Here is a 230,686-nt window from a genome sequence, read left to right on the forward strand (position 1 = left end):
TGTGCGTATGTGGCCAACCCCTTCGGCGGCTACCAGGTGAATGCCCAAGGGGAGCGTTTCGTCGACTCCGACTACTGGTCCGGCCAAATGATGTCGGAGGTCAAGAACGAAATCGAGTCAGCGCGCGGTCCCATCTATCTCAAGGTGACTCACCTGCCGGATGAGACGTTGACGGCGCTGGAGAGCATCCTGCACACCACCGAGCGACCCACCCGCGGCACGTTCCACGCCAATCGCGGGCATGACTACCGCACCCACGACATCGAGATGCATATTTCCGAGATCGGTCTGTGCAGCGGTCATTCCGCATCAGGGGTGTGGGTGGACGAGCATGCCCGCACCACGGTGCCCGGCCTGTACGCGGCCGGGGACCTGGCGTGCGTGCCGCACAACTACATGATCGGTGCCTTTGTGTACGGCGATCTGGCCGGTGAGCACGCCGCGTCGACACTCTCGAAAACACCCGCACCGCTGGATTTCCCGGTTGACCAGGTCAAAGAGGCGCACGAGCTGATCTACCGCCCGCTGCGCCATCCGGACGGCCCACCGCAGCCTCAGGTCGAGTACAAGCTTCGCCGGTTCGTCAACGACTATGTGGCCCCGCCGAAGACGGCGGCCAAGCTGTCGCTGGCCGTGCAGACATTCGAGCGGATGGCCGAAGAGGTGGGTCAGATCGGCGCGCGCACCCCCCATGAGCTGATGCGGGCGGCCGAGGTGTCGTTCATCAGAGACTGTGCCGAGATGGCGGCACGTTCGTCATTGACCCGCACCGAATCGAGGTGGGGCCTCTACCACGACAGGGCAGACCTGCCAGACCGTGACGACGTGAATTGGCGTTATCACCTGAACCTGCGCAAGACCGTCGACGGTGACATGGACTTCGTGAAACGCCCCGTCGCACCGTACTTCGTCCCGGTACCGGGTCTTGACGACCTGCCGTCGGGGGAGACCGATCCGATCCCGGTGCATCAGCCCGAACTCATGGGTGGGAAAGCACCGGCCGCCCGTATCTCGAACGTGATCGCCGCGGAAGCCGAACAGCCGCCGTCCCCGCGGATCGCCGCGGTGCTGTCGCTGGAGTCTCCCACCGTCGAGGAGCTGCGGCAGTTCCTCACCGACGGCGATCCGGGTGTGCGTCGCACCGCTATTGCATCGCTCACCGAGCACATACCCGCGGGTTACGAGGATGCCTTGTTGAATGCGTTGGGGGACAGTGATCCGTCTGTGCGCCGCACCGCGGCCGATGGAGTACGCGAGCTCGTGGAGGTCCTCGAGGACCCCGTCGAGATCCGCGATCACGTGAGCGCGTCCGACCCCTTGGTGCGCAGCACCGCGCTGTACGTGGCGAGCGCGCGGAAGGTCGGTGATCCGAGCGCTTATGTGGCGGCCGTGCGCGACCCCGATCATCGAGTCCGCATCGAGGCCGTGCGCGCCCTGGTGTCCGTGGACGATGCGGTGTCCATTGCCACTGCCGCGGAGGATGAGAACCGCGAGGTACGCATTGCCGTAGCCAATGGACTGGCGACGTTGGCTGCCGGTGGTGCGACGGTGCGGGTGCTGGTGCGTGATCGTGATCCGCTGGTGCGTGCCGCGGCGTTGACGGCCGTGGGTGCGTTGGGGGTCGACGATCAGATCCTTGATGCCGTGGAGGAGGCGCTGAAGGCTCCGGCCTGGCAGATCCGTCAGGGTGCGGTGCGGGCCTTGGCCGGAGCACACCCGGGGCAGGCCGTACCGCCGCTGGCGCGCGCGCTGGACGATCCACATCTGGACGTACGCAAATCGGCAGTGTTAAGCCTGAGCCAATGGGCCTCGACAGAGCCCTCCGTTCGTGAGGCACTGACCGGCGCGTTGCAAGATAGCGACGCAGATGTGAGAGCCTATGCGCGACAAGCACTTGCGGCCGGCTGACGGGAACGCCGAAGCCCAATAGATGGGGCCCCGCAACGTGGCGGAGGTCATGTTACGGGCGGGTACCAGAGCCACTTAGCATAGGCTAGGCTTACTCGGGTGTCGAAGATGAGTACGGTCGCAGATTCCGATACCGGCGCCCAGACCTGGGTTTCTGTACAGGAGGGCCTGCCCGACGGTTTTGCGCCTGCCGATCTCGCCAGTGTTCTGGCGCAGGATATCCCCGAGCGTAACGGCGACGAGTATCTGGTTTACGAGCGTGACGGCGAATGGGTGCTCGCCATTGGCGCCCGGGCCTCCGTCGAACTCGACAGCGACGGACTGCGCATCATCCGCGATGGATCTGTGGAGCAGCGCGGATGGTCGGGGCATCCCGGCTCCGCCCTTGAACAAGCCGTGAACGAGATCTCCGACGGCGTGCATCGCGTCTTCGGATGGGTTGCGTTCGAGTTCGGCACCTACCGCTTTGGCCTGCAGCACCGGTTGACCCCCGGCACTCCGATGGCGCGGGTCTTCGCCCCGCGGGCGGAGGTCGTGATTACGGCCGACGGAGTATCGGTCTGCGAAGAGAGTTACGTCGACGAGATCAGGCGGGTGCTCGATCAGGGTGCTCCGCCGGTGCCGGCACCGGCGTGGATCGACCTGGTTCCGGACCCATCTGACTACCGCGGTCGGGTGGGCATCGCCACCGCCGAGATTCGATCGGGCTTGTACCACAAGGTGATTCTGTCGCGGCGCGTGGAAGTGCCGTTCACCATGGACTTTCCGTCCACCTACCGCCTTGGTCGGCACAACAACACGCCGGTCCGCTCATTCCTGCTGCGACTCGGGGGTATTCGTGCCCTCGGCTACAGCCCTGAACTCGTCGTGGCCGTCGAGGCCGACCGAACCGTCATCACGCAGCCGTTGGCCGGAACCCGTGCCTTCGGCCGGGGCGAGGATGCGGACCGGGTGGCGCGCGACGATCTAGAGTCGAACGCCAAAGAGATTGTTGAGCATGCGATTTCCGTGCGCAGCTCACTTGCCGAACTCGGCGAGGTGGCCGAATCCGGCAGCACGAAGGTGACCGACTTCATGACCGTGCGTGAGCGCGGCAGCGTGCAACATCTGGGATCGACCGTCAGTGGAGAGCTGAGTGCCGGGATGACGCGGATGGATGCGCTGGAGGCGCTCTTCCCCGCGGTGACCGCCTCGGGTATCCCGAAGGCGGAGGGGGTTGACGCCATTCTTCGCCTCGACGATCATCCGCGCGGCCTCTACTCGGGCGCAGTGGTGATGATGTCCCCGGACGGCGGACTGGACGCCGCGCTGACACTGCGTTCGGCCTACGAGCAGGACGGGCACACCTGGCTGCGAGCAGGCGCGGGCATCATCGAGGCCTCGACACCCGATCGGGAGTTCGAGGAGACCTGCGAGAAGCTCGGCAGCATCGCCCCGTACGTGATCAAACGCGAGGCTTAAGCGGCGCCCTTGCTACCGCCGCACGTAGCGTAAACCGGGGTCCTTAGGGGCCCCGGTTGTGCGATCCGGGCCAGGTTGAGCGTTGAGGCTTAGCTCGTCAGGGACGCCGCCAGGGCACGTTTGTCGATTTTGCCCACCGCGGTGAGGGGAAGTGACGGAACCGCCACCAATCTGTCGACGCGCGAGTGCGTCGCGGCGCCGCGGTCCTGCAGGTGCTGGTTGAGCTCGGCGGCCGTGACCGGCTTGCCATTGAAAACAACTGCTGCACAGACTATCTCACCCAAGTACTGGTCGGGCAGACCGATTGCTGCCGCCGCGTAGACCGCGGGGTGTGTGTGCAGGTGTGATTCGAGATCCAGTGCGGCGATGGACTCTCCACCGCGCAGGATGACGTCCTTGATGCGGCCGGTGACTTCCAGATAGCCATCGGGCAGCGCTCGTACTCGATCACCGCTGCGGTAGAACCCGTCGGCGGTGAAGGAACGCATGTTGTCCGCTTCGGCGCGGTAGTACCCGTTGAGTGTGTACGGTCCACGCACCAGTAGTTCGCCCGCTTCGCCGGCGGCGACTTCGGCGCCGTCCTCATTCACAATGCGAACCTCATCGGCGTCGCACATGGGCCGGCCCTGGGTGTTGTCGAGGATGTCTGCGGGATCGCCTGGGCGAGTGAGGCATAGCAGTCCCTCGGCCATGCCGAAAACCTGTTGCAGTCCCGGGGTGAGTGACTCCCGAACCGTGCGCGCATCCTCGGCGCCGAGCTTTGCGCCGCCTACCTGGAGCAGTCGTAGTGATTCCGGCAGTACGGGTTCCCATGCGGTGGCCTGTGCCCACAGCTGGGCAAGTGACGGCACCAGTGCCGTCACGGACACGCGATGCCGGGCAATGATCTCAAATGCCGACTCCGGGCTCGGATCTGAAAGGAAAACAGTGGTGGCACCCGCGCTGATGGCTCCGAGGAGACCCGGGCAGGCCAGTGGGAAGTTGTGGCCGGCGGGCAGTGCGACGAGGTAGACGTCGTCCTCGGTGATGCCGCACACCTGGGCCGCCCGGGTGGCGTTGTAGACGTAGTCCTCGTGGGTGCGGGGGATGAGTTTGGGTGCTGCGGTGGTGCCGCCCGAGACTAGTAATAACGCAGGGGTGTCGGTCTGTGCTGCCGGTAAGGAGCCTTGAACCTCAATGGTTTCCAACAGGGAGGACCATGCGGTAAAGCGTTCCGCGTCAGCGGAAGGCGCCTCCCCGTCGATCACGATGTGGCGCAGGCATACGTGCTGTGTGGACAGTTCTACGGCCAGTGCACGGTAGTCGAATCCGCCGGCGGAATCGGCGATCACCAAGCCGACGGCACCGGACACGTCGATGAAATGAGACAGCTCGGCGGCCCGGTGCCCCGGCAGGCACATGATCGGTATCGCCCCCGCACGCATCAAGCCGAAGAAGGCGACGGCGAAGGATGCCCGGTTGGGAAGCTGGAGTAGCACTCGGTCGCCTGGGGCTATGCCGAGCCGGGCGAGGGCATGTGCGGCGCGGTCGGCGGCCGCATCGAGCTCGCAGTAGGTCATCGCACCGCGTTCATCGATCACGGCGGGATGATCGGCCCGTCTGGTGGCGGCCGTCCGGAGCAGGGACTCCACGGTCTTTCCGGTCCAGTATCCGGCTGTGCGGTAGGCGTCGGCGCGCGGCGGGGGGAAGGGTACAAAACCGTCCGCCGGGCTCTTCGTGGCCGAGGCGGTAGGGGTCGATGTGGCCTGAGTCATCGCAGCTCCTCATGGGTGACTCCCCGCAGTCTAGATAGGGTAGCCTCCTCATAGTTAGGGCAGCCTGTACTAAAAGTGAAAACGCGAGGTGAGAACGAGGTGCGCACCGTGAGCGAGGGTGATGTCGAGGTGGACGTCACCAGCGAAAGGGCGTCGATAAGCCTCGACCCTGATGCCGCGCCACCACTGTCCGCGGGGCAGCACCGCATATGGTTCGCCCACGGGGTGACGCCCGCGCTGATGAATCTGTGTCGGTCGTACCGGCTCAGCGGTGAGGTGGACATCGAAAGGCTGCGCGCCGCGGTTACCGCGGTTGAGACCCGCCACGAGATCTTGCGCACGACGTTTCACGCCGGTACCGATGGCGATCCGGTCGCCGTGCTGCACGAGGACCTCCCTGCCCGATGGGTCGAGCATGACGTGTCCGAGCTCGCGGGCGCCGCACAACAGCTCCGGCTGGGCGTGCTGGCACAGCGCGAGTTCGGGACCCCGTTCGATCTCACGGTGGAATCACCGTTGCGTCTCACGGTCATCCGCACCGGCGCTGCCGAACACATCATGCTCGTCGTCGCTCACCGCATCGCGTGGGACGACAACTCGTGGTCGGTGTTCCTCGCCGACCTGACGACCGCCTATGTGCACGGCGCCATTACGGCGCCGACGCCGGGCCGGCCCCCACAGGATCGGGCCGACGGTGCCGATCTCGACTACTGGCGTGGGGAGCTGGCCAATCCTCCTGAACCGCTGGAGCTTCCGGGAGCCAACGGTTCGGTGGCGACGACCGATTGGAAGGCCGAACGCGTCACCTCGCGCCTCTCCGCGACCGTCATGGGTCGCGTCGATCAACTGGCCAACGAGACCGGTACCACACCGTATGTGGTGTTGTTGGCCGCGTATTCAGCTCTGCTGCATCGGTATACGCATGCAGAGGACTTCTTGGTGGCCGCGCCGGTGCCCACGCGCGACGCTCATACGCAGGGCGGCATCGGGCACTTCGGGCACACCGTCGCCCTGCGGATGCGACCGCGTAGTGACGAAAGCTTCCGGGAGTTGTTGGAGCACGCCAGCCTGACCGCGCTGAACGGGTTTGCGCATCAGCGGGTCAGCCTGGATCGCGTCATCCCGCGCGTAGGTTTCGCCTTGGGGGCCGACTCCGCTTCCCGGTTCTGCCCGCCCGGAATCCACTGTCAACGTGCCGGGTGGGAAGGTCAGGTGGCGTACGTGCCACTCAGCCTGAGGATCGAGACCGCGCCCGAAGGTGCCGACGTCGTGGCCGAGTATTTGGTCGATGTGCTGGACGAGCGGTTGACCGTGCAGCTGCTCCGCCATTTCGCCAACCTGATCGACTCCGCGCTCGCCGACCCAGACCGCCCGCTGGGCCGCCTGGATCTCATGGATGGCCGGGAAGCCCAGTGGCTGCGGGAGGTGTCGTCCGGGGAACGGTTCGAGGCGGAGCCGACCACGCTCGGTGAGCTGGTGGCCGCCCGCGCGGCCGCACAGCCGGACGCCACCGCGCTCGTCTACGAGGGTCGGCACTACTCGTACCGGGAAACCAACGAGCTGGCGAACCGGCTGGCGCACTGGATCATTGGGCAGGGTATCGGTACCGAAGATCATGTCGCGGTACTCCTGGACAAGTCTCCGGATTTGATCATCACCGCGCTCGCCATCGCCAAGGCGGGTGCGGTCTATGTTCCCGTCGATCCGAACTACCCCGCTGATCGCATCGCGCACATCCTCGGCGACGCGCAGCCGAGGCTGGTCATCAGAGAGCCGGTGGCGGGTATTGGGCAGTTTGACGCCCGTGAGCCTGTCGATGCCGATCGGGTGCGGCCGTTGACCGCCGACAATGCTGCCTATCTGATCTACACGTCGGGTTCGACGGGTCTGCCCAAGGGTGTGACGGTCACGCATCGTCCACTGACCGAGTACTTCAACTGGTTCCGTGCTGAATACCGGGTCAGCGGATCCGATCGGGTACTGCAGGTGGCCTCGCCGAGCTTCGACGTATCGGTGGGCGAGATTTTCGGCATCCTCAGTTGTGGTGGCAGGCTGGTGATCCCGCGTACTGGTCGGCTCGGTGATGTCGCCTATCTGACGGAGCTGTTGAACAGCGAGGGTGTTACCTCGATGCACATGGTGCCCTCGTTGCTCGGGCTGGTGCTATCGCTACCCGGAGTCACGCAATGGAAGTCGCTACGTCGGGTGCCGGTGGGCGGCGAGGCGCTGCCCGGTCCGGTCGCTGACAAATTTCACGCCACTTTCGATGCGTCGCTTCATAATTTCTATGGCCCCACCGAGACCGTGATCAACGCTTCGCGGTACAAGGTGCGCGGAGTCCAAGGGACGCGGACCGTTCCGATCGGCACCCCCAAGATCAACACACAGATTCACATTCTGGACGAGACCCTAAGACCGGTGCCGGTAGGGGTTATCGGTGAGATCTACATTGGTGGAACGCATGTGGCGCGCGGATATCATCGGGCGGCCGGTCTGACCGCGCAGCGCTTCATCGCCGACCCCTTCGTTCCCGGTCAGCGGATGTACCGGTCCGGTGACCTTGCGCGGCGCAGTGCGAACGGCGACATCGAATTCGTCGGTCGCGCCGACGAGCAGGTGAAGATTCGGGGGTTCCGTATCGAACTCGGTGAGATCGCCTCGGCCATCGAGGTGGATCCGAGCGTCAGTCAGGCGCTCGTGGTGGTCGATGAGCTGCCGTACGTCGGCAAGCGTCTCGTTGCCTACCTGACACCGGTCGGCGGACACGTGGTCGACCTCGACCGAATCCGCGCCAGGATTTCAGCTGCCCTGCCCGACTTCATGATTCCCGCGGCGTATGTCGTGCTCGACGAGATGCCCATCACCCGGCACGGCAAGATCAACAGGGAAGCCCTGCCGGCACCGGAGATCGGGTCCGTGGCCAGACGTCGGGAGCCGGAAACCGCGACTCAGCGTCAGCTGGCAGCCCTTTTTGCGCGGCTACTCGGGGCTGCGACCGTGGGTGCGGATGACTCGTTCGTTGACCTCGGCGGCCATTCGCTGCTCGCGAGCAAGCTCTCGGCGGCGATCCTGAACGAATGCGGAGTCGGGGTCGACATCCGCGAGATCTTGGAGCTGCGCACTGTCGCAGGTTTGGCCAAATTGGTCGATCAGCGTCGTAGCGGCCTCATCGCGGAGGACGAAGACCGCGAAGGGGAACCCATCCCGCTGCCTCCCGGCGGGCGACGCCTCTATGAGCATGGAAACCCGCGTCGTCTCGCCGAAACCGGCGTCTTCTGGTTGCCCGAGGGCATCACCCGATCGGTGCTGGAGGAACTTCTCGACGCGGTGGTCGGAGAGCACGAGGTGCTGCGCAGTCGTCTGGACCGCGACAACCTGACCCTGGTTCCACGGCAGCGGCAGGCTCTCCGATTCGTCGAGATCACCGCAGCGGATCCGTCTGACGTCGCCGGTGCCGAGATTGGTCGCGCGGTGGATCGGCTTGACCCTGAGCAAGGTTGGATGCTCTCGGCGGTGTGGCTTCACCCAGAAGATGCGCCCGGAGCCCTCATCCTCGCGGTGCATCACCTTGCCATAGATCCGATGTCCTGGCGGGACATCGTCGAAGAGCTGGAGTCTCGTTGGCAATGGTTGATGGCAGGGGCAGTCCGGTCGCCCACCCTGCCCGCCAATGGATACCGACGGTGGGCCAACTCGCTGGCCGTGGCGGCCCACGACGTGGGTAGCCTGCCCTTCTGGATCGCACAGCTCGACGGCGATGATCCCACGATTGGTTCGCGCCGAGTGATTCCGGAACTTGACCGGGAACGTGACGTGGCGGTCACCGTCGATTCCGCGCCGGCTGATGTCAGCGCGTTGCTGCTGAACTCGGGAATGCGGATGGATCACCTTCTCGCGGCAGCGGCAGCACGCACCGTGGCACGATGGCGCCGTTTGCGTGGAGATCCCCAGGTGGAATCGCTACTGGCGGTGCAGGTCTGCGAACGAGAAGGTGCCACCACGGCCACGATGGGCCCACTCAACACGGTCTATCCCCTGCGCCTCGGCGGCACTGATCCTCTGGCCATTGGTCCACGCGGGGTGGTGGAGCGCGTCGCACGTCAGTACAACGCGATGCCGGGGCGGACGATTGACTTTGGACTGTTGCGTTATCTGCGCGCTGATACCCGGGCGGTGCTGCGGCAGTATCGCGATCCACAGATCCTGCTGACCTATCTCGGGCATGATCGTGGCTTCGAGGGGACTCTTCTTCGACGTGACGGTCTGCTTTCCGTACTGGGATCGCCCGTGCCCGAGCCTGATTCGGCGGTCCGTCATGAGCTGATGATCGCGGTGCTGATTATGGAGAGCATCGAAGGGCCTGTTATCGCCACGCAGTGGCGGGCGATCCCCGAGGTGCTTGACCGCTCGGAGGTCACCGAGCTACAAGCGATATGGCACGAGCAGCTGGGGATTCTGGCGAAGGAGCTATGGTGACATCCACATTGGCAGTGATAGGCGCGGGCGCCAAGGCGGTGGCGGTTGCCGCGAAGGCAGCTGTGTTGCGTGAATGCGGTGTCGACGTACCCGATGTGGTGGCGATCGAGCGTCAGCAGGTCGGCGCGAACTGGCAGGCGTGTGGTGGCTGGACGGATGGACAACACCGGCTGGGTACGAGCCCCGAAAAAGATGTGGGATTCCCGTATCGGTCTGCCGTCGTGCCGGGGCGTAACGCCGAGATCGATGCCGGGATGATGCGTCTGAGCTGGCAGTCCTATCTCATCGGCACTGGCCAGTTCGCCGAGTGGGTTGACCGCGATAAGCCCGCGCCAACGCACAAGCGCTGGGCTGACTACCTGACGTGGGTGGCCAACACGGTCGATATGAAGGTGGTTCAGGGCGAGGTGACCGGTTTGTCCATCGATGACGACAGATGGGTGGTGGGTACCAACGACTGTTCCATCGCTGCGGACGCGGTCATGGTGACGGGGCCCGGGCAGCCGGAACGTTCTGTGCTACCCGAACATCCGAACGTCCTGTCGATCGCCGAATTCTGGCGTCGCTGTGCCGGATCAACGCGTCTCACCGCAGAACGCGTCGCCGTGATCGGCGGGGGTGAGACAGCCGCCTCAGTGCTCAATGAACTTTTTGGACATCGGGTTTCGACGATCACCGTCATCTCTCCCGGCGTCACACTGTTTACCCGCGGTGAAGGGTACTTCGAGAACGCTCTGTTCAGCGATCCGACCGGGTGGTTACACCACACCATGGAGGAACGGCGCGACGCATTGAACCGTACCGATCGCGGGGTGTTCTCGGCCCGTGTTCAGGAATCGCTGCTGGCCGACGATCGTATCCGCCATCTGCGCGGTCGCGTCGCCCACGCCGTCGCCCTGAAAGACCGGATCAGATTGACGCTGCGCAGCGACCGTGCGGGCGAGCCTTCCGAGACCGTTCACGGCTTCGATCTGGTGATCGACGGCGCGGGTGCCGACGCGCTGTGGTTCTTACCGCTGTTCGACCAGAGCGCCCTCGATCTCATGGAGCTCAAACTGGGCGCTCCCGTGGACGGCAACGTCTTGCAGGAATCCCTTGGCCACGACCTGTCCGTCAACGGCCTGACTCCCAAGCTCATTCTTCCGACGCTCTCGGGTCTGACCCAGGGCCCGGGGTTCCCCAATCTCAGCTGTCTCGGATTGCTGTCCGATCGAGTGCTCGGTGGGCACAGCAGTACCCAGTCGGCTCGTCGTGAAAGGAAAACAATTGAGTACCAACCCATTTGATGACGAGAATGGTGCCTTCTACGTACTGGTCAACGACGAGGAGCAGCACAGTCTGTGGCCGACGGCCATTGAGGTTCCGGCGCAATGGCGCGTGGCCTTTGGGGAGGCCTCGCGTGCCGACTGTGTGGAGTACGTCGAAGCCAATTGGACCGATATGCGGCCCAAGAGCCTGCGTGACGCGATGGCAGGCAAGTAGCAGCAGCTGGTAGGAAGATCTGGTGGGCCCAGACAGCTTCGGCACCGGCCAACCCGATCACACCGCCGTGCGCACCGCGCTCTGGCGGGCTTTGCATGTGGAACTGGATCCACCGCCGCATGTGTTGACCGATCGCATCGGTCTGCAACTGGTGGCACCGTTGGACGACTGGCATGGGCGCCCTGACATGGATCCGCGAGGTTCCAGGGTCTCCCGCTTGGGCATGGTGGCGCGGGCCCGTTTCGTCGAGGATCTCGTTGAGCAGCGGGCGGCAGACGGCGTAGGACAGTACGTCATCCTGGGCGCCGGTTTGGACACCTTCGTGCAGCGCAATCCCGATGCGGGGGAGCGGCTCACCGTTTTCGAGGTGGACCAGCCCGGCACTCAAGCGTGGAAACGAAATCGGCTGACCGAGCTGGGATTCGAGATTCCTGAGTGGCATCGACTGGTTCCGGTCGACTTCGAGGCGGGCGGTTCCTGGCGAGATCAATTGCTCATCGCGGGATTCGACCCCGACAAACCTGCGGTGGTGGCATCCACCGGTGTCAGTATGTATCTGAGCCGTGACGCCGTCGTCGAGACACTGCGACAATGTGCCTCGCTGGCAACGGGTTCGGCATTGGCCATGACGTTCCTGCTGCCGCTGGAACTGCTCGAAGCGGGGGAGCGCCCGATCCGGCAGATGATCATGACCAAGGCGGCCGAATCCGGCACCCCATGGGTGAGCTTCTTCTTTCCGGACCTGCTGCTCTCCCTGGCGCGCGAGTGCGGTTTCTCCGATGCGTCATACGTATCGGGGCGCGAACTGATCGACCGCTATGTGCCCGGCACCGGGTTATCTGCCGAGGAGTTTCTGGTGGCCACTGTCTAGTTGGTGGCTGCGGTGATGCGCCATCCGGTGGTGGATTCTTGTTGGTGCCAGAATTCTGTGAAGCGTCCTTCGAGGGCGGTGAGTTCGGTGATTGAGCCTTGTTCGATGATGCGGCCGTCGTCGATGAATAGGACGTGGTCGGCGTTGCGGATGGCGTTGAGTCGGTGGGCGATCATGATTTTGGTGCGGGTGCGTGGGTCGTTGTTGATGGCCTCGGTGATGGCGGTTTCGTTTTCGGTGTCTAGGGCGCTGGTGGCTTCGTCGATGAGCAGCACGGGGGCGGGTTTGATGAGGGCGCGGGCGATGCTGACGCGTTGGCGTTCGCCGCCCGATAGTGCGGTGCCGGCTTCGCCGACACGGGATTGTTCGGCATCCGGTAGGCGTTCGATGATTTCGTCGACACGAGCCAGTGCCATGGCTTGGCGGGTTTGGTGGTCTGTGGCGGTGGGGTGTCCGACGAGAACGTTGTCGCGAATGGGTCCGTCGAACAGATAGGGATGCTGGAACACCATGCTCACCAGCGCGCGTCGGCTGGCGGTGTCCAATGTCGCGACATCGGTTCCGTCGATGAGGATGTGGCCGTTTTCTGGGTGTTGTAGCCCGGCGATAAGCGCGAGGATGGTGCTTTTCCCGGAGCCGGATGGCCCCACGATTGCGGTGGTGGTTCCCGGTTCCAGAGTGAAGTCAACACTGGTGAGGACGTGTTCGTTGGCGCCGTCGTAGCGGAAGGTGACGTTGCGGAATTCGATACGTGGGGCCGGGGTTTGGGCGGATGCGATGGCGTCCCCGGGCTGGTCGGGGGCCTGGGTGGTGATGATCGAATTGAGGCGCTCGAACACGCCGCGTGAGTTCTCGACGGCACCGGCCAGGGCGGCCAGCACGGTGAAGGGTTCCAGGAACCGCACCACGATGACCATGAGCGCGACGGCTTGCGGGGCTCCGATTTCTCCGCGTACTGCTAGTGCTGTGGCGGTGCCGGCCAGCAGGATGAGGGCGATTTGGCTGACGATGCTGAACAGCAGCTGGCCGGGGATCTGGAACAGCAGCAGCCGCATGGTCGCACCGCGTGCTGTGGCGACGGCGTGGCCGGCTTGGCTGCGGGCAGGGCTGACACGTCGGCTGGCCCGTAGGGCGGCTTGGGTGCGTGCGAATTCCAGGATGCGTTCGGTGAGTGCGCTGTGCGCCTTGGTGTCTGCTTCGTCGGCGGTGCGCACGATGCGGATACTGGCCAGCAGCGTGCCCAGTAGCAGCGGCAACGTGATGAGCGCCGCGACGCCCAGTTTCCACGAGATGAAGAAGAGCCCGATGGTGATGGCTGCCGGTAGTAGTGCTGCGCCGATCAGTGGGGTCAGTAGGTTGGAGATGAATCCCACGAGGTCGGGGCCGCCGGAGGAAATGGCCTGGCGGGCCATCGCGGTGCGTTCGGCGGTGAACCAGCCCAGCGGGATGTGGGTGAGCCGGTCGGCTACTTGGTGCTGTGAGTCGTTGAGTAGGGCGAATCCGATGCGGTAGCCGATGCGGGCCAGCGCGGTGTCGGTGATCCAGCCGCCCACGGTGACCGCGGTCAGCACGCCGAGCCACGGCAGCGCATCGGCGGGGGTGGCGCCGAACAGGGCGCCCAGCAGCGGCACCAGCAGCAGGCAGCCCGCGGCGCGTAGCAGCACCGAGAGCACCGAGAGCACCCCGTAGGTGTAGAGCGAGCTGCGGTGTGCGGGGGGGATGAGGCGAATCAGGTTGGTAAGCATCAGATGTTCTCTCCGGCCAGGACGGTCGCGGGTTCTTGCAGGCGGCCCTCCCAGAGCCTTCGGTACCGGCCGTTGTTGGTCAGGAGCTCGGTGTGGGTGCCGGTTTCGGCGACGTGGCCCCCGTTCAAGACCACGATCTGGTCGGCATCGGTGATGGTGTGTAGTCGGTGCGCGATGACCAGCACGGTGCGGTTGTGGATGAGCCGGCCCAGGGCCTGCTGCACCAGGTATTCGGATTCGGGGTCGGCGAAGGCGGTGGCCTCGTCCAGGATCAGGATCGGGGTATCGGCCAGCAGCGCGCGGGCGATGGTCAGGCGCTGTTTCTCGCCGCCGGAGAGCTGGGTGTTGGTATCCAGGACAGTGTCATAACCGTTGGGCAGCCGCAGGATTCGCTCATGGATCTGCGCGTCGCGGGCCGCTGTTTGGACCTCGGTGTCGGTGGCTTCGGGCCGGGCCAGTGCGATGTTTTCCCGAACCGTCCCGGCGACCAGCTGCACATCCTGGAAAACGAATCCGACCTTGGTGTACAGCTCATCGGGAGTCAGGGCACGGATGTCGGTGCCGTCGATACGGATGGCGCCGCCATCGATGTCATGGAATCTTGCCAACAGGGAAGCCAGCGTTGACTTTCCGGAGCCGGACGGCCCGACGAGCGCCGTGACGGTTCCGGGCCGCAGCGTCAGGGTGACACCGTGAATCACAGGGACCCCCGGCCGATACCCGAACGTCACCGCGTCGAAGGAGACAGAAGTCTCCCCGGCATGGCCCTGCGAGGCCTGCTCGGTCAATTCGGTCTCGCCGAGGGCAACCGCGATATGCCGCGCGGCCTCCACTCCGCCGCGAATACCGCCGAGGCCGTATGCGATTCCCAGCAGGCGGGTGCCGAAGGTGGTGCCGAGCACCAGGAATGGCAGCAAGGTGGTGGGTTCCATGGTCCCGGCGACGACGAACAGCGTGCCGGCTCCGGCGATGAGCCACAGGAAGGTCGTAGGCCGGGTGACCAGATCCATGAAGGTCTTCTTCCCGATGAAGGGTCGCTGCCATTCGTTGAGGAAGGTGAGATACAGGTCTAGTTTGCGTTTGAATGAGGACGCTGCCGCGCCACCGAAAATCCGGATCACCGGCTGGCCTTCAAGATAGGCGGCCGATTCTCCGCTCATCCGTTCGCTCCAGCGTGAGGCTTCGATGATCTTCGGGCCGCTCTGGAACATCATGGTCGCCGTCGTGACGATGTAGACCAGGATGGGGATGAGGAGTACGAGTGCCAAGCGCCAGTCGACGACGAAGAGGTAGATGAGCACCGCCACTGGTCCGACGACGGCGGCCACCGCATCGGGGATCGCATGGGTGATCAAATAGTGCAGCGACAGGGTGTCGTCCTGGATCAGCTTCTTGACCGATCCCGAACCGCGTTGAGTGAACCACCCCAACGGAACTCGGGACAGTTTCGACAGGAGCCGTTGCCGAACATCGGCGCTGAACCGTATCTCGACGACATGCAGCCAGACGGTGAGTGCCGCGCCAAGGGTGGCGCCGAGCACCAGCAGCGTCAGGAAGATCATTCCGGTGTGCCACAAGCGGGATTCGTCGGCCCCAGCGAGCAGCTGACGGGTGAGTTCCACGAGAACCACGAAGGGTGCCAGCTCGACCATGGTGATGATCGCCTGCAGCACACCGCCGGCGATCATCTGCTTCTTGACCGGCGCCAGCAACTCCCCGGCAGCCTGCGAACGCCAGCGGCCTCGGGGCGCTGCAGGTTTGGAGGGGGCGGCCGGATTCTCGGCGACAGGTTTCGGTGTAGCGGGTTTCGCTACCGGTGGCCGATGCGTGTCGGTGTCTCCGCGGCGGCTTCCCATGGCGCGCCCGAAGGTCCAGTAGGCCGTGGCGTGCACGTCGGCCTTCGGGAATCCGAACTGTTCCTTGAGGCGTTTGCGTAGATGTTTGAGTGAGCCGGCCTCCGGGCCGGCCCAGGTATACCAGTTGGACCAGTCGCGGGCCTCGATGGCGCCGGCCAGTGAGGTTTCGTCGGCGCGGTCCACCCAGTGCAGCCGCCGGCGGGGATGCTCGGTCAGGGGGATGAGGTCGTCGTTGGGGTCGTGGCGTTCCAGGTAGATCTCGACGTCCACGTCGGCGGGCAGGGCGGCCAGGATGGAGTTGATCGCCGGGATGGATGCCGAGTCGCCGATGAGCAGGAATCCGGCCGGAAGATCCTCGGGGACCTCAAAACGTGCCGAGCCGAAAGCTACTACCGGAATGGTCATTCCGGGTTGAGCCGACATCGCCCATCGGCACGCGGGACCGGCGGGCTCGTGGATCACCACATCGATCGCGATCTCGCCGGCCTCGGCATCGGTCGAGACGATCGTGTAGGCCCGCTGATGCTCGGTGGCACCACCTTCGGGGTCCGGGAACCAGAACCGCAGCCACTCGGTCGGCGTGTGCAGCAGATCCTCAAAAAGTGTCGGCGCCGACATCGTCAGCCGCACACAATTCGGCGTGACCTGCGCGGTACCGACCACGGTGGCCACGTGATCACGTGCCCCGAGCCCGCGCAGCACCGCGCCCTGGAAGCCTCTACCCATGGTGATGTGACCTTTGTTCGTACTCGACGTGGCTCCGGCTGACACACATCCGGGCCGTTACTTAGCCCATCCTAACCTAAGAGTACTGACGGGGGTCAGGCGCGAACGGCGGCGTCGTCCGGCGGGGCCGTTGCGGCCTCGTCGGGATCCGCACAGGGGACATCTGTTCCGGCGATCGAGGCTCCGGCTGTCTCGATGAGGAACGGTAGGGCGCACAACCCGACCACGCAGGCCGCCATGAGATAGGCGGCGGGGAACAGATCCCATCCGGTCTTGTCCACCATGAGGTCGTTCACCAGAGGTGCGGTGCCGCCGAACGCGGCAGTGGACAGGTTGTAGGAGATCGCGAATCCCGCATAGCGCACCTGGGTGGGAAACATGCACGGGAAGGTCGCGGTGATGGTGGACAGCTGCGGTATGTACAGCAATCCGAGAGTCGCGAAACCCACTATTGCCCAAACGAATCCCTGCCCCATGAGCCAGAACATGGGCAGCGAGAACAGCAGCAGTCCGGTCAGGGAGAACGCCCACATGGGTTTGCGCCCCACGCGATCCGACAGTGCGCCGCAGAAGGGCAGGAACGCCATCATGGCGACCTCGCCGACGAGGATGACGATCTGACCCTGCGTCTCGGTCATTCCGAGCCGGGTCTTCAGGTAGGTCGGCTGATAGCTGAGCAGGGTGTAGTTGGTGATGTTCAGCGCGATGACCAGCAGCATCATCACGATCATGGGCCGCCTGTAGTCACGCACCAGATCTTTGAGCCGTTCGAACGCAGTCTCCTGGCCTTGCGGCTCCTGTTCCTGCATCTCTTTGAACAAGGGCGGATCGTCGAGGCGGCTTCGTAGATACCAGCCGATCAGACCCATCGGAAGTGCGACCAGGAACGGAACACGCCAACCCCAGGACTGCATGGCTTCGGGGCTCAGGGTGGCATCAAGGATCAGGACGAAGGCGGCGCCGGTGGCAAAGCCGCCCAAGGTGCCGAACTCGAGGAAGGAACCGTACTTGCCGCGCTTCTTATCGGGCGCGAACTCTGCCATGAACGTTGCCGCACCACCGTATTCGCCGCCGGTGGAAAAACCTTGCACCACGCGCAGCAGAATCAACAACGCGGGCGCGGCCGCTCCGACGGTCGCCCAGCTGGGCAACACACCAATGAGCGTGGTGGACAGCGCCATCAGCACAATGGTGATGGCCATGACGCTCTTGCGGCCCAGCCTGTCACCCAGCGGTCCCCAGATCATTCCGCCAAGGGGGCGAAGCAGGAACGAGATCGCATATCCCAGCATCGTGAACGCGGTACCCAGGGTGGGGAAGAAGGCCTGCGTCAGGAAGACGGTCGTGGCGGCGTAGACGCCGTAGTCGTACCACTCCGTGGCGTTACCCATCGCCGATGCCGCGATGGCCCGGTGCAGAGTCCGCCGGCCCTCGGGTGATTGGAAGTCCGGGCCGGCGGTCGCCATCAGGGCGTGCCCGGCGATTGGCTGGTCAGCGGGGTACAGGTCCGCGCCGCGATGTACTCCGGACGTGGCTCGGACCCGGCGAAGGGCCGCTCCGGTGCGTTGTGGACCGAGTTGAACACGAGGAACACATTCGATCGTGGGTAGGGACTGATGTTCGACCCAGACCCGTGCATGAGGTTGCAGTCGAACCACAGCGCGTCCCCCGGCTGCCCGAGGAACAGTTCGATACCGCTTGTGAGTGCGGCCTCGGCGAGGGTCAGCGTGGAGGGAACGCCAATCTCCTGCTCCACCAGAGATTTCCGATGGTTATCGTGCGGGGTCGCGCCGACGCACGGGTAGAAGGTGCGGTGCGTGCCCGGCATGACCTGCAGCGTCCCGTTGTAGGCGACGTTGACGGTCAACGCGATCGAGCAGGACACGGTGCGCATCTGGGGGAGCCCGTCCTCGGTGTGCCAGGTCTCGAAGTCCGAGTGCCAGTAAAAGCCGCGCCCCCGGAACGCGGGCATCGCATTGATACGGGACTGATGCAGGTACACGGGCCCGCCCAGTAGCTGCTCGGCAACGTCGAGTACTCCCGGCGAGCGTGCGACGTCCATGACCACGGAGCTCAGGATGTGTGCCTCGAAGATCGACCGCACCTCATGCGATCGGGCCTCCCTGATGACCCTGGGATCATCGCCCAGTTGTGATGGCACTCTGTCGATTTCGTTGCGCAAGGTCGAGACCGTCATATCGTCGACGGTGCTCGGCCGGATCAGGAATCCCTGATCCGACATCTGAGTGAGCGCCGGTGGCGCGAGTGGCCCCTGGTCCGTGGAGCCCCAGACCACAGGCTCCGTCCTGACGATGGGAGGCCGCTCGGTCTCGAGCCGGCTGGGGTAGCGATCTGTGATCGCGGGAGCGCTCATGAGAATGCGGGCGCGGCCGGGTATGCGCCGGACTCGTCGTGGACCTCCTGCCCGGTGACGGGAGGATTGAACACGCACATCATGCGCATCTCGGTATCGGCGGAAAGTTGGTGTCGTTCATTGCCGTTGAGTAGATACATGCTGCCGGGCCCGAGTGTGAACACGTCGCCGTTTTCCAGGTTTGTCAGCGTGCCGGTACCGGCAGTGAGCCATACCGCCTCGATGTGGTGCTGGTAGTGGAAGACGTGGACGGTTCCCGCATCGATGGTGGTCTCATGGAACGAGAACCCCACTCCGTCATCCGCCAGCACGATCCGCTTGCTATGCCAGCCTTCGCCGCTGACGTCGCGTTCGGTGCCCGTGATCTGTTGGGTAGTACGGACGATCACAGTAACTCCTCTCTCGTTGGGTTCGGCTTCTAGGCGGACTCGGCGATGGCTTCACGCAAGGTGGCAATGCCGATGTCGAGCTGCTCGTCGGTGGTGGTCAGTGCGGGCAGCAGCTTGACGACCTCGTCCTTGGGGCCGGAGGTCTCGACGAGCAGACCTCGCTGGAACGCGGCCTTGCTGACGCGCGAGCCCCGCTCGGCATCGGCGAACACGATGCCCTGGACCATGCCGCGGCCACGCACCGTCACCGAATCGTCGTCGGCCACCAATGCGGACAGCTCGGTATGGAGGCGGTCTCCCTTCCGGCGTACGTCCTCGCTGAACGCGCCATCGCGCCAATACTTTTGCAGCGTCGCGGTGGCGGTCACAAATGCCGGGTTGTGTCCGCGGAAGGTGCCGTTGTGCTCACCCGGGGCCCACTGATCGAGATCGGGCCGGATGAGCGTCAGTGCCATCGGCAGGCCGTATCCGCTGATCGACTTGGACAACGTCACGATGTCCGGACGGATACCCGAGTCCTCGAAGGAGAAGAAGGCGCCGGTTCGGCCGCAACCCATCTGGACGTCGTCGACGATCAGGAAGATCTCACGCTTGCGGCAGAGATCTGACAGTGCCTGCAGCCATTCGGCGCGGGCGACGTTGACCCCGCCCTCACCCTGCACGGTCTCGACGATCACCGCGGCGGGTTTGTTGAGACCGCCGCCCTCGTCGTCGAGGACCTTCTCAAACCACTGGAAATCCTCGGTGACTCCACCGAAGTAGTTGTCGTACGGCATCGGGGTGGAGTGCACCAGGGGCACACCCGCTCCGGCACGCTTCATCGAATTGCCCGTCACGGCCAGCGATCCCAGTGTCATTCCATGAAATGCGTTGGTGAAGCTGATGATCGACTCACGCCCGGTGATGTTCCGTGCCAGCTTGAGCGCGGCCTCCACGGCATTGGTTCCGGTGGGCCCGGGGAACTGCACCTTGTAGTCCATGCCGCGTGGTTGCAGGATGGTCCGCTCGAATTCCTCGAGGAAGTGCTGTTTGGCCACCGTGGCCATGTCCAGGCCGTGGACCACGCCGTCGGTCGTCAGGTAATCGATGAGGGCCGTCTTGAGATCCGGGTTGTTATGCCCGTAGTTGAGTGCGCCCGCACCGGCGAAGAAGTCCAGGTAACGCTCACCGGTGGTGTCGGTCAGCCAGGATCCGGAGGCGGAGGCGAAGGTGGTGGGCCAACTCCGGCAATAGCTTCGCACCTCGGATTCACGTTCGTTGATGACCCTCGGTAGCCCGGCTTCCTGAGCGGGCAAGGTGGCGGTCATTTCTGTATCCCCTTTCGGCCCAGTGCCTTTAGGCACTTTTATCTGGGCGCTTTATGTAGGTCGTGCGGAGTGAGTCGCAGCATCGGCTCTGCCTCATGTGCATCGGGAAACAGATCCACGCCGAATCCGGCGGATTCGGTGAGTTCCATATCCCGCCGGCGGGCAAATCCGGCGAATAATGCACGAGAAGCGGTATTTGACTGTGTAACAGTGGTTTCCATGATCAGGGGCTCGCCCTGCAACGTCGCGAGGGAGTCTGCGAGCCAGGCCAGCATGCTGGCGGCCAGACCCCTTCCGCGGTACGCCTCGTCGACTCCCACCTGCCAGATCATCAGTGATCCGGAGGGTCTGAGGTATCCGGTCACGAATCCGACGGGCTTCCCGCCGACGCGTGCGACGGCCGCTGTGGAGGGAAAGTCAGTGCACCACAACAGGTATGCGTAAGAAGAGTTGACATCCAACACGCCGGAGTCGCGTGCGATGCGCCACATGTGCCGAGCGTCCGACTGTGTCGGGTGGCTCATAGACCACGTAGGGGTAGAACGTTTTTCAGTCTGCAATTCAGTATCGACCACTAAAAATCACCATCACCACAACATGTTTCGTATCAACTGGAGTTTCGTATCAGGCTTCGTACCGTCCGACCGTAACCACATCGACACCCGGATGGCTAGGACCGGCAGTGGCGATCCGGGTCAACTCACGGCGTTTGCCGAGGGTATCCACCTGATGTGACGCTCATCACATTATTGTGTGACCATGGGAACTTGACGGGTTCTTGACGACTGTGCATCGAGATTGCCGGGCAACGTTCAGTCATCGCCGCTGAAGCAGCGCTCCCAGCGGTCGGGATCGGCGAGCATCACGTTGGGAGGAGTGGCCCAGCAGGCCGCCACCAGGTCATAGCCGTGGTGAATGAGTGCGGCATGCGCGGGCCAGTGCGACTGGAGCCATTCGGGCTCGTTGTGTGCGCTGTCCACGCCGGCCCGAATGGCGCCCTCGAGTTCAAAGGAGAGGTCTCGGGCCTCTGCGTAGGCAGCGTCGTGAGCAGGCTGGACGCGGGCGCTGGCGACCAGCGCCAGCGCCGCCCGCCGGATCCGGGCCTCGGTGAACGCGAAGGTCCGGCGATGAGCGCGCGGCGCGATCAGGTACATCGACGCCATGGCGACGGCGACGCCGACCAACGTCTCGGCAAGGCGGTCGCGCACGATGGAGGTGACGGATCCCTGCAGAGTGACCACGCCCGCCGACAGCAGTGCGATGGGCGTCACGAACATGACGGCGATGGCGTAGTTGCGTGGCAGAAACAGCTCGGTGCAGAACTGCAAGGTCGCGATCGCGGCGATGAGTGCGTATCCGGTGAGGGACAGCTGGTATAGCACCGCGAAGAGAACAAGCCCGACCACTGTTCCCGCGAAGCGCTGTAGTCCGCGCACCGTTCCGTGCAGCCGGTCGGGACCCAGATGGACGATGACGAGGGCACTCAGGATCGCCCATTGCGGCCGTGTCAGCCCGACCGCGGCACTGATGGCGCCGGCGCCGAGGCAGGCGATGCCGACGCGCCCTGCGGTGATGGTGGCGTGCGAACGGAACCGCACCGAGCGGCGTAACCGGTACCAGATGCTGGGGCGGACCACCAGGACGTGGTCGCCGGGGATGACGTGGTCGAGCACCATCTTGGCGCCGACCGCGGTTTCGGTGAACCGGCGATGGGTATCGAGCATCGTTGTCACCAAGGGCGAATCCGACTGCGTGGAGTATCCCGCGTCGTGCAATGCGGTCCATGCTGAGGAGATAGCCAGTCCTGCGGCGTGGCGCGCGTCGACCGTCGCGTTGCCCGGCTGCGCATAGCCGTCGACGGCATCGACCGCCTGTTGTACCGCGGCGCGTTCGGGTTTGTGGCGATCGATCGCGGCGCCCGCCATCGAAACGACTACCGCCGCAACCGCTCCCAAGCTTGCGCAGGCGAGAATCCGAAACGGATCCACACCCCATTCCGTTGCGCCGAGCGCGCCACCACACACCAGGACGAAGAACAATGCGCCCGGTGGTCCGAGCCGAAGTGCGTCCACTGTGTAGACCACCGGGATCGCAACGGCCGTTAGGGTGAGGATGATCGCCACCTTGTTCGCGACACCGCCGAGGGGGTGGGCCCCGACGGTGGCGCCGAGCGCCGCGACGAGCAACAGTGCGATACCGGCGGTGCCCACGACGGCGGCACGCACCCGGTAGGGGCGCCCTTCGCCGTAGAGAACGGCGAAGGCCCCGTAGGTCACGTAGAGCGCCGCATTCGGATATCCAGCGGCGACAACGAGCGCCCCGGGAATGGCGACGGCGGCACCGGCGCGCAGTCCGATGCTCCACCGCCGACCGGCCGGTGGGGCGGAGAAGAGGATGGAGCGGGCCCGGGCGATCTGTGGAAGCGGATCCGGTGATTCAGACGCGGGCGGGGTCACACGTCATTTCATACCGTGCCGCTGCCGGTAGGCGCGCTGTTTACAGGCGGGGGAGCAGTAGCGCTGCGGCCGTCCCTTCCCGTGGGTAGTCAGTTCGGAGCCGCAGAAACCGCAACGTCCGCGCAGCTCGGCTGCCATTTCGTCACGCACCGGAGGGGATTCGTCACAGGCGCCGCGTGCCGCTGACACCAGATTCGTGCCGGCGGCCAGGCCGCGGGGGGTACGGATGCGGAGCTCGCCGTCGAGGTACGGGCAATCGACGATGTCCTCGTTCTGGCAGGACAGTAAGTGGTTGAGGTATTCGCGTGCGCGATCGAGTTGCTCGATGCGGGTGGAGATGTCCGCGACTTGCTCGGTGACCGCGCTGCGCCAGGTATCGGGTTGCGCGGAATGTGATGTCACGACGGCGGCCTGGCGCAGCGGCATCATCCCGGTGATGCAGCACAGGTACGCAATGCCGATGCGACGCAGGTCTCGCTCGGTGTAGGTGCGACGGCCGCTGTGCTGTGTCGGCGCATTCAGGACGCCCTGCTTCTCCCACCATCGCAGGGTCGAGGGGGCCAGGCCGTAGAGGGCGGCCGCCTCACCGATGTTCACCGTGGGTTCCGTGGAGACGGGTCTTGACATCACGCTCACTTCACCATTGAAACTTAGGCAACCCTAACTTGCAAGGAGTGTCTATGGCCGAGGTGGTCCGCCTGCTAGCCCACCAGTGACCGTCCGAGATAGCCGCCCTCGGCCGCACCCGGTGGCATCACGAAGACGGCGGATCCGACCGCGGTGTTCCACTGATTGAACTCGTCGCGTTCGGCCAGCCTTCGTTGTACCGGGACGAACTGTGTGGCGATATCCCGTTGGTACGCCGCGAAAATCAGACCGGAGTTCGACGATGTGCCCGGCAAGGGTGCATCGTCGAAGTTGTACGGGCGGCGCAGGAATTTCTCATGCGGATTGCGGTGGCGGGCCAGCGCGATATGTGAGGTCGCGGGAATGACCGGGATGCCGCCGCGGGTCATCTCGAGGTCGGGTTCGTCGGACTCCTTCTCGCCCGTCAGTGGCGCGCCGGTGTCGGCTCGCCGGCCCATCACCAGGTCGCGGAGTTTAGTGTCCAGCTGGTCCCATCCGTCCAGGTCCATCCGGATTCGGCGAAGGACCAGAAGTGTTCCGCCCCTGAGCCATTGATGATCCTCACCCTGGTGCCACAGCAGGCTGTCGAGCTCGGGGACGCTGGGATTCACGGTCCCGTCGACCTGTCCCATGAGATTGCGCATGGTGCCCCCCGAGGGGTCCTCCGCACGCGATGTGCGGAATCCGGTCTGCCGCCAGCGTTCGGTGGCCAGCGAGCGCACATTCTTCAAGAGGACCCGGGCCGCATGTGCCACCACGAGCATGTCGTCGGCGCATATCTGCAGCAGGAGATCTCCTCCACACCAGCGCTTATCGAGTTTATCGGTGGAGAACGCCGGGAAATCGCGTGCCGAGGCCGGGCATTTGTCGGCCAGACCCGTCTTGGTGAACGCTGACGGGCCCAGGCCCGTCGTGATCGTCAATCGTGCTGTGGTCGTGGCTAATTCCGGCTCGGTGTCGGCGAGTGCGGGCAGGCCCTGGGTCAATCTGGCGGCGTCGGTGGTCCATAGACGCAAGATGGACCGCAGGTTGTCACGGGCGGCGCGTTCGTCTGTGCTGCTGCCGGGCAGCAGATCCAGCGCGAGGAACAGAGCGTGCGACTGCGGTGCGGTGATGATCCCGGCCTGGTGCTCACCGTAGAACGGTTCGAGAGTGGGGGCGCCTTGCGGTCGCGCGGCTTGGGATTGGGCCGACCATGCCGACAGCCCGGCTCCCGCCGTGAGGGCGGCAGCGGCGCCGCCGCCGACAATGAGTCCCCGTCGGGACAAAGAACGACGCGTCATGCTCAGGGCTGGTAGTTCTCGTTACCGCCTGCGAAGTCGCGGATCTGGGCGGTGAGGGGCTTGGTCGAGCCGTCCTGGAAGGCCAGCGTGATGACGACGTCCTGACCCGGACGCAGGGGAGCGGTCAATCCCATGAGCATGACGTGATCGCCGCCCGGAGACAGCTTGTGATCGCCGTTGGCGGGAATGACGACCCCGCCTTCCTTGGGGCGCATCAGTCCGCCCGCGGTGACCTCGTGGAGTTCAACGGATCGGGCGGATGGAGAGGTGGCAGACACGATGCGCGCCTCGCTGGAGCCGTTGTTGTGCACGGTGCCGAATACCGAGGTCATGGAGCCGTCGGGCGCGGACTTGGCCCATTGGTCCGTGATGGTGACTTCGGAAGCCTGCTCGGCAGGCGTGGACTCATGCGCCGAACAACCGGCGAGCAAGGACAGCGCGACTGCTGCCGGGATGACGATCTTCACGTTCAGCTAGTCGTGCGGATGGTGACGAAAGTTCCGGCCGGGCGGCATTCGGCGCAGGCTCAGCTCCGTAAAGAGCTTCTCGGTGGCGGACGTGGCGGCATCGATATCACCGGCGATGACGCCCTCGACGAGCGTGGTGTGTTCGTGCTCGAACGAGCACTCCGCACCGATCGGGTTACCGCGCATGTAGTGGTCCATTTGGCCCAGAAGTGAATCGTAAAGTTCCAGGTAAAGGGCGTTGTGGCTGGCCGCGACAACGGCGCGGTGTACAGCGATGTCGGTGGAGATGGCCTCCTCGACATTCCTGGGTGCGACATGCAGCGGCGCCCACAGCTCGTTGCGCCGCTGCAGCAGAGCGCGCAGCTGTTCGATGTCATCCTCATCACGTCGCTGCGCGGCGAGCCCGGCGGCGGTCACTTCGAGGGTCTGCCGCAGTTCGATCAGATCGCGGTCGTTGGCGGCGGCGAAGTAGTCGGCGATGGCCGAGCCGCTGCCGCCGACGGAGAGCACGTAGGTGCCGGAGCCCTGCCGTCGTTCCAGCATTCCGGCGTGCACCAGGGCCTGGACGGCCTCTCTAATTGTGTTGCGGGAGGTTCCGGTGAGCTCGCACAATTCAGGTTCAGTGGGAATGCGCGCACCGATGGCCCAGCGTCCCGACTGAATCTCCTCACGGAGTTGCTCGGTGACCTGGCCAATCAGTGTTTGGCGACGGACCGGCTGCATGACGGCTCATCGTAGCGTGCGGCGGAAATCACCTTGAACATATTCATCCATTCATCCTATGATTTGCCGGGGCGTAGAGGAGGATGGATGTTGACCGCGACCACGCAGGACACCGGAACCGCCGCGCATGATGCGATGCGGGCCGTATCGGCTGCCGCGTTGCGCCGTGGGCGCCTGATGGTGCTGGTTGCGATCCTGCTGTTCGCGCTGTGCCTTCGTTCCGCGGTCACCTCGCTGACCCCGCTGCTGACCCAGATCTCTCACGAGGTCGGGTTCGGTTCCGCGGTGATCGGCGTGTTCGGGATGCTGCCGACAGCCATGTTCGCCGTCGCGGGGCTGGTGACGCCCGCACTCACCGAGCGATTCGGTCTGGAGCGCACGACGCTGGCCGCGGTGGTGGCCACGGTTATCGGTATGGCGGCCCGGCCCGCGATGAACTCAACCGGCGGGCTGTTAGTGCTGTCCTGCGTGGCGCTGCTCGGTATGGGCATTGGCAACGTGGTGATCCCACCGTTGGTCAAGCGGTACTTCTCGCATCGCGTCGCGCTGATGAGCGCTTCCTATCTCACGGTGTTGCAGATCGGCACCACGGTTCCGGCGTTGACGGCGGTGCCCCTCGCCGATGTGTACGGATGGCGATTCTCGCTGGCGGCCTGGGTGCTGGTTCCGATCGCCGCTCTGCTGCCGTGGATCGGCGTCGTCATCGCGCGTCGCGGCTACGATGTCGTCGATCACTCCGCTGATCCGCATGCGGATTCGTCTGTGGTAGGTCAGGTTTGGCGCTCACCCTTGGCGTGGGGCATGGCCGGCATGTTCGGCATGACGTCCTTGGTCACGTATTCGATGTTCACCTGGATCCCGGCCATCTTGACTTCGGTCGGCGGCAGCGCCGCGCTCGGCGGTGTGATGGTGGCGCTCTTCTCGGGTGTGGGATTCATCGGCACGCTGACCATCCCGCCGTTGGCGGCGCGTATGCGCAATCCGTTCCCGTTGGTGGTGGCATGCCTGGTGTGCTTCGTCGTCGGGTTCGCCGGGCTGTTGTGGCTGCCGATGACCGCGACCGCGGTGTGGGTGATCATGCTCGGGTTCGGGCCGTCCACGTTCCCGCTGGGGTTGACGCTGGTGAACCTGCGTACCCGCACGGCCGCCGGTTCCGCGGCGCTGTCCGGGTTTACTCAAGGGGTTGGCTACGCCGTCGCCTGCCTGGGCCCGGTGTTGTTCGGCGTGCTGCACGATGTGACCGGTGGCTGGTACGCGCCGTTCGGCCTCCTGCTCGTCGCGATCACGGTGCTGGGTATCGGAGCCTTCCAGGCGTGCAAGCCACGCATGCTGGAAGACACCTGGAACCGCTGAGTCGGTCTGCCGGGCCGCGTTGCTGCTACCTTTCTGGTCCGGCCGGAGGGGCGTCGAGCAGGGGAGTGTGCGCTATCACCGGGTAGGCGCCGGTGTATCCGATGCGCTCGCGCGCGAGCTGCAGGACACGACCGCGGCAGAGGTACCACCCGGCGGTCAACACGGGGACGAGCACCGCGATCGCGATCAGGTTCCACGCGTTCTCGTAACACATGAGCACCACCACGGCCGCCAGGAATGCCAGCGTCAGGTAGCCGGTGTATGGCGCTCCGGGCATTCGGAAACTGCCCCTCTGCAGGATGCCCCGCTGCGACCACCGGTAGAGCTGAATCTGACAGATCACGATGGTGGCCCACGACGAGATGATTCCCAAGGCCGCCAGATCCAGGGCGGTCTCGAAGGCCTCGGCAGGGATGACCAAATTCATGAATATCCCAACGAGCGTGAGAGCGCCGGTGACCGCGATGCCCATGAATGGCACTCCGCCGGAAGTCATGCGTGACAACACCTTTGGTGCGCTACCGTTCATCGCGAGGGAGCGCAGGATTCGCCCCGTGCTGTATAGGCCGGCGTTCAGGCTCGACAAAGCCGCCGTCAAGACCACGAAGTTCATGATGTCGCCGGCGTACGGCACGCCTATCCGGGAGAAGAAGGTGACGAACGGGCTCTCACCGGCTTTGTAGGTCCCGTAGGGAAGCAGCAGCGCCAGCAGGATGAGCGAGCCCACGTAGAAGACCGCGACCCGGAACACGACCGAGTTGATGGCCCGGGGCATCACCTCTTCCGGGTTCTCGGTCTCGCCGGCGGCTATGCCGACCAGTTCGACAGCCGAGTACGCGAAGACCACTCCCGAGGTGACGATGACCAAAGCCATCAGGCCGGCGGGCAGCAGGCCGCCGTTGTCCGCAATTACCGACGGTCCCGTGCCGGCACCCTCGACCGTGAAACGGCCCGCCAAGAAGACGGTTCCGATGACCAAAAACCCCATGATGGCAACAACTTTGATCAGGGCGGCCCAGAACTCCATCTCACCGAACAGTTTGACGCTGATGGTGTTCATGGTGAGCACGATGACCAAGGCGATGAGCGCGATGGCCCACTGCGGGATGGCTTTGAAGGCGCTCCAGTAGTGCATGTACAGCGCGATGGCGGTGACATCGACGATGGCGGTGGCGGCCCAGTTGAAGAAGTACATCCAGCCCGCGACGTATGCCGCCTTCTCGCCCAGGAATTCGCGTGCATACGACACGAAGGACCCCGAGGACGGCCGGTGCAAGATCAGCTCGCCCAGCGCGCGCAGGATGAAGAACACGAACACACCGCAGACCGCATAGACCAAGAACAAGCCCGGTCCCGCGCTGTGCAACCGGCCACCGGCGCCCATGAACAGCCCCGTGCCGATGGCACCGCCGATACCGATCATTTGGACTTGCCGGTTCTTCAGCCCCTTGTGGTAACCCTGTTCCTCAGGGGCGGGGGCCGGTGTGTCGTATGTTGCTGGGGACGCCATCGTGCGACGGTATCGACCGAAAAGTTGCTGACTGGAACAACGAGGTTACGAACATGCTGCGCAACTCCGGCTGATGACCGGGCGGAGTCATCCGGGGAGCGGTCCGGCGCGCTCATCTGATCACGTCAGGTCGGCGGGGGCTGCCGCCGGGCTGCACAACGTTAAGGGGAGCCAACGAACTATGGGTCGGCAAAGGATAACCCTTGCCGACCCATAGATTCCGTAAAGATAAAGATCAGATCGCGGTCACTCCGGTGGCCTGGGGGCCCTTGGCGCCCTGTCCTACCTCGAACTGAACCCGCTGGTTCTCCTCCAGTGAGCGGAAACCGCCACCTTGGATCTCGGAGTAGTGGACGAAGACGTCCGCACTGCCGTCATCGGGGGAGATGAAGCCGAAGCCCTTTTCTCCGTTGAACCATTTCACGGTTCCTTGCGTCATATTCTTGTACTTCTTTCATTTACTTTCGTGAATGCAGAACACATTCGCCCGACAGCATACCCGGCCAATCCAGTCGGTAGTGCAAATCCGGTAGTGCAAATTAGGCGTAGCCGAGGCATCGGTGTCCCGGGCCAGCTCCCGTCGAACCTGGTGGCCTGGAATGTCCGTGTGGTCTATGTGGCCTATGTGGTGAGGACGGCGCGGATGTCGGCGGCCTGAATGTCGACTGTTTGTGGTCCGTTGCCGGTTACTAGCCCAACTTCTGTATCTGACAGCAGGATGAGGTCGGTCGGGACTGGGGCTGTCCGCACCGTAAACCCGGCTTCGCGTAGACCTTCGTCGACGAAGTACTCCAGCCGGGTGGGGCCCGGTGGGATGTGGACGTATCCCTGGTCCAGCATGCCGGTTTCACCTTCCCTGCCGACGGTGGTGACTTCGGCGGCCAGGAAAGGGTTGTCTTGCACCTGAATTGGCCTGCCAGTTTCGTCGACGCGCCAATTCGTCGAGGTTAGGGCGATCGGCGCGTGGCAGATCAGGGAGATGTACACGCCGTTCTCCCGCGCCAGATGCAGCACTTCACCAAGCCAGCGGTTTTTGTGAAAGTCGACCATCGGGGCGTGGCCCCCCGGAGCGTGGATGAAGTCGAAATCAGCGAGGCTGAAATCGTCGGAGGGGTCGCGGTGTTTGCGGATCAGCTCCGGCAGCGAGGCATATTGCTTGGGCTGCAAGGCTTGCACTCGACGTACCAGCTCGGGGCGGAACGCCAGGACTTCGGCGTCGGTGGAGGGCAGTGGATCGGTGATGGGCAGCTGTCCGAGGTGGCGCTCGAGGAGCCGCAGTTCGTGCTCCCGCCGTTCGACCAGGTCGGCGTATTTGTGCCGGTAGGCGTCGATGTTGAAATGCGGATCGGAGAACTGCTGCACCGAATCCGCATAGACATCTGTCATGTTGTCGGTTGCGTGCCACGGGATAGAGAAGCCGTTGGTATCGATCTGCGGCACTTCTCCATCCGGGGTGGCGAAGGTGAACGTGTAGTCATTCTCAAACTCGGCGAGCACTTGTGCCAGCTCGACATGAAAGAACCCGATCGGGATGGATGGCACAGCGGCAGGCTCGGTCAGCGGCAGCTGGCGTGCCGACGACAAGATGATCAGTGCACGGCGCTTGGTTGTCTCATTGGGCATGAATAAGCTCGGCTCGTTCCTGGCTGGTGTGGCGGACGAAGGGGGCGTCTGTGCGCGGTCTAGTTGATGGTCGAGAGAATCCCGCCGTTGACATAGAGCGTCTGCGCGGTTGTCCAGCGGCTTTCGGGGAGCACCAATAGTCTTGCTACGGGCAGTATGTCGTCACCTCTCCCGATTTGTCCGTTGATGCTCATCGACTGCAGCCAGTCGATGTTCGCATCGGATTCCGCCGGGTAGAAGAAGCTCGTCTGCAAGGGGCCGGGTGCAATGCAGTTGACGGTGATTCCGCGGCCACCCACCTCTTTGGCGAGTGCCTTGGTGAAATGTTCGACGGGGGCCTTGGATCCGGCATAGGCGCTGTATGTCGGCGCCAGTGCGCCGACCATGGCGGTGATAAAGCTCAGGATCCGGCCGTCATCGGCCATTCGGCGTGCGGCCTCTCGCATCATGAAAAACACCGTCTTGGCGTTGGTGTCGAAGACGGCGTCATACTCGTCTTCGGTGATGTCCGCCAGAGGTTTCCGCACGATCATCCCGGCGGTATTGATGAGGATGTCCCATTGTCCGAACGCCTCGAAAGTGAAGTCGATCAGTTTGGTGCAGTTGGCAGGCACCGCCAGGTCGGCCTGATAGCTCACCGCCTCGCCGCCGGCCTCCTGGATCTGGCTGACCACCTCGGCCGCCTTGTCCTTCTTATTGTCGCTGCGATAGTGCACCACAACCAGGGCTCCATCGTGGGCGAGCGTTCGGGCAAGCGCGGCACCCATATTGGCAGAGGCACCGGTTACCACGGCCACTTTCCCGGCCAAGGGCCGCTCCGTGGGGCGGTACGGCTGCACTGTCTGGATCGAATCGGGAATCTCTACCATGGTGAGTCCTTTCGTATGTAGTGCTTGGTGACGGGTTAGGCGATGCCTGATAGTGCCTCAGCCAGAGGGGTGAGCACCGACGGGTCCAGCGGGAGTGGCAAGTAGATGACGGCGGCATCCAGTCCGGCGGCACCGAATGCGGCGATTTCATCTGTGAGCCGCGAAATATCGTCAGGAGAACCCGACGTAAGCCACACGTGGGCTGAGGTCAGGATCTCCGAGGGGTCGCGCCCCAGCTCCATGCAATGTGCATGCAGCACATCGCGTTTGCGGGCGAACTCGAGGGGCGTGCCGTTGGGAAAGTTCCAATGCTGCGCGTACCGCGCGACAAGAGGTAACGTCCGCTTCTCCCCGTTGCCGCCGATGAGAATCGGCGGATGGGGACGCTGTGGCCCCTTGGGTTCGCAGTACGCGTCGGTGACGGTGAAGTACTGGCCGCGGAAGCTGGTGGTCTGCTGGGAGAGCAGGTCAATGATGACGTGGCAGGCCTCATCGAAACGGTCGAACCGTTCCGTCAGCGAGCCGAGTTCTATGCCGTAGGCATTTGATTCGTCCTCGTTCCAGCCCGCGCCGAGGCCCAGCTCAAGCCGGCCACCAGAGACGATATCGGCGGTCGCGGCCATGTTCGCGAGCACAGCGGGATGGCGGTAGTGAACGCCCGTCACCAGGGTTCCCAGGCGCAGCCGGGTGGTCTCCCGCGCAAGTGCGGCCAGCATCATCCAGCCTTCTAGGCAGGGCCCACTGAGATTGGGCGCCGATTGTGTGGGGGATGTGATCGGGTAGAAGTGGTCGAACAGCCAACCGGTGTGGAACTTCTCGATACCGTCGGCTTCCCGCCACACCGCCAGGATTTCAGGCCAGGTGGTGTTGTGATTGGCGGTCTTGATATCGAAACGCATTGCGGTGCACTGCCTCTCTGCCGCCTGGATAACGTCCGCCGTCGAGCGTGAAAGTTTGGAAGGTGTGGGGACCACCCGGCCGTGAGGCGGCAGGCAGTCCCCACACCGAGCTCACGAGGTGTGAGTGTCGAACCAGTCGATGAGTTGTTCGGGGTTGTTGGGGAAGTAGTTGTAGCCGTCCCATCGTCTCGTCGAGTCCTCGATCCAGAACATCTTCTTATCGCTGATCGGGATATTGTCGAAGATCGCCTGGACGTCGCTTTCCCGGGTCAGCGCATCGTTGCGAACCTGGACCAGGAAGGTCGGGATGGTCATGCTCTTGGCGTAGGGAATCGGCGACATGTCATCGAGTTTGAAGCTGGTGATCAGCTGGATCTCACGTTCGATATCGTCCAAACGGTCTGTGATCCCGAGGATTTCGGTGATGCGCTCGTAGAACGGGCGCAGCGAAACAGGCTGCGGGGAGACGATGGCCGGGATTCCTTCGAAGACCTCGGGCCTGCGGTCATGAGCGATGAACGTGGCGTTCATGCCGCAGCAGCGGCTGAACAACACGACGGTCATGTCCTTGGTGTCCGGGCGTGAGCGCACGTACTGGATCGAGCCGATCACGTCACGGGACTCGAAGATCCCGTTGCTGCCCACGCCGCCATTGCCGATCCCGCTGTGCCCGAAGTTACGCATGTCGTAGGTGAGCACGTTGTATCCGGCGTCATGCAGGTTCTTGTAGTCGGCCATGAAGTTGACTTCGAAGTCATTGCCCCCGGCGGCACCAATCTGCTTCCACGGTTCCAGGTGCGCGGGCAGCCCGTAGCGGTTGTGCCAGATCGGGTGGTTGGCGATCGCGATCTTCTTGGAGCCTTTACACGGGATGAACCAGGCATCCAGCGGAACCCCATCCTCAGACGGGAAGGACACCGACTCGTACTCCAGACCGTACTCGTCCGGCCAATGCAGGATCGGCGACCGGATCGGGCGCCCAAACGTCTCGGCGAGCTGCTTGACGAGCTGATCGACGTCATCGATCTTCTCAGGCATGCATGCCCCTTTCACTTTTCTCGACTGGAATGTCAGTAAAGCACTGACCACTCCACGCTAGATCCGCTTCTTACAACTGAGAAACAAAATATTCTTCAAGATCCACAACTTTTACTTGGGCATATAGTGCTATTTATGGCCGCGCAGTCAACTGAGATCAGGGATGACCCGATCGATCTTCGGCGCCTCCAGCAATTCGTATGCGTGGCGGAGCATTCTGGTTTTACGCGGGCGGCGCAGCAGCTCCGTCTGACGCAGCAGGCCGTCAGTCAGTCGATGACGAATCTCGAAAGGCAAGTCGGTGCCAGGCTGTTCGACCGCAGCGGACGTCATATTGAGTTGACTCCGGCAGGGGAGGCCCTGCGGGACGGCTCCGTTGTACTGCTCGCGGCGGCGCAGACCTTGGTACGCCAGGTCCAGAACACCGCCGCCGACGAGCCGCAGCCGTTTGTCGTTGCGCATACCCCGGCGATCACGGCCGAAGAAGTCCACCAGCTTCTCGTGCCTGTTCGGTCGGTACTACCCAACGTTTCGATTACCGCATTGCAGGTGTTCCCGAGCGCTCTAGAGTCCGCGGTGATCAGTGGTTCAGCCGATATTGCGCTGCGGCGCGGGATCGAGACACCCAAGAATCTCGCCTCGCGGGTGATTGGGTACCACCCCTTACGTGTTGCGGTACTCCGGGATCATCATATGGCAGAACGTGATTCAGTCTCAATGGGAGATCTGCGAAATGAGCGCATCATCGTTTGGTCGCCGCCAGGGGTCTCCCACTACACCGATTTCATCCTCGGCACGTGCCGTTCGGCGGGGTTTGAGCCCTCGTTCACGATCAACCCTGTCCAGGGCACGCCGCCGGTGACTGCTGTCCTGGACAACGATGGCGTCGCCTTCGTCACGGCCCCCGCGGGCCCTTGTCTTGCGGGTCAGGTGATTGTCATCGAGATCATCGACCCGCCGCAGGCGCCCATCCAGGCGATTTGGCTGCCACACACTCAGTCGGCCATCCGTGACGCGTTGACCAGTGGCTGAATTTTCTTCACCGGGTATCGATTTCAATACAGGAGGTTGTTGTATGCCATCACCCACCGACGATTTGGGGCAGGTGGCCGACCCCGCGGTGCGAGCCGCGCTCACGGCCTGGCAGCACGCAGATGGCCCCGGGTGGCTGGCGGCGTTCGCGGACCGGCCCGGACTGACCGACGACGGTGCCCCGCGAGATTTCGCCGCGTTCAGCGCCGAGATCGGCAATGAGTACTTCACGCAGATCGAGAAGGTAAGCCCGGACGGGCGCACCATTACCGGACAGTTCCACAGTGAGACATGGGGTGACTTCCGGACGTTCTTCCGATTCGTGCCCGGCGAGAGCGGTAAGTTCGAACAACTGGACATCGGTCAAGCGTGAACTTCGGTACCCCTGCGGTAGTTCGCGGGGGTGATTCCGACGCGCTGTTCGAATGCGGCGGTGAAGTGTTCTGGGCCGGGAAACCCGAGTGCCGCACTGATTTCAGTGATGGAGCGTGCCGTGTGTGCGAGGAGCTCCTTGGCGCGTGTGATGCGTCTGTGTAGAAGAAGCTGGTGCGGAGTGGTGTGAAACGCGGCCACGAACGCCTTGGTGAACTCACGTACCGTCATGCCAGCCTGGTTTGCGAGCTGGGGCAATCCGATCATCGAATCGGGGCTGTCGTTCAGGTATTCGATCAGCCCGGCGCGGGAGGTTTCGTCGAGGGCGCGGTGCAGGCTGGGACGGTACTCCGGGCCCCCCGGTAGTTTGTCGGATAGATGCAGCAACAGGGTCTCCGTGAGCCATTCGGTAGCCAGCCGGGCGTAGACATCTTGGCGATCGGCCACCGCGCCAATCTGCTCGACTATCTGATAGGTGAGTGGATCACGCTGTCGGATAGCGGGTTTGAGGTCAATAGCGCTCAGTGCATCGGGATGAAGCGTGAGTTGGCAGTACTTCACCGTGTTGCCGTGGGCGAGTGCGGAATAGCGGTGGTTGGCTGGGATGATCCAGATGTCACCCACACGTGGGCTGGTTCGCCCGGACGGCCCGTTCTCGAATTCGAGTTCCATCGAGCGTAACCGGCCATGGCGGTGCACCACCATGACATGGTGCGATTCGTTAAAGAACCAGTCGGTGGGCACCGGGATGTGCTCCGTGGCAAAGACGAATTCTGTACCTGCGCAGGTAACGCTGGTTCGGGCCTGCATCGCGCGGGGGGTGCGTGGCCTGGTTCCGTCCCAGACCGTCAACCGCTGCCGCGGACGTGCTTCCGTAAATGCTGCTGTTGTGCTGGGCCACTGAGAGGAAGCGCGCGGGTACTCGCCATGGATCTTCATTTGCTCTCCTCTCTGTGGGCACACTTGTCGCGACTGCTTCACGAGCATATGCGTGCAACGGCGTCCGGGCTGGCTACGCTGAGTCACCGGCTCGAACGGTGGTGGATTCGCCTCGGCGTGTGCGGATTGTGCGTGCTGGCGTTTGAGTCGTCGCTGTTGGTTGAGGTTTCGTTCGGCGGTGCGGCGCCGTTGGCGGTCTTGGGCGCGAGTGCGGGCTCGGGTCAGGTTGTTGAACAGGAGTCCGCCGGCGGGGGTGGTGGGGTAGGTGTGGCCGGTAGGTGCTTTCCAGATGATGGTGCCGTCGGGCTCCTGGATTTCGCGCCATCCGCAGAAGGTCTTGAGTAGGTGGTGCTTGCGGCATAACGCTTTCAGATTGTCTGCCGCGGTACGACCGCCGTCGGCGTAGGCGATGCTGTGGTCCAGGTCGGCGGTGTCGGCCGGGTGTGAGCAGCCGGGGAAGCGGCACAGCTGATCGCGGCAGCGCACGTACGTGTCCAGGGTGCGGGTGGGACGGTATCGGTCGGTGTCCTTGGCGGTCAGAGTGCGGATCAAGGTGCCGGGCTGGGCCGTGATCTGGCGTGCCTGCGTCGCAGTGATGGCGCCGAATCCGGATATGTGGGCAGGCTCAGGGCATTCGGAGTCGTCGAGAGTGTCTTGGTTGGCGACGAGATGCACGATGACTTGGGTGTCGGCGATGACGCGTCCGGCGCAGTCGGCATCATCGCAGGTGCATCGCATCCGATCCAGACCTAGGGTCAGCGCGCCGATGGCGTCGGCACGCAACTGCGTTTTGGTGCGCGGGTCGGCGGGGCAGACGGTGGTCACCAGCTGCTCGAGACGCTTATCGAGTGCGACCGCGTGTGGGGTCTGCAGCACACCCCAGATCTCGGCCAGTGGATCGCCGGTATCGAGGGGGCGGATCTCAAGATGGCGGTCATCGGTGGCGGTTTTGGTGCGGCGCACCGCGTCGTGATCATGGCGGTAGATCAATGCGTCCAGGGCTGCCGTGATCCGTTTGATCGACCAGCGTTCCCACCGGGGCAGCGCGGCCACGATCGCAGCATCCACGGCGGTGACCACGGCGTCGTCTTCGAGGAGTTCGGTGCGCCCGATGATCAACGCGACGGTGCGAAAGTCGATGTCTCCGGCAGCGAATCGCCCGGCCACGGCGCGCAGGCGGTGCCGCAGTACGTAGGCGTAACGCATCTGACTGCACGCCAGCGCATGCGTGATGCCCTGCGCGGCGGCCACCTGCGCCGCCACCGCATCCCAGCGGTCCACCGCGAACCGATCACGAGGATCCTCCCGGCGTGGATCGGCATGCCGATCCACCAGTACACCGATCGCCGAAAGCCGACGCGAGGCCGCCTGCGCCTCGGCGCGCTGGGATGAGGTGATCACATCGATCAAGTCCCCATCGACCACAGTGTCGAACATATGTTCGATACTAATGTGAGAGGAGCTCCACCGCAATGAATTTCACGAACAACTCTAGTCACTCTGGAAACAGCGACTACCGGGCGCTCTCCAGGACTCATATTCGGTACCGCGATCGCTGCGATGCCACAGCGCGTCGTCTCCGACATCGACTCCATCCGAAATCAGCGCGCGCTTGAGCACCTTGTTGGTTGCGGTGCAGGGCAGGCTGCGTGCCAGGCGCACATATCGCGGCCAGCCAATCGGTGGCAGATCTTCCTGTGCGGCAAGAAACGTGGTGAGGCCCGACTGTGTGAGCGAATCCCGTACTACCAGCGCGGCCATCACCTCGTCGCTGTCACGATCATTGCGAATCGCGTATACCGCCGCTTGGCTCACCGCCGGGTGTCGCTGCAGAATCCGTTCGATGGGCGCGGCCGCCAGATTCTCGCCATTGATCCGCATCCAGTCGGCGGTCCGCCCCGCCAGGTAGATCCAGCCCTCGGCATCTCGGTAGGCGAGGTCGCCCGACCAGTACATGCCGTGACGCATCCGTTCACCGGTAGCGTCGTCATCGTTGTAATACCCGGAGAAAAAGCCCGCCCCTTGGGTATTCACCAGTTCACCGACCGCCTTATCCGGGTTGGCCAGGATGCCGTGCGCGTCGAACCGGGCCGTGGCGCATTCGGTCAAGGTGTCGGAGTCGTAAATCCCGACACCGGGAAACCCCTTGCCGATGGATCCCGCGGGCGTTCCTTCCTCCCGGGTGATGATGACGGCATTCTCCGTCGAACCGAATCCGTCGTACACCGTGACATCGAATCGCCTTGCAAATTCAGCAATGTCGTGGTCGGAGGCTTCATTTCCGAAGGCCACGCGCAACGGGTTGGATGCCTCGCCGGGATGTTCAGCCGTGGCCAGCACGTAGGCCAACGGCTTGCCCACATAGTTCATGTACGTGGCGCCGACTTCCCGAATGTCGGCGAGGAAGCCCGACGCAGAGAACTTCGCCGGGGCAAGCGTGGCTCCCGCCGCGACCGCAACGGCCCATCCCGCCAACACAGAATTCGAATGGAACAGCGGCATCGAGACATAGCAGACGTCGGCGGCGGACAGCGAGAATCGACCCACCAGTGACTGGGCCGCGACAAGAACCATCATGTGCGTCACCAGAACTGCCTTCGGGTCTCCACTGGTCCCGGAGGTGAAGATCATCATGAAGGGATCGAGGGCCTCGGCAGTTCGATAGGGCTCTAACTCCCCGGCCGTCTCAACCTCGCGTTGCCAATTCGGCCCGTCGACATCGATCACCACGACGCCGGGCAGATCCAGCGATTCGAGCAGTGGCCGATGCTCAGCATCCACGAGCAGAATCTGTATATCCGCCTTGCGGATATCGCGCGCCAACCCATCGCCACGACGAGTGTTGTTGATGGCACACAGGATGTACCCACCCTGGGCGGCGGCGGCCATCGCCGTGGCCATCGCTGGTGTATTGCCCAGCAGGGTGCCGATATGCAGCGGTCGATCCGGATCGGCCATCCGAATCAACACCGCAGCGTGACGGGCCGCAACGGCTACGTGCTCGCGCCACGTCCACGTCACCCCTTGATAGACGAGCCCCGCGTTGTCATCGGTAGCCCGGGCGCGAACCAATTGCTGGATGGTCTCAGCCATGGATTGCTTCGGTAAGCGACGCCGCCCTCACACCCAGATGTCTTGTCAAGAAGCTGATTTGGTGTGAGGCCACGGATTCGAAGTACTCCTGACCCTGGTAGACACCGAAGTGATCGCACGGGTAGTGCCGCACCTCGGCGCGGGCCTTGAAGGCGGCCCTGGCCGCGGCATGCGGCGGCGCGGCCCGATCGAAGTCGGCGATCTGTACCAGAGTGGGACAGTCGATGCGCGCGGCATACCGGGTGGGGCGATAGGAGGCGAGTTGAGTGCCCACCGTCGCGTCGATCTCATTGCGCCAGGAGGGGCCCGCGATGCCCAGATGCGCCTCGTAATACCCGTTCGATGTCAACGCTGCCAGCTCGCCCGGGCGTCCGACGATCGGGATCGTGCGCTGCTCGCGTCCCACCCGGCTGCGGACGCCGGTCAGGGCGGAGCGCAAGAGAGCGCCGGCGCTGTGCTCACCCATCGCGGACCGCGCAGCCGCGATGCCGTCCACCAAGGGTGTTACCGAAACGACGGCCGCCACATCATTGCGTGACCCGGCGACTGCCAGCACGTGCCCACCGGCCAGGGATACACCCCACAGGACTACTCGCGTGGGATCGACGCCGGGGAGGCACGCCGCGGTGCTCACCGCGGCGTGGTAGTCACCGATCTGATGGCTGAAGGAAACTTGTTGCCGGGGAAAGCCGTCAGATGATCCGAAGCCGCGGTAGTCGAATGCCAGGGCGTGTATGCCCGCGTCGGCCAGCCGCTCGGCGAACGGTTCCAGTCCCGAGTCCTTGGTGCCGCCCAGGCCGTGCGCCATCACCACGACGGGGGCTGGCTCCGCTGACGTTGTTGCTCGGTAAAACCATGCATGACAGTCGATTCCGTGGCTATTGAATCGGATGTTCTGTCGGTTCATGCCGCTCCTCTTGCCCGCGCAAATCCGCGCGGGATCTCCTTGGTTCTCATATCGTGTTCATAGAGGAAGTAGTCCAGCTGCTGGGTGTGTCGCGGGCGATCAAGCATGTGCCCGGTGTACTTGCGATGCTCTGCCTCGATCACCTCGTGCATTTCCTCGACGGAGGGCAGTCGGTACTTGCCCGCCGCGTAGGCGCCCACCAAGCGCGCCTGACATTCGACGAAGGGGAACAACGACGGAACCGCCTGCGCCAGCCCGACGAAGATCAGGTCGTCCAGGCCGGGCTTGAACATCCGCTTGTACAAGTCGATGCGATTGCCCGGGGCACTGAGGAATTCCGGATCGAAGAACGGGAAGGTGATGTTGTAGCCGGTCGCGAAGATGATCACGTCGAAGTCTGCGAATGTGCCATCCGCGAAATGCACGGTGTCACCGTCCAGGCGACTGATGTTGGGTTTGGGGGTGATGTCACCGGATCCGAGCCGCAACGGGAGCTCGACCGACTGGGTAAAGTGTGCCTCGCCGAATTTGTGGTTCGGCATCGGGAGCCCGAGTTGGTCTGGACGGCCCGATATGAGGGGCTGCATCATCTGAAAGAGTTTGCGCTGCCATGACATCGGGATGTATGGGCTGGTGCGGAAATACTTGTCGGCGGGTTGTCCGGCGACGTACTTGGGAACGATCCAGGCGCCGGATCGGGTGGAGAGGGCGACGGTATTTCCCGTCGCTCGTGACGATAGCTCCACTGCGATGTCGGCCGCACTGTTACCCAGACCTACCACCAGAATTCGCTTGTCCATGAGGTCCAGGGGAGTGCGTGGATCGATGTAATGGTGCGAGTGCAGTGTGGTGCCGGTAAACGTGCCCGGAAACTCGGGATACCTAGGGTCCCAATGATGGCCGTTGGCGACGACGAGCAGGTCGAACAATTGGCGTTCACCCTTCTGTGTCAGCAATTCCCAGCCGCCAGTCGGTAACCGCTCGGCGTGGACGACGCCATTGCGGAATTCGATGTTGGGCTTGAGATCGAAGGCTGTCGCGTAGTCCTCGAGGTACTGCTTGATCAGGGTGTGATGGGGAAAATGCGGATAGCTGTCGGGCATGGGGAAGTCGCGGAAGGACAGCTGATGCCGCGAGGTATCGATGTGCAGGGAGCGGTAGGCACTGCTGTGACCGTTGGGATTGCCGAATGCCCAGTTTCCGCCGATCCGATCCGATGTCTCGAAGCAGGTGAAGGGAACTCCATAGTCGGACAGCATCTTCGCGGATGTGAGCCCGCTGATGCCGGCACCGATGATCGCGGTATTGGGTCGGGTCATGGCACTCCTAGGAATACGACCGCGGCGGCGAGGTCGCCTGTGAACATTTTTGGAAATCTGTGCACTCGAAGTGTACACAGATCTTGAAATGTGTCCACGCCTTGTTTACATTGAGGGCATGACTGCGGTGTTGGATGAAGGCGCGATACCCGATCCTGATGGCGCATCGGTGGCCGCCCGGCTGCTGGATGCGGCCGAAAGGATCTTGGCCGACAAAGGGATTCGTGCGACCACGATGACGGATGTAGCCGAGGAAGCGGGTGTTTCGCGGTCGTGGCTCTATCGCCACTTCCCGGATAAGCAGACCCTGGTGGGTGCGGCAATCATCCGATTGATCGAGATCAGCTGGGCGCAGTCTGCCGCCGAGCTTGCGACCGTTGAGGGCTTCGAGGCGCGGTTGGTGGCAGGGGTGAAGATTGGCCGACGCGCATACGACGATCCCGGCACCCTCCTCATGCGGATCCGGGTGCGCGAGCCCGAGGAGTTCATGGCCTGCGCCGGCGCGGGCGTGCAGGGTCTGGTGCCGGACCTTGCCGGCTTCTGGCGTCCGTATGTGGAGGCGGCCCGCGATGCCGGGGAGATCCACGCGCGCACCGATGTCGAAGAAGCCAGCGAATGGATCGCCCGCGTGATGATCAGCCTGGGAAGTGTCCCCGGAAACTGCATGGACCCTGACGATCCTGCCTCACTGCGTCGCCATTTCCGGCGGTACGTCCTACCGGCGCTTCGTGTAGCGCCCGTGAAATAGCTTTATTACAAGGAGATTCACCATGGCTTCCGACGACGACGTCCAGTTCGACACGGTGATCAAGAACGGGCGGTGGTTCGATGGAACCGGCGCGGCGTCCGCTATCAGGAACATCGGCATCAAGGATGGTCACATTGCCGCGATCTCTGTCGGCGACCTTGATGAGACGAACTGCCCGCACATCATCGACGCCACCGGAAAATGGGTGCTTCCGGGATTGGTGGATGTCCACACGCATTATGACGTCGAGGTACTTGCCGCACCGGCGTTGTCGGAGTCGGTTCGTCACGGTGTGACGACAGTGCTGCTGGGCTCCTGCTCGCTGTCGGTGGTGCATGTCAATGGCACCGACGCCGGGGACATCTTCGGCAGAGTGGAGGCGATACCGCGCGACCACGTCATCGGGGCGATGGATCAACACAAGACATGGACCAACGCGCGTGAGTACATCAAGGCGCTGGAGTCGCTACCCATCGGGCCGAACATCGCTACGTTCCTGGGGCATTCGGATATGCGCGCGGCGGTGATGGGGCTGGACCGTGCCACCCGCAAGAACGAACGGCCTACGCCCAGTGAGCAGGCGCAGATGGACCGCTGGTTGACCGAGGCGCTTGATGCCGGTTTCGTGGGTATGTCGTCCCAGCAGCTCCTGTTCGACAAGCTCGACGGCGACGTGTGTCGTTCCCGGACGCTGCCGTCGACCTACGCCAAGCCGCGTGAGCTGCGGAAGCTGAAATCACAGCTTCGCCAAAGGAATCGGGCGCTGCAATCCGGGCCGGACATCGAGAATCCGCTGAATGTGTTGTCTCAAGCCGTCCAGTCCCTGGGTATCCTGCGTGAGCGGCTATCGACATCGCTGCTCTCGGCCGCCGATATCAAGGCCAACCCGTACGCGATCCGGGCGATGGGGCCGCTGGCCCGCATTATCAACAAATTGGGCGGCAACTTCCGCTGGCAACATCTACCCGTGCCGTTCGAGGTCTACGCCGACGGTATCGATCTGGTGATCTTCGAGGAATTCGGTGCGGGGGCCGCGGCGCTGCATTTGCGCCACGAGGTCGAGCGCAATGAGCTGCTGCGCGACGAGAAATACCGGCGCCGTTTCCGTAAGGAGTATGACAGCAAGTTCGGTGTAAGGGTCTGGCACAGAGACTTTTTCGACGCCGAGATTGTTGCCTGCCCCGATGCGTCGGTGGTCGGTAAGTCCTTCGGGCAGGTCGGCGTGGATCGCGGGGGGCTGCATCCTGTCGATGCGTTTCTTGATCTGGTGCTCGAACATGGCACGGCCATCCGCTGGCGGACCACGATTTCCAACCATCGCCCCGAGGTGCTCAAGCAGCTCGCGCAAGATCCCGGCATCCAGCTCGGCTTCTCCGATGCCGGTGCCCATCTGCGGAACATGGCCTTCTACAACTTCGGGCTCCGGCTGCTGCGGCACGTGCACGAGGCGCAACTGTCCGGGCACCCGTTCATGACCATCGAACAGGCTGTACATCGACTCACCGGTGAGCTTGCCGATTGGTACCAGATCGATGCCGGGCATCTCCGAATCGGCGACCGCGCAGATCTTTTCGTGGTCGACCCGGAGAAGCTCGATGGATCTCTGACCGAGTACGCAGAGCAAGCCGTGGCCGCCTACGGGGGATTGTCGCGGATGGTCAATCGCAACGACGCGACAGTCAGCACGGTACTGATTGGCGGTCGGACCGTTGTGGTTGACGGCCGGCCGGCCGACATTTTGGGCAAACAGCGGACGGGCAGCTTCCTGCGGGCGGGGGAGAAGACGCGTTCGGCCGCCGCGGGGCAGGTGCCCGCCGCTAAATAGTACATCTAGATCTGAATACAGATCTAGATGTACTATTGGGAACCATGCAGACCCTGGTTCATCGTGACGCCCTGACGAGGTTCGGATCCGCGCTGTCGGACCCGACGCGCACGGCCATTCTGTTGAGCCTGCGATCGCGACCCGGATATCCCTCAGAGCTCGCCGATGAGGCTGGGGTATCGCGACAGATCATGTCGAATCACCTTGCGTGTCTTCGTGGTTGCGGGCTGGTCGCGGCTATTCCGGAGGGTCGGCGCACCCGTTATGAGCTCGCCGATGAGCGAATCGCTCATGCCCTGGACGACCTGGTGGACCTGGTGTTGACGGTGGATCCGTCGTGCTGCCCGGCTGACGAGGGCTGCTGCTGATGGTGCTCGCGCCGCAGCGGCGAGAGGTGCTCCATCGTCGGGTTCGTTTCTTCGTCGCCGCCACCATTACCTACAACGTCATTGAGGCCATCGTGGCGATCTCCGAGGGTGCACGGGTGTCCTCGACCGCGCTGATCGGGTTCGGCCTGGATTCGGTGATCGAGGTGTCATCGGCTGCGGCGGTGGCGTGGCAGTTCAGTGCCAAGGACCCGGAGGCCAGGGAGAAGGCCGCTCTCCGGGTGATCGCGTTCTCATTCTTTGCGCTGGCCGCCTATGTGACGGTGGAGTCGATTCGGTCGTTGGCCGGGTTCGGCGAGGCGAGGCATTCGACAATGGGGATCGCCCTGGCCGCGGTGAGTCTGGTGGTCATGCCGGTGCTGTCCTGGGCGCAACGTCAAGCGGGCCGCGAGCTCGGCTCCGCATCTGCGGTGGCCGATTCCAAGCAGACGCTGCTGTGTACATATCTGTCGGCGGTCCTGCTTGTTGGGCTGCTCGTCAACACCCTGTTCGGGTGGTCGTGGGCTGATCCGATCGCGGCGTTGGCCATCGCAGCCATCGCGGTGCGTGAGGGGCTGAACGCCTGGAAGGGCGAAACCTGCTGTGCACCAATCACCATCGCGGCGCCGGGGAGTGTCACCAACGACGAATGCGGCTGCTGCGAGCACTAACCTCGCGCATGGTCTATTATCTGCGTATCAATGCAGATATGCAGTAGAGGAGCGTTCGCCATGGCGCAGGTAGACCGGTCGCCATTGGGTGACGAGCAGGTCGGGCTGGTCGTCGAAGTGTTTCGCATGCTCGCCGATGCCACCAGAGTTCGGGTGTTGTGGGCACTGACTGGCGGTGAATTGTCGGTCAACGAGCTGGCCGACCACGTCGGTAAGCCGGCGCCCTCGGTATCGCAGCATTTGGCCAAGCTGCGGATGGCCCGACTGGTGCGGACCCGGCGTGATGGCACCACCGTCTACTACAGCCTGGAGAACGAACATGTCGAGCAGCTGGTGACTGACGCCGTCTACAACGCCGAGCACGCGGGCCCGGGAATCCCGCCGCATCACCGCTCTGAGGCAACGCTACGGACCGTGGAAACGATGAAATAGGTTGGTAGGAAATGAGTCACACCCGCACTGAAGCCACTCATCACGATCACGATCACGACCACGAGCATCACCACGGTGTCGGCCTGAGAGGAATTCTCGCGGAGATCGTGTCCCCGCACAGCCATGATGCCTCCGATAGCATCGATGACGCACTCAGTTCCAGTGCGGCGGGTACCCGGGCTGTCAAGATCAGCCTGGTCGCACTGCTGCTGACGGCTGCGTTTCAGGTGGTGATCGTGGTGGTGTCCGGCTCCGTGGCGCTCGCGGCCGATACCATCCACAACTTCTCCGATGCGCTCACCGCGATCCCGCTGTGGATAGCGTTTGGGCTGGGAACCCGCGCTGCGACAAGGCGATACACCTACGGGTTCGGGCGGGCCGAAGATCTGGCAGGCCTGTTCGTCGTATCGATGATCGCGTTATCGGCCGTGGTGGCGGGCTATGAGGCGGTGATGCGTCTGATGCATCCAGTGCAGATCGGACAACTGGGGTGGGTGGCGGCCGCGGGTGTCATCGGCTTTATCGGCAACGAACTCGTCGCCCTCTACCGGATTCGGGTGGGTCGCCGGATCGGCTCGGCAGCACTTGTCGCCGATGGACTGCATGCACGCACGGACGGGTTCACCTCGCTGGCCGTGGTGCTAGGCGCTGCAGGAGTCGCCTTGGGATATCCCTTGGCAGACCCGATCATCGGGTTGGTGATTACCATCGCGATTCTCGCGGTGCTGCGTACCGCGGTCCGGGACGTGTTCCGGCGGTTGATGGACGGGGTGGACCCCGCGTTGGTGGATGCCGCGGAAACAGCCCTGGTGGCTCAGCCTGGTGTGCGGACGGTGCGCAGCGTGCGGTTGCGGTGGATCGGACATCGCCTCCATGCGGACGCCGAGCTCGACGTCGATCCGGATATCAGTCTGGCCGAAGCGCACCGCATCGCACATGTCGCCGAACACGAACTGACCCACGCGGTGTCAAAGCTCGATAGCGCTCTTATTCACGCGTACCCGGGGCACTGAGCCGACGAGCGACGTAGATGAGGATGCCGACCGCCAGTACTGCCGTTCCGGTAAGGACCGATGACAGTGGCAGCGCGAGGGCAATCACCACGCACCCGATTAAGCCGAGTGCTGGAACGATCCTCGGTGGGCGGCCCTCAGCGGGGGAGAGCGTCCACGCCGACGCATTGGCCACCGCGTAGTACACCAGCACCGCGAAGGATGAGAATCCGATCGCGCCGCGCAGGTCTGCGGTCGCCGCCAGGACCGAAACCACAAGACCAACAAGGATTTCGGCGCGATACGGCACGCCGTACCTGGGATGCACAGCCGCCAGGGCATGAGGCAGATGGCGATCACGTGCCATCGCGAAGGTTGTACGTGACACCCCGAGGATGAGTGCCAGCAACGAGCCAGTCGCCGCGACGATGGCGCCAACCCTCACCACCGGCTCCATCCACCGCACGCCCGCGACGGTGACGGTATCCAGTAGCGGAGCGGCGGATGCCGCCAACCGCAATGGCCCCAGCGTCGTCAATGTCGCAACGGCGACCACGCTATACACGACCAGTGTGATTGCCAACGCGATCGGGATGGCACGGGGAATGGTGCGTGCGGGGTCGCGTACCTCTTCGCCCAAGGTGGCGATGCGGGCATACCCGGCGAATGCGAAGAACAGCAGACCCGCGGCCTGTAGTACGCCAGTAATCGAGACGTCGGTGATGTCGAGAGTTGCGACGTCGATGCCGTCGGACCCGACCGCGGTGACCACAACCGCGGCCAGTACCGACAGCACGATCGCCACGATGACACGTGTCAACCATGCCGACTTTTGAACTCCCGCATAGTTAATCGCCGTCAGGGTGACCACTGCGCCCACCGCGACCGCGTGCGCGTGGGCGGGCCACGCATAGAAGCCCACCGTCAACGCCATGGCCGCGCACGACGCGGTTTTCCCGACCACGAAGCCCCAACCCGCAAGATAGCCCCAGAACTCGCCGAGACGCATCCGGCCGTAGACATACGTGCCACCGGAGGCGGGATACACCGCGGCCAGCCGGGCCGAGGATGTCGCATTGCAGAAGGCGATCACCGCGGCGAGTGCCAAACCCAGCAGCAAGGCGGATCCGGCCGATTGCGCTGCGGGCGCCAAAGCCGCGAAGATTCCGGCGCCGAGCATCGAGCCCAACCCGATCATGACGGCATCAAATGTGCCCAGTTCCCGTCGAAGGGGGCCGGACGGGACCTCGCTCATGCGTTCCGCGGCATGTACATGATGACCCCGACGCCGACCAGGCAGATGAGCGCGCCGGCTACGTCCCAGCGATCGGGGCCGAACCCGTCCATCGCCATCCCCCACAGCAGTGACCCGGCGACGAATACCCCACCGTAGGCCGCCAATATTCGACCGAAGTGGGCGTCTGGCTGCAGGGTCGCCACAAATCCGTAGGCGCCCAACGCGATGACACCGAACCCCACCCACGCCCAGCCGCGGTGCTCGCGCACGCCCTGCCATACGAGCCAGGCGCCACCGATTTCCAAGACAGCGGCCGCAGCGAACAGGAGGATCGACTTTGCGACAAGCATGTGAGGAGCCTAATCGCCCCGATCGGACCCGGCGGGAGTGCGCGGATCGTAGGATCTCGACTCGTTGTACTTCGGGGGAAGGAAAGTTGTCGGGATGTCATCAGCGTCGGTGGTTGTCGGTCTATGGGTAGCGCTTTCGGAGAGAAACTGGGCGGCCGTCACCGCGTTTCTTGATGACGACTGCATCTATTTGGATATGCCGGTGGGACCCACCGCCGCGGCATGCGGACCGGAGAACATCGTCAAACGTCTGAAGATCGGGCTCGAACCACTGAAGGATTACGTGCACCATGACGGACTGATCGTCGCCAACGGCGAAGACGTGATGTACGAGCATTCCGAGACCTGGATCTGGAACACCGGGGAATCCGCGCTACTGCGTTTCGCTTCCGTGCTGAAGGTGGTCGAGGGAAAGATCACGCTGTGGAAGGACTATTGGGACATGGGGGCATTGACGAACTTCGCTCCTGCGTCGTGGTTGGAAGACTTGGCGAACGCGGATATGAGCTGGGTTTACGACGCGACGGGACAGGTTTGAGGCTCAGCGCAGCTTCTCGCCGTATATGCGCCCGACCTTGAGGGCCATCAGCACGCGGCGGTCCGCCACCATGACCGCGCGGTACTCCTCCCAGTCGGGATGTTCACCGGCCGCACCGCGGTAGTAGTCGACGAGCGCTTCGACCTCGGGTCCGCGTGGGTCGGTACCCGGTCCGGTCAGGGATACGTCTCCCTCGGCCGTTGCCCAGGCCCATCCGTCCGAGCTGGTGACCTCCAGTGCTGCGCGGGGGTCGCGGCGAAGATTCACGGTCTTGGCACGGCCATCGGTCATCGAGACGTAGATGACGCCCTTGCCCCGGTCGTAGAACGGGGTGACGGGGGAGAGCTGCGGTAGTCCGTTGGACTTGATGGTCGCCAGTATGCCGATGCGGCTGTCGGCGATGAGCGCATGCGGATCGAACTGCTGGACAGCATTCATATCTGCACGAACCAGGCACATCGGACGGGTATTCCATGCGGTCGATGCGGACGTTACTGTGAGTGAAGGTTGGCTTCGGCAACGCGATACGAGGTGAGATGTGAAGGTCCACCATCTTAATTGCGGCACAATGGCATTCGGGTTCGTGGACCACTGCCTGCTGGTGGAGACGCCGGGTTCGGGGCTGGTGCTCATCGATACCGGTTTCGGTCTTGACTGCGTCCGGAATCCACGATTACTCGGGTGGACGCGGCACGCCATCGGACCCGTTCTGCGGGAGGCTGAGACGGCGGTGCGACAGATCGAGGCACTCGGATATGACCCGGGCGATGTGCGGCATATCCTGCTCACCCATCTGGACTACGACCATACGGGTGGCCTCGCGGATTTTCCGTCGGCAACCGTGCACGTGCACGGACCCGAACTTCGGGCCAGTCGGCAGCCAACCGTCGTCGATCGAATCCGTTATCGCACTGCACAATTGTGCGGCCACGGAGTCAATTGGCAGATCAACGAGCTCGATGGTGGCGAGCCATGGTTCGGCTTTGGGGCCGTCCGCGACCTCGATGGGCTACCGCCGGAGATCTTGGTGGTGCCGCTCTACGGCCATACCCGGGGCCACGTCGGCGTCGCCATCGACACTGGAACTGGCTGGCTGCTGCATGCCGGCGACGCCTACACGGAGCCGCACGCGCTCGGTACCGGCCCATTGACCACCGCGAGCAGGGCAATGCACATGATCACCGCCCATCCGAGTCACCCACGTGCTCAACTGCAGAACATGCGGCGTCTCACGGAGCTCGTCACCGATCATGCCGAGGAAGTCACGGTGTTCAGCAGCCACGACAGCGCCGCGTTCACGCGGCTTGCGTCAGCGGTTGTGTGAGGTGTCGATCCTGGTCTAGGCGACGGTGACCGTCCCGGTGCAGTGAGCAATGTTCTCGTCGTTCCAGAAGAAGCCCGAACGACCGCCGTAATCGGTGGTGATCTCTACCTGGCCGGGGCCGGTGACGACATTGAAGATCGATGCTCCTGCTGTGCCCGAACCGTCGCCGTGCGCTTCGCCGACAGCGCCGGTGGTCAGGTTGCGCCATTGGAAGTACGCCTGCTTGGGTCCGGCGAGACCGTCCGTGGCGTTCATGTTGAGCGTGCCGGGAATCAGGTCGCGACGTGCATCGGCTTGGCTCGCCTGCCAGGCACTGACGCGCACGTCACCGTCGAAACAGAGGGCTACCTCGCCCGACGGTGCCGCCATTGCCGCCGGGCATGAGGAAAGTCCCGCGCCGAGAACGGCGAGGGTGAGGGCGGCCGCACGGCCAACAGGTATCGAACGCATGCAGGGAGTATCGCCCATGTGTCGTAGATCTGGCCAAAGTTTCCCTAGGCGAAGGTTCAGTCGGCTCCCAGGGCGGCGGAGATCAGGCGCCACAGCCGCTCGGTGATCTCCCCGGGTGCGGGGAGTGGGGTCAGGCGGAGCTGCTGCGCAATCCCGTATCGAATTCCGCCGATGATGAAGGCGCCTGCGCTGTCGGGGTCGATGTCTGCGGGCAACTGGCCCAACTTCTGGCCGCGCCGGATGTTCTTGGCCGCGTTATGGCTGATGCGTTGCAGATAGGTCGCCTCCAGTTCGGCCAGTTGGGGGTCTAATGCGGCGCGGTTGAGCAGGATCGGGGCCAGTGGGTCGGCCACGTGATAGTCGACAAATCGGCGGGTGCGGTCCAGCTCGTGAACACGCCAGTCGGTGTCCAGGGCCAGATGTGTGTCGGCAATGGCGTGGACGAGACCCTCGTAGAACTCGTCGTAAATGACCGCGAGCAAGCCGCTTTTGGATCCGAAGTGATGGTAGAGGGCGCCGGTGCTGAGTCCGGCACGGCGGGTTAATCCGCTGAGATCCATGACTCCGTTGCCGCGGACGAGTTCGTCACGGGCGGCGTCGATGAGCTGTTGACGTCCGATTGAGGGGCGTGCCACTATCTGATAGTACAAAACATAATTATCTTATGTTTAGGAGTAGTGATGAGCACGGAAGTGTCATCGTTGGTGGATTTGGGCGGCGACCTGGCCGGAACTCATCGACGGACCGTGAGTAGCGGGGAGTGTGTCGATCCTGCTGTGGCCGAGGCGGATTTGGCGGCGATGCGCCGCGACGGTTACGTGATCTTGCCGGATTTGCTGACCACTGACGAGCTGGTAGATATTCGGGAGGCCGTTGCGCCGCTGCTGAATCTGCACGGCCGAAACGGGTTTGAAGGGCATACCACTCAGCGGGTGTACAGCGTGCTGAACAAGACGCGTGCTTGTGACCGGATCGCGGATCACCCGCGGGTGCTGGCCCTGCTGGATCGGCTTTTCCTGCCGAACTATCTGTTGTCGATGTTGCAGGTAATCAACATCCTGCCGGGTGAGCAGGCACAGATGCTGCACACCGACGACGGCTTCTATCCGATTCCGCGTCCCCGCGCGGGTCTCGGTGCGGCGACGATCTGGGCGATCGACGACTTTACCGGCGACAATGGTGCCACCGATGTCATTGCAGGCAGTCATCTTTGGGGCGACAGGCGGCCAAAGGACGTCGAGCGTGAACCCGTGGTGATGAAGGCGGGTTCCTGTGTATTCTTCCCCGGCACGCTATGGCACGGCGGAGGCGCGAACCGGTCCGATGCCGCACGGCTGGCGCTGACAGCTCAGTACTGCGAGCCATGGCTGCGTCCGCAGGAGGCGTTCACCTTGTCGATGACTCGCGACACCGTGCGAGCGGTGTCCGAAGACATTCGCCGGATGCTTGGGTACAGCATTCACCCGCCGTTTATCGGCCAGGTCGACGGCATGCATCCCAAAAGGCTGCTCGAATCAGGTGACCAATCGCTGTAATTGTCATGAGGAGAAGCGCTTTCGGCTGCTGGCGGCTTGGGTCATGCGGTCCTTGCAGCACTAAAGTGACAGGTCACAAGGTCAAACGAGGCTCCTGGGGTGCGAACCTGATTAATGGAACTGCTGTGCCGGTTGTCTAGGCATGGATGGGTGCCCGGCGTACGTTGTGGCCATGACGACGGTTCAACGGCGAGCGTTTAACAACACGGTCACGCGTTTCTGGAGTGTGGTGGCCAAGGCCTATGACTGGGGTCCTCTGCAGCGGTGGGTATACCAGCCGGCGCAGGACGAGATGCTCGCCCAGGTGAGAGAACGCAATTCCCGACGTGTCGTTGACATTGCTTGCGGCACTGGAATCCTCGCGTCGCGGTTACGTGCTGAACTCGCATCGACGCAGGTATCCGGCGTTGATATGTCCGAGGGCATGCTCGCTCAGGCTCAGGCTCGTTCCCCATTGGTCAACTGGCAGGTCGCTCCCGCTGAGCATCTTCCGTTCGACGATGGCGTTCTGGACGCAGTGTTGTCCACGTCCGCCTTCCACTTCTTCGATCAGCCCGCGGCCGTCGCTGAGTTTCACCGAGTATTGACGCCGGGCGGTTTCGCGGCGGTGGCGACCATCAGCCCCCGCCGCCACCGGCTGGCACGCTTACATAGACTGGTGAGCAATCGCGTTCCCGCGAATATGCCTACTCCTGCGGAAATGCGGACACTCTTCGAGAACGCCGGGTTCCACGTCGCTGTGCAGCGCCCGGTCCGCCGCCCGATAACGCCGCCCCTGGTGTCCGTCGACTGGATCACGGTGGGAGTCAAGTGATGTTGCACATCCCGGTTGCTGACGGCACCGTGCCCGTATTGCTCTCCCTGCCAACCGGATACACCGGCGGCCCATTGCCTGGCGTAATTGCCATTCACGACATCCTGGGTCTGCACCAAGACATCACCCGAATCTCTCAACGCATAGCGGACCAGGGCTACATCGTGGCGACCCCTGACCTCTACCACGGCGGCAAGGTGCGCTGCATTACCCGGGTGATGCGCGAGGTCATGATCGGCGAGGGCCGCAGTTTCGATGATCTGGCCGCGACTCGTGAGGCTTTGGTCGCGCGACCGGAGTGCACGGGAGCCGTTGGCGTTGTCGGCTTCTGTCAGGGCGGCCGGTTTGCCCTGCTCGTCGCCTCGCGGGGATACGAGGCAGTGGCGCCGTTCTACAGCACACCGCTACCACCCCGTATAGAGAAACACCTACAAGGCAGCTGTCCGGTGGTCGCCAGCTTCGGACGTCGCGACCCGTTCGGCACCGGTTCGGGCGCAAAGTTGCAGCGGATCCTGGACCGCGCCGACGTGGAAAACGATATCAAGACCTATCCGGGAGCAGGCCATTCCTTCGCCAATGAGCTTCCCGCACAACCATTTCTTCGACTCGCCGGCTTTGCGTTCCACGAGGAGGCCGCCACGGACTCCTGGGAACGGGTCTTCGCGTTCTTCGGTAAGCACCTCGCTAGTGCTGATAGACGTCGTTGAGTGTCACTGTGCGCAACTGCCGTTCCCCGATGACGTCGAGCATCTGGTGATAGACGGTGGTTACCGGCGGGTGGTTGAGGTGGCCGATGACGATCGCCTGGGGATTGAAGTACTTACGGGCCATGTCCACGATGTATTGCGGAGTGACAACTCCGGAGTCCGACAATGACCCGTACCAAAGCACCGGGGGTCCGTAGCCGAGCCCCTGAGTAACCGAATCGGTTGCGGCGTTGTGCTTTCCGTAGGGTGGGCGGAAGAATGGCGCTGGGTTGACTCCGTAGGTGTTGGTCAAGAACTTGGTATTGCGGGTCAGCTCGTCCGCGATCTGCTCGGCGGTCAGTGTTGTGAGATTCGGATGAGACCACGTGTGATTGCCGAGCTGGATCTGCCCGCTGTCGACGAGCGGGCGAAGAAGTGGGGCGTTCTGCGTCCATCCCGCGTTCACGCCGTTGACGAAGTAGGTCAGGCGGATTCCGGTATCACGTGCCAGCTGGGTGTACGCGGCGATGACGTTCGTATCGGTGCCATCGTCAAGGGTCAGGGCGAGTAACCGCTGGCCGTCGGTGCGGGCCGGCAGAGCGGTCAACGCACCGCCGCCGGGCAATGGCACCCGCGTCAGCCCGCTGCTGGAGGCTCCGGCTGAGGTGCCGGGGTCTGCCACCACGACGGCTGATTCGATGACAGAAGCGCCCGCTGCGGCAGCGGCTGCCAACAAAGTCAAAAACCGACGACGATCGAACACGACGACAGGGTAGCGCCGGAACCTGGATATCCTGCGGCGCCGCGGGTGGTGTCCGGCTACCGTTTCTGGCGTGATCGATTTTGCGCTGAGATCGTGTGGCCTACGGGGGCATGCGACATTCGCTCCCGATGAACAGCCCCTTCGGGACCGCCTGAGAGTCGCGACGCCCGCGGGGGAAGCCTGGCGTTGCTTGCGGTGCGAGACGTTTGTCGTCGGTGCCGCACGGTATCGAGGACCGGCCGACACCGCACCAGAAATTCCGCGCGGACGGCTCCTACGCGATCGGACCTTGATGCGCCTATTGGCCGTCGAGCGGGTGTTCCGGGGTCTGGTCATCATGCTGCTGGCCGCCGGGGTCATGAAGGTCCGTGGTTCACGCGAACATCTCCAGCAGGTCTTCGAGCGGGACCTGCCGCTGATTCGCCCGCTGGCCAACCAGATCGGATGGAATCCGGACGATTCCAAGATCGTGCGCCACATCGGTGACGCGTTCTCGCTGTCGTCCTCCACACTGATGTGGGTGGCAGTGGGATTGGCGGCGTATGCCGCGATCGAGTTCATCGAGGCCTTCGGTCTGTGGCTGATGAAGCGCTGGGGTGAGTACTTCGCCGTCATCGCGACGAGCATCTTTCTGCCGCTGGAGATTTACGAGGTTATTGAGAAGCAGACGGTGCTTCGGGTCCTTGCCATCGTGGTGAATGTCGCAGCGGTGGTCTGGCTGCTGTGGAGCAAGAGATTGTTCGGGCTCAACGGCGGCGGAGAGGCGTACGAGAAGGAGCATCGCGCCGAAAGTCTGCTGAGTGTCGAGCGGGCGGCGTTGGCAGAGAATCTGCACTAGCGTTCGGCGAGCAGCCGGTCAGCCCGTCAGGCCGTGACTCGCCAACCAGTCCTCGACGGTGATCGTGGTCGTGACCTCGTCGAGGTCCAGGACCAGGCGGGTCTGGCGGTTGATCATCTGCACCGCGCGGTCGCAGACGGCGATCGACTCACGATGCACCGCGGCATCGATCGCGTCGTTGATGTCCGAGGGGAGATCCGCCGAGTCCTGGGTGAGGCGTTCGGCCGTCCGTGCGGCGGTGACGGCGATTTCGCGCAACGTGTGGTGAGCATGGCGACGAATCGTCTCCACGTGGGTGATCCCGTGGGCCAACGCAAGGTACTTCTGGCGAGAGTCCGATTCGGGCGCGTGCGCCCGGCCGAGCCGATTGGCCGCCTCGCGAATTCTGTCGGAATCATCGACCGCCTCGAAGGCAAGGTAGAAGCCCGCGACGGCGCGACCGATGGGCGTCGAGGTGTCGACGGCGGGAGAGGCAGGTCGTGGCGGACGCTGGGAAGTGGCAGATTCGGGCAGAGGAGAGTCGACGAGCGACGGTAAGGCGCACCGCGGGACATCCATCCGTCCATACTGCCCGAAAAATAGACGGAGTGTACAGAAGTTCGCTGGGAAAGATACCGGTGGCGGGACTGTCAGTGTCGTCCGAATCGCTCGCGCAGCTGTGGGTCGTTCTCCCACCATAGTGTCGGCGTCGCCGGCTTCTCGGCTGTCGCGTTGCCCGGGTCGAGTGAATTCTGGTCGGCGCGGTCGAGTTCGGCGTCGACCCGCGCGGCCTGCGCCTTGTCGTCGGCGGACAAGGCGCGCATGAGTAGCAGCAGGAAGGGTAGGCCAAGGACATCGCCGAGGATCCAGAGAATGCCCGCGCCCAAGGTCTGATCCGTTCGCAGATCCGGCCCCCAGGCGTGGCGCAGCGCCAGGTAGTACGTTGACGCCACAAGCGGGCCCTGCCACAGCACCAGGCCCAAGACCCCGTCGCCGATGGTCTCGGCCACGCTGATCACCAGCGATATCAGCTGCGGATATTTATGAGGTACGGGGTCTACCTGCAGGCGTGCGTAAAAGTACGCAAACCCAATCAATACCAACACTGTTCGTGTCATCGCACCGAGCAAGCCATGAGTGAGCGATGCCGTGTACCACGGCGTCAGATACAGCAACCAGGGTGTAGCCAGCATGGCCAGGGATGTCGTGAGCGGGTGAGTCAAGACTCGTGCGGGTGCCGACGATAGTGCTCGATCAAATCTGGCCAGCCCGGCCGGTGGTAGCGCGCTACGCATAACGGTGATCGGCCGACCGAGGGCCAAGAAGAACGGTACGACCAGTAGTAGCAAGACAACCTGCAATGCCCGCATCCAGAACAGCACGTGTGCGTAGACGCCGACCGCGCTCATGCATGCGAGCACCCAGCATCCGACTCCTGCGAAGAAGCAACTCGCCCACACGCCACTGATATCCGATTGGCGACGCCGCGCGCGGGTCAGGGCCCAGCCGTATCCCGTGCCGAGGGCGATAGCGCAGAGGGCTGCCGCCGCATCGAAATACCATGCACGCCACACCATTACCCAGGTCAGTGGTTCCGTGGGTGAGAACATCTCAGGCCGCGGGGCCCGGGGATCGGGTGGTCATCGGCTTCTTGTGAAGGGCCGCCGCCGCGATCGTCACCACTAATGTCGACAGCACCACTGCCGCCACGACATCGACCACCCAGTGGTCTCCGAGGTAGAGGCGACTGCCGGCCACCAACATCACCGCCGTTATTGCCGCCAACAGGGCCGCCAAGCGTCGCCAGCCGCTATGACGGTAGGCGACCACTACGGTCAGCATTCCGGCAAGAGCGGTAGTGCCCGTGACGTGTCCGGAAGGAAAGGACCAGCCGGTTTCCGCAACTAGCTGCGTGTTGATAGGTGGACGGTGTTCTCCCACTGTCCATTTCGCCGCCGCGGCAAGTGAGAACGCCGACACGACAGCGGCGGCTACGGTGGCCGCGGTTCTCAAAGAGCGTGTGAAGCGCCAAATCGCAAGTGTTGCAATAACCGTCGCTACGGACACCGTCGCCGGGCTACCGATGTCGGTGACATCAACCGCGGTCGAGGTGAGCCAACTGTGCCGGTGAATCACCAACCAGTCCAGCGTGCGGTGGTCGACTTTGGTGCCTGAGCCGTAATGGTGCGCTATCGCTGCCAGAGTCGCGAAAACCACGAACAACGCTGCCGCGAGAACCGCAGCGGTTCGCGCGCTCGTAGTTTCGGGTCGAAGATTCCGCAGGCTGAAAGTCATCGTGTCCTTCTCGTCGATTCCGGGACCGACGAACGAGGCTAGATCCCTTCCCTGCGAATCTGCTGTCAGCGCTTAGCAGTCTCCGGTCAAGAGTCGCTGGTTCAGAGTGGCCGCTCGAAGCGTCAGGTGGTTGCGTTCGGCGAGGTTGTGGGCCTGGGCGGCGGCGTCGGTGTAGAGACGTGCGGCCGTGGCGAGGTCTCCGGCGCGCTCGTGAAGGTACGCCGAGGACGCGGTGTACCGGGGGAGGGTCGCATCGAGTTGGTCGAGTGCGGCGAGCCCGGCCCGTGGACCGTCCGCCTCGCCGAGAGCGACCGCGCGATTGAGCCGCACAACTGGGCTGTCGGTGAGCCCGACCAGTTCGTCGTACCACTCGACGATCTGCACCCAGTCTGTCTCGGCGGCCGACCGCGCATCGGCGTGCAGTGCCGCGATCGCGGCTTGTGCCTGATACTCGCCAAGTCGATCGCGGGCCAACGCGGCCTGGAGCACGGCCACGCCCTCGGTGATCAGATCGTCCTGCCACAGACCGCGGTCCTGGTCGGTCAGCGTTACGAGACTTCCGTCGGCGCGGATGCGGGCCGGGCGTCTGGCGTGGTGGAGCAGGAACAGCGCGAGCAGGCCGGCGACCTCCTCGTCGTCGGTGGTCGCGGCAAGCTGTCGGGTAAGCCGGATGGCTTCGGCCGCGAGGTCGACGTCGCCGCTGTACCCCTCGTTGAACACCAGGTACAGCACGCGTAGCACGGTGCCCAGATCACCGGGACGATCCAGTCGAACGTCGCTCACCGTTCGTTTGGCTCGCGAAATTCTTTGGGCCATTGTCGTTTCGGGTACGAGATAGGCCTGTGCGATCTGACGGGTGGTGAGTCCGCCGACGGCGCGCAGGGTCAGCGCGACTGCCGACGCCGGGGTGAGGCGCGAATGCGCGCACAGAAAGTAGAGCTGCAGCGTGTCGTCCACGGACGCCACTGGTCCAGGCAGCGACTCATCAGTGACTCCAGCCTCGCGGTTTCGTCGGGCGGTATCGGATCGCGCGATATCGACGAAACACCGCCAGGCGGTGGTGATCAGCCAGCCCTTGGGGTCGTCGGGTCGCTGCGATGGCCACGCTTGGAGGGCGCGGATCAATGCCTCCTGCACGGCGTCCTCTGCGGTGGCGAAGTCCGCACCACGGCGCACAAGCACCGCCAGCACGCGGGGGATCAGGTCCCGCAGCTGGACTTCGTCCACCGCAGGGTCGCTCATTAATCGAGTTCGCAGTGCGCGGCCGTCATGAACGGCCGAACTTCAAGCCATTCGTGGATTGGCTCGCCTTCGGCTCCCGGGGCTGCCGACAACTCCCCGGCGACCTCAATGGCGCGCTCGTACGAGTCCACGTCGATAATCATCCAGCCGGCGATCAAATCCTTGGTCTCCGCGAACGGGCCGTCGGTGACCGGGGACTTACCCTCCCCGTCGGAGCGGACCCATGCGCCTTCAGGTGTCAGGGCCTGGGCGTCGACGAATTCCCCGGTGCCTTCCAGCCGGGCCGCGAGGTCGTTCATGTATTGAATGTGCGCCTGAACTTCGGCGGGCGTCCACTGATCCATCGGTACACAATTGACGGCCGCGGGTGCACCGCGATAGTGCTTGAGCAGCAAGTACTTGGCCATGACGATCTCCCTTCGTTCGCGACCCTAGTTGGTCGCTCACCCCTGGGACGGAACCATGGGACCGTTTTCGACATCCGTCCTTGAGCTTTCTCGGATATGTGTCAGAAAGTTGACCCGTCGCGGTCGCGGAATGAGATAGTAAACGTGTGTCTAATAGTGGTGTCTCGGGCCGGGCTGTGGCCGTGATGGCACGGGTCGCGTCGCTTCTTGGTCCTGATGCGATGAGGATCGTTGCGCGGGTCATGAAGTTGGTCAATGCCGTGCCGCGACTGTTCGCGCCGCGGTTGAAACACATGGCCATCATCGAGCACGTCGGCCGCAAGTCGGGGAAGCGGTATCGCACCCCGGTCATGTGCTTCGTCGAAGACGACTACCTGTCCGTCGTCCTGAACTACGGCGCGAAGGCGGATTGGGTTCGTAATGTTCAAGCGGCCGGATCAGCGGGCGTGAAGCATCGGGGGAGGCGCTATCGGCTGGCGAATCACCGTGTGCTGCCAATAGATTCGTTGGATCTTCCTGCTCCTGTGCGGGCGATCCAAGCGTCAACCGAGAGTGCGTCGCGGGGTAGGCTATCCGAGCTGTGACAGAGGTTCAGCCCGCTGTATGTGCTTGCGCGGCAGACGGTACGAGGATCAGTTCCTCGAGTTGGCGAACGATCATTGCCGGTGATATCGGCAGCGGTGCGGAGAACACCGCCAGTAGTGCGTCGACGGACTGACCGACCGTGAACCTGTTGCGCGCGTCGTGACGAGTCGACGGTGGAAGCGACCCGCTGGTGATGGCCTCGCGGATGCCCCTGGCCAGCGCTTCGGCATTGTCCGGGGCGACAAGAATTACTCCGCCGCAGTCTGTTTCGGGTAGTCCTCCGTCGTCGGATGCGATCACGCGGCAGCCGGAGTGTTGGGCCTCGATCGAGACGATGCCGAAGGTCTCGTGCCAGTACTGACTGTTGGACGGCATAACCACAATGTCATGCTCTGTCATCAAAGCTGCCATCGTGGTCGGCGTCTTGCAGGTTGGGACTACGGAGATTCCGGGGTGCTCTCGCAGGAGTCGCTCGATGATTCGCCCCTGCGGCTTGTCGGCACCAGCAGTCGTCGCGGTGAAGCTGAGTTCGGTGTCTTGTTCGATGATGTCGATGTGCAGCGTCTCGAGGAGGGTGTAGATGCCCTTCTCCGGACTGAGTCTGCCGGCGAAGAGGATTCGGGTTCTGCCCGTCTCGTTTCTGGGCCGGGGCCGCGTGCCGAAGCAAGGTTCGGCGAATGGGTAGACGACGCTGATCGTGGCGATGTCGACGTCCAGATAGTTCGACCACAGCCGTGCCGCGTAGCGACTGGTGGCGATAAGCACCCGATCGCGGGTTCCATTGATAGCGAATGCTTTATAGCGTTCTCGGATGGGTGGCGGGTTGTGCAGGATCAGGAACGCCGGATGCCTGGTCTCCACAATATGGGGTTCGTTGACGAAGACAACGGTGCCGTCGAGCTCACCCACCTCGGCCAGCGTCGACAGCGACAGGAACGGGATGCCACTGAAGTCGCTACGGCCGTCCTCGACCCCCAGGCCGATGGTGACCACTTGAGCTGGTACGTGGCGCCGATTAAGTTCTCGGACTTGTCCGACGGTGTAGTTTTCTGAGCCGCCGGTACCGGCCGGGAGAGCGTTTCCTGGAGACCAAATGAACGAGATCATTTGCACTGCCCTGCTTTTCAGTTTTCAACGGTCGTCTTGGGATGCGGCGACGACTACAGTGAACCGCTCCCGGGAGGCCGGGGTTGGTGAATCTCCGTAAGGACCGCTGGCTGAACAACGACGCGGTTCCCATGCGAATGCAATCTCATTCGAGGTCGACCGCCACGAACCGGCTGAACGCACGACTCGAAATAAAGTAGTGATACGGACAATCTCGCGGCCCGCGACGGGGCGTGCGGAACAATCCTTCGGTGAAATGCTCGAAACCAGGATGTCGGCTCGAAGGCTACGACGATCACTATGGTGAACAAAGACAACTACCGGAACGCTAACACACAACGGCGATGTCGGCATGATTGGTCAGCCCACTGGTCAACGAACCTGCTGCGGGACGCTCGTGAAAGTAATATGCAGACACCTATGATTGATCGGGGAATACGATCTCATCGCGTCGCCTATTCTGATGCCCATGGCGCAACAGAATCCAGGCAGCCGACCCGACCTTGCGGCGCTGATGGTCCCGCTCGGCCGATCGCTGATGCGTGCGGAGCTGCCGCTGTTAGAGGCGCACGGGGTGACGATGTGGGCGTACGCCGTCTTGACGGCGCTGCGAGACAACGAGGCGAGCAGCCAGGCCAGCTTGGCCGATGCCATCGGCGCCGACCGCACGCGCATTATCGCCGTGCTCGACGACCTGCAGGATCGGAAGATGATCAACCGTCAGCCCGATCCCAGTGACCGGCGCAGCAATCTGTTGTCATTGACTGCGGGCGGCCGCAAAGCGGTTACCGCCGTGCAGAAAGCAATCCAAGACAATGAGAAGCGGATCCTTGCCGGCGTGTCCTCAGAGGATCGGGAAGCGTTTCTTCGAGTGCTTATGCACCTGGCAGCGCTCGATGATGCGCAGATCGAGCCCAGAAGCTAGGCGGCCGAGGACACGGCCTTTGACTTCGCAGTGCCGAATCGCATGTTCTCGTCCATTCGATCACGGTGGAACGCAAGCAGATCCAGCACATAGTTGTGCCGGATCGCCCACGGGCCCTTCACCCCGGAACGCGGCATATGGTCCTCGCCGCGACTTACGTAGCCCGATGACAGGTTGAAGAACGGCCGGGCTTCGAGGTCTTCGCCGTGCCGATCCGGATACGCGTGGGTGTAACCGAGGCGATCCATATAGTCGAGAAGCCGTACGACCGCCCGTGCGCTCAGGTCGGCACGAAGCGTCCACGACGCGTTGGTATAGCCGACGCTCCATGCGGCGTTCGGCACTCCTTCGATCAGATATCCCTTATAGATAAACCGATTCGGGGAATCAATGGGGGAGCCGTCCACGCTCAGCGCGATACCGCCGAATATCTGGAGGTTGAGGCCCGTCGCCGTGATAATGACATCGGCGCGTAGTTCCTCACCTGACCCCAGCCGGATACCCGAGGGGGTAAAGGAGTCGATGGTGTCGGTGACCATGCGGACGCCGCCGGCACTGATGGAATCGAAGAGATCCCCATCGGTGTCGGCGCATACCCGTTGATCCCACGGGTTGTACCGCGGCTTGAAGTGAACGTCCACCGGATAATCGGCAGGTAGCCGCTTGGAAATCCGCCGCCTGATGAACCATTTCGCGAATCCTGGCGCGCGACGGCACACGTGGTACATGATCCAGCTGAACCCGCCCAGCCAGATCCGAGCGAAATGCTGAACAAGGTTGGGCGGAAGTACTTTTCGGGCCACGCCGACGACGCGATCAGCTCGATCGATGGGGTAGACGTAGCTCGGAGAGCGCTGCAGCATGCTCACCTTCGCGCCGGCGCGCGCCAAGGACGGCACCAGCGTGACCGCCGTCGCGCCGCTGCCGATGACCGTCACCTCCTTACCGGAGCAGTCCAGATCCTCCGGCCAATGCTGGGGGTGGATCAGTTGACCGGTGAAATCGGCGATGCCCGGGAATTGTGGGGTGTAGCCGTCGTCGTAGTTGTAGTAGCCCGTGCACAGGTAGAGGAATCGGGCCCGGTAGGTCGTCGGGCCCGTCGGTGTGTCCACGCGTACCGACCAGGTATCGGTGTCGGTACCGAAGTCGGCGCCAGTCACCTTGGCGGAGAAGGTGATGTGTTGGTCGACGCCGTAATCCCGGGCAGCGTTCTCGAGGTAATCACGGATGTCGGCACCGTCGGCGATGGTGTTGCGTTCATGCCAGGGGTGGTATCCGAAGCTGAGTGTGTAGATATCACTATCGGAGCGAATTCCCGGGTACCGGAACAGGTCCCAGGTTCCACCGATACGTTCGCGGCGCTCGACGATATGAAAGCTGCGGCCCGCCGCGCTCAATCGGACGGCGGCGTTGACGCCGGATATTCCGGCGCCCACGATGAGAACGTCTATCAAGTCCTGCTCCGAGATATCGGCCATGATGCTCCTGATCGCCTTTGACTAGACAACACCCGTGATAACGCTACCCCGTGACGGGAGCGCGATACCCCGAGAGTGCTTGCAAGACCGGAGTGGCGGCCCGAGCGGCCATGACCGCGTACGCCTCCTCGGTCTGCAGAGCGACATCTCGCGGGTCGCGGGAGCCTCGTTCGATGCGATCGCGTACGAACGCCAGCTCCACGACCTGCGCCGCGAAATTCTTCACCGCGTTGCCGTTCGGCGCCCCGCCGATCCGTTTGGCCTCGGCGATGGCGCGCTTACGATCCTTGATCGAACCCAGCCACGTGGCTTCGTTGGGAGTGACCAATCCTGCTGCCACCATTCCGGGCAGCTTCTCGGCCACGACGTGCTGTTCCTTGCGTCGGCTGCGCACGCCCACCACGATCATCAGCACAAAGACCGGGACCATCCACAGCACGTACACGGCGAGGTAGCCCTCGAATCCCAGGAATGACGAGCCGTTCCAGAGGCCGTGCATGAGGACGGCCGCGAGGTAGCCGACCACGATGCAGAAAAATTTCGCGATGGCGCTACGTTGCCGCATCGAGTAGTAGACGCCGATTCCCGTCATGGTGGTGAACAACGAGTGAGCGAAGGGGCCCAGACCGAGTCGCAGGATCGCGGTGATCACCGATTCGCCCACGGTGTTGCCACTGCCGATGTAGGCGATGTCTTCGAGCCACGCGAACCCGGCGGCGGTGATGCCCGCGTACACGAGGCAGTCGGTGAGCGAGTTGAGCTCTTGACGACGGCGGCCAGTCAGCATCAGTAGTAGAAAGGCGCCCTTGGCGGCCTCTTCGATGAAGGGTGCGCGAATGGCGACGGCCCCGAATGTAGTGCCGCCGTCCGGGTCGAAAACCGACCCAAAGGCCAATTCGAGGATCATCGAGACGACGACGGCCAGTGATGCACCCCAGACGAAGGCCAGCACAAGGAGCCGTGAGGGCTCCGGCTCCCATCGGTCCAGCCACAGATAACAGAGGACAACGATCCCGATCGCGATGCTCGACAGGGCCAGCCCGATCATGGCGCCGGCCGGGTTGGAGACCAGCAGTCCGGTGAGAATCAGCCCCGTTACCAGCGCAAGCGCGATAATGACGCCGATAGGCGCCCCGACTTTCCTGATCCGCTGGGGAAACCCGGGCAGGGGCGGCATGGGTGCGGGCGCAGGCGCATAGGACACCACCGAAGAGTAGCTGCGAGCTCACGTGTGGGTGCGGTAACCGCGGCGCGCCCACGGTCGGCGAGCGGACCGGGTTTGTCCTGGTGGAGGGCAGTCGAGTAAGGTGATGTGCGTCTCTGCCGCACGTGCGGAGATCAAAGCACGCCTACAGCTGAAGCTAGCTGTGAGCAGAACTGTCCCTACTACACAACCTGTCCGGAGCAACCCAACACATGCCAAGTCCCACCGTCACCTCGCCGCAAGTAGCCGTCAACGACATCGGCTCGGCCGAGGATTTTCTCGCCGCTATCGACAAGACGATCAAGTACTTCAACGATGGCGACATCGTCGAAGGGACCATCGTCAAGGTTGACCGCGATGAAGTTCTTCTTGACATCGGTTACAAGACCGAAGGTGTCATCCCGTCCCGCGAACTGTCGATCAAGCACGATGTCGACCCCAACGAGGTCGTTTCCGTGGGCGACGAGGTCGAGGCCCTGGTCCTCACCAAGGAGGACAAGGAAGGTCGCCTGATCCTGTCCAAGAAGCGCGCTCAGTACGAGCGGGCTTGGGGCACGATCGAGGAGCTCAAGGAGAAGGACGAGGCCGTCAAGGGCACCGTCATCGAGGTCGTCAAGGGCGGCCTGATCCTCGACATCGGCCTGCGCGGGTTCCTGCCCGCATCGCTGGTCGAGATGCGTCGTGTCCGCGATCTGCAGCCGTACATCGGCAAGGAGATCGAGGCCAAGATCATCGAGCTCGATCGCAACCGCAACAACGTGGTGCTGAGCCGTCGCGCCTGGCTGGAGCAGACCCAGTCCGAGGTGCGCAGCGAATTCCTCAACCAGCTCACCAAGGGCGCCATCCGCAAGGGTGTCGTGTCCTCGATCGTCAACTTCGGCGCGTTCGTCGATCTCGGAGGGGTTGACGGCCTGGTTCACGTGTCCGAGCTGTCGTGGAAGCACATCGACCACCCGTCCGAGGTGGTTCAGGTGGGCGACGAGGTCACCGTCGAGGTTCTCGACGTCGATATGGACCGCGAGCGGGTTTCGTTGTCGCTCAAGGCAACCCAAGAAGACCCGTGGCGCCACTTCGCTCGCACCCACGCCATCGGCCAGATCGTGCCCGGCAAGGTCACCAAGCTGGTGCCGTTCGGTGCGTTCGTCCGCGTCGAAGAGGGCATCGAGGGTCTGGTGCACATCTCCGAGCTGTCCGAGCGCCACGTCGAGGTGCCGGATCAGGTCGTGGGTGTCGGTGACGACGCGATGGTCAAGGTCATCGACATCGACCTGGAGCGTCGCCGCATCTCGCTGAGCCTCAAGCAGGCCAACGAGGATTACACCGAGGAGTTCGACCCCTCGAAGTACGGCATGGCCGACAGCTACGACGAGGCCGGCAACTACATCTTCCCGGAGGGCTTCGACTCCGAGACGAACGAGTGGCTCGAGGGCTTCGACAAGCAGCGTGAAGAGTGGGAGGCCCGGTACGCCGAGGCCGAGCGTCGTCACAAGATGCACACCGTTCAGATGGAGAAGTCCGCAGCTGCCGCCGAGGCGGAGGCCGCTGCCGTGGCGAATGGTTCTTCCAGCTCGTCGCGGTCCGATGATTCGGCGTCGCAGGGTGGTTCGCTCGCCAACGACGAGCAGCTCGCCGCATTGCGCGAGAAGCTGGCAGGCAACGCCTAAGCACGTGTTCTCAAAGGAGGGGGCCCCGGTCATGTACCGGGGCCCCTTTCGTTTACGCGAAAACCATTTGCGCCGCCCGATGTGTTGGAGAACATGAGCATGTTCCTGATGGTGGCGCGCCGTCGCAGAAGCGGGTGTTCACCACACATCTGGTCGAGTGATTGCGGTCGAACCGCATCCCGGGCGCACTTCCGGCACTGGACATTCCAAGCGGGAATTACATTGCCGCGAAGCGCTTTCCGTCCGTCGCCCCGCGTCGACTCGGCGGTGCTGGTGATCAGGCGCCGCTGACACTGTGACAGACTGCGGGCATGTTGCGGATCGGCCTGACCGGAGGAATCGGCGCGGGGAAGTCCACGGTGTCACGGACGCTCGCGGAATGCGGTGCGTTCATCGTGGACAGCGACGTCATCGCGCGTGAAGTGGTCGAACCGGGAACTCCCGGCCTCGCAGCGCTCGTCGAGGCCTTCGGTGAATCGATTCTGCGGCCCGACGGCGCCCTGGATCGCCCGGCGTTGGCCGCCATCGCATTCCAGGACGACACGCACCGCGCCACTCTCAATGGGATTGTGCATCCGCTTGTCGGAGCCCGCCGAGCCGAACTGATGGCCTCCGCGGGTGAGGATGCCGTTGTGGTGGAGGACATTCCGTTGCTCACCGAGAACTCGTTGGCGCCCTTCTATCACCTGGTGCTGGTGGTGCACGCAGAAATCGAGACACGGGTGGCACGACTCATCGCGCATCGGGGCATGGACGAACAGGACGCCCGCGCACGTGTCGCCGCGCAGGCCAGCGATGAACAACGCCGGGCGATTGCCGATGTATGGCTGGATAACTCAGGCGACACCGAAGCACTCGCGCAGACAGTTCGGGATCTCTGGTCTACGCGGTTGTTGCCCTATGCGCACAACCTGCGCACAGGGCAACGCGCCCAGTGGGCACCCGTGCTGGTGCCCGCCGATCCCACCTGGCCGGCACAAGCACAGCGCGTAGTAAACCGGATCGCGGTGGCGTGCGGGTCGAAGGCGCTGCGGATCGACCACATCGGCTCCACCGCGGTACCCGGGCTCGATGCCAAGGACGTGATCGATATCCAGGTAACCGTCGAGTCACTGGAGGTGGCAGATGCCCTGGCCGAACCGCTGGCCAGGATCGGACTACCCCCGATCGCAGGCATCACGTCAGATGACCCGCATGACGCCGACAAAGCCAAATGGGGCAAGCGAATTCATGCCTCCGGCGATCCAGGGCGCGCGGTGCTGGCGCATGTGCGCGTCGACGGGTGGCCAGGTCAGCGGTTCGCTCTGGTCTTCAGGGATTGGCTGCGTTCCGATCAGCTGGCGCGAGCCGAGTACCTTGCCGTAAAACACACGGCCGAGCGCCAGGCCGCCGCGTCGGGCGGCGATCCTGCCACCTATGTGGATGCCAAAGAACCCTGGTTTGCGCAGGCGTATCCGCGCGCGCTGGCGTGGGCCGACGAGACCGGATGGACGCTCTCGACGCGCTGAACTCAGTGCGTCTTGGCGACGATGCCGACGCAGGTTGCCGTCAACAGCCTTGTCAGTGCCGGCTCGAAGTCGAGACTCCAGTCCGGCGGGACACCCGGTTCATTCTGATAGTCATGGTCAAGCCCTTCGGGTGGGTGTGCGACCTGCCACAGCATGGCGGCCAGCGAGAACGCTGCGACCAGGATGTCCAGTGAACCCTTGCGCCCGATCTCGGGGAGCGTGTGTTCGATCGATTCGGCAATCGCCATTACGGCGGCATTGCTGATCTGCTTGACCTCAGCGACGCGCTCGACATCGACCTCGTGTTCTAGGTGAAGATGCTGGTTCGCGAGGAGATCGCAAAACAGCGGATCTTCGACGAGCCCGTGCACGAGAGCCTCGGCCACGCGAGCGGGGGAGCCGGGGTCGGGCGTCGCCAGCGCGGCGCATACCGTGTCCGACCAGCGGGTCCAACCCTCCGCGGCCAGGTGCAGCAACACTTCCTTGTGCGAGCTGAAGTAGCGCCGAACCGCGGAGTAGTGCACCCCGGCGCGATTGGCGACGGCAGTCAGCGTCACCGAGGTGACACCCGATTCCACAGCGAGCGACCGTGCGGCTTCCACGATCGCTGCCGCCCGCTGACGCTTCTTTTCGTCGGTGCGGGCGCGTTGGAATGTCAGTTGCGCCACGTGCCGAGGATAACGCACGGTGTGTGATTTGCGAGGCAGCGAACCACCCGGTAGCGTGCGTTACGCACGTCGTATGCGTTAAAGATCCTGATGAACGCGCTGGAAGGGAGCCGACTGTTCCGCACTTAGGCATGGTTTACTTCGAGAAACGTCTGGGTGCGCGCACCTAGACATCGCAGGCTCGAAGCAGCCATCACGCGGCGATTGCTGCACCGCCCTCGTCATTGGGGTGGATGGGTGCGGGTATCCGATCAGTAGTTGCGTCAGGTTCGGGCCAGTAGGTGGCGTCACCTTGCGAAACGCCAACGGGTGAAGGGGTTTTACGATTCTCAGCGCATTGAAGCGGGCTTGGATCCCGGTGGTGATGGTGCTCGTCCTTGCCATCGCAGGCTTCGCGGTATGGCGGATTCGCGGCATTTTCGGCTCTCATCAGCTGCCCACCTACGCCGGCAGCATGACCGACGACAAAAACAACTCCAAGCCCAAGCATGTGGTCTACGAGATCTACGGCCCGCCCGGAACCATCGCGGACATCAACTACATCGACAAAGAGGGCGAACCGCATCAGATCAATGGCGCGGTCTTGCCGTGGTCGATTGAGATCGTCACGACGGCACCGTCGATGACGGGAAACATCCTGGCTCAAACCCGTAATGCCGATGGGCTGGGCTGCCGCATCACGGCCAATGACGAGAAAAAAGATGAAAGGTATACCAACGAGGTGAGCGCCTACGTCTACTGCTTTGTGAAGTCCGCATGAGCGGGGCACACGGCGGAGGCGAGCCCACCTTCATCGCCAAATGGATCCGGCGCCTGTCGATCCCCATCGTCATCGGCTGGCTGGCCATCGTCTTTGCCTTGAACACCTTTGTTCCGCAGCTGGAGCAGGTGGGCAAGGAGCACACCGTGTCACTCAGCCCGCAGAGCGCGCCTGCGATGCAGGCGATGAAGAACATGGGCAAGATGTTCAAGGAGTCCGACTCCGACAGCGTCGTCATGGTGGTGCTCGAAGGGCAGGAGCGGCTCGGCCCCGGCTCGCACAAGTTCTACGACGAGATGGTGACGCGGCTGCGGGCCGACACCAAGCATGTTCAGCACGTCCAGGACTTCTGGGGCGATCCGCTCACCGAGGCCGGTGCGCAAAGCACCGACGGCAAGGCCACCTACGTGCAGGTGAACCTCGCCGGAAACATGGGCGAGACTCTCTCCAACGAGTCCACCGAGGCCGCCCGCAACATCGTCAAACAGCTCGAATCGGAGTGGACCAAGGACGGCGCCAAGCTTCCCGACGGGCTCACGGTGTACGTCACCGGCCCTGGCGCCCTGCAGACGGATATGAACCACGCCGGTGACGGCAGCCTCAAGCTCATCACGGGGCTCACCTTCCTGGTCATCGTGGTGATGCTGCTGTTCTTCTACCGGTCGATCTTCACCGTGATCATGGTGTTCATGCTGGTGGGCATTCAGCTCTCCGCTGCTCGGGGAGTCATCGCCTTCTTGGGCAATACCGAGATCATCGGTCTGTCTACATTCGCGGTGAACCTGCTTGTGATGCTCTCCATCGCGGCCGGAACCGACTACGCCATCTTCTTGATCGGGCGTTATCAGGAAGCCCGAGCCATGGGCGCTGATAAAGAGTCCGCGTACTACGAGATGTTCCATGGCACGGCACACGTCATCCTGGGCTCGGGTCTGACCATCGCCGGTGCCATGTACTGCCTGAGCTTCACGCGCATGCCGTACTTCCAGACCCTGGGTGTGCCATGCTCGGTCGGCCTGCTCGTGGGTGTGCTGGTATCCCTCACCCTGGGACCGGCACTGATCACCATCGGAAGCCGCTTCGGACTGTTCGAACCCAAGCGCGCCATGCGAATTCGCGCCTGGCGCAAGATCGGAACCACGATCGTGCGCTGGCCCGGGCCCGTCCTCGCGGCCGCGCTGTCCATCGCCATCATCGGTCTGGCCGCACTGCCCGGATACCGGACCAGCTACGACGACAAGAAGTACATCCCGAAGGAGATCCCCGCCAACGCCGGCTTCCAGGCCGCGGACCGGCACTTCTCACAGGCCCGGATGAACCCGGAAATGCTTCTCATCGAGGCCGATCACGATATGCGGAACTCGGCGGATTTCCTCGTCATCGACAAGATCGCCAAGGCCGTGTTCCGCGTTCCCGGAATCGCTCGTGTGCAAGCGATTACGCGCCCACAGGGCACGCCGATCGAGCACAGCTCCATCCCGTTCCTCATCAGCATGCAGAGTGTGGGCCAGCTGCAGAACATGAAGCTGATGAAGGACCGCATGGCCGACATGAAGGTCCAAGCCGACAAGATGGGCGAGAACGTCGTCATCATGAAGCGGACCCTCGCCAACATGACCACGATGGCGGGCATCACGCACTCGCTCGTCGGCGATATGCACACTCTGCAAGGCACCATCCACGAGATGCGCGACAGCATCTCGAACTTCGACGACTGGTTCCGCCCTATTCGCAACTACCTGTACTGGGAGAAGCACTGCTTCGACATCCCCATGTGCTGGGCCATGCGCTCGATCTTCGACACCCTCGACAAGATCGATGAGATGACCGAAACCATGGACGGCATGGTGGTCAACATGGAGCGGATGGATCAGCTGATGCCCAAGATGGTGTCGGACATGTCGGCAATGGTTCCGATCATGGAAGACATGCAGAAGATGATGCTGACGCAGCACAGCACCATGTCCGGCTTCTACAACCAAATGGACGAGATGAGCCAGAACTCGACCGCCATGGGTAAGGCGTTCGATGCCGCCAAGAACGACGACTCGTTCTATCTGCCGCCGGAGATTTTCGATAACGCCGACTTCAAGCGTGGTCTGAAGTCATTCCTATCGCCGGACGGCAAGGCGGTCCGGATGATCATCTCGCATCGCGGCGATCCCGCTACGCCCGAAGGTCTTGCGCACGTTGAGCCGATCAAGCAAGCCGCGATCGAGGCGGTGAAGGGCACCCCCCTTGAGGACGCCAAGATTGAGCTGGGTGGCACCGCGGCCGTGTTCAAGGACATGTCCGATGGCGCCCGATACGACCTGATGATCGCCGGCATCTCCGCGCTGTGCCTGATCTTCCTGATCATGCTGCTCATCACGCGAAGCTTCGTGGCCTCGCTCGTCATCGTGGGTACGGTCGCGCTGTCCCTGGGCGCGTCGTTCGGTCTATCGGTCATCATTTGGCAGTACATACTCGGTATCGAGTTGCACTGGCTCGTCATGCAGATGGCCATCATCGTGCTGCTCGCTGTGGGCTCCGACTACAACCTGCTACTGGTCTCCCGCCTCAAAGAGGAGCTGCACGGCGGGCTGAAGACCGGCATCATCCGCTCAATGGGCGGTACCGGCAGTGTGGTGACCTCCGCCGGCCTGGTGTTCGCCTTCACGATGGCCGTGATGGTGGTCAGCGACCTGCGCATCATTGGGCAGGTCGGAACCACGATTGCGCTGGGTCTGTTGTTCGACACGCTCATCGTGCGTTCGTTCATGACCCCGGCCATCGCGACCATCCTGGGCCGTTGGTTCTGGTGGCCGCTGAACGTACGCAGCCGGCCGCTGCCACCACCGAGGACTCCGCAGTCACCAGCGACCGTGCCGCCACCTCCTCAACCGGCTCCAGTCGGTTCGGGGCCGGGGGATGATCCGGTGACCACCGAATTCCCGAGGCCAGCGGTCTAAGCGTTCGGTCGTTCGCTGGCCGGTACGTGACAGCCGTCGATGCGCGGACCGCGCATCGACGGGCGTCACCAAAGTTAGTGCCGACGCGTGGATAACTCGCGCTGGTGAATGGTTGGATCTCCTGACTTACCGCCGCCACCACCGAGTGGCCGGGCGTCAAATGCCCCGCCAAATTTGTTTGCTGATGTCATTGCTGCCGATGCTTCGCGACGGCGAGCATCGCGTTGCTAATGGACAAATGTCTCATACTGTGGCGAAGGACACGCCCGCTGAAATCGGTCGGCCTTAGTCACTCTTACCGGCCGCGACACGAGCAGGGCTCGCGTTCGTTTGGGGCCCGCGAGCGTGCAATGGACAGTCCGTCGAAAGATTGCGATGGCAAACAGTGGCTAGGTCCAGTAGCTGGTGCGATTCTCAGGCCAGTCACCAACATGGATGTGCGAGCAGGCTCTTTCGTAACATTGGCGAAAAGAAGCAGGGAATAGATCCGTGTCACCGGTTGTTGACTTTTCCTTGTAGCTAACTAGGCTGTTTCGAGTACCTAGGGGGCGAAATGCGCAAGTTGTGACTGATGACACATGTACAGTTCCCTGACAAACGTATGTAGTATCCCTTACGAATTACTGAGAAAACGGGCATGAGCGGAGCCGAGTGGGATGAACGGATGTTGTGACCGGACGCCCCAGGCGCTCGCTGACTCCGCAAAAACAACACGGTGTCGTACTGGCTGGTAACTATTTGCGCGCGAATCGCGGACATGCACAGCCGGACGCGATAGGCAGAGTCGAGTTGTTGGCCCCCGGGCCACACGGGTGAAGGGGATTGGACCATTTTCAAGGTATTGGCGCGGGTATGGGTCCCGCTGGTCGTTCTGGTGGTGATCTCGGCCGCCGCATTCGGCGTCTATCGGCTGCACGGCGTGTTCGGCTCGACCAACATCAATCAGGCGATCGGCATCAAGGATGACTCCAAAAACATCATCCCGAAAGACATCGTCTACGAAATCTTCGGTCCCGCAGGGACAAAGGGCGAGGTCAACTATCTCGATGACCGGGCCCAGCCACAGCGCGCCCAGTTCACCACACTGCCGTGGACGTTGACCATCACGACGACGATGACTTCTGTCTTCGCCAATGTCGTCGCGATGGGGGATAGCGATGAAATCGGCTGCCGCATCCTGTCCAACGGCGAAGTAAAGGACGAACAGACTGTGTCCAACCACAACGCCCAAGTCTTCTGCATGGTGAAATCCGCATGAGCACACATAGCGCTCCCACGAATGGCGCAACCCAAAAGCCTTCGCGCATAGCGCGGTTCATCCATACGTTCTCGGTGCCGATCATTCTTGCCTGGCTGGTGTTGACCGTCATCGTCAACGTGGTCGTGCCGCAGCTCGAAGAGGTCGGCAAAGAGCACTCAGTGTCGTTGGCGTCCAAGGACGCACCGTCATATCAGGCCATCAAGCGCCAAGGTGAGCTGTTCCAGCAGTTCAAGGACGACAGCATGGTCATGGTCTTGCTGGAGAGCGATACCAAGTTCTCCACCGATATGAACGACAAGGCGCACACGTTCTACCGCGAGTTGGTCAAACGGCTACGTGGCGATACCAAACATGTGGAATACGCCCAGGACTTCTGGGGTGACCGCATCACCGCCGGTGGCGCGCAGAGTGTCGACGAAAAATCTGCTTACGTTCAGCTGAATCTCCGTGGGGACCAAGGCACCACGACGGGTAAGGAATCCGTCACGTCGGTCCAGGACATCGTCGCCAAGCTCATCGACGAGAGCAAGAAAAACGACACCTATCCCGACGGGCTCAAGGTCTTCGTCACCGGGCAGGCCGCCCTGACGATGGATATGAACGACGCCGGCGACAAGAGCATGCTCAAGATGACGGGTATCACCTTCGTCGTCATTGCCGTGATGCTGCTCCTCATTTACCGGTCCATCACGACGGTGCTGCTCATCCTGTTCATGGTGTTCGTCGAACTGGGTGCCGCTCGTGGCGTGGTCGCGATCCTCGGCAATGCCGAAATCATTGGGCTGTCGACATTCGCGGTGAACCTGCTGACCTCCCTGGCCATCGCGGCCGGGACGGACTATGCGATCTTCCAAATCGGCCGCTATCACGAGCTACGGGCCGAGGGCAGGGACCGGCTCGAATCCTTCTACATCATGTATCACAGTGTCTCGCACGTGATCTTGGGTTCGGGTCTCACCATCGCGGGAGCCACGTTCTGCCTGAAATTCACTCGCCTGCCGTACTTCGAGTCGTTGGGTGTGCCGTGCGCGATCGGCATGCTGGTGGTGGTGGCTGCCTCGCTCACCATCGGCCCCTCGGTGATTCTGATAGCGACAAAGTTCGGGCTGCTGGAGTCCAAGCGCACCATCAAGAGCCGGGGATGGCGCAAGATCGGCACCGCCATCGTGCGCTGGCCGGGACCGATTTTGGCGGTCACGATGATCATCGCGATCGTCGGCTTGGGCATCCTGCCGACGTACTCGGTGAACTACAACGACCGGTATTACATCCCGACTGGCCTGCCGTCGATTCAAGGCTTCCAGGCTTCTGACCGGCACTTCTCGAAGGCGAGAATGAACCCCGACATCCTGATCGTCGAGGCGGACAAGGATCTGCGGACCCCTGCCAACATGTTGGTGCTGGACCGGATCGCCAAGAACGTCTTCCGCACCGAGGGCATCAACAAGGTGCAGAGCATGACCCGCCCGATGGGCGCCCCCATCGACCACAGTTCGGTGCCGTTCCAGGTGAGTATGCAATCGGTATCGATGACCGAGAACATGAATTACCTCAAGAACAGCATGTCGGATATGTTGAAGATGGCGGACGATATGGGTTCGATGATCGCCATCATGGAACGCATGTACAGCATTATGAAAGAGCTGGTCGGCGTCACGCACAATATGGCGACTGTGACCACTCCTGACATGATCAGTGTCACCAATCAAATGCGGGACAACATCGCCAATTTCGACGATCAATTCCGCCCGCTGCGTAACTATTTCTATTGGGACAAGCACTGCTTCGATATTCCAATGTGCTGGTCCATGCGCTCGCTATTCGACACCATCGACGGGATCGACAAACTCGCCGAGAGCATGCAGGGATTGCTCAAGGACATCACCAATATGGACAGGCTGATGCCACAGATGGTCGAGCAGCTTCCGCCGATGATCGCCATCACCAAGAACATGCGGAACACCATGCTGACCATGTACAGCACGATGAACGGCATGGTCGGCCAGATGGACCGCATGACCGACACCGCAACGGTGATGGGTCAGGCGTTCGATGAGGCGAAGAATGACGACTTCTTCTACCTGCCGCCGGAAGCCTTCGATAACGAAGACTTCAAGAAGGGCGTCAAGCTGATGATGTCGCCGGACGGCAAGGCTGCGCAGTTCATCATCACGCACGAGGGCGACTACGCCAGCAATGAGTCGCTCGCCAACACCGAGGTCGAACTCAAGGCCGCCAAGAACGCCATCAAGGGCACCCCCCTGGACGAGGCCAAGCTCTATCTCGGCGGCACCGCACCGACGTATCACGACATCGGCGAGATGGTGAAGTACGACCTGATGATCGCGGTCATCGCGTCGCTGTGCCTGATCTTCGTCATCATGCTGGTCATCACGCGAAGCATCGTGGCGGCGTTCACGATCGTCGGGACCATCGCGATATCGCTCGGGGCATCCTTCGGTCTGTCGGTGTTGCTGTGGCAGCACATCCTTGGGTTGCAGCTGCACTGGTTCGTGCTGCCGTTCACCGTCATCATCTTGTTGGCGGTCGGATCGGACTACAACCTGCTGCTCGTGTCCAGATTCAAGGAAGAGCTGCATGGTGGGCTGAACACCGCGATCCTTCGGGGTGTGGGTGGATCGGGAAGTGTGGCCACCCAGGCAGGTCTGGTGTTCGCGTTCACCATGGGTTCGATGATCACCAGCGATCTGATCGCGATCGGCCAAGCGGGATCGGCGATCTGTCTGGGTCTGCTTTTCGACACCTTCATCATCCGGGCGTTCATGACACCCGCGATCGCCGCCCTGATGGGTCGGTGGTTCTGGTGGCCCATGAAGGTGAGCAAGTACGCGACGGATCCACCACCGCCTCCCGTGCCGGTCGAGCAGCAGGTTCCGCCACCGCCGGCTCCGGTTCCGGTCGGTTCGGGTCCCGCACATGATGATCCGGTCACCGCGGAATTCCCGCGACCTGCGATCTGACGGCTAGTGAAAGTTCGGCCCCCATGCTCACACAGCATGGGGGCCGAACTTTTTGCAGGTGTTTGTGCGGCATTGATATGCGGACAGAAAAACGCCCCGCCGGTGTGATCACCGCGGGGCGTTTTTACTGTGCGCTTGGTTAGGGGCCGTCCCACACCGACATGTCGGACGGGTACTTGCTGCAGTTCTCGGTGCCCTTAGCGACGACACCCTTGTTGTTGAAGAAGATCTTGCCCCAGTTGGGCCACTGAGACGTCAGCGCCTCGGGCGGGTAGTTCACCGCGAAGACTTCGGACTCGGCACGGCGACCCGTGTAGTCCTTCGCGAAGAACTCATGAATCCGGTCGATCGTCGCCTGCTGCACATAATCGGGCTTGTTGTTCTTATCGATCATGTACCGCGTGTAGTAAATCGGGTCATAATCGCGGACCGCGGCCAGATACTGTTCGGCAGTACATGTGGTCTTCAGCATCCGGCGGGGAATTGGGTAGTCATCGGTGGAGTCTGCGGACGCAATCGCGGGGAATGTGCTCGCGGCGATACCCGCGGTGACTATCGCAATTCCGGCAGCGCGGAATGGACCGCGAATATTGCTACGAATGGAGTTCAGGCGCATGGCGCCATTGTAGCGGTTTTCGTGCAGGTCCGGGGTGCGAAAGTGACTAATTCGACTCTGGTTACGCGTTGAAGTGACCGCAGGTGACAGAGTCGTTGACGGGCCCGTTGAAGATCCCGAGAGCGGGGGGCACCGTCAGGTCCTGGGAGTCGACCACGACATCGTCGACCTGCACCTCGCAGTGCAATCCGACGCCATAGGGAGGCAGCACCCGAACGGTCATCCCGGCCTGCGCGGGATCCTCCATCACCAGGTTCACCTCCCAGGACTCGCCCGGCCCCAGACGGGGCTGCTCGGTCCGCCGGTCCACCGGATCGGTCTTGAATGTCACGGAGATACCGCGGCCGAGGCCATCGACACGAGCGATGTAGCTGATGTTGTGCAGCTCGGCTGCGGAGGCTGGTACTGCCGGAAGCGCGAGCGTGACCGCCGCTGCCCCGGCAGCGCCCAGCCCTCGGAGGAGGGGACGCATACCGGTATCTTAGCGGCGCCCAAGAGGCGGCGGCAACGCGATCACTCCAGGTCAGCAGGGTCTTCAGTGTGGTGCACTCCCAGCTGCTCGCAGGCCGTGTTCAGGATCCGCTGCACGGCCAACGTATCGGCGAGGGGCATCACCGTGCTCTGCGCTCTGCCGTCGAGCAGGCACTCGGTGACCTCTTCGAGTTCGTGACTGTAACCGCCGCCAGCCGGCGGTTTCACGATTGGTTCGGGATCAGATCCCTTGCGGTGCACCACGATCTCGCGCGGATGATGGAAACGGGGGAGGATATCTATCCAGCCCTCGGTGCCGAAGATGCGCGCTTGGCCGGGTGTGTGATGCAGCAGTGAGCACAGCAACGTCGCGGTGCGTCCGTCGTCGTAGCGCAGCAACAGACCGGCCTCGGCGTCCACCCCGGTGGGAAACAGTGAACCGTGTGCCACGACCGCCGCCGGATCGCCAAGGAAATACTGGGCCAGCGAGACCACGTAAACACCAAGATCCAACAGCGCTCCTCCGCCCAGTGCGGGATTGAACAATCGGTCGTCGGGATCAAACGGGCGGTCAACGCCGAGGTCCGCCTGCACCTGACGGACCTCGCCGATAACCCCGTCGTCGACAAGCTTCTTAGCCGCGACGATCACCGGCTGAAACCGCGTCCACATCGCCTCCATCGCAAAAACACCGCGGGCCCTTGCGATATCGATGATCTCTTGCGCTCCGGACACCGTCGCGGTGAAGGTCTTCTCGACCAGGATCGCTTTGCCTGCGGTAAGCGCCGCGATGGCGGCCTGTCGATGCTGGGGGTGTGGAGTGGCGATGTACACGGCGTCCACATCGGGGTCGGAAAGCAGCTCCCGATAGGAGCCGAAGGCGCGCGGAATCCGGTGGGTCTGCGCGAACTCCCGGGCACGCTGGGCCGACCGGGAGGCAACGGCCACCAGCTCGGCTCGCGGTGTGAGCGGGAAGTCGCGGGCCACACTTCCCGCGATACGGCCCGGTCCGATGATTCCCCAGCGAATGGCTTCAGGCATGGACGTCTCCATTCGGGTCGCGCCAGGTCAACGGCATTCCGGCCGCGGCGAGCCATGCGTTCAGATCATGCCCGTGCCTGGCGAGGTGGCTGATGGTCGCGGCTGCCCGGTGGACGGCGAGTTCTGTTGTGACAGTGGACAACAATCCTGCCTTATGCGCCTCGAGCAACTCATCTACATCCGTCAATTCGGTTTCACGTCCGCAGCGCACCACCAAGTCAAGATAGTGGTCGATTGCCACCCATTGCGACGGCCCGGGGACGAAGTCGCCGACATCAAGGTAGAAGTCCTGATCGCGCTCGTGGCCCGGACTGAAGTGAAAGATGTTCGCACGCAGTCCCAGCGTCGGAAGTAGCCAGGATTCCAGATAGTGAAACTGCGCCCGACCGGGCGTCGGGCGAGCCATGAAGAGTCCCCAGGGCTCCACCCGGTATTCGTCCACCGACCGCACGATTCCCTTGGGGTCGGTGTTCGTCATGGCATCGAGGTCGAAGACCTCGCGTTTGGGCGGGTGCACGCTGGTTTCCTCCCTGCCTTCCTTACTGGTATGCGAAGGGATGTCGGACCCTCGGCTTACTCTGGGCTCATGGCTTTCGCAACAGAACACCCCATCGTTGCGCATTCCGAGTACCGCCCGGTCACGGACGTCCTGCGTGCCGATGCGCGATTCGAGGTCGTCAGTGAGTATGAACCTGCGGGTGACCAGCCGGGCGCCATCGCCGAGCTTGAACGCAGAGTTCGGGCGGGGGAGAAGGATGTGGTGCTGCTGGGTGCCACGGGTACCGGCAAGTCGGCGACCACGGCCTGGCTCATCGAGCGGTTGCAACGGCCGACGCTCGTCATGGCGCCGAACAAGACTCTCGCCGCGCAGCTGGCCAATGAGCTCCGGGAGATGCTGCCGCACAACGCGGTCGAGTACTTCGTGTCGTACTACGACTACTACCAGCCGGAAGCGTATATCGCTCAGACCGACACCTATATCGAGAAGGACAGCTCCATCAACGACGATGTGGAGCGCTTGCGGCACTCCGCGACGTCCAATCTGCTGTCCCGGCGAGATGTCGTGGTGGTGGCATCGGTGTCGTGCATTTATGGTCTGGGCACCCCGCAGTCCTATTTGGATCGCTCTGTGCAATTGGATATCGGGCTCGAAGTGCCCCGGGACGCACTGCTGCGGTTACTGGTCGACATGCAGTACAACCGCAATGACGTGGCATTCACTCGCGGCACCTTCCGGGTCCGCGGCGACACCGTCGAGATCATTCCCTCGTATGAGGAGCTGGCGGTGCGCATCGAGTTTTTCGGTGACGAGGTGGAGGCGCTCTATTATCTGCATCCGCTGACCGGAGACGTTGTGCGTCAAACCAATTCGTTACGGATCTTTCCGGCCACACATTATGTGGCGGGCCCGGACCGGATGGAGAAGGCGCTGGTTAGTGTCGAGCGGGAGCTCGAGGAGCGCTTGTCCGAGCTGGAAGGCCAGGGCAAGCTGCTGGAGGCCCAGCGACTGAGGATGCGCACCAACTACGACATCGAGATGATGCGCAATGTTGGCTTCTGCTCGGGTATCGAAAACTACTCGCGTCATATCGACGGGCGCGGCGCCGGCACGCCACCCGCCACGCTGCTGGACTACTTCCCGGACGACTTTCTGCTGGTCATCGACGAGTCGCATGTGACGGTTCCGCAGATCGGCGCCATGTACGAGGGCGATATGTCGCGCAAACGGAACCTGGTGGACTTCGGCTTCCGGTTGCCGTCGGCGGTGGACAACCGTCCTCTTACCTGGGAGGAATTCGCCCAGCGAATCGGACAGACCGTGTATCTGTCTGCGACGCCCGGGAACTACGAGCGCAGCGCTGCCGGCGGCGAGTTCGTCGAGCAGGTGATCCGTCCCACCGGACTGGTGGATCCGAAGGTGGTCGTCAAACCGACCAAGGGGCAGATAGACGATCTCATCGCCTCGATCCGTCAACGCACCGAGGCCGATGAGCGCGTGCTGGTGACGACGCTGACGAAGAAGATGGCCGAGGACCTCACCGACTATCTGCTGGAGATGGGTATTCGGGTGCGTTACCTGCATTCGGAGGTCGACACCCTGCGACGGGTGGAATTGCTGCGTCAACTCCGGCTCGGCGAGTACGACGTCCTCGTCGGTATCAACCTCCTGAGGGAAGGTCTGGACCTGCCCGAAGTGTCACTGGTCGCGATTCTCGACGCCGATAAGGAGGGATTCCTGAGGTCCAGCAGGAGTCTGATTCAGACCATCGGGCGCGCCGCGCGCAATGTGTCCGGTGAGGTGCACATGTACGCCGACAGGATGACGGACTCGATGAAAGAGGCCATCGACGAGACTGATCGTCGGCGCGCCAAGCAGGTCGCCTACAACGAGGCGAAGGGGATAGACCCACAGCCATTGCGCAAGAAGATCGCTGACATTCTGGACCAGGTATATCGCGAAGCCGAAGACACCGAAGAAGTGGCGGTGGGTGGATCGGGTCGCAACTCCAGTCGCGGTAGGCGGGCACAGGGCGAGCCCGGCCGCGCGGTGAGTGCCGGAGTATTCGAAGGCCGCGACACCAAGAGCATGCCCCGTGCGGAGCTGGCCGATCTGATCAAGGACATGACCGAGCAGATGATGGCGGCGGCGCGCGATCTGCAGTTCGAGCTGGCGGCGCGCTTCCGCGACGAGGTCGCGGATCTGAAGAAGGAATTACGCGGTATGGACGCCGCGGGCCTGAAGTAATCAGCCCGGATCGGCGAGCAGCAGCGCACCGGTGGACCCGTCCTCGGCAAGGACATCGGCGGGATTGAAGAGAGTGCACTTCGTCATCGACAGGCATCCACAGCCGATGCACCCAGTGAGCTTCTCCTGCATATCTGCGATGGCGTTCTTGCGCTCTTCCAGATGCGAATGCCACTGGCGCGAGATTCGTTGCCAGTCACGAGTACTCGGTGCTCGGTCATCCGGCAGGCTCGACAGCACGTCGGCGACCTCCGACAACGGAATGCCGAATCCGGTCGCGACCCGAATCAACGAGATGCGGCGCAACGCGTGGCGGCGGAACACCCGTGCATTGCCGGACGTGCGCTCGGCCGGGATCAGGCCGATATCGGCGTAGTACCGCACCGCGGATACCGCGATTCCGGAACGCCGGGCCACCTCGCCGATCGGCAACAGCTCGGCCTTGTCCTTCATCAGGCCTCCTTGATCTCAAGTGCACTTTAGCTCATAGCGTGTCGACATGACTCACGACGTGGCGACCGGCAGCTGGCGGGATCTGTTGTACGGGCGGCAACTCGGCATCGTTACGGTGCTCGCTGGTGGAGTGGCGCTGTACGCGACCAATGTGTACCTCACCACCAGTCTGTTGCCGAGCGCCGTCGCCGATATTGGTGGGGAACGTTTCTACGCGTGGGTGACAACGCTGTATCTGATCGCCTCAGTGAGTGCCGCCACGGTGGTGAGCCCCCTTCTTGGCTGGGCGGGTCCACGCGGCGCTTATCTACTCGCGTTCAGCGCGTTCGCCGCGGGCACCGTCGTATGTGCGGTGGCTCCGGAAATGCACGTCATGCTCGCCGGGCGCGCGGTCCAGGGGGCGGCAGGCGGGCTGCTGGCCGGACTCGCCTACGCCGTCATCAATCTTGCACTGCCACAGCGGCTATGGACACGCGCCTCAGCGCTCACGTCCGCGATGTGGGGCGTGGGCACCTTTGTGGGGCCCGCGGCCGGCGGGCTGTTCGCCCAATTCGGGTTGTGGCGGTGGGCCTTCGCGTCGTTGACGCTGATCACCCTCGGTATCGCCGCCATGGTGCCCTATGTGTTGACGCGAACGGAGCGCGCGGACACCGAGGCTGCGCGGCACCGCATTCCGGTGCGGTCCCTACTGGTGCTCACGACGGCGGCCAGCCTGGTGGCCGTGGCCGGGCTCCCATCGTCGGTGCCGACCATGGTGGGGCTGATCGCCGGCGCAGCCGCACTAGTAGTCCTGTTCGTCATACTCGATCGCCGCTCTACGGCCTCGGTACTACCCAAAGCGGTCTTCGCGCGCAACCCGCTTAAGTGGATCTACTTGACGATTGCGGTGCTTGCGGTGGCCTCGATGGTGGAGACGTACATTCCGTTCTTTGGTCAGCGCCTCGGACACCTGATCCCGGTCGCCGCGGGATTCCTCGGGGCCACCTTGGCATTCGGGTGGACCGTTGGCGAAATGATCAGCGCATCGGCCACGGCAAGGACTGTCGCACGTGTGGTGACGGTCGCTCCCGTCGTGGTTGCCGCAGGGTTGGTCCTGGCGGGTGCGCTCCAGCGTGATGGCGCCAGCGTCCCGGAGATCGCACTATGGGCGATCGGTTTCGCGCTGACCGGTGCCGGCATCGGCATGGCCTGGCCGCACCTGGCGTCCGCGGCGATGGCGGTGTCATCCGATCCGACCGAAAGTGGAGCAGCCGCAGCCGCCATCAGCACCGTGCAGCTGATCGCCGGAGCCTTCGGTGCCGGGTTGGCCGGAGTGCTCGTCAATCTCGGTGGATCGGCCAACCGTGGTGCGCACCTGCTGTTCCTCGGCTTCGCCGCGATAGTGCTCTCTGGTGTTGCGTTGTCCTCCAGAGTTTTTCGCGCAGGACCCGGCCCCGGCGGGAAAGCTGACGTGACGGATAAGCGAGAGGAAGGCGCGGTTCATACACCCGGGTAAGCGTCACGGGTGTATGAACGAAACCATGCATCGGATTCTCGCCCTGACGGCCGCCGTGCTCACCATCGCCTCCTGCGGTACGCCGCAGAATCAGAGCGCGCCGGCAAGTAGCACTCCCTCCACCACGGACGATCGCGGCGCATTTCGCGATCTGTATCGGGAGTTGATCGAGACCAATACGACCGCATCGCAGGGGAGTTGCACCGAGGCTGCCCAGAAGATGGCCGACCGCCTCAAGTCAGCCGGATACACCGATAAGGACCTGGTGCTGTTCAGCCCACCCGATCACCCCAAGGACGGCGGACTGGTCGCGACGCTTGCCGGGGCCGATGCGGGTGCCAAGCCCATTCTGTTGCTGGCGCATATCGATGTTGTCGAAGCCAAACGTGAGGACTGGAAGCGTGATCCGTTCACCCTCGTCGAGGAGAACGGATATTTCTACGCTCGCGGCGCCGAGGACGACAAGGCCATGGCCGCGATCTTCGTGGACAGCCTCATCCGGTACCGCGCAGAGAACTTCGTGCCGAAACGCCCGATTCGCGTGGCACTCACCTGCGGCGAAGAAGGCGGCGGGCAGGTCAACGGCGCCGAGTGGCTCCATCAGAACCGGCCCGAGCTTGTCGATGCCGAATTCGTCGTCAATGAAGGCGCCGGCGGCGACCTCGACGAAGACAACAAACCCATCCTGCTGGAAATCCAGGCGGGTCAGAAGATCTACCAGGACTTCACCCTGGAGGTCACCGACGAGGGCGGACACAGCAGCCAGCCCCGACCGTTCAACGCGATACAGGCACTCGGGGCCGGTCTGGACCGGCTCGCCGCCGCGCCGTTCCCGGTCCAGCTCAACGACGTGACCCGGGCGTATTTCACGGCACAGGCCCCACTGCAACCGGGTGAGGTGGGTCGAGCGATGTCGGCAATTGTCGCCAATCCGCAAGACCCGGCGGCGACCTCCGTCCTGTCCAGAAACCCGCTGTACAACGCGATGCTGCGCACCACCTGCGTCCCCACGAAAATCGAAGGCGGACATGCCAACAACGCGCTACCGCAACGCGCCACCGCGAATGTGAACTGCCGCATACTGCCCGGCGGCGGCGCCGTGCCCGTTCAAGAGGCCGTTCAAGGAGCCATCGTGAAGACCGTCAACGACCCCAAGATCACGGTGAAGCCCGCCGAGGCGTTCCGCACCAACGTCGCGAGTGTTCCGCCGCTGACGCCGCAGATCGTCGATCCCATCAAAGCCGTCGCCGGATCCATGTGGCCGGGTGTGCCGCTGGTCCCGACCATGTCCACCGGGGCAACCGATGCCATCTACTTCGGTAAGACTCCGGTATATGGCCTCAGTGGCATATTCGCCCAGCCCGGGGAGACCCACGCGCACGGGCTCGATGAGCGAATCCAGGTGAAGTCCCTGTACGACGGGCGGGCATTTCTCTATCAAGTCATCAGGCTTTACTCCAACGGTGCATGACCGCGTGGCGTAATGGCGCGTGATCGTCCTCATAGCCGGATTGAGGCGCAGGCCATACCTGCACGCGCACCCGGCGAGGGAAAATCACGCGCATAGCCCGACACAATCAGCCAAATGGCGCATGGCCGGGGCCCTTCCCGGCTAATCTCATCTGGCCTGGTCAAATGGAACTGGAGGACCTTTCATGAGTGCATACAGCACTGTCGTTGTCGGTACCGACGGATCGGATTCGTCGTACCGGGCGGTCGACCGCGCTGGAGCCATCGCGGGCGCTGCCGGTGCCAAGCTCATCGTCGCGACCGCGTACTTCCCGGAGAACAACCCCCACTCGGCCGATGTGCTCAAGGATGACGCGTACAAGGTCACCGGTAAGGCGCCCGTCTACGACATCCTGCGCACTGCCCGCGAGCGCGCGGGAGCGGCGGGCGCGACGAGCGTGGAAGAACGCTCGATCGAGGGAGCGCCGGTGGATGCGCTGCTGGATCTGGTGCTGGATACCAAGGCTGATCTGCTGGTCGTCGGCAACGTCGGTCTGAACACCATCGCCGGACGGCTGCTGGGTTCAGTTCCCTCGGATGTCGCCCGACGCTCCCGGTGCGACGTGCTGATCGTTCACACCACCTAGGATCCGGCGTGGCGCGAACGGGGCGGGCTTACCAGCCTCGTTCGCGCCATTCGCCGAGTGATCCGCGTTCCGCACCCACGGTGGTGTCGTCTCCATGCCCGGGGTAGACCACCGTGGAATCGGCGTACGCGCCGAAAAGGCGCTCACCGACATCGTCGAGCAGCTGGTTGAAGTCTTCGGGGCTGAAGGTCTTTCCGACACCACCTGGAAAGAGCGAGTCCCCGGTGAACAGGTGCGTCACACCGGCGGTGGTAAACGCCAGGGCCACCGAGCCCGGCGTGTGTCCGCGCAGGTGGATCACGTCGAAGTGCAGGTCACCGATATCGAAGCTGTCGCCCCCCGCCAGGAGGGTGGTGGGCGGCACGGGAAGCGGTCCGGCATCTAAATCATGTGCGGCACTGGCAGATTGGGTCTTGTCCACGATAGCCTCAAGGGCTTGCCAGTGATCAAAGTGTTGATGCGTGGTGACAATGAGCTCGATGTTCGGGGCGTTCTCGTCCAGTAGGGTCGCCAGCCGTTCCGCATCGTTGGCCGCGTCGATCAGCAGTGACTTGCCGGTGTGCGCGCATGTCACGATGTATGCGTTGTTGTCCATCGGGCCCACCGAGGCCTTGATGATGGTTGCGCCGTCCACGGTGCGACGGGCCACGCCGGAGCCCGGCTCGATGTGGCCGGAGTAGTCGTCATCGATGGTGATCGAGGTCATGGTTTCACCGTAGTGGCCCCGCGTGGCGCGAGGGTTGTCGGTGCCTGGTCCTAGCATGGAGGCGACGACTCAGCCGGCTCCGATTCCGCATGGGATGACAGCCGCTGAGCTATGCGAAAACACCTGCACATGGGGCAGTGTGAAAGGAGACAGGTGGCCGACCGTCTGATCGTGCGGGGCGCGCGTGAGCACAACCTGCGCGGTATTGACCTTGACCTACCCCGAGACAGCCTCATCGTCTTCACGGGTCTCTCCGGATCCGGGAAGTCGAGCCTGGCCTTCGACACCATCTTCGCCGAGGGGCAACGCCGGTACGTCGAATCCCTGTCCGCGTACGCCCGCCAGTTTCTGGGGCAGATGGACAAGCCCGATGTCGATTTCATCGAGGGGCTCTCTCCTGCGGTGTCCATCGACCAGAAATCCACCAACCGCAACCCTCGGTCCACCGTGGGCACCATCACCGAGGTCTATGACTACCTACGTCTGCTGTACGCGCGGGCCGGCTCACCGCATTGCCCGGTATGCGGGGAGAAGATCGCCAAGCAGACCCCGCAGCAGATCGTCGACCAGGTGCTGGACATGGAGGAGGGCCTGCGGTTCCAGGTGCTCGCGCCCGTGGTGCGCACGCGCAAGGGCGAGTTCGTCGACCTCTTCGAACAGCTGAACTCCCAGGGATACAGCCGTATTCGGGTTGACGGCGTGGTGCATTCGCTCACCGATCCGCCCAAGCTCAAGAAGCAGGAGAAGCACGACATCGAGGTGGTCATCGACCGTCTCGCCGTCAAGAACAGCGCCAAGCAGCGCCTGACGGACTCGGTGGAGACGGCCCTGCGCCTTGCCGACGGCATCGTGGTGCTCGAGTTCGTCGATGCCGACGAGGACTCTCCGCAGCGCGAACGCAGATTCTCCGAGAAACTCGCCTGCCCTAATGGCCATCCGCTCGCCGTGGACGATCTTGAACCACGGTCGTTTTCCTTCAACTCGCCCTATGGCGCCTGCCCCGAGTGCACGGGTCTGGGGATCAAGAAGGAAGTCGACCCCGACCTCGTGGTCCCCGACCCGGACATGACCCTCGCCGAGGGCGCCATCGCACCCTGGTCGATGGGGCAGAACGCCGACTACTTCGTCCGGCTCATGGCAGGGCTGGGCGACGCCCTCGGGTTTGACGTGGACACCCCTTGGAAGAAGCTTCCGGCGGCCGCCAAGAAGGCGCTCCTGGACGGCTCTTCCGAGCAAGTCCATGTCAGATACAAGAACCGGTACGGCCGCACGCGTTCGTACTACGCCGAATTTGAAGGCGTGCTGGCGTTCCTGCAACGCCGCATGGAGCAGACCGAGTCGGAATGGGCCAAGGAACGCTATGAGGGCTTCATGCGGGACATTCCGTGCCCCGAGTGCAACGGAACCCGCCTGAAGCCGGAGATTCTGTCCGTCACATTGACCGCCGGCGAGCACGGCGCCAAATCGATTGCGCAGGTCTGTGACCTGTCCATCGCCGAATGCGCGCAGTTCCTCAACGCATTGACGCTGGGGCACCGTGAGCAGGCCATCGCCGGGCAGGTTCTCAAGGAAGTTCAGTTCCGGCTGGGCTTCCTGCTGGACGTCGGCCTTCAGTACTTGTCGTTGTCGCGCGCTGCGGGCACATTGTCCGGTGGCGAGGCACAGCGCATCCGGCTGGCCACTCAGATCGGCTCCGGGCTGGTGGGTGTGCTTTATGTACTCGACGAGCCGTCCATCGGTCTGCATCAGCGCGATAACCGACGACTCATCGAAACGCTCACGCGGCTCCGGGATCTCGGCAACACGTTGATCGTCGTGGAGCACGACGAGGACACCATCAAGCACGCCGACTGGGTCGTCGACATCGGACCGGCCGCGGGGGAGCACGGTGGGCAGGTGGTGCACAGCGGCACCTATGCCGAACTGCTGAAAAACAAGAAGTCCATCACCGGTTCGTATCTTTCTGGGGCAGAGAGCATTCCGCTGCCGTTGATGCGTCGCACGATCGACTCGAAGCGTCAGGTCACCGTGGTCGGAGCGCGTGAGCACAACCTCAAGGACATCGACGTCTCCTTCCCACTCGGTGTGCTGACCTCGGTCACCGGAGTGTCGGGTTCAGGGAAGTCGACGCTGGTCAACGACATCCTCGCCACCGTGTTGGCCAACAAGCTCAACGGTGCACGCCAGGTGCCCGGGCGGCACACCCGAGTGACCGGTTTGGACCAGGTCGACAAGCTCGTGCGGGTCGACCAATCGCCGATCGGGCGTACACCCCGCTCCAATCCGGCGACCTACACCGGGGTCTTCGACAAGATTCGGACGCTGTTCGCGGCGACCACCGAGGCCAAGGTGCGTGGTTATCAACCGGGCCGGTTCTCCTTCAACGTCAAGGGCGGTCGCTGCGAGTCCTGCACGGGTGACGGCACCATCAAGATCGAGATGAACTTCCTGCCGGATGTATACGTGCCGTGCGAGGTGTGCCACGGCGCGCGCTACAACCGGGAAACGCTCGAGGTCCACTACAAGGGCAAGACGATCGCGCAGGTGCTGGACATGCCGATCGAGGAAGCCGCCGAATTCTTCGAGCCCATCACCTCTATTCACCGGTATCTGAACACGCTGGTGGAGGTCGGCCTGGGTTATGTGCGGCTGGGGCAGCCGGCTCCGACGCTCTCCGGCGGGGAGGCGCAGCGCGTCAAATTGGCCGCGGAGCTGCAGAAGCGTTCGACGGGCAAGACCGTGTACATCCTCGACGAGCCCACTACCGGTCTTCATTTCGAGGACATCCGCAAGCTGCTCACCGTGATCAACGGCTTGGTCGACAAGGGCAACACCGTCATCGTGATCGAGCACAACCTCGATGTCGTCAAGACGTCGGACTGGGTCATCGACATGGGCCCCGAGGGTGGGTCGGGAGGCGGCACCGTCGTGGCACAGGGCGCACCCGAGTCGGTGGCACAGACCGCGGGCAGCTATACCGGTGAGTTCCTGGTGGACCTGTTGCCCAAGCCCGTCCGGAACGGTAAGACTTCCGCGAAGGCTCCGTCCAAGAGCGCCGGAAAGCCGCCTGCCAAACCGCGTACCAGGAAGGTTGTCACGCCGGTCTAGGGTGGCATTCATGACTGACGCGGCAGTTGGTGAACCGTTCGTTCGCATCCTCGCCAACCTCGCGGAATCGTCGCCCGATGCCCCGGCGATCACCTGCGGTACCGAATCGGTCACCAGGGCCGAACTAGAGCGGCGTGCCACCGCGTTGGCGCACGCCTATCAACGGCTCGGTGTACGGCAGGGCGACCTCGTCACTATCGGATTGCCCAACTCGGTGGAATTCTTCGCGGCCCAGATCGCGGTGTGGAAGCTCGGTGCCACCCCACAGCCGGTGTCTTGGCGCCTACCGCTCGCGGAACGCCGGGCAATTGTCGAGCTCGCCGACTCCGCGCTGGTGGTGGGGGTCGATCCGGCCGATCATCCGGATCGAGTGTGTGTGCAGGCGGGATTCGAACCCCTGGCAGAAGACCATGCTGCCGGGCCGCTGCCGGAAGTGGTATCGCCGGCCTGGAAGGCACCTACCTCTGGAGGCAGTACCGGCCGACCGAAGATCATCCTCGCCCCCAGCCCCGCGGCCATCACGGGCCCGGCGGCCGGTGAGATCATGGGCATGCTGCCGGAAGATGCTCAGCTCGTCGCCGGTCCGCTGTATCACAATGCGCCGCTGATGTTTTCGTCATACGGACTGCTGCTGGGCCATCATCTGATCGTGCAGCCGAAGTTCGACGCGCTGCAAGCGCTCGAACTGATCGACACCCACAAGGTCACCTGGTTGCAGGTGGTGCCCACGATGATGTCGCGCATACTGCGCGAGGTGCGTCAGCACCCCGGCCGATTCGACCTGTCCACCATTCGGGTGTTGTGGCACATGGCTGCTCCGTGTCCGGTGTGGTTGAAACAAGCGTGGATCGATCTGCTGGGCCCGGAAGTGATCTGGGAGCTGTACGCGGGCACCGAGGCCATCGGCGGAACCATCATCACGGGACAGGAATGGCTGGCTCACCGGGGCTCCGTCGGTAAGCCTGCGCTCGGTGAACTGACGATCCTGGACGAGGAGGGAAACCCGCTGCCTTCCGGGGAGGTGGGGGAGATCTTCATGCGCCCGTGGGAGGGAACGCCCAAGCCCTACAAATACCTTGGTGCTGAGATCAAGCGGGTTGGAACCTGGGAGTCCATCGGCGATCTCGGGTGGCTCGATGACGATGGCTACCTCTACATGAGTGATCGTCGTACCGACCTGATCGTGACAGGCGGAGCGAATGTGGTTCCCGCGGAAGTGGAATCCGTCATGAACGGCTACCCCGGAGTGGTCGACAGCGTTGTCGTAGGGCTACCCGATGACGACCTCGGGCAGGTTGTGCATGCGGTGGTACACGCCGAGGGCAATGTGACCGAAGACCAGCTGCGCGAGTATCTGCTCGACGAGATTGTCCGGTACAAAGTTCCGCGCACCATCGAATTTGTCGCGGAGCCGCTGCGTGAGGACTCAGGCAAGGTCCGTCGCAGCCTCATCCGTGAGCAGGCGATTGCCCGCCGGGCCGCGACGGGCTAGCTTCCTCGCGCATCGACCTACGGATTTCCTCGAGCCGCTCGGCGGCTGCCCGGGCTCTGGCCTCGAACTGCTCCTCTGCCGCACGGCCCTCATCGCTTTCGGCGTCCAGCTCGGCGGAACCCGCAGCCGTGCCGGATCGGGTTTCGATCTTCTCGCGCACCGACTCGAAGGTTGGCACACCGCTGTCGGTGTATCCCGGATCAGGGGTATCGGACATACCGCTCGACGCTACTCCGCCCGGGCAGAACAGTTAGCGTGGCAACGGCGCATCGGGCACCGTGGGCGTGCCGATCCGGCCCGCCATCCAGGGGAGTGCCGAGGTGAACGCCGTCTGCGCGAAAGGCCACTTGTGTTCGCCGGGCTTGTGCTGCACCGTGCATGAGATCCCTTGCGCCGCACCGATTTCACACAGGCGGTGCGCGGCACGGTCCTGATCGCTCAGCGGGACGGAGGCCGAGGCGCCCGGGGCCGCTCCGGTACTGGTGATGGCTCCGGACCCCGCTCGATGTAGTCCGTTGACGTCGAACCACCCCGCGGTGTTCGTATACGGTCCATGACGCGACATCACCGTTGCCGGATCGAACTGCTCCCATGCCGACGTGTCACCGCCGAAAAGACGGGCAATGGTCTGCGTCTTGTTTCCGGTGTTCGGCGACATGTCACCGGCGATATCCTCGAAGGCGCTGAACAATTCGGGGTGTTTGACGGCAAGCGTTACCGCGCACGTGCCACCCATCGACCAGCCCACCACGCCCCAGTTCTGCGGCCGTGGGCTGACCCCGAAACGCGACACCATGAACGGGACGACGTCCTTCGTGAGATGGTCGGCGGAGTTACCGCGCGGGCCGTTCACACATTCGGTGTCGTTGTTGAACGAGCCGCCCGCGTCGACGAACACCATGACGGGGGCGTTCCCGCCGTGCTGGCTGGCGAAGGCATCCGCCGCCTCGACCGCGTTCCCGCTGCGAATCCAGTCACTCGGGGTGTTGAACTCGCCGCCGATCATCATGATTGTCGGCAGCTGGGTGCGGGTGGAGTCGAACCAGGCCGGTGGCAGGTAGACGATCTCCTGGCGATGGCGAAATCCGCTGGCGTCGGCCGGGATATCCACCGGCACGAGCTTGCCCTTGGTCATCGTCGGGCCGCGGCGCTCCTCGCGAGCGGCGGTCACCGTGGCCATATCGGCCTGGTTGGGCAGCGGTCCGGCGGTCAACTGTGCCCACCCGGACTGGACGCTGCGCACGTAGCCCGTCCATTGATTCAGCATCAGTGATCCGGAAAGGAGTGCGAGTGGTACCGCGGTGAACGCGATCGCGCGACGCCACCAGTGCGCCGTGCGCCAGCCGACCAACAGGACCGTGGCGGCTACCCCGGTGAGCGCGATCCACACCCACAGCATGAGTGGCGCGGGATTTCCTCTGTCGGCCCAGCCCTCGGAGTTGATGTACCAGTAGGCCCATACGGCAAGGGTGGCGCCGACGGCTACCGCTATGGGTAACCAGCGCTGAAACCACTGACGAGTGCGCAGTCCTATCGCGATGACAAGCGCAAAACCGGCAATGACCTGCATGGAGACGGGGAAGCTCCCATGTAACAACGAGATGTCATGACCGGACACGGCACCCATGATGGCCTAGTTACCTGTGAATTGTCTGTCAGATATTCGACGAGTCCCGGTACGGAATCCGAACAGGTTCGTCGTGGTTATCGGGGTTTGGCCAGCGGGAACGGCAGGGTCTCGCGAATGCTGCGCCCCGTGATGAGCATGACCACGCGGTCGACACCCATACCCATACCGCCGGTGGGTGCCATCGCATATTCCATCGCACGCAGGAAGTCCTCGTCGATTTCCATGGCCTCGGCGTCACCACCCGCCGCGAGAAGCGACTGCTCGTACAGGCGTCGACGCTGCTCCACCGGGTCGGTCAATTCGGTGTACGCGGTGCCGAGCTCGACACCCCAGGCCACCAGGTCCCACCGCTCGGCGAGACCGTCGATGCTCCGGTGTGGGCGCGTCAGCGGGGACACCGACACCGGAAAGTCGCTGTAGAACGTGGGTGTGGTGGTGTGCTTTTCGACGAGCTGCTCGTAGAGCTCGAGCGCTAGGTGCCCGGCATCCCACCTCGGATTGAACTGCACCTCCGCTGATCGGCAGAACCGTTGCAGCGTAGGCACCTCCGTTGTTGCGTCGATCTGTTCGCCGAGGGCCGCCGACACCGCCTGGTGCACCGGGATGATCGGCCACTCGCCGCTGATATCGACGGGGGCCAGCTTCCCGTCCGTGCCTTCTCCACCCGCGCGCATCACCACTTCGCTGCCATGCGCTGCCTTCGCGGCGTTCTGGATCAGCTGTTGGGTTGTCGTGGCCCACGTCAGATAATCGGCATGAGCCTGATACGCCTCCAGCAGGGTGAATTCGGGGTTATGGCTGAAGTCCACACCCTCATTGCGGAAGGCCCGGCCCAGTTCGAAGACCCTTTCCACGCCACCCACGCAGAGTCGCTTGAGATACAGCTCGGGCGCGATGCGCAGATACAGGTCCAGGTTGTAGGCGTTGATATGCGTCAGGAATGGGCGCGCGTTGGCTCCACCGTGTACCTGTTGCAAGATCGGCGTCTCGACCTCTAAGAATCCCTGCGATAGCAAGGTGTTGCGCAGAGACGTGATGATCGCGCTGCGTGCCGCTATCTGGTGGCGAGCCTCTGGGTTGATCGCCAGATCAAGGTATCGAGCGCGCACCCTTGCTTCGGGGTCGGTGAGACCTTTTCGCTTATCGGGCAACGGATGCAGGCACTTACCGATGATTCGCCACGATCGCACCAGCACGGACCGGGTGCCGTTGTGCGACTGACCCATGACCCCACTGGCTTCGACGAGGTCGCCGAGATCGATGGCGGCGGTGAACTCTTCATGCAGAAGTGGGTCGTCGATGAGCACCTGTACCTCTGCCGACCAGTCGCGCAGCTGCGCGAAAAGCACACCGCCATAGTCACGGATGCGCAGCAGACGACCACTGACGACGACCTCGGTACCGTCGGCGGCGGCCAGCGCCTCGGCGACGGTGTGGCTGGGCGGTGAGCCGGCCGGGTAGGCGTCGATTCCTCGCTCCTGCAAGGCGGCAAGCTTGCCGAGCCGCACCTTGACCTGCTCGGGCACCCGCTGCAGCGTTGTTGGCTGCGGCGGCAGGTCGGGGGCGGTGCCATCGTGGTGCAGCAGTCCGGTTGCCACGATGGCCTGAGGCACCGCACTGTATTGACCGGTATGCCGTGGCTTGTCCCGATTGCCGAACGGTAAGACCAGGAACCCCTCGGCGATCACCGACGCGACGCCGATCCGGGGGATGAGTCGGGCGTCCTCGTAGCAGGCGAATCGGGGCACCCATTCGGGCTGATACTTCACATTGGAGCGGTACAACTGCTCGAACTGCCAGAACCGTGAGGCGAACATCAATACCGAGCGCCACAGCCGGAGCACCGGGCCCGCACCGATACGGGAGCCGTCCGCGTAGACGGAGCGGAACATCACGAAGTTGAGGGAAACCCGGGTGATTCCCATGGCCTCTGCCTGGGTGAGTAGCTCGGTAACCATGAATTCGATGGTGCCGTTGGGCGATTGACGCGAACGGCGCATCAATTCGAGGGAGACCCCATTGGCGCCCCAGGGCACCAGTGACAGCATGGCTACGGCGTTGTCGTCTGGGTCGACAGCCTCCACCAGCAGGCAGTCACCGTCGGTCGAGTCCCCCAAACGCCCGAGGGCCATAGAGAATCCGCGTTCGGTGTTGCCGTCACGCCACATGTCGGCGTTGGTGATGATCTGTTTCGCCTCGTCCGCCGTCAATTCACGATGGCGGCGGATACGCACCGACAGTCCCGAGCGCCGGGCACGGTTGACGGCCTGGCGGACCGCTGCCATATGCGGACCCGATATCGAGAATGACCGCGGGTACAGGATCGCCTCGTCGCCGAGTTCCAGTGCGTTCAGGCCGTGTTCGCGGTAGGCGAGCGCGCCCTCGGCGCTCGCGCCCATCACCGCGGGCGCCCAGCCGTATGCCTGGCATACCTGCAGCCACGCGGCAATGGCCTGGCCCCACGCCGCTTTGTCCCCGATGGGGTCCGCGCTGACCAGGCAGACACCGACCTCCACGCGATATGTCACGGCCGCGCGGCCGTTGGGCGCGAAAATCACCGCCTTGTCGCGCCGTGTCGCGAAGTATCCGAGGGAATCATCCTGCCCGTACCGATCCAGCAGGCCCCGAATCAGGGATTCGTCGTCGCCGGTCAGCGCATTGACCGCGCGTTGGGAGCGGAACAGCACCACTGCCGCGGACATCAAGGCCAGCGCCCCGAACAGGCCGAAGAGCCAGTTGAGGAACAGATGCGGATGACCGTCGAAGAACTCGTGGCCCGCAAGGGAGAACCCGGCCACCCGGTTCAGCGCCCACCAAAAACGATCGGATCGCGCCAAGGTTCCCGGAAACATCTCGGTGAGACTCCAGGCGACGAGCGTTCCGAGGGCCAAACCGCCGATGAGCACGGCAACGGCCTTGACTGTCGCACCGCGACGCACCTTCGCGTAGAACTCATGACGCGCGAGGATCAGCAGGATGATCGTGCCGCCGTGGAGTACCAGCCCAAGGATCTCGACGGTGTCGCGATGCTGGATGAAACCGCCGATATTCAGGGCCGACAGCACCGACAGGTTGATCAGCAGGATCCACCACGCCATGCTCTTGCGCACCGCGAGTGCCGCCGCCAGCAGTGATAGCACGAAGGCCCACGCGAGGCTGGTATCCGGCCAGTCGAACAGATACTCGTCGATAAACGCTCGGGGAACCTGCGTCAGGTGCCGGATGATCGGCGAGATGCTCGACAGGAAGATCATCGCCGCGAAAACCCCGACGAGCCACCCGAAGAAGGTCGGTACCCAGTGCAGTGTCGAGGTGGGCGACGGAATCGGCTTGGGGGTCTTGCCAATTCCCGGGCCGGCTAGTGGCGGTGAGACAGAAACCTCAGATGTCACCTAGCGAGGATAGGCCGTGTACCTGGGAGTTCACTGACGCTCAGCGCAAGTACTTCTCGCCGGGCCCCTGGCCGGGTTCATCCGGGACGGCGCTGGCTTCGCGGAATGCCTTCTGCAGACTCTGCAATCCGTCGCGGATCGGCGCGGCGTGCGGGCCCAGGTATTCGACCGAGGCCGCCACCAGACCGGCGAGTGCGGTGATCAGCCGACGCGCCTCATCCAGATCACGATGCGGGCTTTCGTCGGGATCGGGGGAGGAGAGGCCCAGTTTTTCGGCGCTGGAGCTCATCAGCATCACAATGGCCTTGGTAATCACCTCGATCGCCGGGATGTCGGCGAGCTCGCGGATCGAGTCGGTGAGGGGCTCGTCGTGATGGTCAAGGTCATCGGTCACGGCTGCTAGACTGTCATGCGCGACCGTTCCCGGCTCCGTCGGGGACATCAAGTGGAGTCCCGCTCCCACCGCTGGCCACAAGGTACAGCGGTCCGGTCCAGCCACCTTCGGGTGGTTGTTCTGCGATTGCAGAACGGCGTATTTCGTCGTTGACCGGTCGGCTTCGGGCCCTGCCATGAGCAGGGCTTTTCTGTTCGTAATGAGCAGAGTGCTGATGGACCCCGCTTGTGTCCCTGTCGATCCGTGTTCCGGTCACGACAGTAGAGGACGAGCCAGGGAGGCCACATCAGCACTGAGACCCGCATCAACGAACGCATCCGTGTACCCGAAGTCCGCTTGATCGGCCCGAAAGGCGAGCAGGTCGGCATCGTGCGGATCGAAGATGCACTTCGCGTCGCCGCAGACGCCGATCTCGACCTTGTCGAGGTAGCCCCAGACGCCAGGCCTCCGGTCTGCAAGATCATGGACTACGGCAAGTTCAAGTACGAGACGGCTCTGAAGGAGCGCGAGTCTCGCAAGAACCAGCAGCAGACCGTTGTCAAGGAACAAAAGCTTCGGCCCAAGATCGATGATCACGACTATGAAACCAAGAAGGGCCACGTTGTGCGCTTCTTGGAGGCCGGATCCAAGGTCAAGGTCACGATCATGTTCCGAGGACGTGAGCAGTCGAGGCCCGAACTGGGCTACCGGCTGTTGCAGCGGCTCGGCGCAGACGTCGCCGAGTTCGGTTTCGTGGAGACCTCCGCGAAGCAGGACGGCCGCAATATGACGATGGTGCTGGCGCCGCACCGGGGTGCGAAGACCCGGGCCAAGGCAGCCCAGCAGGCAGAAGCCCCTGCGGGGCCGGCCCCAGCCCAGGAGGCCCCACCGGCCGAGCAAGCGCCCACCGAACAGACCTAGTACGGAAAACGAAGGACAGGGAACACCAAGATGCCCAAGGCCAAGACCCACAGCGGTGCGTCGAAGCGCTTCCGCACCACCGGTAGCGGAAAGATCGTGCGCCAGAAGGCGAACCGTCGCCACCTGCTGGAGCACAAGCCCACCAGTCGGACCCGTCGTCTCGACGGCCGCGCCGTGGTTGCAGAGAACGACACCAAGCGCGTCAAGAAGATGCTGACCGGCTAGCAGCCGCGTTCACGACCACCCCAATACATAGCACCACACTGCATCACTAGAAATCACTAATAAGGAAGACTTATGGCACGCGTGAAAAGGGCCGTCAACGCCCAAAAGAAGCGCCGGACAATCCTGAAGGCCTCGAAGGGCTACCGCGGTCAGCGGTCGCGCCTGTACCGCAAGGCCAAGGAGCAGCAGCTGCACTCGCTGACCTACGCATACCGGGACCGTCGTGCCCGCAAGGGTGACTTCCGCAAGCTGTGGATCACGCGTATCAACGCGGCGGCTCGCGCCAACGACATCACCTACAACCGCCTCATCCAGGGCCTGAAGATCGCGGGCGTCGAGGTTGACCGCAAGAACCTCGCCGAGCTGGCCGTCAGCGATGCGGCCGCGTTCACCGCGCTGGTCGAGGTCGCCAAGGCCGCGCTGCCTGCGGACGTCAACGCTCCAGCCGGGGAAGCCGCCTGAGCAACTCGGCTCTGACTGAGCGGTCACAAACTGTGATCGACGCGGTCAAGCTGCACCGGCCCGCCGCCCGTCGGCGGGCCGGTCTTTTTCTGGCGGAGGGCCCCAACCTGGTCGAGGCCGCACTGCGGTCCGGTGCGGTAGAACGTGTCTTCGCGACCGAGGACGCCGCGCAGCGATTCGTCGGCCTGTTGGTTGACGCTCCCGTACACCTGGTGACCGAGCGGGCCGCGAAAGCGTTGTCCGACACCGTGAGTCCAGTCGGGCTGGTAGCCGAGTGCCGCTCCATCGCGGCCGCCTGGACTCAGATCGCTGCGCTTTCACCCCGTTTTGTCGTTGTCGCTGTTGATATCTCGGAACCCGGCAACGCGGGCACCCTGATCCGCGTTGCCGACGCGATGGGCGCCGATGCCGTCGTACTGGCCGGAAACAGTGTCGACCCGTTCAACGGCAAGAGCCTGCGCGCCTCGGCGGGCAGCATTTTCAATATTCCGGTCATACCGGCGGGAGACGCGGCGTCGATCGCCGAGGACTTCACCGCGCGGGGTGGGGCAGTGCTGGCCACCACTCTCGACGGCGAGCTGTCGCTCGACGATGCCGACTCGGTACTCCGCGGGCCCTGCGCCTGGATCTTCGGAAACGAAGCGCACGGGCTCGACGGCGCGACAGCCGCCCTGGCGACACATCGGATCATCATCCCGATGCGCGGGGGAGCCGAAAGCCTCAACTTGGCCAGCGCCGCGTCGATTTGCCTGTACGCCACGGCGCGGATGCACCGCGGTCAATAGCCTCCAGTACTATCCGACAAAGCCGTAACGACGAGTACTAGTAACTTCCACGGATCGAGGAACCTAATGCCCGCACCCCTGCAGATCAGGCACTTTCGTGAGTCGGATGTTCCCGACCAGACCGGTAAGACACACGTCATCACCGGCGCGAACAATGGCCTGGGTCTCGTCGCCGCCGAGGCGCTAGCTCGCGCAGGCGCACGCGTCGTGCTGGCCTGCCGCAACCAGGAGACCGGGCGGGCGGCGCTGGACAAGGTCCGCGCGCTCGGACCGAAGGCCGACCATGCGCTCGTAGAGCTCGACCTCACCAGCCTGGCCTCCGTACGGTCCGCCGCCGACGCGATCCGCACCCAGGCACCCAAGGTCGACGTGCTGCTCAACAACGCAGGTCTGATGGCCATCCCACTGCGGCGCACCGCCGAAGGGTTCGAGACGCAGATTGGCGTGAACCATCTGGGCCACTTCGTGCTCACCGACGCGCTGCTGCCCTCCTTGCTCGCCGCCGATGCACCACGAGTCATCTCGCTGGGCAGCATCGCGCATGCGCAGGGACGCAACAACCTGGACGTCGACGATTTGAACTTCACCCGGCGTCCGTACAACCGTCTGACCGCCTACCGGGCCTCGAAGCTCGCGTGCATGCTCTTCGGCTCGGAGCTGGCCCGCAAGGCGGCAGCCGCCGGATCCCCACTGTTGTCGGTCAATGTGCACCCGGGCGTGGCCGCCACAAACCTCTTCGATTCCATGATCCCGAATCTGCCCGGCCTACAGAAGGCCTTCTACTTCGGTATGGGTCTGGTGCTACAGGATGAGCGTCAGGGGGCCGAGGGTGAGCTGTACGCGGCGACCATGCCCGACGTGCAGCCCGATGATTACCTCGGGCCCACGCAGCTGCAAGGTATGCGCGGTCCGGTGAAGCGTGCGCCGCGTAACAAAGAGGCCCGCGATCCGCAGCTGGCCGCTCGGTTGTGGGAGAAGTCGGTGGAGCTGACCGGCGCGGACTACTCCGGCCTCGCCGGCTAGCCTGCGCTGAGATCAGCCTGAGTCCAACACTCGTGTCGCGCACCGTGGTTCGGCATCATCGTTGCTCGACGCGGGTGTGGCTGAGAGGCTAGGCACCGGCCTGCAAAGCCGTTCACACGGGTTCGAGTCCCGTCACTCGCTCTGTTTTCGTCAAGCGACTGCGTCACACGATGAGCCCCCCTGCAAAACAGGGGGGCTCATCGTGTGACGTTGGTCCGGGCCTCTAGCCGGCCGCGGGCTCGGAACCCACGGGCTTGCCGTCCGGCGATTCAAGAACCGGCGACGCGGGTGCACCCGGGAACATGGACTCCGGCGCAGCAGCTTCGACGGAGCTCGGGACGCTGGCTACAGAAGGCGGTTCCGCGGCAGCAGGGGCAGCCTCAGCCGGGGGCCGCCCATATGGGTCCTCGACCAAACCGTTCTCGTTACCGGCGGCGAACTGCACACCGGTGGTGCTTGCTGGCGCCGCTGGCGTCTCGCCACCCTGGATTCCGTTGCGGGTGCTCGCACCGGTCAGCAGGTTGGCCGGGTGCGCGCTGTTGCCTAGCTTGCTGCCGGGCAGACCGCTCGCCGTGGCCGCCAAATCAGAGTTGCTGCTGATCTTCACACCGCGAGCATCCACGGTGGCCGGCGAGGGCGAATAGAAGTTGTTGTACATGTACCAATAGCTACCCGGGGTGGCCGGGAGCGGTCCCGGGACGCCCGGCACGAACGGGATGCCTGGCGGGTCGGCCGCCGCCATCGGCGCGCTGAGCCCTGCCAGCGCCAGGGCTCCAGCCACACCGGCGGCAGTGACGATAATCTTTCGTTTCGGCACGAGAACCCTCCCTAGATCTTCATCGGGTCGCCGTAAACGGCGAACGAGGTGTGGGCGGCGGCTGTCGAGATCCGCAGGTAGACGTACGACCGGATGGTGACATCGCCGCCACAGGCATCCGCCTTGATGTGCAGGTTGTCGACATCGAGCATCGCCTTGCCGCCATCACTCAACGCCATGTTGGCCAGGGGGAGGTCGGTGATCACTCCGGGCTGCAAGATGGTCTGCACAAACCCGGCGACACCACCCGAACCGCCAACGGACGGCGCGCCGCTGTAGCCCACAGACCCCGCCAGACCGCCGGTGCCACCGATCTGCAGACCGCTGGAAACATCTGTCTGACAACCCAGTTGATATCCCGCGATGAACAAGCTGTCGGTGATCGGGGCGGAGCCTCCGGTGGCGATTGCCGTCGCGTCGAAGGTCACGAACGCCTCGCGGGAGTTGGAGGCCTCGGCCAGGTTGGGCACCGAGTTGATCGTCTCGTGGTCGCTCCGGATAACCAGAGTCCACCCGTCACGACTTACCTTGGTGTAGGTCTGGGGCGCCATCGTCACCGGATCGGCATGGGCGGTTGCCGTTCCCAGAGTGCAGATCGCGGTGAACAGCGCCATGACGGCCGCTGTGCGTGGGAGTACTGCCATGTGAGTGCCTCGTTTTCCCCTTGCGGATATGGACCGGTACCTGAGTTTGGGAGCTATTGCAGCGTCGTCGATTACGTGTCGGTGTGATGAGCCCGTTATGTGAGCTGACGGAAAGATACGCCCGCTCAAACGGTGCCGCCGACCGTTCTTCACAGGTTTCTCACAGAAATCACTGTCGGAAACACGCTCGCTCACTTTCTACTTTCGTTCATTGTGAGTTGATGACGTGTTGCTGGACGCCGGCAATCAACAAAGGACAGGCTGTCCGAATGTGTTCTTATGCTGCGTCAATCACCCAGTGAACGGCGTGTGTCGAACCGCCCACAGGGGAGTAAACCCCTTGTCCGGACGAGCTAATTTCGCCTGCCAGGCGACAGAAATGTCCACCGCGAAAATGTGGCCTACGTCATAGTGGGGCCCTGTAAAAGCTGCGTTAACAGGTGTTACGCGACCTCGCGGCCGCCCCGGACGGCCCGGATGGCCCACGAAGGAGAGGCCAACGAGAAGGCGGCATGCAGCAACTCTCCCGCGCGTGCGGTGAACGACGTGGGCTGGCTCGAAGGCGGTAGGTAGTGCATGGGCAGTCCCCGCCTGTCCCGGGGCGGAGCAGTGATCTTGGGTGCCTCAACGAGGGGCGCATCAGGCGGCAACTCTCCCCGTGCACGCTTGTATGCCGATACTGCGCGGGGATGGAGCCGGATGTCGTCCGGCAGGGGACTGAACGCCAGCTGCACCACTTTGCCAAACAATCGCAGGAGCACTTCGTCACCGGAGGTCCAACGCATACCGGCCTTCTCGCGCACCGAAGAACTGAAGACTCCGGCAGCGACCCAGTTCTGAAATGCCCGGGCTGGGTTCCAGATCTGATGCCAGAGGAAGTCAGGCATCAGTACGTACTTCGGCTTCGGGATCTGAATGTGGAAGATGTCCAACGTCGCCCGATTGATCTCCAGTTGGTCATCGCAGACCCGCTCCCAGTACTCCTGGAACTCGTCCCAGGAATTGGGCACCGGCCGCATGCTCATGCCGTACATCCGGTACCACTGGACGTGCTCGGCGAACAGCTGCCGCTTTTCTGCCTCGGTGAGCCCGCCGCAGAAGTACTCGGCGGTATTGATGATGAGCATGAAGAACGTGGCGTGGGCCCAATAGAAGGTCTCCGGATTGAGTGCGTGGTATCGGCGACCCTTGCCATCGACACCTTTGATGGTGTCGTGGTACCCCCGGATCTGGCGACCAGTGTCCGCGGCGCGATCACCGTCGTAGACCACGCCCATGATGGGAAAGACCGAACGCGTCACCCGTTGCAGGGGTTCGCGCAGCAGGATCGAATGATCCTCGACGCCGGCGCCCAACTCCGGGTACATGTTCTGGATGGATCCGATCCACACGCCAAGCAGCCCGGTGCGCAGATCTGCGAAGTACTTCCATGTCAGCGAATCTGGGCCCAGTGGTTGCGGTGCATCGTTCTGATCGATTTCATGCACTGGTTCGGCAGGCGATCGCACCCGAGACGAGCACTCGCGCGCGGATCGCCGAGCACCCCGGCTGGCAGTGGCGGATGTCATCGTTGACCCTCCTATGTGGCGCCTATCACGCACGATATGGGTGACGACTGACGTTGTCCACGAGTGTGCCTGGGGTGTTGAGAACCGTTTGCCAACCGTGTCCGAAGCTCCACGCTGCCGCTACCAGGAGACGGGCTCGGCCATGGCGACACTGGCAACGGTGAGATTGCCGCCGCACACCCCAGCACATAGGCTGATGCGGTGGATGTCGAGCCGTCAGGCCTCGATGCCGAACCGGACCGGGAGCACGACTCTGGATTCCGTAAGCGCAGGCGAGGCCGCACCCGTGGGCCTGTGCGGCATGACCTCGCTGTGGAGTCATCGGAGAACGCGGCGCCGGCGGAAGAGTCCGATCCCACCGAGCCTGCGTCGCGGCAGATCGCGCGCGCGTCACGTACAGCTGGTACCTGGTTTCGCAAGATGGATCGCGATCCGACCGTCGTGGCGGCGGTACGCCGCGCCCGGCGTTCATTGCCTGGCGACCCATTTTTCGGTGATCCGTTGTCAACAAGCGGTTTTGGTGGGGCGAGTGCGGTGGCACGTGCGGCCGACCGGTTGGTGACCGACAGGGACACCGCGTTCCGCGAGTTTGGGTTCGGCGCATTGCAAATCTGGCAGGCGTTCACCGAGAAGGTGAGCAAGCAACCGGCCAATCGCGAGGTCACGCTGGTGTTCACCGACCTCGTCGGATTCTCGGGATGGGCACTGGAGGCCGGCGACGAGGCGACCCTGAAGTTGCTGCGCCGCGTGGCATCTGTCGCCGAGCCACCCATGCTCAATGCCGGAGGCCAGGTGGTCAAGCGGATGGGTGACGGCATCATGGCCGTCTTCGACGACCCGGTGACGGCCCTGCGTGCTGTTATTCCTGCCCGCGAGGCATTGAGAAACGTTGAAATCCAGGGATATACGCCGCTCATGCGGATCGGCATCCACACCGGCACGCCCCAGCGCATCGGATCGGACTGGCTCGGCGTCGACGTGAACATCGCGGCTCGTGTCATGGAGAGCGCCACCAAGGGTGGTCTGGCGATCTCGCAACCCGCGCTTGCCAAGGTGCCCCTGGTGCTTCTTGATCACCTGGGCCTGACACCTACACCCGTCCGGCGACCGCTCTTCTCCAGCAGGCCCGCGGGTGTGCCCGAGAATATGAAGATGTACCTGCTCGAAACTCGCAGGGAACTGCCAGCGGCGGGGGATGACGGTCGCACCTAGCCGGTGCGATCATGGGGCATGCGGAGAGTCTGGGCCGCGCTAATCCGGCTACGAGTGACGATCGCTTATGCGGTCGCGCTGGTCGCGGTGGCCAGCGTGCTGGTTATGGAAGGGCCACGCATGCAAGACCGAGTCGTCGCGCATGCGAGTACCAATCTGCACAACCTGCATCAGGGGCGGCTGGGGACGCTTATCGGCAGCGCCTTTGTCACCGATGCGGGACCGATTTATCTATGGCTACCCGGCTTAATCTGCATCCTCGCGTCGGCTGAACTTCAATGGCGCAGTGGACGTTTGGCGTTGACATTCGTGCTCGGGCACATAGGTGCAACCCTCATCGTCGGAGTCGGTACGGCGCTGGCGATCTGGATGCACTGGGCCCCGGTATCTCTGGCAAGAGCCAGCGATGTGGGGATGAGTTATGGAACGGCTGCCGTTGTCGGGGCGCTCACGGCATCGATCCCGCCGCGCTGGCGCGGCTCGTGGATGGCGGGCTGGATCTCCGTGGGCGTCGTGTCCATCGCGTGCAACCAGACCTTTACCGAGGTGGGGCACCTCACAGCACTTCTCCTCGGAATGTTCGCCGCGCACACACTTTCCCTGCGTACACCGCGTTGGTCTGCACTTCGATTGGTGCTCTTAGGATTCGGCGGACTGTTCGCCCTCATGATGTTTTCCGAAGATGCCCAGACCCTCGCCGCGGCGGTACCCACCGCGTTCGCAGCGGTACTCCTCACCCAGTGGGTCAGGTCGCGGCGGGAGCCTCGTGATCAAGTAGCCATCGCTTGATGGGAAGCCCATATCGGAAGCCTCCCAACGTGCCGCCGACCCGAAACACCCGGTGACACGGGACGAAGAGCGCCGCCGCGTTACGCGCGCACGCACTGGCGGCTGCCCTGATCGCGGCGGGTCGCCCAGCGCGTGCGGCGAACTCGCTGTAGGTGATGGGCGCCTCCGGATCGACCTCACGCAACACGTCCCAGGCATGCATCAGGAATTCTCCGGACTGCTGGGTGACGGGGATCGGGTCGATGGCAGTCAGATCGCCGGCGTGGTAGTCGGTGACAGCCTTGGTGACCTTCCCGAGGTCACGCTTGCGACTCAGGGTCTGCGGGCGCAAAGCCGGATGAATCAACGAGCGCAGCAGGTCGGGGGAGTCCGTCCATCCCGATGCCAGGACCGCGCCCGATCTGTCGACGATGGCGGTGAACGGTCCTATCGGAGTGGTCAGAGTCGTGTAGTCGCTCATGAGTTTCCTTTCCGGGTGTGGGTGCGTGGACGTGTCTGCGCGGCGATCCCCTTGCGCCACAGATGCATAGATACATAGGAACGCCACGGCGAGCAGCCGCGGGCGGCGGCGAGGTCGATGCCCTCGGACAACGCGCCACGGCGCAGCACCAGATCGTGTTCGAGCAGGACATCGGGATCAGCGAGTTGACGCATCACCACGTAGTCCGCGGTCCATGGTCCGATTCCCTTGATTTCCAATAGCTGCCGGCGCATGTCGGTGGCGGTCACGCCCTGATGCAACTCCAGTTTGCCCGTCGCAAGCCTATCCGCTGCTTCGACGATTGCGCCGATTCGTGCCGCGGGACCAACCATTACCCCCGCGTCCGCGGCAGCGACAGATTCGGCCGTGGGAAAGAGGTGAGTGACCCTTCCCGTCGTGTCCGTCACTTCCTCACCGAGTGCGGCAACCAGGTTCGCCGTCGCCGTGTTGGCCGCGGAAACCGAGATCTGCTGACCGATCATGGTGCGCAACAGCAGCTCTGACCCGTCGACCGTCCCGGGAACCCTGATCCCGGGAGCCTCGGCGACAAGGGGGGCCAGCGCGGGATGAGACAGCAACGCGCCGTCGACCGCCGCGGGATCGGCGTCGAGGTCAAGTAGGTGACGCAGGCGCGCCACCGTAGGCGCCAGGTCTCGCATATCACTGAGCTGCAGGTCCGCCCGCACCTGATCGGCGGACACCGTCAGGGTTACCACGACCGGACCATGAGGCATCCTCAGCGCCCGGGTGTACCGCCCTTCGGAAAAGTCTTCGACACCGCGTGCGCAGTGATGTTCCAGCAGCCAAGTAGACCAGGCGACGTTATGAGGTTGCCGCAGGGGAAGTTTGAGGCTGACACCGCCAGGTATCGGAGCGGACGCGACGTTTTCTCGGCGGGGTAACTCGATCCGCAGCTTCGATGGTGTCGTCGCGAACACCGCCGCGATCGTGTCGTTGAACTGCCGGATGCTGGAAAAACCTGCCGCAAAGGCGATATCGGACATCGCCAGCTCGGTCCGCTGAATCAGCAGGCGTGCGGTGGTGGCCCGGTTGGCCCGTGCCAGGGCCAGCGGGCCGGCGCCGAGCTCGGCCAGCAGAACCCTGTTGAGTTGACGGCTCGAGTATCCCAGGGCGCGAGATAGCCCCTCCACTCCTTCGCGCTCGACCACACCGTCGCCGATGAGGCGCATGGCCCGGACAGCCAAGTCGGACTTGATGTTCCACAGTGGTGATCCAGGCGCCGCGTCCGGCTGGCAGCGCCGGCAGGCCCGATAGCCATCGGCCTGAGCGGAGGCGGCGGTGGGGTGGAAGGAGACGTTCTGTCGTTTTGGTGTGATGGCGGGACAGGACGGCCGGCAGTAGATTCCCGTGGTGCGAACCGCCGTGTAGAACTGCCCGTCGAATCGCGTGTCACGGGATTGCACCGCCCGGTAACAGGCCTCCGCGTCAAGTTCCATGCATCCGAGCATGCCCGCCACCGCGCCACAGTGCTAGCGGAAATCGGACATTACCGTCGGTTCCGGCTCGTCTCCCAGATCAGGGCGTAGCGACGCCAGGCCAGCAGCGTGATCACCATCGATATCGCGGTGCCCACAGTTGCCCCGACCCACGAACGACGCCATGCGGCCACAAGCGCCGAGAGCAGCGCGGCACCGCCGAGGAGGCTCAACGCGGTGAGGGCGGTATCCGAGGTGGGTTTGGTCATCCAGATCTCCTCGCCGCGTATGGCGCGCGTAGCGAACGACCTGTCATCCCCGGGTGGCGGCGTCACGACCGGGTTGATCACGAGCCAGATGCCGATCGGGATTGCCCACCGCCACTGCCGGGTCCACACCGGCACGAGCAACAGCGGCGTCGTTGCCCAACGCGACCACGCACTGACCGGGTGACAATGCCTTTCGAAGATCCAGCGGCGCACCGCTTCGCCATTCACACCGTCGACACTAGGCGGCTGCCCGGACGCGCGTCGGGCATGACCGGAAGGTGGTTAACCCGGCTTACCCTATGATCGGCATCCGTGGCCGATCACTCGCAGGATCCTTCCGTGGACCCATCAGAGAGAGCTCTGACGAGCGCCGTCGATGCTGCTCGGGCGGCATTCGACGCCGCGGGCGACCTGGACGCACTCGCGCAGGCGAAGATCGACCATTTGGGGGAGAAGTCGCCCTTGGCGCTGGCCCGTCAGGCTCTCGGCGCACTGCCCAAGGATCAACGGGCCGAGGCCGGAAAGCTCGTCAACGCCATGCGTACCCGGGCACAACAGGCCTACGACGTCAGGCTTGACGTATTGCGTGCCGAACGTGACGCGGCGGTACTCGTCGCGGAACGCATCGATGTGACGGTGCCCTCGACACGGCAGCCCATCGGCGCGCGCCATCCGATCACGATTCTCTCCGAACACATCGCGGACACCTTCGTCGCGATGGGGTGGGAGGTGGCCGATGGCCCAGAGGTGGAGACCGAACACTTCAACTTCGATGCCCTCAACTTCCTGCCCGATCACCCGGCACGCAGCACGCAGGACACCTTCTACATCGCCCCCGAGGATTCTCGACAGGTGCTGCGCACGCACACCTCACCAGTTCAGGTCCGTACCCTGTTGGCACGCGAACTGCCCGTCTACGTGATCTCGCTGGGGCGTGCCTTCCGCACCGACGAAATCGATGCAACACATCTGCCCGCCTTCCATCAGGTGGAAGGGCTCGCCGTGGATCGCGGACTGACCCTGGCCAATCTCAAGGGCACTCTCGATGCATTCGCCCGGGCGATGTTCGGGGCGCAGGCGCACACCCGGATGCGCCCGCACTTCTTCCCGTTCACTGAACCCTCCGCCGAGGTGGACGTCTGGTTCGAGAACAAGAAGGGTGGTGCAGGCTGGGTTGAATGGGGTGGCTGTGGCATGGTCAACCCGAATGTCCTGCGAGCCAGCGGTATTGACCCCAACGAATACAGCGGTTTTGCCTTCGGCATGGGACTGGAACGCACCCTGCAGTTCCGCAATGGCCTCCCGGATATGCGCGACATGATAGAAGGCGACGTGCGCTTCAGCCTTCCGTTCGGGGTGAGTGCCTGATGCGCATTCCCTACAGCTGGCTTATCGAGGTCCTGCGCGCTGGCGCCCCGGAATTCTCCGCCACTCCTGCGAGTATCGAGGAAACCCTGATCCGCATCGGCCACGAGGTGGAAGAGGTCATCGTCCCCGGACCGGTTACCGGTCCGCTCGTGGTCGGAAGAGTCGTCCAGATCACCGAGCTCACCGAGTTCAAGAAGCCGATCCGTTTCTGCCTGGTCGATGTCGGCGAGGCAGAGCCTCGTGAAATCGTCTGTGGTGCATCCAACTTCGCAGTCGATGATCTCGTGGTGGCGGCACTTCCGGGTGTCACGCTGCCCGGCAACTTCACCATCGCGACACGAAAGACCTACGGGCACACCTCGGACGGGATGATCTGCTCGACGACCGAGCTCGGCATCGGGTCGGAATCAGCGGGCATTCTGGTGCTGCCGCGGGGGACCGCCGAGCCTGGTGCCGATGCCATCGAGGTGGTCGGACTCGACGACGCCATCTTCGATCTGTCGATTACCCCCGATCGCGGATACTGCCTGTCCGTTCGCGGACTGGCGCGTGATCTTGCGTGTGCGTATGACCTGGAGTTCGTCGATCCCGCTGCGGTACCGTCACTCCCGGCCGACGGACCATCGCTGCCCGTGCATATCGATGCCGGGACCGGAGTCAAGCGCTTCGGGTTACGGCCGGTAGTCGGCATCGATCCGACGGCGGTATCGCCATGGTGGCTGCAGCGACGGCTGATGCTCTGCGGAATCCGCGCCATCTCGCCGGCGGTGGACGCCACCAACTATGTGATGCTCGAAATCGGGCATCCCATGCACGCACACGACAACGCCCGGATCAGCGGGGATTTCCGGGTGCGGTTCGCGACACCCGGCGAAACAGTGGTCACCCTCGACGACGTCGAGCGCATGCTTGAACCCGGCGACGTCCTGATCGCAGACGACGCCGGTGTCACCGCCATCGGCGGTGTGATGGGCGCCGGTAGCACCGAGATGCGCGACGACTCCACTGACGTGCTTCTTGAAGCCGCGGTGTGGGATCCGGCCGCCGTGCTGCGCACCCAACGGCGGCTGCACCTGCACAGCGAGGCGGGGCGCCGTTACGAGCGTTCCGTGGATCCTGCGATATCGGTTGCCGCGCTTGATCGTTGCGCGTCTCTACTGCGTGACATCGCGGGCGGTAGCACGCCTGCCGAGCTCACCGACTGGTCCGCCGACGGCGACGCTCGGTCAGAGATCGTCATGGCCACTGATCTGCCGGCACGCATCGCCGGGGTTGCCTACGCCGACGGAGTGGTAGAACACCGGCTCCGTCAGATCGGCGCCGAGGTGGTTGCGGAGGGCGACACACTGCGGGTCATACCGCCGAGCTGGCGCCCCGACATTGTCGAGGGCGCAGACCTGGTCGAGGAGGTGCTGCGCCTCGAAGGCCTGGAAGACATCCCGTCGATTCTGCCCGCGGCGCCACAAGGCGGCGGTCTCACGCCAAGGCAACGCCGTCGCCGCGCGGTGGGGAAGTCGTTGGCCCTCAGCGGATACACCGAGATCTTGCCGATGCCCTTCTTGCCGGCTGGGGTATTCGACGCATGGGGCCTGGACGGCGACGATGCACGCCGCCGCACCACAAAGGTTCTCAACCCGTTGGAATCCGATCGCCCAGAGCTGGCCAGCACCCTGTTGCCCGGTGTGCTCGAGGCTTTGTCGCGCAACATTTCTCGTGGAACCTCCGATGTGGCGCTGTTCACGATCGGTCAGGTTGTACGGCCGACCGAGGAGACTCGGGCGATCCCGCTGCTCGATGTCACCGATCGCCCCTCCGAGGCCGAGCTGACTGCCCTGCTCGAATCCTTGCCCGCGCAGCCGGTCCATGTGGCGCTGGTGCTGGCCGGGGTGCGCGAGCCGAGTGGGCCGTGGGGGCGTGGACGTGCCGCAGATGTCACCGACGCGCTGGAGGCGGCCCGGATCATCGGGCGTGCCGCCTATGTGGACCTGTCGCTGCGAGCGGGCAACGAGTTGCCCTGGCACCCGGGCCGGTGTGCAGAGATTGTGGCCGACGGCCAGGTCGTCGGGCATGCCGGTGAGCTGCATCCGGCGGTGATCGAACGCCTCGGACTGCCCAAGCGCACGTGCGCTCTGGAACTGAGCCTCGATGCACTTCCCGTCACCAACTCGCTTCCTGCACCAAGGATTTCGCCGTTTCCCGCTGCTCTTCAGGACGTCTCGTTGATAGTCGCCGAGACGGTCCCTGCCGATGCGGTCACCGACGCGCTGCGCGACGGTGCGGGTGAGTTGATCGAAGATGTGCGGCTCGTGGAGGTCTACACCGGACCGCAGGTTGGCGAGGGCAACAAATCGTTGAACTTCCGGCTGCGTTTCCGGGCAGCTGACCGCACCCTCACAGAAGACGAGGCCACCGCCGCACGGATGACGGCGGTGGCCTCTGCGGCCGAGCGCGTTGGGGCAACCCAACGCGCCTAGCAGGTCTTACTGTCCCCGGCGCTGGTCAGCCTGCTCGCGGTGCTGCTCCTGGCGCTGACGATCGGCACGATCCGACATGGAAGGCTCCCTTCTCGTATTCGTTCTCGCTCGTTATCGACTGCTGGCGTTATTCGCCAGCTACTTCTACCGTAGCTGTGGGAACCGGGCATTACACCGTTTAGCTCAAGTTGAGGTTGACCACGAATTCACGACGACTCGTCGAATATATTTGCGCTTGTCTGCATAATGATACAGAATTGGTTCCATGACTACTGGGTTCTCGGTCGCGGTAGCCGGTGCCAGCGGGTACGCCGGCGGTGAGATCTTGCGCCTGCTGCTCGCACATCCGGCGTACGCCGCGGGCCGCCTGCGTATCGGAGTGCTGACCGCTGGTTCGAATGCCGGCAGCGGCCTCATCGAGCATCACCCGAATCTGACACCTTTGGCTGACCACAAACTACAGCCCACCGATCCCAAACTGTTGCGGGGTCATGACGTGGTGTTTCTGGCGCTCCCACACGGTTCCTCGGCCAAGATCGCCGATGAGCTGGGGCCGCAGACTCTCATCATCGACTGCGGTGCGGACTTTCGGTTGACCGATGCCGCCGCATGGCAGCGCTACTACGGCTCACAGCATGCCGGAAGCTGGCCGTATGGCCTGCCCGAGCTTCCGGGCAAGCGCGATGCCCTACACGGCGCCAGACGCGTCGCCGTTCCTGGCTGCTATCCGACAGCAGCACTGTTGGCGTTGTCCCCTGCGGTGGCGGCGGGCCTTGTGGAACCCACGGCCACCGTGGTGGCGGTGAGCGGCACCACGGGCGCCGGGCGTGCCGCCAGGGCCGACCTGTTGGCGTCCGAGGTGATGGGGTCCGCGCGTGCCTACAACGTTGCCGGAGCGCATCGGCACACCCCGGAAATCGCTCAGGGACTGCATCATCCATCCGGCAATCCGGTCACCGTCTCCTTCACGCCGGTGCTGGTCCCCATGCCCCGCGGCATCCTTGCCACGTGTACCGCGCCGACCACGGCAACCCTGGCTCAGATCCGGGAGGCCTACGAGGAGGCGTATCGCGATGAGCCGTTCGTTCATGTACTTCCCGAAGGGCAACTGCCCACCACCAAGGCGGTATCGGGGAGCAACGCCGTACACATCGGCCTCGCGGTCGACCCCGACGCTGGTGTGCTGGTGGCGATCGCGGCGATCGACAACCTCGTGAAGGGCACCGCCGGAGCCGCGGTTCAGTCCATGAACCTCGCCCTCGGATGGCCGGAGGGTGACGGTCTGACCATCGTGGGGGTGGCACCGTGACCGATGGTCTTCGCGCAAGCGGCTCATCCGCGCCTGATGCGACCTCACCATTGGTGCGCACGCAGGGCGTCACCGCGCCCGCAGGTTTCAAGGCGGCCGGAATCGCCGCCGGGATCAAGGTGTCCGGTAGGCCGGATCTTGCCCTGGTCTTCAACGAGGGGCCCGATTACGCCGCGGCAGGAGTGTTCACCCGCAACAAGGTGAAGGCCGCGCCCGTGCTCTGGTCACAGCAGGTACTCAGCACGGGCCGTCTACGCGCCGTGATCCTCAATTCCGGCGGAGCCAACGCCTGCACCGGACCACTCGGATTTCAGGACAGCCACGCCACCGCGGAAGAGGTTGCGAAGACTCTCAGCGACTGGGGCACCGAGACAGGGGCCATTGAGGTCGCCGTCTGCTCTACCGGGCTCATCGGCGACAGGCTGCCCATGGACAAGGTGCTCGCCGGGGTGCGGGAAATCGTGCACGAGCTGGCCGGAGGGCTGGGCGGCGGCACCGATGCCGCGCACGCCATCATGACCACCGATACCGTGCCCAAAGAGGCTGCACTGCACCATAAAGACGGTTGGACAGTGGGTGGCATGGCCAAAGGCGCGGGCATGCTGGCGCCCTCCCTGGCGACCATGCTTGTGGTCATCACCACCGACGCCGCGGTGCCCGCCGCGCAGCTGGATTCCGCGTTGCGGGCGGCGACCGCACGCACCTTCGACCGGCTCGACGTCGACGGCAGCTGTTCCACTAACGACACGGTGCTCCTCTTGGCCTCCGGAGCAAGCGAGATCACGCCCGATGCGCAGGAATTCGCCGCGGCGGTGGTCCGGGTCTGCGACGACCTGGCCGCGCAGCTGCAGTCCGATGCCGAGGGTGTCACCAAACGGATCCTGATCACCGTCACCGGCGCGGTCAGTGAGGACGAGGCGGTTGCCACGGCTCGGACCGTCGCTCGCGACAGCCTTGTCAAGACCGCCCTCTTTGGTTCCGACCCCAACTGGGGTCGGGTGCTCGCAGCGGTGGGAATGGCGCCGGTGGACCTCGACCCGGATCGCGTCACCGTGTCGTTCAACGGAAACCTGGTATGCGCCAACTGCACTGGGGTCGACGGTGCCCGCGATATCGATTTGTCCGGGCCGGATGTCGAAGTGCTCATCGACCTCGGCGCCGGGGATCAGACGGCGACCATCCGGACCACCGATCTGTCGCACGCCTATGTCGAAGAGAATTCGGCGTACAGCTCATGAAGGCGGCCGCATGAAGGCCCCGAAAAAGGCACGCGTGCTGGCCGAGGCGCTGCCATGGCTCAAGAAGCTGCACGGCACCATCGTCGTGATCAAGTACGGCGGTAACGCGATGACGGACGACGCCCTCAAAACGGCCTTCGCCGAAGACATGGTCTTCCTGCGCAACTGCGGTATCCATCCTGTCGTCGTGCACGGCGGCGGCCCGCAGATCACGTCGATGCTGAAAAAACTTGGCGTGTCCGGCGAGTTCAAGGGCGGCTTCCGGGTAACGACGCCGGAAGTGCTGGATATCGCACGCATGGTGCTGTTCGGCCAGGTCGGCCGTGAGCTCGTCGGGTTGATCAACAGCCACGGGCCATACGCCGTGGGGATCACGGGTGAGGACGCACAACTGTTCACGGCCGTGCGGCGCACCGCGACCGTGGATGGCGTCGAGACCGATATCGGACTGGTCGGCGATGTGGCACAGGTGAATCCGGAAGCGATCCTGGATCTGATCGATGCCGGACGTATCCCGGTGGTGTCCACCCTTGCCCCCGACGTGGATGGTGTGGTGCACAACCTCAATGCCGACACGGCGGCCGGTGCGCTCGCCGAAGCCCTTGGCGCCGAACGCCTCCTGATGCTCACCGATATCGAGGGTTTGTACACCGACTGGCCGGATCGGGAGTCGCTGGTGACCGCGATAGCCGCCGAGGATCTGCGCGCGCTCCTTCCCGCGCTGGAATCGGGCATGATTCCCAAGGTTGAGGCATGTCTGCGCGCGGTGGACGGGGGAGTGCCCAGCGCCCACATCATTGACGGGCGCGTGGAGCACTGCGTATTGGTCGAACTATTCACCGACGAGGGCGTCGGGACAATCGTCAGGAGTCGATCGTGAGCAGTACCAGTGAGACTCAGCAACGCTGGGAAAACGTCATGATGAACAACTACGGCACACCGCCGGTCGTCCTTGCCGAGGGCGACGGTGCCGTCGTCACCGATGTCGACGGCAAGCGGTACCTGGATCTGTTGGGCGGCATCGCCGTCAACGTATTGGGCCACCGCAACCAGGCCGTCATCGATGCCGTCACCCACCAACTCTCCACACTCGGCCACACGTCGAATCTGTACGCGACGGGCCCCGGCATCGAACTCTCCGAGGGGCTCATCGCGCGGCTGGGCGTTCCCGGCAGGGTGTTTCTCTGCAATTCCGGCACCGAAGCCAACGAGGCCGCGTTCAAGCTGACCCGGCTCACCGGACGCACGAAAGTCGTAGCGGCCGAAGGCGCCTTCCATGGACGAACCATGGGATCGCTCGCGCTCACCGGTCAGCCGACCAAGCAGGCCCCGTTCGAGCCGCTGCCCGCCGGGGTGGTTCACGTACCCTACGGCGATCTGGCCGCCATCGAGGCTGTCGTCGATGGTGACACCGCCGCGGTCTTCCTGGAACCGATCATGGGTGAAGGCGGCGTGGTGGTTCCACCGGAGGGCTACCTCGCCGGAGTGCGCGAGATCACCGCCCGCTATGGCGCGCTGCTGGTGCTCGACGAGGTGCAAACGGGAATCGGCCGTACCGGAACATTTTTCGCGCACCAACAGGTGGGTATCACCCCCGATATCGTCACTCTGGCCAAGGGACTTGGCGGCGGGCTGCCCATCGGCGCCTGCATCGCCACCGGGGCGGCCGCGGAGCTGCTCACTCCGGGTCTGCACGGCAGCACATTCGGGGGTAATCCCGTCTGTGCCGCGGCGGCCCTGGCCGTCTTGCGGGTCCTCGATGAGCAGAACCTCATCGACCATGCCGCCGCGGCAGGAAAGTCTTTGAGCCATGCCATCGAAGGGCTGAACCACCCTTTGGTCGCACGCGTGCGTGGCGCAGGACTGCTCCTGGGCATCGTCCTGAAGGACCAGCGCGCCAAGGCCGCCGAGGTCGCGGCACGCGAGGCCGGCTTCCTTCTCAACGCCGCCGCACCCGACGTGCTGCGTCTGGCCCCACCGCTGATCATCAGCGACGAACAGATCGGGGAGTTCGTCGCCGCGCTGCCCGGCATCCTCGACACCGCAGCAGGACAGGAGCTGGCATGAGCCGGGCGGGAAATATCAGGCATTTTCTGAGGGACGACGATCTGTCACCTGCCGAGCAGGCCGAAGTCCTGACGCTGGCCGCCGAACTCAAGAAGGCGCCGTTTTCGCGGCGGCCGCTTGAGGGGCCGCACGGGGTCGCTGTCATCTTCGAGAAGAACTCCACCCGAACCCGCTTCTCTTTCGAGATGGGCATAGCGCAGCTGGGTGGGCACGCCGTGGTCGTCGACAGCCGTACCACTCAGCTGGGTCGCGAGGAGACCCTCGAGGACACCGGGCAGGTGCTGTCCCGCTACGTGGAAGCCATTGTGTGGCGGACCTACGCGCAGGAACGCCTGACCGCCATGGCCTCCGGATCCACGGTGCCGATCGTGAACGCCCTGTCTGACGACTTCCATCCATGCCAGGTGCTCGCGGACCTGCAGACACTGGCCGAACGCAAAGGTTCACTGGCCGGGTTGCGGCTGACGTATCTGGGTGACGGCGCGAACAACATGGCGCACTCGCTGATGATCGGTGGCGTCACCGCCGGTATCCACGTGACGATCGCAGCGCCCAATGGGTTTGCGCCGCATGTCAAGTACGTCACCGAGGCCGAGCGGATCGCCGCCGACACCGGCGCTTCGGTGACCGTGACCGCTGACCCGCGGACCGCCTCGGCTGGCGCAGATGTGCTCGTCACCGATGCCTGGACCTCGATGGGGCAGGAGAATGACGGGCTGGACAGGGTCCGGCCGTTCCGGCCGTTCCAGGTGAACGAAGATCTGCTCGGCGTGGCGGACTCGGAAGCCATTGTCCTGCACTGCCTTCCCGCCCACCGTGGTGAGGAGATCACCGATGAGGTGATCGACGGCCCCCGGAGCGCGGTCTGGGATGAGGCCGAGAACCGTCTGCACGCCCAGAAGGCCCTCTTGGTGTGGCTGCTGGAGCAGCGCCGATGAGCCACCGGCGCGACGAGCGGAGAACGCCGTGACAGCCTCGCATGCCGCCGACACCCGCGCGGGGCGCCAAGCCCGCATCGTCGCACTGCTGTCCACCCAGTCGGTGCGCAGCCAGGGTGAACTGGCGGCGCTGCTGGCCGCCGAGGGCATCGAGACCACGCAGGCCACCTTGTCCCGGGATCTCGACGAGCTCGGTGCCGTCAAGCTCCGCGCCGCCGACGGCGGAGTGGGGGTGTACGTGGTGCCCGAAGACGGCAGTCCTGTTCGTGGCGTGTCCGGCGGCACCGACCGGCTCTCCCGGTTGCTGGGGGAGCTGCTGGTAGCGACCGACTCCAGCGGTAATCTCGCGGTGCTGCGTACACCGCCGGGTGCCGCGCATTATCTCGCCAGCGCGATCGATCGCGCCGCGTTACCCGACGTTGTCGGGACCATCGCGGGGGATGACACCATTGCGGTGATCGCCCGCGAACCCTTGACCGGAGCTCAGCTCGCCGCACAGTTCGAACAGCTTGCTTAAAAGGAGAATCATGACAACCTCTGACCGCGTAATCCTTGCCTACTCGGGTGGGCTCGATACGTCGGTGGCGATCAGCTGGATCGGCAAAGAGACCGGCCGCGAGGTGGTTGCCGTCGCGATCGACCTCGGCCAGGGCGGCGAGGACATGGAGGTGGTGCGCCAGCGTGCCATCGACTGCGGCGCCGTCGAAGCGGTGGTCATCGACGCCCGCGACGAATTCGCCAATGAGTATTGCCTGCCGACCGTGCAGTCCAACGCGCTCTACATGGATCGGTACCCGCTGGTATCGGCCATCAGCCGCCCACTGATCGTCAAGCACCTGGTTACCGCCGCGCGCGAGCATGGCGGCGGGATCGTCGCTCACGGCTGCACCGGCAAGGGCAACGATCAGGTCCGGTTCGAGGTTGGGTTCGCCTCGCTGGCACCGGATCTGGAGGTGCTCGCACCGGTCCGCGATTATGCCTGGACCCGCGAAAAGGCCATCGCATTCGCCGCCGAGAACGAAATCCCGATCAATGTAACCAAGAAGTCTCCCTTCTCGATCGACCAGAACGTTTGGGGTCGCGCCGTGGAAACCGGTTTCCTGGAAGACCTTTGGAACGCTCCTACCAAGGATGTGTACGACTACACCGAAGATCCGACACTCAACTGGGGGGCGCCCGATGAGCTGATCGTCACCTTCGAGAAGGGCGTGCCGACAGCGATCGACGGCAATCCGGTCACCGTGTTGGAGGCCGTCGTCGAACTCAACCGCCGTGCGGGTGCGCAGGGCGTGGGTCGTCTCGACGTTGTCGAGGATCGTCTGGTCGGCATCAAGAGCCGCGAAATCTACGAAGCCCCAGGCGCAATGGTTCTGATCACCGCGCATGAGGAGCTGGAGCACGTCACCCTGGAGCGTGAGCTCGGCCGGTACAAGCGGCACACCGACCAAAAGTGGGCCGAGCTGGTGTACGACGGCCTGTGGTACTCGCCCCTGAAGCGCTCGCTGGAGGCGTTCGTCGCCGATACCCAGCAGCACGTCTCCGGTGATATCCGACTGGTGCTGCACGGCGGAAACATCGCGGTGAACGGCCGCCGCAGCGCCGAGTCTCTCTACGACTTCAACCTGGCTACGTACGACGAGGGCGATAGCTTCGACCAGTCGAGCGCCAAGGGCTTCGTGCATATCCACGGACTGTCGTCGAAGATCTCCGCGCAGCGGGACCTGTCAGGGAAGTGAGCACCAACGAGGGATCACTGTGGGGCGGCCGGTTCGCGGGCGGACCCGCGCCCGCATTGGCCGCACTGAGCAAGTCCACCCATTTCGATTGGGTGTTGGCGCCGTACGACATTCGGGCATCTATTGCACATGCGCGGGTGCTCCGTAAGGCGGATCTACTCACCGATGAGCAGCTGTCTGCCCTGGTGGACGGGCTGCAGCAGCTAGACCGCGATGTCGCTTCGGGGCAGTTCGTCCCCGCGGACAGCGACGAAGATGTGCACGGCGCGCTGGAACGCGGTCTGATCGAACGTGTCGGGTCCGATGTCGGCGGTCGCCTGCGCGCGGGCCGTTCGCGAAATGATCAGGTGGCCACGCTGTTTCGGATGTGGCTGCGTGATGCGGCCGGGCGAGTGTCCGACGGCGTGCTCGACGTGGTGCAAGCGCTGGCCGATCAGGCCGGCGCGCACCCCCAGGCGATCATGCCGGGCAAGACTCATCTGCAGGCCGCGCAACCGGTGCTGCTCGCACACCATCTACTCGCGCACGCACAGCCGTTGTTGCGCGATGTGGACCGACTCGTCGACTGGGACCGGCGCACCGCCGTCTCTCCCTATGGGGCCGGCGCACTGGCAGGCTCCTCACTCGGCCTGGATCCCGACTCCATCGCGTTGGATCTGGGATTTACCGCGGCAGCGGACAATTCGATCGATGCGACATCAGCACGCGACTTCGCGGCCGAGGCCGCCTTCGTATTCGCGATGATCGCGGTCGACCTATCGCGCCTATCCGAGGACATCATCCTCTGGAGCACAACGGAATTCGGCTATGCCGAACTCGATGACTCCTGGTCGACCGGTAGCTCGATCATGCCCCAGAAGAAGAACCCCGACATCGCCGAGCTGGCCCGCGGAAAGTCGGGACGGTTGATCGGCAACCTCACCGGGCTGCTGGCCACGTTGAAGGCGCAGCCGCTTGCCTACAACCGGGACCTACAGGAAGACAAGGAGCCGCTGTTCGACTCGGTGGCTCAGCTGGAGCTGCTGCTACCCGCGATGGCGGGACTGGTCGCCACGCTGCGGTTCCGTACGGAACGCATGGCGGCTCTCGCCCCGGCTGGATTCACCCTGGCCACTGACCTGGCGGAATGGATGGTGCGCCAAGGTGTGCCGTTCCGCATCGCGCATGAGGCGGCGGGGGAGGCGGTTCGCGCGGCGGAGGCACGTGGTGTCGGTCTGGAAGACCTCACCGAGGCCGAGTTCGGATCCATTCATCCGGCCCTGACAGGGGAGGTGCGCGCCGTGCTCACCACCTCCGGGTCTGTCGCCTCGCGCAGTGCGCGAGGCGGCACCGCGCCGGAACGCGTTGCTGAACAGCGCGAACTGGTGCTGGCCCGTCTGCACGTCCTGCGCGGTCCGAGCGGCCAGCATCCAGGCTAATATCCAGCCATGGACGGTGAGCCGGACCCGACGTTGTCGGGCCCCGGTCCGGGGGGCGAGACACCGGACGACCCGAATGCGGCATGGCGTAGGCCCGACAGTGCCGTACCCGACCAAGCGTTGGCCCCGAACCCGACAATCGAGCCCCTCGGGGCGCACACCAAACACGGACTGCTCGCACGAGCCGCCCGGACAGTACGCACGTGGTGGAGCGAGCTGGCGTTCGTACAAATGTGGCATGTGGTCGTTGTGCTCGCGGTTCTCGCCACCGCCGGGTTCGGCGGATTGGACGAGGTTGACAAGACGCCGCAGACGTTCGATCTCGGCAAACCCTTCGACAATGGCGAGTTCACCATCACGGTGCATAAGGCTTCTCTGCTGCCGGAAATTACCGGAGGCGAAGCGGTGCTTGCGAAGGAAAAACCCGGGCGCATGTACCTTGCTGTCGTCGCGGAGGTTACCAACGATGCCGATAGAGCCGACGTGGTCGCCAACCAGTTCGCGCTGCGAGATGTGGCAGATGTACAGGGCCCGTTTGGAACGCACTCCGAGGACCCGTCGGTGTATCGGATCGAGGACGGCAGCAATCTGATTCTGCTACAACCGGATCTCACCGAGAAGGTGGCGGTGGTGTGGAGCGTTCCTACCGCCGCCGTGCCGCCGGGCTCCCAGGTATCGATCCAGGTGCCCTATCGAACCTTCAGTCGCGGCTTGGTGAACTACGGTGAAGGCTGGATTGACTCCAACGAGACCGCAACAACTACTGTGCGGGTGGAGGTGCCGTCGTGATCCTCTCCAAGAATCTTGCTGCATTGCGTTCCTCGTCACCGCTATTGCGTCTAGCCGGCACTGCCGCGGTGGTGGCCGTTATCTTATCCGCCTCGGTGTTCGTCTGGAATCGCCTGCCAAATGCCGCCACCACACAAAATGGCTTTGATGTTCATGGCACTATGGGCAGCTCGGTAACCGGTCGGCTGTTCTCCGCCACGGTGACCAAAGCCGGGGTGGCACCCGTCGTCAAACATACGGGTTTCTCTCCGCGGCAACGGAACATCAAGTCCGTCGGCCAGTGGGTCGTCGTCAAGCTCACCATTACGTCCATGACCGAAGCCTCACAGGCCGATGCGATACTGGCATTTGGTGAGCGGGGTTATACGCCTGACAACCGACTTCAGGGCTCCACATTGTTCGGCGCCAGGCTGACTCCGCTGATTCCACAGACCGGTGTATTCGTTTTCGAGGTCAGCTCAGATGTGCTTGAGCATGCGCGCTCTGCGCAGCTGTACATCTTCTACGCCGCCGGGATGTACAAATGGGACTCTCGGCTTGTCATCGACATTCCGCTCGACCCTGAGCATGCGCCGCGTTCGTCCGTGCTCGCGCTTCCGAAAACAGTGGTGGGCAATCAATGAGCGAGACGGCAATCGATATCGAGGGACCACGCCATCGACGCGAGAACACGACAAATGATCCGCCGTTGCATTCGCGCCTATGGTTTCGCAACGTCATTGCGGGGGCGGTTGTCATCGCGGTGTTCACCGGGGTGTGGGTGGTCTCGTTCCGCGGCCCCTGGCTTGACTATCGAGCAAGCGTCAAGCCTCTTAATCTGGTTGCCGCCGGCCAGTCGGGTGATGCCTACGGACAGACATGGCGTCTCGTCGGAGTCACACACCTCGGCAAGGCCCCGCGTGGGGCAAACGGGATCGTCCCGAAGGGGGCGGAATTGGCGGTGGTCACAATAGAACGCTCAGGCCCGGTCCCAGATAATTTCTTCTGTGTGGGAAGAATGACCGACGGTTCGCATCTGTGGCCTGAGGCTCAGTTCCTGCTCTATACCGGACCACTGCCTGACGGCGTCGTCAATCACTGTGAGAAACCGGGAAACCTGCAGTTCACCTTTTTGGTGCCTGACGATGTCACGATGACCGCGGTGGACCTGGTGAACCCGGTGGGAGGCACCGGCGAAATTCTTGTCAGGCTTGAAATCCCCTGATTTTCACGGCCCTGCGACAACGGGATTTACCGGGGCAAGCTCGTCCGGGTCGGCCGGATAGTCGACAACCTCATTGTCAGCTAGCGCCGATGATTCCGCTTCGACTCGTTCAACACAGTGGGCGAAGACCGACGCAACGACGCACATGCGCAGCGACGCGACAAGAACACCTGAAATCGCGGTCAGTATGGGAGCAACACCATTCCAGAACGACAGAGGATGCGGACCTAATATCCAGGCAAAGCCACGAGTCAAATACCCGCCCACCTGCATTTGCGTTGTCAGGAAACTATCCGACATGTCTAGCCAGGACAGACACAGGTACACCAATACGTAGGCGGAGAGCACCACCAAGCCCCCGTGCAACACCAGGCGGGCCGAGTCGATAATGGGTCTGGCGCTGCCGAACTGCGACAGTAGCCAATCCTTTGCCTTACTTCGGGTCTGTTCGGACAGCCGCCCACTTACCTGACGCTGCACCCGGTCTCGGGCGGGCGCCAGCTTGTTGGCCGCGGCCTCAGCAGCCTGTAGACCGGCCAGTCGGCGTAGCACTCCACGCCAGCTGGCTTTGTCAGAGGAGCCGTAGACGATACCGGCGATGGCCAGCCAGATCAGCGGCACTGCCGCGGCGCCCCAGATGATATGCAGCGCGTCGCCCGCGAAGCTCCACAGAACCTCCAGTGGGCGAAAATGCGAGAACAACTCGCTACGCATGTCCTCGAACCAGACCACGATGCGACGTTCGCCGAACCAAGTCGATGGGCTGAGGAAGAAGCTCACACCCTTACTGGCTGAGAAGGACAGGACCAGGAAAACCCACAATGCATCGAGATACACCCTGATGAAAACAAACCACGCCGGCAGCCGGCTCTTGACGGACTTGAGATTCAACGCGAGCCGAAGGACGAAAGCACCGGCAATAAGTACCCAGATGTAGTTGGTTATCGGGATATTCCCCAATGTGGCTGTCTCTTCGCCGGTTGTCATGTGCACACCTATCCGGTGCCACATGACTTTCTGCTCGTATATCAGCCAATCATCCTGGAACATCTTCCAAGCCAGATAGATAACGAAAAACGGCAGCACGACGTTGGCGAAGATGTCGACATTGCGGAATGAGATCCTCGGCATCGTCGCCAGCGCCGGGATCGCCGGGCGCAGTACCAGGAACATCGCGATGATCGATCCGAGACGGGCCAGACCGGCGAATGGCATCAGCAGGTCGACCACCAGATAGTTGTTCCAGGCGTACTTGGCGGCGAGTTCGATCACAATGTTCCGCCCCAGCAGCCCCAGCAGATAACACGCGGCCAGTTGCGGCAGATACATCACCCAGAGGCGCAGCGGCCGTAGCAACAGATTCCCCACCGCGTCATCGTAGAGGCTCGCGTCGCAACGTCGCTTCCTATCCGGTGACGGGGATTCGGTCTGCCCGATCCGCCCGCTGTGACAGGATATGCAGGCCCTCACCTGGGCAATATCGCGGATGGTCGGTCTAAGGAGTAGCTGTGTCCTTCAATCTCTCCTCCTTGGCCAAGCCCGTCGCGCGCCTGGCGGCCACCGCGCAGAACGGGCTGGAGGTTCTGCGTCTCGGCGGACTCGAAACCGGCAGCACCGCCTCCTCGCACCAGATCGTCGAAAGCGTGCCGATGTACCGGCTGCGCCGCTATTTCGCACCGGGATCTTCCGAGACAGAGGACGCCGGACCGGTGGTCCTCATGGTGCATCCGATGATGATGGCCGCCGACATGTGGGACGTCACCCAGGATGGCGGCGCCGTCGGCATCCTGCACCGCGCCGGTATCGATCCATGGGTCATCGACTTCGGCAGCCCCGACCGGATGGCCGGTGGCATGGAACGCACCCTGTCCGATCACGTGGTGGCCGTCAGCGACGCCATCGAGACCGTGCATCGGATCACGGGCCGTCAGATACACCTGGCCGGATACTCACAAGGCGGCATGTTCTGCTATCAGACTGCGGCACTGCGCAAGTCGCGCACCATCGCGAGCATCATCACGTTCGGTTCGCCGGTCGACGCCAACGCCGCCATGCCCATGGGTCTGCCCGCCGGGCTTTCGGCCGATATCGCCGAGTTCATGGCCGACCACATATTCAGCCGGTTCTCCATCCCGGCGTGGTCGGCGCGCATCGGCTTCCAGATGCTGGACCCGGTCAAGACCGTCAAGGGTCGCCTCGACTTCTTACGCCAGCTGCACGACCGCGATGCCCTGCTGCCGCGCGAGCAGCAGCGCAAGTTCCTCGCCAATGAGGGGTGGATCGCCTGGTCCGGTCCCGCGATTGCCGAGTTGCTGCGCCAGTTCGTGGTGCATAACCGAATGACCACCGGCGGCTTCACCGTCAACGACCGCGTGGTGACGCTCAGCGATATCACCTGCCCGGTCTTGGCGGTGGTCGGCGAGGTCGACGACATCGGACAGCCGGCGTCGGTGCGCGGCATCCTGCGCGCCGCACCGAAGGCCGACGTGTACGAGTACCTCATCCGCGCCGGTCACTTCGGTCTCGTCGTCGGCTCGACCGCGGTGGCCCAGACGTGGCCGACGGTCAGCCAGTGGGTGCAATGGCGTGAGGGCGAGGAGACGAAACCCCCGTCGGTCGACCTCATGTACGAGCACGAGAGCGGCCAGCTCGACGGCGGCGGTGTCCCGCTCGCCTCTCGGGTAGCGCATGGCTTGAGCACCACCACCGAGGTGGCCATCGCCGCCGCCCGAACGGCGGGAGCGGCCGCGGCAGCCGCCAACAAATCGGTGAAATCCATTGCTGTCGAAGCGGTGCGGACGCTGCCGCGACTGACTCGCCTCGGGCAGATCCACGATCACACCCGAATCTCTCTGGGCCGGTTGATGACCGAACAGGCCCGCCGCACGCCCCACGGCGAGAGCTTCCTGTTCGACGGCCGGGTACACACCTACGAGGCGGTGGATCGCCGCATCAACAACGTGGTCAGGGGCCTCATCGAGGTAGGTGTACGTCAGGGTGTCCGGGTGGGTGTTCTGATGGAGACCCGGCCCAGCGCCCTGGTGGCGATAGCCGCGCTGTCCCGGCTGGGGGCCGTCGCGGTGCTGCTGCCACCCGATGCCGACCTTGTGGTCGCGGTCAGGCTGGGCGAGATTTCCGAGCTGCTCACCGATCCGCCGAATCTTCCTGCCGCACAAGACCTTCCTGTGCACATTCTGGTGCTTGGTGGCGGCGAGTCACGTGACCTGTCCATTCCGGACGACGGCTCCATCATCGACATGGAGAAGATCGACCCCGACGCGGTCGAGCTGCCCGGCTGGTACCGGCCCGATCCAGGGCAAGCCCGCGATCTTGCCTTCGTGATGTTCAGCGGATATGGATCCCGCCTGGTGCCCAAGCAGATCACCAATCACCGGTGGGCCTTGTCGGCGTTCGGCACCGCCTCGGCGGCCGCGCTCACCGCCAACGACACCGTGTACTGCCTCACACCGCTGCACCATCAGTCCGGGCTCTTGGTGAGCCTGGGTGGAGCAGTGGCCGGTGGTGCGCGAATTGCCCTGTCGCGCGTGCTCAATCCCGATCGATTCGTGCAAGAGGTGCATCAGTACGGCGTGACCGTTGTCTCGTACACCTGGGCGATGATGCACGAGGTCATCGACGACCCTTCGTTGGCCTTGGGTGCGCATCACCCCGTGCGGTTGTTCATCGGTTCGGGTATGCCCTCGGGCCTGTGGCGACGTGTCACCGAGCGATTCGCGCCCGCCCACGTCGTGGAGTTCTTCGCGACCACCGACGGGGAAGCGGTGTTGGCCAATGTGTCGGGTACCAAAATTGGCAGCAAGGGCCGACCGCTTCCCGGTGGCGGCAAGGTTCGGCTCGCCGCATATGACCCCATTGACGACGTCATCATCGAGGGGGAAGACGGATTCGTCCAGATCGCCAGGCCCGGCGAGGTCGGTCTGCTTTTGGCGAAGCCCCCTGGCGATGTGGACCCCGCCGCGGCGGTTCGGCGCGGCGTGTTCGCCCCAGGTGATACGTGGGTGTCGTCGGAGTCCCTTTTCCGCCGCGACGAGGACGGCGACTTCTGGATGCTCGACGGCCGCAACACCGCGATCCGTACAGGACGTGGCGTTGTGTACGCCGAAGCCACCAGTCACGCACTGGGTTCGGTGAGCGCCATCGACCTGGTCGCCACATATCCCGTGGAGTCCGGTGAGACCAACGTCGCGGTGACCGCTGTGGTTCTGCGGCCCGGCGAAGCGATATCCCCGGCCGACCTGGCGGAAGCGTTTGCCTCTGTTCCGATCTCGGAGCGCCCCGATATCGTCAAGGTGGTACCCAACCTGCCACTGAGCGCTACGTATCGCCCGTCCACCACACAGCTTCGGGAGGCCGGGTTCCCGAAACCGGGGCGGCAAACCTGGTATCTGGACCCCGAATCAGGTGCCTACCATCGGTTGACCGCCGCGACGTATGACGCGCTGCAGGGCGCCGCGCAGTAACCCGCAGCGGGGCCGTACCAGCGCCGTTCGGGTCGCCTTCCGCTGCTGATGTGCCGTGTTGTTGTTAGGCTGACCTCCGCGATACCCGGAAGGAACTCGTCATGCCGACACGCCTACGTGCCCTCACTGGCACCGCACTGGCCGCCGCCGGTCTCTCCGCAGCCTTGGTGTTCGGGCCCGGCGCCGGCACCGCCAGCGCCGATGTGCTTGATGACATCGCGCACGAGTACTCCACCGGAACCAGTGGCGGTCAGGTCTCCAACCTGGTCCGCACGGCGCTTCAGCTACGAGCCAGGGGCGCCCAGGTGAGCTCCTCGCAGAATGACGCCCTCAAGGCCGCGCTCGACAAGCGGCCCAGCCAGATGCCGCTGATCAACTCGCTGAAGTCGGTCATCGCCACGCAGTCTCAGTTCCTCAAAGCTGCCCAGAAGCCACAGCAGCCCGTCCATATCGGCATCAGCGGCACCAACGGAACCAACAACCCGAACGGTGGACCGCCCAACGTCAATCCGGGACCGGGTATCGGCGTCAGCGGCGGCGGGGGCCAGCAGATCTTCAACGAGAACATCCCACTGGGCTGATATCACCGACATGCCTCTTGACGCCGCACTCCTCGACATCCTGGTCTGCCCGATCGACCGCGGGACACTCCTGCTCATCGGCGGCGAGACCGACGGCCTTCTCTACAACCCTCGCCTACGTAAGGCCTATCGGATCGAGAACTCCATCCCGGTGCTCTTGCCCGACGAGGCCCGCGACGTAACCGACGAGGAGCACCAGCGTTTCACCGAGTAAGGCCCGGCAGCGCGCCCGTCAGATAGCGCTGAATGTTCGGCCCGACGGTGAGGGCGATCTCCTCGGCCGTCAGTGAGGCCAGCGGCTCGAGCGTCAAGGACAATCGAGGGGTGAGTGCCGAGATCCTGACGAGCCACCCGGTCAAAGCCGCACAGCGCCTCCTCGGCGCCACCATCGAATCACGCGGGGTCAGCGCGGTGATCGTGGAAGTAGAGGCATACGGGGGCGTGCCCGACGGTCCATGGCCCGATCCCGCCTCGCACTCGTTCCGGGGGCCTACGAATCGCAATCGGGTCATGTTCGGGCCCGCCGGCCATCTATATGTATATCGAAGCCATGGAATTCACCTGTGCGCCAACGTGGTTTGCGGCCCGGCCGGTATCGCCGGCGGTGTGCTGATGCGGGCGGGGGCGATCGTGGACGGTGTGCCGACGTGCTGGCAGCGGCGTCCCACCGCCCGCGACGACGCGGGTTTGGCCCGCGGCCCCGGGAACCTGGGTGCCGCTCTCGGGATTACCCCCGAGGACAACGGCGTCGATGTCTTCTCCGCGTCCAGTCCGGTGCGTCTCGTGTTGAGCCACGCACGGAAGGCGCAGTCCGGGCCACGAGTGGGTGTCAGTGTGGCCGCTGATCGTCCCTGGCGGTTCTGGCTGCCGGGATACCCGGAGATATCCGCATACCGGCGTAGTCCCCGCGCGCCGCAACCCGATACTGAGCTGTATGCCTGACGAACGAATACGCGCATCGCTGCTCGGTGGCGCACTCGGTGATGCCCTCGGCGGGTTCGTCGAGTTCGACAGCGTTGAGCAGATCCGGTTGCAGTTCGGGCAGAACGGCATTGCCGAACCCGAACCGGGGCAGCCGATGCTCATCACCGACGACACGCAAATGACGCTGTTCACCGCCGAGGCGCTCATCCGCGCCCGCCGTGCCCCCGCGTGCGACCCTGCCGACATCGAGCATCGCGCCTACCTGCGCTGGCTGCATACCCAGGGCGGCCAGGTGCCGGCAGATGTCATCGATGGATGGCTGGTTACTGTCTCCGAGCTGCACTCGCGCGTGCACCTGGGAACACCTGCCTCACGGCGCTCGAGTTCACCAGTTCACCTGCCCGCGAGCATGGTTCGCGCACACACCCGTTGAACAATTCCAAGGGGTGCGGAGCAGTGATGCGCGCCGCACCGGTGGGACTTGCCGAGCGCGATTCGGCAGGGGCCTTCGAGCTGGCTGCGGATCTGGGGGCGCTCACCCATTCACATCCCAGCGGTTACCTCAGCGCCGGGGCACTCGCGGTGATCATCAACCGATTGGCGGCCGGGGCAACGCTGGCGGAGGCCGTGCAGAGGGCACTGGATCTGCTCACCGCGCATTCCGGATACCAGGAGACACACGAAGCCCTCAGCCGAGGTGTCGAGCTTGCGGCGCACGAACGGCCCACTCCGGAACGGATCGCATCCCAGCTCGGTGGTGGATGGGTCGGGGAGGAAGCGCTTGCCATCGGTGTCTGCGCGGCCGCTTGCGCGCGCGACTTCAAGGACGGAATCCGGTTGTCGGTGAACCATTCCGGCGACTCCGACTCCACCGGGTCCATCACCGGAAACATCCTCGGGGCGATGTGGGGCATGCGGGCGCTACCCCCGGACTGGCTGGATCGGCTCGAACTGCGCGAGGTCATCGTCACCATCGCCGACGACCTTCTCGGACCTACGGGGCCACGATGGGATGAGCGGTATCCCGCACGGTGAACCCGATAGGGGATGATCGTTGCCGTGGTTTCTACAACTGACGGTCTTCGCGCAAGCGGCTCATCCGACATCCTCGATGAGCTCGCCTGGCGCGGCCTCATCGCGCAGACGACCGATCTCGACACACTCGCGGCCGATATCGCGCAGGGGCCGATCAGCGTGTATGGGGGTTTTGACCCCACCGCCGCGAGTCTGCACGCCGGGCATCTGGTGCCGCTGCTGACACTGAGCCGATTCCAGCGGGCGGGGCATCGGCCCATCGTGCTGGCCGGGGGAGCCACGGGCCTCATCGGAGATCCGCGCGACACCTCCGAACGCAACATGCACGGGGCCGACCTCGTCGCCGAGTGGGCCGACCGGATTCGCGGGCAACTGGAGCGGTTCGTCGAATTCAACGACACGCCAACCGGAGCCATCGTCGCGAACAACCTCGACTGGACCGGCCAGCTCACCGCCTTGGAATTCCTGCGCGATCTGGGCAAGCACTTCTCCGTCAATGTCATGCTCGACCGCGAGACCATCCGCCGCCGCCTGGAGGGCGATGGCATCTCCTACACCGAGTTCTCGTACATGTTGTTGCAGGCCAACGATTACGTGCAGCTGCACCGCAAGTACGGCTGCTCGCTGCAAATCGGCGGCTCTGATCAGTGGGGCAATATCGTCGCCGGTGTCCGGCTGGCTCGTCAGCAAGACGGCGCGTCGGTGCACGCCTTAACCGTTCCGCTGGTGACCGCGGCCGACGGCACCAAGTTCGGTAAGTCCACCGGTGGCGGCAACCTCTGGCTCGACCCCGAGATGACGAGTCCGTACGCCTGGTACCAGTACTTCATCAACACCGCCGATGCCGACGTGGTGCGATACCTGCGCTGGTTCACTTTCCTGTCCGCCGAAGAAATCGGCGAGCTGGAGACGTCGACAGCGGAACGGGCACACGAGCGTGCCGCTCAGCGTCGATTGGCCGTCGAGGTCACCACCCTGGTGCACGGCGAAAGCGCCACCCAATCAGTCGAACTCGCCAGCGGTGCGCTGTTCGGTCGCGGCGAGCTGGACCGGCTCGACGAGGGCACGCTCACTGCGGCCCTGACCGAAGCGGGCAACGGAGAGCCCGCCCGGCTCGCGGACGGCGAACCCGACACCATTGTCGATCTGCTGGTGAGCAGCGGACTTTCGGAAAGCAAGGGCGCCGCACGCCGCACCCTCAAGGAGGGCGGTGTCTACGTCAACAACACCAGAGTTAACACCGAGGACTGGACGCCAAGCGACGGTGACTACCTCACCGGAGGGTGGCTCGTGCTTCGTCGCGGAAAGCGCAACATCGCCGGAGTGCAGCGAGTCCGCTAGTCGCAGAGTCGGCTATGTCCACTGGGGTTCAACGGATTCCTTCACTTTGCCGTCCTCGCCGAAGACGAGGTAGCGCGTGAAGGTCCGTGCGAACCATCGATCGTGGGTGACCGCGATCACCGTACCGTCGAAGGCCGCCAGCGCGTCTTCCAATGCCTCCGCCGAATGCAGGTCCAGGTTGTCGGTCGGCTCGTCGAGTAGCAGCAATGTCGACCCCATCAACTCCAGCAGCAGGATCTGGAATCGGCCCTGCTGTCCACCGGATAGCGAGCCGAAGGTCTGCTCGGCAGACGGCGCCAGCCCGTAACGGTCCAGGATCCGTGAGGCCTGCTCACGTCCGTGTCCTGCGCGCCGTTCGTCCCCGTGATGCAGGATGTCCAGCAGTGTCCGATCCATCAGCCCCTCGTGATGGTGTGTCTGCGCGAACCAACCCGGACGGACCCTCGCGCCGAGCCGCAATCGTCCGTCGTGGCGCACCGCTTCGGGAATCATGTCGCCCACCGGCAACTGGTCCGGCTCCGGGTCGCTGCCCCCGCTGGCCAGCAGTCGCAGGAAATGTGACTTGCCGGTGCCGTTGCCGCCCAGCACCGCGACGCGATCCCCGTACCACAACTCGGTATCGAATGGCTTTGTGAGACCGGTTAACTCAAGGTTCTCTGCGATCACGGCACGCTTGGCGGTGCGACCACCGGTGAGACGCATGCGAACGTTCTGCCGCAGCGGGACAGCTTCGGGTGGCCCCGCCTCGTCGAAGCGACGGAGCCGGGTTTCGGCTGCCTGTAGGCGGCTGGCCATATCGGAGTTGTACGCCGCTTTCTGCCGGTACATCAACACCAGATCACGCAGCGCCGCCCGCTGTTCGTCCCAGCGGCGGCGCAACTCGGCGAGTTTGGCGTTCCGGTCCGCTCGCGCCTGGTGATACGTCGCGAACGGCCCCGGGTGCACCCACAGCGAGGACCCGGACCGGGTGGGTTCCAACGTGGCGACCTGGCCGGCAACGCGATTGATCAACTCACGATCGTGGCTGACGAATAGGACTGTCTTGGGCGACTCCGCGAGCTTCTCCTCAAGCCATCGTTTGGCCGGGACATCCAGATAGTTGTCGGGCTCGTCGAGCAGCAGCACCTCGTGGGGTCCACGTAGCAGCGATTCGAGGACCAGGCGCTTCTGCTGACCGCCCGAAAGTGTGTTGACGCCGCGAAATCTAGCCAGTTCAAACGGAATTCCCAGCGCCGCCATGGTGTGCACGTCACATTCGGTCTCAAACTCGTACCCGCCCACATCGGCCCAGTCGGCCAGCGCCTGTGCGTAGGTGAGCTGGTCACGTTCGCTGTCATGCTCCATGAGCGCCAGCTCGGCGCCGTCCAGACGGCCGGCGGCTGCTCTGATGCGATCCGGCGCCACCGACAGCAGCAGATCGCGGACCGTCGAATTGTCGCGAACGGAACCGATGAACTGCCGCATCACGCCGAGCTGCCCACCCCGCGTGACAGATCCGTCGTGCGGATCTGTGTCGCCGGCGATGACACGCAACAACGTCGTCTTACCGGTCCCGTTGGGGCCGATCAGCGCGGTTTTGCTGCCTTCGCCGACACGGAGGCTGACATCGTGAAGAAGTGCTCTGCCGTCCGGGAGGTGATAGCCGATGGCATCGAGCTGCACATGGCTCATAGCGTTCAGTCTGCGTAACGGATCACCTCGATCGCCACCGAATTTCCGGCGAAGGCCCTGTTACCGGCATACTCGCGCTGTAATACATGGTCTTCGCGCAAGCTGGGGGCACCTCCCACGCGTGGGGGACTCATCGACAAAAGGAGGTGCCCGTGGACCAGCGAGGACCCAGGCAGCAGGGGCCCAGAAAGCACGGCCCGAGTCGCCCCGCACAGGATTCAGGTGCGCGGCGCGACGACCGTGGTGGCGGCGCTGCGCGTCCGCGCCGGTCGGACGAGCGCGGCGGCGATCGACCTCAGCGAAATCAGGCACCGCGGCCTCGACGCACCGATGACCGCCAGGCCCCACGAAACTTCGGCCCGACCATTCCCGACGAGGTCGAGGCCAAGCAGCTGGCCCACGATGTTCGCGCCGAATTGCTGAGCCTCGACAAGAACACCGCGGACACGGTGGCCCGGCATCTGGTTGTCGCGGGCAATCTGCTCGACGAGGACCCGGAGGCCGCGCTGGAGCATGCCAAGGCCGCCAAGAGTCGCGCGGCCCGCATCGCCGGTGTCCGCGAAGCGCTCGGCATCGCCGCGTATCACTGTGGGGACTGGGCGCTGGCATTGTCCGAGCTGCGTGCGGCCAAGCGCATGGGCACGCGGTCGCCGCTGCTGGCGCTCATCGCCGATTGCGAACGGGGAGTTGGCCGCCCCGAGCGCGCCATCGAGCTCGCCCGCGGCGATGAGGCCAAGGCGCTCACCGGCGATGCCGCCGACGAACTGCGCATCGTGATCGCCGGAGCGCGTGCCGATATGGGACAGCTCGATCAGGCGTTGGCGGTGCTGTCCACGCCGGCACCCGATCCGAAGCGTGCCGGTGTGGTCGCGGCGCGGCTGTTCTACGCCTACGCCGACATCCTCCTGGCTCTGGATCGCAAACCCGAAGCGGTGCAATGGTTCCTGCACGCCGCCAACGCCGATGTCGAAGGCCACACGGACGCCGAGGATCGGGCAGCCGAACTTGCCTGACACACTCGTCGGCGCCCACGACTGCCTGCTCCTGGACCTCGACGGCACCGTGTTCCGGGGTGCCGAGCCCACCCCGAACGCCATTGCGGCGTTGGCGGCGGCCGGCGACGCGCGGCAGCTGTACGTCACCAACAACGCGAGCAGGTCCGCGCCCGAGGTGGCCGAACACCTCACCTCCCTGGGATTCGCGGCGACCGCCGGTGACGTTGTCACCAGCGCCCAGAGTGCGGCGAGACTGTTGGCCGAAGCTCTTGAGCGCGAGGACGCGGTGCTCGTGGTCGGCACCGAGGCACTGGCCGCCGAGGTGGCCGCCGTCGGCCTCACCCCGGTGCGCAGCTTCGACAAGGCTCCACGCGCTGTGGTGCAGGGGCATTCACCGGACACCTGTTGGACCACCCTTGCCGAGGCCGCACTCGCCATCCGGGCGGGCGCCTATTGGGTGGCGGCCAATGTGGACGCCACGCTGCCTACCGAGCGGGGCCTGCTCCCCGGAAACGGGTCCATGGTGGCCGCGCTGCGTACCGCCACCGATGCCGATCCGGTCGTGGCCGGCAAGCCGGGGCGCGCACTCATCGAGGACGCGTTGGCACGCGGCACCTTCTTGCGGCCTCTCGTAGTCGGGGACCGGCTCGATACCGACATCTCGGGTGGCAATGCCGCGGGCCTGCCCAGTCTCATGGTGCTCACCGGCGTGAACAGCGCCATCGACGCGATCTGGGCGGATGCCGCGCATCGACCCACGTTCTTGGGGACCGATCTGGCGGCATTGCACCTGCCGCTGCCCGAGGTGCGTATCGAACCGAAGCCGTCGTGGCAGGTCACCGTGGATGTCGACCAGGTGTCGATCGGAGCCGTCGGCGACGCAGGGTCGCCCCTGTCGCTGGCCCAGGCTCTGGCAGCCGCGGTGTGGGCGACGGGCCCTGCCCCGGCGAGCAGGCCCATTGTGGCCACCGATGACGTGGCAGAACGGGCCTGGCAGCAGCTTTCTGCCGGATAGTGTGCCGTCGCCCCTGCCACTTCGGGGAGATCCACTAGCCTTGAGCGCGATGACCACCCCGAACGATGTTGCCCGCCAGGCCGGTGGATCTGACCCCGATGAGGTCAGGTCCCAGGTGCAGGCGCTGCTGGGTCAGCTCGACCCACCCGCCGGCTTCGGCGATTCCGAGGCCGAGCTGGATCTCGAGACCCAAGCCCAGGTACTGGAGCAGGCACATGACGTGTTGGTCCGAGCACTGGAATCCGCGGAGCAGGGATAGCCATGGCCCGGCACGCCAGGGTCGACGCCGAGTTGGTGCGCCGAGGACTCGCTCGTTCGCGTCAGCAGGCAGCTGAACTGATCGACGCGGGCCGGGTGCGTATTGACGGCATACCGGCCGCCAAAGCAGCGACAGCCGTGCCGGCGACGGCCTCCCTTGTGGTGCAGGGGGAACCCGGAGACAAGTGGGTCTCACGCGGCGCCCATAAACTCCTCGGGGCACTTGAGGCCTTTGGCCCACACGGGCTTTCCGTCGAGGGCAAGCGCTGCCTGGACGCGGGGGCATCGACGGGCGGCTTCACCGAGGTACTCCTGCGTTCGGGCGCTCGCGAGGTGGTGGCCGCCGATGTCGGGTACGGACAATTGGCCTGGTCCCTGCAGTCCGACGATCGAGTCACCGTGCTCGATCGCACCAATGTGCGCACCCTGACACCCGAACTGATCGGCGGATCGGCACAACTGATCGTGGCCGACCTCTCCTTCATCTCGCTCGCTTTGGTGCTCGACGCGCTGATCGCCTGTGCCACAACCGATGCCGATATCGTGCCGATGGTCAAACCCCAGTTCGAGGTGGGTAAGGAGCTTGTCGGCACGGGAGGGGTGGTGCGTGATCCGCAGTTGCGCGCCGATGCTGTGGTGTCGGTTGCCCGCCGCGCGCAGACGCGGGGTTGGCACACCGCGGGAGTGACGGCCAGCCCGCTACCCGGGCCGTCTGGAAATGTCGAGTACTTCCTGTGGTTACGGAAAACAGATTCCGGCCTGGATATTGAGGCAGCCGTTGCCGAAGCTATTACGAAGGGGCCGCAGTGATGACCCGCTTGGGCGAAGCACATCAGACTCAGGTGACCGAACGCAAGATCTTGCTTGTCGCTCATACGGGCCGTGATGAGGTCATCGAGACCGCCCGCCGTGTCGCGAAAACTCTGGGGGAGAACGGCATCACGCTGCGGGTGCTCTCCGCGGAGGCCATCGATCGCGGACCGGTGCACCTGGACCCGACCGAGTTTCGCTCCCTCGGTGTGGGCGTCGAGGTTGTCGACGCCGATCAGGATGCCGCCACCGGCTGTGAGTTGGTGTTGGTACTGGGCGGGGACGGCACCTTCCTCCGGGCGGCTGACCTCGCACGCAGCGCGACCGCACCCGTACTCGGAGTCAACCTGGGCCGCATCGGCTTTCTTGCCGAGGTGGAGGCCGAGGCGATCGACGCCGTCCTCACCCATGTGGTGGAGGGCACCTATCGCGTCGAGACCCGGATGACACTGGACGTTCTGGTCCGTATCGGCGGTGAGGTGGTCGAACGCGGCTGGGCACTCAACGAGGTGAGCATCGAAAAGGGCCCCCGACTTGGCGTGCTCGGCGTGGTACTGGAGGTGGACGCGCGTCCAGTGTCGGCATTCGGGTGCGATGGCGTTCTCGTCTCGACCCCGACGGGATCCACCGCCTACGCATTCTCGGCGGGCGGACCGGTTGTCTGGCCCGACCTGGACGCGATTCTCGTGGTGCCCAATAACGCTCACGCATTGTTCGCGCGGCCGATGGTGACCAGCCCTGCCTCTACCGTGGCCGTCGAGATCGAGGCCGACGGGCATGACGCGCTGCTCTTCTGTGACGGCCGTCGCGAGATCCGGGTTCCGCCGGGCGGGCGGGTCGAGGTGGTGCGCGGCCATCAGCCGGTGCTGTGGGCGCGCTTGGACAGCAAGCCCTTCGCGGACCGGGTCGTGCGTAAGTTCCATTTGCCTGTCAAGGGCTGGCGGGGAAGGTAGTCGTGCTCACCGAGATTCGCATCGAGTCCCTTGGCGCCATCCCCGCCGCCACCGCGGAGTTCGACAGCGGGCTGACCGTGCTGACCGGCGAAACCGGAGCAGGTAAGACCATGGTGGTCACCGGTCTGCATCTGCTCGGCGGGGCGCGCGCCGACGCCAACCGGGTGCGGGCGGGCGCCGACCGCGCCGTGGTCGAAGGCCGATTTCTCACGACTGATCCGCTCGGCGCCGAGCCCACCGACGTCACCGAGGTATTGGATTCCTCGGGGGCACAACGGGACGACGACGGCAGCGTGATCGCCGCGCGCTCGGTGACCTCCGATGGCCGCTCGCGCGCGTACCTGGGCGGGCGCTCCGTGCCCGCCAAATCGCTGGCCAGCTTCACCGCGGGTCTGCTCACGGTGCACGGCCAGAACGACCAGCTGCGCCTGATGCGCCCCGAACAGCAGCTCGCGGCATTGGACAGATTCGCCTCGGAAGGCCCGGCCAGCATCGAGGCGCTCCTGACCACCTACCGCAAGCTGCGCGAGGAATGGCTCACCGCCCGGCGCGACCTCATCGACCGCACCAATCGGGCGCGTGAGCTGGCGCAGGAAGCCGATCGACTCGGATTCGCGCTCAACGAGATCGATGCCGTCGACCCGAAACCAGGGGAGGACGACCAGCTCGCCGCCGATATCCATCGCCTATCCGAACTCGACGCGCTGCGCGATGCGGCGGCCTCCGCACGCAGTGCGCTGGCAGGCTCGGATTCCCATGGTGAGGCCGACGATTCCCAGTCGGCGATCGATCGCATCGCGAAGGCCAAGGTACTGCTGGAAGCCACCGATGACGCCGCGCTGCGAGCCCTGGCACCACAATTGGCCGAGGCACTCGCGGTGGTCGGTGACGTCTCCCGTGAGCTGACCGCGTTTACGGACGAATTGCCAAGCGATGCAAGCACTCTCGAGGAGAAGCTGGCACGTCAGGGGCAGCTGCGCACGCTGACCCGCAAGTATGCTGCCAACCTCAATGGGGTGATCGCCTGGGCGCAGGAGGCGCGCGGCAGACTGGCCGAGGTCGACACCTCCGAAGAAACACTCCATGCCCTCTCTGTCCGCGTGGATCGACTTGCCGGCGAACTAGCTACCGCCGCAACAGGTCTGACCAAGGCGCGTACCAAGGCCGCCAAGGCGCTGGGTAAAGCCGTCACGGCCGAGCTGGCGGGCCTGGCGATGGACCGAGCCGCGTTCACCATTGCCGTGGAACCCATCGCGGCCCGGACCGATGATGTGGCGCCCCTGACGCTGCCGTCCGGGCAGACCGTGCACGCGGGATCGGCGGGTGCCGACGCCGTCGAATTCGGATTCGCTGCGCATCGCGACAACCCGATGCTGCCGCTGGCCAAGAGCGCGTCCGGAGGTGAGCTCTCACGCGTGATGCTGGCCCTCGAGGTGGTGCTTGCCGCCTCGACTGCGGGGACCACCATGGTGTTCGACGAAGTCGATGCGGGTGTGGGCGGCCGGGCCGCCGTGCAGATCGGCCGGCGGTTGGCCAAGTTGGCGCACACCCACCAGGTGATCGTCGTGACGCACCTACCCCAGGTCGCGGCGTTCGCCGATATTCACCTCACTGTTGACCGGGTGGGCAGTAAGGGCAGCGGTGTCCGCCGTCTGGATGACGAGGATCGGGTCGCCGAACTGGCCCGGATGCTGGCCGGGCTCGGCGACTCCGACACCGGACGGGCGCACGCCCGTGAGCTGCTCGACGCCGCCCGTTCCGAGCGAGGCTGAGCTCCCTTCCACGAGCTGGGGGTACCTCCCGCTTGCGGGGCACGCTTGTGGCCCACAAACCCCGGGTGACCTGCGTGATATGCACTTCCTCGGCCGTGAAACCAGGGGTGCTGGAGTGACTAATGTGACAGGTGTTACGGCGCGCCTCCACTGCCTGAGCAGCCCCGCGAGCGATCATCAGCTGTATGAACTTGACCACGATGCTCACTCGAAGCAGCAGCTCCCGGCCTGGCATCGTCGGAACAGTGCGGACCGACAGGGACATCAACCGGCTGCTGCAACGCCTCAACCCGGGTGATATCGCCGTGATCGACATCCTCGATCTGGATCGCATCACAGCAGACGCTCTTGTCGACGCGCGCGTCAGCGCTGTGGTCAACGTCTCGCCGTCGATCTCCGGCCGCTACCCGAATCTGGGGCCCGAGGTGCTCGTCGCCAACGGCATCATCCTCATCGACAGCATCGGACCCGAGGTCTTCAAAAAGGTCAAGGACGGCTCTACGGTTCGCGTGCACAATGGCGGCATCTACAACGGTGACCGCCGCCTCATCGCCGGGACACCGCGCACCGATGCGGACGTGCACGACCTGATGACCGAGGCCAAGACCGGATTGGTCGCCCACCTGGAGGCGTTCTCCGGCAACACCATCGAGTTCATCCGCAGCGAGAGTCCGCTGTTGATTGACGGGATCGGTATCCCGGACGTCGACATCGACCTGCGCAACCGCCATGTCATCGTCGTGTCCGACGGCGTCGGTGCCGCCAATGACCTGAAGAACCTCAAGCCGTTCATCAAGGAGTATCAACCGGTTCTCATCGGAGTCGGGACCGGCGCCGATATCCTGCGTAAGGCCGGCTACCGGCCGCTCATCGTGGTGGGCGACCCGCTGCTGATGAGTAACGATGTCTTGAAATCCGGTGCGCAGGTTGTTCTTCCCGCCGACGCCGACGGGCACGCCGCCGGGCTCGAACGCATCCAGGACCTGGGAGTCGGGGCCGTGACCTTCCCGGCGGCGGGTTCGGCCGCGGACCTGGCGCTGCTGCTGGCCGATCACCACGGTGCATCACTGATCGTCACGGTGGGCCACACCGCGTCCATCGAGGAGTTCTTCGATCGCGAACGCCAGCAGTCCAATCCGTCGACCTTCCTGACCCGGCTCAAGGTCGGCGCCAAGCTCGTCGACTCCAAAGCCGTTGCGACGCTGTATCGCAACCGGTTCTCCGGTGGGGCCATCGCCTTGTTGATCCTGGCGGTGTTGGTGGCCGTGATCACGATGCTGTGGGTCACCAGTGCGGGCGACAGCGCGGCCGAATGGCTGCTCGCCTATTGGAACCGGATGACGGTCTGGGTGCAGAACCTAGTCAGCTGAGCTACTCATGATTACTCTGCGTCAGCACGCAATATCCCTCGCTGCGGTTTTCCTCGCACTGGCAGTGGGTGTCGTACTCGGCTCGGGCCTGCTCAACGACACGCTCCTCTCGGGCCTGCGCGACGACAAGCGCACCCAGCAACGACAGATCGAAGACCTCAATCAGGACAAGAATGCCCTGGGTGAGAAGCTCAACGCGGCAAGCAATTTCGATGCCACCATGGCGCCCCGAATGGTCAAGGATGCCCTGGGTGATCGAAAGGTGGTGCTGTTCACCACCCCGGAGGCGGACCGCTCCGATGTCGACGGCATCGCTCAACTGATCTCGACCGCCGGCGGGTCGGTATCGGCCCGGGTCGGGCTGACCGACCAGTTCACCGACGCCAATCAGGGTGAACGGCTGCGCACCATCGTGAACTCGTCGATCCTGCCCGCGGGGACGCAGCTGCGCACCGATGCCGTAGACCAGGGATCGCAAGCGGGTGACCTCGTGGGCATCGTGTTGCAGATTGCCCCGCACAAACCAGAAGAGCAGGCACCGCCGGTGACCGACGAGCAGCGCGACATCGCACTGTCGGCGCTGCGTCAGAGCGGATTCATCACCTACACCGACGGGCAGGTGTCCGCGGGAAATCTCGCGGTGATCGTGACCGGTGGAGCGTTACCCGACGACGCCGGGAACAAGGGGTCCAGCGTCGCGCGATTCGCTGCCGCGCTGGATCGGCGCGGCTCGGGCACCGTGCTCGTCGGACGCAGCGGATCGGCCAACGGCATCGCGTCGATCGCGGTGACCCGTGCCGACGGTTCCATGGCCTCGGCGGCGAGCACCGTCGACGATGTCGAGATGGCCTCGGGCCGCATCACCACCGTCCTGGCGCTGCGCGAACAGTCCGATGGCCACTCGGGTCGATACGGCCTTGGCCCTGGAGCTACTTCCATCACGGTGCCCTAGGCGGGCCATAAAAAGGGATCTAGCCCACACCGCACGGCGTGTTCGGTGCCTGTTGTCGGCGTGTTTGTTAGGGTGAGGTTCCGTGGGTCAGCAGGGCCCCGATCCAGTCAGAATTGCCCTGCGCAGTCGTCACGGGAGCCTTCTTGCCAGGTCTACGCAAGCATCCTCAATCCGCCACTCGGCACCTCTTCGTCAGCGGCGGAGTCGCCTCCTCGCTGGGCAAGGGACTGACCGCCTCCAGCCTCGGGCAACTTCTCACATCACGCGGTTTGCACGTGACCATGCAGAAGCTCGATCCGTACCTCAACGTGGATCCGGGCACCATGAATCCGTTCCAGCACGGCGAGGTCTTCGTGACAGAGGATGGCGCCGAGACCGATCTCGACGTCGGGCATTACGAGCGCTTCCTGGATCGCGACCTGTCAGGTTCGGCGAATGTCACGACGGGGCAGGTCTATTCGTCCGTGATCGCCAAAGAGCGACGCGGTGAGTACCTCGGCGACACCGTGCAGGTAATCCCGCACATCACCGACGAGATCAAGAGCCGCATCCTCGCGATGGCCGAGCCCGATGCCAATGGCAAGCGGCCCGACGTGGTCATCACCGAGATCGGCGGCACCGTCGGCGATATCGAATCGCAGCCGTTCCTGGAGGCGGCGCGCCAGATCCGGCACGACGTCGGCCGCGACAACGTCTTCTTCCTGCACGTCTCCCTGGTGCCGTACCTGAGGCCGTCCGGTGAGCTCAAGACCAAGCCGACGCAACACTCGGTCGCCGCGCTGCGCAGCATCGGCATCACCCCCGATGCGCTGATCCTGCGTTGCGATCGGGAGGTGCCTGAGCCGCTCAAGAACAAGATCGCGCTCATGTGCGACGTGGATGTCGACGGTGTCATCTCCACACCGGACGCCCCGTCCATCTACGACATCCCGAAGGTGCTGCATCGCGAGGAGCTCGACGCGTACGTGGTGCGCCGGCTCAACCTGCCCTTCCGCGATGTCGATTGGACAGAGTGGGGCGATCTGCTGCAGCGCGTGCACGAGCCCAGCGAGTCGGTGCGAATCGCCTTGGTGGGCAAGTACATCGACCTGCCTGATGCCTATCTATCGGTCACCGAGGCGCTGCGTGCCGGTGGGTTCCGGCACCGCACGAAGGTCGACATCAAGTGGGTGCCCTCGGACGACTGTGAGACCGAGGCCGGTGCGCAGTCCGCGCTCGGTGACGTCGACGGGGTGTTGATCCCAGGCGGTTTCGGCATCCGGGGCATCGAAGGAAAGCTCGGCGCCATCGGCTACGCACGTAAGCGGCGCATCCCGATGCTCGGCCTGTGTCTCGGATTGCAGTGCATGGTGATCGAGGCGGCACGCTCGGCGGGTCTCGCCGATGCCAACTCTGCCGAATTCGACCCGAAGACTCCGAGCCCGGTGATCGCCACCATGGCCGATCAGGTGCGGGCGGTTGCCGGTGAGGCAGATCTGGGCGGAACGATGCGTCTCGGCGCCTATCCTGCTGTTCTGGAAGCCGACTCCATTGTTGCCGAGGCGTACGGAACGACCGAAGTGTCCGAACGGCACCGGCATCGGTACGAGGTGAATAACCCCTACCGCGACAAGATCGCCGAGAGCGGTCTGCGGTTCTCCGGGACATCCCCCGACGGACACCTGGTGGAGTTCGTCGAGTATCCGAGGGATGTGCACCCCTTCGCGGTAGCTACCCAGGCGCACCCGGAGCTCAAGAGCCGCCCCACCCGTCCGCACCCGTTGTTCGTCGCATTCATCCGTGCTGCGATGGAATACAAAGCGGCCGAACGCCTTCCACTGGACCCTGACAGTGAGTAACGGGGCTTCCGGGGACGGAGAACGCCATGAGTTCCTCACCCTGGAGTCCGAGCCTATGTACATGGGCGGCATTCTGGCGTTGCGTCGTGATCGTGTCGCGATGCCCGGCGGCGGCAGCGCGATTCGCGAGGTAGTCGAGCATTACGGGGCGGTGGCAGTCGCCGCCGTGGACGAGGTCGGACAGGTCGCACTGGTGCATCAGTACCGCCATCCGCTCGGACACCGGCTCTGGGAACTGCCCGCCGGACTGCTGGACATCGCGGGGGAGGACACCCAACTGGCCGCCGCACGCGAGCTGCGGGAGGAGGCCGGCGTCGAAGCAACCACCTGGCGGGTACTCGTGGACGCCGCTGCCTCGCCCGGTTTCACCGACGAGGTGGTCAGGGTGTTTCTGGCCACCGGGCTCTCGCATCCGGGCCGCGGCGAAAGCCATGACGAAGAGGCCGACATGACGGTGCATTGGTTGCCGCTGCCCGAAGCGGTCTCGATGGTGCTCGCCGGCGAGATTGTGAACGCCATTGCCGCGGCGGGCATTCTGGCCGCACACGTGGCCCTCGCCGGCCACCACACCCGCGACTCTGACGCCCCCTGGCCGGACCGGCCAACAGCCTTTGCGAAACGCAAGGCCGGAATGTGACCGTGGCGGTCCGGCTCCTAGACGGTGAGATCCAGTCCTATCTGGATCACCTCGACGTGGAACGCGGCGTCGCCGCCAACACCCTGAGCTCATACCGTCGCGACCTGCGCCGCTATCAGCAGCATCTCGCCGACCGCAAGATCGGTCGCCTCGCCGACGTGTCCGAACCCGATGTGAGCGATTTCGTGGTCACCTTGCGCCGCGGCGACCCCGACAATGGTGTGCCTGAGCTGTCCGCGTCCTCGGCCGCCCGCGCGCTGATCGCCGTGCGCGGACTGCACCGGTTCGCCGCCCTCGAGGGGCTGGCCCCGACCGATGTCGCTCGCGCCGTCAAACCACCGACCCCCAACCGGCGACTGCCCAAGAGCCTGACGATCGACCAAGTAGAGGCCCTATTGGCCGCCGCAGGCGGAGGTGCCACTGACGGCCCGCTCGATCTCCGCAACCGCGCGCTCCTGGAACTGCTGTACTCGACCGGGGCGCGCATTTCCGAGGCCGTGGGGCTCGATGTCGACGATGTCGATGTCCACGCGCGCTCGGCCTTGCTCTGGGGCAAGGGCGGCAAGCAGCGACTGGTGCCCGTGGGGCGCCCCGCGGTGGAAGCACTCCAGGCCTATCTCGTGCGCGGACGTCCTGATCTGGCCCGACGAGGACGCGGCGGTGTGCCCGCGCTGTTCCTGAACTCCAGGGGTGGGCGGTTGTCGCGCCAAAGCGCCTGGCAGGTACTGGCGGATGCCGCCGAACGCGCCAGAATCAGCGCGGCGGTATCGCCGCACACACTGCGGCACTCCTTTGCAACGCACCTCCTGGAAGGTGGTGCCGATGTTCGCGTCGTGCAGGAATTACTCGGCCACGCCTCGGTGACGACGACGCAGATCTACACGCTGGTCACCGTCAGTTCGCTACGCGAAGTATGGGCTGGTGCGCATCCCCGCGCCCGGTAGTGCCGACTCCATGTGCGGGTTGCCGCTACCGGAAGCCGCAACCCCACTAGACTTGCCCGAATGCCTTCGATGAGGCCCCCACAAGTGGGTGGGACCCCCAGCTTGCGCGCAGAGGGGCGAACAGACGACCGGGAGGTGACGTGACGGACCCGAACGTCGACACCGAGTTCCCCGTCGAAGACGGCGACCTTGATCTGACCGGTCGTCCTCACAAGGACACGCCCGAGCCGAAGCCGGTGACGACCCACGGGCCGGCCAAGGTCATCGCGATGTGCAACCAGAAGGGTGGGGTGGGTAAGACCACGTCGACCATCAATCTGGGCGCTGCGCTGGCCGGCTACGGGCGACGGGTACTGCTTGTCGACCTTGACCCGCAGGGCGCCCTGTCGGCCGGTTTGGGAATCGCCCACCACGAGCTGGAGACCACAGTGCACAACCTGCTGGTGGAGCCCAGGGTGTCGGTGGACGAGGTCCTCATGCGCACCCGCGTCGAGGGACTGGACCTGATACCGAGCAACATCGACCTCTCCGCAGCCGAGATTCAGCTCGTCAACGAGGTGGGTCGGGAGCACTCGCTGGCCCGCGCGCTGCACCCGGTGCTCGACCGCTACGACTACGTGCTCATCGACTGCCAGCCGTCGCTGGGTCTGTTGACGGTGAACGCGTTGGCCTGCTCCGAGGGGGTGGTCATCCCGATGGAATGTGCGTTCTTCTCGCTGCGCGGGCTGGCGTTGCTCACCGACACCGTGGCCAAGGTGCGCGACCGGCTCAACCCGAAGCTGTCGGTGTCCGGAATCGTCATCACCATGTTCGACGCCCGCACTCTGCACGCGCGTGAGGTGATGGCCCGGGTCATCGAGGTGTTCGGCGACCAGGTCTTCCACACCGTCATCACCCGCACCGTCCGCTTCCCGGAAACCAGCGTGGCGGGGGAGCCCATCACCACCTGGGCGCCCAAATCCTCCGGTGCCCAGGCGTATGTCTCGTTGGCTCGCGAGGTAATCGACCGGTTTGAATCGTGACGGTCGAGGTACCGGAAGCGCGGACTGTGTCTGATCCAGTCGCGACTTCCACGGAGCCCGTAGTGCCCGACTCCGCCGCTCCGGAACCGGAACCGAAGGCCGCCGATACCCACGGCTTCCGGATTCATCTCACCAACTTCGAGGGTCCATTCGACCTACTGCTGCAACTGATTTCGCAGCATCGGCTCGACGTCACCGAGGTCGCTTTGCACCAGGTGACCGACGAGTTCATCGCCTATACCAAGACGTTGGGCGATACGTACAGCCTGGACGAAGTCACCGCGTTCTTGGTGGTGGCGGCGACCCTGCTGGATCTCAAGGCAGCGCGATTGCTGCCCTCGGGCCAGGTGGACGACTCCGACGATTTGGCGCTCCTGGAAATCCGTGACCTGCTGTTCGCGCGGCTGCTGCAGTACCGGGCCTTCAAGCATGTGGCGGAGATGTTCGCCGAACTGGAGGCCGCCGCCCTGCGCTCGTACCCGCGCGCGGTGGCGTTGGAGGAGCGGTTCAGCGAGCTGCTGCCGCCGGTTCACCTGGGGCTCGATGGGGATCAATTCGCCCAGCTCGCCGCCGGTGCGTTCACTCCCCGGCCGGTGCCAACGGTGGGCCTGAGCCATCTGCACATTCCCCGTGTTTCGGTGCCTGAACACGCCAAACGGATGGTCGAGCTGCTGTCCGCACGCGGCGCGGGACAGTGGATGACGTTTACCGAGCTGGTCGCCGAATGCGCGGCACCCATCGAGATCGTGGCCCGCTTCCTAGGCGTCCTCGAGCTCTACCGCTCCAAGGCGGTACTATTCGAGCAATCCGAACCGCTTGGACCGCTCCAAGTTTCATGGACCGGTGAGCGCCCGGCGCAGGATGATCTAGAAAAGGCAGTGGACTACGCATGAGTGAGCAGACGATCCCTGTCGAGGGGTCGCAGGAGTCCACCGATCTCGACGCCCCCGTCGACACCGAGATCAGTGCCCCGGAATCCGACTCGGAAGCCTCTGGCGAGGCCGAATCGGGTGCGGACGAATTCGTCCCGATGGCCGATGACGAACTCATCAGCACTCTCGAGGCCCTGTTGCTGGTGGTGGACACTCCCATCAGTGCCTCGGCGGTGGCCGCGGTCGTTGCCCAGCCATTGGACCGGGTAGCCGAAGCGCTGCAACGGATTTCCGAGATCCTGACCGATCGCGCCAGCGGAATCGATCTTCGTGAGACCGTCGACGGCTGGCGTATGTACACGCGCGCCCAGTACGCGCCATACGTCGAGAAGCTGCTGCTTGACGGTGCACGGTCCAAGCTGACCCGTGCCGCGCTGGAGACCCTTGCCGTGGTGGCCTACCGACAGCCGGTGACCAGATCCCGGGTCAGTGCCGTCCGGGGCGTGAACGTCGATGCCGTCATGCGAACACTGCTCATGCGCGGGTTGATCGCCGAAGCCGGCACCGATGACGAATCCGGCGCTGTGATGTTCCGCACCACCGAGTTGTTCCTGGAGCGGCTCGGGCTGACCTCATTGACAGATCTTCCCGATATCGCACCGCTTCTTCCCGATATCGACGTGATCGACGACCTATCCGAAAACCTCGGCGACGAGCCGCGGTTCGCGCGGCTCAACCGGACGCCGGCCGTCGGCTCCGCACCCGCCTTTACTGTTGATCAGGACTGAACGATGAATGAAGAGGGAATTCGACTCCAGAAGGTGTTGTCGCAAGCGGGAATTGCGTCACGCCGGGTAGCCGAGCGGATGATTTACGAGGGTCGCGTCGAAGTGGACGGTCAGATCGTCACGGAGCAGGGCAGGCGAATCGATCCGGCGGTCAACGTGGTTCGCGTCGACGGCGCCCGCGTGATCATGAACTCCGAGCTGGTGTATCTGGCACTCAACAAGCCCTACGGCATGTTATCGACCATGTCGGACGACCGTGGCCGCGCCTGCATCGGGAAGCTGATCGAGGAGCGGGTGAGGAGCAATCAGGGCGTGCGCAATGTCGGGCGCCTCGACGCCGAAACCGTCGGGCTGATCCTGCTCACCAATGACGGGGAGCTGACTCACCGGCTCATGCATCCGTCCTACGAGGTGCCCAAGACGTATATCGCCACGGTGGCGGGCACGGTGCCGCGCGGCCTCGGCAGGCAGCTGCGCGACGGCGTGGAACTCGCCGACGGACCGGCGAAGATCGACGATTTCAAGTTCCTCGGCACCGTGGATGGCCAGACCATGATCCAGCTGACCCTGCATGAGGGACGCAATCGCATTGTGCGCCGGATGCTCGACGCCGTGGGTCATCCGGTGTTGGAGTTGGTGCGTACCAAGGTCGGCGATGTGGTGCTGGGCAATCAACGTCCCGGGAGCCTGCGTGCTCTAGGCCGCGACGAGGTTGGCTCGCTGTACAAGGCGGTGGGCTTGTGACGCGCGTCGTGGTGGCCATCGACGGACCATCCGGCACCGGAAAATCGTCGGTGGCCAAGGAATTGGCTCGGCAGCTCGGCGCCGCCTATCTGGACACCGGGGCGATGTACCGGATCGTGACGCTCTGGGTGCTGCGCGCCGGTATCGACCTCGCCGATCCCGCAGCCATCTCCGCTGCCACCGAACGGGTCCCCTTGTCGGTGGGGTCTGATCCCGATGCGCAGACGGCACTGCTTGCGGGAGAAGATGTTTCAACTCCCATCCGGGGAACCGAGGTGACCGGCGCTGTCTCTGCGGTGTCCGCGGTGCCGGCAGTGCGCGAGCGATTAGTGCGACAGCAGCGCGAGCTGGCCGAGGGCAGCGGCGGCGCGGTGGTGGTAGAGGGCCGCGATATCGGTACCGTCGTGCTCCCGGATGCCGACGTGAAGATCTATCTCACCGCATCGGCACAGGCCCGGGCGCAGCGCCGGAATGCACAGAACGTTTCCGGCGGCGGGGTCGACGAGTACGAGCGCGTGCTCGCCGACGTGCAGCGCCGCGATCATTTGGACTCGACACGAGCGGTGTCGCCACTGCGGCCGGCCGAGGACGCGGTGCAGGTCGACACCAGCGATATGACACAGGATCAGGTCGTGGCCCACCTGCTGGACCTGGTGCGAACAAAGGCAGGGGCATCTCGATGACCGACGGCACATGGGTCGATGAAAGCGATTGGGAAGTCGACGAATTCGAAGAAGATGGGGGAGTCGAGGAACCGAGTGCCCCGCCTGCCGTTGTGGCAGTGGTCGGTCGTCCGAATGTCGGCAAGTCGACATTGGTGAACCGGATCATCGGGCGTCGTGAAGCGGTTGTCCAAGACATTCCCGGGGTGACCAGGGACCGCGTCTCGTATCCCGCCGAATGGATGGATCGCCGATTCACCGTCCAAGACACCGGCGGGTGGGAGGCCGATGCGTCTGGCCTGCAACAGCTTGTCGCCGAGCAGGCGCGGCACGCGATGGCGACCGCCGATCTCATCATCCTGGTCGTGGACGCCACGGTCGGCGCGACCTCAACAGACGAAGACGCGGCGAAGTTACTGCGCCGCTCAGGCAAGCCGGTCTTCCTGGCTGCCAACAAGGTTGATAGCGACCGGGCCGAGGCCGATGCGGCAACACTGTGGTCGCTGGGATTGGGAGAGCCCTTTCCTATCAGCGCCATGCATGGGCGCGGGGTCGCGGATCTGCTCGACCGTGTGGTCGCCGACCTGCCCCAGGTGTCCGCACGTGGATCGGGGGAGGGTGGCCCGCGACGTGTGGCTCTCGTTGGAAAACCCAACGTGGGCAAGAGCTCTCTGCTGAACAAGCTGTCAGGCGACCAGCGGTCGGTGGTCCACGATACTGCCGGGACGACGGTCGACCCGGTGGACACTTTGATCGAACTCGACGGCAAGACTTGGCGTTTTGTTGATACGGCAGGTTTGCGCCGCAAGGTTGGACAGGCCTCCGGCCATGAGTACTACGCCTCGCTGCGCACCCATGGGGCCATCGAGGCTGCCGAGGTCGCGATCGTGCTCTTGGACGCATCCCAGCCCATCACCGAACAGGACCAACGAGTGCTGTCCATGGTGGTCGAATCCGGGCGCGCATTGGTCCTCGCGTTCAATAAGTGGGATCTGGTGGACGAGGATCGTCACGACCTCCTTGAACGTGAAGTAGACCTTCAGCTTTCGCAGCTCGGCTGGGCGCAACGGGTGAACATTTCAGCCAAGAGCGGCCGGGCACTCCAGAAACTGGTGCCCGCGATCGAGTCTGCGCTGCGCTCCTGGGATTCGCGAATTTCCACCGGTCAGCTCAATACCTGGATCAAGGAAGTGGTTGCCGCGACGCCACCTCCGGTGCGCGGCGGGAAGCAGCCACGCGTGTTGTTCATCACCCAGGCCACGTCACGGCCACCCACCTTCGTGCTATTTACCACCGGTTTCCTCGAAGCCGGGTATCGCCGGTTCCTCGAGCGCAGACTGCGCGAAACCTTCGGCTTCGAAGGGACTCCCATCAGGGTGAATGTTCGGATGCGCGAGAAACGCGGACCCAAACGCTAACTGCCGGTGAGATAGCAACGGGGACAAGCTAAAAGATCTCGTGCACATTGCTCTCTCAGGCTCCGTTCACCGAATATTCGCACTCGTGTTGAGATCTACCCGATCGGAATCGCCCACTTTTTCGGTTTGCTGACCTAGGCTGGTTTGACCGTCTACCATCCTGCGGCGGTAGCAAAACCACCTACGAAAGGCGCAACACAGTGGCGGACACACTCACCCAGGGTCAGAAGCTGGATTCGGGACAGAGCCTCACCTCGAACAACGGCGCGTACACCCTGACTCTGCAGGATGACGGCAATCTGGTTCTGACCGATGGCGGCAGCCCCATTTGGGCCTCAGACTCAAGCGGACACACCGCTGGCCACGCAGAGGTACAGGGCGACGGCAACTTCGTCGTCTACGACAACGGTGGTGGCGCGCTGTGGAGCAGCAACACCGAGGGCCGCTCCGACGTGAAGCTGGTTCTGCAGGACGACCGCAACCTGGTGCTTTACGCAGGCGCGGATTCCGTCTGGTCTTCGGGCACGCAGACCGACACCCCGGTCGCACCGGCAACCGAGTCCGTTGAGGTTGCTCCTGCAGCCGTGGAGGAGCCTGCTCCTGCCCCGGAGCCCCGCACCTACACCGTCGTGTCGGGTGACACCCTCTGGGCCATCGCGGAGCGCTTCTACGGTGACGGCAACCAGTACCAGAAGATTGCCGACGCGAGCGGGGTTGCCAACCCCGATCTGATTCAGCCGGGTCAGGTTCTGACCATCCCGGAGTAATCACGCCGGCTTAAGTAGGCAGCGTGATGTAAGCCTCTTGGCCCCATCGGCCCCGTCGGGTTAACCCCCCGGCGGGGCTGATGTCGTTCTACTGCCTCAGGTAGCCGTCGGGGTGGTGGAACCAATTGATGCGCGGGACGCGCGCAGGATCAATATGCGCGGGCGGAATCCACCACGTACGGCCGTCGGGGCCGCGTGTGGCCCGCCAGTGATGGTCCTGGGGCCCCCAGCAGCTTGTGATGCCCCTCGCAGCCGAGCGCGAGTGCGTCCACGTCGGTCTTACCGCCGCGCGCCCACTCGTCCATGTGGTGTACCTGACAGTGATACGCGGGCCGATCGCATCCCGGGTACGTGCAGCCTCGATCCTTGGCGATCAACACGATTCGCTGGTCCTCGCTGGCGATCCGTTTTGCCCGCCCCAGATGCAGCGCGCGCCCGGCGTCGTCGAAGACGGCCAGGTAGTGGTGGGCATGACTGGCCATCCGGATGAGATCGGTGATGGGCAGCAGTGAGCCTCCGCCGGTTACCCCGTGGCCTGCCCCTGCTTCGAGCTCCCGCAGTGTTGTGGTGACGACCGCCGTCACCGGCAGTCCGCGATGACGGCCTAGCTCGCCCGATGACAACACAGACCGACACACCGCCTTGAGCGCGTCATGCTGCCGTTGGGCGAGCGAGCGCACATCGCGCTTTGCCATGTCGACATCGGGATCGCCATCTAGGCAAGGTGTTTCGCCCTCGGGGTTGCATACACCGGGAGCCGCATACTTTGCGAAGATCGCATCGAGATAGGAACGCAATTCGGGGTCCAGGTCGAATGCTCCGGGCGTCATGAGATCCGCACCTTGACGTCCCATCCGGAACCCTCGTCGTCGGGCACGATCGGCATCGCCGGTGAGGCTGCCGTCGGGATCCAGATATGCCAGGAGCCTGTCCGCGGCCTTGCGTAGCTCGGTCCGGCCGGAGTGTTCCCGCGAGCCCGGCAAGCTGCTTCTCGGCGGCCGCTCGGGTTACCGCATCAACAGCGCGGGGGAGTCGGTCCCAGAACTGCCGGATGACCGCAATGTGATCGTGTCCGGCGACACCGGTCTGTTGCGCCACGGCAGTCGCCGCAAGCACGGGCTCGATCGGTTCGCCACTCAGAGAAGCGGTGGGGGCCAGCTCCGCGGCATCCCGGATGCGCCGGCGCGCATCCGAACGAGTGATCCGCAAGGTGTCAGCAAGGATTTCAGCCAGGTTGACCCCACCGAACTGCCCCGGAACATGCTCGGACACAAGCTCATTGACGATCAGATGAGTCGCGCTAGGGATCCGACGCACGAGGGCCTCGACACCGCGAAGAACGGCGAGACGATCGCCCTGCGTCAGAGTCTGGGCATCGAGTTCCGCCAGCGTGTCGACGGCATGGGCCAGCCCCGCAAGGACCTGACCTGCGTCCACATCCACCATCGAACTCATGTTCGAATGATAGGACGCCACCCCGACAAGTGGTCGCCGCATGTTGCGGATGTTTTTGTTGTGACACAAGTGATTTCAGGAACCCCGCACCGCTGATCGGAATCCGAGTTCAAGATCTGGCCAGACCTACGGTAGGCTTCCGTCTGCTGCTCATAGCGGCGGCGGGCTGTGGCGCAGCTTGGTAGCGCACTTGACTGGGGGTCAAGTGGTCGCAGGTTCAAATCCTGTCAGCCCGACAACAAAAATCCCTTCTGACCCAGGTCGGAGGGGATTTTTAGCTTCTGAATCAATGCCAGTTCAGTCAGGGTCAGGCCGGGTGGTGGATGAGCAGCGGCAGCACCGCTCGGGCTCCGGCCTTCCGCAGATGAGCGGCGGCAACGGTGACGGGCCACCGGGTAGAGGTCGAGTCTGTCACCAGCAGCACACGCCGGCCGGCGATCACTTCCCGGAGCGAGTTGTCCATGCCGATCGCGTCACGCCAGTAGGCGGCCTCCTCCCCGCCGGATGAATCACGGCCAGGAACCGTACCCGCGACCACCGGCATCACTGCGTGTCGCAGGCGACCGACCGTGGCAATTCGGTCGGTCACCGGCCGCACCGGACTGGGCGTGCCGGTCAGCTGCAGCGACACCGCGATCTCGGGGCGGGCGACCCATTCGTCGCGCCATCGGGCGAGAGTGGAAACCGCGGCCTGGGCCAGAGCCTCGATTGCCTCGGGCTCGCCTGCAACCGCAGCGACGATTACCCCGCTCCACTCCGGAGCGTCGGCATGGACCAGCACGCGGCCCGGCTCGGCGAGCAGGTCCGCTGGGATCTTGCCGCGGGTACCGAACTCTCCGCCGGGCCACATCTTTCGGGGTTCAAGCACCGTGGAATCGGCGCGCAGGGTGGCGGCGACCGTCCGCATCAGGTCGGCGGCCGCAGGCAGTCCAAGCCCATCGGGTGTTTGCCCGAGGCACACCGAGCAGCGTCCGCACGATGCGGCCTGGGGATCATCGAGCGATTCGGTGAGCAGCTGCATGAGGCAGCGTTCTCCCCGTGTGTAGGCCTTCATGATGTCGGCCTCGCGGCGGCGAGTGGCAATGATGCCTTCGTAGTGCTCTGCGTCGAAACGCCAAGGGCTACCGGTAGATCGCCAGCCGCCGTCGACCCGCTCCACTGCGCCGTCGACGGCGAGCTGCTTGACCATGAGCTCGATTCGTGTGCGCCGAATACCCGTCTTGGCCTCGAGTGCGTTTACCGATACCGATTCCGCACCCTCGCGCGTCTCGCCGGCGAGAGCGGTGAGCACCGTGTCCATCTGTTTGGGGTCTGGAATCGAGGCGGTGGTGAAGTAGTCCCATATACCGGCGTCGGATGCTGATGGAAGCAGTACGACTGCCGCGTGGTCGATGGCGCGGCCGGCGCGCCCCACCTGTTGGTAGTAACCGACTGGTGACGGCGGCGAGCCGATGTGGACGACGAACCCGAGGTCGGGCTTGTCGAAGCCCATCCCCAGGGCAGACGTGGCGATCAGCGCTTTGATCCGGTTCTCACGTAGCGCGTCCTCGAGCCGGGCTCGTGTGTCCGCATCGAGTTGACCGGTGTACGCAGCGACTTTCGCCTGTGGGTGTACCGCGTGGATGGCGTTCACTAGCCGTTGCGCATCGGCGACAGTGAGTACGTAGACGATGCCCGACCCTGGTAACTCGTCCACATGCTGAGCGACCCAGGCATAGCGTGCCAGCGGCGACATCGGTGGCAACACGTTGAGCTGCAATGAGCGACGGGCTAGCGGTCCCCGGAGAACGAGAGTGGCGTCTCCCAGCTGGGTGGCCACGTCCTCGGTGACCCGCGCGTTCGCGGTGGCAGTGGTGGCCAGTACCGGCGTCTGCGGGTTCAACCGGGTGAGCACGTCGGACACCCGGCGGTAGTCGGGACGAAAATCGTGTCCCCAGTCCGATACCGCGTGCGCCTCGTCGATGACCAGCAGCCCCATAGCGCCTTCGAGTGCAGAAAGCACCCGACGGCCAAACGACGGGTTAGCCAGCCGCTCAGGTGACACCAGCAGCACGTCGATATCGCCAGCCACGAGCCGCGCCTCGATGGAACTCCAGTCGTCGAAGTTCGACGAGTTGAGAGTGGCGGCACGCAGCCCTGCCCGAGCGGCAGCAGCGACTTGATCGCGCATCAGGGACAGCAGTGGCGAGACAATCAGTGCCGGACCGGCGCCCTCGGAGCGTCGGATCGCTGTCGCGACCCAGTACACCGCGGATTTACCCCATCCCGTGGCTTGGACCACCAGCACCCGAGCCGCGGGCTCCAGTAGCGCGGCCACGGCGGTCTCTTGATCGTCTCGCAGGGTCGCACCGGGACCGGCCAGCGCCTCTATCACCTCGCGAGCTTGATTCGCCCTGAGCCCGTTCAGTTGGCTCATGATCCACATCTCCCTCGCACCCGACTACGTCCTCTCGTGAGCGGCTCACGTTGGCTCGACTGACCAAGTCGGCGGCTTTGGCTTTCACCGACGCGGCGAGTTGCCAAGCCTGAATGGCATCGGCGTGTTGATTCGCCGGGACGGGGTTTCAATCCTGTCAGCCCGACAGATTGTTTGTACAGTTCACGGATTAGGGCGGGGCATGCTGGGCGCCACATACCGCCAGTCGAAACGCGGCGGGATCGTCACACCAGATTGGCGGCACGCCCCATGCGGAGTGTCTCCAGCAGCTCTCGGTACGGTCCGACGACGTAAGCGGTGTCCCCGGCGGCTAGCCGCGTGTCTCGACGGGGATGCAGCCGGATCGGTACACCCCTCCGGCTGATCGCGATAACCCTTGTCTGTGTAGATAAATCGGCCATCCGCATACCGTCCAGCTGACTACGGTCTTCCACGAGCACCCCGCCGACGGTGAAGGATTGCTGACCGACCGAGAAGGTGCTCAACACGTGTAGTCCCATGGCAGCACCGATGAACCACGGCGCCGCGAGGTCGACGGTCGAGCGGACGTTGCCGAACCCGAAGCGCTGAGCCACCGCAGCGCTGAGGTTGCGGTCGAAGATCCGCATTACCACCGGGACATCGGACCATCTGGCGCCCAACCGGTTCCGCAACACGATGCCCGTCTCAATATTGACCATATCGTCGTGGGTGAGGACCGCGACCGCCTGCGCCTCGTCGATCTGCGCCGCATCCCATGTCTGCGGCAGGGTCGCGTCGCCGAATATGACGGGGATCCTCAGATTGGCGACAGTCGCCAGATACCGGTTGTTCTCGGACTGTTCGATCACGGCGACATCGTGCCCGGCAGCCTTCAGGTCCTGGGCCACCCGGATACCGAATGACCCGAGGCCGACCACGATCACATGGTTGGTGAGGTTCCGAACCCTGCGCCGTCCGGAATTCTGGGCGATGCGCTGCGATAGCAGCAGGTCCACCACGAACGCCATGACCACTGCTGTCGTCGCGATCCCCGCGAACATCAGGAAGATGCTGAACAATCGCAGCCAGGTCGGCTGGTTAGCGAAGCTGAAGTCCCCATAGCCCACAGTCGCGATGGTTTCAGTCGAAAAATAAAGAGCATCAACGTAACTCATTCCGGGCCGCTGATATGTGTACCGCAGCAGCACCGTAGCCCCGGCCAGCAACGCCATCGCGATCCCCAATGCGCGGAAAAAGATCGGGTTCATATCCTCCCGGAAGGCCCGTGCGCCGAGCAGTAATCGCGACACCCGAGAGCGTCGCCCCCGGGAAGGTGCCGTGCCTGACGTCGGCGTAATTCCCTGGGCGGCAAGCTCGTCGACGGTTCCTATCATGGCTGTCCAGTCGCCGCGGCGCACCTGCAAGTCCCGTCCAGGGCACGCCACCACCTGGCCGGGAGTGGGCGAGCTGTGCCCGTGCACAACGGCAACCGGAGCCAGGTCACCGTACAAATCGCGTAAGGTGCCGTCGCGCGGTGCATCGGTACCGGAAATAATGAAGTCAGTGCCGGCCGCCGCGATGGTGTGGGTGGTACGGCGCAGGCACGCCTCGACTACCGACGGAGCAGCGAGGTCGGCGACACCGAGCACCGCGCCCGGTCCACCGTCCACCGCGACGGCCTCGCGAAGCACATCATTGACCATGCGGGTAACCACACGCACTGTCGGGTTGAGTTGTCTCGCCAAGAGGGCAATTTCGAGGTTCTGGGCATCATCGGACCCTGCGCACACAATTGCTGCGGCGCCCGCGATGCCCACCTTGCTCAACCCGTCGACATTGTCCAATGCGGCGACGGTGACACCGGCAGTCCAGAGCTCTTCCGCGATCCGGATCGCCAACGCGTCTTTGCCATAGACGATGGTATGTCTCTCCACGCTTGGTGACATTAGCTCGTAGCAGCCGCCTTCACACGCTAGATCGCACGACTATTCGTGATAGGAGCGGCGCTAGCACCGCGCAGCAGGGGTACGAAACCAATTGAGCGCAAATATCATCCGTCGCCGCTATATGAAGCGTTAGAGGGCATCGGCGCCCTGTTCGCCGGTGCGTACTCGCACCACCGAGTCGACCGGGCTGACCCATACCTTGCCGTCGCCGATCTTGCCGGTGCGTGCGGCGGTCACGATGACCTCAACGACCTTGTCGACGGCGTCCTCGTCGACAAGGACCTCGATCTTGACCTTCGGTACGAAGTCGACCTGGTATTCGGCGCCGCGGTACACCTCGGTGTGGCCCTTCTGCCGGCCGTAGCCCTGCACCTCGCTGACCGTCATGCTGGGGTTGCCAGTTTGTTCGAGTTGGGTCTTGATGTCCTCGAGCGTGAACGGTTTGACGATCGCGGTGACGAGTTTCATGTCCCTTATCCCTCTCTGTTGGAGATGAGGGGGCGTCCCTCTGTGTGGGAGACTCCAGAATTTCCGATGACTGATCCGACGCCGAGTGCGACGAAATCGTATGCGCCTTCAGCGTGTTGGGATTCGTCGGCGCCTGCCGCTTCTCCCTCGTCGCTGATGCGCAGGCCAATGGTGTACTTCACGATGAGAGCAACGATAGTCGTGCCTATCGCCGAATAGAGCAGAACCGCCCCGGCGCCAACGGCTTGGCGCCACAGCTGTTCTAGTCCGCCGCCGTAGAACAGACCGGCTACGGCCGCACCGGTTTGGGGTGCTGCGAACAAACCGATGAGCAAGGTACCGACGATACCGCCGACCAGGTGCACACCGACCACATCGAGTGAGTCGTCGAATCCGAGCTTGTACTTCAGGCCCACTGCCAGTGCGCACAAAATGCCGGCGATGACGCCAATGGCAAGAGCACCAACGACATTCACCGATGAACACGACGGGGTGATGGCCACCAGGCCGGCCACGATTCCCGAGGCCGCACCCAGCGAGGTGGCGTGCCCGTCACGGATGCGTTCGGTGAGCAGCCAGCCCAGCATCGCCGCGGCGGTAGCCACGGTGGTCGTCACGAAGGTTGATCCGGCCAAACCATTGGAGCTCGTTGCCGACCCGGCGTTGAACCCGTACCAGCCGAACCACAGCAGACCGGCACCAAGCATCACGAACGGCAGATTATGTGGCCGCATCGGGGTACCGGGCCAGCCCTTGCGTTTACCCAACAGCAGCGCCAGCACCAAACCCGCGGTACCGGCATTGATATGCACCGCGGTACCACCGGCGAAGTCGATTGCCTTGAGCTGGTTAGCGATCCAGCCGCCCTTCTCAGCGGCCGCGCCATCGAACGCGAAAACCCAATGCGCCACCGGGAAGTACACGACGGTGACCCACAGACCCGAGAACAACAGCCAGGACCCGAACTTCAACCGATCCGCCACCGCACCGGAGATCAGCGCCACGGTGATGATCGCGAACATCAACTGGAACGCCACGAACACCGTGGCCGGGATAGTGCCCACCAAAGGGATGTTGACCGCAGCGACCGCATCAACGGCATTGGCCGGGTCCGCGGCCACCGCATCGGCCCCATTACCGCCGATCAAACCCTTGAGCCCAAAAAACTGTGCCGGGTTACCGAACAGACCCGACACATCGTTTCCGAACGCCAACGAGTATCCGTAAAGCACCCAGAGCACCGTCACCAGGCCCATCGCACTGATGCTCATCATGATCATGTTGAGCACGTTCTTCGCGCGGACCATGCCGCCATAGAAGAAGGCCAGACCAGGTGTCATCAATAACACCAGCGCGGCGCTGGCCAGCATCCACGCGGTATCCCCAGTATTCGGGACACCCATTGTTGGGAAACCATCCACTAGCGCATTCCTCCTTGGCGGCTCTGAAAGGTGCGCGGCCTAAGAGCCGCGGCGAGAACAATGCGCAGCAGATGTGTCGATCACAGCTCCTACATGTTGCATCTCCATGAAGTACTCAGCACGAGCCGAAATTGGCACAGCACGCCGGGGGAGTTCCCGCGCCCGGCATTCTGCTGTTGATGTGCGGGAAACATGCCGGTTATCGGTTGTCCCTAACGTAGCCACGTTGGTCGCCCGCGAATCGGCTGCGGGCACGTCACAGCGATAGGAAGTCAATTGAGCGGAAATGCTGTCCGGCTGCAGGCGATCAATAACGTCGAGGCCTATGTGCCGCCGGCGATTAGCTTCGTGGTCGGTGAAGAACCGGGTGAAGTATTCGGCGCGAACGTCTTTAGCAAGGCTGTCATGCAACAGCGCCTTCCCAAGTCGGTCTACAAGTCTGTGACTGCCACGATTGAGAAGGGCGCCAAGCTGGACCCGGCCGTGGCCGATGCGGTCGCTTCGGCGATGAAGGACTGGGCACTTGAGAAGGGCGCGACGCACTACGCGCACGTCTTCTACCCGTTGACCGGCCTGACCGCCGAGAAGCACGACAGCTTCCTCGAACCGGTCAGCGACGGCGCGACCCTGGCCGAATTCGCAGGCAAGACCCTCATCCAGGGCGAGCCGGACGCCTCCAGCTTCCCCAGCGGCGGCCTGCGTAACACCTTCGAGGCCCGGGGTTACACCGGCTGGGATGTCACCAGCCCCGCCTACATCCTCGAAAACCCCAACGGCAACACGCTGTGCATTCCGACTGTGTTCGTGTCGATGACCGGTGAGGCCCTGGATCACAAGACCCCGCTGCTGCGTAGCCAGCAGGCTATGGGCGAGCACGCCGAACGCATACTGAAACTGTTCGGTCACAGCAACTTCGATCACATCGTGTCGTTCTGCGGTCCGGAGCAGGAGTACTTCCTCGTGGACCGTCACTTCTTCCTGGCCCGCCCCGACCTGATCAACGCTGGTCGCACACTATTCGGTGCCAAGCCGCCGAAGGGCCAGGAGTTCGACGACCACTACTTCGGTGCGGTGCCCGAGCGTGTTCTCGGTTTCATGATGGACACCGAGCGTGAACTGTTCAAACTCGGCATCCCGGCCAAGACCCGGCATAACGAGGTCGCGCCCGGCCAGTTCGAGATCGCCCCGATGTTCGAGCGCGCCAACATCGCCTCGGACCACCAGCAGCTGCTCATGACGACGTTCAAGACGATCGCCAAGAAGCACGGCATGGAGTGCCTGTTCCACGAGAAGCCCTTCGCCGGAGTCAATGGTTCGGGCAAGCACGTCAACTTCTCGCTGGGAAACTCGCAATTCGGCAGCCTGTTGGTGCCGGGCGACACGCCGCACGAGAACGCACAGTTCCTGGTTTTCTGTGCTGCGGTGATCCGCGCCGTGCATAAATTCGGTGGGCTGCTTCGGGTTTCAGTGGCGTCGGCGACCAACGACCACCGTCTCGGCGCGAACGAGGCCCCACCGGCCATTATCTCGATCTTCCTCGGCGATCAGCTAGCCGATGTGTTCGAGCAGATCGCCAAGGGGGCGGCGACGTCATCAAAGGGCAAGGGCAGCATGATTATCGGCGTCGACACGCTGCCGGTCCTGCCTACCGATCCGGGCGACCGCAACCGCACCAGCCCATTTGCCTTCACCGGTAACCGCTTCGAGTTCCGCGCTCCCGGCTCGATGCAGACAGTTGCCGCACCGATGGTCACGATCAACACGATCATGGCCGAATCGCTGGACTACGTTGCCACCGTATTGGAGAAGGAGGTCGCCGACGGCACCGACTTCGACAAGGCCGTTCAGCAGCTCCTCACCGACATCATCACCGAACATGGTGCGGTGGTGTTCAACGGCGACGGCTACTCCGAGGAGTGGCAGACCGAGGCGGCCGTTCGCGGCCTGCCGAACCTGAAGACCACCTTGGACGCGCTGCCCGAGCTGATCAAGCCGGACGCCCTGGAGCTGTTCGACAAGTACAAGGTCTTCAACGACAGGGAGATGCACAGCCGTTACGAGATCGGCCTTGAGCAGTACGCACTGACCATTCACGTCGAGGCGAAGCTGTCCTTGGAGCTGGGTTCGACGGTGGTGCTCCCCGCGGCATTGCGCTACCAGACCGAGATCGCCCAGAATGTCGCCGCACTGAAGGCCGCCGGGGTTGAACCCAGCACCACCTTGCTAGAGGACGTGTCGGCTCCGATCTCCGATCTGGTCAACGCGCTCGCCGACCTGAGAAAGGGAGTCGAGAGTGATTTCGCGACCACCGCGCTGGAGGAGGCAGAGCACGCCCAGAGCCTGCTGCCCGCGATGGATGCTGTGCGTGCCGCTGCCGATGCGCTCGAAGGGATAGTGGCCGATGACCTCTGGCCACTACCGACCTACCAGGAGATGCTCTACATCCTGTAGGACAAGGTGCTGAAACGTCGGCGACGTCCGTGGCATCAGCGTATAGCCGCATATGCGCTGTTTGGCCACCTACGTGCCGCGTAACATCTATCACATGTTTGCTATTAGTGCGACGATCGCTTCGATCATCGCGCGTTCGGGGTTTCTGACACACGGACGGCTCGACAGTTCGCACTTCCGGCCCGGTCCATGAGACGGTATCTCTCACTATGGATAGCGAGGCGAGTGGCCACCAATACCTCTCGTATGAGGAATTCGGCAGGGCGTTCTTCGAGATAGCCGTCAGCGAAGCGCGGGTAAGAGCGGCGGTCGCGTCGATCGCCGGTGAACCGTTCGAGGTCGGCCCCATGGCCCAAGGGCCCGGCAAGATCGCGAAGGTCACCGCGAAGGTCCAGATCCTGGACCCGATCGTGACCCGCAACGGCGGAGAGATCATCACCTTCGACATCCAGGTGCCACTGGCCATTGATCTGTTGATCGACCTGAAACTCGACAAGAGCCGGTTCAACGTCGCGGGCAACATCAACCTCAAGGCCACCGCCCGCGCCGCCGCGCCGTTGCAGCTGATCATCGATGTCGCGCCGCCTGGACCCTCGGACATCACGGTCGATGTCTCCTCGACCACCATCCGCGGGGAGCTGCTGCGGATCTTGGCGGGGGTCGACCAGCTCATCAGCCGGTTCATCGCCAAGTACGTCGCCAACGAGGTGGACAACCCGAAGGCCATGGCAGCACGCACGATCGACGTCGCACACCGACTTGATTCGGCCTGGACGGGCGTTTGATCGACCTCTCGGCCTGGGAACCCGTCACCACGGGGGAGTCCGGGGCTGCGGTCTACCGGTCGCCCGACCGCTCGCGATACGCAAAAACGGGAGGCGACGAGCTCGAGGACGAGCGTGATCGCATCGAATGGCTTAATGCTCAACACATCCCGGCCCGTCCGTCCTTGAATGGGCCGCAGGGCCCCGCGGTCCGGTGCTGGTCACCTCGGCGGTCGAGGGCATACCCGCCGACCAGCTCAACGCAGACGATCTCGACAGGGCGTGGTCGGCCATCGCCGAAGCGGTGCGGCGGCTGCACGCGATACCGACGGCCGACTGCCCCTTCACGCGGGATCTGGCCACCACCATGTCGCTGGCGCGCGACGTGGTGGAGCGCGGCGCCATCAACCAGGACTTCCTGCCCGAGCGGGACCGCCGGGTCTCCGCAGCAGAGCTTCTGGCCCGTGTCATCGCTCAACTGCCCGAACGCCTTGCCCAGGAACCCGGCGCCCTGGTCGTGTGCCACGGTGACCTGTGCCTGCCGAACATCCTCATCGTTCCGGGAGATTTCTCGGTGGCCGGATTCATCGACCTCGGCAGGCTTGGGCTGGCCGACCGACATGCCGATCTCGCGCTGCTCTTCGCCAATTCGCGCGAGACCTGGCCCGAAGACACTCGCGCGGGTGCGGCGCACGCACGGTTCCCGGACAGCTATGGAACACCTGCGGACCCTGGCCGATTGGAGTTCTACCTGCAACTGGACCCGCTGACCTGGGGTTAGTATTTCAGTCTTGACTTATATAAGTAAGCACTTTTAATATCGCAATGTGCACGCCTTCGACATACTCGGAGACCCGGTGCGTCGGCGCATTCTGGAGCTGATTCACGCGGGGGAGATGTCCTCCGGCACCATTACCGAGGTGATCCGCTCAGAATTCGCGATCAGCCAGCCCGCCGTCTCACAACACCTGAAGGTGCTGCGCGACAACGGGTTCGCGACGGTTCGTACCGAGGGAACCCGCCGTCTTTACAGCGTGGACACCGCACCCCTGCGCGAGGTGGATCGTTGGCTGGACACCTTTCGCCGTCACTGGACTCCACGTCTGGATGCGCTGGCCACCGAGATTGCCCGTGGCAAGCGTCAACGCCGCGCAACCAATACGCACAAGGAGAGTGCCTCGTGATAGATGTCGAACACCAGCTCAACGCCGTCCGCCGCACCGTCGGCACCACGACATTCGAGGAGCGTGCGGCACGAGTCGTGACCGTCAGTCAGACCTACGACACCGATGCCGAGGATCTGTGGGATGCCTGTACCAATGCTGAACGCATCCCGCGATGGTTCCTGCCGATCACCGGGGACCTGTGTCTGGGAGGTCGTTACTCATTGGAGGGCAACGCATCTGGAACGGTGCTTGCCTGCGATGCGCCTCGTTCGTTCAGCGTATCCTGGGAAGCCATGGGGGTCACCAGCTGGATCGAGGTGACGATCACGCCCGAGTCCGGCGACCGGGCCACCTTCACCCTGGATCACATCTCCGACATCAACGACGACGATGAGCACTGGTTGCAGTTCGGCCCCGGCGCCGTCGGAGTCGGTTGGGATTCCGGGATTCTCGGCCTGGCCGGATACATCGCGTCCCCTGATGATCGGATAACTCCCGAGGAGGGGGCGGCGTGGGCCGCCAGCGATGAAGGGCGCGCATTCATGACCGGATCCAGCGAGCGGTGGTACACGGCGGCCGTCGCCTCCGGTATGGACGTGGCGCGGGCCCGAGGTATGGCAGATCGCACCACGCAGGCCTATACCGCGGGCTGAGGTATCCCACGTCACAGCGGACGCTACTATCGGCCCATGACCACATCGGCAATGCCGCCGGATGTATCTGGATTTGGACGCGTCACCCAAATTGCTTGGGTTACTGATGATCTCGATGCCACAGAAGGCATGCTCAGCACCGTATTCGGGGTCAAAAAATGGACGCGCATTCCAGATGTGCATTTCGGTCCGGACACGTGCACCTATCGCGGTGCGCCGGCCGATTTCACCGCGACCATCGCGCTGAGCTATCTGGACGACATGCAGCTCGAGCTGATCCTCCCGATCAGTGGGACGAGCATCTACACCGAGTTTCTGGACCACCAGCCCGCGGGGTTACACCACGTGTGCCTGGAGCCACCCGACCTCGACGCGGCGCTTGATCACGCCACAGCGCGCGGCATGGAAGTGGTGCAAGACGGCGTGATGCCCGGTGGCATGCGATTCGCCTACCTGTCGGCGCCCGCGGCCGCCTTGCCGTACATGGAACTGGCCTTCGTCCCGCCCGAAATCCGGGCGTTCTACGACTACATCAAGAGTGAGCAGGCATGACTGTAGCGATACCGGAAACCGTGGCGGTCCAGGACATCACGGAGTGGTCTGACGAGGTAGATGTACTCGTCATCGGCTTTGGTATGGGTGGTGGATGCGCCGCCGTCTCGGCCGCCGAGGCCGGTGCGCAGGTACTCGCGCTCGAGCGTGCCGCCGCCGCAGGCGGAACCACCGCGATGGCGGGCGGTCACTTCTACCTGGGCGGCGGTACGGCCGTTCAAGAGGCCACCGGGCATGCCGACAACGCCGACGAGATGTATAAGTACCTCATGGCGGTATCGCCGGATCCGGATCCGGAGAAGATCCGGTTGTACTGTGACGGGAGCGTCGAGCATTTCAATTGGCTTGAGGCACTGGGTTTTCAGTTCGAACGTAGCTTCTACCCTGAGAAGGCCGTCATCCAGCCCAACACCGAAGGGCTGATGTTCACGGGGAACGAATTGGTGTGGCCTTACCGCGAGGAAGCGGTCCCCGCGCCGCGCGGGCACAAGGTCCCCAAGCCCGGGGACACCGGTGGTGCGGGCATGGTCGTGGACCTGCTCGCCCAGCGTGCCGGTGAGCTCGGCGTGCCTATTCGCTACGAGACCGGGGCCACCGCGCTCATCCTCGATGAGGCGGGTGTGGTGGTGGGTGCCACCTGGAAGCATTTCGCGGAAACCGGTGCGATACGGGCGAAGTCGGTGATCATCGCGGCGGGAGGATTCGTGATGAACCCCGCCATGGTGGCCGAATACACCCCCAAGCTCGCAGAGAAACCGTTCGTACTCGGCAGCACCTACGACGACGGACTCGGTATCAGGCTCGGGGTGTCCGCGGGTGCCGGCACCCGCAACATGAACCAAATCTTCATCACCGCTCCGGTTTACCCGCCATCGGGCCTGCTCACCGGAATCGTCGTCAACAAGAACGGTGAACGGTTTGTCGCCGAGGACTCCTACCACTCCCGAACCTCCGGATTCGTGATGGACCAGCCCGACAGTGCTGCATACCTGATCGTCGATTCCGAACACATGGATCGACCGACGCTGCCGCTGACGCCATTCATTGACGGCTGGGAGACCATCCCGGAAATGGAAGAGGCACTGGGTATCCCGGCAGGAAACCTGGAGAAGACGTTGCAGCGTTACAACGAGCATGCCGACAGGGGAGAGGATCCCGACTTCCACAAACACCCCAAATACCTTGCCGCGCAGGGAACCGGCCCGTGGGGCGCGTTCGACCTGACCCTTGGCAAGGCGATTTATGCGGGGTTCACACTCGGCGGCCTGCGCACGGACGTGGACGGACGTGTGCTCACCGACACCGGCGAAGCGATATCAGGCCTTTACGCGGCGGGCGCCAGCGCGTCGAACATTGCTCAGGACGGCAAGGGCTACAGCAGTGGAACCAGGCTCGGCGAAGCCTCGTTCTTCGGCCGACGAGCGGGTTCGCACGCGTCAGCGCGGGTATCCGCTCGTTAAGTGGATCCGGCACGCTATGTGAGGCCGGTCACAAAACTGCATCAAATGATCGCTCAGCGGGGTAGCCGGTGGGCGGCCGCGAACCCGTCGCTTACGCTGGGCGCAACGGAAAGGTGACTCCAATGGCGGAGGTCTATACCAGTAACGGGAATCGGCCCGCACCGGCCCGCAAGATCCGCAAGCTGGCCAACGTCGCGCTCAACATCGACGGCACCGTCGGACACATTGAATCGATGGCCGTCGAGGTACACGACCTCACCGACCGAGTGGGTTCGATGCTCGACCACCTGGACTCCAGCCTGGAGCGGCTGGATGACTCTCTGGACTCGCTTAACCTCACGCTCAACGATCTGGCCAAGACCACCTCGACCCTGGCTAACACGATGACGAGTCTCGAGACCCTCATCGACGTCGTCAACCCGCTCATTCGCGTACTCAAGGTCGCGCTCTATCCGACGAAAATCGTGCTGGATTTCGCAGATGATCGGATCGCCCAGGTCGAACGTGTCCTGAACCGGTAGGCCTTTCTCCGTTCGTCACCACTGGACACTCCCGGCGTTTGATTAACATACATACCGGTTTGTCGGTAATGTCTCACCGACAGAGACGACGAGGTGAGGACGAAGGGAGTCGCGGTGAGCGATACATCCGATCAGCCGCGGCGGCCGCGGAAGCTGGATCCGGTTTCCGCCGAGATTCAGTTCGATCGTCTGGCCGCGACGGCTGGTCAGCTCCTCAAGGCCGGATCACGAATCCTGAGCCAACGCCCCACCGAGCGCGACCTTCGTCAAGTCGTCGCCAAGGAAATGCGACGGTCGTTCGCCGAGCTCGGCCCCGCCTACGTCAAGTTCGGCCAGCTCATCGCATCCTCTCCGGGAATGTTTCCCGAGGACCTCTCCGCGGAGTTCCGGTCGCTGCTCGATCAGGTGCCACCGGCGAATCCACAGACCATCCGTTCCATGCTCGCCGGCGAGCTCGGCGCACAACCCGAGGATGTGTTCGCCTCATTCGACGAGGTTCCTTTCGCTTCGGCGTCGATCGCCCAGGTACACAAGGCAACACTCAAGGACGGCACCGCGGTCGTCGTCAAGATCCAGCGCCCCGCGATCCGCACGCGGCTCGCGGCCGATCTGCAGATCCTCAAACAGATCGCTCGTGGTCTCGAACTCACCGAGATGGGCCGGATGTCGAACATCTACGAGGTGATGCAGGACTTTGAGGCCAACCTCGCGGAGGAACTTGATTTCACTCTCGAAGCGCAGGCCATGCGTGACTGGACCGCCGGCCTCGCGGGTTCGAAATACGCTCCGAAAGTGCGTGTACCTCAGCTCTATCCGGAGCTGTGTACCGACAAGGTACTCACCATGGAGTATGTCGAGGGCATCAGGATCGACAACGCGGATGAGATCCGCGCGGCGGGATTCGACGGCCCCGAAGTGGTTAAGACCCTGATGCTTACCCTTTTCGACTCGGCGTTCGCCGCAGGCACCTTCCATGGCGATCTGCACGCCGGGAATCTGATGGTGGATCCAGAAGGTCGAATCGTATTCCTGGACTTCGGAATTGTCGGCCGCCTTGATCAGCGGACCCGTAAGACGTTGCGCGAGCTGATTGGCGCACTCATCATCGAACCCGATGATGAGGCGGCCGCGCGAACACTGATCAAACTGGGCGCCATCGACCCCGGCGCCGACCCCGCGAAGGTCGCCGCGTCCCTGCGAAAAGTGACCGGCCCCATGGGCGCCTCATTGGGCAAGATCTCCTACGGCACGATCGGTCGGCAGCTCACCGCATTGGGGCGCGAGCACGACGCCATCCTTCCCAAGGAATTCATCCTGGTCGGCAAGCAACTGCTGTACGTCGAGCGATACACGAAATTGCTTGCGCCCGAATGGCAACCGGTAGGAGACCCGGACATCCTCACCTACTTCGGCGCCTTGATATCGGAATATCAGCAGGCCCGGGAAGAGATCAAGGACAGCAAGGACGGGCTCGGAGAATGACACGCACCGCTGGAAGTCCAGCTCGGTCGACCGCCCGCGATCATCGCTCCGGGCGAAGGACGCAGGAGGAACGCAGCGCCGCCATGCGCAGCAGGCTCCTTGATGCCACGGTGGACTGCCTCGTCAACTACGGATATGCGGGCACGACGACCACCCGAGTGGCACAACGTGCCGGCGTGACCCGCGGCGCACTGGTGCACCATTTCCAGTCGAAATCCGAACTTCTCGGAGAATCGGTACGGCACTTGGCGTTCAAACAGGGCCAGGAGATTCTCTCCGAGCTCATCGCGCTGGACCGCGAGAGCGACACCGATTTCATCAGCCGCTGCCTGGACGCGCTCTGGCGGATGCATCAGGGGTCGATGTTCATTGCCACCATGGAACTGTGGATCGCCGCACGCACCGATCCCGAATTGTCCGCGCAGATGGATCAGTTTGAATTCATTGTTATGCAACAATTCTCAACGCTAGGGCAGTCGGTGAGTCAGACCGACGAGGAGTTGCGTGTCATTCGCAACATCACGCTCACCGCGATGGACGCTGTTCGCGGAATCTTGGTCAACAGCATGACGGCGCCGCAGGAAGTTCGCGATCAACGTTGGGCACGCGCCAAGGCGATGCTGCTGAACATCGTCGAGTCACCGACAGTCGGTGCACCGCTTGACTCCGCGTTGCGCACCATGGACGCCGGAAAGCTCAGTCTTTCCGACTGAGCTACTTCGATTCTCGCGCCGCCGCTTCCTCCATGCGTGACTGCTCAGCCTGGATGACCATGTTCCCGAAGTATCCGATGAACGACGGATCCGAAAGCAGGGCCCAGTCGGGTGCCAGTAGCTTCATGTAGCGCTCTACGTACAGAAGTTGCTTGGAGATCAGCACCAGCTCCCGCGGAAGCCGCACGTCGTATTGCTTGGCCATCGCCGCGAGCTGCTTGCCGAGCTGGCCGTACGAGATCGCCGAAAGCTTGGCCGACTGCAGGGGATTGGTGAAATCGGAGATCGTCTTGGCGGCTGTCGTGGGATCGACAGCCTTACCCCGATCTCCGATGGCGCCGAGCTTGTAGATGCCGCGACTCACCGCCGCATGGTCGTTCTTCACGAACAGATCGACCATGATCTCGGTGAAGATCTTGCGGCTGCGTTCATCGATACGCCCGACGATCCCGAAGTCCAGGAACACGATTCGTCCGCTCGAGTCCACCAAGAGGTTGCCCGCGTGTAGGTCCCCGTGGAAGAGCCCCTTGTGAAATCCGGTCTCGAACAGTGAATAGACGATGGCCTTGACCAGTCCGACCCCATCGAATCCGGCGGCGGCAAGCTCGCCGACGTTGTCGATCCGGATACCTTCGACGTATTCCATCGTCAGCACACGTTCGGTGGTGTACTCCCAGAACACCTTGGGAACGCGGACCGCATCGCCGTACTCGGTGTCCGCCAGGCTCGCCATCCATTGCTCCATGGCGTGTCCCTCGGCCGCAAAATCAAGTTCCTCGTTGAGGTTCTGCTCAAAGTCCTCAACGATCTCGGGCGCATTGCTCGCGCGCCCCAGATCGGTCTTGACGATCAGGCGGGCAAGGCGCCCGATGATCCGCACGTCGGCGGCCAACCTGGTGCGGATCTTCGGTCGCTGAATCTTCACCACCACCCGCTCACCGGATTTGAGTGTTGCGTGGTGGACCTGAGCGATAGACGCAGAGGCAAAGGGATGGTCGTCGAATGTCGCGAATATCGCCGCGGGATCAGCACCCAACTGATCGCGCAGCGATTGGCGAATCAACTCTGGTGGCGCGGGCGGAACCCTGTCGAGAAGCGTGCGGAACTCATTGGACAGCGTTTCCGGGAACACGCCGGGGGATGACGCGATGATCTGGCCAAGCTTCACATAAGTGGGCCCCATGAGTGCGAAGGTGCGGCGCAGCTCATGTGCCGCACGTACTTCAAGTGTTCTTCCGCGCCGGGGTTTGGTCAGCAGGCGTGCTCCCGATCCGGCGAGCCGGGCGACAACGACGCCAAACCTCCCGGCCTCCACGCGAAATGGCGGGGGATGCAGTCTGACCCGAGGTCGGGTGATCTCGATATCGATCGACCCGCTCTTCGGCGGCGAATTCACCGCCGCGGTGGGTGGTTCCGAGGTAGGTTCCGGGACGACGGGCTGTTGTGTCCCGTTTTCGGGTATTCCGGCAGCGAGGGGCGCCGCATCGTTGCCCGCGCCCTCGGGGGTGGTCATGAGCGTCACTGTAATACATACGAGCACAGTTGTATGTAACGTGCGTGGGGCTACTGGTTCGTAGCTGTCGGCTCACCTTCGGCTACCCACAGTCGTGTCGGTATTTGACCGTCGTACACCTGCATTTAGTCAGCTCGCCGTGCGAGATCTGCGGTAATTGCATCTTACATACACGAGGGTATGTATGTTACGTTCGGAACTGTTGGCATCATCCGTGCCAGACCACTGACAAAGGAGTCTTTCGCCCATGTCCGAGCTGCACTCCAGCATTGATCTTCCGTACAGCATCGACAAGCTCTGGTCGGTGTTGCCGGACCTCAACAAATACGACGAGTGGATGACCATCCATACCGGCTTCAAGGGCGATGTCCCCGCGATCGAGGACATCAAGGTCGGCACCAAATTCTCCGAAATCGTCACTCTGATGGGCATGGCCAACACGGTCGAGTGGACCGTGCAGGAGTTCACCCCTGCCGACGAGGTGCTGTCCGCCAAGAAGGGCGCCTTCAAGCTGGGCGGCACGGGTATGGCCGGCGTCGAGGCCATCATCAAGTCAAGTGTCGAGGAAATCGACGCTGACAACACCAGGGTGAACGTGGACTCGTCCTTCACCGGGCAGATGCTCACCGGAGCAATCGGCACGGCCATCGACAAGGCGGTGCAGGAGGAACTCGAAAACTCCGTCGCCCGACTCAAGGAATTGCTGGCCAAGGAGCTCGGCTAACGAGCCCATGTACCGGGCCCATTGATGTCGATCACTTTCACTGAAGAAAGCAGGACACATGCTCGACTGGTCACCGATTGACCTCGCGGTGCGTGACGCCGTTCGCCAGTTCATCGACAAGGAGGTCAGACCTCACGTCGATGCCCTGGAGTCCGGTGAGATGGAGCCGTATCCCATCATCCGGAAGATGTTCGCCACCTTTGGCATCGACGCTCTTGCCAAAGAGGCGCTGCAGAAGCAGATCGAGAAAAAGCAGGCTCGCGAGACCGCATTGGCCGCCGGGGAACCGCTAGCAGACTCCGCGAAGTCCGGTGGCGGGGGAGTCATGGGACTAGCGGGCGGGTCCGCAGGCATGGGATTCGTTCTCACCAGTGAAATCTCGCGTGTCTGTATGGGTTTAGTGACAGGCATGGGTGTGAGCATGGGGCTTACCGTGCCGACCATCGCCTCTCGCGGCACCGCCGCACAGATGGAGCGGTGGCTGCCCGAGCTGGTTACCTACGAGAAGGTGGGTGCGTGGGCCATCACCGAACCCGATTCGGGCTCTGATGCATTCGGCGGCATGAAGACGTACGTCACCCGCGACGGCGAGGACTACATCCTCAATGGGCAGAAGACCTTCATCACCAATGGGCCCGATGCCGATGTCATCGTCGTCTATGCCAAGTTGGATGAGAAGGACCCGTCGGTCGACAAGCGCGACCGTACGGTGCTGACCTTTGTGCTCGACAAGGGCATGGAAGGCTTTGTGCAGTCAAAGCCGTTGCGCAAGATGGGTATCCACAGCTCACGCACCGGGCAGCTGTTCTTCCAGAATGTCCGTCTCGGCAAAGACCGGCTGCTGGGCGAATCGGAGACCAACGACCAGGGCGACGGGCGTGACAGCGCCCGGGCCAACTTTTCGATGGAACGCATCGGTGTAGCGGCGCTCGCTCTCGGTGTCATCGAGGAGTGTCTACGGCTCTCGCTGGACTACGCCAAGGCACGCACCCTGTGGGGCAAGGAAATCGCCCAGTTCCAGCTCATCCAGCTGAAGCTGGCGAAGATGGAAGTGGCCCGGCTCAACGTGCGGAACATGCTGTTCCATGCGATCGAGAGCCTGTCCGAGAACAAGACACCATCGCTGGCGGAGGCCTCGGCCATCAAGCTCTACTGCTCTGAGGCCGCCACCGACGTCGCGATGGACGCCGTGCAGCTCTTCGGCGGCAACGGCTACATGACGGAGTATCGGGTCGAACAGCTGGCGCGCGATGCCAAGTCGCTCATGATCTACGCCGGCAGCAACGAAGTTCAGATCACCCATATCGCCAAGGGCCTGCTGGCAGGCAACTAGCACGGTAATCGGCTCGACAGCCCGGCGCCGGCGTATCAGGCTGAGGCGATGCTGGCGCGCCTTCACGAGGATCTGGCGGAGTACTGGGCCCTGGCCGGGCCGCTGTACTCCGCCGATCCCGTGCTGCACACCGTCGAGCTACATGTCGGTGCGCGGCTTCGTGGGACGGCTTCTGATCCCGCGGTAGCGCTCATCACCCTGACCGATCTAGGGCATCGATGACGGGTGCGGCGATCCGATACCACCGACGAGCGGCTCTACCGCCTCGACCATTTTCAACCCCGCGCGTGTCCGGCAGGCCGCAACCGGTTACCGCGGATGCCATCGAGGTGATGGTGCCGTGGAGTATTGAGTACAGCCTGGAGACGTTCGGCGTGGCGACTCCAGCCGCTGAGGCGCGGCGCTGGCTCGTAGGCTCCTACCAACTGGGGGATGTCTACCTGCATGGGGAACACGGAGGCGTGCCCGTTGCCATGGCCGGAGCGCGGGCACCGATCGAAGGGGTATCGCGGATCGGTCCGGTGTACACCCCGCCTGCGCATCGGGGCCGCGGCTACGGCAGCGCCGTCACGGCGGCGGCCTGCGAGTGGGCGCGACAAGCCGGAGCTCAGGAGATCGTCCTCACCACCGATCTGGCCAACTCGACCTCCAACTCGATCTACCGCAAGCTCGGATTTCGGGCGGTAGTCGATTCGGTGATCGTCGAGTTCGCGGCACCGGCGGCACTCCGAGCTCCCTGACGTACCGTGTGCATGTGCGTAAGTCGAACACCCCCTCACGGTTCACCGGGAAGTTCTGGAAGCTCCTCGGTGCCGCCACCGATAAGAACCAGGGCCAGTCGCTGGACCTCGTGGACGCCTCGAAGAAGTACGACGAGAAGGCCAAGGACCTCACCGACGAGCAGCTCACCAAGGCGGCCAAGAAGCTCGACCTGGCCGAGGGCATCGAGTCCAAGGACATCGGCCAGTTCCTCGCGATCGTGCGTGAGGCCGCCGAACGCACCATCGACGAGCGACCGTTCGACGTTCAGCTGCTGGGCGCATTGCGCATGCTCGACGGCGACGTCATCGAAATGGCCACCGGCGAGGGCAAGACCCTCACCGGCGCGATCACCGCCGCCGCGTACGCGTTGGGCGGGCGCAGCGTGCATGTCATCTCGGTCAACGACTACCTGGCCCGGCGCGACGCCGAATGGATGGGATCGCTCCTGGAGCGGCTGGGGTTGACGGTCGGATGGATCACCGAGGAATCCACCGCCGACGAACGTCGGAAGGCCTACGCCTGTGACGTCACCTACGGGTCAGTCAACGAGATCGGCTTCGACGTGCTGCGCGACCAATTGGCGATCGACGTCGACGACCTGGTGTCACCGAGCCCCGACGTCGCAGTCGTCGACGAGGCCGACTCGGTGCTGGTCGACGAGGCCCTGGTGCCCCTGGTGCTGGCCGGTACCAGCCATCGGGAAGCCCCGAGCTCTGAGGTCATCGAAGCGGTACGCGAACTGACCGCCGGAGAGGACTACGAGGCCGACAACGATCGCCGCAACATCTTCCTTACCGACACCGGCGCCCGGCGGCTGGAAAAGCGGCTGGGGAACATCGATCTGTATTCCGAGCAGAACGTCGGGACGACCCTCACCGAGGTCAACGTCGCACTGCACGCACATGTACTTCTGGAGCGCGACGTGCACTACATCGTGCGCGATGGTGCCGTGCACCTCATCAACTCCTCGCGGGGCCGCATCGCGGCCCTGCAGCGCTGGCCCGATGGCTTGCAGGCAGCGGTCGAAGCCAAGGAAGGCATCGAAACCACCGACACCGGTGAGGTTCTCGACACCATTACCGTGCAGGCCCTCATCAACAGGTACCCGCGTGTGTGCGGAATGACCGGTACGGCACTCGCCGCAGGCGAACAGCTTCGGCAGTTCTACAAGCTGGGCGTTTCACCGATCCCGCCCAACACCCCGAACATTCGCGAGGACCAGCCCGACCGCGTGTACATCACCGAGGCGAGCAAGAACGACGCCCTCGTCGCGCATATCGCCGAGATCCACTCCACCGGCCAGCCGGTGCTCGTCGGCACGCATGATGTCGCCGAATCTGAGGCGCTGCACCACCGTTTGGTGCGTTCCGGGGTTCCTGCCGTCGTGCTGAACGCCAAGAACGACGCCGAGGAGGCCCGCGTCATCGCCGAGGCCGGTGCGCTCAAGACCGTCACGGTATCTACTCAGATGGCCGGCCGCGGTACCGATATCCGACTGGGTGGCTCCGAGGAGACCGATTACGACGCCGTCGTGGAAGTGGGTGGGCTGCACGTCGTCGGCACCGGGCGACACCGCACCGAACGGCTCGACAACCAGCTGCGCGGACGTGCCGGACGCCAGGGCGACCCGGGTTCGTCGGTCTTCTTTTCCAGCTGGGAGGACGAGGTTGTTGTGGCATACCTTGATTCGGCCAAGCTCCCTACCGAGACCGATGACGACGGACAGATCGTCAGCACCAAAGCGGGCGGTCTACTCGACCACGCGCAGCGAGTCGCCGAGGGTGCGATGCTCGATCTGCATGCCAACACCTGGCGTTACAACCAACTGATTGCCCAGCAGCGCGCCATCATCTCCGATCGCCGGGACACCCTGCTGCGCACCGACACAGCCCGCAAGGAGCTCAAGGAGCGTTCTGCCGAGCGCTATGACGAGCTGGCGGAGGAACTTTCCGAAGAGCGGCTGGAGCGCATCTCGCGCCAGATCATGCTGTACCACCTCGACCGGGGTTGGGCGGATCACCTGGCGTACCTGTCGGACGTACGAGAGAGCATCCACCTGCGCGCGCTCGGGCGGCAGAACCCTATCGATGAGTTCCACCGGCTCGCCGTGGATGCCTTCGCGTCGCTGGCCGCCGATGCCGTGGAGGCCGCACAGCAGACCTTCGAGACCGCGAATCTGGTTGACGACGAACAGGGATTGGATCTGTCGAAGCTTGCCCGGCCGACCTCGACATGGACCTACATGATCCACGACGATCCACGCAAGAACGACAGCCTCTCGATTCTGAACCTGCCCGGCGTCTTCAGCTGACGACAAGGAGCCTGTTTACGCGGGGTATCGCTTCGCGAATATGAGAGGCTGGCCGGATGGGAACCGACGAGCCGCTTGCGCGAAGAGCTTCAGCTCCTGCGGAACCGCGCTCCGGAGACGACCGGATACTGACGGTCCCCAATGTGCTGAGCGTCATTCGGCTGGCGTTCATCCCGCTGTTCCTTTACCTGCTGCTGGTGAAGCACGCCGACGGCTGGGCCGTCGCCATTCTGATGCTGAGCGGCTTCACCGACTGGGCCGACGGCAAGATTGCCCGGCTGATGAATCAGTCGTCACACCTGGGCGCGCTCCTGGACCCGGCCGCAGACCGGCTGTACATGGTGACCACCCCGATCGCATTCGCCATCCGGGACATCGTGCCCTGGTGGATCGTCCTCACCCTGATGGCCCGCGACCTCATTCTCACCCTCGGACTACCCATCGTGCGCCGCCGCGGAATCGAGGCGTTGCCGGTTACCTATCTCGGCAAGGCCGCGACCTTCGCATTGATGTCGGCGTTCCCGCTGATCCTGATCGGCGAATGGGACTCGCTGTGGGGCAGGATAATCGGCCCCTGCGGTTGGGCATTCCTATTGTGGGGGCTGGGCATGTACCTGTGGACGTTCGTGCTCTACGTCGCGCAGATCGTGCTGGTGGTCCGGCAGCTGCCGAGGGTCGGCACCTGACATGAGCGCCGACGACCCCATACACGGCAATGGGCCGCATCTCATGGGTGGTTTCGAACCTGAGGAGGGTTTGGGCCATCACAGCGCGAACCGGCCCAAGCGCAATCCGGTGCCCTCGTTGTTGCGCACCTTGCTTTCCGATCACCTGGACGCCGGATACGCCGAGGCGGCCGCCGCCTGCGCCGGCGGGGCCGCGCCGCGCTCACGTCTGGCTGAATGGGGTTGGCAGGCACTCGCTGCCATCGCCATTGCCGCCGTCTTCGCGGCGGCCGTCGCGCAGACGACCCGCATCGCGCCCGGCGTGATGCAGGAGAAGCAGGGACTGCTGGCGAGTATCCGGAGCGAAAAGCGCGATTCGGGAGCGCTCGAGTCGACGCGCGACCAGTTGTCGGCAGAGGTGGCCGGTGCTCGGCGCGGCCAGCTGGAGGGCAATGAGCAGGGCAAGGAGCTACTGAATCGGTTGGACCAGTTGGGTCTTGCGGCGGCGAGCACCCCAGTGCGCGGACCCGCGCTGATCGTCACGCTGGCCGATCCGGGCAGTACCGGCGACCTCTCAGACGTCTCGAAGGAACGCATCCCGCGTAGTCAACAGGTTATTCTCGACCGCGACATGCAGCTCGTCGTCAACTCGCTGTGGAACAGTGGCGCAGAGGCGATTTCGGTCTCGGACGTGCGCATCGGCCCCAACGTGACGATGCGTCAGGCCGGGGGAGCGATCCTGGTCGACAACCAGCCCATCAGCTCGCCATACCGGATCGTCGCCATCGGCCCCGCCAACACGATGCGGTCCTCATTCGAGCGCAGTCCGGGCATGGCCAGGATGCGGCTTCTGCAGAAGTCCTATGGCATCCGGCTTACCCTCGGCACTCAGGAGAACGTCCAGCTGGCCCCTGCGGCTAATCGGGACGTGAAGTACGCCAAGGAAATTCCCACAGGAGCCCGATGACATGACCCGGACCGTGACGAGGAGAGGAAGTAGACGATGATCGGCATTGTCGCGCTGGCGATCGGCGTGGTTTTGGGACTGGTGTTTCACCCGAATGTGCCCGACGCCGTCGCCCCATACTTGCCGATCGCGGTGGTGGCCGCGCTCGATGCGCTCTTCGGCGGTGCGCGGGCCTATTTGGACCAGATATTCGATTCGAAGGTGTTCGTAGTCTCCTTCGTGTTCAACGTGCTGGTAGCGGCGCTAATCGTCTTTGTGGGCGACCAGCTCGGGGTCGGCACGCAGCTCTCCACGGCCATCATCGTCGTTCTCGGCATTCGCATCTTCGGCAACGCTGCCGCCCTGCGACGCAGGTTGTTTGGGGCGTAAGCAGATGACCGATTCCCAGCACGAACCGCACCCCGGCAAGCACGAGATGCCCAAGACGCGCCGTCCGCCGACGCGTACTCAGGTCACCTTTGGAGTACTGGGTGTCGTGCTGTGCGCACTGCTGGGGCTGGCGATCACCACCCAGGTTCGCCAAACCGAATCCGGCGATGGGCTGGACACCGCACGGCCCGCTGACCTGCTGGTGCTGCTCGACTCGTTGCAGCAGCGCGACGCCAACCTGAACAAGGAGATCGCAGACTTGCAGCAGAGCCTTATCACCATGCGCGCCAGCGGAACCGGCAATCAGGCGGTGATCAACGACGCCAAGGCTCGGCTGTCGGCGCTGTCGATCATGGTGGGCACCGTCGGTGCCACCGGACCAGGCGTCGTCCTCACCATCAACGATCCCGGGCAAGGCCTCGGACCGGAAGCCCTACTCGACATCATCAACGAGCTACGGGCGGCCGGCGCGGAGGCGATCGAGATCAGATCGGGCGATACGTCGGTGCGCATCGGGGCCGATTCATGGGTGACCGGGACCCCGGGACAGCTCACTGTCGATGGGACGCCCCTAGCGCCCCCGTATTCGGTTCTGGCGATAGGCGATCCGCCGACACTCGCGGCGGCGATGAACATTCCCGGCGGCGCCGTCGACACCGTGTCGCGAGTTGGCGGTGGCGTTACCATCGACCAGCCGACACGCGTAGACATCACCACCTTGCGGGAACCGAAACCGCGCCAATACGCTCAGCCCGGCAAGTAGCCCTCCGGGCCCAGCGACTACGCAGACCACTGACCGAGAGCAAGGATGATTCACCGTGACCGAAATTCCTGCCGACCTGCACTACACCGAGGAACACGAATGGGTGCGGCGCACGGGTGAGCGCACCGTGCGCATCGGGATCACCGACTACGCACAGTCGCAGCTCGGCGACGTGGTGTTCGTCCAGCTGCCGGATGTCGGCTCGGATCTGACCGCCGGCTCCACGTTCGGTGAGGTGGAGTCCACCAAGTCGGTATCTGATCTGTTCGCGCCGATCACCGCGAAAGTTGTTGGTGCGAATGGTGATTTGGATTCCAACCCGCAGCTGGTCAATTCCGACCCTTATGGCGACGGATGGTTGGTCGATCTTGAAGTCACCAGTGCGGCAGACCTCGACGCGGCTCTTAATGACCTCTTAGACGCAACGGGATATGGTGACGCCACCGATTAGGAGGGCGCCAGCTCTCCAACCCGTCCGATGACCACTATTTCGGGCGGACCACTGTCCGAAACAGCCGAGGTGGCCCGTTACGGGCAGTCAGACGGTACGGTCGGAAATGAGCGGCGATGAGCGCTCGCCGCGAAGAGCATGAGGGCAGATGAGGGTCGCGAAGAGCATCAAGCTCAGCGAGATCCGCACTGACAATCGAATCCTCCAGGGGCGAGGAAGAAGGAGCGATGGTGACCGATAACGACAAGGACGACACGTCAGGCGAGGTCACCGCGGAGACGACCTCGGTGTTCCGCGCCGATTTCGCGACGGAGCTGGAAGCGCCCGCACAGGCCTCTACCGACGTGTCGGGTGTCGAGGGATTGCCCGCCGGTTCGGCACTGTTAGTGGTCAAGCGCGGACCCAACGCGGGATCGCGATTTCTGCTCGATCAGGCAACCACGTCGGCCGGGCGGCACCCCGACAGTGACATCTTCCTCGATGACGTCACGGTAAGCCGTCGTCACGCCGAATTCCGGCTTGACAGTGATGAATTCCAGGTAGTCGACGTGGGCAGCCTCAACGGCACCTACGTCAACCGCGAGCCCGTGGATTCCGCGGTTCTCGCCAACGGCGACGAAGTGCAGATCGGAAAGTTCCGTCTGGTCTTCCTGACCGGGCCGAAGTCGGCCGGCGACGACACCGCCTCGGGTGGCCAGTGACAGCTCCCGACCGGCCGGCTCTCACCGGAATGTCGATTGGGTCGGTACTCGACCTGTTGCGTCCGGAGTTTCCGGACGTCACGATCTCGAAGATTCGATTCCTCGAATCGGAGGGCCTGGTTACCCCGTCGCGTAGCGCGTCGGGGTATCGCCGGTTTTCGGCCTATGACGCCGAGCGGCTCCGGTTCATCCTGACCGCACAACGCGATCACTACTTGCCGTTAAAGGTGATCAAGGAGCAGCTCGACGCTCAGCCCGACGGTGCTCTGCCCGATGTGGCGGGTTTCAGCGGCGGCCCTCGTCTGTTTGCCATCAGTGATGGTGAAGACACCAACAGTGCTGCCCGTCAAGGATTTTCATCCGTACGTCCCACCCGGCTCAGCCGCGAGGACCTGCTGTCTCGTTCCGGAGCTGATGAGGTGCTGCTGACCTCGCTCATCAGGGCGGGGATCATCACTGCCGGACCGGGCGGTTTCTTCGATGAATACACGGTCCTGATCGTTCAGTGCGCCGCCGAACTGGCCGACTACGGTGTCGAGCCGCGGCACCTGCGCACCTTCCGGTCGGCAGTCGATCGCGAGACCGATTTGATTGCCCAGATCGTGGGCCCGACCGTCAAGGCCAATAAGGCAGGAGCCCGCGACCGCGCCGATGACCTGATCCGGGAGGTGGCGGCGCTGTCGATCGCGCTTCACGGCGCGATGATCAAGTCCGCCGTGCGCGGCGTCCTCGATCGCTGAGTACTAGACTCGCGGTACGACAGAAGTACTGGTGTTGGAGGGCACGATGAGCGAAGTTCGAGTCGTGGGAATCCGCGTGGAGCAGCCCCAGAACCAGCCGGTGTTGTTGCTACGGGAGTCCGACGGCGATCGTTACCTGCCGATCTGGATCGGTCAGTCCGAGGCTGCGGCCATTGCCCTGGAACAGCAGGGGGTGGAACCGGCGCGGCCGCTCACCCATGACCTGATCCGTGATCTCATTGTCGCCCTTGGGCATTCGCTCAAGGAAGTACGGATCGTGGATCTGCAAGAAGGTACGTTTTACGCAGATCTTGTTTTCGATAGCGATATCCGGGTGTCGGCACGACCGTCGGATTCGGTGGCAATCGCGCTGCGCGTAGGGGTTCCGATCTACGTCGAGGAAGCCGTACTGGCCGAGGCCGGCTTGATCATTCCGGACGAGGACGACGAGGACTCCGGCGGAGCGCTGCGAGAAGACGAGGTCGAGAAGTTCAAGGAGTTCCTCGACAGCGTGTCGCCCGACGACTTCAAGGCCACGGAAGGCCCGTAAACAGGGCCTTAAGTAACGAGTAAGTCTCAACCTGACCTTTACAGTCTCAACCCGGGCGCGTCGCGTTGACCGTAATTTCCCGGAGGTCATAATTTGACTCAGCGGCCGGCACGGGGCAGCGCAAGGAGCGTATGCTCGGAGAATTCGTGCTTGGACGAACGCACTACCGGCGGACTCGGTTCCTTGAAATTTCTCAGGGGATTTCTCAGGAACCGCGCCACGAGAGCCGGCGAAGCGATCGGTGAGAGGGAGCAGAAGTGGTCGAACAGCCGCAGCAGGGGCAGCTGGACATGACGCTGGATGGTGGCGCGGCGAGTTCCGCCGAGTCATCAGCGTCTGACGGACCTGTCCAGCCGGGTCTCTTCCCCGATGACTCCGTTCCCGACCAGCTCGTCGGCTACCGCGGACCCAGTGCCTGCCAGGTTGCCGGCATCACGTATCGCCAGCTGGACTACTGGGCCCGCACCTCACTGGTGGTTCCCTCGATCCGCGGCGCCGCCGGCTCTGGCAGCCAGCGCCTGTACTCCTTCAAGGACATCCTGGTCCTCAAGATCGTCAAGCGACTGCTGGACACCGGAATCTCACTGCAGAACATTCGGGTTGCCGTCGAACACCTGCGTCAGCGTGGGGTCGAGGATCTCGCGAACATCACGCTGTTCTCGGACGGCACCACGGTCTATGAATGCACCTCCGCCGAAGAGGTCGTCGACCTGCTGCAGGGCGGACAGGGTGTATTCGGCATCGCGGTCAGCGGTGCCATGCGCGAGTTGACCGGCGCCATCGCCGAGTTCCCGGGGGAGCGCGCCGACGGCGGCGAGGCCATCGAGGCGCCCGAGGACGAGCTGGCCTCCCGTCGTAAGGATCGCGCCCGCAAGATCGGCTGATCCGACTCCGCCAACTCGGCGGTCTGGACCAGAGGGTTAACTCGCGTAAACTGGTCGAGCATCGCCCGCGGGCGGGAGAGTGTCATGACCGCCAGTCATGGCCGCCGAAGGAGCAACACCTCTCCGCCAATCTCTCAGGCCCCCGAACCGCTCTCGGCCCCGATGCCTCTGAAAAGCGGTGATCTGATTTTGTGATCGGATCACCCGCCGACGGGGAAAGGCGCTCACCCCGGAATCTGCCCGGTGAGACGACCGAATCTCTCAGGCGCCCGTACCGGGTTGATGACAGAGGGAGGGGAGACGCCGTCGCGTGCCCGTCGCGTGACTCGGCCCTCCGGGAGTGTCATGTCTTTCGCCGATCGCCATATCGGTCCCACCGCCGCTGATATCGACACCATGCTTGTCACCATCGGCGTGGCCAGCCTCGATGAGCTCGCTGAGAAGGCCGTTCCGGCCAGCATCCTCGATGAGCAGCACGGCGGCCTCGCCACCGGCCTCGACGCGCTCCCGCCAGCGGCATCCGAGCACGAAGCTCTGGACGCGCTGCGCACACTTGCTAGCCAGAACACGATTGCCGTGTCGATGATCGGGCAGGGCTACTTCGACACGCTGACACCGCCGGTACTTCGCCGGAACATTCTGGAGAACCCAGCCTGGTATACCGCGTACACGCCGTACCAGCCGGAGATCAGTCAGGGACGCCTTGAGGCACTGCTGAACTTCCAAACCATGGTCGCCGAGCTCACCGGCCTCGACATCGCGAATGCCTCGATGCTTGACGAGGGTACGGCCGCTGCCGAGGCGATGACGCTCATGCATCGGGCCGTGAAGTCCGGGTCCAACCGTCTGATTGTCGATGCCGATGTGTACGGGCAGACCGCGGCCGTGATCGCTACCCGGGCCGAACCACTCGGCATCGAGGTGGTGACCGCCGATCTCACCCAAGGACTGCCCGAAGGCGAGTTCTTCGGCGTGATCGTGCAGCTGCCCGGCGCCTCCGGGCTGGTGCGCGACTGGACGTCGGTCATCTCCGAGGCTCATCAGCGTGGCGCGCTGGTGGCGGTCGGCGCCGACCTGCTGGCCCTCACCCTCATCGCCCCACCCGGCGACATTGGTGCCGACGTCGCCTTCGGCACCACCCAACGCTTTGGTGTGCCCATGGGATTCGGTGGCCCACATGCCGGATACCTCGCGGTACACACGGCGCACGCCCGGCAGCTTCCAGGACGCCTCGTCGGGGTGTCGGTGGACGCCGACGGGGCACCCGCGTACCGGCTCTCACTGCAGACCCGCGAACAGCACATCCGCCGCGACAAGGCGACCAGCAATATCTGTACCGCGCAGGTGCTGCTGGCGGTGATGGCCGCCATGTACGCGAGCTACCACGGGCCGGAAGGGTTGCGCACCATCGCCACCCGGGTGCACCGCAACGCACAGCTGCTGGCCTCCGGGCTGACGCGCGGGGGCCACACCGTGGTGCACGGACAATTCTTCGACACGGTGCTGGTGCACGTTCCCGGCAAGGCCGCAGAGATCCAGGCCGCCGCCAAGGCCGAAGGGGTCAACATTTGGAGCCCCGACGGCGACCACGTCTCGATCGCCTGTGATGAGGCGACAACGCTGCCGCACCTGGTGTCGGTGCTGCGGGGATTCGGGACCGATATGTTCGAGGGCGCCCTGGAAGCCCCGCACCCTTCGGATATCGCGACCCGTGACTCGGATTACCTGACGCATCCTGCCTTCAACCGCTACCACAGCGAGACCGACATGATGCGGTACCTGCGCGCGCTGTCGGACAAGGACATTGCGTTGGACCGCAGCATGATTCCGCTCGGATCCTGCACCATGAAGCTCAACGCCGCCGCTGAAATGGAACCCATCACCTGGCCGCAGTTCGCCGCTCAGCACCCGTTTGCGCCGGCGAGCGATTCTCGCGGCCTGCGCACGCTGATCGCCGACCTCGAAGGCTGGCTGGCCGATATCACCGGGTACGACAACGTGAGCCTGCAGCCCAACGCGGGATCACAGGGCGAGTACGCGGGGCTGCTGGCCATCCGGCAGTACCACATCGACCGCGGCGAGAGTGATCGTGAGGTGTGCCTGATTCCGTCGAGCGCCCATGGCACCAACGCCGCTTCGGCGGCACTGGCGGGCATGCGCGTCGTGGTGGTGGGCTGTCGCGGGAACGGCGATGTCGACCTGGATGACCTGCGCACCAAGATCGCGGCGAATGCCAGTGCGCTGGCGGCGATCATGATCACGTACCCGTCCACCCACGGTGTCTACGAGCACGATATCGCCGACATCTGTGCGGCGGTGCACGACGCCGGGGGACAGGTGTACGTCGACGGCGCGAACTTGAACGCCCTTGTGGGACTTGCCCGTCCTGGGCGCTTCGGCGGCGATGTGAGCCACCTGAACTTGCACAAGACGTTCTGCATCCCTCACGGCGGCGGCGGGCCCGGCGTCGGACCTGTCGCGGTGCGTAGCCACCTCGCGCAGTACCTGCCGGGGCACCCGTACGCCGAGGAACTACCGTCCGGACCTCCGGTGTCTTCGGCGCCCTATGGTTCGGCATCGATCCTGCCGATCACCTGGGCCTACATCCGGATGATGGGACCCGACGGCCTGCGGGCGGCGTCGCTGACCGCGATCGCCTCGGCCAACTACCTGGCACGCCGTCTCGATGAGTACTACCCGGTGCTCTACACCGGCGATAGCGGCATGGTGGCCCACGAGTGCATCTTGGACCTGCGGGACATCACGAAGAACACCGGCGTTACCGTCGACGATGTGGCTAAGCGCCTGGCCGACTACGGTTTCCACGCACCGACCATGAGCTTCCCGGTGGCTGGCACGCTCATGGTGGAGCCCACCGAGAGCGAGAGCCTGGCCGAGGTGGACGCCTTCTGCGAGGCGATGATCGCGATCAAGGCCGAGATCGACAAGGTCGGCTCCGGAGTGTGGCCGGTGGAGGACAACCCGCTGCGCGGGGCGCCGCACACCGCCGAATCTCTCACCGCCGACGAGTGGAACCACCCCTACGGCCGCACCGAGGCGGCGTACCCGCTGGGAAAGGGTTTCCGCCCCAAGGTGTGGCCGCCGGTGCGTCGCATCGACGGCGCCTACGGCGACCGCAACCTGGTGTGCTCCTGCCCACCGATCGAGGCCTTCGCCGAGTAGTGATGTCGACGCGCAGTCCTCCGCACGCGGGGGACTGCTCGTCGACTAGGACACGAAGCGCGTGATAGCCGCGGCCAGCTCCGGGCTGTTCGAGGCCGCCAGGTTCTGGTAGGCACCGCCGGTCTGCTGGGCGAGCGTCTGCCAGGTCTGCTGATCGGAGTCGTTGCCGAAGTCAATCACGTTGATGCGCACCGGCCTTGCCGGATCTTTCTGTCGGTTGATCGTGTCGATGAGGCCGGCGCCGTCCAGGCTCTGATCGGTGTGCGAGTGGCCCGCCACGATCAGCACCGAATTGACTTGATTCGGACGGAAGCTGTTGACCGCTTCCTGGTACACATTGCGCAATGTAGTGAATGCCACCGCACCGTTGGACGTCGGCTGCAGCGCCGTCAACGCGTCGGCCACACTCTGCGACCTGGGCGCGCCCTCGACATCGTCGGCGGCAGCACCCAACCGCACAACGGTGTTGCCTTCCTTGCCGTCATACGTCCAGAGCCCGACACCAGAGCCCGGGGCAACGGTGCGGATGCGGTTGGCAAGTGCCCCAGTCACATCGGACAACTTCACGCCCTCGGAGGACAACGAGGAATCCAACATGATGGTGGTGGCCCCGGCGCCCGTTGAGGTGCCATCGGCCAGCGCGACACGAACCTTGTCCTCGATGCTCAGCGGCTTCTCGATCTTCGCGAAGCTCACCACATCGCTACTGGGCAGATCCGCTCCCTCGACACGGAAACCGGCCGCCGCGAGATCCTTGAGCTGATCCTTATCGCCTAGGAAACGCGCGAATTGGCTTGCCGCGGTGTGCTGCTCCTCGGAGAGCCACGCACCATCCAGCTGCACGGTGGGGTAGTCGGCAATAGGGGTCGCTCCGGTGGGCAGCCATGCGGCGACGACCTTCTTGGCGTCGCCGTTGCTGCGGGTGCGGGCATAGAGCTGCTGCTCTGTGGTGACCACAGAGTGCACCGCGGCACCAGGCTGCTCGCCACCGTCAAGCAGAGCACCCAGGGCATCGGAGAGATTGTTCGCGGGCAGCTTGGGAGCCGTCGCGGCCAACGACGCGGCCGCACCGGCACCGAGCTCGGGCGAATCACCGGGACGAACACTGGCGGCCGCCACCGCTTCCGCGGCGAGCTGCGTCGCATCGGCGTTACCGCTCGACGGCAGTGCCAATCGCAACGAGCCCCAACCGGGGAGGCCGAGACCGTCCAGCGAGTTCGGAACATTCTGCAGCGCAGGCAGATCCGCCCAGCTCTTATCGGCAGGAATGGCCTGGCGCAGCCTCGGGGTCGTCGCAATCACGACCGGCGTACTGACCAACGACCGGCTGTCACTCACGATGTTGGTCTTCGCCGCTGCCTTCAGCCGTGCCGAGGAGATCGAGCTCCCCGGGATCCACAGCGCCGGTTGCGCACCGAGCTCGGCGGGCCACTGACCTGTCAGTCCCTTGATCACGTTGGTCGTGTCTGCCGGGCGCACCGAGACGGTGAAGCAGTAGTCGCCGATCACTTCGTGCTTCTTGTTGAATCGTTCGGACAACTCGCCAATCCGGTCCGCGATCGATGGGTCGGCAACCACGGCGATGGTGTTGTCCCCGTGCACGCAGGTGGCGGAGGCCTCCGCTTGGTTGTCGGTCGTCCGCCTGTCGAAGTACCACCACAGTCCGATGGACACGGCCACCACGAGCACAGCCGCAACGACGCCGACCAGTCCCTTGCTGACGCCCCAGTTGCTACCGCCGCTGCGGTGCGACCGCTGCAAGCTGCCCGTGTCGAACTCTGAACCGGAGCTCGACACGTATTCCGGCTCGGCGTCCGCGTCCCAATCGTCGCTGTCGTCTCGATCGTTTGGGCTACCCGACCCAGATGCGCTGTGCCTGCCCATGTGTTGTCGCGACCCTTCTGATCGTGTCTAAATACTTGTCCAGCGGTTGACTACGAGTCCCGCTGCGCGTCGGCCCGAGTCTACTGTCCCTGACCGCCGATACCACGGTGCGCGCAACCAAACCGCGTCCAAATAGACACGGAGACGTACCCTGCACCACGAGGTAAAGGCACGCCGCAGGGCCATCCGCTACTTGGCCGCCGCAGCCTTGTACTCGCGACGGCGCCGGTGCAGGATCGGCTCGGTGTACCCGTTCGGCTGATCCTTACCCTCCAGGATGAGCTCCTTGGCGGCCTCGAAGGCAATGTTGCTGTCGAAGTCCGGAGCCATCGGACGGTAGTCCTTGTCACCGGCGTTCTGCCGATCGACAACCGGTGCCATCCGCTGGAGACCCTCGACCACCTCGTCCTCGGTGATGACATCGTGCCGCAGCCAGTTGGCCAGCAGCTGGCTGGAGATACGCAAGGTGGCACGGTCTTCCATAAGCGCCACGTCGTGGATGTCCGGAACCTTGGAACAGCCAACGCCATGGTCGATCCAGCGCACCACGTAGCCCAGGATCGACTGGCAGTTGTTGTCGATTTCCTCGCGGATGTCCTCCGCGGTCCAGTCGTGCCGTGATTCGGCCAACGGGATGGTGAGCAACGACTCCAGTTCGGCGCGGTGTTTACCGGCGAGCTCCTGGTCCACGGCCTTGACGTCAACCTGGTGATAGTGCAGCGCATGCAGGGTCGCCGCGGTGGGGGACGGCACCCACGCTGTGGTTGCTCCCGCGCGCGGCTGCGCGATCTTCTGCGCGACCATGTCGGCCATCAGGTCGGGCATGGCCCACATGCCCTTGCCGATCTGCGCCTTACCGGCCAATCCGGCGCCCAGTCCGGTGTCGACGTTGTGATCTTCGTACGCCAGGATCCACGGCTGTGACTTCATGACGGCCTTGCGGCACATCGGACCGGCTTCCATCGAGGTGTGGATCTCGTCGCCGGTGCGGTCCAGGAAGCCGGTGTTGATGAACACCACGCGATCCGAGGCGGCCTTGATGGCAGCCTTCAGATTGACGGTGGTGCGGCGCTCCTCATCCATGATGCCGACCTTGATGGTGGCGTGGGGAAGTCCGAGCACCTCTTCGACACGGCCGAACAACTCGGCGGTGAAGGCCACTTCCTCGGGCCCGTGCATCTTGGGCTTCACGATGTAGATGGACCCGGTGCGGCTGTTTTTCAGCGGACCGTTCTTCTTGCCGGAACGCAGGCCATGAATGGCGATGAGGCTGGTGAACAGCGCATCCTGGATACCCTCGGGCATCTCGTTACCCGCAGCGTCCACGATGGCGTCATTGGTCATCAGGTGACCAACGTTGCGGACGAACAGCAGGCTGCGGCCGGGCAGGGTCAGCTCGCCAGGTCCGGAAGCACCACCATCGGGGGTGTTGAACACACGGTCCTCGTTGAGCACCCGGGTGAACGTCTTACCGCCCTTGGAAACATCCTCGGACAGGTCACCCTTGTTGAGCCCCAACCAGTTTCGGTATCCAAGCACCTTGTCCTCGGCGTCCACGGCGGCCACCGAGTCCTCGAAGTCCATGATCGTGGTGATCGCCGATTCCAGCACGACGTCCTTGATGCCGGCCTTGTCGGTGGATCCGACGGGGGAGTCGGGGTCGATCAGGACCTCGATATGCAGGCCATGATTGATGAGCAGCACCGACCATTGCGGCTTACCGAGCTTGCCGGTGTAGCCGACGAACTGGTCGGGGTTCTGCAGCCCGGTGGAGAGTTCGTCGCCCAGCTCGATGAGCAGTTGACCGTCATCGATCTTCACGCCGACGGCGTCTTTCCATGAGCCGGCCGCCAGCGGCGCCGCACCATCGAGGACCTGGCGGGCGTACGCGATGACCTTGTCACCACGGATTTTGTTGTACGACGAGCCCTTCTCGGCCCCATCGGTTTCCGGGATGACGTCGGTGCCGTACAGCGCGTCGTAGAGGGAGCCCCAGCGTGCATTCGCGGCGTTGAGCGCGAAGCGCGCGTTCAGGATCGGAACAACCAGCTGCGGCCCTGCCGTCGTGGTGATCTCGTCGTCCACGTTGGCGGTGGTGATGGTGAAATCTTCGGGCTCGGAGACCAGGTAACCGATCTCGGTGAGGAACTCCCGATACTCCGAGGGATCCAGCGGCTCGATGGCGCGCTGCCGGTGCCAGCGATCAACCTGAGTTTGCAGGTCGTCGCGCCGGTCGAGGAGCTCGCGGTTCCGCGGAGCCAAATCGGTGACTACTTTGTCGACCCCAGCCCAGAAAGCGTCGGCATCCACACCGGTGCCCGGCAGGGCTTCGTTGGTGATGAAGTCGTACAGCACCCGCGCCACGCGCAGGTTGCCCACATCGACGCGATCACTCATCGCAACTCCTCTGTGTGGTTAAGGGGTCTGGGACCGGACGCTCGTGCGAATCGGTGAACAATGATCCTACTCATTGGTAGCCATCAACCCCGAAACCGCGCTATATGCGGTGAGTTCCATCACGCACGGTGCCGACGAGATCCTCCACCAGATCCTCCAGTGTGACCAGGCCCACTACGCTGCCGTCGGTGGTCGACATGAGCGCCAGATGACTGTTGCTACGGCGCAATGTCGACAGCGCCTCCGGTAGCGGAACCGAACCGTGCAACCGCGGCAGGGGCCGAATGAACGCGGGGTCGATGATCGCCTCCGGGTCGTCCCCCATGGTCAAGACGTCCTTTATGTGCAGATAGCCGAGGTAATCTCCGTGGGGTCCAATGACTGGGAATCGTGAGTAGCCAGTTTCGGCCACCACACGCTCCACAGCGGTCACCGAAGGTGCCTGCGCCGAGCCCGATACGGCGATCGATCGAATCTGGTTAGCGGGCACGACCACGTCCGCGACCACACGGTGCTGGATCTGCAACGCGCGCCGCAACCGGGTGTGTTCCTCCTCGTCAAGCAGCCCCTCGGACAGCGACTCCGCGATCATTTCCGAAAGCTCCACGGTCGACACCGTGACCTCAAGCTCGTCCTTGACCGGGACCTTGACGATCCGCAACGCGGTATTGGCGCACCAGTTGTAGAAGGCGATCAGGGGCCGCGCCAGCCGGATGTAGACGAGGTAGGGCGGAATCAGAAGCATGGCCGCGGATTCCGGGCCGGCGATGGCGATGTTCTTGGGCACCATTTCGCCGAGCAGCACGTGCAACAGCACCACGATCGACAGCGAGATGACGAACGCGACGGTGTGCGTCACCGCCGTGGGTGCGCCCAACAGCTCGAAGGGCCGTTCCAGAAGGTGCGCCACGGCCGGTTCTCCGATGCGGCCCAACAAAATTGAACAGATCGTGATGCCGAGCTGGGCGCCGGCGAGCATGAGGGATAGCTTCTGGCCGGCCATCATCACCGTCACCGCGCGCTTCTTACCGGCCTCCGCCAGCGCCTCAAGCCGATCCCTGCGGGCGGAGATGAGGGCGAATTCGGCGCCGACGAAAAACGCGTTTGCCAAAAGCAATGCGGCGGTGAGTAATACGCTCAGTACCTCTGTTTGTACGGTGCTACCCATCGTGGTCATTCCCCCGAGCGTCGGTGTCGGTCAGCTCGGTGAGCTCGATCTGATCGATCCGGCGACCGTCCATGCTCGCCACCCGAGCCCGCCAACGGGGCAGCTCAGCGAAAGGATGGTCCGGCACCACCGCTAACAATTCGACGGTGTCGCCGGCCGTCGGGATGTGACCGAGCTCTTGGAGCACCAGACCGCCGATGGTCTCGTACTCACCCTCGGGGGCCCGGTAGCCGGTCGCCGCGGAGACCTCGTCGATCCGCAGCAGACCCGACACCACCCAGCCGCCGCCGGAGGGCACCACGTCCGGGGTCGCGTCGTCATGCTCGTCGCGGACATCACCCACGATCTCCTCGATCATGTCCTCGACCGTTACCAGCCCGGCGGTGCCTCCGTATTCGTCGACCACCAACGCCGTCTGCATGCCGTTGGCCCGTACCTGCTCCATGACCGCGTCGCCGTCAAGGGTCGAGGGCACCACCGCGACCGGCCGGGCCAGACTCGCCAGTGTGGTTGTGGCACGGCGATCCCGTGGCACCTCGAAGATCTGCTTGACGTGGACGATGCCGATCGTCGCGTCAAGATCGCCCTCGGTGATCGGAAACCGCGAGAAGCCGGTGTCCACGGCGAGGGCGATCAGGTCGGCGACCGTGTCCGTCGCTTCGAGCGACTCGATCTCCGTGCGTGGGGTCATGAGTTCCTCGGCGGTGCGGCTCCCAAACCGCAGCGAACGGTCGACCAGCACCGCGGTGGTTTCGTCCAGCGCGCCGCTGCGGGCTGACGTGCGCACCAGTGACCCCAGTTCCTGGGGCGAACGCGCCGAGCGCAGTTCTTCGGCGGGCTCAATACCCATGCGCCGCAGCACCCAGTTGGCGATGCCGTTCAGCGCCCGGATCGCGAAGGCGAACACCGACGAGAACAGCACCATGGGCCCCGCGGTGGCGCGCGAGGTTGAGATGGGACGCGCCAAGGCGAAGTTCTTGGGCACCAGCTCACCGAAGATCATCGATATCGAGGTGGCGATGATGAGCGCCAGCACCAGCGATACCGCGCTGCTGACCGTCGCTCCGGTGTATCCGACCGCCTGGGTGAGCAGGCGCGCGATCACCGGCTCGGCCAGATAGCCGGTCACGAGCGTCGTGATGGTGATGCCGAGCTGAGCCCCCGACAGCTGGAACGAGAGCGTGCTGTGTGCTCGTTTGACCGACCTGTCCCGGCTATCGCCGGTCTTGGCACGCGCCTCGATGGAGCTGCGCTCCAATGCGGTCAGGGAGAACTCGGCAGCCACAAAGAGCGCCGTCCCCGCGGTCAGCGCGATGAACGCAAGCAAGCTCAGCCCGGTGAATAAGAGCGTCACCGCTGGCTGGCCCCTTAGGTTGAGTGATCACACGGTGTGACCATCGTGAGGCTCATGGTAACCGCGCAGGTCGCCGGGCGGTCACCAACCTTCGGGAAGCGGGCGTCCCTCGGCGAATCCGGCCGCCGACTGAACACCCAGAACCACCCGTTCGTGCAGCTCGGCCAGCGTGCGCGCACCGACATACGTGCAGGTACTGCGCACGCCCGAGATGATGTGGTCGATGAGGTCTTCCACACCGGGGCGTTGCGGGTCCAATGCGATCCGCGAGGTGGAAATACCCTCCTCGAACAGGCTCTTGCGGGCCTGGTCGAAGGCGCTGTCGCCGACGGTGCGGGCGGCCACCGCACGTTTGGATGCCATGCCGAAGCTGTCTTTGTAGCGGCGGCCACTGGCAGAGAGCTGCAGATCTCCGGGGGACTCGTGAGTGCCGGCGAACCACGAACCGATCATCACGTTGGCGGCACCCGCCGCGAGCGCCAGGGCAACATCCCGCGGGTGCCGAACCCCACCGTCGGCCCATACGTGCGCACCCAGTTCCCTTGCGGCCGCTGCGCATTCGATGACCGCGGAAAGCTGCGGGCGACCCACGCCGGTCATCATCCGGGTGGTGCACATGGCACCCGGACCCACGCCCACCTTGACGATGTCCGCACCGGCCCCGATCAGATCCCGGGTGCCCTGCGCCGACACCACGTTGCCCGCGGCGATGGGCACACCCAGCGACAGTTCCGCGACCGATGCGAGTGCCTCGATCATCTTCTGCTGATGTCCATGCGCGGTGTCGATGACCAGGAGATCCACCCCGGCCTGTGCCAAGGCCGTCGCCTTCGCGCGGACGTCGCCGTTGATACCGACCGCACCGGCGATGCGCAGGCGTCCGCTCGCATCCACGGCCGGCGTGTACAAACCCGCCCGGATCGCCCCGGTGCGGGTGAGTATCCCGGCCATGGTTCCGTCCGGACGCGTCACTACCGCTACCGGCACATGTGCCTCGGCCAGGCGATCGAAGATTGCCCGCGGATCGGTCCCCGCAGATACCGCGACGAAGTCGGTGGTCGCGATGTCGTGCACGCGGGTGAACCGATCGATGCCGGTACAGGCAGCCTCGGTGACCAGCCCCCGCGGCCTGCCGTCCTCAAGCACCACCGCGGCCCCGTGCGAGCGCTTGTGGATCAGTGCCATCGCCTCGCCCGCCGAATCGTCGGGCGCCAGGGTCACCGGCGTGTCGTAGACCAGATCGCGACTCTTGACGAACTCGACCGTCTGCGCAACCGCCTGCACCGGAAGATCCTGGGGCAGCACCGTGATTCCGCCACGGCGCGCGACGGTTTCGGCCATCCGCCGACCCGCCACCGCCGTCATGTTGGCGACCACGATCGGGATTGTGGTGCCGGTGCCGTCGGCGGTGGTCAGGTCGACATCGAACCGCGAGATGACATCCGAGTGGTTCGGCACCACGAAGACGTCGTCATAGGTCAGGTCGTACGGCGGCCGCTGCCCGTCTAGAAACTGCACAGTTACGCTTCCACCTCGCTGCGGTCGCCACTCCAGAGCGTGTGGAACTTGCCGGGGGAGTCGACGCGCTCATAGGTGTGCGCACCGAAGAAGTCCCGCTGCGCCTGGGTAAGGGCAGCAGGCAGACGATCGGTGCGCAGACCGTCGTAGTACGACAGCGACGAGGCGAAGCCGGGGACCGGGATTCCCAGCTGCGTAGCCGTCACCACGACGCGACGCCAACTGTCGATGCCGTTTTCGACGGCAGCACGGAAGTATGGGGCGGCGATCAATGTGGCCAGGTCGGGCTCGTCGGCAAAGGCATCCTTGACGCGGTTCAGGAACTGGGCGCGGATGATGCAGCCACCCCGCCAAATGGTGGCCAGGTCACCCGGCTTGACGTTCCAGCCGTACTCGGCGCTCCCCGCGGCAATCTGATTGAAGCCCTGTGCGTATGCCACAATCTTCGATGCGTACAGCGCCTGGCGCACATCTTCGACGAATTGATTTGCATCACTTGGCTTTTCACCCAGCGATCCGGAGGTGAATCCGGCGGCGGCGGCACGCTGGGGGCGTGATCCGGACAGCGCACGGGCGAAGACCGCCTCGGCGATGCCGGTGACCGGCACGCCGAGGTCCAGGGCGGACTTTACGGTCCAGCGTCCGGTGCCCTTCTGCTCGGCGGCATCGACGATGACATCAACCAAGGGCCGTCCAGTCTTGCCGTCCTTATGGGCCAGCACATCGGCGGTGATCTCGATGAGATAGCTCTCCAGCTCACCGCTGTTCCACTCGGTGAAGACCTCGGCGATATCGGGTGCCGACATATCCAGCGCGTCGCGCAGCAGTTGGTAGGCCTCGCCGATCAGCTGCATATCGGAGTACTCGATGCCGTTGTGCACCATTTTCACGAAGTGCCCCGAACCGTCCGGGCCGATATGCGTGCAACAGGGTGTGCCATCGACGTGTGCCGCAATGGATTCCAGTAGTGGACCTAACGCCTTGTAGGACTCCACGGGGCCGCCGGGCATGATCGAGGGGCCGTTCAGCGCGCCCTCCTCACCACCCGAAATTCCCGCACCGACAAAGTGCAGTCCGCGTGCGGCCAGCGCGGCCTCACGGCGAATGGTGTCGGTGTACAGCGCGTTACCGCCGTCGATGATGATGTCGCCGGGCTCCATCGCCGATGCGAGCTCTTCGATCACGGCATCGGTGGGATCACCGGCCTTCACCATGATCAAAACGCGGCGCGGGCGCTCGAGGGCCGCGACGAACTCCTCGACCGTCTCGCTGCGAACGAAATTGCCCTCAGACCCGTGATCGGCCAACAACGCGTCGGTCTTCGCGACCGATCGGTTGTGCAGGGCGACGGTGTATCCGTGCCGTGCGAAGTTCCGCGCGATGTTCGATCCCATGACGGCCAGACCCGTCACGCCGATCTGAGCTTTTCCCTGCGCCGAGCCGTCTGCAGCCGTCACCAGCACATCCTTTCGTTGACGTGTTGCGCACCAAAGCCGTTCACTCTTCGCGCAAGCGGCTCATCTGAACCGAATGCTCTTCGCGCAAGCGGCTCATCGCCGATTCTCGCGCAGTCACTTTCGACCCGCGAGCGCGGGTCACCTACTCGCGGGTTAACTGCTGAACAAGCGCTGAAGTTCGGTGAACCATGGGATGACCACAGCCAACGTCGGCACCACCAGTATGGCCGCGGCGGCGGCATAGGCGCTGCATGACAACACGAGGCTGTTCCCGCTCCCGCCCAAGCGCCGGACCCGGATGAGTGTCGTGGGCCCACCTGCCGCCATCGCACCGACTGGTGTCGGGCCACCCGCACACGCGACGAGTGCGCGGGCCAGGGGAGTCGGCCCAGCTGTCCGGACCGCGGCATCGTCGGCGAGCAGCTCGACAAGCAGTTTGACCGCGTCCAGCGCGTTCTTGCTGCGCACGATGACCGGGAACGCGTCGTGGACGGCGGTGAACGCCTCCAGCACCAGGTCATGGCGCGCGCGCAGATGGGCGCGTTCGTGCGCGACGATCGCGGTCACCTCATTGTGTCCCAGCGTGCTCAGCGTCCCCTCGCTGACGACCACCCGGCTCCGTACACCCGGCAAGCAGTAGGCCAAGGGTTCATCGACTTCCAGGACTCGCAGATCGTGGTCGCGCCGACGATGGATGTCGTAGCCCCCGCGCCAGTTTTCGCAGTACTGCTTGTGATCCAGCAGGTCGACGACGGCCCGGTGATGGGCGCGTCGGCGGCGGGTACGTACACCGACCCGGATCACCGACGCCATGAGCCGGATACCGATGAGGATCGTGATCGCGAACACCGTGACGTACAGCAGCCATAGACCCCAACCGAGGCGATCGATTTCACCGGTGATCGTCGCGGTGGGGTGACCATCCGGCCCAGGCACGAGGAGTCTGCTCGCGATCGCAAGCCCGGAACTGAACGCGGAAAGAACGGCGGCCGCGGCAATGGCCTGCCACAACACCATGGCGGCACGTGGCGCGCGGTATGGCCAGCGGGCACGCGCGAGCAACGCCGGTACGGGACCGGTCAGCAGCAGCGCGAGTATCGCGAACGCCAGGGCGGACACATAACTAGTGTCCCTTACTCGGTGGGGCGACCGCCAGCAGATGGATCTTTCGCTTCGAGCTCGGCCAGTGCACGGCGCAGCGCATCGGCCTCATCAGGGCCGACACGCTCCACGAAGTGCACCAATGCCGCCTCGCGGGCACCGGAGTTGTTGGCCTGCGCCAACGCGTCCACCATGAGGCCCGCGACAAGCTCGTCGCGGCCGTGTACGGGCGCGTAGCGGTGCGCGCGGTCATCGCGGTGCTGTACCACCAGATCTTTCTTGGCGAGACGTTGCAACACGGTCATCACGGTCGTATAGGCGAGATCGCGCCGCGTCGACAATGCCTCGTGGACCTGGCGCACAGTCTGGGGCTCGGGAGAGGACCACAAATGGTCCATCACCGCGCGTTCAAGTTCGCCCAGGCGTGCCATTCCGAACATTCTACGTTCACCTCCGACGCAATGCCGTACTACATCCAGTCGTACTTCTTCTGACAGCCAACGATCCATAGCTCGGTCTTTGTTCCAGCGCTCGATTTGGTCTCACTCGGACTTGGACACTGCGGGCCGCTCGCTGCCTACACGGCCCGATGATCAGGAGCTTCGGTGAGGGCAGTCACAACACCCGCACCTGGCGATGTCATCCTACATGTGGTTAGGCTTACCTATCTTGCCTACGTGAAGGGAGGCTGCTCACTGTGACGCTGGCCATCGACCGATGCTCTTCGACCAGGAGTCTCATCGCCGACGATCCGTTGATCGCCGGGATGTCCATCCGCCAATCACTGCCGCTGCACGAATCGAGCAGTCGGCTTCGCGAGCTGTATCCGGAATGCCCTCGGGCCTACGGCGTCGCAGTCATGTCCGATGTCGGCCGGCGCCGATGGTGGCCGCTGGCGCGCGCCTTGAGCACCGACCGGCTTGAGCGGATGTACGCCCGCGCTATCGAGGAGACCGGTAGCGATGCGGTCGCCGTCCATCAGCTCGCGGACGCTCTCGTCCACACCGTGGTCGGCCGATTGGTCGCCCTGGTGGTACTGGAGGGACGCGCCTGGGATCCGGGCCTGGGGAACTTATGGGTCTACTTCGATTCCGAGGGCTGCATCGATTGGGCGGGGGTCGTGGACCCGACGCTGCGTGTGCTGCCCGACGACCCGGACCGGGACCGGGAGCAGGTTGTGGTCTTCCCCGGCGAGGAAGCGCTCGCCGCGTGGACCGCACACCGATGCCATCGCGCACTCGCGCCCTTGTTCACGCGACTGTCGCAGATCAGCTCCGGCACCATGGAAATCGGCCAGATGTGGCAACTGGTTGGCTCGACCGTGGTGGGGGCGGCGACCCATGTTCCACTGCTGGCGCGCTCCAGCGAGACCGATGGAATGCGACGCGGACAGGCGATCCTCGACCGCTTCATGACACTCGGGTTGCCGGTCCGCCACAAAGCGCTTGCAATTTAGGGCAGCCTTGCCTATTCTTACAGATGTCGAACGCGCTACAGCGCGACCAGACACCCGGACCGTGCCGGAGTCCTGAGGGCTGCAGAGACCCCCGGTCCACTCGAAGGAAGTGCCCCACCTGCCTCGGCAGGTGGGGCACTTCTTCGTTATGGGATGCCGCACTGATATGAACATCGCATGCCAGACACGCCGGAGCGCCTCAGCAAGATGCCTGCCGCGCCCTTCGACAAGCTCGTGGGGCTCGAATACACCTCGCTGACACCCGAGGGAGTGTCCGCCACCCTGACGATCACCGAGAACCTGTTGCAACCCAACGGGATCGTGCACGGCGGCGTGTACTGCTCGGTGGTCGAAAGCGTGGCGAGCGTCTCCGGGTATATCTGGCGCGCCAACGTGTTGGGGGAGGAGAGCGCGGTGGTCGGGGTCAACAACAACACCGACTTCCTGCGCGCCATCTCATCGGGCACACTCACCGCCACGTCCACGCCGATACACCGAGGCCGTCGTCAGCAGCTGTGGCTCGTCACCATTACCGACGGCGAGAGCCGGACAATCGCGCGTGGGCAGGTTCGCCTACAGAACTTATGAGACTCGGGTGGGCGCGACCCCCGTGCGCCCACCCGAGCTCATTTCGAGAGATGTCGGCCGGCCCCCCGATGGTCGGGCCGCCATCCTCGTCCCCCCGCCTGGATCCAGTCCCCGCTGGATCCAGTGGCTCGTCAGCTCAGCTGCAGCTTGTCGACAATCCTGTCGGCCATCTTCTGTACCAGCTGTTTTGAGTTGCTTCGTGCGCAAATCTGGGTCTGAACAATCACATTCGCGACACCGTTGTAGGACACGAAGCAGCGATACTTACTCGGCCCGTACGCGAGAGTCCAATTCATCTTCTTGGCGTTTGACGCTGAGACCGACACCGCCACAGGCACCTTCCGACCGCTGGAGTCGGTGAAGTTGTATGTCTTTCCGTCACATTCGTTGATCTCATCGGCCGCTGTCGAGAACTGCGCCTGTGCCGCATCCTTGTCCTTATATGCCGCGATGCCTTGGTAGACCTGGGCGTCCGGGTTCTTCGCATCTCCGAGCAACATCTCGGTCCCACGGAACGCCTCGTAGTCCTTGCTCACCGACTCGACGGTAAGCCCCTGCGTCACATTGCAGCTCGCGTCGTCAGACTCGGTCGCCGTGAACGGCTTGTCCCGCTTGTTCGTCTTGGCGACTTCCATGTCGAGCGCCTTGGCAATCTCCTCGTCGGTGAACAACGCCGACACCATGGCATCCTCGGTGACCTTGTCTTGCCCCGGCCATCCCGTCAGCCCCGCAGGCCCGCTACTGCTCGGAGCCGGGGCTGGCGCGTGTGCGGTCCGCGACGCTGTCGTGGTGGCAGCCGTTGACATTTCGGTCGCATCCTGCCGGCTGGAACATCCGGACAGTGCCAGTGCGACGATAGCCATCGCACACAACACCGCCCGCCCTCTCGTGCGTGCCATGAGGCCCCCTCTCATGTTTTTCGTCGCGATCATGCCGGAATCCACTCGGCCATGCGGTCGACGATCGCGGTGACGATCGGAGTGCCATTACCGTTCTGGCACAACAGACTCCCGAAGAGTGCGTTGTTCTTGACTCGATAGTCGTAGAAACACCGCCACCCCGCCGGGTTTCCGTCCTTCAGCTGTTGTCGCACCCACGTCACGCGGGTGGCGTTGTTCGAGAATGGGCCGATCCGCCATTCGATATCGCCCTCGGTCTGACGAGAGTCTTCGCATGATGCCAGCGACGGGGGATACGCGGCCTGTAGCTGACTCGAGGCGGCCTTCGCATCGGGGAACAGCACCACCGACTGCCAGACGATGTGGTCGTACCGGTCCTCTGTTTCCTGCAGGCGAGAGCCTCGGAAGGTGGTCCACTCGTCACCAAGGCTCTCGCTGCGCAGCCCCGTGAGGGCCTTGCACTTGCCGGTCGCGGTGGCGTCGCTGGGCCGTGTGGATTTGAACTCGTACGTCAGTGGGGATCCGACCAGCCGGCCGACGTCATCGGCGGAGATGATGATCGATTCCGCCTTATCGGGCGTGACGATCACCGGTGCCGGCGGTTCGAGCGAGGTCGTAACCGGTGGGGCGCTGGATTTGGGGCTTGCGATCGCCCCGTCCCGCCCGTGATCGGTGACCGCCGACGTCTCGGTCGCACCTACCGGTATCGGCTTGATGCCCCCGGTCTCAGTGCCACAACTCACCGCGAACATCGCTGCCAAGCCAAGCCATCCCACTGCCACGACGTGACGCATCCGAATCCCTCCCTGCCGATATCAGGCCCACACCGACCCAAATCATGGCTACATCGGATCGCTCGCGCTCAGTGTTACACGCACGCCAAGACCGATAACTTACTTCGGTGTGGTGGCCGCCGCCATCCTGTCCGCGATCGCCTTCACTGCCGGACCTCCGTTGCCAAGCTGGCAGACCGTCGCCGAGAGCAGCAGATTGTCGATGATGCGTGCCTCCAACATGCAACGCCACCCCGAGGGCCGTCCGTCGACGATCTCGTCGAGCACCCACTGCGCACGGTCTTCCGATGCATCTCGCACGGATACGCGCCACGTCGTCGTATCAATTTTCAGTTCCTCACCCGAACAACCTCCGACGTCCGCGGGGAACTCTTTCGAATAGGTTTCCCTGGCATCGGATTTCGACGAGTAAAGCAATACCCGCTGGGTCACCGAGTGAGTGAACGTGTCCTTGTCCTCCCGGTACCAAACATCGCGGTAGGTCGTCCATTTGTCGCCGACGTCCACCGCCAGGGGCACCATGAGAGCCTGGCATGACTGCTTGCCGTCGATCGTCGATGTTCGCGGGTTCGATGACTTTCCCTCGTATTCGAGGGTGGAGCCAATGAGCTCCGCGACGTCCTTTCTGGGGACGATGAGCGAGTTCGCCTTGTCGGGACTGATCGCATCCGCCGCCGATGTCGATGTGTTCGACGCACCCGATGCCGCTGATGGCCCGGACGTCGCCGGGCCCTGCTGGCCACCTCCGAAAAATGAGCATCCTGTCAGGACAATGGCGGTACACACTGCGACGGCAGTCTTTCGGTATGCCGATTCGGTCGTCACGGCCATTCCTTTCACTGCGGGATCCATGCTGCGATCCGGTCGGTAATGGTCGTCACGCCGGGGACGCCGTCGCCGTATTGGCATAGGTAGGTTCCGAAAAGCACGTTGTTCTTGTTGCGGAAGTCGAAGAAGCAGTGCCAGCTCGCGGTTTGCGCGACCTGGAGTTGATTCCATCGGGCCGCGGTATCACTGATCTCCGCGATGTTGGTGATCTTCCACTTTTGATCTTGTTTGGAAATCTCCGCATTCGTGCATGTTCTCGACGCGGATGGGGGAAACGCCCGTGTGAAGGCCGCTGCGGCCTCCGCGCGGGTGGGATACAGAACGGCCACCTGGCTCACGATGTACGCAGTCGTGTCCTTGGTCTCTCGGTAGTAGTTCCAGCGGTAGGTGGTCCATTCGGATCCCAATTGGCCGGCGCGCGGATTGTCCAGGTTCACGCAATCCCCCGCGCCGCCCACGGCATCGGTCGGCGGTGCCGAGGTGTTGTCGTCGTATTCCAGCGTGGTTCCCAGGATCTTCCCCACATCGGCACGCGAGCCCAGAATCGAGTCAATCTTCTCCGGCGTGACCACCAGAGGTGGCGGCGCGGGCGCCTTGGTGGTGGCGGGGATGGATGCGGGAGCCGACGTGCCCGCCGTCATCGGCATGTCCGCGGCAGTGGTGGTCGGTGCGGACACCGGTTTGATGCCCTCGCTGGGCTGGCTGCACCCGGCTATCAGCAGCGCGGCCGACACCACGCACCCCACGCTCATTCCATACCTCATCGCGCACCCTCCTGATCGACTCCGCACCCAGCGCGTTTCCGAGGATTCTCGCACTCGCGATCGCGACCGCACGGCAAAACTCATCGGTGCGCCACGACGTCGGCAATGCCGGGTTGCCCGGATCGTGGCAGGATCGCCCCTTATGCGATTGACCCCGCACGAGCAGGAACGGCTGCTCATCTCGTATGCGGCGGAATTGGCGCGCCGCCGCCAGTCCCGAGGCCTGCGCCTCAACCATCCCGAAGCGATCGCGATGATCACCGATCATCTCCTGGAAGGTGCCCGTGACGGCCGCACCGTCTCGGAATTGATGGCCAGCGGCCGCGAGGTGCTCGGGCGTGACGATGTCATGGACGGCGTGCCCGAGATGATCCCGGATGTCCAGGTGGAGGCAACTTTTCCTGACGGCACGAAACTCGTTACTGTGCATCACCCGATCGGATGAGCCACATGATTCCCGGCGAATACCTCTTCGCGCCAGACGCCATCGAACTCAACGCTGGTGCGACCGTCATCGAGCTCGACGTCGTCAACACCGGCGACCGTCCGGTACAGGTGGGCAGCCACGTCCACTTCCCTCAATCCAACCCGGCACTTGATTTCGACCGGGAGGCCGCGCATGGGCACCGCTTACATATTCCCGCTGGTACCGCGGTTCGCTTTGAACCCGGTGTCGCCCAGAAGGTTCGGCTGGTGCCCTTGCGCGGTCGCCGTGAAGTGCACGGACTGACGCTCGATGCTCCGGGGCGGCTGGATGGCGGTGAACCCGCATGACCCGGCTGTCGCGGGAGCATTACGCCAAGCTGTACGGACCGACGACGGGTGACCGCATCCGATTGGCCGATACCGATCTGCTCATCGAGATCACCGAAGACCGATGTGGCGGTCCCGGATTGGCGGGCGAAGAGGCAGTCTTCGGCGGTGGCAAGGTGCTGCGCGAGTCGATGGGGCAGAGCCGTCTCACCCGCGCCGAAGGAGCACCCGACACCGTCATCACCGGCGCTGTCATCATCGACCACTGGGGGATCATCAAGGCCGACATTGGCATTCGGGACGGCCGAATCGTCGGCATCGGCAAGGCAGGCAACCCGGACATCATGGACGGGGTTCATCCCCAGCTGATAGTCGGCCCGTCCACCGAGATCATCGCCGGCAATGACCGGATCGTCACGGCGGGCGGCATCGACTGTCACGTCCATTTCATCTGCCCGCAGCTGGTCGACGAGGCCATCGGTGGTGGCATCACCACCATGATCGGGGGTGGCACCGGCCCCGCGGAGGGCAGCAAGGCCACCACGGTGACGCCCGGCGCATGGCATCTGGGCCGGATGTTGCAAGCACTCGACAGCTGGCCGGTGAACGTGCTGCTGCTGGGCAAGGGCAACACCGTAAACCCCGAATCGATGTGGGAGCAATTGCGCGGCGGTGCGGCAGGTTTCAAGCTGCATGAGGACTGGGGCACCACGCCCGCGGTGATCGATGCCTGCCTGCGCGTCGCGGATGAGGCGGATGTTCAGGTCGCCCTGCACTCGGACACCCTCAACGAAACAGGTTTTGTCGAAGGCACTTTGGAGGCGATCGCGGGACGCGCGATCCACGCTTACCACACCGAGGGCGCCGGTGGAGGCCATGCTCCAGACATCATTACCGTGGCCAGCCACCCGAATGTGATGCCCAGCTCCACCAATCCCACGCGCCCACACACCGTCAACACTCTCGACGAGCATCTCGACATGCTCATGGTCTGCCACCATCTCAATGCCGCCGTGCCGGAGGATCTTGCCTTCGCCGAGAGCCGGATTCGTCCGTCCACGATCGCGGCCGAGGACCTACTGCACGATATCGGTGCCATCTCGATGATCGGCAGTGACAGCCAGGCCATGGGGCGTATCGGCGAAGTGGTGATGCGCACCTGGCAGACCGCGCACGTCATGAAGAAGCGCCGCGGCGCGCTGGAAGGGGACCCTGCCGGAGCCAAGGGTAACGACAACAACCGGGTCCGCCGGTATGTCGCGAAATACACCATCTGCCCGGCGATTACCCACGGCATCGATCACGAGCTGGGTTCCATCGAAGTCGGCAAGCTGGCCGATCTGGTGTTGTGGGAACCGGCGTTCTTCGGGGTCCGGCCGCACGTGGTCATCAAGGGCGGTGCCATCGCGTGGGCGGCCATGGGTGATGCCAATGCCTCCATTCCCACCCCGCAGCCCGTGCTGCCTCGGCCCATGTTCGGCGCGATGCCCAACGTGGCACCGGGGTTGGCCGTGCATTTCGTCTCGCCGACGGCCATCGAGGACGACCTCGCCGCGCGGCTTGCGCTGCGGCGCAGACTGGTTCCCACTCGCAATGTCCGCCATCGCGGCAAGGCCGACCTGCCCTTGAACAACGCGATGCCGGACATCCGAGTGGATCCGGATACCTTCACCGTACGTATCGACGGCGAGGTGTGGCAGGAGCAGCCGGCCACCGAACTGCCCATGGCGCAACGGTATTTCCTGTTCTGATGGGGTCTACCGATGCGTCTGCGACGTCCGCCCTGCTGCTGTCACTGGCTGATTCCCGATTGCCGACCGGGTCGCATGTGCATTCCGGCGGGGTGGAAGAGGCCATAGCCCAGGGGCTCGTGCGGGACGGTGCGACGCTCAATGCCTATCTACGGCGCCGCATCCGGACTCATGGCCTTGTCGCGGCGTCCATCGCTGCCGCCATCACGTCGGGGCGGCTGGATCCGGTGCGTGCGGATGCCGAAACGGACGCACGCACGCCGTCGCAGGCCGCGCGAGAGGCCTCCCGCGCCCAGGGCCGCGGACTCAAGCGCCTGGCCGGGAGCGCCTGGCCGCATATCGATTGGCCCGCGCACGGCCGGCAGCCACATCTGGCCGTGGTGTACGGCATCATGGGCGCGGCAGCAGGTTTGTCGGGCCGCGATATCGCCCTCGTCGTCGTGTACACGACCCTGACCGGGTCGGCCACGGCAGGACAGCGACTGCTGGCTCTGGACCCGGCGGAGGTAGCGGTCGGCACCCTGGCCCTGACGGGACTGTGTGAGGAGACCGCGACACTGGCCAGTTCCGGGCTGGCCTGCCTGTCGGACCCGCTCCTGGATGTGCTCGCCGAGCAGCATCTCACACGCGAACGCCCGCTGTTTGTTTCGTAGTTCTTAGGGTTTTAGGCTTTTCACGCACAACCACGATTGGATCAACATGCCACCGCACCTCCTCGACGGCCAGCCCCATCAGCACATCGACAGGCCGCGCCGGGTCCGTCAACCGGGGGAGCCGCTGCGCATCGGGATCGGCGGGCCGGTGGGGTCGGGTAAAACCGCGCTGGTTGCCGCGCTGTGCCGCACGCTGCGCGACGAGATCTCGGTGGCGGTGCTGACCAACGACATCTACACCACCGAGGATGCCGACTTTCTGCGCCGCCACGCGGTACTTCCCGATGAGCGCATCACCGCGGTGCAGACCGGCGGCTGCCCGCACACCGCGATCCGCGACGACATCACCGCGAACCTGGATGCCATCGAGGATCTCATCGCGACCAATGATCCACTCGACCTGATCCTCGTCGAATCGGGTGGCGATAACCTGACCGCCACCTTCTCCTCGGGCCTGATCGACGTGCAGATTTTCGTGGTCGACGTCGCCGGTGGTGACAAGGTGCCACGCAAAGGCGGTCCCGGCGTTACCTTCTCGGACCTGCTGGTCATCAACAAGACCGATCTTGCACCCATGGTGGGGGCCGATTTGGGCGTGATGGCCCGTGATGCGGCGGCGGTACGCGAAGGCCGGCCTACCGCGATGATCTCGTTGACCGAGGACCCGACGGCCGCCGAGGTGTTGGCGTGGGTGCGGCACCATCTGGATCATGCGCACTGACGTCGAGATCATTGCGGAGAAGGGCCGACTCCCACGCTTGCGCTGTTCAGGAAGCCTGCAGTGCCGACTGACCGACGCCGATACCGTGCACCTGGTCGGCGTGGCGGCGAGTCCGCTTGGTGGCGACGAGATCTCGGTGCGCATCGAAGTCGGTGAAGGGGTGCTGTTGCGAGTGCGGTCCGTGGCGGCCGCGGTGGCCCTGCCCGGCCGCGACACCCTTCAGTCCTCGACGGCGTGGGACTGTTCGGTGGCGGGCGGGCTGGACCTCGACCCGGCGCCCACCATCGTGGCGGCCACCGCCTCTCACCACTCTCACGTCACCGTTCGCGGATCGGTTAATGCGAGCCTGCGGCTGCGCGAGCGCGTGCAGATCGGCAGGACAGGGGAGTCGTCGGGATTCTGGACCGGCCAGCTCGACGCGGATATCGACGATCGGCCGCTACTACGTCATCGTGTCGAACTCGGCGCCGGATCGGTGACCGATGACGAACTCGGTCGCCCTCTCGCACTGATCAGCGAATTGTGCTACCCCGCAATGGATTCCACGCCGCCCAGTCCGGTCGACGCCACCGTACTACGCCTCGCGGGTGACGCCACCCTGCTTACCTGGCAGGGGCGGCGTCTTCCGTCGGACTAACCCTGACTAGCTCGCGGCCTTTTCCTCTTGCGGCTGCGCGATGGCATCCTCGTCGCCGTTCTTCTCGGCGACGAGTTCCTCAAGCTGATCCAGGCGTGTTCGCGCCCAGGCCTGCTGTTCGGTGATGGCCATCTGCCCGCGTGAGCGCGTGATGAAGGCGATGGACCACAGGATCAGCGTCACCAGCCGGTTCTTGAAGCCAACGAGGTAGACGAGGTGCAGTGCCAACCACATGACCCACGCGATGAACCCGCTGAACTCCAACCGGCCGATCTTGCACACCGCGCTGTATCGCGACACGGTGGCCATCGAACCCTTGTCGAAGAACTTGAACGGGGGGCGTTCTGTGGCGCTACGCCCCTTCAGCTCGGCCTTGATCTGCTTGGCCGCATAGCGCCCACCCTGAATGGCGCCCTGGGCGACACCGGGCACACCGTCGACCGCCATCATGTCGCCGACCACGAAGACGTTCGGGTGACCCGGAATCGAGAGGTCCGAACCGACCTTCACGCGTCCGGCGCGGTCCAGCTCGACACCCGACTGCTCGGCCAGGTTCTTGCCCAGGGGGCTCGCGGACACGCCTGCCGACCACACCTTGCACCAGGATTCGATGCGTTCCACGGTGCCGTCGGAATGCTTGACGGTCAGTCCGTTGCGGTCCACATCGGTGACCATGGCGCCCAACTGGATCTCAACACCGAGCTTCTCCAAACGCTTGCGCGCCTTGTCTCCCAGCTTTGGGCCGAAGGGCGGCAGTACCGCCGTCGCGGCATCGAGCAGGATGACCCGGGCATCGGTGGGATCGATGTTCCGGAAGGTGCCCTTGAGGGTCTCGTTGGCCAGTTCGGCGATCTGCCCGGCCATCTCGACACCGGTCGGACCGGCACCCACCACCGTGAAGGTCATCAGCTTGCGGCGCCGGACGGGGTCACTGGAGCGTTCGGCCTGCTCGAAGGCGCCCAGAATGCGGCCGCGCAGCTCCAGAGCGTCATCGATGGACTTCATACCCGGAGCCCACTCGGCGAAGTGGTCGTTCCCGAAGTAGGACTGACCCGCACCCGCGGCGACGATCAGGCTGTCGTACGGCGTGGAGTAGTCATGCCCGAGCAGCGAGGAATGAACGACCTGATTCTCCAGATCGATGCTGGTCACATCGCCGAGAACCACCTGCGCGTTGTCCTGGTCCTTCAAGATCTGGCGCGTCGGGGGAGCGATCTCCCCTTCGGAGATGATCCCGGTGGCCACTTGGTACAGCAGCGGCTGGAACAGATGGTGGGTGGTGCGCGCGATCAGCGTGACGTCGACGTTGGCACGTTTGAGGGTCTTCGCGGCGGTCAGGCCGCCGAACCCCGACCCGATGATGACGACCCGGTGTGTCGGTGTCAGCGCGTCCTTGATCTTGGGCTTCGGATTGGCCTCGGCAGGCGCCGCAGAGCTGGCGGCGTCTGGTGTCGTGCTCATCGATCACTCCTCATCGAATGGTGTCTCAACTGGGCTTATTCACCTTGTCTGACACTTGGTGCAACACCCCAACCGTAGTCGGGATTTCCCCTCACGTCGCGTCAGTTAGTTTAGCGAAATATCTCACATACCCTGCGGTCGCCAGCCTGGATCACGTCCCGACATGGCGAGCATGTGATCGAACTGTGGGGCATCCGGGGAAACCGCCCGCTGCGGGCCGAACAAACCCGGAATTCCGTCGTCGGAGGCGAGTGCACTGATGAACTCGTACAGGCCCGGATCGGTGCCCACCGGTAGGTCAAACGGCTGCCCGGTCGCGGCCGCCAAATCCCAGCCGTGCAGTACCAGTTCGTCGAGGGCCACCATCGCCACCTGGTCATGGCGCATGACGGTTCCCGCGATGGTCGACTCGCCATCCCATGACCGAGGCTGCGCCCAGGTCTCGACGAGGTCGGCGAGACGTTGCGGCAACAAGGTCCGCCACTGCGGATCAAGGTCCTCGGTGAACGACGGGCCGGAGAGGTCGATACCGAGAGCCGCGGCCTCCTCGGGTTGGACGACGTACCGGAAGGCCGTCGACAGACCCATCAGGTGATTCAGCAGCGCACGCACCGTGAGTTCGGCGCGCAGGGAGTCGAGTTGTCCAGCGCGTCGTCCGACACCCCGGGAAGAAGCGCCTCCACGGCGGTAGCGGCAGGTTTCAAGCTGAACGGCGCGTCCATATCCCACATCCTGCCGAAGGATCGCGCGAGAGAGACCGAATCCGTCCGACTAGTCCTTGAACAGCGGGCGAAGAGTGTTGCCGATCAGTTCCACCACGCCGGGGACGTGCCCGTTCACGGTTGCGTTGAGGGTCACGGAGTCGATTCCCTGATCCAGAATCCGGGTTTGCACCTGCTCGGCGATTTCCTCCGGGCTACCCACCAGGGTGCGTCCGAGTACCTGCGCCCGGACATCCTCGGGCAGGGTCTCCAGGTCAAGACCGTTTTTACGCAGCTGCTCAGCAGCCAGCTTCCACGCCGTCGCCGAGTCGTCATCGATGAACACCGAGAAGAAGGCAGAGGTCTCCAGTGTGGCCGGGTCACGCCCCGCCTCCTCGCAGCGCTGTCTTAGCACCGACAGCTTGTGCGGGATCTCATCCAGCGAGCTGAGCAGATTGAGGTGATCGGCGTATTTGACCGCCAGACCGAACGTCTTCTTCTCGCCGCTGCCGCCGATCATGATCGGTATGTTCGGGCGGATCCGCGGTTCGTTCAGCGCCGTCTCGGCGCGGTAGTACTTGCCTTCGAAGGTGGGGCGCTCACCGCGGAGCATGGGCGCAATGATCTCGAGCGCCTCGCTCAACCGCTCGAAGCGGTCGGTGAATGTGCCGAAATCGAACCCGAGCTGCTGGTGTTCCAGCTCGAACCATCCCGCACCGATGCCCAGGATCGCTCGTCCACCGCTGACCACGTCGAGCGTGGTGACGGCCTTCGCGAGCAGGGTCGGGTTTCGGTAGGTGTTGCCGGTGACCAGCGTGGACAGCTGAATGGTGCTGGTGGCACTCGCCAATGCGCCCAGGGCGGTGTAGGCCTCCAGCATGGGCTGATCAGGGGTGCCGATCATGGGCAGCTGATAGAAGTGATCCATCAGGAAGACCGTGTCGAAACCCGACGCCTCCGCTTCGCGCGCCTGATTGACGACGGTGGGGAAGAGTTCGGCAACGCTGGTGCCGTAGGAGAAATTGGGGATCTGATATCCGAGCCGAATGGTCACTCGGCCAGCCTACGCGCGATGCGCCAATGCGGCATTACGGTCTTGCCGCGCAAGGCAATTCGAGGATCTGGAGCTGGAGTGCGCTCCAGCTCCAGATTAGCTGACGCCGGCGGGGACGCCGCGGCTGACGTGCAGGGTCTGACCGGTGATGTGCCGCGCCTGGGGGCTGGTGAGGAACAACGCCAGCCGGGCGATCTCGGCGCCGACCAGATCTTGCGCATCCTCGGCGCTGTCGAGGCCGTCGTAGTTGGCTTCGGCCGATTGCCCGGGTGCGATGGTGTTGATGGTGATCCCGCGGGTGCCCATCCGCTCGGCCTGCTCGGCGGTCCACGCCGAGAGTGCGGCCTTGGCGGCAGTGGTTGCGCCCGATCGGTCACGAGTGCCCAATGTGCACAGGTTGACGATGGCCGCACCGGAACGCAGGTGGTCTCCGATGGCCTGCACCGTCAGCACGGCGGTCAGCACGCTGGACTCGTACCGCGACAGCCAAGCCTCTCCGGTGTCGGTGAGGGTGCCCAGATGCGGGCCGGGCTCGCTCCAGACCGGGTTGGGGATGTTGACGATGGCATCGAGGTGCTGGGGGAACAGCTCGAGGTTCTCCTCCAGGCTGTCCGGGTCCGAGTTATCGCACACGATGGCGTCGACCTCGAGTTCCTTGGCGGCGATCTCCAACTCATCGGCGTTGGGGCCGGTGATGACAACCCGATGGCCGGCGTTGCGGAACTCCGCCGCCACCGCCCGGCCGACCTCGTTAACCGCTCCGGTTACCAGTACGTCCATGGCGGTACCTTCCTTACCTTCCTGAAAGCCTTACCAATCCGCACCTGAAGCCAGGCCTGATCAGCTTGATCGTGACACAACCCGGACCTCATACCCCGGATTTGGTGGCCGGGTCGCACGGGTTTGACGCCCAATATTACTGGACGGTAGCAATACCCTCGACCACCGTATATCGCCCGGGCGACCGCTAGGGTTGTGGCGGTGACCAGCAGAGCGTGGATTCTCCCGACCAGCAGCGCGTGGAAACTTCTCGCCGCGGTTCTCCTCACGGGTTCGCTGGCCATGTCCGGCTGCGGCTCACGAACGACACCCGCCGACGGCGCGACGAACTCGTCGGCGGGCCCCGAGGCTGCCGCTGTCCGGCTACACGTACTGGCCGCCGCGTCGCTGCGCAAGGCGTTCACCGAGATCGGGAAGTCTTTCGAATCTACCCACGCCGGAACCACGGTCGAGTTCACCTTTGCCGGCTCCTCGGACCTGGTCACGCAGCTCAGCCAAGGCGCCGAGGCCGACCTACTGGCCACCGCGGACTCGGCCAACATGGACAAGGCATGGAAGGCGCATGCGGTGATCAATCCCGTCGACTTCGCCGCCAACTCGCTCACGATCGTTGCCGCCCCGGGTAATCCGAAGGGCATCGCGACCTTCGCCGACCTGGCGCGTCCGGGTCTCGACGTAGTGGTGTGCGCGCCGCAGGTACCGTGCGGTGCGGCCGCCGCCACGGCCTCCAAAGAGACTGGAGTGCAACTGAATCCGGTCAGCGAAGAGTCCTCGGTGACCGACGTGCTCAACAAGGTGATCGCGGGGCAAGCCGACGCCGGTCTGGTGTATGTCACCGATGCCAAGGCCGCCGGTGACAAGGTCACCGCCGTCACGTTTCCCGGGGCGCAGTCCATCGTCAACACCTATCCGATTGCGGTGACCACAAATTCACGCAATCCGGAACGCGCGAACCAGTTCATCGAAACCGTCACCGGGGACGTCGGACACAAGACTCTGGCGGCGGCGGGGTTCTCCGCGCCGTGACTCCGGCGCCCGGTCTGCCCCGGTGGGTCTATCTGCCGGCGGCCATCGGGGCGGTGCTCATCGTGCTGCCACTGCTGGCACTCGTGGTGAAGGCCGACTGGGTGCAGTTCCCGGCGCTGGTCACGAGCCCCGCCTCGCGGGCGGCGCTGGCGCTGAGCCTCAGGACATGCCTCGCGAGCACTGCGCTGTGCCTGCTGTTGGGGGTGCCGCTGGCCCTCGTGTTGGCCCGCGGGCCCGGGTGGCTGTCCCGGCTGCTGCGCCCGTTGATTCTGCTGCCCCTGGTGCTGCCACCGGTCGTCGGCGGTATCGCGCTGCTCTATGCCTTCGGCAAGCTGGGACTACTCGGGCACTACCTTGACGCCGCCGGAATCCGAATAGCGTTTTCCACCTCCGCCGTGGTGCTGGCACAGACCTTCGTATCGCTGCCGTTCCTCGTCATCAGCCTTGAGGGTGCGCTGGTTACGACGGGGGAACGCTATGACCATGTGGCGGCCAGCCTGGGGGCACCCCCGACCACCGTCCTGCGTCGCGTATCGCTGCCACTGGTCATGCCGGCGCTGATATCGGGCACGGTGTTGGCCTTCGCGCGCTCGCTGGGTGAATTCGGTGCCACCTTGACGTTCGCGGGTTCACGGCAGGGCGTCACGCGCACCCTGCCGCTGGAGATCTACCTGCAGCGTGAATCCGATGCGCAAGCGGCCGTGGCGCTTTCGTTGCTTTTGGCGGCGGTGGCAGCGGTTGTCTTGGCCGTTGTCGGTGCACGGACCTGGCGCCCGGACGGGTGGCGGCGATGAGCGAACTGCGATTCGACGCAGGACATTCCGGCCGCGGCGTGCAGGCTACATTCACCGTCGCGCCCGGAGAGACGCTGGCGATCGTCGGCCCCAATGGGGCCGGTAAGTCCACGTTACTCGGGCTCATCGCCGGACTGCTACGGCCCGATTCCGGTGAGATATGGCTCGGCGATCACGTGCTGACCAACTGTGCCACGGGCACTTTCGTCCCCACTCACCAACGACGCACGGCGCTACTGCTACAGGAGGCGTTGTTGTTCCCACACCTGACGGTCGCGGGTAACGTCGAGTTCGGGATGCGCGGTAGGCGCCGCGACGAGGTGTCCGGCGCGCGTGAGCACTGGCTGGAATCGGTCGGTGCGCGCGATTTGGCGGGACGCCGACCCGGTGAACTGTCCGGGGGACAGGCGCAGCGGGTGGCCATCGCCCGCGCGCTGGCCGCCGAGCCCGAGCTGGTGCTGCTCGACGAGCCGCTGTCCGGTCTCGACGCCGAGAGTGCGCCAGCCGTCCGGGCATTGCTCGGGCGGGTGCTGGGCCGCGACGGACAAAGCGCGCTGATCGTGACGCACGACATCATGGATGCGGTAGCCATCGCCGACCGGGTGATGGTGCTGGACTCGGGTCGTATCGCTGAGTTGGGCGAAACCACCACAGTCTTGGCCCGGCCGACCAGCCAGTTTGGCGCTCGGTTCGCGGGCGTGAACCTCCTCGACGGCACCGTGGGCCAGGACGGCGCGCTACACGTCGACGACCTTGTCATCCATGGCGTGTGGTCCGGCATCGGAAGCCCCGTGCAGGGTCAGCGCGCCGTCGCGGTGTTCGGGCCGCGTGCTGTCGGCGTGCATCTGTCCCCACCAGGAGGTAGCCCGCGCAACGTCATTGCCGTATCTGTGACGACCTTGAGCGCCCATGCGGACACCGTGGTTGTAACGGCATCTGCGGGAGCCACGATATTCACGGCACATATTACCGCGGCCGCCGCGGCAGAACTCAAGCTGGCACCCGAGGCGTCGGCATACTTTGCCGTCAAGGCCCACGAGGTCGTCATTCAGGCGGCGCAATAGCTGGGGACGTGGATTTCGGTAGCCTTTGAAAGGAAACGTATGTTTGCTTCTGGTCAGCCAAACCCCTTGCCACCGCATCGAATGGTCGCGCAGTGGCGCCACTGGCAGCGGTCGGCAAATCGGGCGCGCCGATTGCCGGTTAGGCTTGCACGTGCTGGACAAAACGGTACGTTCATGGACATGCAGCAACCACGGGCAACATCGGCGGGCAAGCGGGCGCACCAGGCACGAGTGATGGCGGCCGCTATCGCGGTCGCTTCGCTGTCCGGGGCAGGTGCCATCACGCTCGTCGCCGGACCGGTCACTCAGGCGCCGGCATCGGTGCGCACGGCGGATATCCACCTGGTGACAACCGACGCTCCTCCGCCGCCCGCAACGCCCGCTCCCGGTCAACCGGCACCCAATCCGGAGACTCCGACGACGGTGACGACACCTCCGCCTGGCGCACCCGCACCCGCGCCCACGCCGCCTCCGGCACCCGGCGCACCCGCGCCCGCGTCGCCGCCGGCACCCGGCGCGCCGGCAGACGGGGGACGCGTCAACAATGACCAAGGCGGATTCAGTTATGTTGTGCCGCAAGGCTGGGCGCAGTCGGATGCCCGCAGGCTCACCTACGGATCGGCGCTGCTGACCAATCCGGCCGCACCGAACGGAAGCATTCTGTTGGGTCGCCTCGACCTCAAGCTCTTCGCAGGCGCCGAGCCCGATAACCAGAAGGCGGCCCGCAGGCTGGCGTCGGATATGGGCGAGTTTTTCATGCCGTACCCGGGCAACCGCGTCAACCAGGAAGATCAGAGTTTCGAGGTGGCGGGCATGCCCGCGGCGTCCTCCTACTACGAGGTCAAATTCGACGACGCAGCCAAGGAGCCCGGCCAGATCTGGGCCGCGGCCGTGGGCAAGGGTAAAGATCGCTGGTTCATCGTCTGGCTCGGCACATCGGCCTCACCGGTGGACAAGGGCGTGGCCAAGGCCCTGACCGACTCGGTTCGCCCATGGACACCGCCCACTCCTGCCACGCCTCCGGCCGGGCAGCCCGCTGATCCCAACCAGCCGGCACCCCCGCCGGCTGACCCCAACCAGCCGCCGCCCCCGCCGGCCGATCCGAACCAGCCGCCGCCACCTGCTCCCGCGGCACCGGGTGCACCGGCTCCCGAACCTGCTGCTCCCGGGCAGCCCGCGCCCCCGGCACCGCCTGCGGCGCCCCCGGCGCCTGGGGTCCCCGTCTAGCTCTCGGCACAGTTCTGCCCACGACGATTCGATCGAATCGTCGTGGGCAGAACTGTGCTTCGGGTCGCGCACGGTATTTGTCATCCGCATCGGCGGCCCACACGATCAGCGTGGGCAAGGTGGCCAATGCGCTGACCCTGCCCTGGAGTTCGGTGAAGAACTCGGGGGCAGGGTCAAGTTCGCCGGGAAGCACAGCGGCAATGGCGACGCCGTCATTGCCGCGCTGTGTTGGCGAGTCGCGGCTTGGCGCTGACTAGCTCTTGGTTTTTCCTGCGACGAACTTGTAGACGACCAACAGGAGCACCGCGCCAACCAACGCACCGAGGAAGGCGTGATTGATCGGCGGGGTAACCGTGAACTTGTGTGGGGCGAACACCAGACTTCCCAGCGTCCCGCCGACGTAACCACCGACGATGCCCAGCAACGCTGTGACGATCCAGCCGAAGTTCTCCTTGCCGGGCACGATCAATCGGGCGATCCAGCCAACGATCAGGCCAAGAATGATCATCCAAATGATGTTCAACACCATGTCTAGCTCCTTCGAGGATGTGTACTACAGGAAACGAGCGTCAACCGGTGCTGATGCTAGTAGAACACCTGGTTCGTCGGTGCTCTAACGACACGGCGCGGTCGAGCTCACCACCTCACGCACCATAGATCCTTGCGGTGAGGGCGCCGTGACAGCTGGATAACCTCGGCGGAAGAATTCGGGAATCTGCGTGACTCACTATGACGGGGTGACCGAACTGGGCGCGCCGCCCACCGCGCACCGCGCCGCCTGCTCGTATTGCGGTGTCGGCTGCGGTGTCGTCGTGCGTGCCGAGACGAGTTCGGCAGGTCCGGTCACCATCGCCACCGTAGAGGGCGATGCCCTGCACCCGAGCAATCATGGCCGCCTGTGCACCAAAGGCGCCACCCATGCGCAACTGATGGCCGCCGACGGACGCATGACGACGGCACATGTTCGTCCGGGCCGCGGGCAGGAGCCTGTTCCGGCGCCGTTGGCGGCGACAACCACCGAGGCGGGCCGGCGGTTACGCCAGATCCTCGACACTCACGGACCCGATGCGATCGCGTTGTACGTATCCGGTCAGATGAGCCTGGAGGCGCAGTACCTCGCCAACAAACTTGCGAAGGGCTACATCCGCACCACACAGATCGAATCGAACTCTCGTCTCTGCATGGCGAGCGCGGGCACCGGTTACACACAATCATTGGGGGCCGACGGGCCTCCCGGGTCGTACTCCGATATCGAGCAGAGCGACCTGTTCCTTGTCATCGGCGCCAACATGGCCGACTGCCATCCGATTCTGTTCCTACGCATGGCCGACCGGCTCGGCGGCGGAGCCCGATTGATCGTGGTCGACCCACGCCGTACCGCCACCGCCGAACGCGCCGATCTGTTCCTGCAGATCAGTCCGGGAACCGACCTGGCCCTGCTCAATGGCCTGTTGCATCTGCTCGTCGAAAACGGTGATATCGACTCCGAATTCATCGCCCAGCACACCGAGGGCTGGGCAGGAATGCCCGAGTTCCTCGCCAGCTACGCGCCGCCGGTGGTGGCGGCGATCACGGGGCTGGCCGAGGACGACATCCGCACCGCCGCCCGGTGGATCGGGGAGGCGCGCGAATGGATGACGTTGTGGACGATGGGCCTCAACCAGAGCACTCATGGCACCTGGAACACCAACGCCATCTGCAATATGCATTTGGCCACCGGGGCAATCTCTCGCCCCGGCAGCGGACCGTTCTCGCTGACCGGCCAGCCCAACGCGATGGGCGGTAGAGAAATGGGCTACATGGGGCCGGGGCTGCCGGGCCAGCGATCCGTGAAATCCGCCGCCGATCGAGACTTCGTCGAGAGGCAATGGGAACTTGCGCCCGGGTCCCTTCGCACGGACTTCGGTGCCGGCACGGTCGATATGTTCGCGCAGATGGCCGCGGGAAACATCAAGGCATGCTGGATTATCTGCACGAATCCCGTTGCTTCGGTGGCTAATCGGCAGAATGTAATCGACGGTCTGCAACGCGCCGAGCTGGTGATCACCCAAGACGCGTTCCTTGCTACGGCCACCAACGACTACGCGGACATGTTGTTGCCCGCAGCCCTGTGGGCCGAATCCGATGGCGTATCGGTCAACTCGGAGCGCACGGTGACGCTGACCAACCGGGCCGCCGACGCACCGGGGGATGCCCAACCTGACTGGCGTTTGATCTGCGATGTCGCCACCGCGATGGGGTTCGGCGATGCGTTCGACTACTCCTCGAGTGAGGAGGTCTTCGAGGAGATCCGCGCATTCTGGAATCCGCGCACCGGGTATGACATGCGGGGCATGAGCTATACCCGGTTACGGCAAGGTCCGGTGCAATGGCCGTGCCCGCCCGAGAATGCGGGGGACCGTAACCCGATTCGCTACCTGAATGACGGAATCAGCCAGGACCTGTACGTCGATGAGAACGGCATCACGCCGCGGCTGGCGTTCCCCACCCCGTCTCGCCGGGCGGTGTTCCACGCCCGGGCGCATCGCGATCCCGCGGAACTCGCGGGCGACGGATACTCCATGATCCTGAATACCGGTCGTTTACAGCATCATTGGCACACACTCACCAAGACTGGGCGCATCAAGGCCCTCGACCGGCTCCATCCGGCGCCCTTTGTGGAGATTCACCCGCGCGACGCCGTGACCCTCGGGATCACCGAGGGTGATGTTGTCGAAATCGCCTCGCGCCGCGGTAGTGCCGAGCTGCCCGCGATCATCAGCGACAGAACCAGGCATGGCAGCTGTTTCGTCCCCTTCCACTGGAATGACGCGCAGGGGCCGGGCCTGGCGATCAACGCGGTGACCAACGACGCCGTCGACCCGGATTCGCTGCAGCCCGAATTCAAGGTCAGCGCCGTCGCGCTGCGCCCCACCGGGCGGACAATTATCGATACCGCGCCCGACACGCACGTACAAGCGCTGGGGGACATCGCAATTCTGTGGACATCGCAGACCGGCAACGCCGAGACCGCGGCCACCTCGGTGCACAAGCTTCTGGCGGCGGCGGGGATCTCCGCGACGATCACCGCGATGGACGAGTGTGACCCCGCCGATCTCGCCGAGGTCCGTACGGCCGTGCTGATCGCCAGCAGCTTCGGCGAGGGCGGACCTCCCGATAACGGCGCGCGATTCTGGTCGACGCTCTCCGGCGAGACAAAACCCCTGAACCACATGCGTTATGCGGTGCTGGGATTCGGTGACCGCGCGTATGCGGATTTCTGCGGCCACGCGAAGGCACTCGATGCCCGCCTGCACGAGCTCGGCGCTACTCCAGTGCTTGGCCGGGTGGACGGCGAGGCCACCGACCGTTCGCTGGTCGCATCGTGGACCGCGGACCTCCTGGAGGCAATCGGGGAAGGCACCGCCGCCAGCACCGAGGCGGTCAAGCGATTGCGCGGCGACGGGCTGCCGGTGGCCGCGCCGGAGATATTCACCCGCAACGCGCCCATTCTGGCTGCGTTGTCACATAACGAGATTCTGTCGGCGCCGGGGTCCGGCAAGGAAGTGCGGCGCATCGAGTTCGACCTGACCGGCCATGATGTCGACTACTCGGTGGGCGACGCGCTCGGGATCTATCCGACGAACCGCGATGAAGATGTCCAACGCTGGCTCGCCGCAACCGGTTTCGACGCAGAGAGGCCGATCACGATCGATGGGGGTGAACTCCCGTTGGCCACCGCGCTCGCCAGTCATTACGACATATGTCGCGTCACGGACGATCTGCTGCGCTTCGTCGCCGACCGGCGAGGCGACAAACCCGCCGTCAAGTTGTTGTGCGGCCCTGACACCGCGGCGCGTGAGCTGTGGCTGCACGGCCGCAATGCCCTTGATGTGCTTCACGAATTTCCCATCCGCGCCGATATCGATGAGTGGCAGCAGGTTCTCATCCGACTCACCCCACGCCAGTACTCAATCTCGTCGAGCCCCCTGGTCAGCCCCAGGTCTGTCGCGTTGACGGTATCCATCGTCCGGTACCGCGGACCGGATGGCTCGGCTCGCGGTGGTGTGGGTTCGACCTTTCTGGCCGACCGTGCGCAGACACTTCCCGTCCCGATCTTCCTGCAGCGATCACCGCACTTTCGTCCGCCCGGTACCTCGGAAACGCCGATGATCATGATCGGCCCAGGAACCGGTATCGCCCCCTTTCGCGGGTTCCTCCAAGAACGTCGCGCACTGGGACACACCGGGCCCAATTGGCTGTTCTTTGGCGACCAGCACCGCACCCAGCACTTCTACTACCGCGAGGAGCTCGACGGCTTCCTACGCGACGGCTCCCTGCGGCGACTCGATCTCGCATTCTCGCGCGACCAGCAGAAACGCATCTACGTTCAGCACCGCATGATGGAGCAGGGGGCTCAGCTGTGGCGGTGGCTCGCGGAGGGCGCACATCTCTACGTGTGCGGAGATGCTAGCCGCATGGCCAAAGACGTCGACGGCGCGTTACTCACGATTGCTCAGAAGCACGGACGGCTATCGGGCGAAGAGGCCCTCGAGTTCCGTAAGGGACTCGTGGCCGAAAAACGTTACGTCCGCGACGTGTACTGACGGCCCTCGCGCTATATTCGTCACGCGCGATGGATCTCGCCGGGGCTTGTCCCGAACCGCCACTGACGGCTGATAGTTCCTGTGTTGATGAGTCGTAACACGATGGGACCGAATGTGACTGGTGGACAACGCGAGGAATTCCCGCGCCCCCTACATCTGCGGCCGTACGCACTGCTGTGGGTGTTTCTCGGCGGCATGTGCGGCACCGGGCTGCGGTACTGGTTCGAGCAGATGTGGCCGGCCTCCGGCGCGTCGTGGCCCTGGGGAACATTCGCGGTCAACCTGACCGGAGCGTTCGTCCTTGGCGTGCTGCTGGAAACCCTCATGCTGCTGGGGCCCGATGGCGGCTGGCGTCAGCGGGCCCGGTTGTTTCTTGGCACGGGTGTCTGCGGCGCCTTCACCACCTACAGCGCACTCGCGCTGGAGATCAGCACTCTCGCCCGCAACGGATTTTCGGGTATCGCCGTCGGGTACGCGTTGGTCAGCGTCGCCGCGGGTTTGGCCGCCGCGATGGCGGGGATAGCCGCTGCCGCACAAGCCCTCGCGCGCTACTCGGGGGGTTCGGCGTGATAGTCATCGCCGTGATACTCGCCGGGGCACTGGGCGCGGTGTTGCGATTCGTCGTCGATTCCGCCATCAAACATCGACGGACCTACCTTTTTCCCTGGGCGACGCTGCTCATCAATCTCACCGGGTCGGCCGTCATCGGCGTATTGGCGGGAGCGGTGATCTTCCACCATTCTCCGTCAACATTGCTGACCGTCCTGGGAACCGGCTTCTGTGGTGGCTATACAACCTTCAGCACTGCCAGCGTCGAATCGGTGCGACTCATTGAGCGGCGTGAATGGTTCCTCGCCCTGTGCAACACGTTCGGCACCCTGCTGGGCACCGTGGGAGCATGCGCCGCGGGACTAGCGCTGGCATGGTCGATGGCGTGAAGATGTCACTATGACCGACGAGCCCGATCTGCATCTAGTGGTCGGATGGGACAGATACCCGCCGAGCACTGCCGCGCTGCATTTCGGGATCGATCTGGCCCGGCGCCTCGACGCGTGTGTACACGTGGTGCATGTCCTCGACATGGACGACGAACCCTCGGATCCCGACACGGACAGTTGGGAAGCTCAGGCGGGCACCGCGGTTGCCGCAGCCGAGGCGGAGGCGCTGGAAGAGCTCTCCGGCCAGGAAGTGGCCTGGAAGTACCATCGCGCCCATGGGTCCGCGACCGCTGCGCTTCTCGCCGTGGCGCACCAGCACGCGGCGCTGATGATCATCCTGGGTAGCCCACGGGGAGGACCGGCATCGGCAGTGGAGGCACTGCTCGGGCAGTCTGTGTCGCATCGCCTCATCGGCGCGAAGCGGGTTCCACTCGTCCTGGTGCCTGCCTCCTGAGGACCATCACAGAGCGAATTTTTCTCCTGTAGCCTGGCTCGGTGCCTAGCAAATCCCAAAACCGGTCGTCGGTGGACCGAGGTCCCGTCGCGATCGACGGGGTGACGGTGATGCTACGGCCGCCCCGGCTCGCGGACGGCCCATCCTGGCGCACGACCGCGTTGACCTTCACCGAACGGCTTTCGCCGGCGTTCAATCGTGAGGACATGGACTGGGAGAGTGCACATTCACCGGTGATCTGGGTGGACACCTGGCGTTCGGCCCGTGCGGACGCGCGAGCAGGGGGAGTCTCGTATCTGCTGGTAAGGATCGATGAGGGCGCCGAAAGGGTCGTCGGCCATTTCTCGATGACCGGAACAGATCCACGAACCGGTGGCGCCGAGATCTCGACCTGGGCGGTCGATGTTCCCTCGGCCGTGAGTACGTGGGCACAGCTGACCACGGTGCTCTCCGCGTTCGAAGAAAACCCCGCCATCCCGCATGCGCTGGCGCCGACCGCGACATCGAACGTGCGCGCAAACAGATTCTCGCACTCCATGGGTTGGACCCAGCTACAGACACGTCGAGCCCTGCGCACATACGACGGGCAGGTATCGGACCATCACATGTGGATTCTCGCGAACACGGCCGAGTACCGCGACTCGGTCAGGCACCGACTCTCGGAAATTCCCATCACGAGAACACCTTTGACGCCTTCGCGGGCCCGCCTGCCGGATGCTGAGTATCTGACGGCATGGGCCCGATTCGCGGTGATCCGCACCCGTCAGTTGATCGGCGCCGCGCTGCGAACGACCCCACCGGAGACCGTGTTCGAAATACCTGCTGCCAGTGGCGAAGTGGTGCAGGTCGAGTCGGCCGGCCGTGGGCGATACCGAGTGACGGTGGCCGCGCGGCCTGGCGGTTCAATCGAGGTCCATTCCGACGTTGGCACGTCGACAACGGAATTGGTGCCGCGATTCGAGTCGCGGATATCAGACGACGCCCGCGTTTCGGCGTTGACCGCACTCGCGAGCCACCTGACCGCTTGCCCTGATCGGTCGCGCCGGACGGTCATCGCGGTCAGTGCTGTCGACAGGACCCTTGCGGATCGGCTCGCCGCGCTTGGTTTCATCGACGAAGGTGACGCGCCACCGACCCTCGGTGACGACGGTGGCACCCTGCGGATGTGGACTCTCGTAGCGACTCCACATCCAAAATAGACAGCCTGTACACAGCAATCGTCTTCTCGCAGTGGCCGATTAATCGGCCATTCGTGTCCGCCTCGGTGCGCTACCCTGCCGAGGTGCGTGCAAGCGACGGACCCACCCCGCCATGCCTGGGGCCGGTTGAAATCGACGGTATGACGGTCATGCTGCGCACGCCGCGGCTCTCCGATGGTGCATCGTGGCGGGAAACCAACCTGCGGTATGAGCAGCGGCTGGCGCCGGCGTTCGGCCGCACGGATATGGCGTGGTCGGGTGCGCACTCGCCATACATGTGGATTCATACCTGGAAGCAGGCACTCTCCGACGCGGCACGGGGGTGGGTTTCTTGTCTGCTCGTACATCTCGATGGAGGCCGTGAGCAGGTGGTGGGCCATCTCGCCATGGCGGGGCGGCACCCACGAACGGGCGGTACCGAGGTATCAACATGGACGGCCGGTGTTCCCCACACGGCCACCATGTGGGCGCAGGCATCGCTGATCATCACCGGTTTCGAGGCCAATCCGAACATTCCGCACGCGGTGGCACCGCTGGCGGTTCAGAACGTTCCGGTGCAACGACTGGCCCAGGCCGTGGGCTGGTCAGAGCTGCAGACATGCCGCAAGCTGCGCATGTACGACGGAAAGCCCACCGATCATCAGATCTGGTTTCAGAGCAACACCGCCGAGAACCTGGCCGCGCTACGCCACAAGCGGGACACGTTCTCAGGCAACGCAACCGCCGGGGTACCCGGGTGTCGATCACGGGTTTCCTGGTGCGATCTCGTGGCGCGCGGGCATTACGAACTGCGCAACTGGGGTCGGCACACCACCTCTGTTACGAATAGCCAAGTGGTGTTGGATGTTTCGGGCAAGACCATGGGGTGCGTCGAGATTTCCGTCGATCCGGGTAGTTCCACCACCGAGCTCATCAGTAGGCCGCATCCCGATGTTTCCGAGGACATGCTCGCCCCGACAGTCGCAGACCTGGCCGGGCGTTTGACGCGTGCTCCATCAGCCACGAGGCGGATCGTGGTTGCGGCGCGCACCGATGACCAGCCCCTGATCGATGCGCTCTCCGCACACGGCTTCCAGAATGAGGGGCTCACCCTGCCCACCCTCGGCGAGGCCGTGGTTACCCGCCAGCTGTGGGCCCACGTCGCAGAAAGCTAATCGCGCCGACCGCGCGCATACGCCTCGGTCAGCAGCGGACGGATCACCTCACCGAAGGTGTCTTCACCCGGGTTGACCACGCATACCCATTTGGCGCCGCCATATTCGGGATGGGGGAGAACCCGGTCGAACTCGGTGTAGTCGGCGTCGGTCGGTTCGTCGTCTCCGACCGAGACGACGCTGTCGAAGGTGTCACCGCTGACCCCGATGTTGAGCCGGTACACCGACGGTCGCCCCAGATCGGAGTACGTGTCGAACGCCTCGTTCGACATCAGGGTGATGATGGGCATCTGGCGGTCGGAGCCGCGGAAGAAGAACCAGTTGCCCTGCACAACCTCGTGCCGAAGGTCCGGGAACGTCGTGACGATGTATTCGATGATGGCGCCCTCATCCATAACACCGAACCTACCGGCCTAGGCTGCTGACATGTTGCGCGCGGGAATCGTCGTCACGGGTACGGAGGTCCTCACCGGGCGGGTGGCCGATGCGAATGGCCCGTGGCTGTCCGAACATCTTCGGGAAGTGGGCGTCGATGTCGCACATATTTGTGTGTGTGGAGACCGCAAAGAGGATCTGACGGCACAACTGCAGTTTCTTGCCGATCAAGGTGTGGATCTCATCGTCACATCCGGCGGCCTTGGGCCCACAGCCGACGATATGACGCTACCGACTGTGGCTGAATTTGCCGGTACCACACTTGTTTTCGACGCCAATCTGGAAGAAGCCATCATGAATCGGCTGCGTCCGATGGCGAACCGCTGGGAGAATGTGGACTGGGAGGCGCTGCGCGTCGGCATCGCCAAACAGGCACTCGTGCCGGCGCAAGGTGAGGTACTTGATCCGGTGGGCACTGCGCCGGGAGCGATCATGAGCACGGGTGCCGTTCTCATCGTGGTGCTGCCCGGACCTCCACATGAGCTCCAGCGAATGTGGACGTCGGCCGTCGAGGCCGGGCCCTTCCGGGCGCTCCTCGGCGACGATGTCACGGCCATCGAGCAGACCACGCTGCGTCTGTACGGAATCACCGAGCCCGATATCGCAGAGACGCTGCGCCTCGCCGAAAGTGCGTTAGGAGACCTTGCCGCACTGGAGATCACGACCTGCCTGCGACGCAGCGAGGTCGAGGTGGTCACCCGATTCGAGGCGTCCGCCCAGCATCTGTGGACTCGCCTCTACGAATTCATCCAGGCCCGACATGGTGCGGCGCTGTTCTCCTCCGACGGTTCAACCGTCGACCAACTGGTGGCGGGACTGCTCCGCGGGAAGCGCCTGGCCGTGGCGGAGTCGTGCACAGCAGGGCTGTTGGGGGCACGGATCGCCGATGTGCCGGGCTCTTCGGAATACTTCCTGGGCGGGGTGATCAGCTACGCGAACGATGTCAAAATTGGCCAGCTGCATGTGGATCGGCAGCTACTCGCCGAGCACGGCGCGGTGTCTCCGCAGGTCGCCGAGGCCATGGCGGACGGCGCATTGAAGGCGCTGGGTGCCGATATCGCGATGTCGACCACGGGTGTGGCCGGTCCCGGCGGTGGAACGCCGGAGAAGCCGGTGGGCACGGTGTGCTTCTGTGTGAAAACCGCGGCGGGGGAGAAGGCCGACCTCCAGGTCGTTATCCCCGGAAACCGCAACCAGATTCGTGAGCGTTCCACCACTGTCGCGCTGCATCTGTTGCGCCGACTGCTGCGGCGATAGCCCTACTGGTCAAAGGGGGCGGCCTTGACCAGTAGCGGGAACGCCGCATAACGGGTCAGCCACGCAGCGCGACCGTGCGGTACCGCGGCGCCCTCGGCCGCCCAGGCCTTGAGCATGTGCCGCTTGAATTCCAGCCGAGGATGTCGACACAGCAGCTCATCCACCCAGGCGGCGTCGAGGTCCGACAGCCGTAGGCCGAAGACATCGGTTCCCGCACCGGCCGACACGAATCCGCCCGGATCTGAGAGGTTTTCACTGGCGCCAAGGGTGATATGTGCCGCGATGGCGGCGCCCACCGCCTGCGCGCGGTCCTCGGTGGCACCTCGATCCCTGACGAACTGTGCGGCGCGCTGCCCGCCGACGACGGCGAAGCACCGTCCGGGCGTCGGGTGCTCGAGTTGTAGATCGTGCAACAGGCTCGCGATGTAGACGAGCTCGTCATCGACCTGCGCGCCGTCGAATGCGGCCAGCGCCTTCCCGAAAAAGTAGGTGCGGTATGAGTGTTCGAGTACGTGCGGTGTCACCGAGTCACGTGCCTCCTGCTCGGCGGCACGTGCGAGCGCGCTATCGGGTACCGCGATCGATCCGAATTCGACACGCCCCTGCCCGCGCCGGCCCATCCTGGTTTTGACGGCATCGCTGACCATTGCGGGCAACGCACGAAACAAGCGTCCCAACAATGCCCGGCGCTGGGCCGTCGAGACCTCGCCGCCGGTCCGCGTCGCCCAGTGCCAGTCGAATTCGCTCGTCATGGGCTCAGTCAAGGCCCGTGCGCCCACAACGAACAGTGGCATGAATGCCATAGATGCTCGGATTCATGCCATAGTGAGCCATGGGCACCAAGACGGTGGCGGCACTCGCGCTCGATGGCGTCATCACCTACGACCTGGCATGCGCCGTGCAGATGTTCCGCAGGGGTCCCGGGCGATCCGGCCAGCCGGATGGTTTCGATCTGGTGACCTGTGGCCATCGGCCCGGAAGTGTCTGGACACCAGACGGTTTCACTCTCGATGTGGAACACGGCATCGATGCGCTGCAGACCGCCGATATCGTTGTCGTCCCCGCGCGGGCCCCGCACGACTATCCGCCACCCGATGATGTGCTGAACGCTCTGGCGAACGCGCACCAACGCGGCGCCGTGATTTTCAGCATCTGCCTGGGTGCTTTCGTTCTCGCGGCCGCCGGCCTGCTGGATGGGCGCCCTGCCACCACACATTGGGAGTACTGCGATGACATGCGCACGCTCTATCCGCGGGTGGATCTGCGGCCCGATGCGCTGTACGTGGATGACGGGGACATCCTCACCTCGGCGGGGCTCTCGGCGGGCATGGACCTGTGCCTGCATGTGGTGCGACGCGAGCTGGGGGCGGCGGCGGCATCGGAGATGGCCAGATGGAACGTGATGGCGCCGCATCGTGATGGTGGCCAGGCCCAGTTCATCCCGCCGACCGTGACCTCTCACGATTCCAGCGGACTCGGCCCGACCCTGAGCTGGGCCTCTGAGCGTCTCGCCGATATCGACGATGTGTCGACACTGGCGCGGCACGTGCATGTGAGCCTTCGCACGTTCAACCGGCGCTTCGGGGAGGAAGTCGGCACCACGCCCAAACGGTGGCTCGACGTGCAGCGCGCCACCCGCGCCCGTGAATTGCTGGAGAATACCGATATGACCATGGAATCCATTGCCGCGCAATGTGGGTTTGGCAGCGTGACGGCGATGCGGACGCATCTGCGCAAGGTCACCGCGACAACGCCGAGCGCCTACCGCCGGGCATTCCGGCGATAGGCGCTTCGCGGTTAGCGCGCGACGTGAGGCATCAGCGCATTCGGGGGAATGGCGCCGAACTTGCCCGCCTGGTAGTCCTCAACCGCCTGGATCAACTCGGCCTTGGTGTTCATCACGAACGGGCCATAGGCCACCACACGCTCACGGATGGGGCGGCCGCCGAGCAAGAGCACTTCCAATGCCGGGCGGTTGCCATCCTGTTCTGCGTTGGCCTGCAGCGTGATCCGATCGCCGGGACCCAGCACCGCGAGTTGCCCCTGTTCGATCGGGTGCCCCAACGCGCCCACTGAACCACGTCCGGACAGAACGTAGACGAGCGCGTTGAACTCCCGGTTCCAGGGCACGTTCAGCTGCGCACCAGGCTGGATCGTCGCATGCGCCAGGGTGATTGGCGTATGCGTACTGCCCGGACCATGATGCGGCCCGATGTCTCCGGCAATGATCCGCACCAGCGCACCGCCATCGGGCGAGCTCACCAGCGTGGTCTGCGCCCCCTCGATGGCCTGGTAGGCCGGAGTCAGAAACTTGTCGCGAGCCGGCAGGTTGACCCAGAGCTGAATGCCGTGGAATATTCCGCCGCTCTCCACCAATTCGGCTGGGGGAGTTTCGATGTGGAGGATTCCTGACCCAGCGGTCATCCATTGGGTGGCCCCGTCGTGAATGAGTCCGCCTCCGCCGTGGGAGTCCTGGTGGGCGAACCTGCCGTCGATCATGTAGGTGACGGTTTCGAATCCGCGATGCGGGTGCCAATCCGTTCCGCGCGGCTCGCCCGGTTCATAGTCCACCTCACCCATTTGGTCCATATGGATGAATGGGTCCAATTCGGCCGATGGCACCCCGCCGAAGGCGCGCACGACGGGGAAACCTTCGCCCTCGTATCCGCGGGGTCCACTGGTGATGGACCGCACCGGACGTTCGGCATCGACGGGTTCGGGCATGGGGATGCGCGGCAGAGTCAGGGCGTCCATTGACGACACGGTGATGGCTGGCATGCAAACCTCCTGGTGAGAGTTCTTATGCCTCTATAACCGGACCGTAGTCCGCTTTATTCCGGCAGCGCACCCTCGGTGACCAGAGCGGCCGAGACGGCCGCCGCGACCGTCTCGCCCGCGGCGAACAGCGGCTCGGGGCTACGCAGCGCCCGGCTCAAGACGAACGCACCCTCCAGGCTGGTGATGAATCCCAGCATGAGGCGCCTGCGCACCTCATACGGCAGACCTGATCCGGAGATGCGGTCGACACCCTGATCGATCCAGTCCGTGAAGACGTCGGCGGTGGCTCGACGGAGAAGCTCGTCGGTGCTCGCCACTTCAAGGGCGATGGTGGCGATGGGGCACGCGTCGGCGTAGTCGGTCGCGATGAGGTTGTCAGCCGCGGCCGCGAACGCGGTGCGGATGGTGGTTGGCAGATCGGGACCGCCCTGATCGAAGAGTGCCAGCACCAGATCCCGATACATCCCCCCGGCGGTCCGAATCGCCTCGTCCGCCAGCTGCACCTTCCCCCCGGGGAAGAAGTGGTAAATCGATCCGAAGGGCGCACCCGCACTCTGCGCGATCTGCTTGAGGCCAGTACCGGTCATGCCCTGTCGACGGAACAACTCGCAGGTGGCGGCGACGATACGGTCGCGCGTGTCGGCGGGCATGGTGTGTCCTTTCGGGGCCTTGTATCCGGCTTCGTCGCATTGTACGGTCCTCACTAGAACGTTCTATCAAGTTGGTGCTACTCGGAGGGCGCAGTGATGGACAAAGTGCTGAAGTATCTGGCGATCCTTACCGGCGTGATCTGTGTGGCCATTGGCCTCTATCACCTCATCGGTGGAGGCGGAACGGTCATCGGCGGGGGTGGCATCACCGCGAGCACCGACAGCCAGGAGCGCTTCTTCTCCGGGCTGTTCGCCGTCTACGGCGTGGCCTGGATCTGGGTGGCCCGCCAGTCGCCCATTCCCGGCATTGCCGTCCGGTTCCTCGCCGCCGGGCTGCTGGTGGGAGGGCTCGGCCGGGTGGCGTCGCTCATCGACAGGGGACAGCCGCACCCGTTCTGGATCGTCATGCTTGCCGTCGAAATCCTGATTCCCGCACTGTTTTTCGCCATCGCCGGCGCCGACGAGAAGGCTCGTTGACTCCGTAAAAACAATATGCGAGTTCAGATTTCGCAACCGCTAGAGTGCGTAGTACCGACAGCACCATGTGCTTTCCCAGGCACTCTAGGAGGAATCTATGCGGTTCACCTTCGCCGAGGCGATGACCGACACGTCGTACTACATTCCCTTGGCTCAGGCGGCCGAGGCGGCCGGCTACGACGGTATGACCATCGCCGACAGCCTGGCGTATCCCTATGAGTCGGATGCGAAGTATCCGTACACGCCCGACGGGAACCGCGAGTTCCTGGAAGACAAACCGTTCATCGAGGCGTTGACCCTCACCGCGGCACTCGGTGCGGTGACCTCCACGCTGCGCTTCAACATCTTCGTGCTCAAATTGCCGATCCGGCCGCCTGCGCTGGTGGCCAAGCAGGCATCGTCCATCGCCGCACTGACGGGTAACCGCCTTGGCCTCGGTGTGGGCACTAGCCCATGGCCCGAGGACTACGAACTCATGAACGTGCCGTTCGCCAAGCGTGGTAAGCGCATGGACGAGTGCATCGAGATCATCCAGGGGCTCACCACCGGCGAATACTTCGAGTTCCACGGCGAGTTCTACGACATCCCCAAGACCAAGATGCGCCCCGCGCCCACTCAGCCCATTCCGATCCTCATCGGTGGACATGCCGACGCGGCATTGCGCCGCGCCGCGCGATGCGATGGCTGGATGCATGGCGGCGGCACCGAGGATCTGGACGAGCTGCTCGCCAAGCTCAACACCTTCCGCGAGGAAGAGGGGACTGCCGATAAACCCTTTGAGATTCACGTCATCTCCATCGACGGATTCACCGTCGATGGCGTGAAACGCTTGGAGGACAAGGGCGTCACCGATGTCATCGTCGGCTTCCGAATCCCGTACATCGTCGGACCGGACACCGAGCCGCTGGACACCAAGATTAAGAACCTGGAGAGCTTCGCCGAGCGCGTCATCTCCAAGGTCAACCCGTAGCGGTCTATGGGTCGAGCTGCGGGCAGGGGATGCCGCCCGCCCGCGCGACCATTGACAGATATTCAACGCAAGCGTTAAATATCAACCATGAGCACACGTCCTAGCTTGGCCTCGGCGGTCGTCTACCAGGACCCGTCGGCAGCTCTTGACTGGCTGGAGAAGGCCTTTGGTTTCGAACGGTCTATGGTCATCACCGATAACGACGGCAAGATTGAGCATTCCGAGATGCGTTTCGGGGATGGCTATCTCATGGTCGGATCCGAGTGGGACGCCAGTGTCGCCAGCCCCAAAACGGTCGGCGGCAGATGTACCCAGACGATCCATGTTCAAATCGACAGCGATATCGACACGCACTGCGAGCAGGCCGAGGCGGCTGGTGCCACGATCTTGATGCGCCCGGCCGACCAGTTCTACGGCGACCGGGTATATCGGGCCCAAGACCCCGAGGGACACATCTGGACCTTCGGCCAGTCGGTGCGGACGGTCTCGCGCGAGGATGCCGAAAAAGCGAGCGGTCTGAACATCGAGGGATGGGTTTGACTCGGCCCTCTCCGGAGCTCGCGAGCATAGATCGCACAATCGCCGCGCTGGCCGATCCCCATCGACGAAGAATCGTTGAGGTGCTGCGGGATCGACCGCGTCGCGCGGGAGAGATCGCACAAGCCGTCGGCCTGAGCCCCGCGGCACTCAGTAGGCACCTGCGGACCCTCAAGGCCAGCGAGCTGGTCCAGGAGTCTCACCCGGAATTCGACGCGCGAGTACGCATCTACACGTTGCGACCGGCTCCCATGGCAGAACTGAAGGCATGGCTCGACGAGATCGAGAAGCTCTGGGCTACCCAACTTTCGGCGTTCAAGGAGCACATCGAGCGAGAGCAGGCCTGATGGCGTCACGTGTGCTGGTATCACTGCGGGTACGTGCCACCCCGGAGCGCGCATTCGACGTATTCGTCAAGGACATCGGAATCTGGTGGCAGCCCAACACACTGTTCCGATTCACCCGACGCCGTGGCGCACTCGCGATCGAACCGGAGCTCGGTGGCCGCTTCGTTGAGTCATACCCGGACGGCACCGAGTTCGAAATCGGCAGGGTCACCACGTGGGAACCCGGCCGACGGCTGGGCCTGACCTGGCGTCAGGACAGCTTCGCCGAGGATCAGATGACTACCGTCGAGGTGCGGTTCGAGCCGATCAGGGACGAAACCCGGGTAACGGTCGAACATCTCGGCTGGGAGTCGGTTCCGCAGGATCATGTGGCACGCCATACCTTTCCCGACGGACTGTTCCTGCGCCGCCACGGCGAGTGGTGGCAGGTGCTGCTGGAGTCGCTGCGGACCCAGATCGGGGCGCCGTAGGTCCTCAGGGGCTTCCCGGGGTGTGGAGCTGCGCCGCCAGCCAGGGCAGTGCGTCCGAGAATGTTCGACTGGCGAATTGCCAGGTGTGCCCACTGATCATCTGGTGGATGGTGCAGGAGATCTGCACCTGCTGGGCCGCTGCGCACAGATCCGCGGCAGCACCGTCTCGATCATTGTCAGTCACATCGTCATGCCCACCGACTCCAGTCGGGGTGTCGGCCGTGGGGCGCTTCGCACCACTTGGTTTCTTGCTGTCTGCCGGAGGTATCGCGTCCTCGAACCATCCCGTGACACCGGTGTACGGACCATGTTTGGCCATCACGGTGCGCGGGTCGAAGGCGTCCCATCGAGCGGCATCACCGCCATACAGTCGCTCGATCGTCTGTTGCTTGGTTCCGGCGGTCGGACCATGGTCACCGGCGATATCGACGAACGTGGAGAACAGATCCGGATGCATGACCGTCAGGTCAATAGCGCAGGTGCCGCCCATGGACCAGCCGACAACAGCCCATTTGGCAGGATCGGCCGACCCGCCGAACTCCGAGACCACATAGGGGCGAACATCTTCGGTGAGGTGATCGGCGGCGTTGCCACGCGGGCCGTTGACACATTCGGTGTCGTTGTTGAAACTTCCCGCGACATCGACGAACACGAAGATCGGTGCTTGCCCACCGTGCGATTTGGCATAGTCGTCGATCATCTGGGTGGCGTTACCCGTGCGGATCCAGTCGGCTGGGGTGTTGAACTCACCGGCGATCATCATCACCACCGGCAATCGCGGCGGAGTATCGCCCGCGAACCACGCCGGAGGGAGATAGACGTACTCGCCTCGGTGCTTGAACCCGCTTGCGTCGCCGGGGATGTCGACGTCGACAACCTTTCCGGCATCGGGATTCGAATTGCGCAGACCCGCAAGCTCACTGATATCGACCTGGTTGGGAAGCGGGCCCGCAGAGACCGCACCCCAGGCCGCCTGCACGGTGGGGTAGTAGCCCACCCAGGTATTGAGCGCGACGAGTGCCGAAAGCAACGTCAGTGGAACGGCCAACGCCGATACACCACGACGCCACCAGCGCGCACTCCGGAAGCCGATGACGGCAACCGCGACCGACGTGACGAACACACCGATCCATATCCACAATTTGAAGGGTGCCGGGTCAGAGGCCAACCCTTCGGAGTTCATGTAGACCCACGCCACCAACGCACCCACCGCGCCGATCGCTACGCTCACGGGCACCCACAGCAGGCGCCACCGGCGGCCGCGCCATCCGATGACCACCAGCAAGGTCACGACCGCAAGCACCTGGACGACCATCGGAAACCAACCACCGAGGGCCGAAATCCCGTGGCTGTACTGGTGGAAATCGTTGGCAGGCAGCTGTGGAATAGGAGTCGGCGCCGGAGGGGGCATCGGCGTAGTCGGTGGCACGCTGACATTGTGATGAGGTTTCCTGGGAGGAAGCTGGACATGACCCAGAGTTATCTATCGGACGAGACGATCGCGGCGCTGTCCGCGGCCGAGCGGCGAGACCTGATTCAGCGGCTGGAACGCCCGCTCAGCGAGGTGGCACCGCCGAATCTGGCCAGGTTTCGCGCGCTGCGGCTGGGTTTGATGATCGGCGGAGCGATCGCGCTGATTCCCTGGATCACCTACCTGGCGTTCACCTTGCCGGAAAACTATGTGGCACAGCGGTGGACGGCGACATGGGTCGGCTTCGACATTCTGCTGGTGGCATTCATGGCGGCGACCGCCGTGCTGGGTCTGCTGCGCCGCCAGTTGCTGGTGCTGACCGCGTTCACCACCGGTGTGCTGCTGATCTGCGACGCGTGGTTTGACGTGATGACGGCCGGCCCGGCGGAGCTGCGATGGGCGATCCTGGCCGCCGTCGCCGCGGAACTGCCGCTCGCGGCGGTGATGATCCGGGGCGCGATGCTGATCACGCGACTGACGATGACGCGGCTGTGGGTCATCGACCCGGGCGTGCCGCTCTGGCGGGTGCCGTTGCTGCCCTAACCGATCACCAGCAGTGGGCGAACCCATCGCAGTACTGCGGGAAGCGATCGACGGGCACATCCAGCGGTTTCACGAACTGCAGGCTGAAGGGTTTTTTCGTCATCCCCGGCTGGCCGCCGCACACCGCGCTGTGGATCGTGGTGTGCACCCCGGTGAGGGTCTCGTCGTTGAAGACGTACTTCTCCTGGGTGGGCGCGAAGGTCCCGTCCGGGCAGGTCATGCCCTGGGGCCGCGCGTGCAGAAACGTCCACTGGTCGTCAACCAGTTTGGCCGGGGTGGAGTAGTTCTGCAGTCTGTCGTTGTGCTTGAGGATGTCGGGCGTCGCACTGGTGACGGTGAGAATGCAGCCGTCGGCCTGGATGGTGGGGTCGGTGTAGTCGGACTGGATGCGGGTGCCTGAGGCCTGCACGCAGACGGCGGACAGCGTCCAAGAAACCTCGCCGAGTCCTTCCTCGATCATCCGATACGTCCCGTCCGCCGGAGGCGCCACAGCCGACGCCGGGCTGGCGAATCCGACTCCGATCGCGAGGGCGGAGACGGGAACCATGAGCAGGGAAGTTGTGCGCACAGGATCAAGTATCGCAATGCTGCGGGCGGGTCACGCCGCAACCTCAGTCATTAGACGCGGCGTCCAATACGGCCACGATCAGATCGGCCACGGCGGTCATGCCGTCCGCGTTGGGGTGAAGCGGGGCCGGGCGCCAGGGCCAGGGGAATCCGGGACGGGTAGTCCAGGGTCGCGCCGACCAGGCGTGATGGTCGGCGCTGGCCGTCGAGGCGCGCACGATCTCGCAGCCGGTGGCGTGGGCCGCGGCCGCGGTGGCAGCCATGAGTTCCGCGGCGATGCGACGTCCGCTCGCGGTCTCGGCCTGGGTGTACGGCGGTGCGAGCTCGCCTTCGGGTGGCAAGAGTGCGAGGTAATCGACGAAGATCACCCGCGCTCGCGGTGCGCGATTTCGCACCTGCTCACCCACCGCGCGCAGCGATTCACCCACAACCGCCAGTGCCGCATCCCGCTGGCCGGTGTCGAGTATGTCGCTCAACCCACCGCCGACCACGGGCAGGGCACGCAGGACGCGCGGCAGGCACGCGGCCAGCAAGAACGGCACATAGCCGACGTCGTTGCCGCCGATCGTGACCGTCACCAGCTCCTCGGTGCCGTCGAGTGCAGCGATCTGCGGTGCGGCGTTGTTCTGCCGGTCGGTCAGAACATGTGCGGTGGTCGCACCGGAATAGGTGACATCGGCCAGCTGATATCCCTTACGTTCGGCAACCTGGTGCGGATAGTTGCGTGCCGAGCGCCCAGCCAACCGGGGTGAGCCCGGCGCACGCGGCAGGATGCCCGGTCCAGCAGCCATCGAACTTCCCAATGCCACATAGCGTCCCGCCATGATCCCAGCCTATCGGCGAACCAGCCCGGCGAGCCTGCGCAGCGACGAGCTCACGCCATGGGGCCGCGGATCGTCCAATCGCAGCACCGGCCAGCCTTGGGTGGATGCCATGGCCGCGAGCCGGCCGCGCGGGTTGACCGGGCAGGGCTCACCGACAAGGGACATCAGATCGATATCCTCCTCGCCGTCCGCGTAGAAGTAACTGCGTTGTAAATCAATGCCATTGGCTTCGCAGAACAGCGCGACCGCGGCCGCCTTGTTGCGTCCCCACACGATGGGCGTGCGAATACCGCCGGTGAGAAGCCCGTCATCGTCGAGGTCGAAGTGGTTGCACAGGACGTGGGTTATTCCGAGATGGCGCGCTACCGGTTCGGCGTGAATGGTCAGCGCCGAAGAACTCAGCATCACGGTGTGGCCCTGTTCCTGATGCGCCCGCACACGCTCGCACATCTGCGGATAGATCATCGAGGCATTGTGCTGGTGGAAGATTCGTTCGCCCACGGCTTCGAGTTCGGCCAGCGAGTCGCCACGCAGGTATCCGGCGGCGCGCACCACCAAGCGCTCGAACTCCATGCGGCCCAGCTTGTACCGGAAAGTGGCCTCCAGAACTCCGAGAACCTCGCCGATGCTGGCCTGACCACGGCGCATCCGATCGCGGGCGTGTGCCGTCGGGGTGAATCCGGCCACGAGAGTGCCGTCCAGGTCGAAGAAGGCTCCTACCTGCGGACCTGTGGGGCTGAGCGCTATGT

General features: G+C 64.1%; 212 protein-coding genes, 2 tRNA genes, 7 pseudogenes and 2 riboswitches (2 of these 223 cut by a window edge). Of the genes and pseudogenes, 132 read left to right on the forward strand and 89 right to left on the reverse strand.

Annotated elements, in window-relative coordinates; genetic code table 11:
- Both DSM43276_RS09815 and DSM43276_RS09820 read left to right on the forward strand, forming a co-directional pair.
- Positions 1 to 1,908, forward strand: the 3' portion of a protein-coding gene (locus DSM43276_RS09815) for a fumarate reductase/succinate dehydrogenase flavoprotein subunit (RefSeq protein WP_078330587.1). It extends 804 nt beyond the left edge of the window; 1,908 of the gene's 2,712 nt are visible here — the last part of the coding sequence; its start codon lies beyond the left edge, outside the window; the stop codon is at positions 1,906 to 1,908.
- A 108-nt stretch (positions 1,909 to 2,016) separates the two neighbouring features.
- Positions 2,017 to 3,369, forward strand: coding sequence for a salicylate synthase (locus DSM43276_RS09820; protein ID WP_169053050.1), 1,353 nt, complete (start codon positions 2,017 to 2,019; stop codon positions 3,367 to 3,369).
- Between the two features lie 89 nt (positions 3,370 to 3,458).
- Here DSM43276_RS09820 and DSM43276_RS09825 read toward each other — a convergent pair whose 3' ends face one another.
- A complete protein-coding gene (locus tag DSM43276_RS09825) occupies positions 3,459 to 5,123 on the reverse strand; it encodes a (2,3-dihydroxybenzoyl)adenylate synthase (RefSeq protein WP_078330589.1) in 1,665 nt (554 codons plus the stop codon).
- A 99-nt stretch (positions 5,124 to 5,222) separates the two neighbouring features.
- Between DSM43276_RS09825 and DSM43276_RS09830 the strand changes: the two genes are divergently transcribed.
- The 4 genes from DSM43276_RS09830 (at position 5,223) to DSM43276_RS09845 (ending at position 11,952) form a co-directional block, all read left to right on the forward strand.
- Positions 5,223 to 9,599 carry a non-ribosomal peptide synthetase gene (locus DSM43276_RS09830; RefSeq protein WP_078330590.1) on the forward strand — a complete coding sequence of 1,459 codons (4,377 nt, stop codon included), beginning with the start codon at positions 5,223 to 5,225 and terminating at the stop codon, positions 9,597 to 9,599.
- Positions 9,596 to 10,885: an NADPH-dependent L-lysine N(6)-monooxygenase MbtG gene (gene mbtG / locus DSM43276_RS09835; protein WP_078330669.1), complete on the forward strand. Its 1,290-nt coding sequence runs from the start codon at positions 9,596 to 9,598 to the stop codon at positions 10,883 to 10,885. Before DSM43276_RS09830 ends, mbtG begins: the two co-directional genes overlap by 4 nt.
- A complete protein-coding gene (locus DSM43276_RS09840; RefSeq protein WP_078330591.1) occupies positions 10,866 to 11,081 on the forward strand; it encodes an MbtH family protein in 216 nt (71 codons plus the stop codon). The genes mbtG and DSM43276_RS09840 overlap by 20 nt, the downstream gene beginning before the upstream one ends.
- A 67-nt stretch (positions 11,082 to 11,148) precedes the next feature.
- Positions 11,149 to 11,952, forward strand: coding sequence for a class I SAM-dependent methyltransferase (locus tag DSM43276_RS09845; protein WP_268807881.1), 804 nt, complete (start codon positions 11,149 to 11,151; stop codon positions 11,950 to 11,952).
- On the opposite strand, the gene DSM43276_RS09850 is transcribed toward DSM43276_RS09845, so the two are convergent.
- The 12 genes from DSM43276_RS09850 to DSM43276_RS09905 all read right to left on the reverse strand — a co-directional run bounded on the left by DSM43276_RS09850 (position 11,949) and on the right by DSM43276_RS09905 (position 25,905).
- Entirely contained in the window at positions 11,949 to 13,697 is a 1,749-nt protein-coding gene (locus DSM43276_RS09850; RefSeq protein ID WP_078330593.1) for an ABC transporter ATP-binding protein, read from the reverse strand. The two genes, DSM43276_RS09845 and DSM43276_RS09850, sit on opposite strands and share 4 nt — an antisense overlap.
- Positions 13,697 to 16,279: an ABC transporter ATP-binding protein/permease gene (locus tag DSM43276_RS09855; RefSeq protein ID WP_078330594.1), complete on the reverse strand. Its 2,583-nt coding sequence runs from the start codon at positions 16,277 to 16,279 to the stop codon at positions 13,697 to 13,699. The genes DSM43276_RS09850 and DSM43276_RS09855 overlap by 1 nt, the downstream gene beginning before the upstream one ends.
- A gap of 95 nt (positions 16,280 to 16,374) precedes the next feature.
- Positions 16,375 to 17,670: an MFS transporter gene (locus DSM43276_RS09860; protein ID WP_078330670.1), complete on the reverse strand. Its 1,296-nt coding sequence runs from the start codon at positions 17,668 to 17,670 to the stop codon at positions 16,375 to 16,377.
- Positions 17,671 to 17,744: 74 nt separating this feature from the next.
- Positions 17,745 to 18,653: an ectoine hydroxylase gene (gene thpD / locus DSM43276_RS09865; RefSeq protein WP_078330595.1), complete on the reverse strand. Its 909-nt coding sequence runs from the start codon at positions 18,651 to 18,653 to the stop codon at positions 17,745 to 17,747.
- Entirely contained in the window at positions 18,650 to 19,042 is a 393-nt protein-coding gene (locus DSM43276_RS09870; RefSeq protein WP_078330596.1) for an ectoine synthase, read from the reverse strand. Before DSM43276_RS09870 ends, thpD begins: the two co-directional genes overlap by 4 nt.
- A 29-nt stretch (positions 19,043 to 19,071) precedes the next feature.
- A complete protein-coding gene (gene ectB, locus DSM43276_RS09875) occupies positions 19,072 to 20,349 on the reverse strand; it encodes a diaminobutyrate--2-oxoglutarate transaminase (protein ID WP_078330597.1) in 1,278 nt (425 codons plus the stop codon).
- 38 nt (positions 20,350 to 20,387) lie between these two features.
- Positions 20,388 to 20,873, reverse strand: coding sequence for a diaminobutyrate acetyltransferase (ectA, locus tag DSM43276_RS09880; protein WP_078330598.1), 486 nt, complete (start codon positions 20,871 to 20,873; stop codon positions 20,388 to 20,390).
- A gap of 288 nt (positions 20,874 to 21,161) precedes the next feature.
- On the reverse strand, positions 21,162 to 22,805 hold the full coding sequence (locus DSM43276_RS09885) for an FUSC family protein (RefSeq protein WP_078330599.1): 1,644 nt from the start codon (positions 22,803 to 22,805) through the stop codon (positions 21,162 to 21,164).
- A 3-nt stretch (positions 22,806 to 22,808) separates the two neighbouring features.
- Positions 22,809 to 23,432 (reverse strand): MerR family transcriptional regulator, encoded by a 624-nt coding sequence (locus DSM43276_RS09890; RefSeq protein ID WP_078330600.1) that lies wholly within the window; start codon positions 23,430 to 23,432, stop codon positions 22,809 to 22,811.
- Between the two features lie 74 nt (positions 23,433 to 23,506).
- Positions 23,507 to 24,715: a Dyp-type peroxidase gene (locus DSM43276_RS09895; RefSeq protein WP_078330601.1), complete on the reverse strand. Its 1,209-nt coding sequence runs from the start codon at positions 24,713 to 24,715 to the stop codon at positions 23,507 to 23,509.
- 2 nt (positions 24,716 to 24,717) lie between these two features.
- Complete coding sequence (locus DSM43276_RS09900; RefSeq protein ID WP_078330602.1) at positions 24,718 to 25,182, reverse strand: copper chaperone PCu(A)C; 465 nt, start codon at positions 25,180 to 25,182, stop codon at positions 24,718 to 24,720.
- A 6-nt stretch (positions 25,183 to 25,188) separates the two neighbouring features.
- On the reverse strand, positions 25,189 to 25,905 hold the full coding sequence (locus DSM43276_RS09905) for a FadR/GntR family transcriptional regulator (protein ID WP_078330603.1): 717 nt from the start codon (positions 25,903 to 25,905) through the stop codon (positions 25,189 to 25,191).
- Between the two features lie 135 nt (positions 25,906 to 26,040).
- On the opposite strand from DSM43276_RS09905, the gene DSM43276_RS09910 reads away from it, so the two are divergent.
- The gene (locus tag DSM43276_RS09910; RefSeq protein WP_078330671.1) at positions 26,041 to 27,258 is read left to right on the forward strand and encodes a CynX/NimT family MFS transporter; all 1,218 of its coding nucleotides are present in this window, start codon (positions 26,041 to 26,043) and stop codon (positions 27,256 to 27,258) included.
- A gap of 25 nt (positions 27,259 to 27,283) precedes the next feature.
- Here DSM43276_RS09910 and DSM43276_RS09915 read toward each other — a convergent pair whose 3' ends face one another.
- From DSM43276_RS09915 to DSM43276_RS09940, 6 genes are all read right to left on the reverse strand, one after another.
- On the reverse strand, positions 27,284 to 28,768 hold the full coding sequence (locus tag DSM43276_RS09915) for an amino acid permease (protein WP_078330604.1): 1,485 nt from the start codon (positions 28,766 to 28,768) through the stop codon (positions 27,284 to 27,286).
- Positions 28,769 to 29,003: 235 nt separating this feature from the next.
- Positions 29,004 to 29,207 (reverse strand): cold-shock protein, encoded by a 204-nt coding sequence (locus tag DSM43276_RS09920; RefSeq protein WP_078296271.1) that lies wholly within the window; start codon positions 29,205 to 29,207, stop codon positions 29,004 to 29,006.
- A 182-nt stretch (positions 29,208 to 29,389) separates the two neighbouring features.
- The gene (locus DSM43276_RS09925; protein WP_234803071.1) at positions 29,390 to 30,391 is read right to left on the reverse strand and encodes a type 1 glutamine amidotransferase family protein; all 1,002 of its coding nucleotides are present in this window, start codon (positions 30,389 to 30,391) and stop codon (positions 29,390 to 29,392) included.
- Between the two features lie 59 nt (positions 30,392 to 30,450).
- Entirely contained in the window at positions 30,451 to 31,260 is an 810-nt protein-coding gene (locus tag DSM43276_RS09930; RefSeq protein WP_078330605.1) for an SDR family oxidoreductase, read from the reverse strand.
- 35 nt (positions 31,261 to 31,295) lie between these two features.
- Complete coding sequence (locus DSM43276_RS09935; protein WP_078330606.1) at positions 31,296 to 32,159, reverse strand: LLM class F420-dependent oxidoreductase; 864 nt, start codon at positions 32,157 to 32,159, stop codon at positions 31,296 to 31,298.
- Positions 32,160 to 32,270: 111 nt separating this feature from the next.
- Entirely contained in the window at positions 32,271 to 33,197 is a 927-nt protein-coding gene (locus DSM43276_RS09940) for an alpha/beta hydrolase family protein (RefSeq protein ID WP_078330607.1), read from the reverse strand.
- A gap of 135 nt (positions 33,198 to 33,332) precedes the next feature.
- Here DSM43276_RS09940 and DSM43276_RS09945 point away from each other — a divergent pair, with 135 nt between their 5' ends.
- Together DSM43276_RS09945 and DSM43276_RS09950 are read left to right on the forward strand one after the other, a co-directional pair.
- Positions 33,333 to 34,229, forward strand: a complete 897-nt coding sequence (locus DSM43276_RS09945; protein ID WP_078330608.1) for a LysR family transcriptional regulator — start codon at positions 33,333 to 33,335, stop codon at positions 34,227 to 34,229.
- A 43-nt stretch (positions 34,230 to 34,272) separates the two neighbouring features.
- The gene (locus DSM43276_RS09950) at positions 34,273 to 34,602 is read left to right on the forward strand and encodes a hypothetical protein (RefSeq protein WP_078330609.1); all 330 of its coding nucleotides are present in this window, start codon (positions 34,273 to 34,275) and stop codon (positions 34,600 to 34,602) included.
- Here DSM43276_RS09950 and DSM43276_RS24000 read toward each other — a convergent pair.
- From DSM43276_RS24000 to DSM43276_RS09975, 5 genes and pseudogenes are all read right to left on the reverse strand, one after another.
- A complete protein-coding gene (locus DSM43276_RS24000) occupies positions 34,593 to 35,540 on the reverse strand; it encodes a helix-turn-helix transcriptional regulator (protein WP_078330673.1) in 948 nt (315 codons plus the stop codon). The two genes, DSM43276_RS09950 and DSM43276_RS24000, sit on opposite strands and share 10 nt — an antisense overlap.
- A 483-nt stretch (positions 35,541 to 36,023) precedes the next feature.
- Positions 36,024 to 36,977, reverse strand: a pseudogene (locus tag DSM43276_RS24005) (DUF222 domain-containing protein); the annotation flags it as partial.
- Between the two features lie 54 nt (positions 36,978 to 37,031).
- Complete coding sequence (gene fadD1 / locus DSM43276_RS09965; RefSeq protein ID WP_078330610.1) at positions 37,032 to 38,633, reverse strand: fatty-acid--CoA ligase FadD1; 1,602 nt, start codon at positions 38,631 to 38,633, stop codon at positions 37,032 to 37,034.
- The gene (locus DSM43276_RS09970; protein ID WP_078330611.1) at positions 38,626 to 39,540 is read right to left on the reverse strand and encodes an alpha/beta hydrolase; all 915 of its coding nucleotides are present in this window, start codon (positions 39,538 to 39,540) and stop codon (positions 38,626 to 38,628) included. The genes fadD1 and DSM43276_RS09970 overlap by 8 nt, the downstream gene beginning before the upstream one ends.
- Positions 39,537 to 40,859 (reverse strand): flavin-containing monooxygenase, encoded by a 1,323-nt coding sequence (locus DSM43276_RS09975; RefSeq protein WP_078330612.1) that lies wholly within the window; start codon positions 40,857 to 40,859, stop codon positions 39,537 to 39,539. Before DSM43276_RS09975 ends, DSM43276_RS09970 begins: the two co-directional genes overlap by 4 nt.
- 118 nt (positions 40,860 to 40,977) lie before the next feature.
- Between DSM43276_RS09975 and DSM43276_RS09980 the strand changes: the two genes are divergently transcribed.
- Genes DSM43276_RS09980 through DSM43276_RS10005 form a run of 6 tightly spaced genes read left to right on the forward strand, consistent with a single transcriptional unit; the run spans position 40,978 to position 45,913 of the window.
- Positions 40,978 to 41,607, forward strand: a complete 630-nt coding sequence (locus tag DSM43276_RS09980) for a TetR/AcrR family transcriptional regulator (protein ID WP_078330613.1) — start codon at positions 40,978 to 40,980, stop codon at positions 41,605 to 41,607.
- 22 nt (positions 41,608 to 41,629) lie between these two features.
- The gene (locus tag DSM43276_RS09985; RefSeq protein ID WP_078330614.1) at positions 41,630 to 43,432 is read left to right on the forward strand and encodes an N-acyl-D-amino-acid deacylase family protein; all 1,803 of its coding nucleotides are present in this window, start codon (positions 41,630 to 41,632) and stop codon (positions 43,430 to 43,432) included.
- 44 nt (positions 43,433 to 43,476) lie between these two features.
- Positions 43,477 to 43,800 carry an ArsR/SmtB family transcription factor gene (locus tag DSM43276_RS09990; RefSeq protein ID WP_078330615.1) on the forward strand — a complete coding sequence of 108 codons (324 nt, stop codon included), beginning with the start codon at positions 43,477 to 43,479 and terminating at the stop codon, positions 43,798 to 43,800.
- Positions 43,800 to 44,468 carry a cation efflux transmembrane domain-containing protein gene (locus tag DSM43276_RS09995; protein WP_078330616.1) on the forward strand — a complete coding sequence of 223 codons (669 nt, stop codon included), beginning with the start codon at positions 43,800 to 43,802 and terminating at the stop codon, positions 44,466 to 44,468. The genes DSM43276_RS09990 and DSM43276_RS09995 overlap by 1 nt, the downstream gene beginning before the upstream one ends.
- A 60-nt stretch (positions 44,469 to 44,528) precedes the next feature.
- Positions 44,529 to 44,900: an ArsR/SmtB family transcription factor gene (locus tag DSM43276_RS10000; protein WP_078330617.1), complete on the forward strand. Its 372-nt coding sequence runs from the start codon at positions 44,529 to 44,531 to the stop codon at positions 44,898 to 44,900.
- A gap of 11 nt (positions 44,901 to 44,911) precedes the next feature.
- Complete coding sequence (locus tag DSM43276_RS10005; RefSeq protein ID WP_078330618.1) at positions 44,912 to 45,913, forward strand: cation diffusion facilitator family transporter; 1,002 nt, start codon at positions 44,912 to 44,914, stop codon at positions 45,911 to 45,913.
- Here the strand turns inward: DSM43276_RS10005 and DSM43276_RS10010 are convergent.
- Both DSM43276_RS10010 and DSM43276_RS10015 read right to left on the reverse strand, forming a co-directional pair.
- Positions 45,888 to 47,147: an APC family permease gene (locus tag DSM43276_RS10010; protein ID WP_078330619.1), complete on the reverse strand. Its 1,260-nt coding sequence runs from the start codon at positions 47,145 to 47,147 to the stop codon at positions 45,888 to 45,890. The two genes, DSM43276_RS10005 and DSM43276_RS10010, sit on opposite strands and share 26 nt — an antisense overlap.
- Complete coding sequence (locus DSM43276_RS10015; RefSeq protein ID WP_078330620.1) at positions 47,144 to 47,479, reverse strand: YnfA family protein; 336 nt, start codon at positions 47,477 to 47,479, stop codon at positions 47,144 to 47,146. Before DSM43276_RS10015 ends, DSM43276_RS10010 begins: the two co-directional genes overlap by 4 nt.
- Positions 47,480 to 47,573: 94 nt before the next feature.
- On the opposite strand from DSM43276_RS10015, the gene DSM43276_RS10020 reads away from it, so the two are divergent.
- Positions 47,574 to 48,017, forward strand: a complete 444-nt coding sequence (locus DSM43276_RS10020; protein WP_078330621.1) for a nuclear transport factor 2 family protein — start codon at positions 47,574 to 47,576, stop codon at positions 48,015 to 48,017.
- A gap of 3 nt (positions 48,018 to 48,020) precedes the next feature.
- Here DSM43276_RS10020 and DSM43276_RS10025 read toward each other — a convergent pair whose 3' ends face one another.
- Positions 48,021 to 48,455: a PPOX class F420-dependent oxidoreductase gene (locus DSM43276_RS10025; RefSeq protein ID WP_078330674.1), complete on the reverse strand. Its 435-nt coding sequence runs from the start codon at positions 48,453 to 48,455 to the stop codon at positions 48,021 to 48,023.
- Positions 48,456 to 48,585: 130 nt separating this feature from the next.
- On the opposite strand from DSM43276_RS10025, the gene DSM43276_RS10030 reads away from it, so the two are divergent.
- Positions 48,586 to 49,341, forward strand: coding sequence for an MBL fold metallo-hydrolase (locus DSM43276_RS10030; RefSeq protein ID WP_234803073.1), 756 nt, complete (start codon positions 48,586 to 48,588; stop codon positions 49,339 to 49,341).
- A 15-nt stretch (positions 49,342 to 49,356) separates the two neighbouring features.
- On the opposite strand, the gene DSM43276_RS10035 is transcribed toward DSM43276_RS10030, so the two are convergent.
- Together DSM43276_RS10035 and DSM43276_RS10040 are read right to left on the reverse strand one after the other, a co-directional pair.
- Positions 49,357 to 49,791 carry a hypothetical protein gene (locus DSM43276_RS10035; RefSeq protein ID WP_078330623.1) on the reverse strand — a complete coding sequence of 145 codons (435 nt, stop codon included), beginning with the start codon at positions 49,789 to 49,791 and terminating at the stop codon, positions 49,357 to 49,359.
- A 56-nt stretch (positions 49,792 to 49,847) separates the two neighbouring features.
- Positions 49,848 to 50,426, reverse strand: a complete 579-nt coding sequence (locus DSM43276_RS10040; protein ID WP_078330624.1) for a TetR/AcrR family transcriptional regulator — start codon at positions 50,424 to 50,426, stop codon at positions 49,848 to 49,850.
- Between the two features lie 45 nt (positions 50,427 to 50,471).
- Between DSM43276_RS10040 and DSM43276_RS10045 the strand changes: the two genes are divergently transcribed.
- The 3 genes from DSM43276_RS10045 (at position 50,472) to DSM43276_RS10055 (ending at position 52,847) form a co-directional block, all read left to right on the forward strand.
- Positions 50,472 to 51,326: a phytanoyl-CoA dioxygenase family protein gene (locus DSM43276_RS10045; RefSeq protein ID WP_078330625.1), complete on the forward strand. Its 855-nt coding sequence runs from the start codon at positions 50,472 to 50,474 to the stop codon at positions 51,324 to 51,326.
- A 172-nt stretch (positions 51,327 to 51,498) separates the two neighbouring features.
- Complete coding sequence (locus tag DSM43276_RS10050) at positions 51,499 to 52,140, forward strand: class I SAM-dependent methyltransferase (protein ID WP_078330675.1); 642 nt, start codon at positions 51,499 to 51,501, stop codon at positions 52,138 to 52,140.
- Positions 52,140 to 52,847, forward strand: a complete 708-nt coding sequence (locus tag DSM43276_RS10055; protein ID WP_078330626.1) for a dienelactone hydrolase family protein — start codon at positions 52,140 to 52,142, stop codon at positions 52,845 to 52,847. Before DSM43276_RS10050 ends, DSM43276_RS10055 begins: the two co-directional genes overlap by 1 nt.
- Here DSM43276_RS10055 and DSM43276_RS10060 read toward each other — a convergent pair.
- A complete protein-coding gene (locus DSM43276_RS10060; protein WP_078330627.1) occupies positions 52,825 to 53,589 on the reverse strand; it encodes a polysaccharide deacetylase family protein in 765 nt (254 codons plus the stop codon). The two genes, DSM43276_RS10055 and DSM43276_RS10060, sit on opposite strands and share 23 nt — an antisense overlap.
- A 70-nt stretch (positions 53,590 to 53,659) precedes the next feature.
- Here DSM43276_RS10060 and DSM43276_RS10065 point away from each other — a divergent pair, with 70 nt between their 5' ends.
- Positions 53,660 to 54,427 carry a DUF2127 domain-containing protein gene (locus DSM43276_RS10065; protein ID WP_078330628.1) on the forward strand — a complete coding sequence of 256 codons (768 nt, stop codon included), beginning with the start codon at positions 53,660 to 53,662 and terminating at the stop codon, positions 54,425 to 54,427.
- A gap of 18 nt (positions 54,428 to 54,445) precedes the next feature.
- On the opposite strand, the gene DSM43276_RS10070 is transcribed toward DSM43276_RS10065, so the two are convergent.
- From DSM43276_RS10070 to DSM43276_RS10090, 5 genes are all read right to left on the reverse strand, one after another.
- Positions 54,446 to 54,985 (reverse strand): hypothetical protein, encoded by a 540-nt coding sequence (locus DSM43276_RS10070; RefSeq protein WP_109556210.1) that lies wholly within the window; start codon positions 54,983 to 54,985, stop codon positions 54,446 to 54,448.
- Positions 54,986 to 55,056: 71 nt separating this feature from the next.
- Positions 55,057 to 56,016 carry a cytochrome c oxidase assembly protein gene (locus tag DSM43276_RS10075; RefSeq protein WP_078330629.1) on the reverse strand — a complete coding sequence of 320 codons (960 nt, stop codon included), beginning with the start codon at positions 56,014 to 56,016 and terminating at the stop codon, positions 55,057 to 55,059.
- A 1-nt stretch (position 56,017) separates the two neighbouring features.
- A complete protein-coding gene (locus DSM43276_RS10080) occupies positions 56,018 to 56,701 on the reverse strand; it encodes a phosphatase PAP2 family protein (RefSeq protein ID WP_078330630.1) in 684 nt (227 codons plus the stop codon).
- A gap of 72 nt (positions 56,702 to 56,773) precedes the next feature.
- Positions 56,774 to 57,943 carry an RNA polymerase sigma factor gene (locus tag DSM43276_RS10085; protein WP_078330631.1) on the reverse strand — a complete coding sequence of 390 codons (1,170 nt, stop codon included), beginning with the start codon at positions 57,941 to 57,943 and terminating at the stop codon, positions 56,774 to 56,776.
- Entirely contained in the window at positions 57,943 to 58,350 is a 408-nt protein-coding gene (locus DSM43276_RS10090; protein ID WP_078330632.1) for a YciI family protein, read from the reverse strand. Before DSM43276_RS10090 ends, DSM43276_RS10085 begins: the two co-directional genes overlap by 1 nt.
- 146 nt (positions 58,351 to 58,496) lie before the next feature.
- Here DSM43276_RS10090 and DSM43276_RS10095 point away from each other — a divergent pair, with 146 nt between their 5' ends.
- The gene (locus DSM43276_RS10095; RefSeq protein ID WP_234803074.1) at positions 58,497 to 58,934 is read left to right on the forward strand and encodes a nitroreductase family deazaflavin-dependent oxidoreductase; all 438 of its coding nucleotides are present in this window, start codon (positions 58,497 to 58,499) and stop codon (positions 58,932 to 58,934) included.
- Between the two features lie 7 nt (positions 58,935 to 58,941).
- Here the strand turns inward: DSM43276_RS10095 and DSM43276_RS10100 are convergent, their stop codons facing one another.
- Positions 58,942 to 59,928, reverse strand: a complete 987-nt coding sequence (locus tag DSM43276_RS10100; RefSeq protein WP_157896049.1) for a glycosyltransferase family 4 protein — start codon at positions 59,926 to 59,928, stop codon at positions 58,942 to 58,944.
- Positions 59,929 to 60,511: 583 nt separating this feature from the next.
- On the opposite strand from DSM43276_RS10100, the gene DSM43276_RS10105 reads away from it, so the two are divergent.
- Complete coding sequence (locus DSM43276_RS10105) at positions 60,512 to 60,967, forward strand: MarR family winged helix-turn-helix transcriptional regulator (RefSeq protein WP_078330678.1); 456 nt, start codon at positions 60,512 to 60,514, stop codon at positions 60,965 to 60,967.
- Here DSM43276_RS10105 and DSM43276_RS10110 read toward each other — a convergent pair.
- Both DSM43276_RS10110 and DSM43276_RS10115 read right to left on the reverse strand, forming a co-directional pair.
- Positions 60,964 to 62,445, reverse strand: a complete 1,482-nt coding sequence (locus DSM43276_RS10110; RefSeq protein WP_078330634.1) for a flavin-containing monooxygenase — start codon at positions 62,443 to 62,445, stop codon at positions 60,964 to 60,966. The two genes, DSM43276_RS10105 and DSM43276_RS10110, sit on opposite strands and share 4 nt — an antisense overlap.
- A gap of 43 nt (positions 62,446 to 62,488) precedes the next feature.
- Positions 62,489 to 63,622 (reverse strand): PrsW family intramembrane metalloprotease, encoded by a 1,134-nt coding sequence (locus DSM43276_RS10115; protein WP_109556211.1) that lies wholly within the window; start codon positions 63,620 to 63,622, stop codon positions 62,489 to 62,491.
- 239 nt (positions 63,623 to 63,861) lie between these two features.
- On the opposite strand from DSM43276_RS10115, the gene rpsA reads away from it, so the two are divergent.
- Both rpsA and coaE read left to right on the forward strand, forming a co-directional pair.
- Positions 63,862 to 65,313 (forward strand): 30S ribosomal protein S1, encoded by a 1,452-nt coding sequence (gene rpsA / locus DSM43276_RS10120; protein ID WP_078292702.1) that lies wholly within the window; start codon positions 63,862 to 63,864, stop codon positions 65,311 to 65,313.
- 311 nt (positions 65,314 to 65,624) lie between these two features.
- Positions 65,625 to 66,821 (forward strand): dephospho-CoA kinase, encoded by a 1,197-nt coding sequence (gene coaE, locus DSM43276_RS10130; RefSeq protein ID WP_078330637.1) that lies wholly within the window; start codon positions 65,625 to 65,627, stop codon positions 66,819 to 66,821.
- Between the two features lie 2 nt (positions 66,822 to 66,823).
- On the opposite strand, the gene DSM43276_RS10135 is transcribed toward coaE, so the two are convergent.
- Entirely contained in the window at positions 66,824 to 67,489 is a 666-nt protein-coding gene (locus DSM43276_RS10135; protein ID WP_078330638.1) for a TetR/AcrR family transcriptional regulator, read from the reverse strand.
- A gap of 364 nt (positions 67,490 to 67,853) precedes the next feature.
- Between DSM43276_RS10135 and DSM43276_RS10140 the strand changes: the two genes are divergently transcribed.
- The 4 genes from DSM43276_RS10140 (at position 67,854) to DSM43276_RS10155 (ending at position 75,442) form a co-directional block, all read left to right on the forward strand.
- Positions 67,854 to 68,249 carry an MmpS family transport accessory protein gene (locus DSM43276_RS10140; protein WP_234803077.1) on the forward strand — a complete coding sequence of 132 codons (396 nt, stop codon included), beginning with the start codon at positions 67,854 to 67,856 and terminating at the stop codon, positions 68,247 to 68,249.
- Positions 68,246 to 71,200, forward strand: coding sequence for an MMPL/RND family transporter (locus DSM43276_RS10145; protein WP_078330639.1), 2,955 nt, complete (start codon positions 68,246 to 68,248; stop codon positions 71,198 to 71,200). The genes DSM43276_RS10140 and DSM43276_RS10145 overlap by 4 nt, the downstream gene beginning before the upstream one ends.
- A gap of 841 nt (positions 71,201 to 72,041) precedes the next feature.
- Entirely contained in the window at positions 72,042 to 72,458 is a 417-nt protein-coding gene (locus DSM43276_RS10150) for an MmpS family transport accessory protein (RefSeq protein ID WP_078312287.1), read from the forward strand.
- Positions 72,455 to 75,442, forward strand: a complete 2,988-nt coding sequence (locus tag DSM43276_RS10155; RefSeq protein WP_078330640.1) for an MMPL/RND family transporter — start codon at positions 72,455 to 72,457, stop codon at positions 75,440 to 75,442. Before DSM43276_RS10150 ends, DSM43276_RS10155 begins: the two co-directional genes overlap by 4 nt.
- Before the next feature lie 139 nt (positions 75,443 to 75,581).
- Here the strand turns inward: DSM43276_RS10155 and DSM43276_RS10160 are convergent, their stop codons facing one another.
- The 4 genes from DSM43276_RS10160 to DSM43276_RS10175 all read right to left on the reverse strand — a co-directional run bounded on the left by DSM43276_RS10160 (position 75,582) and on the right by DSM43276_RS10175 (position 78,087).
- Positions 75,582 to 76,058: a DUF5078 domain-containing protein gene (locus tag DSM43276_RS10160; RefSeq protein ID WP_078292696.1), complete on the reverse strand. Its 477-nt coding sequence runs from the start codon at positions 76,056 to 76,058 to the stop codon at positions 75,582 to 75,584.
- Between the two features lie 61 nt (positions 76,059 to 76,119).
- Positions 76,120 to 76,530, reverse strand: coding sequence for a hypothetical protein (locus DSM43276_RS10165; RefSeq protein ID WP_078292695.1), 411 nt, complete (start codon positions 76,528 to 76,530; stop codon positions 76,120 to 76,122).
- A gap of 41 nt (positions 76,531 to 76,571) precedes the next feature.
- Positions 76,572 to 77,570 carry a Gfo/Idh/MocA family protein gene (locus tag DSM43276_RS10170; protein ID WP_078330641.1) on the reverse strand — a complete coding sequence of 333 codons (999 nt, stop codon included), beginning with the start codon at positions 77,568 to 77,570 and terminating at the stop codon, positions 76,572 to 76,574.
- Positions 77,563 to 78,087 (reverse strand): ribonuclease FAU-1 family protein, encoded by a 525-nt coding sequence (locus DSM43276_RS10175; protein ID WP_078330642.1) that lies wholly within the window; start codon positions 78,085 to 78,087, stop codon positions 77,563 to 77,565. The genes DSM43276_RS10170 and DSM43276_RS10175 overlap by 8 nt, the downstream gene beginning before the upstream one ends.
- 69 nt (positions 78,088 to 78,156) lie before the next feature.
- Between DSM43276_RS10175 and uvrB the strand changes: the two genes are divergently transcribed.
- A complete protein-coding gene (gene uvrB, locus DSM43276_RS10180; protein ID WP_078326204.1) occupies positions 78,157 to 80,316 on the forward strand; it encodes an excinuclease ABC subunit UvrB in 2,160 nt (719 codons plus the stop codon).
- On the opposite strand, the gene soxR is transcribed toward uvrB, so the two are convergent.
- The gene (soxR, locus tag DSM43276_RS10185; protein ID WP_078326203.1) at positions 80,317 to 80,769 is read right to left on the reverse strand and encodes a redox-sensitive transcriptional activator SoxR; all 453 of its coding nucleotides are present in this window, start codon (positions 80,767 to 80,769) and stop codon (positions 80,317 to 80,319) included. It abuts the gene before it with no gap.
- 46 nt (positions 80,770 to 80,815) lie between these two features.
- Here soxR and DSM43276_RS10190 point away from each other — a divergent pair, with 46 nt between their 5' ends.
- The 3 genes from DSM43276_RS10190 (at position 80,816) to DSM43276_RS10200 (ending at position 84,360) form a co-directional block, all read left to right on the forward strand.
- On the forward strand, positions 80,816 to 82,264 hold the full coding sequence (locus tag DSM43276_RS10190) for an MFS transporter (protein WP_078330643.1): 1,449 nt from the start codon (positions 80,816 to 80,818) through the stop codon (positions 82,262 to 82,264).
- Between the two features lie 13 nt (positions 82,265 to 82,277).
- Positions 82,278 to 83,735 carry a M20/M25/M40 family metallo-hydrolase gene (locus DSM43276_RS10195; RefSeq protein WP_078330644.1) on the forward strand — a complete coding sequence of 486 codons (1,458 nt, stop codon included), beginning with the start codon at positions 82,278 to 82,280 and terminating at the stop codon, positions 83,733 to 83,735.
- A gap of 184 nt (positions 83,736 to 83,919) precedes the next feature.
- Positions 83,920 to 84,360 (forward strand): universal stress protein, encoded by a 441-nt coding sequence (locus tag DSM43276_RS10200; RefSeq protein WP_078326200.1) that lies wholly within the window; start codon positions 83,920 to 83,922, stop codon positions 84,358 to 84,360.
- 28 nt (positions 84,361 to 84,388) lie between these two features.
- Here the strand turns inward: DSM43276_RS10200 and DSM43276_RS10205 are convergent, their stop codons facing one another.
- A complete protein-coding gene (locus DSM43276_RS10205; protein WP_078330679.1) occupies positions 84,389 to 85,066 on the reverse strand; it encodes an MBL fold metallo-hydrolase in 678 nt (225 codons plus the stop codon).
- 153 nt (positions 85,067 to 85,219) lie between these two features.
- Here DSM43276_RS10205 and uvrA point away from each other — a divergent pair, with 153 nt between their 5' ends.
- Positions 85,220 to 88,174, forward strand: coding sequence for an excinuclease ABC subunit UvrA (uvrA, locus tag DSM43276_RS10210; protein WP_078330645.1), 2,955 nt, complete (start codon positions 85,220 to 85,222; stop codon positions 88,172 to 88,174).
- Between the two features lie 10 nt (positions 88,175 to 88,184).
- Positions 88,185 to 89,666 carry an AMP-binding protein gene (locus tag DSM43276_RS10215; RefSeq protein ID WP_078330680.1) on the forward strand — a complete coding sequence of 494 codons (1,482 nt, stop codon included), beginning with the start codon at positions 88,185 to 88,187 and terminating at the stop codon, positions 89,664 to 89,666.
- Here DSM43276_RS10215 and DSM43276_RS10220 read toward each other — a convergent pair.
- From DSM43276_RS10220 to DSM43276_RS10235, 4 genes are all read right to left on the reverse strand, one after another.
- The gene (locus DSM43276_RS10220) at positions 89,623 to 89,883 is read right to left on the reverse strand and encodes a hypothetical protein (RefSeq protein WP_078330646.1); all 261 of its coding nucleotides are present in this window, start codon (positions 89,881 to 89,883) and stop codon (positions 89,623 to 89,625) included. The genes DSM43276_RS10215 and DSM43276_RS10220 overlap by 44 nt on opposite strands.
- A gap of 33 nt (positions 89,884 to 89,916) precedes the next feature.
- Positions 89,917 to 91,293 carry an alpha/beta hydrolase gene (locus DSM43276_RS10225; RefSeq protein ID WP_078330647.1) on the reverse strand — a complete coding sequence of 459 codons (1,377 nt, stop codon included), beginning with the start codon at positions 91,291 to 91,293 and terminating at the stop codon, positions 89,917 to 89,919.
- A 77-nt stretch (positions 91,294 to 91,370) separates the two neighbouring features.
- Positions 91,371 to 94,643 carry a bifunctional lysylphosphatidylglycerol synthetase/lysine--tRNA ligase LysX gene (lysX, locus tag DSM43276_RS10230; protein ID WP_169053101.1) on the reverse strand — a complete coding sequence of 1,091 codons (3,273 nt, stop codon included), beginning with the start codon at positions 94,641 to 94,643 and terminating at the stop codon, positions 91,371 to 91,373.
- Between the two features lie 85 nt (positions 94,644 to 94,728).
- Positions 94,729 to 95,082: a DUF1844 domain-containing protein gene (locus tag DSM43276_RS10235; protein WP_078326194.1), complete on the reverse strand. Its 354-nt coding sequence runs from the start codon at positions 95,080 to 95,082 to the stop codon at positions 94,729 to 94,731.
- A gap of 285 nt (positions 95,083 to 95,367) precedes the next feature.
- Between DSM43276_RS10235 and infC the strand changes: the two genes are divergently transcribed.
- From infC to DSM43276_RS10265, 6 genes are all read left to right on the forward strand, one after another.
- The gene (infC, locus tag DSM43276_RS10240; protein ID WP_078326193.1) at positions 95,368 to 95,982 is read left to right on the forward strand and encodes a translation initiation factor IF-3; all 615 of its coding nucleotides are present in this window, start codon (positions 95,368 to 95,370) and stop codon (positions 95,980 to 95,982) included.
- A 30-nt stretch (positions 95,983 to 96,012) separates the two neighbouring features.
- Positions 96,013 to 96,207: a 50S ribosomal protein L35 gene (gene rpmI, locus DSM43276_RS10245; protein WP_078326192.1), complete on the forward strand. Its 195-nt coding sequence runs from the start codon at positions 96,013 to 96,015 to the stop codon at positions 96,205 to 96,207.
- 72 nt (positions 96,208 to 96,279) lie between these two features.
- Positions 96,280 to 96,669, forward strand: coding sequence for a 50S ribosomal protein L20 (rplT, locus tag DSM43276_RS10250; protein ID WP_078326191.1), 390 nt, complete (start codon positions 96,280 to 96,282; stop codon positions 96,667 to 96,669).
- 32 nt (positions 96,670 to 96,701) lie between these two features.
- Positions 96,702 to 97,454, forward strand: coding sequence for a TrmH family RNA methyltransferase (locus DSM43276_RS10255; RefSeq protein WP_078330649.1), 753 nt, complete (start codon positions 96,702 to 96,704; stop codon positions 97,452 to 97,454).
- A gap of 66 nt (positions 97,455 to 97,520) precedes the next feature.
- Positions 97,521 to 98,477, forward strand: coding sequence for an oxidoreductase (locus DSM43276_RS10260; RefSeq protein WP_078330650.1), 957 nt, complete (start codon positions 97,521 to 97,523; stop codon positions 98,475 to 98,477).
- A 70-nt stretch (positions 98,478 to 98,547) separates the two neighbouring features.
- A tRNA-Cys gene (locus tag DSM43276_RS10265) sits at positions 98,548 to 98,618 on the forward strand.
- Between the two features lie 82 nt (positions 98,619 to 98,700).
- Here DSM43276_RS10265 and DSM43276_RS10270 read toward each other — a convergent pair.
- The 3 genes from DSM43276_RS10270 to DSM43276_RS10280 form a co-directional block, all read right to left on the reverse strand.
- Complete coding sequence (locus tag DSM43276_RS10270) at positions 98,701 to 99,294, reverse strand: hypothetical protein (protein WP_078330651.1); 594 nt, start codon at positions 99,292 to 99,294, stop codon at positions 98,701 to 98,703.
- 11 nt (positions 99,295 to 99,305) lie between these two features.
- Positions 99,306 to 99,908 carry an MspA family porin gene (locus tag DSM43276_RS10275; RefSeq protein ID WP_234803078.1) on the reverse strand — a complete coding sequence of 201 codons (603 nt, stop codon included), beginning with the start codon at positions 99,906 to 99,908 and terminating at the stop codon, positions 99,306 to 99,308.
- 473 nt (positions 99,909 to 100,381) lie between these two features.
- Positions 100,382 to 101,506: an oxygenase MpaB family protein gene (locus DSM43276_RS10280; RefSeq protein ID WP_078330653.1), complete on the reverse strand. Its 1,125-nt coding sequence runs from the start codon at positions 101,504 to 101,506 to the stop codon at positions 100,382 to 100,384.
- Positions 101,507 to 101,707: 201 nt separating this feature from the next.
- On the opposite strand from DSM43276_RS10280, the gene DSM43276_RS10285 reads away from it, so the two are divergent.
- Both DSM43276_RS10285 and DSM43276_RS10290 read left to right on the forward strand, forming a co-directional pair.
- Complete coding sequence (locus tag DSM43276_RS10285) at positions 101,708 to 102,718, forward strand: adenylate/guanylate cyclase domain-containing protein (protein WP_078330654.1); 1,011 nt, start codon at positions 101,708 to 101,710, stop codon at positions 102,716 to 102,718.
- A 54-nt stretch (positions 102,719 to 102,772) separates the two neighbouring features.
- Positions 102,773 to 103,507 carry a rhomboid-like protein gene (locus DSM43276_RS10290; protein WP_078330681.1) on the forward strand — a complete coding sequence of 245 codons (735 nt, stop codon included), beginning with the start codon at positions 102,773 to 102,775 and terminating at the stop codon, positions 103,505 to 103,507.
- Here DSM43276_RS10290 and DSM43276_RS10295 read toward each other — a convergent pair.
- From DSM43276_RS10295 to DSM43276_RS10305, 3 genes are read right to left on the reverse strand one after another with little or no spacing between them, the layout of a single operon-like run.
- On the reverse strand, positions 103,464 to 103,967 hold the full coding sequence (locus tag DSM43276_RS10295) for a methylated-DNA--[protein]-cysteine S-methyltransferase (RefSeq protein ID WP_078330655.1): 504 nt from the start codon (positions 103,965 to 103,967) through the stop codon (positions 103,464 to 103,466). The genes DSM43276_RS10290 and DSM43276_RS10295 overlap by 44 nt on opposite strands.
- Positions 103,964 to 105,445: an Ada metal-binding domain-containing protein gene (locus DSM43276_RS10300; protein ID WP_078330682.1), complete on the reverse strand. Its 1,482-nt coding sequence runs from the start codon at positions 105,443 to 105,445 to the stop codon at positions 103,964 to 103,966. Before DSM43276_RS10300 ends, DSM43276_RS10295 begins: the two co-directional genes overlap by 4 nt.
- 50 nt (positions 105,446 to 105,495) lie before the next feature.
- Positions 105,496 to 105,921: a DUF6653 family protein gene (locus DSM43276_RS10305; protein ID WP_078330656.1), complete on the reverse strand. Its 426-nt coding sequence runs from the start codon at positions 105,919 to 105,921 to the stop codon at positions 105,496 to 105,498.
- Between the two features lie 84 nt (positions 105,922 to 106,005).
- Between DSM43276_RS10305 and pheS the strand changes: the two genes are divergently transcribed.
- The 13 genes from pheS to DSM43276_RS23810 all read left to right on the forward strand — a co-directional run bounded on the left by pheS (position 106,006) and on the right by DSM43276_RS23810 (position 120,234).
- Positions 106,006 to 107,061, forward strand: coding sequence for a phenylalanine--tRNA ligase subunit alpha (gene pheS, locus DSM43276_RS10310; RefSeq protein ID WP_109556215.1), 1,056 nt, complete (start codon positions 106,006 to 106,008; stop codon positions 107,059 to 107,061).
- Complete coding sequence (pheT, locus tag DSM43276_RS10315) at positions 107,061 to 109,535, forward strand: phenylalanine--tRNA ligase subunit beta (protein ID WP_078330657.1); 2,475 nt, start codon at positions 107,061 to 107,063, stop codon at positions 109,533 to 109,535. The genes pheS and pheT overlap by 1 nt, the downstream gene beginning before the upstream one ends.
- Positions 109,536 to 109,800: 265 nt before the next feature.
- Positions 109,801 to 110,844, forward strand: coding sequence for an N-acetyl-gamma-glutamyl-phosphate reductase (argC, locus tag DSM43276_RS10320; RefSeq protein ID WP_078330658.1), 1,044 nt, complete (start codon positions 109,801 to 109,803; stop codon positions 110,842 to 110,844).
- Positions 110,841 to 112,082: a bifunctional glutamate N-acetyltransferase/amino-acid acetyltransferase ArgJ gene (gene argJ / locus DSM43276_RS10325; RefSeq protein WP_078330659.1), complete on the forward strand. Its 1,242-nt coding sequence runs from the start codon at positions 110,841 to 110,843 to the stop codon at positions 112,080 to 112,082. Before argC ends, argJ begins: the two co-directional genes overlap by 4 nt.
- Positions 112,083 to 112,092: 10 nt before the next feature.
- Entirely contained in the window at positions 112,093 to 112,962 is an 870-nt protein-coding gene (gene argB, locus DSM43276_RS10330; protein WP_078330660.1) for an acetylglutamate kinase, read from the forward strand.
- Positions 112,959 to 114,149: an acetylornithine transaminase gene (locus tag DSM43276_RS10335; protein WP_078330661.1), complete on the forward strand. Its 1,191-nt coding sequence runs from the start codon at positions 112,959 to 112,961 to the stop codon at positions 114,147 to 114,149. The genes argB and DSM43276_RS10335 overlap by 4 nt, the downstream gene beginning before the upstream one ends.
- Entirely contained in the window at positions 114,146 to 115,087 is a 942-nt protein-coding gene (gene argF, locus DSM43276_RS10340) for an ornithine carbamoyltransferase (protein ID WP_078330662.1), read from the forward strand. The genes DSM43276_RS10335 and argF overlap by 4 nt, the downstream gene beginning before the upstream one ends.
- 28 nt (positions 115,088 to 115,115) lie before the next feature.
- Positions 115,116 to 115,604: an arginine repressor gene (locus DSM43276_RS10345; RefSeq protein ID WP_078330663.1), complete on the forward strand. Its 489-nt coding sequence runs from the start codon at positions 115,116 to 115,118 to the stop codon at positions 115,602 to 115,604.
- Positions 115,605 to 115,614: 10 nt separating this feature from the next.
- Complete coding sequence (locus DSM43276_RS10350) at positions 115,615 to 116,823, forward strand: argininosuccinate synthase (protein WP_078330664.1); 1,209 nt, start codon at positions 115,615 to 115,617, stop codon at positions 116,821 to 116,823.
- On the forward strand, positions 116,820 to 118,241 hold the full coding sequence (argH, locus tag DSM43276_RS10355) for an argininosuccinate lyase (RefSeq protein ID WP_078330665.1): 1,422 nt from the start codon (positions 116,820 to 116,822) through the stop codon (positions 118,239 to 118,241). Before DSM43276_RS10350 ends, argH begins: the two co-directional genes overlap by 4 nt.
- 9 nt (positions 118,242 to 118,250) lie before the next feature.
- Positions 118,251 to 119,030: a hypothetical protein gene (locus tag DSM43276_RS10360; RefSeq protein ID WP_078330666.1), complete on the forward strand. Its 780-nt coding sequence runs from the start codon at positions 118,251 to 118,253 to the stop codon at positions 119,028 to 119,030.
- Positions 119,027 to 119,653: a hypothetical protein gene (locus DSM43276_RS10365; RefSeq protein WP_078330667.1), complete on the forward strand. Its 627-nt coding sequence runs from the start codon at positions 119,027 to 119,029 to the stop codon at positions 119,651 to 119,653. Before DSM43276_RS10360 ends, DSM43276_RS10365 begins: the two co-directional genes overlap by 4 nt.
- Positions 119,650 to 120,234 (forward strand): hypothetical protein, encoded by a 585-nt coding sequence (locus tag DSM43276_RS23810; protein WP_234803075.1) that lies wholly within the window; start codon positions 119,650 to 119,652, stop codon positions 120,232 to 120,234. Before DSM43276_RS10365 ends, DSM43276_RS23810 begins: the two co-directional genes overlap by 4 nt.
- Positions 120,235 to 120,237: 3 nt before the next feature.
- On the opposite strand, the gene DSM43276_RS10375 is transcribed toward DSM43276_RS23810, so the two are convergent.
- Positions 120,238 to 121,563 (reverse strand): hypothetical protein, encoded by a 1,326-nt coding sequence (locus tag DSM43276_RS10375; protein ID WP_078330684.1) that lies wholly within the window; start codon positions 121,561 to 121,563, stop codon positions 120,238 to 120,240.
- A gap of 179 nt (positions 121,564 to 121,742) precedes the next feature.
- Here DSM43276_RS10375 and DSM43276_RS10380 point away from each other — a divergent pair, with 179 nt between their 5' ends.
- The 3 genes from DSM43276_RS10380 to DSM43276_RS10390 all read left to right on the forward strand — a co-directional run bounded on the left by DSM43276_RS10380 (position 121,743) and on the right by DSM43276_RS10390 (position 125,510).
- Positions 121,743 to 124,715 (forward strand): acyl-CoA synthetase, encoded by a 2,973-nt coding sequence (locus DSM43276_RS10380; protein WP_136629031.1) that lies wholly within the window; start codon positions 121,743 to 121,745, stop codon positions 124,713 to 124,715.
- 101 nt (positions 124,716 to 124,816) lie between these two features.
- Positions 124,817 to 125,296: a hypothetical protein gene (locus DSM43276_RS10385; RefSeq protein ID WP_078330685.1), complete on the forward strand. Its 480-nt coding sequence runs from the start codon at positions 124,817 to 124,819 to the stop codon at positions 125,294 to 125,296.
- 10 nt (positions 125,297 to 125,306) lie between these two features.
- A complete protein-coding gene (locus DSM43276_RS10390) occupies positions 125,307 to 125,510 on the forward strand; it encodes a Trm112 family protein (protein WP_078326171.1) in 204 nt (67 codons plus the stop codon).
- Here DSM43276_RS10390 and DSM43276_RS10395 read toward each other — a convergent pair.
- Positions 125,500 to 125,601: pseudogene (locus DSM43276_RS10395) on the reverse strand (TetR/AcrR family transcriptional regulator); the annotation flags it as partial. The gene DSM43276_RS10390 and the pseudogene DSM43276_RS10395 overlap by 11 nt on opposite strands.
- Positions 125,602 to 125,620: 19 nt before the next feature.
- Here DSM43276_RS10395 and DSM43276_RS10400 point away from each other — a divergent pair.
- From DSM43276_RS10400 to tyrS, 3 genes and pseudogenes are all read left to right on the forward strand, one after another.
- The gene (locus DSM43276_RS10400; RefSeq protein WP_078330686.1) at positions 125,621 to 126,238 is read left to right on the forward strand and encodes a DNA-3-methyladenine glycosylase; all 618 of its coding nucleotides are present in this window, start codon (positions 125,621 to 125,623) and stop codon (positions 126,236 to 126,238) included.
- Positions 126,231 to 127,255 (forward strand): annotated as a pseudogene (locus DSM43276_RS10405) (ADP-ribosylglycohydrolase family protein). Before DSM43276_RS10400 ends, DSM43276_RS10405 begins: the two are co-directional and overlap by 8 nt.
- A gap of 12 nt (positions 127,256 to 127,267) precedes the next feature.
- Positions 127,268 to 128,596: a tyrosine--tRNA ligase gene (gene tyrS, locus DSM43276_RS10410; protein ID WP_078330687.1), complete on the forward strand. Its 1,329-nt coding sequence runs from the start codon at positions 127,268 to 127,270 to the stop codon at positions 128,594 to 128,596.
- A gap of 12 nt (positions 128,597 to 128,608) precedes the next feature.
- Here the strand turns inward: tyrS and DSM43276_RS10415 are convergent, their stop codons facing one another.
- A complete protein-coding gene (locus DSM43276_RS10415; protein ID WP_078330688.1) occupies positions 128,609 to 130,267 on the reverse strand; it encodes an ABC-F family ATP-binding cassette domain-containing protein in 1,659 nt (552 codons plus the stop codon).
- A 365-nt stretch (positions 130,268 to 130,632) separates the two neighbouring features.
- On the opposite strand from DSM43276_RS10415, the gene DSM43276_RS10420 reads away from it, so the two are divergent.
- The 18 genes and pseudogenes from DSM43276_RS10420 (at position 130,633) to DSM43276_RS10505 (ending at position 148,084) form a co-directional block, all read left to right on the forward strand.
- Positions 130,633 to 131,280 carry a tetratricopeptide repeat protein gene (locus tag DSM43276_RS10420; protein ID WP_078326528.1) on the forward strand — a complete coding sequence of 216 codons (648 nt, stop codon included), beginning with the start codon at positions 130,633 to 130,635 and terminating at the stop codon, positions 131,278 to 131,280.
- On the forward strand, positions 131,273 to 132,277 hold the full coding sequence (locus DSM43276_RS10425; RefSeq protein WP_078330703.1) for an HAD-IIA family hydrolase: 1,005 nt from the start codon (positions 131,273 to 131,275) through the stop codon (positions 132,275 to 132,277). Before DSM43276_RS10420 ends, DSM43276_RS10425 begins: the two co-directional genes overlap by 8 nt.
- A gap of 49 nt (positions 132,278 to 132,326) precedes the next feature.
- A complete protein-coding gene (locus DSM43276_RS10430; protein WP_078330689.1) occupies positions 132,327 to 132,536 on the forward strand; it encodes a hypothetical protein in 210 nt (69 codons plus the stop codon).
- A gap of 2 nt (positions 132,537 to 132,538) precedes the next feature.
- Positions 132,539 to 133,345, forward strand: a complete 807-nt coding sequence (locus DSM43276_RS10435) for a TlyA family RNA methyltransferase (protein WP_078330690.1) — start codon at positions 132,539 to 132,541, stop codon at positions 133,343 to 133,345.
- Positions 133,345 to 134,298, forward strand: a complete 954-nt coding sequence (locus tag DSM43276_RS10440) for an NAD kinase (protein WP_169053052.1) — start codon at positions 133,345 to 133,347, stop codon at positions 134,296 to 134,298. The genes DSM43276_RS10435 and DSM43276_RS10440 overlap by 1 nt, the downstream gene beginning before the upstream one ends.
- Before the next feature lie 2 nt (positions 134,299 to 134,300).
- A complete protein-coding gene (gene recN / locus DSM43276_RS10445; RefSeq protein ID WP_078330691.1) occupies positions 134,301 to 136,070 on the forward strand; it encodes a DNA repair protein RecN in 1,770 nt (589 codons plus the stop codon).
- Positions 136,071 to 136,255: 185 nt separating this feature from the next.
- Positions 136,256 to 137,440 (forward strand): putative cytokinetic ring protein SteA, encoded by a 1,185-nt coding sequence (gene steA, locus DSM43276_RS10450; RefSeq protein ID WP_078330692.1) that lies wholly within the window; start codon positions 136,256 to 136,258, stop codon positions 137,438 to 137,440.
- A 7-nt stretch (positions 137,441 to 137,447) separates the two neighbouring features.
- Positions 137,448 to 138,392, forward strand: a complete 945-nt coding sequence (locus tag DSM43276_RS10455; protein WP_078330693.1) for a copper transporter — start codon at positions 137,448 to 137,450, stop codon at positions 138,390 to 138,392.
- 143 nt (positions 138,393 to 138,535) lie between these two features.
- Positions 138,536 to 140,215 (forward strand): annotated as a pseudogene (locus tag DSM43276_RS10460) (CTP synthase); the annotation flags it as partial.
- Positions 140,216 to 140,222: 7 nt separating this feature from the next.
- Positions 140,223 to 140,867 (forward strand): NUDIX domain-containing protein, encoded by a 645-nt coding sequence (locus DSM43276_RS10465; RefSeq protein WP_078330695.1) that lies wholly within the window; start codon positions 140,223 to 140,225, stop codon positions 140,865 to 140,867.
- Positions 140,864 to 141,811 (forward strand): site-specific tyrosine recombinase XerD, encoded by a 948-nt coding sequence (xerD, locus tag DSM43276_RS10470; protein ID WP_078330696.1) that lies wholly within the window; start codon positions 140,864 to 140,866, stop codon positions 141,809 to 141,811. Before DSM43276_RS10465 ends, xerD begins: the two co-directional genes overlap by 4 nt.
- 140 nt (positions 141,812 to 141,951) lie before the next feature.
- The gene (locus tag DSM43276_RS10475; RefSeq protein WP_078330697.1) at positions 141,952 to 142,833 is read left to right on the forward strand and encodes a ParA family protein; all 882 of its coding nucleotides are present in this window, start codon (positions 141,952 to 141,954) and stop codon (positions 142,831 to 142,833) included.
- Positions 142,834 to 142,895: 62 nt separating this feature from the next.
- The gene (locus DSM43276_RS10480) at positions 142,896 to 143,726 is read left to right on the forward strand and encodes a segregation and condensation protein A (RefSeq protein ID WP_169053053.1); all 831 of its coding nucleotides are present in this window, start codon (positions 142,896 to 142,898) and stop codon (positions 143,724 to 143,726) included.
- Positions 143,723 to 144,493, forward strand: a complete 771-nt coding sequence (gene scpB / locus DSM43276_RS10485; RefSeq protein ID WP_078330699.1) for an SMC-Scp complex subunit ScpB — start codon at positions 143,723 to 143,725, stop codon at positions 144,491 to 144,493. The genes DSM43276_RS10480 and scpB overlap by 4 nt, the downstream gene beginning before the upstream one ends.
- Before the next feature lie 3 nt (positions 144,494 to 144,496).
- On the forward strand, positions 144,497 to 145,237 hold the full coding sequence (locus tag DSM43276_RS10490) for a pseudouridine synthase (RefSeq protein WP_078330700.1): 741 nt from the start codon (positions 144,497 to 144,499) through the stop codon (positions 145,235 to 145,237).
- A gap of 8 nt (positions 145,238 to 145,245) precedes the next feature.
- Entirely contained in the window at positions 145,246 to 145,920 is a 675-nt protein-coding gene (gene cmk / locus DSM43276_RS10495) for a (d)CMP kinase (RefSeq protein WP_078330705.1), read from the forward strand.
- A complete protein-coding gene (gene der / locus DSM43276_RS10500) occupies positions 145,917 to 147,317 on the forward strand; it encodes a ribosome biogenesis GTPase Der (protein WP_078330701.1) in 1,401 nt (466 codons plus the stop codon). Before cmk ends, der begins: the two co-directional genes overlap by 4 nt.
- A 200-nt stretch (positions 147,318 to 147,517) precedes the next feature.
- A complete protein-coding gene (locus DSM43276_RS10505; protein WP_078326154.1) occupies positions 147,518 to 148,084 on the forward strand; it encodes a LysM peptidoglycan-binding domain-containing protein in 567 nt (188 codons plus the stop codon).
- Positions 148,085 to 148,172: 88 nt separating this feature from the next.
- On the opposite strand, the pseudogene DSM43276_RS10510 reads toward DSM43276_RS10505, so the two are convergent.
- Positions 148,173 to 149,539 (reverse strand): annotated as a pseudogene (locus DSM43276_RS10510) (HNH endonuclease signature motif containing protein).
- A 162-nt stretch (positions 149,540 to 149,701) separates the two neighbouring features.
- On the opposite strand from DSM43276_RS10510, the gene DSM43276_RS10515 reads away from it, so the two are divergent.
- Positions 149,702 to 149,775: transfer RNA gene (locus tag DSM43276_RS10515), tRNA-Pro, on the forward strand.
- A gap of 71 nt (positions 149,776 to 149,846) precedes the next feature.
- On the opposite strand, the gene DSM43276_RS10520 is transcribed toward DSM43276_RS10515, so the two are convergent.
- The 4 genes from DSM43276_RS10520 to DSM43276_RS10535 all read right to left on the reverse strand — a co-directional run bounded on the left by DSM43276_RS10520 (position 149,847) and on the right by DSM43276_RS10535 (position 155,754).
- Positions 149,847 to 151,955 (reverse strand): RecQ family ATP-dependent DNA helicase, encoded by a 2,109-nt coding sequence (locus tag DSM43276_RS10520; RefSeq protein WP_078330706.1) that lies wholly within the window; start codon positions 151,953 to 151,955, stop codon positions 149,847 to 149,849.
- A 245-nt stretch (positions 151,956 to 152,200) separates the two neighbouring features.
- On the reverse strand, positions 152,201 to 153,883 hold the full coding sequence (locus DSM43276_RS10525) for an NAD-binding protein (RefSeq protein ID WP_078330702.1): 1,683 nt from the start codon (positions 153,881 to 153,883) through the stop codon (positions 152,201 to 152,203).
- 129 nt (positions 153,884 to 154,012) lie between these two features.
- Positions 154,013 to 154,351 (reverse strand): P-II family nitrogen regulator, encoded by a 339-nt coding sequence (locus DSM43276_RS10530; RefSeq protein ID WP_136629032.1) that lies wholly within the window; start codon positions 154,349 to 154,351, stop codon positions 154,013 to 154,015.
- A gap of 5 nt (positions 154,352 to 154,356) precedes the next feature.
- On the reverse strand, positions 154,357 to 155,754 hold the full coding sequence (locus DSM43276_RS10535) for an ammonium transporter (protein WP_136629034.1): 1,398 nt from the start codon (positions 155,752 to 155,754) through the stop codon (positions 154,357 to 154,359).
- Positions 155,755 to 156,048: 294 nt separating this feature from the next.
- Between DSM43276_RS10535 and DSM43276_RS10540 the strand changes: the two genes are divergently transcribed.
- From DSM43276_RS10540 to DSM43276_RS10585, 10 genes and pseudogenes are all read left to right on the forward strand, one after another.
- Entirely contained in the window at positions 156,049 to 158,223 is a 2,175-nt protein-coding gene (locus tag DSM43276_RS10540) for a glutamine synthetase III family protein (RefSeq protein ID WP_078331095.1), read from the forward strand.
- A 209-nt stretch (positions 158,224 to 158,432) separates the two neighbouring features.
- Positions 158,433 to 159,008, forward strand: a complete 576-nt coding sequence (locus DSM43276_RS10545) for a hypothetical protein (RefSeq protein WP_078331096.1) — start codon at positions 158,433 to 158,435, stop codon at positions 159,006 to 159,008.
- Positions 158,993 to 159,768 (forward strand): annotated as a pseudogene (locus tag DSM43276_RS10550) (phosphotransferase). Before DSM43276_RS10545 ends, DSM43276_RS10550 begins: the two are co-directional and overlap by 16 nt.
- A 46-nt stretch (positions 159,769 to 159,814) precedes the next feature.
- The gene (locus DSM43276_RS10555; protein ID WP_078331097.1) at positions 159,815 to 160,171 is read left to right on the forward strand and encodes an ArsR/SmtB family transcription factor; all 357 of its coding nucleotides are present in this window, start codon (positions 159,815 to 159,817) and stop codon (positions 160,169 to 160,171) included.
- A complete protein-coding gene (locus DSM43276_RS10560; protein WP_078331098.1) occupies positions 160,168 to 160,806 on the forward strand; it encodes an SRPBCC family protein in 639 nt (212 codons plus the stop codon). Before DSM43276_RS10555 ends, DSM43276_RS10560 begins: the two co-directional genes overlap by 4 nt.
- Positions 160,807 to 160,842: 36 nt before the next feature.
- Positions 160,843 to 161,358: a VOC family protein gene (locus DSM43276_RS10565; RefSeq protein WP_078331099.1), complete on the forward strand. Its 516-nt coding sequence runs from the start codon at positions 160,843 to 160,845 to the stop codon at positions 161,356 to 161,358.
- On the forward strand, positions 161,355 to 162,818 hold the full coding sequence (locus DSM43276_RS10570; protein WP_078331100.1) for an FAD-binding protein: 1,464 nt from the start codon (positions 161,355 to 161,357) through the stop codon (positions 162,816 to 162,818). The genes DSM43276_RS10565 and DSM43276_RS10570 overlap by 4 nt, the downstream gene beginning before the upstream one ends.
- 122 nt (positions 162,819 to 162,940) lie before the next feature.
- Positions 162,941 to 163,339 carry a hypothetical protein gene (locus tag DSM43276_RS10575; protein WP_078304813.1) on the forward strand — a complete coding sequence of 133 codons (399 nt, stop codon included), beginning with the start codon at positions 162,941 to 162,943 and terminating at the stop codon, positions 163,337 to 163,339.
- A 114-nt stretch (positions 163,340 to 163,453) separates the two neighbouring features.
- Positions 163,454 to 164,821, forward strand: coding sequence for an ABC1 kinase family protein (locus DSM43276_RS10580; protein ID WP_078331101.1), 1,368 nt, complete (start codon positions 163,454 to 163,456; stop codon positions 164,819 to 164,821).
- A gap of 83 nt (positions 164,822 to 164,904) precedes the next feature.
- Positions 164,905 to 165,534, forward strand: a complete 630-nt coding sequence (locus DSM43276_RS10585; RefSeq protein WP_078331102.1) for a TetR/AcrR family transcriptional regulator — start codon at positions 164,905 to 164,907, stop codon at positions 165,532 to 165,534.
- A gap of 1 nt (position 165,535) precedes the next feature.
- Here the strand turns inward: DSM43276_RS10585 and DSM43276_RS10590 are convergent, their stop codons facing one another.
- Positions 165,536 to 167,047, reverse strand: a complete 1,512-nt coding sequence (locus DSM43276_RS10590) for an ABC1 kinase family protein (protein ID WP_078331103.1) — start codon at positions 167,045 to 167,047, stop codon at positions 165,536 to 165,538.
- A gap of 247 nt (positions 167,048 to 167,294) precedes the next feature.
- Between DSM43276_RS10590 and DSM43276_RS10595 the strand changes: the two genes are divergently transcribed.
- From DSM43276_RS10595 to gcvP, 15 genes are all read left to right on the forward strand, one after another.
- The gene (locus DSM43276_RS10595; protein WP_030097979.1) at positions 167,295 to 167,771 is read left to right on the forward strand and encodes a type II toxin-antitoxin system Rv0910 family toxin; all 477 of its coding nucleotides are present in this window, start codon (positions 167,295 to 167,297) and stop codon (positions 167,769 to 167,771) included.
- A gap of 58 nt (positions 167,772 to 167,829) precedes the next feature.
- A complete protein-coding gene (locus DSM43276_RS10600) occupies positions 167,830 to 169,104 on the forward strand; it encodes an acyl-CoA dehydrogenase family protein (RefSeq protein ID WP_078331104.1) in 1,275 nt (424 codons plus the stop codon).
- Between the two features lie 48 nt (positions 169,105 to 169,152).
- A complete protein-coding gene (locus tag DSM43276_RS23815) occupies positions 169,153 to 169,326 on the forward strand; it encodes a hypothetical protein (RefSeq protein ID WP_234803106.1) in 174 nt (57 codons plus the stop codon).
- Positions 169,327 to 169,391: 65 nt separating this feature from the next.
- The gene (locus DSM43276_RS10605) at positions 169,392 to 169,844 is read left to right on the forward strand and encodes a GNAT family N-acetyltransferase (RefSeq protein ID WP_234803107.1); all 453 of its coding nucleotides are present in this window, start codon (positions 169,392 to 169,394) and stop codon (positions 169,842 to 169,844) included.
- Between the two features lie 8 nt (positions 169,845 to 169,852).
- Positions 169,853 to 172,177 carry an accessory Sec system translocase SecA2 gene (gene secA2 / locus DSM43276_RS10610; protein ID WP_078331105.1) on the forward strand — a complete coding sequence of 775 codons (2,325 nt, stop codon included), beginning with the start codon at positions 169,853 to 169,855 and terminating at the stop codon, positions 172,175 to 172,177.
- 56 nt (positions 172,178 to 172,233) lie between these two features.
- Positions 172,234 to 172,863: a CDP-alcohol phosphatidyltransferase family protein gene (locus DSM43276_RS10615; protein ID WP_078331106.1), complete on the forward strand. Its 630-nt coding sequence runs from the start codon at positions 172,234 to 172,236 to the stop codon at positions 172,861 to 172,863.
- 1 nt (position 172,864) lies between these two features.
- Complete coding sequence (locus DSM43276_RS10620; RefSeq protein ID WP_078331107.1) at positions 172,865 to 173,809, forward strand: DUF881 domain-containing protein; 945 nt, start codon at positions 172,865 to 172,867, stop codon at positions 173,807 to 173,809.
- Between the two features lie 36 nt (positions 173,810 to 173,845).
- Positions 173,846 to 174,178, forward strand: a complete 333-nt coding sequence (locus DSM43276_RS10625) for a small basic family protein (RefSeq protein WP_005058551.1) — start codon at positions 173,846 to 173,848, stop codon at positions 174,176 to 174,178.
- A 4-nt stretch (positions 174,179 to 174,182) separates the two neighbouring features.
- Positions 174,183 to 174,941, forward strand: coding sequence for a DUF881 domain-containing protein (locus DSM43276_RS10630; RefSeq protein WP_078331108.1), 759 nt, complete (start codon positions 174,183 to 174,185; stop codon positions 174,939 to 174,941).
- 55 nt (positions 174,942 to 174,996) lie between these two features.
- A complete protein-coding gene (gene gcvH, locus DSM43276_RS10635; RefSeq protein WP_078331109.1) occupies positions 174,997 to 175,392 on the forward strand; it encodes a glycine cleavage system protein GcvH in 396 nt (131 codons plus the stop codon).
- 227 nt (positions 175,393 to 175,619) lie between these two features.
- A complete protein-coding gene (gene garA / locus DSM43276_RS10640) occupies positions 175,620 to 176,093 on the forward strand; it encodes a glycogen accumulation regulator GarA (protein ID WP_078331110.1) in 474 nt (157 codons plus the stop codon).
- Positions 176,090 to 176,833, forward strand: a complete 744-nt coding sequence (ftsR, locus tag DSM43276_RS10645; protein ID WP_078331111.1) for a transcriptional regulator FtsR — start codon at positions 176,090 to 176,092, stop codon at positions 176,831 to 176,833. The genes garA and ftsR overlap by 4 nt, the downstream gene beginning before the upstream one ends.
- A 46-nt stretch (positions 176,834 to 176,879) precedes the next feature.
- Positions 176,880 to 177,383, forward strand: coding sequence for a bifunctional nuclease family protein (locus DSM43276_RS10650; RefSeq protein WP_078327328.1), 504 nt, complete (start codon positions 176,880 to 176,882; stop codon positions 177,381 to 177,383).
- 257 nt (positions 177,384 to 177,640) lie between these two features.
- Entirely contained in the window at positions 177,641 to 178,267 is a 627-nt protein-coding gene (locus tag DSM43276_RS10655) for a MerR family transcriptional regulator (protein WP_078331112.1), read from the forward strand.
- 62 nt (positions 178,268 to 178,329) lie between these two features.
- Positions 178,330 to 178,427: riboswitch (glycine riboswitch) on the forward strand.
- 185 nt (positions 178,428 to 178,612) lie between these two features.
- Positions 178,613 to 181,450 carry an aminomethyl-transferring glycine dehydrogenase gene (gene gcvP, locus DSM43276_RS10660; protein ID WP_078331113.1) on the forward strand — a complete coding sequence of 946 codons (2,838 nt, stop codon included), beginning with the start codon at positions 178,613 to 178,615 and terminating at the stop codon, positions 181,448 to 181,450.
- 45 nt (positions 181,451 to 181,495) lie between these two features.
- On the opposite strand, the gene DSM43276_RS10665 is transcribed toward gcvP, so the two are convergent.
- The 8 genes from DSM43276_RS10665 to DSM43276_RS10700 form a co-directional block, all read right to left on the reverse strand.
- Entirely contained in the window at positions 181,496 to 183,334 is a 1,839-nt protein-coding gene (locus DSM43276_RS10665; protein WP_078331114.1) for a vWA domain-containing protein, read from the reverse strand.
- 189 nt (positions 183,335 to 183,523) lie between these two features.
- A complete protein-coding gene (locus DSM43276_RS10670) occupies positions 183,524 to 185,731 on the reverse strand; it encodes a malate synthase G (RefSeq protein WP_078331115.1) in 2,208 nt (735 codons plus the stop codon).
- Between the two features lie 100 nt (positions 185,732 to 185,831).
- Positions 185,832 to 186,899 carry a hemolysin family protein gene (locus tag DSM43276_RS10675; RefSeq protein ID WP_078331117.1) on the reverse strand — a complete coding sequence of 356 codons (1,068 nt, stop codon included), beginning with the start codon at positions 186,897 to 186,899 and terminating at the stop codon, positions 185,832 to 185,834.
- Positions 186,892 to 188,253, reverse strand: coding sequence for a hemolysin family protein (locus tag DSM43276_RS10680; RefSeq protein ID WP_078331116.1), 1,362 nt, complete (start codon positions 188,251 to 188,253; stop codon positions 186,892 to 186,894). Before DSM43276_RS10680 ends, DSM43276_RS10675 begins: the two co-directional genes overlap by 8 nt.
- Positions 188,254 to 188,334: 81 nt before the next feature.
- Positions 188,335 to 189,771, reverse strand: coding sequence for a GuaB1 family IMP dehydrogenase-related protein (locus tag DSM43276_RS10685; RefSeq protein ID WP_136629035.1), 1,437 nt, complete (start codon positions 189,769 to 189,771; stop codon positions 188,335 to 188,337).
- Between the two features lie 2 nt (positions 189,772 to 189,773).
- Positions 189,774 to 191,228 carry an NADP-dependent phosphogluconate dehydrogenase gene (gndA, locus tag DSM43276_RS10690; RefSeq protein WP_078331208.1) on the reverse strand — a complete coding sequence of 485 codons (1,455 nt, stop codon included), beginning with the start codon at positions 191,226 to 191,228 and terminating at the stop codon, positions 189,774 to 189,776.
- A gap of 153 nt (positions 191,229 to 191,381) precedes the next feature.
- Complete coding sequence (locus DSM43276_RS10695) at positions 191,382 to 192,347, reverse strand: M56 family metallopeptidase (protein WP_078331119.1); 966 nt, start codon at positions 192,345 to 192,347, stop codon at positions 191,382 to 191,384.
- A gap of 14 nt (positions 192,348 to 192,361) precedes the next feature.
- A complete protein-coding gene (locus DSM43276_RS10700) occupies positions 192,362 to 192,769 on the reverse strand; it encodes a BlaI/MecI/CopY family transcriptional regulator (RefSeq protein ID WP_078304802.1) in 408 nt (135 codons plus the stop codon).
- Positions 192,770 to 193,026: 257 nt separating this feature from the next.
- On the opposite strand from DSM43276_RS10700, the gene DSM43276_RS10705 reads away from it, so the two are divergent.
- Positions 193,027 to 193,785, forward strand: a complete 759-nt coding sequence (locus tag DSM43276_RS10705) for an iron reductase (protein ID WP_078331120.1) — start codon at positions 193,027 to 193,029, stop codon at positions 193,783 to 193,785.
- A gap of 177 nt (positions 193,786 to 193,962) precedes the next feature.
- Positions 193,963 to 194,373, forward strand: coding sequence for a PaaI family thioesterase (locus DSM43276_RS10710; protein ID WP_078331121.1), 411 nt, complete (start codon positions 193,963 to 193,965; stop codon positions 194,371 to 194,373).
- 131 nt (positions 194,374 to 194,504) lie between these two features.
- On the opposite strand, the gene DSM43276_RS10715 is transcribed toward DSM43276_RS10710, so the two are convergent.
- From DSM43276_RS10715 to DSM43276_RS10730, 4 genes are all read right to left on the reverse strand, one after another.
- Positions 194,505 to 195,305 (reverse strand): sensor domain-containing protein, encoded by an 801-nt coding sequence (locus DSM43276_RS10715; RefSeq protein ID WP_078331209.1) that lies wholly within the window; start codon positions 195,303 to 195,305, stop codon positions 194,505 to 194,507.
- Positions 195,302 to 196,066: a sensor domain-containing protein gene (locus DSM43276_RS10720; protein WP_078331122.1), complete on the reverse strand. Its 765-nt coding sequence runs from the start codon at positions 196,064 to 196,066 to the stop codon at positions 195,302 to 195,304. Before DSM43276_RS10720 ends, DSM43276_RS10715 begins: the two co-directional genes overlap by 4 nt.
- Before the next feature lie 99 nt (positions 196,067 to 196,165).
- Complete coding sequence (locus DSM43276_RS10725; RefSeq protein ID WP_078331123.1) at positions 196,166 to 196,918, reverse strand: sensor domain-containing protein; 753 nt, start codon at positions 196,916 to 196,918, stop codon at positions 196,166 to 196,168.
- Positions 196,903 to 197,658, reverse strand: a complete 756-nt coding sequence (locus DSM43276_RS10730; RefSeq protein WP_078331124.1) for a sensor domain-containing protein — start codon at positions 197,656 to 197,658, stop codon at positions 196,903 to 196,905. Before DSM43276_RS10730 ends, DSM43276_RS10725 begins: the two co-directional genes overlap by 16 nt.
- A gap of 142 nt (positions 197,659 to 197,800) precedes the next feature.
- On the opposite strand from DSM43276_RS10730, the gene DSM43276_RS10735 reads away from it, so the two are divergent.
- The 6 genes from DSM43276_RS10735 to DSM43276_RS10760 are packed head-to-tail and all read left to right on the forward strand — an operon-like array spanning position 197,801 to position 202,173.
- Positions 197,801 to 198,103 (forward strand): urease subunit gamma, encoded by a 303-nt coding sequence (locus tag DSM43276_RS10735; RefSeq protein WP_078327268.1) that lies wholly within the window; start codon positions 197,801 to 197,803, stop codon positions 198,101 to 198,103.
- Between the two features lie 5 nt (positions 198,104 to 198,108).
- The gene (locus tag DSM43276_RS10740) at positions 198,109 to 198,432 is read left to right on the forward strand and encodes an urease subunit beta (RefSeq protein ID WP_078331125.1); all 324 of its coding nucleotides are present in this window, start codon (positions 198,109 to 198,111) and stop codon (positions 198,430 to 198,432) included.
- Positions 198,429 to 200,162: an urease subunit alpha gene (locus tag DSM43276_RS10745; RefSeq protein WP_078331126.1), complete on the forward strand. Its 1,734-nt coding sequence runs from the start codon at positions 198,429 to 198,431 to the stop codon at positions 200,160 to 200,162. The genes DSM43276_RS10740 and DSM43276_RS10745 overlap by 4 nt, the downstream gene beginning before the upstream one ends.
- Complete coding sequence (locus tag DSM43276_RS10750) at positions 200,162 to 200,815, forward strand: urease accessory protein UreF (RefSeq protein WP_078331127.1); 654 nt, start codon at positions 200,162 to 200,164, stop codon at positions 200,813 to 200,815. Before DSM43276_RS10745 ends, DSM43276_RS10750 begins: the two co-directional genes overlap by 1 nt.
- A 46-nt stretch (positions 200,816 to 200,861) precedes the next feature.
- On the forward strand, positions 200,862 to 201,536 hold the full coding sequence (gene ureG, locus DSM43276_RS10755) for an urease accessory protein UreG (RefSeq protein WP_078327265.1): 675 nt from the start codon (positions 200,862 to 200,864) through the stop codon (positions 201,534 to 201,536).
- The gene (locus tag DSM43276_RS10760; RefSeq protein WP_078331128.1) at positions 201,526 to 202,173 is read left to right on the forward strand and encodes an urease accessory protein UreD; all 648 of its coding nucleotides are present in this window, start codon (positions 201,526 to 201,528) and stop codon (positions 202,171 to 202,173) included. Before ureG ends, DSM43276_RS10760 begins: the two co-directional genes overlap by 11 nt.
- A 6-nt stretch (positions 202,174 to 202,179) precedes the next feature.
- Here DSM43276_RS10760 and DSM43276_RS10765 read toward each other — a convergent pair whose 3' ends face one another.
- From DSM43276_RS10765 to DSM43276_RS10780, 4 genes and pseudogenes are all read right to left on the reverse strand, one after another.
- Complete coding sequence (locus DSM43276_RS10765) at positions 202,180 to 203,634, reverse strand: NAD(P)/FAD-dependent oxidoreductase (RefSeq protein WP_109556269.1); 1,455 nt, start codon at positions 203,632 to 203,634, stop codon at positions 202,180 to 202,182.
- A gap of 123 nt (positions 203,635 to 203,757) precedes the next feature.
- Positions 203,758 to 204,356 (reverse strand): annotated as a pseudogene (locus DSM43276_RS10770) (TIGR03086 family metal-binding protein).
- Between the two features lie 49 nt (positions 204,357 to 204,405).
- On the reverse strand, positions 204,406 to 205,389 hold the full coding sequence (locus DSM43276_RS10775) for an LLM class F420-dependent oxidoreductase (protein ID WP_078331129.1): 984 nt from the start codon (positions 205,387 to 205,389) through the stop codon (positions 204,406 to 204,408).
- A 96-nt stretch (positions 205,390 to 205,485) separates the two neighbouring features.
- Positions 205,486 to 206,169: an SDR family oxidoreductase gene (locus DSM43276_RS10780; protein WP_078327261.1), complete on the reverse strand. Its 684-nt coding sequence runs from the start codon at positions 206,167 to 206,169 to the stop codon at positions 205,486 to 205,488.
- 282 nt (positions 206,170 to 206,451) lie between these two features.
- Here DSM43276_RS10780 and modA point away from each other — a divergent pair, with 282 nt between their 5' ends.
- From modA to DSM43276_RS10800, 4 genes are all read left to right on the forward strand, one after another.
- Positions 206,452 to 207,195, forward strand: a complete 744-nt coding sequence (modA, locus tag DSM43276_RS10785; RefSeq protein ID WP_109556275.1) for a molybdate ABC transporter substrate-binding protein — start codon at positions 206,452 to 206,454, stop codon at positions 207,193 to 207,195.
- On the forward strand, positions 207,192 to 207,989 hold the full coding sequence (locus DSM43276_RS10790; RefSeq protein WP_078331131.1) for an ABC transporter permease: 798 nt from the start codon (positions 207,192 to 207,194) through the stop codon (positions 207,987 to 207,989). The genes modA and DSM43276_RS10790 overlap by 4 nt, the downstream gene beginning before the upstream one ends.
- The gene (locus tag DSM43276_RS10795; RefSeq protein ID WP_078331211.1) at positions 207,986 to 209,053 is read left to right on the forward strand and encodes a sulfate/molybdate ABC transporter ATP-binding protein; all 1,068 of its coding nucleotides are present in this window, start codon (positions 207,986 to 207,988) and stop codon (positions 209,051 to 209,053) included. The genes DSM43276_RS10790 and DSM43276_RS10795 overlap by 4 nt, the downstream gene beginning before the upstream one ends.
- Before the next feature lie 180 nt (positions 209,054 to 209,233).
- Positions 209,234 to 210,280 carry an APA family fibronectin-binding glycoprotein gene (locus DSM43276_RS10800; protein ID WP_078331212.1) on the forward strand — a complete coding sequence of 349 codons (1,047 nt, stop codon included), beginning with the start codon at positions 209,234 to 209,236 and terminating at the stop codon, positions 210,278 to 210,280.
- A gap of 253 nt (positions 210,281 to 210,533) precedes the next feature.
- Here DSM43276_RS10800 and DSM43276_RS10805 read toward each other — a convergent pair whose 3' ends face one another.
- Complete coding sequence (locus tag DSM43276_RS10805; protein WP_078331132.1) at positions 210,534 to 210,809, reverse strand: GlsB/YeaQ/YmgE family stress response membrane protein; 276 nt, start codon at positions 210,807 to 210,809, stop codon at positions 210,534 to 210,536.
- Between the two features lie 208 nt (positions 210,810 to 211,017).
- On the opposite strand from DSM43276_RS10805, the gene DSM43276_RS10810 reads away from it, so the two are divergent.
- The 6 genes from DSM43276_RS10810 to DSM43276_RS10835 all read left to right on the forward strand — a co-directional run bounded on the left by DSM43276_RS10810 (position 211,018) and on the right by DSM43276_RS10835 (position 218,611).
- Entirely contained in the window at positions 211,018 to 214,866 is a 3,849-nt protein-coding gene (locus tag DSM43276_RS10810; RefSeq protein ID WP_078331133.1) for a bifunctional nitrate reductase/sulfite reductase flavoprotein subunit alpha, read from the forward strand.
- A 16-nt stretch (positions 214,867 to 214,882) separates the two neighbouring features.
- A riboswitch (Fluoride riboswitch) is annotated at positions 214,883 to 214,955 on the forward strand.
- A gap of 13 nt (positions 214,956 to 214,968) precedes the next feature.
- The gene (locus DSM43276_RS10815; protein WP_109556270.1) at positions 214,969 to 215,436 is read left to right on the forward strand and encodes a fluoride efflux transporter FluC; all 468 of its coding nucleotides are present in this window, start codon (positions 214,969 to 214,971) and stop codon (positions 215,434 to 215,436) included.
- Positions 215,433 to 215,804, forward strand: a complete 372-nt coding sequence (locus DSM43276_RS10820; RefSeq protein ID WP_078327256.1) for a fluoride efflux transporter FluC — start codon at positions 215,433 to 215,435, stop codon at positions 215,802 to 215,804. Before DSM43276_RS10815 ends, DSM43276_RS10820 begins: the two co-directional genes overlap by 4 nt.
- A gap of 10 nt (positions 215,805 to 215,814) precedes the next feature.
- Entirely contained in the window at positions 215,815 to 216,258 is a 444-nt protein-coding gene (locus DSM43276_RS10825) for a universal stress protein (RefSeq protein ID WP_078331135.1), read from the forward strand.
- 41 nt (positions 216,259 to 216,299) lie between these two features.
- Positions 216,300 to 217,457 (forward strand): GNAT family N-acetyltransferase, encoded by a 1,158-nt coding sequence (locus DSM43276_RS10830; RefSeq protein WP_136629037.1) that lies wholly within the window; start codon positions 216,300 to 216,302, stop codon positions 217,455 to 217,457.
- Entirely contained in the window at positions 217,424 to 218,611 is a 1,188-nt protein-coding gene (locus tag DSM43276_RS10835; protein ID WP_136629038.1) for a GNAT family N-acetyltransferase, read from the forward strand. The genes DSM43276_RS10830 and DSM43276_RS10835 overlap by 34 nt, the downstream gene beginning before the upstream one ends.
- Here DSM43276_RS10835 and DSM43276_RS10840 read toward each other — a convergent pair.
- Entirely contained in the window at positions 218,608 to 219,006 is a 399-nt protein-coding gene (locus tag DSM43276_RS10840; protein ID WP_078331138.1) for a DUF6194 family protein, read from the reverse strand. The two genes, DSM43276_RS10835 and DSM43276_RS10840, sit on opposite strands and share 4 nt — an antisense overlap.
- 31 nt (positions 219,007 to 219,037) lie before the next feature.
- On the opposite strand from DSM43276_RS10840, the gene DSM43276_RS10845 reads away from it, so the two are divergent.
- A complete protein-coding gene (locus DSM43276_RS10845) occupies positions 219,038 to 220,303 on the forward strand; it encodes a competence/damage-inducible protein A (RefSeq protein ID WP_078331139.1) in 1,266 nt (421 codons plus the stop codon).
- 2 nt (positions 220,304 to 220,305) lie between these two features.
- Here the strand turns inward: DSM43276_RS10845 and DSM43276_RS10850 are convergent, their stop codons facing one another.
- The gene (locus DSM43276_RS10850; RefSeq protein ID WP_078331140.1) at positions 220,306 to 221,106 is read right to left on the reverse strand and encodes an HD domain-containing protein; all 801 of its coding nucleotides are present in this window, start codon (positions 221,104 to 221,106) and stop codon (positions 220,306 to 220,308) included.
- A gap of 29 nt (positions 221,107 to 221,135) precedes the next feature.
- On the opposite strand from DSM43276_RS10850, the gene DSM43276_RS10855 reads away from it, so the two are divergent.
- Positions 221,136 to 222,089 (forward strand): GlxA family transcriptional regulator, encoded by a 954-nt coding sequence (locus tag DSM43276_RS10855; protein WP_078331141.1) that lies wholly within the window; start codon positions 221,136 to 221,138, stop codon positions 222,087 to 222,089.
- Positions 222,090 to 222,100: 11 nt separating this feature from the next.
- Here the strand turns inward: DSM43276_RS10855 and DSM43276_RS10860 are convergent, their stop codons facing one another.
- Both DSM43276_RS10860 and DSM43276_RS10865 read right to left on the reverse strand, forming a co-directional pair.
- Positions 222,101 to 223,081, reverse strand: coding sequence for a pirin family protein (locus tag DSM43276_RS10860; RefSeq protein WP_078331142.1), 981 nt, complete (start codon positions 223,079 to 223,081; stop codon positions 222,101 to 222,103).
- Between the two features lie 53 nt (positions 223,082 to 223,134).
- Positions 223,135 to 223,731 (reverse strand): TetR/AcrR family transcriptional regulator, encoded by a 597-nt coding sequence (locus tag DSM43276_RS10865; RefSeq protein ID WP_078331213.1) that lies wholly within the window; start codon positions 223,729 to 223,731, stop codon positions 223,135 to 223,137.
- A 96-nt stretch (positions 223,732 to 223,827) separates the two neighbouring features.
- Here DSM43276_RS10865 and DSM43276_RS10870 point away from each other — a divergent pair, with 96 nt between their 5' ends.
- The 5 genes from DSM43276_RS10870 to DSM43276_RS10890 all read left to right on the forward strand — a co-directional run bounded on the left by DSM43276_RS10870 (position 223,828) and on the right by DSM43276_RS10890 (position 226,532).
- A complete protein-coding gene (locus tag DSM43276_RS10870) occupies positions 223,828 to 224,208 on the forward strand; it encodes a DUF4345 domain-containing protein (RefSeq protein WP_078331143.1) in 381 nt (126 codons plus the stop codon).
- 97 nt (positions 224,209 to 224,305) lie between these two features.
- On the forward strand, positions 224,306 to 225,178 hold the full coding sequence (locus DSM43276_RS10875) for an LLM class flavin-dependent oxidoreductase (RefSeq protein ID WP_078331144.1): 873 nt from the start codon (positions 224,306 to 224,308) through the stop codon (positions 225,176 to 225,178).
- A gap of 87 nt (positions 225,179 to 225,265) precedes the next feature.
- Positions 225,266 to 225,718, forward strand: coding sequence for a VOC family protein (locus DSM43276_RS10880; RefSeq protein WP_078331145.1), 453 nt, complete (start codon positions 225,266 to 225,268; stop codon positions 225,716 to 225,718).
- On the forward strand, positions 225,709 to 226,062 hold the full coding sequence (locus tag DSM43276_RS10885; RefSeq protein ID WP_078331146.1) for an ArsR/SmtB family transcription factor: 354 nt from the start codon (positions 225,709 to 225,711) through the stop codon (positions 226,060 to 226,062). Before DSM43276_RS10880 ends, DSM43276_RS10885 begins: the two co-directional genes overlap by 10 nt.
- Positions 226,062 to 226,532 carry an SRPBCC domain-containing protein gene (locus tag DSM43276_RS10890; RefSeq protein WP_078331147.1) on the forward strand — a complete coding sequence of 157 codons (471 nt, stop codon included), beginning with the start codon at positions 226,062 to 226,064 and terminating at the stop codon, positions 226,530 to 226,532. Before DSM43276_RS10885 ends, DSM43276_RS10890 begins: the two co-directional genes overlap by 1 nt.
- Positions 226,533 to 226,536: 4 nt before the next feature.
- Here the strand turns inward: DSM43276_RS10890 and DSM43276_RS10895 are convergent, their stop codons facing one another.
- Positions 226,537 to 227,961, reverse strand: a complete 1,425-nt coding sequence (locus tag DSM43276_RS10895) for an alpha/beta hydrolase-fold protein (protein WP_109556271.1) — start codon at positions 227,959 to 227,961, stop codon at positions 226,537 to 226,539.
- Between the two features lie 39 nt (positions 227,962 to 228,000).
- On the opposite strand from DSM43276_RS10895, the gene DSM43276_RS10900 reads away from it, so the two are divergent.
- Positions 228,001 to 228,546 carry a hypothetical protein gene (locus DSM43276_RS10900; protein ID WP_078331148.1) on the forward strand — a complete coding sequence of 182 codons (546 nt, stop codon included), beginning with the start codon at positions 228,001 to 228,003 and terminating at the stop codon, positions 228,544 to 228,546.
- 4 nt (positions 228,547 to 228,550) lie between these two features.
- On the opposite strand, the gene DSM43276_RS10905 is transcribed toward DSM43276_RS10900, so the two are convergent.
- The 3 genes in view from DSM43276_RS10905 to DSM43276_RS10915 are tightly spaced (at most 43 nt apart) and all read right to left on the reverse strand, a layout consistent with a single transcriptional unit that may run on beyond the window.
- A complete protein-coding gene (locus DSM43276_RS10905; RefSeq protein WP_078331149.1) occupies positions 228,551 to 229,114 on the reverse strand; it encodes a hypothetical protein in 564 nt (187 codons plus the stop codon).
- Positions 229,115 to 229,157: 43 nt separating this feature from the next.
- Complete coding sequence (locus DSM43276_RS10910; protein WP_078331150.1) at positions 229,158 to 229,937, reverse strand: SGNH/GDSL hydrolase family protein; 780 nt, start codon at positions 229,935 to 229,937, stop codon at positions 229,158 to 229,160.
- A 9-nt stretch (positions 229,938 to 229,946) separates the two neighbouring features.
- Positions 229,947 to 230,686 carry the 3' portion of an HAD family hydrolase gene (locus DSM43276_RS10915; protein WP_078331151.1) on the reverse strand. Its footprint extends 34 nt past the window's final position, so only the last 740 of its 774 coding nucleotides appear in the window; its start codon lies off the right edge, out of view; its stop codon occupies positions 229,947 to 229,949.

The organism is Mycobacteroides salmoniphilum (genome assembly GCF_004924335.1).
Classification (GTDB): Bacteria; Actinomycetota; Actinomycetes; order Mycobacteriales; family Mycobacteriaceae; genus Mycobacterium; species Mycobacterium salmoniphilum.

Coding starts and splice junctions, on each gene's coding strand:
- ectB (WP_078330597.1), bottom strand. CDS start 20,349: ATGACCGCCACCTTGCCCGCTCAGGAAGCCGGGCTACCGAGGGTCATC.
- DSM43276_RS09925 (WP_234803071.1), bottom strand. CDS start 30,391: ATGCCCAATGAGACAACCAAGCGCCGTGCACTGATCATCTTGTCGTCG.
- DSM43276_RS10050 (WP_078330675.1), top strand. CDS start 51,499: ATGACGACGGTTCAACGGCGAGCGTTTAACAACACGGTCACGCGTTTC.
- argB (WP_078330660.1), top strand. CDS start 112,093: ATGAAGGCCCCGAAAAAGGCACGCGTGCTGGCCGAGGCGCTGCCATGG.
- DSM43276_RS09820 (WP_169053050.1), top strand. CDS start 2,017: ATGAGTACGGTCGCAGATTCCGATACCGGCGCCCAGACCTGGGTTTCT.
- pheT (WP_078330657.1), top strand. CDS start 107,061: ATGCGCATTCCCTACAGCTGGCTTATCGAGGTCCTGCGCGCTGGCGCC.
- DSM43276_RS09980 (WP_078330613.1), top strand. CDS start 40,978: ATGACTGCGGTGTTGGATGAAGGCGCGATACCCGATCCTGATGGCGCA.
- DSM43276_RS10010 (WP_078330619.1), bottom strand. CDS start 47,147: ATGAGCGAGGTCCCGTCCGGCCCCCTTCGACGGGAACTGGGCACATTT.
- DSM43276_RS09910 (WP_078330671.1), top strand. CDS start 26,041: ATGCGGGCCGTATCGGCTGCCGCGTTGCGCCGTGGGCGCCTGATGGTG.
- DSM43276_RS10545 (WP_078331096.1), top strand. CDS start 158,433: ATGGATAGCGAGGCGAGTGGCCACCAATACCTCTCGTATGAGGAATTC.
- DSM43276_RS10455 (WP_078330693.1), top strand. CDS start 137,448: ATGATTACTCTGCGTCAGCACGCAATATCCCTCGCTGCGGTTTTCCTC.
- DSM43276_RS23810 (WP_234803075.1), top strand. CDS start 119,650: ATGAGCGAGACGGCAATCGATATCGAGGGACCACGCCATCGACGCGAG.
- soxR (WP_078326203.1), bottom strand. CDS start 80,769: ATGAAGGACAAGGCCGAGCTGTTGCCGATCGGCGAGGTGGCCCGGCGT.
- DSM43276_RS10590 (WP_078331103.1), bottom strand. CDS start 167,047: ATGACCACCCCCGAGGGCGCGGGCAACGATGCGGCGCCCCTCGCTGCC.
- DSM43276_RS10890 (WP_078331147.1), top strand. CDS start 226,062: ATGGCGTCACGTGTGCTGGTATCACTGCGGGTACGTGCCACCCCGGAG.
- DSM43276_RS10585 (WP_078331102.1), top strand. CDS start 164,905: ATGCGCAGCAGGCTCCTTGATGCCACGGTGGACTGCCTCGTCAACTAC.
- DSM43276_RS09915 (WP_078330604.1), bottom strand. CDS start 28,768: ATGGCGTCCCCAGCAACATACGACACACCGGCCCCCGCCCCTGAGGAA.
- DSM43276_RS09935 (WP_078330606.1), bottom strand. CDS start 32,159: ATGCGTTTCGATATCAAGACCGCCAATCACAACACCACCTGGCCTGAA.
- DSM43276_RS10390 (WP_078326171.1), top strand. CDS start 125,307: ATGCCTCTTGACGCCGCACTCCTCGACATCCTGGTCTGCCCGATCGAC.
- DSM43276_RS10795 (WP_078331211.1), top strand. CDS start 207,986: ATGAGCGAACTGCGATTCGACGCAGGACATTCCGGCCGCGGCGTGCAG.
- DSM43276_RS10215 (WP_078330680.1), top strand. CDS start 88,185: ATGACTGACGCGGCAGTTGGTGAACCGTTCGTTCGCATCCTCGCCAAC.
- DSM43276_RS10045 (WP_078330625.1), top strand. CDS start 50,472: ATGAGCACGGAAGTGTCATCGTTGGTGGATTTGGGCGGCGACCTGGCC.
- DSM43276_RS10535 (WP_136629034.1), bottom strand. CDS start 155,754: ATGGGTGTCCCGAATACTGGGGATACCGCGTGGATGCTGGCCAGCGCC.
- DSM43276_RS10870 (WP_078331143.1), top strand. CDS start 223,828: ATGGACAAAGTGCTGAAGTATCTGGCGATCCTTACCGGCGTGATCTGT.
- DSM43276_RS10155 (WP_078330640.1), top strand. CDS start 72,455: ATGAGCACACATAGCGCTCCCACGAATGGCGCAACCCAAAAGCCTTCG.
- DSM43276_RS10115 (WP_109556211.1), bottom strand. CDS start 63,622: ATGCCGCCCCTGCCCGGGTTTCCCCAGCGGATCAGGAAAGTCGGGGCG.
- DSM43276_RS09825 (WP_078330589.1), bottom strand. CDS start 5,123: ATGACTCAGGCCACATCGACCCCTACCGCCTCGGCCACGAAGAGCCCG.
- DSM43276_RS10840 (WP_078331138.1), bottom strand. CDS start 219,006: ATGGATGAGGGCGCCATCATCGAATACATCGTCACGACGTTCCCGGAC.
- DSM43276_RS10565 (WP_078331099.1), top strand. CDS start 160,843: ATGACCACATCGGCAATGCCGCCGGATGTATCTGGATTTGGACGCGTC.
- DSM43276_RS10720 (WP_078331122.1), bottom strand. CDS start 196,066: ATGCGTCACGTCGTGGCAGTGGGATGGCTTGGCTTGGCAGCGATGTTC.
- scpB (WP_078330699.1), top strand. CDS start 143,723: ATGAGTGAGCAGACGATCCCTGTCGAGGGGTCGCAGGAGTCCACCGAT.
- DSM43276_RS10780 (WP_078327261.1), bottom strand. CDS start 206,169: ATGGACGTACTGGTAACCGGAGCGGTTAACGAGGTCGGCCGGGCGGTG.
- DSM43276_RS10005 (WP_078330618.1), top strand. CDS start 44,912: ATGAGTCACACCCGCACTGAAGCCACTCATCACGATCACGATCACGAC.
- DSM43276_RS09975 (WP_078330612.1), bottom strand. CDS start 40,859: ATGACCCGACCCAATACCGCGATCATCGGTGCCGGCATCAGCGGGCTC.
- DSM43276_RS10280 (WP_078330653.1), bottom strand. CDS start 101,506: ATGACATCCGCCACTGCCAGCCGGGGTGCTCGGCGATCCGCGCGCGAG.
- DSM43276_RS09995 (WP_078330616.1), top strand. CDS start 43,800: ATGGTGCTCGCGCCGCAGCGGCGAGAGGTGCTCCATCGTCGGGTTCGT.
- DSM43276_RS10615 (WP_078331106.1), top strand. CDS start 172,234: ATGGGAACCGACGAGCCGCTTGCGCGAAGAGCTTCAGCTCCTGCGGAA.
- DSM43276_RS24000 (WP_078330673.1), bottom strand. CDS start 35,540: ATGAAGATCCATGGCGAGTACCCGCGCGCTTCCTCTCAGTGGCCCAGC.
- ectA (WP_078330598.1), bottom strand. CDS start 20,873: ATGAGCCACCCGACACAGTCGGACGCTCGGCACATGTGGCGCATCGCA.
- DSM43276_RS10055 (WP_078330626.1), top strand. CDS start 52,140: ATGTTGCACATCCCGGTTGCTGACGGCACCGTGCCCGTATTGCTCTCC.
- DSM43276_RS10110 (WP_078330634.1), bottom strand. CDS start 62,445: ATGGCCGATATCTCGGAGCAGGACTTGATAGACGTTCTCATCGTGGGC.
- DSM43276_RS23815 (WP_234803106.1), top strand. CDS start 169,153: ATGCTGGCGCGCCTTCACGAGGATCTGGCGGAGTACTGGGCCCTGGCC.
- DSM43276_RS10715 (WP_078331209.1), bottom strand. CDS start 195,305: ATGATCGCGACGAAAAACATGAGAGGGGGCCTCATGGCACGCACGAGA.
- DSM43276_RS10300 (WP_078330682.1), bottom strand. CDS start 105,445: ATGGAACTTGACGCGGAGGCCTGTTACCGGGCGGTGCAATCCCGTGAC.
- DSM43276_RS10670 (WP_078331115.1), bottom strand. CDS start 185,731: ATGAGTGATCGCGTCGATGTGGGCAACCTGCGCGTGGCGCGGGTGCTG.
- DSM43276_RS10595 (WP_030097979.1), top strand. CDS start 167,295: ATGTCCGAGCTGCACTCCAGCATTGATCTTCCGTACAGCATCGACAAG.
- DSM43276_RS10295 (WP_078330655.1), bottom strand. CDS start 103,967: ATGAGCGACTACACGACTCTGACCACTCCGATAGGACCGTTCACCGCC.
- DSM43276_RS10575 (WP_078304813.1), top strand. CDS start 162,941: ATGGCGGAGGTCTATACCAGTAACGGGAATCGGCCCGCACCGGCCCGC.
- DSM43276_RS10275 (WP_234803078.1), bottom strand. CDS start 99,908: ATGGCGCTGTTCACCGCGATCTGCACTCTGGGAACGGCAACCGCCCAT.
- DSM43276_RS09990 (WP_078330615.1), top strand. CDS start 43,477: ATGCAGACCCTGGTTCATCGTGACGCCCTGACGAGGTTCGGATCCGCG.
- DSM43276_RS10665 (WP_078331114.1), bottom strand. CDS start 183,334: ATGGGCAGGCACAGCGCATCTGGGTCGGGTAGCCCAAACGATCGAGAC.
- DSM43276_RS10825 (WP_078331135.1), top strand. CDS start 215,815: ATGACCGACGAGCCCGATCTGCATCTAGTGGTCGGATGGGACAGATAC.
- DSM43276_RS10225 (WP_078330647.1), bottom strand. CDS start 91,293: ATGGGTGCCGTGTCCGGTCATGACATCTCGTTGTTACATGGGAGCTTC.
- DSM43276_RS10750 (WP_078331127.1), top strand. CDS start 200,162: ATGGGGTCTACCGATGCGTCTGCGACGTCCGCCCTGCTGCTGTCACTG.
- rplT (WP_078326191.1), top strand. CDS start 96,280: ATGGCACGCGTGAAAAGGGCCGTCAACGCCCAAAAGAAGCGCCGGACA.
- DSM43276_RS10865 (WP_078331213.1), bottom strand. CDS start 223,731: ATGCCCGCCGACACGCGCGACCGTATCGTCGCCGCCACCTGCGAGTTG.
- DSM43276_RS09905 (WP_078330603.1), bottom strand. CDS start 25,905: ATGCAGCCGGTCCGTCGCCAAACACTGATTGGCCAGGTCACCGAGCAA.
- DSM43276_RS10205 (WP_078330679.1), bottom strand. CDS start 85,066: ATGACCTCGATCACCATCGATGACGACTACTCCGGCCACATCGAGCCG.
- thpD (WP_078330595.1), bottom strand. CDS start 18,653: ATGAGCGCTCCCGCGATCACAGATCGCTACCCCAGCCGGCTCGAGACC.
- DSM43276_RS10260 (WP_078330650.1), top strand. CDS start 97,521: ATGCCCGCACCCCTGCAGATCAGGCACTTTCGTGAGTCGGATGTTCCC.
- DSM43276_RS10675 (WP_078331117.1), bottom strand. CDS start 186,899: ATGGGTAGCACCGTACAAACAGAGGTACTGAGCGTATTACTCACCGCC.
- DSM43276_RS10160 (WP_078292696.1), bottom strand. CDS start 76,058: ATGCGCCTGAACTCCATTCGTAGCAATATTCGCGGTCCATTCCGCGCT.
- DSM43276_RS10745 (WP_078331126.1), top strand. CDS start 198,429: ATGACCCGGCTGTCGCGGGAGCATTACGCCAAGCTGTACGGACCGACG.
- rpmI (WP_078326192.1), top strand. CDS start 96,013: ATGCCCAAGGCCAAGACCCACAGCGGTGCGTCGAAGCGCTTCCGCACC.
- DSM43276_RS10105 (WP_078330678.1), top strand. CDS start 60,512: ATGGCGCAACAGAATCCAGGCAGCCGACCCGACCTTGCGGCGCTGATG.
- DSM43276_RS09940 (WP_078330607.1), bottom strand. CDS start 33,197: ATGCCTGAGAAGATCGATGACGTCGATCAGCTCGTCAAGCAGCTCGCC.
- DSM43276_RS10520 (WP_078330706.1), bottom strand. CDS start 151,955: ATGAGCCAACTGAACGGGCTCAGGGCGAATCAAGCTCGCGAGGTGATA.
- DSM43276_RS10070 (WP_109556210.1), bottom strand. CDS start 54,985: ATGGATGTCCCGCGGTGCGCCTTACCGTCGCTCGTCGACTCTCCTCTG.
- modA (WP_109556275.1), top strand. CDS start 206,452: ATGTCCGGCTGCGGCTCACGAACGACACCCGCCGACGGCGCGACGAAC.
- DSM43276_RS10360 (WP_078330666.1), top strand. CDS start 118,251: ATGGACGGTGAGCCGGACCCGACGTTGTCGGGCCCCGGTCCGGGGGGC.
- DSM43276_RS10350 (WP_078330664.1), top strand. CDS start 115,615: ATGACAACCTCTGACCGCGTAATCCTTGCCTACTCGGGTGGGCTCGAT.
- DSM43276_RS09855 (WP_078330594.1), bottom strand. CDS start 16,279: ATGGGTAGAGGCTTCCAGGGCGCGGTGCTGCGCGGGCTCGGGGCACGT.
- steA (WP_078330692.1), top strand. CDS start 136,256: ATGAACTTGACCACGATGCTCACTCGAAGCAGCAGCTCCCGGCCTGGC.
- DSM43276_RS10815 (WP_109556270.1), top strand. CDS start 214,969: ATGGGACCGAATGTGACTGGTGGACAACGCGAGGAATTCCCGCGCCCC.
- DSM43276_RS10900 (WP_078331148.1), top strand. CDS start 228,001: ATGACCCAGAGTTATCTATCGGACGAGACGATCGCGGCGCTGTCCGCG.
- DSM43276_RS10415 (WP_078330688.1), bottom strand. CDS start 130,267: ATGAGCCATGTGCAGCTCGATGCCATCGGCTATCACCTCCCGGACGGC.
- DSM43276_RS10530 (WP_136629032.1), bottom strand. CDS start 154,351: ATGAAACTCGTCACCGCGATCGTCAAACCGTTCACGCTCGAGGACATC.
- DSM43276_RS10800 (WP_078331212.1), top strand. CDS start 209,234: ATGCAGCAACCACGGGCAACATCGGCGGGCAAGCGGGCGCACCAGGCA.
- uvrB (WP_078326204.1), top strand. CDS start 78,157: ATGGCTTTCGCAACAGAACACCCCATCGTTGCGCATTCCGAGTACCGC.
- DSM43276_RS10860 (WP_078331142.1), bottom strand. CDS start 223,081: ATGCCAGCCATCACCGTGTCGTCAATGGACGCCCTGACTCTGCCGCGC.
- DSM43276_RS10035 (WP_078330623.1), bottom strand. CDS start 49,791: ATGCGTTCGATACCTGTTGGCCGTGCGGCCGCCCTCACCCTCGCCGTT.
- argF (WP_078330662.1), top strand. CDS start 114,146: ATGAGCCGGGCGGGAAATATCAGGCATTTTCTGAGGGACGACGATCTG.
- DSM43276_RS10375 (WP_078330684.1), bottom strand. CDS start 121,563: ATGTATCTGCCGCAACTGGCCGCGTGTTATCTGCTGGGGCTGCTGGGG.
- DSM43276_RS10725 (WP_078331123.1), bottom strand. CDS start 196,918: ATGGATCCCGCAGTGAAAGGAATGGCCGTGACGACCGAATCGGCATAC.
- DSM43276_RS10075 (WP_078330629.1), bottom strand. CDS start 56,016: ATGTTCTCACCCACGGAACCACTGACCTGGGTAATGGTGTGGCGTGCA.
- DSM43276_RS10570 (WP_078331100.1), top strand. CDS start 161,355: ATGACTGTAGCGATACCGGAAACCGTGGCGGTCCAGGACATCACGGAG.
- DSM43276_RS09890 (WP_078330600.1), bottom strand. CDS start 23,432: ATGTCAAGACCCGTCTCCACGGAACCCACGGTGAACATCGGTGAGGCG.
- der (WP_078330701.1), top strand. CDS start 145,917: ATGACCGACGGCACATGGGTCGATGAAAGCGATTGGGAAGTCGACGAA.
- DSM43276_RS10630 (WP_078331108.1), top strand. CDS start 174,183: ATGACCGATTCCCAGCACGAACCGCACCCCGGCAAGCACGAGATGCCC.
- DSM43276_RS10170 (WP_078330641.1), bottom strand. CDS start 77,570: ATGCCTGAAGCCATTCGCTGGGGAATCATCGGACCGGGCCGTATCGCG.
- DSM43276_RS09895 (WP_078330601.1), bottom strand. CDS start 24,715: ATGACGCGTCGTTCTTTGTCCCGACGGGGACTCATTGTCGGCGGCGGC.
- DSM43276_RS10490 (WP_078330700.1), top strand. CDS start 144,497: ATGAATGAAGAGGGAATTCGACTCCAGAAGGTGTTGTCGCAAGCGGGA.
- rpsA (WP_078292702.1), top strand. CDS start 63,862: ATGCCAAGTCCCACCGTCACCTCGCCGCAAGTAGCCGTCAACGACATC.
- garA (WP_078331110.1), top strand. CDS start 175,620: ATGGTGACCGATAACGACAAGGACGACACGTCAGGCGAGGTCACCGCG.
- argC (WP_078330658.1), top strand. CDS start 109,801: ATGACTACTGGGTTCTCGGTCGCGGTAGCCGGTGCCAGCGGGTACGCC.
- DSM43276_RS10020 (WP_078330621.1), top strand. CDS start 47,574: ATGTCATCAGCGTCGGTGGTTGTCGGTCTATGGGTAGCGCTTTCGGAG.
- DSM43276_RS10025 (WP_078330674.1), bottom strand. CDS start 48,455: ATGAATGCTGTCCAGCAGTTCGATCCGCATGCGCTCATCGCCGACAGC.
- DSM43276_RS10080 (WP_078330630.1), bottom strand. CDS start 56,701: ATGACTTTCAGCCTGCGGAATCTTCGACCCGAAACTACGAGCGCGCGA.
- DSM43276_RS10730 (WP_078331124.1), bottom strand. CDS start 197,658: ATGAGGTATGGAATGAGCGTGGGGTGCGTGGTGTCGGCCGCGCTGCTG.
- DSM43276_RS10200 (WP_078326200.1), top strand. CDS start 83,920: ATGAGTGCATACAGCACTGTCGTTGTCGGTACCGACGGATCGGATTCG.
- DSM43276_RS10875 (WP_078331144.1), top strand. CDS start 224,306: ATGCGGTTCACCTTCGCCGAGGCGATGACCGACACGTCGTACTACATT.
- DSM43276_RS10850 (WP_078331140.1), bottom strand. CDS start 221,106: ATGGCATTCATGCCACTGTTCGTTGTGGGCGCACGGGCCTTGACTGAG.
- DSM43276_RS10765 (WP_109556269.1), bottom strand. CDS start 203,634: ATGAGCACGACACCAGACGCCGCCAGCTCTGCGGCGCCTGCCGAGGCC.
- DSM43276_RS10195 (WP_078330644.1), top strand. CDS start 82,278: ATGAACGAAACCATGCATCGGATTCTCGCCCTGACGGCCGCCGTGCTC.
- DSM43276_RS10735 (WP_078327268.1), top strand. CDS start 197,801: ATGCGATTGACCCCGCACGAGCAGGAACGGCTGCTCATCTCGTATGCG.
- DSM43276_RS09970 (WP_078330611.1), bottom strand. CDS start 39,540: ATGAACCGACAGAACATCCGATTCAATAGCCACGGAATCGACTGTCAT.
- DSM43276_RS10430 (WP_078330689.1), top strand. CDS start 132,327: ATGACCACCCCGAACGATGTTGCCCGCCAGGCCGGTGGATCTGACCCC.
- DSM43276_RS10710 (WP_078331121.1), top strand. CDS start 193,963: ATGCCAGACACGCCGGAGCGCCTCAGCAAGATGCCTGCCGCGCCCTTC.
- ureG (WP_078327265.1), top strand. CDS start 200,862: ATGCCACCGCACCTCCTCGACGGCCAGCCCCATCAGCACATCGACAGG.
- coaE (WP_078330637.1), top strand. CDS start 65,625: ATGTTGCGGATCGGCCTGACCGGAGGAATCGGCGCGGGGAAGTCCACG.
- DSM43276_RS10000 (WP_078330617.1), top strand. CDS start 44,529: ATGGCGCAGGTAGACCGGTCGCCATTGGGTGACGAGCAGGTCGGGCTG.
- DSM43276_RS10910 (WP_078331150.1), bottom strand. CDS start 229,937: ATGGCGGGACGCTATGTGGCATTGGGAAGTTCGATGGCTGCTGGACCG.
- DSM43276_RS10880 (WP_078331145.1), top strand. CDS start 225,266: ATGAGCACACGTCCTAGCTTGGCCTCGGCGGTCGTCTACCAGGACCCG.
- gcvP (WP_078331113.1), top strand. CDS start 178,613: ATGTCTTTCGCCGATCGCCATATCGGTCCCACCGCCGCTGATATCGAC.
- DSM43276_RS10740 (WP_078331125.1), top strand. CDS start 198,109: ATGATTCCCGGCGAATACCTCTTCGCGCCAGACGCCATCGAACTCAAC.
- DSM43276_RS10435 (WP_078330690.1), top strand. CDS start 132,539: ATGGCCCGGCACGCCAGGGTCGACGCCGAGTTGGTGCGCCGAGGACTC.
- DSM43276_RS09860 (WP_078330670.1), bottom strand. CDS start 17,670: ATGGGTAACGCCACGGAGTGGTACGACTACGGCGTCTACGCCGCCACG.
- DSM43276_RS09920 (WP_078296271.1), bottom strand. CDS start 29,207: ATGACGCAAGGAACCGTGAAATGGTTCAACGGAGAAAAGGGCTTCGGC.
- DSM43276_RS10625 (WP_005058551.1), top strand. CDS start 173,846: ATGATCGGCATTGTCGCGCTGGCGATCGGCGTGGTTTTGGGACTGGTG.
- DSM43276_RS10805 (WP_078331132.1), bottom strand. CDS start 210,809: ATGGTGTTGAACATCATTTGGATGATCATTCTTGGCCTGATCGTTGGC.
- DSM43276_RS10855 (WP_078331141.1), top strand. CDS start 221,136: ATGGGCACCAAGACGGTGGCGGCACTCGCGCTCGATGGCGTCATCACC.
- DSM43276_RS10620 (WP_078331107.1), top strand. CDS start 172,865: ATGAGCGCCGACGACCCCATACACGGCAATGGGCCGCATCTCATGGGT.
- DSM43276_RS10700 (WP_078304802.1), bottom strand. CDS start 192,769: ATGTTCGGAATGGCACGCCTGGGCGAACTTGAACGCGCGGTGATGGAC.
- DSM43276_RS09950 (WP_078330609.1), top strand. CDS start 34,273: ATGCCATCACCCACCGACGATTTGGGGCAGGTGGCCGACCCCGCGGTG.
- DSM43276_RS09850 (WP_078330593.1), bottom strand. CDS start 13,697: ATGCTTACCAACCTGATTCGCCTCATCCCCCCCGCACACCGCAGCTCG.
- DSM43276_RS10190 (WP_078330643.1), top strand. CDS start 80,816: ATGACTCACGACGTGGCGACCGGCAGCTGGCGGGATCTGTTGTACGGG.
- DSM43276_RS10650 (WP_078327328.1), top strand. CDS start 176,880: ATGAGCGAAGTTCGAGTCGTGGGAATCCGCGTGGAGCAGCCCCAGAAC.
- DSM43276_RS10030 (WP_234803073.1), top strand. CDS start 48,586: ATGGCATTCGGGTTCGTGGACCACTGCCTGCTGGTGGAGACGCCGGGT.
- DSM43276_RS10090 (WP_078330632.1), bottom strand. CDS start 58,350: ATGGCCAAGTACTTGCTGCTCAAGCACTATCGCGGTGCACCCGCGGCC.
- DSM43276_RS10015 (WP_078330620.1), bottom strand. CDS start 47,479: ATGCTTGTCGCAAAGTCGATCCTCCTGTTCGCTGCGGCCGCTGTCTTG.
- DSM43276_RS10440 (WP_169053052.1), top strand. CDS start 133,345: ATGACCCGCTTGGGCGAAGCACATCAGACTCAGGTGACCGAACGCAAG.
- fadD1 (WP_078330610.1), bottom strand. CDS start 38,633: ATGGCTGAGACCATCCAGCAATTGGTTCGCGCCCGGGCTACCGATGAC.
- DSM43276_RS10220 (WP_078330646.1), bottom strand. CDS start 89,883: ATGTCCGATACCCCTGATCCGGGATACACCGACAGCGGTGTGCCAACC.
- DSM43276_RS10600 (WP_078331104.1), top strand. CDS start 167,830: ATGCTCGACTGGTCACCGATTGACCTCGCGGTGCGTGACGCCGTTCGC.
- DSM43276_RS10525 (WP_078330702.1), bottom strand. CDS start 153,883: ATGTCACCAAGCGTGGAGAGACATACCATCGTCTATGGCAAAGACGCG.
- DSM43276_RS09945 (WP_078330608.1), top strand. CDS start 33,333: ATGGCCGCGCAGTCAACTGAGATCAGGGATGACCCGATCGATCTTCGG.
- DSM43276_RS10165 (WP_078292695.1), bottom strand. CDS start 76,530: ATGCGTCCCCTCCTCCGAGGGCTGGGCGCTGCCGGGGCAGCGGCGGTC.
- DSM43276_RS09985 (WP_078330614.1), top strand. CDS start 41,630: ATGGCTTCCGACGACGACGTCCAGTTCGACACGGTGATCAAGAACGGG.
- DSM43276_RS09930 (WP_078330605.1), bottom strand. CDS start 31,260: ATGGTAGAGATTCCCGATTCGATCCAGACAGTGCAGCCGTACCGCCCC.
- DSM43276_RS10760 (WP_078331128.1), top strand. CDS start 201,526: ATGCGCACTGACGTCGAGATCATTGCGGAGAAGGGCCGACTCCCACGC.
- DSM43276_RS10085 (WP_078330631.1), bottom strand. CDS start 57,943: ATGAGCGACCCTGCGGTGGACGAAGTCCAGCTGCGGGACCTGATCCCC.
- DSM43276_RS10145 (WP_078330639.1), top strand. CDS start 68,246: ATGAGCGGGGCACACGGCGGAGGCGAGCCCACCTTCATCGCCAAATGG.
- DSM43276_RS10885 (WP_078331146.1), top strand. CDS start 225,709: ATGGGTTTGACTCGGCCCTCTCCGGAGCTCGCGAGCATAGATCGCACA.
- DSM43276_RS10140 (WP_234803077.1), top strand. CDS start 67,854: ATGGTGCTCGTCCTTGCCATCGCAGGCTTCGCGGTATGGCGGATTCGC.
- DSM43276_RS10845 (WP_078331139.1), top strand. CDS start 219,038: ATGTTGCGCGCGGGAATCGTCGTCACGGGTACGGAGGTCCTCACCGGG.
- DSM43276_RS10385 (WP_078330685.1), top strand. CDS start 124,817: ATGCCGACACGCCTACGTGCCCTCACTGGCACCGCACTGGCCGCCGCC.
- tyrS (WP_078330687.1), top strand. CDS start 127,268: ATGATCGTTGCCGTGGTTTCTACAACTGACGGTCTTCGCGCAAGCGGC.